Consider the following 191,077-nt stretch of genomic DNA (forward strand, 5'->3'; position numbering starts at 1 on the left):
ATAGAAGATATACTCAACAAACTCCTGGAAGGTACATCCTGCAAGTATCAGGTTGCCGACCGCCAGGTATTTATCTCCGGCAAAGGTACAAGTAGTGCCGACGCACAACAGCAAAACGGGCGCAAGATATCAGGGCGTATCACCGACATCAAAGGAGAACCTCTGATTGGGGTGAACGTAGCCGAAGAAGGCTCAACCAATGGCGTGATAACCAATGTAGACGGTTTGTACGAATTACGCGTTAACAAAAAGAACGCCATCGTAAAAGCCTCTTATGTAGGGTTTAAAGTAGCCGAAGTAAAAGTTACAGGTTCTACCAATATCTACGACATTATATTGGAAGAACAAGTAAACGAGCTGGAAGAAACCGTAATCGTAGGTTTCGGTACCCAACGTAAAATCAGTAACATCGGTGCGCAATCTACACTTAGCGTGGCAGACATCAAAGCGCCATCGGCCAGTTTAACCAGTGTGTTATCCGGACGTTTGGCAGGGGTAGTAGCCGTTCAGCGAACCGGAGAACCCGGAAAAGACGCAGCCGACATCTGGATTCGTGGTATCTCCACACCAAATAACTCCCGCCCTTTAATATTGGTAGATGGAGTAGAACGTGCTTTTAACGACATCGACCCGGAAGATGTGGAATCACTCACTACCCTGAAAGATGCTTCTGCAACAGCCGTTTACGGGGTTCGCGGTGCAAATGGTGTAATCATTATCAAAACAAAACCCGGTAAGGTAGGTAAGCCCACCATCAGTGCCGATTATTACGAATCGTTTACCCGTTTCACCAAGAAGGTGGATCTTGCCGATGGCGTTAGCTATATGCATGCCGCTAATGAGGCGTTAAAAAACGATGGCTTGGCACCTAAATATTCCGAAGAACATATCAAAAACACGCAAGCAGGGTTCGACCCCTATCTATACCCGAATGTAGACTGGATCAAAGAATGTTTCGAAGACTGGGGGCACAATCGTCGTGTAAACGTAAACATACGCGGGGGTAGCGAAAGAGCCACTTATTATGCTTCTGTTAGCTACTACAACGAAACCGGTATGACGGCCACCGACAATAGCATCAAAGGATACGATTCAAAGATGAAGTACGATCGTTATAACTTTACCACTAATATCGCTATTAACGCTACTTCCACCACCAAAGTAGAAATTGGTGCGCAAGGATATTTGGGTGAGGGTAATTACCCGGCCATTTCATCGGGTACTATATACGGATCGGCCATGTCTATCTCTCCGGTAGATTATCCGAAGATGTTCTACATTAACGGAGAGGCTTTTGTTCCTGGTATCAATCCCAATGGTGGTTTCCGCAATCCGTATGCCGATGCTACGCGTCGCGGTTATGAGAATCTTACCAAAAACCAAATTTACTCTAACCTGCGTATTACGCAAGACTTGGACATGATAACCAAAGGACTGAAGTTAACCGCTATGTATGCATTCGATGTATATAATGAAGTAAAACTTAAACAAGATCGTAGAGAATCTACTTATTACTTCCAGAACACGAATGTGCCTTATGATATGGATGGCTATCCGATACTGTCGAAAACATACACCGGATCAGACGTTCTCGGTTTCTCTCAAACATCAAGCGGTAACAAGAAAACTTACCTGGAGGCATCACTCAACTACGATCGTACATTCGGCGATCATCGGGTAAGCGGGCTTTTCTTATTCAACCAGGAACAAAAGTTGATACAACAAAAAGACATCACCCTCGAAAACTCGCTTCCCTATAGAATGAGGGGGATTGCCGGCCGTGTTACTTATTCGTGGAAAGACCGTTATTTCGGCGAATTCAATGTAGGTTACAATGGTTCGGAAAACTTCTCTCCTAAAAAACGCTACGGTACATTCCCGGCTTTCGGTTTAGGATGGGTAGTTTCTAATGAGAAGTTCTGGGAACCCATTTCGGGCACTGTTTCTTTCCTTAAAATACGCTATACCGATGGTAAAATTGGTAACAGTAATGTAAACGACAGACGTTTCATGTACCTCGACCAGTTAAAAGGAAGTGGAAGTTATGGCTACATTCTGGGTCCTAACGGAACCAAATTCGGAGGATACGAAATAGTGAACAATGCAGTAGACCTTGTTTGGGAAGAAGCCCGAAAACAAGATTTGGGTATTGATATAAAGCTGTTTAATGATGACCTGTCTATTATATTCGATGTATTTAAAGAAAGACGCGAGAACATTTTGTTAAAACGTTCCAACTCAATTCCGTCATTCCTGGGATACAACACGGCTGCTCCTTACGGCAACGTAGGTATTGTAGAGAATAAAGGTTTCGATGGAACCATCGAATACAACAAACGATTGAATAGAGACTGGACTCTTTCTCTTCGGGGAAATGTAACCTACAATGAAGATAAGTGGATAAAAGGCGAATTGCCCGATCAAAAATATTCGTGGATGAACCAGAATGGCAACAATATCAATGCAAAAACCGGATACATTGCCGAAGGCTTATTTACCCAAGCCGAGATTGATGATATATCTCGCTGGGAAGCACTCTCGCCCGAGAATAAGGCCATAACGCCCAGACCTTTTGCTACACAGTTCGGCACGATAAAAGCCGGAGATATTAAATACAAAGACCTGAATAACGACGGCAAAATCGATGCTTACGATAAAAGCTATATTTGCCGGGGAGATGTTCCTAAATTCGTATACGGTTTCGGTTTCACTGTAGGATGGAAGGAACTGTCTGTAGGAATGCTCTTTCAGGGAGTACACAATGCCGAACGTCTTTTAAGTGGCAACAGTATTCAGCCATTTAACAGTGGCGGTGGTGCAGGTAATCTATACCATAATATAGAAGATCGCTGGACGGAAGAAAACCCAAACCAAAATGTTTTCTACCCACGTTTATCTTACGGAGCCGAAACCGGCAGTAACCAGAATAACTTCCAGCCAAGCACTTGGTGGCTACGCGATGTAAGCTTTCTGCGTCTGAAAACGTTGCAGATCTCTTATAACTTACCCAAAGACTGGGTGCGCAAAGTTTCGTTAAAGAATGCCGCTGTATACGTAATGGGTAACAACCTGTTTACACTAAGCAAATTTAAATTGTGGGATCCCGAGTTGAATACCGATAATGGTTCTTCTTATCCCAATACGACCTCTTATTCCATTGGAGTTAATTTCACTTTCTAAAACATACGATTATGAACAAATATATATTAGCAGGTATTTTATCACTCGTACTGGTAACGACTTCTTGCTCAGACTATTTCGATCAGGTGCCGGATGACCGCTTATCTATGAATGAGGTTTTCAAAACCAGAGACGGAGCACTGGGATATCTGGCAGGTGTGTATACCTACCTCCCCGATGAATTTAATCAGAGACAAGTGCACGAAACATCGTTATATCGTACACCCGGCCCGTGGACGGCTGCTTCCGACGAGGCAGAGTATGTTTCATCCGGCAATAAAGCCAAGTTGATTAACAACAACACCATGAGTGCTACCGAAGAAACGATGGTAAAAACACGTTGGAAGAGCTGGTTCTCGGGCGTTCGCGAGTCGTTTGTATTCACCAGATACATTGACCAAACACCAACCGACCAGGTAAACCCATCCGAAAAGCAGCAATGGAAAGCAGAAGCAAAAGCTTTGCGCGCCATCTACTTTTTCTACCTGGTACGCACGTACGGCCCTGTACCTTTACTGCAAAAAGAATATGAACAAGGTACACCAACTGATGAGTTGCAGTTGCCTCGCAGCACTGTAGATGAGTGTTTCAACTACATTGTAGCCCAATTAAAGGAAGCGCAAAAAGAAGGATTGCTGGACAATGCCTCATCCGATGCCGTTAGTGGGTTGGGACGTATTGATAAAGCCATTGCCCAAGCCTTTATTATCGAGGCACTTACCTACCGTGCCAGTTGGTTATTCAACGGAGAGTGCAATTACTATGCAAACTTAGCCAATGAGGACGGAACGAAGTTGTTTCCCGCTGTTCCCGATCAGCAAACCATCAAAACAAACTGGCAGAAGGTAGTTACAGAATGCCAGGCATTCCTTACTACTTACGGAAGCCGCTACCAGCTGATGTATACCAACAAAGACGGTAAAGATGTAACAGACACCGATGCAAGCGGATATGATCCGTATGAATCCTATCGCCGCGCGGTTAGAACTCCCCGCAGTGAAATTAACAACAACCGGGAAATGATATTCTATCGTATCGACAACTCTGCCGGAACTATGCAGTACGACCGCATGCCTAACGACCGCCGCATCAGCGATACCAATTACAAAGGCGGTAGCCTGCTGGGTGCCACACAAGAGCAGGTAGATGCTTATTTCATGGCTAACGGTATGTCGCCCATCCTCGGATATAAAGCCGACGGCGTGACCCCAATTTATAACGAAGAAGCCGGTTATGTAGAAGATGGAATGAGCAAAGAAGCCTATAAATCTTCCACCGGGCAGGTGTATGCTCCGCTGGGTACACGAATGATGTATGTAAACCGCGAACCACGCTTCTATGCCGATATTACCTTCAACGGGCAAAAGTGGTTTGAAGGAACCAACGGCGGCAACGTTTCCGATTTCTATTACAGCGGAGACTGTGGTAAGAAAGGCGGTGTAAACGACTATACCAGCACCGGCTACTTAGTACGTAAATGTATGGGAGCCGGCAACCGGAGTCAAAGCTTAGTATGTATTTTACTACGTTTACCCAATATCTACTTCAACTATATGGAAGCGCTTTGCCATACAGATCCTACACACAGCGATATTTGGAAATACATGAATCAAATTCGTAAACGTGCAGGCATCCCTATGTATGGCGAAGGTACCAATGCCTTACCACGCCCAAGTAATAAAGACGATATAATGGAGTTGATACGCAAAGAGAAACGTGTAGAACTATCTTTCGAGAATTGTCGCTACTTTGATGTTCGTCGTTGGGGATTGGCCAATGAGTACTTCAACAGACCGATTCATGGTATGAATATTAACGGAGATGGTGAAGACTTCTTCATACGCTCGCAAGTGGTGGAACGCAAATTCGATCGTCAGTACTTCTTCCCCATTCCTCAGGGAGAGATAGACGTAGATAAGAACTTAGTTCAAAACCCCGGATATTAATCAATTTAACTTATTACGATTATGATCAAACAATATATTATATCGGCCATATCCTTGTTTTGCGGAGCCTGTTTTATATCTGCTTGCAGCGACGACGACGATTCGGTTTATGTGCTCGACTACGAAATAGTAACCCCTTATACCAATGCCGACACATGGGTGGCTTACGATGCATTCAACGAATACCTGTTGGACAAAGAGACACATATCTATAAGAAAGACAGCAGTGTGCCCAACGGTGCCAATACCAAAAAGACTGTAGGTGCCATCTGGACACAAGCCATTTATTGGGATATGTCGATGAACGCCTACAAGCGCGCCGTAAAAGAGAATGATGCAGCTAAGCAAACAAAATACAAAGCGCTGGTAGACGAAATATTCGAAGGTAACAAAGCACATTACGTAGACTTCAACTGGCACGACCCCAATGGCGAAACCGGTTGGTTTATCTACGACGACATCATGTGGTGGACTATCTCTCACGCACGTGCCTACGAGTTATTCAAAGATGAGAAGTACCTGAAGCTGGCCGACGAAAGCTTTTGCCGCGTATGGCATGGCTCGTACATTGTAAAAGACAGAGGCTCTTACGATAAAGTAGACGGTGGTATGTTCTGGCAATGGAACCAAAGCAATCCGCCCGATACCAGTGGCAAAGGTAAGATGGCATGTATCAACTTCCCGACGGTTATTGCTGCTATGACGTTGTACAACAGCATTTCCCCATCAGACGAACAACACAAGAAGGATGATGAAACCGGATTTGGCGGAAACTCAAACTACCCAAGATGGCACAGCCGCGATACATACCTTGCCAATGCAAAGGAAATCTATGATTGGGGAGTGAAAAACCTCTTCGACAAGAATACAGGTAATGTAGCCGATAGTCGTCACGGAAACGATGTGGCCTGGAAAGCAACCGTTTACAACCAAGGTACATTCATTGGCGCATCTTGTATGCTATACAAACTCACCGGCGAACAGGAATATCTGGACAATGCCATCATGGCTACCAAATATACCATGGATACCATGTCGGAACCGTTGTACATCCTCCCATTCAAAGATGGAGAAGAGCAAGGCATCTACACAGCCATCTTTGCGCAATACATGGAGATGCTGGTTTACGATTGCGGACAAACTCAATTCCGTCCCTGGTTGGAACGCACCATTAATTACGGATGGAAATACCGGAACGAGCGTAACCTGACTAACAAAGATTACAGTAAGGTGCCCGGAAAAGATGTTTCCTGCTACGATGCTTCGGGAGTACCCGCGTTAATGCTTGTATTGCCGACTGATAAATAAAGAAGCTAATGGAACACAGAGACACAGAGGCACAAAGTTTTTGCAAGTAATGCCTCTTGCCTTAATTTAAAATCTCTGTGACTTTGCGTCTCTGTGTTCTAAACAATAATAGAAATTAAATCTGAAAAAGAATGAATACTAAAAATAGATTATGGAGCGTATGGACCTATGCTTTCTGCATGGTACTGATCGTACAATTCTCCGCCTGTTCGGAAGAGAAGCATGATTTTGCTACGGCTCCGGAAATTAAAGATACCTATATTGATAAGCTGGATGCAGTAATCGTTGCCATGACGGACTTGCAGCAGAACTCCGATTATGGAAACAAAACCGGGCAGTATCCGGCAGAAAGCCGCGCCATCCTGAGCAATGCAATTGATGATGCCAACCGGGCTGTATTGCTGATTAAGTATCAAAACCCTGCTCCATCGGCAAGTGAGAAAGAAAGGTACCTGAAGAATGCCAATGATGCCATCGGCAGATTTAAAGAAACAATTCGCACAGAAGATGCCGAAACCATTCCGGCCGAGCTATTCGTAGATGGTAAGACAAACGAATCTTACATAAACTACGGACGCAGTAAAGACTACACAGTATTTGGCGAAACAGGAAATCAGGCATTTACCATCGAGTTCTGGGTGAAGATCATGGAGCACGGACCACATGACAATGACATATTCCTTTGCACTTATATGTCGAACAGTCAGTGGCGTAATGGTTGGATGCTTTACCGGCGTATTTCCAATGGTGGAATCTTCCGTGCTACCTGGGCAGGCATCACAGCAAGCGGTCGCAGAGGCTTGTGGGAACCCTCTTACACTGCACCTGCCGACAAAGTATGGCAGCACTATGTGTTTATTCAAAGCGATAAAGGATTGGACGGCGATCCGAACCTGCGTGCAAAACTTTACCTGAACGGCGAACTGAAAGCCACTCAAACCAACAGCAACGCAAGTGAGGTATATAACTCTACCGATTATGATAACTACGACAAACCAATGACGGGCTTCTGCCGTTGGGTAAACAACGAGAGAATGGAAGAAGGTTTCTCCGGCTACATGAAGAAAATCCGCATCTGGAAAGAAGCAAAATCCGAAGAGTATGTGATAGCCTCTTCCAAAGAAGAAACAAACATCACCGGTAAAGAAACCAACCTGGTAGCCGCCTGGGATTTCACTTCCAAGCCCACCGGAGCAGATAACGAGGTACTCGACCTAACCGGCAAACATACCGCCAAACTGATCGGTACTTACAAATGGGAACGTATTAAATAATCTTTTTACACCTAATAATTTGAAATATGAAACAACTTATAAATAAAACAGCCGCCCGGCATCTACTATCTTTAGCATTGATAGTATGCATGGCCTGTCTATGGAGCGGGTGTTCGGATGATAACGATGTGGAATTCATCACAGATACTTCATTAAGTATTCTTCAGGAAAACCGTGCTTCTTTAGAATATCTGTTAAGCAGCTCTGCTTATGGCACTGCTCCGGGCACTTTCCCCGAAAGCAGCAAACAGATTCTGAACACGGCGATTAATGAACTGGATACGCACATCGCCAAACTGAAAAACGGAGAGGGTATTACCGACAGTGCTTTGGAATCTCTCGTGGCCAAAACCAATCAAGCCATTGATTCCTTTAAAAATAGTCGTTTGTATAATCTTTCCGAAACAGCTCGTGAGCTTATCAGGAAACTCAACGCCAAAGCGGCCGAATATGAAACCCTGTTGGAAGATAATACGGTATGGGGCGACCACAAAGGACAGTATCCGATAGACAGCAAAACGATTCTTCAAAAAGCCATTGATGATTTGTATGCAGTGTCGGAACGTGCCCAGTCGGGTGCTATCACCAACTTTACACAAGAACTATTTGATGATGCTATGGCCTCTGCCGAAGAACAAAAACAAAAGCTCGAAGCAACCAAATGGGAAGAAGATCACATCACCTGGAACCTCTTTGTAGATGGCAACAAAGGTGGTTACATTGACTTTGGGTATAACGAAGACTATGTTAGATTCGGAGCCGACAACCATCAAAGCTTTACCATTGAACTTTGGGTAAACGTCAAAGAATTCTGTAGTAAATCCGGAGAAGATAACAGTACTTTCTTAGCATCGTATGTAAGTTCTCCGCGTAGCGGATGGCGTGTTCAGTACAGAAAATCGAGTGGAAAAGATTACATGAGAGGTACCATGGCGCACTGGCAAAACGAAGGTCCTAAAGACCCGGAATGGTGGGAACCACGTGCCTCCGTACCCAACCCACGGAATAACTGGACGCACTTTGCCTTTGCCGTATCCGATGATGGTGTACCGGGATTCTCTCCTCCACAATCGCACTCCAAAGCCTGTGTATTTGTGAATGGTACTCAAACCGGAGACGTAATCCGTGTAGGCGAAGCCTGGAGAACATACTTGGAAGATGGCTGTGTAGATAAAAAAATGCCTCTAACCGGATTCTGCCGCTTAGGTTCCGATCAGGTAACCCGCGAAGAGTATTTCTCCGGATACCTCAAATACATTCGCATCTGGAAGAGTGTTAGAAGCCGCGATGAAATCCGTCTGTCTTCCTTAGGCGAAACGGATGTAGACCCCAATGATCCGAATCTGGTTGCCGCCTGGGATTTTGAAGTACTTGGCTCACAGCCTACAGGAACAATAATTCCCGATCTTACAGGTCGCCATACTGCAACACTAAAAGGTCCGGATGGAACTTATAAATGGGTGGAAAGCACTACAATAGCTATACAATAAAGTTCTCTGTTAGGTATTAGTATTCTCTCGAATCCCTCTGCTTCCGGTAAGAAAGAAGTGGGGGGATTCTTTTGTTATATAAGTTGCTACTGGCAATTGAATAAAATGCTACTGGCAATCAAGCAAATTGCTACTGGCAGTTAGAGCAAATGCTACCAGCACTTTCAGTTCCAAAGAACACCTCTTTTTGAGAGAAAACAATTACCTTTGCAAATTCGCAGATTATCACCTGTTATAAAGCTCTAACAGATAAATAAAAACTCAATATATGGAAAAGAAATTCAAAAGAACCACTATTACTTCGGCTCTGCCATACGCCAATGGACCCGTGCATATCGGTCACCTGGCCGGAGTATACGTACCGGCAGATATCTACGCACGATATCTTCGCCTTAAAAAAGAAGAAGTAGTATTTATTGGAGGCTCAGATGAGCATGGCGTGCCCATCACCATCCGTGCAAAGAAAGAAGGTGTTACTCCGCAAGACATCGTAGATCGTTATCACTACCTGATAAAAGATTCTTTTGAGAAGTTTGGTATCTCTTTCGATATCTACTCGCGCACTACCTCGCAGACACATAAAGAGTTGGCATCGCAAATCTTCCGTACCATATATGATAAAAGCGGTTTTATTGAACAAACATCCGAGCAATATTATGACGAAGAGGCGCATCAGTTCCTTGCCGACCGCTATATTACAGGCGAATGCCCTCATTGCCATTCGGAAGGCGCTTACGGCGACCAATGCGAGAAGTGCGGTACATCTCTTTCTCCTACCGACTTGATTAATCCTAAAAGCACCATCAGCGGAACGGCTCCTGTGATGAAAGAAACCAAGCACTGGTATCTGCCACTCGACCAGCACGAAGCTTGGTTGCGTCAATGGATTCTGGAAGAGCATAAAGAATGGCGTCCCAACGTATACGGACAATGTAAGAGCTGGTTGGATATGGGGTTACAACCCCGCGCTGTAAGTCGCGACCTCGATTGGGGTATCCCCGTTCCTGTAGAAGGAGCCGATGGTAAAGTGCTTTACGTTTGGTTTGATGCTCCTATCGGATATATTTCTAACACCAAAGAACTATTTCCCGACAGTTGGGAAAAGTGGTGGAAAGATCCCAAAAGCCGTTTGGTTCATTTCATTGGTAAAGACAATATCGTATTCCATTGCATTGTGTTTCCTGCCATGCTCAAGGCAGAAGGAAGTTACATTCTTCCCGACAATGTGCCGGGCAATGAGTTTTTGAATCTGGAAGGAGATAAAATCTCCACTTCGCGCAACTGGGCGGTATGGTTGCACGAATACTTGGAAGATTTCCCCGGCAAGCAAGACGTGTTGCGCTATGTACTTACCGCCAATGCACCCGAAACGAAGGATAATGACTTTACCTGGAAAGACTTTCAGGCACGCAATAACAATGAGTTGGTAGCTGTGTATGGTAACTTCGTGAATCGTGCTTTGGTGCTGACTAATAAATACTTCGACGGAAAAGTGCCTAATGCCGGAGCGCTTACCGATTACGATAAAGAAACACTGAAAGAGTTTGCCGACGTAAAAACCGAAGTAGAAAAGCTTTTGAATATCTTCAAGTTCCGCGATGCACAAAAGGAAGCTATGAACTTAGCCCGTATTGGTAATAAGTATCTGGCAGATACCGAACCTTGGAAGTTGGCAAAAACAGATATGGAACGCGTAGGCACTATTCTCAACATCAGCTTGCAGTTGGTGGCCAACTTAGCTATTGCTTTTGAACCCTTCCTACCATTCAGCTCGCAAAAGCTTCGCGATATGCTGAACATGAGTAGCTTTGAATGGACACAACTGGGACAAACGGATCTTCTGTCTGCCGGACATCAACTGAATAAAGCCGAACTTTTGTTCGAGAAACTTGAAGATGATGTAATTGAAGCACAGGTACAGAAACTACTCGACACTAAAAAAGCAAACGAAGAGGCCAATTATAAGGCAAACCCAATTCGCGAAAACATTGACTTTGAAGACTTTACTAAGTTAGACATCCGCGTAGGAACCGTACTTGAATGCCAGAAAGTGCCTAAAGCAGACAAGCTATTGCAATTCAAAATAGATGATGGACTGGAAACACGTACCATCGTATCGGGCATTGCCAAACACTATCAACCTGAGGAACTTGTAGGAAAGCAGGTTTGCTTTATTGCCAATCTGGCACCCAGAAAACTGAAAGGAATTGTTTCGGAAGGAATGATTCTCAGTGCAGAGAATAGCGACGGAAGTCTGGCTGTTGTGATGCCACAGAAGGAGGTGAAGCCGGGAAGCGAAGTGAAGTGATTTACGATTGGACGATTTACTATTTACGATTGGAATTAGTTTGTGTAAATAGTAAATTGTCTAAATAGTAACGAAGAAAAAGTTACTTCAATCGTAAATAGTAAATCGTCTAATCGTAAATAACTAAAATTGGAATCATTAAAAGAGAAAACAGCCAAAGGATTATTCTGGGGCGGATTAAGTAATGGACTCCAACAGTTACTAAATCTTGGCTTCGGCATCTTTTTGGCCCGTGTTCTTGATGCCGATGATTACGGGATGGTAGGTATGCTTACCATCTTTTCGCTTATAGCCTCCACTCTACAGGAAAGTGGTTTTACGGCTGCTCTTATTAATAAGAAAGAAGTAACCCACAAAGATTACAATGCCGTATTTTGGTTTAGTGCCTTGTTTAGCGCATTTCTGTATTTTTTGTTATTTATGGCTGCCCCCCTCATTGCTCAATTCTACGAAACACCTGTATTGACGGACTTGGCACGCTATTCCTTTCTTGGATTCTTTTTATCCAGTTTGGGGATTGCACACAGTGCTTATCTGTCTCGCAATCTAAAGATTAAGCAGAAAGCAATTTCTTCGGTTATTGCACTCACCCTTTCGGGTATTGTAGGAGTTACGTTGGCTTACCTTGGCTATTCGTACTGGGGGATTGCTACTCAAAATCTGGTTTACATTGGTACAATGACTGTGTGCCTTTGGTGCTTCTCTTCGTGGAGGCCTACTTTCCAAATTAGTTTCGCACCTTTAAGAAGCATGGTTGGCTTCAGTTATAAACTACTCATTACCAATATTTTTAATCACATTAACCACAACCTGCTTTCTGTTATATTAGGGAAATTCTATTCAGAAACAGAAGTAGGATATTACAACCAAGCCAATAAATGGTGCGGTATGGGGCAGCAGATGATTCTTGGAATGATAAACGGAGTGGCGCAACCGATCTTTGCCAGTGCATCAGATGATGCTGAACGGCAAAAAAGAATCTTTCGGAAGATGCTTCGCTTCGCGGCTTTTACCTCTTTCCCTGCCATGCTGGGGCTTGGGTTGGTTTCGGAAGAGTTGATTGTTATAGCCGTTACGGATAAATGGTTACCAAGTGTACCCATGATACAATTACTTTGCATAGGAGGTGCCTTTGTGCCTATTATCAATCTCTATCAACAATTGATTATCAGTAAAGGAATGTCTCGGGTGTTTATGTGGAATATCATGGCTTTGGGAGTAATTTTACTTGCAAGCGCGCTCTGTACATATCCTTATGGAATTCAGACAATGCTCGTTGTCTATGTATCTATCAATATAAGTTGGTTCTTTGTCTGGCATTTCTTTGTGCAAAGAGCTATTGGATTAAGTCTGTTTCATGCCCTGAAAGACATTCTTCCTTATGCATTTATTGCTGCCGGGGTGATGGCGGTTACTTATTACATCACTTCCTTCATTACCAATATCTACTTTTGTTTTGCTGGCAAGATAGTTATTGCGGCTGCATTATATATATTCGTTATGTGGGCAAGTAAGTCGGCCACATTCAAAGAAAGTTTAGAATACCTGACTAAAAGGAGGAAATCATGAAAGTATTAGGTGTGGTTACACTTTATTATCCTCCCAAGAATGTGGTAGAGAATATCCAATCTTATATCGACGGGATGGATGGGTTGGTCGTTTGGGATAATACTCCCCAATCGGTGCCGGTACAATTTCCGGAAGAAATCAAAGAAAAAATAATCACATACAGGCAGGGGGATAATGTAGGAATTGGCAAAGCACTTAACTATGCTGCTTCCATAGCATTGGAGAAAGATTATACCCACCTGCTAACTATGGATCAGGATAGTAGGTTCCTTCCTGACATGTTTAATTCGTATATCCGGGTAATTAGTAAAGACCGGGATACTTCTCATTATGCTTATGTGCCACTCATCAATGGAACCCCTCTTGCCGAAGAAGGTATGAAGGAGGTACAGGGGATGATTATTTCAGGAAGTGTCTTCCCCATTAAAGCCATCAAGCAAGTTGGATGGTTTAATGAAGAATTTGTCATAGATGCAATTGATACTGAGTATCTACTTCGTATCCATCGGCAGAAAGGGAAAGTTATGCAGGTACCAATAGCAAGTTTAAAACACGAACTGGGGCATCCGCTTTGTAAACAGTTCTTTTGTTGGCGCCCTGTATCACTGAATTATCCACCTATTCGAACATATTACATTGCTCGCAATTTCCTCTATCTGCGGAAGAACTATCCGGAGTTTAAACGAAAAGATCTTATTTGGACGCTTATCTGGAAAAGACCTTTCTATATTCTGTTTATGGAGAAAAGAAAGTGGCAGAAACTAAGAGCATGGGTCACAGGGGTATTTCAGGGGATAAGAGGAGATGTGAATCATGATGCATACTACAAAAGAATGAATCAACAGAAATGAAAGATATCACAGAATCATACAAGGTACTTAATCAGTCTTTTCGCAAGGTATTAATTTATCATGTAGGAATAGACGCCGGCTTCTTTGCCGAGTACAGCTATATGGTTAGTGCGATACTTTATTGCCTGCAACATAAAATTCAATTCAAACTCTATTCTGCCGATGCTAATTTTGGATACGATAAAGGGTGGAACGACTATTTCATTCCTTTTTGTGAAGAAGTGAACGAGGCTTTTCATCATACATACAATACACATGCCATTCCATCGTGGAAGGAAATAATAAGGAGGAGCTTCAAACAGAAGAATTGTGCCTTGTTGAAGTGGAAATTTAAACATGTCTATCGCACTTTCATCGGAACAATTCTGGCCATTGTTACTTATAAAGAAAAGGTAAGGTTGAATCATCATATCAAATTCAATCCAAACCAACATTTTTATATCTCTGAGTTAGGCATTGATGGAGATTATATGCATGCTTTTAGTAAGATAACAGAGATTGTTTGGCGCTTTAACCAAAATACAGCGATTAAATGCCGGAAGCTGATTGAAGACCTTCAACTTCCTCTCCATTATGCGGGCTGTCAGATACGTGGAGGAGATAAAATAACAGAAACAGAACTTATACCATCGGATTATTACATCCGGATAATTAAAGAAAAATCGGAAGAAAGAACGGTTTTTGTTCTTACAGACGATTACCGGATCTTTCAGCACCTGCAAAAGTCGTGGCCGGAAATAAATTGGTTTACACTTTGTGCTGCTAATGAGCAAGGGTATGTTAATAGCGAATTTACCAAAACAAACAGTCAAAAGAAGGAAATGCAGATGATGCGTTTTCTCTCTTCCATGCAAATTCTTATAGATGCATCTTTTTTTGTAGGAAGTATTACCACAGGACCCAGCTTGTTTCTGTTGAGAATACATCCTCATGCATATCCTGTAGATTGTTCGGTGGAAGATATATCAAAGATCATTGCTGCTCCTATTGCGATAAGAAGCAAGTTATCGACACAATATATGAATCATTGCGGGCAATAGACCTCAAAGAACCCAAAAAGATATATCTTTGCGATATAATATATAACAACTGTAAGGATGCAAGCAATTATCTTGGCAGCAGGAATGGGAAAGCGATTAGGTGAACTGACAAAGGAAAACACCAAATGCATGATTAAAGTAAACGGTGTTTACCTGATAGACCGTTTGCTGCGCCAACTATCCGATTTAAACCTTCAGCGTATCATTATCGTAGTTGGGTTCAAGGCCGACAAGTTGAAAGCGCATGTAGGTTCTTCTTTTAGCAACATACCCATTCAGTATGTAGAGAATCCTATCTATGATAAAACCAACAATATCTATTCTCTTTATTTAGCCAAAGATCAATTGCAAGAGGATGATACTTTGCTGATTGAATCGGATCTTATTTTCGAAGATTCCATATTTCATAAGGTAATGGACAACCCTTATCCTAACCTCGTGTTAGTGGCAAAATATGAATCGTGGATGGATGGAACTATGGTTCAGATGAATGAAGATAACGATATTGTTAACTTTATTTCGAAGAAGGCTTTTAGCTATAAAGAGATAGATACTTACTATAAAACCGTCAACATTTATAAGTTTAGCAAAGAGTTTTCGTGCCAGAATTATGTGCCTTTTCTTGAAGCTTACAGTAAAGCATTAGGCAACAACGAATATTACGAACAGGTTCTACGAGTTATCACCTTGTTGGAGAATTGCGAACTTAAAGGTCTTACCCTAAAAGGAGAACGCTGGTATGAGATTGATGATATATTGGATCTTGACATAGCAGAAACCCTTTTTGCCGAAGAAAATGGGTTGGAATTATACCACAAAAGATTCGGTGGATATTGGCGATTTCCACTTCTGAAAGATTTCTGCTACTTGGTGAACCCTTACTTCCCACCGCAAAGGATGAAGGAGGAAATTAAATCGAACTTCGATACTCTTTTAAGTGAATACCCTTCGGGAATGTCTGTCAACAGCTTATTGATGGCCAGAAATTTTAATATTAAACCAGACTATGTAGCTGTAGGAAATGGTGCGGCAGAGCTCATTAAAAGTTTAATGGAGTCGATTGATGGTAACATCGGAGCTATTTATCCAACTTTCGAGGAGTATCCAAATCGTATTCATAAGGAAAGAATCATTTCGTACCAGCCTGCAAACCCCGATTTTTCTTATACCGCACAGGATCTTATCGATTACTTTAATGACAAGGAACTTGAAGTTTTGATACTGATTAACCCGGATAATCCTTCGGGGAATTTTATATCCAAAGCAGATCTTATCACACTCGCCAATTGGGCACAGAGAAAGAGTGTCTTGCTGATTCTTGACGAATCTTTTGTTGACTTCTCTACGGAAAGTTACCATAATACAATGATTACCAATCAGATATTAGAAACATATCCGGAATTAGTAATAATAAAAAGTATCTCCAAATCTTATGGAGTGCCCGGATTAAGATTAGGGTTGGTAGCAAACTCCTGTACCCGGCGAATAGCTAAAATAAGAAAAGATATATCTATTTGGAACATCAACTCCTTTGCCGAATTTTATATGCAAATATACAGCAAGTACGATGTTGATTATAAGAATGCTTGCAAACAGTTCATTGCTGAGCGCGAACGTTTCTTTACCAAATTGAAGGAGATTCGTTTTCTGCGTGTTATTCCTTCTCAGGCCAACTATTTCTTATGTGAAATACGATCCGGTTATTCTTCCGGAGAATTAACTACCACATTGCTGAAGAAGTATAATATCTTAGTTAAAGACTGTGGAAAGAAAGCGGGGTTCAGTACTGAGAATTATATTCGTATAGCCATTCGCAATCAAGCAGATAATGATTTACTAATCAGGGCATTAAAAGAATCAGAATAATACATGAGTGTGCAAGTCTGTATATGTGGTGGTGGGGCCTTAGGGCATGTTATAGCCGGTTATCTGGGTAGTAAACCAGGTTATAAGGTTCATGTTTTGACAAGCAGACCTGAGCAATGGTCAAATACCTTATTAGTTAATGATTGTGAGGGAAAACAATTCCGGGGAGATATACATCTCATATCCTCCGATCCGGAAACGGTAATACCCGGAAGTAATATCGTATTGCTTTGTTTGCCCGGATATGCTATTGAGAATGTTTTATCGAAAATTAAGCCTTGGTTAAACAGCTCAATAATGGTGGGTAGTGTGGTTTCCAGTACCGGATTTTTCTTTATTGCTCACAGAGTTCTGGAAGGAAGTATTCCCTTATTTGGCTTTCAACGAACTCCTTTTATATGTCGTGTAGATAGCTATGGAACCTCTGCCAACCTTTTAGGGTATAAAAAGCAACTGCAACTTGCCACTCTCAGAGTAGCGGATACTCAGCAATTGGCACTTCGGATAGAAAACATGTTTGATACTCCTGTAGTACTATTAGATAGTTTCCTGGAAGTTTCTTTCACAAACAGCAATCCGTTATTGCACCCAAGCAGGCTATATACTTTATTCGGGCAAGATGAAAAAGGAAGAGTTTACGATACCCAACCCGGATTCTATTCCGACTGGGATAATGAGGCTTCCGAAATGCTCATAGCATGTGATAAGGAATTCTATCGGGTGTTGGATAAGCTTCCTGTAGATAAAAACAAAATACCGACTATACTCGCCCATTACGAAAGCAGTGGTGTTGAGTCTCTTACTCAAAAACTCAGATCTATTCCTGCTTTTGCCAATATAAAAGTGCCCATGAAGAAGACGGAAGTTGGGTTTGTATTAGATTTTAATAACAGGTACTTTACAGAAGATTTTCTCTTTGGACTATTAATTCTGAAGTCTGTAGCCGAGGCGGTAGCTGTTAAAACACCACACATCGACAGTATTTTATATTGGGGGCAAATGATATTGAACAAGACTTACCTGAATGAGCAAGGAGAACTTATTCGGGAAAATCTTTCGGATACAGGATATGTTTCTCCTGAGGTATTAAAAGAAATAATCACATCCAATAGCCAATGATGAATACGGAGAAAGAGTTAAGAGCACGTTTTAACCCCGATGGTTCTGTGTTGAGAATGCAGCAATTACGAATGTTGGAATTATTAGATTTCGTAGATGGTGTATGTAAAAAGCACAATATTCCTTATTGGTTGAGCTCAGGTACTTTGATTGGAGCAGTACGGCATAAAGGTTTTATTCCCTGGGACGACGACCTTGACATAGAGATGATGCGTAAAGATTACCTTCGCTTACTAAAAGTGCTCCCTACCGAACTTCCGGATCAATATGCTCTTCAGACTCATGAGACAGATGAAAATTACATCTTTATCTTCGGGAAACTGAGAGATAAAAACTCTTTCTTGTCAGAAACAAATGATTATGACCGGATATTCAAATACCGGGGTATTTACATTGATATATTTCCTATGGAGCACCTCACCAAAAGTGTTGCTTGGCTTGGAGGGCATCTGCATGGACAAATATACAAACAGCTAAAGAAAAAGAATATAGATAAGAAAACGTTGCTCAAGCGTGTGAACCGTATTTATTCTTTTAATCATCACATCAGTATGCCGGTTCTTCGTTTTTTCTCCCGGCTCTTTCCTGTAAAGGAAATCAGACACTCTTTAGGTACTGCTTATTTCTCTCCTCGCTATAAGGAAGAGATATTCCCTTTGGCTGAGATTGAATTTGAAGGAAAGCTCTTTCCTGCTCCACATGATACATATAGTTATTTAAAACGGATTTATGGGGATTATATGAATCTGCCCGATTTAGATAAAATCACACCTCATTTTAATAAAATAGAATTCTTTAAATAGTATAAAGTGAATTCAACAGTAAGAACCCTGGCGCCTGTTGCTCTATTTGTTTATGATCGTTTACAGAATACCAAGAAAACAATTGAGCACTTACAAAGAAATAGACTTGCTTCGGAAAGCATTCTCTATGTATTCAGTGATGGAGGAAAAGATGAAAAATCATGGACAGCTGTAAATCATGTCAGACAGTACCTCCACTCCATCAGCGGATTTAAAGAGATACACCTCATAGAGCGGGCTGAAAACTTTTACCTGGAAAGGAACATTATAGAAGGTATTTCGTATGTACTCTCCAGGCACGAAACAATTATTGTGCTGGAAGATGATATCTGTACTTCGCCAATATACCTCGATTATATTAATGAGGCATTAAACAAATACAAAGATGAACCCAAGGTAATGCATATATCCGGATTTACTAATCTTGATATTCCTACATTTGGAGATACTTACTTCACGCCGCACATGTCGGGGTGGGGGTGGGCTACCTGGAAGGGGAGGTGGCAACTATTTACTCATTATAACAGTCGGGAAGAGGCTTTGGCCGGTATGACTACTGCCGATCTCTTAAAGATAGAATACGGTGGGGCATTCAGTTGTTTGAAATCATTGAATAAAAACCCTATTCCCTGGGATATCTGTTGGGAAATACTTATTCATAAAAGAAAAGGGTTATGTCTGACTCCTACCCATACACTTATTAAGAATATAGGTATAGGAAGCGGAACTCATTTTAAAAGTAACCGGATTTTCGGCTGGTATGATTATGATCGGCCTTTCAGAACTCAAAAGGTAGTATTGGAAGATATTCCTATTGAAGAAACTCCGGAGATAGAAGCCATGTATGCCAAAGCTTTGAAAGATCATGGAATGAAATATAATCTCTTTGGTAAAATTACACGCTTCTTTTACAAAATACTTATCAGGTAACAAAAACGATTATTTTATTTTGTACTTTTGTAGAAACTTCCAATTTATTATATGAGAGTACTCCTGATCAATACCTCCGAACGTACTGGTGGAGCAGCTGTTGCAGCTGGCCGTTTACTGGAAGCGCTGAAGAATAATGGCATAAAAGCCAAAATGTTAGTGCGTGACAAACAGACAGATCGGATTAGCGTAATAGCACTCGATAAAAGTAAGATGCAATTATGGTATTTCCTTTGGGAGCGGGTGGTTATCTGGGCTGCCAACCGTTTTAAACGACATAACTTGTTCGAGGTAGACATAGCCAATGCCGGAAAAGATATTACCTCACTACCCGAATTTAAGGAAGCCGATATAATACACTTACATTGGATTAATCAGGGAATGTTATCCCTTAAAGGTATCCGGAAAATACTTAAATCGGGAAAGCCCGTGGTATGGACCATGCATGACATGTGGCCTTGCACGGGGATTTGTCATTATGCGGGCGAATGCACCGAATACCAAAACAGTTGCGGGCATTGCTCCTATCTGATTAATGGAGGATATAAAAAAGACTTGTCGTACAGGAGGTTTCTAAAGAAGCAAAAGATGCTGCAAGGTTCATCCATCAGCTTTGTGGCGTGTAGTCGATGGCTGGAGGAACAAGCCAAAAAGAGTGCATTGCTTATAGATCAAAGTGTTTGTAATATTCCCAACCCTATTAATACCAATCTTTTTAAGCCTCGAAACAAACAGGAAGCGCGTAGCAAATGCAATTTGCCTACAGATAAGTCTTTGATTCTCTTTGGCTCCGTAAAAATCAAAGATAAAAGAAAGGGCGCTAAATACCTGGCAGAAGCCTGCGAGATATTGATAAAGAAATATCCCGAGTTAAAGGATAATTTGGGGGTGGTAGTTTTAGGGCATCAATCTAAATATCTGGAAAAGTACATTCCATTCAAAGTATATTCTATGGATTATGTTAGTAATGAACACAAGTTAGTGGACATTTATAATTCGGTGGATATGTACGTAACTCCTTCTCTGGAAGATAATCTTCCTAATACAATTATGGAAGCCATGGCATGTGGTGTGCCTTGTGTTGGTTTTAATGTGGGAGGTATTCCTGAAATGATCGATCACCTTCATAATGGTTATGTAGCAAAATATAAATCTGCAGAAGATTTTGCCAATGGCATATACTGGATTTTGAGCGAAGGGAATTACCCGGTGCTCTCCGAACAAGCCTCCCGGAAAGTAGTAAGCAGCTATTCGGAAAGGATTATAGCCAAAAAGTATATTGATATCTACAATAAGCTAACCGGATCTCATGCCTGATCTATTTACGCCAACATTCTCAATTATTACCGTTACTTACAATGCTGAAAAGGTATTGGAGGCTACTATTCAAAGTGTGACTTCACAAACATATCCTCATATAGAGTATATTATTGTGGATGGTGCTTCCAAAGACGGAACAAAAGAAATCATCCAAAGATTCGATTCGCGCATTGACAAATGGATCAGCGAACCCGACAAAGGTATTTATGATGCCATGAATAAAGGAATTGTCTTGGCAACAGGCGATTATCTCTGTTTTCTGAATGCCGGAGATAGCTTGCGAGAAACTGATACATTGCAGAATGTAGTAGATTCCATCCGGGAAAATGAATTGCCGGATGTTATTTATGGAGAAACGGCCCTTGTAGATGTAAACAGAAACTTTCTGCGTATGCGTCGCCTCTCCGCACCGGAAGCGCTGACATGGAAAAGTTTCAAGCAAGGGATGTTAGTATGCCATCAGGCTTTCTTTGCCAAACGTTCGTTGGCAGAACCATATAATTTGCAATATCGCTTCTCTGCCGACTTTGATTGGTGCATCCGAATCATGAAGAAGTCGGAAGTATTATATAACACTCACTTAACTCTCATCGACTATCTGGAAGAAGGCATGACTACCCAAAACAGGAAAGCCTCCCTGAAAGAAAGATTCCGAATCATGGCAAAGTACTACGGATTGCCCGGCACTATACTCCGCCACATCGGATTTGTTTTTCGCTTACTTACGAAGCCGGGTCAGTAGCTCACTCATTCCCGCACCGGATAATACTACTAACTTTTTCATATACATATATTTACTTAAATCAGAATGAATAACAACTTATTTATAATAAAAGCCCTTATTCTTAACAAAAATAAGAAATTTTAAAAGAGTATGTGGCGAGCATTCAAATAAAACATGTACTTTTGCTACCTAAAATATTAATATGGATAAATTTAGTTATGCTATTGGCCTTGGAATAGGGCAAAACTTGTTGAGCATGGGAGCGCAAAATCTCTCAATAGAGGATTTCGCACAAGCAATTAATGATATCATGAAAGGCAATCCGACAGCCATTTCACATCAGGAAGCCCGTGAAATAGTAAATGATTATTTTGCTAAGTTAGAGCAAGAAATAAACGCAGAAAATATTGAAAAAGGAAAGAAATTCCTCGAAGAAAATAAAAACAATCCGGCTATAACAACTCTTCCGAGCGGACTTCAGTACGAAGTGATCACCGAAGGTAACGGTAAAAAGCCCCAAGCTACCGACCAAGTAAGATGCCATTATGAGGGAACATTAATTGATGGTACTCTTTTTGATAGCTCTATTAAACGTGGAGAGCCAGCCGTATTTGGTGTAAATCAGGTAATTCAGGGATGGGTAGAAGCACTGCAACTAATGACCGAAGGTTCCAAATGGAAACTATATATTCCTTCGGAATTGGGATATGGTGCACAAGGGGCCGGAGAAATGATCCCTCCACACAGCACATTGATATTCGAAGTTGAATTAATCGAAGTCTTATAAATAAAATTAAAAGCAAAATGAAAAAGTTAAGTATTTTATTGGTTATTGCTGTTGCAATAGGAATGGCGGCATGTACTGCTCAGCCTAAAGCAAACTTAAAAAATGATGTTGACACACTATTCTATGCATTTGGTATGTCTCGTACCGAAGGAATAGAACAGCATCTTCTTCAACAAGGTGTTGACACTGCCTTTATGAGCGCATTCATTGCAGGATTCAGCGAAGGAGTTAATTGTAGCGAAGAAGAAATGGCTCGTTTGGAAGGTAAGAAAATAGGTTTCATGGTAAGTAAATATTGGGTAGACGGATTCTCGAATGAAGTATTTTCAGGAGACTCTTCTAAATTCAGTTCTACTAACAGAGATAATATGTTAGCAGGTTTCATCGATGGATTGAAAAATAAAGGTGTGATGAATACAGCAGATGCTCAAGCTTACACTCAAGCTGCTATGGAAAAAGTAAAAGAAAAAGCTCTTCTTGAAACACACGGTGAAAACAAAGAAGCCGGAGAAAAATTCCTTGCCGAAAACAAAGATAAAGAAGGTGTTGTAACTACTGAAAGCGGTTTGCAATACAAAGTTATCACCGAAGGTAAAGGCGAAGTTCCTGCTGCTACCGACAGAGTGAAAGTAAACTACAAAGGTACTTTGATTGACGGAACAGAGTTTGATAGCTCTTACAGCCGCAACGAACCTGCTACTTTCGCTGCCAACCAAGTAATTAAAGGATGGACAGAAGCATTAACTATGATGCCTGTAGGTTCTAAATGGGAACTTTATATTCCTCAAGATTTGGCTTACGGCTCAAGAGAGCAACGTCAAATCAAACCTTTCTCAACTTTGGTTTTCGAAGTAGAATTGCTTGAAATCGTTAAGTAAGAAACGGTTAGAAATATAAAAAATAAGAATGTTGGGGTGCTGAACAATGGATTCAGCATTCCAACATTTTTTTATATATTTCTCGTTTTTTCTTTCATTTAAGATAGTAAAATAAAAAAAAGCCCTATATTTGCTTACTATTTGATAAAAAAGAACATATTAATTCGTATATCATGGAAAAAATCGACAATCTCGACCGGCAAATTTTAGAGATCATTTCTCAGAATGCTCGCATACCTTTTAAGGATGTAGCAGCTGAATGTGGTGTATCTCGTGCAGCCATTCATCAACGCGTACAAAGACTTATAGACATGGGTGTGATTGTGGGATCAGGCTATCACGTAAACCCCAAATCATTAGGATACAGAACTTGCACATATATCGGAATCACACTGGAAAAAGGTTCTATGTACAAAGGCGTAGTTGCCGAATTGCAGAAAATTCCCGAAGTTGTAGAATGTCATTTTACTACTGGTCCTTACACAATGCTGACCAAAGTATACGCCTGTGACAATGAACACTTGATGGAATTGCTGAATAACAAAATGCAAGAAATACCGGGTGTAGTGTCAACAGAAACGTTGATTTCTCTGGAACAAAGCATCAAAAAAGAAATTCCCATCCGTTTGAATAACAATAAATGATCGATTTTTTAAGCGAATACCGATTATCAGGACTTGTTATTGGTATTTGTACATTCCTTATAATCGGCCTTTTCCATCCTGTGGTGGTAAAGGCCGAATACTATTGGGGCACTCGGTGTTGGTGGATCTTCCTGATTCTGGGCTTAATAGGGGTAGCTGCCTCTGTCTATTTCAGCGATGTATTAATTTCCTCCATCTGCGGTGTCTTTGCATTCTCTTCTTTTTGGACTATCAAAGAGGTATTTGAACAAGAAGAACGGGTAAAAAAAGGTTGGTTTCCCAAGAACCCCAAAAGAAAATACAAATTCTAAATTGCAAATCTTTCGTTCATCTCTTGCATAATTCGAAGAAAACGATTACTTTTGTACCGCATTCAAAAAACAGAATTGCACGGGCTTATAGCTCAGTTGGTTAGAGCAACAGACTCATAATCTGGAGGTCCCTGGTTCAAGCCCAGGTTGGCCCACTTCCAAAAAAGAAAAAAGGACTGTAAATCATTGATTTGCGGTCTTTTTTCTTTTAGATACTTATTTGCTGCTCTCTTAGTTTCTCGATTGACGAAGAAGTTAAGTATTGTTTCATAATGATTCTACATGGTGTTCATCACAGACCTAAAACATCCGTATCCCAGTTTTTCAATTTTGTTGTACCACAAGGCAAGTTTAGCCCGAGCCACATCTTTGATGGGGAAAGGCATGGTGAATGATTGCAAATAATTAAACTATTATACCAACAAAAACATTACTTTTGTATCATAACAAACTTTTTCGAGAGAAATGAAAGTAAAGAGTTTAAAAATTAGAAATTTCAAAGGTGTCGAGAACCTGGAAATAAAGGCTCACGATAAGATCAATGTTATTGTGGGGGTAAACGGTGCCGGAAAATCGACAGTATTGCAGGCCTTGAATCATCTTTTTTCTTGGTATACGGCCAGAATGAAAAGTGTAAATGGCAAAGGAATTGGAATTGGTGCTCAGGATATAAATATTCACGCAGGTGAAACTCTTCTGGAAATTGAATTGAATAATAATGTGCACTGGTCTATATATAAACAGAAACCTAGCAACCGGCAAAAACCTATTGCTAAAACTGATCTGAGCAGCATGACTCATTATGTAAATGAGTTGGTGGAGACGTTCGAGGCTAGCCCAAAAGATACTTCATTACCACTAATCGCGAGTTATAGCGTTAACCGATCGGTGATTGACATTCCTATCCGCATAAGGCTAAAACATGAATTGAATCCAATGTCTATATATGATATTCAGTTGATGAATGGCGCGAACTTTCGTTCTTTCTTTGCATGGTTTCGCGAAAGAGAGGATATCGAGAACGAAAAAATGCGGTACGAAAAAGACATTGAACTGGACAAGCAGTTGCAGGCAGTAAGAAATGCCATCAGCAATGTTTTGCCCGGATATGGCGAACTTCGTATTCAAAGAAGTCCAAGAGCAATCGTCCTAAATAAAAACGGCAATATATTTAAAATAGACCAGCTGTCTGACGGAGAGAAATGTTATCTTACTTTGATTGCTGACATAGCAAGAAGGTTGGCTATGGCAAATCCGGGATTAGAAAATCCGCTCAGTGGCGAAGGTATTATTATGATTGATGAGGTAGATCTTCACCTTCATCCTTCTTGGCAATTGGAGGTGGTTCCGAAATTACGGAATACATTTCCGAACTGCCAATTCTTCCTAACCACCCATTCGCCTCATATCGTTTCAGATATCCGTAACAATGTTCGATTGGAATAATTTTGTTGTTGATTCACGGGATACATATTATGGAGCTTGCCATAAAGATAAAGTAGTAAATAATCCTATGATTTATAATGAAATTTTTGATCCGGTGGCTGATGATGTGGAGAATTTCTTTTATTATAATGGGGATGGGAGCATTATTCCTTTGTATACATTATCAGACCAGGATAAGCAAAAAGTGATTAAAACTGTTGAGGTCTTCAATCTGAATCATCGGACACTGAAAAACAGAAGAGCGGAATTACTGAAGGAATTAGAGGAATGGGGTGGCTCTTTAAGTGATGACGAGGTAAAAGCTGCTTTTAGCAAATATGGTTTCAAGAGTGTGTTGGAACAGAAGTTGAGGGAAAGACGGATGCTGGAAGTGATGACATAAGGAGCATACATTAGCATATCTACCACGAAGGAACAATGCCGGATCTGGGAAACTCTGGTCGCCGGATTGTTTTTTCTTTTTTCGTGGAGGGAGTCGAATTGGCAAATACCCGCTCTTCCCCTAATTGCTTAGTACAAAAGCCATTTAGCGAAGAGAATTTAATCCATTCACTGCCTTGATCCCCTCCTATTTCGATTCGAAAATAAGGATCTCTAAAATCAACAGGTGGATCGTCTTGTGATCTAAATGAAGCCTTGTCTACTCGCTTCTCAAAAGGAAGATTCTTGCATTGTTTATAAGTTACAAAAGTATGGGTTTCATTCATCAGCGTTACAAAGCTTAGAATATATTGTCTTACTATATACTCTTCTCCTTGATGATGAATCTTATATTCTTTATCAGAATCTGAACCAATCGTCATCATGCAAACGGCAAAGAAAGTAAAGAAAAGTTGTATAAAGCCGACAACTGTAGCAATACTCCCAAGAATACCCGGAATCTTAAAAACAAGCTTTTTACTTCTTGCCAGCGCATAAGAATATAGACAGAAAAAGAAATAGCCCAATGAAATCCAGAAGTAGTTAAAGAAATTTCCTACCCAGGAATAGCTGTTGGCACTTGCCCAAAAAGAAATAAAAGGTAACAGAAGAACCCCCAACAACCAATACTTATCCCGACGAAAAACAATATGCTTAGATAAAAATATGGCTACTAATGGATAAACAATGAAAGTAGCCAAGTATAGTAGAATAAGGGATCTCATAAATGTCCCTCCGCCACCTTATAAACCGTCCCCCTCGTCACCTTTCTGGACTCAAACACATTCTTTAGCGAACGCCCCAGCGACATAGCCGCCGTTCGACTATACCTGAAACCTGAACGTTTGGCACGAATGTGTTCCAACATTTCCGTACAAGTAAGCTCCTTGAAAGGTTCTCCTTCCGCAGGTACATGAAAATACGCGTGCACCATTTCCTCTTCGGGCAAGATGCGCAGGAATCGCTGATTGCAGGTGGTAATGTAGGCCTCTTCTTCATGGCTGAACCAATACCTTTCACTGTTTCGGATGGCATGTACAGCCTGCGCATACAATTGTTGATAATCAATTGGTTGACTGTAATCGATAATGCCCTCCACTTCTACGCAAATAAAACGGCGATTGCCGGTAGGATCTGATAATAAATCGAAGTTATTACTTGTAGCAATAAAGGTGGCATACCGACGAATCGCATCCGTTGTACCGGCATACGGCAAACGAGTCTGTATCACTGCTTTCTGAAGAATGTGTTTCATAAAGCCCTGATACGAGGGACTGATAGAATCGAATTCATCCATATTGATCAGGGCGAAGCGACCTAATGCCAACTCCACATTGCGGCGATTACTGAAATCAATGCTATCTGTATAATAATCGCGCAGTTCGGGAGGGAGCAGGTTCAGGCAGAAGGTAGATTTACCGCATCCCTGATTACCTACCAATAAAGGCAAAGTGCTGTTGGCATGCCGACGGTCTATCTGTTGCCAATGCGCTACCATAGACAGGAACCAAGTATAAAATAAATCCGGCCAACGGGGATTATTACAGGTAATGCAACGAGCCAGGCTCCTGATACGATCTCTTCCGTCCCAATGCGGAAGAGAGAAAAGATAATTTTCAATGGGATCGTATATGGGTATCCTGTCGGAATACAAGTAACGTTTTACGTCTGCGTCCCAGGCATTAATGCCCTCCGAGGTGGCATTGAGCGAAATGCTATTCATCGCCTGCTTGGTTAGCGGACGAAAGTCGAAGTAGAACGATTTCAGTTCCCGGTATTCCACTGTTGCTTTAATGGTATTGTATCGAAATTGATACCGCCTTTGCATAAATTCCTCCAATTGCGCTACCAGCGTCATGGAAGAGGTTATACAAGGTTTCTTGCCAAACTTCCGGGCAGTAGAATAGGTACTTCGGAAATTGGCACGTATTTGAATCTCGTAATTCTTCAGGTCGCGATGCAGGAGTGTCCATTTCACGGCCTCTTCTTCCGGAATCCCGGAGCGGTAACAGTTATCGGCCAAATGGGTGAAGAAAGGTTTCAATTCATCTCCTTCCCAGTCGACTCCTCCTATGGCATTAAGCGCATTCACCAGGCAAGTATCAAAGAGGGTGGATATGATCCGGTTGCGCTCATACCCCGGAATCAGTCTCTGCAATGGATCATTAATGGCTTGCCGAGCCTCCTCAAAAGTAGTTTCCGCGGGCATACGTAGAGGCTGTTCAATTCGGATAGCTGCCGCGTTAGGATTGTAATATAAATCCGGATCAAGTGATAAGCGACATCCTCTCTCTACGATTGGCTTTTTCAGTTCTATCTCCCGTTTCAATTGGGGTTGATACCATTTCACGGCATCCCGGTAGGCCTGTACATGAAACCAATCAATGAGTGGCCGGCTTTGTGGCAGACTCCCGTCGGACAAAGTGAAAGGAACGATAATTTTTACACTTTTGCCACTTGAGCCGATAAAGGCAGCAAGGGTTTGCGGCAACCCGGATGCTAAATTACGAAGTGTAGCAGCTTCATGGAAGTTGGCCAGTTTATTGATTTCCAGCAGAATCAGCCCAGTGTAGGCACTGAGTTCCTGTTTGCTTTCCTTTTTATTGAATACGCCGCCGAATACCAATACCGGCAGTTTTTCCGCATAATCATTTCGTTTTCCGGAGGAAATGTACGCCAGGTTTTGGCGGAGCGTAGTTACCGGTTTGGATTTTATTTCGCCGCGCATGCCCTCCAAGGCAACTTCCAGTTCTATGATACGTTGCGTATGCCCATTCGAAGTCTGCCGATAAGTTGTTATTTTCATTTGGTCTTGTTTCGGTGTACTAATTTGTATTTGAGTCTTTCGAGCACGCCACGCAAAACATTGTCTGCTTTAAAGCAAATGCGTTGAGCCTTCATTTTAGCAGGGGTGCATTCTTCGGGGTTATCGACTCCTTCGCTGCTACCGGAAACGGAGAATAACCCGATGCCTTTAAGCTTTACATTATACCCATTCGAAAGATGGTTTTGCATGGAATCGCTCAATGCGCTGATGGCTGCCAACACGTCGCCTCGCGTCAGGGAGCAGCGTTCGCATATTTCGGTGGCAAGTTCTTCTTCGGTTACTTGCCCGGATACTACGGGAACTCCGTAATAACGTTTTTTCTCTTCAAGACCAGATTTATCTACTTTAGAGCGTACTACATATAATTGTTGCATGATATAGGCATTTGTTTAAATTAGCTGTTTTGTTCGTTTTTTATCCTGTTTTCTCTGGTGTTTATACACCCGGATGTTCTCGCTCTGTACACCCGGGTGTACGGAGTGAATACATCCAGATCTATCGGAGCTGTACATCCGGGTGTACAATCCTTTATTCTATTAGCAAAGATAAGCAAATAAATAGATAAAACAAAGGAATGAAATAGCTAACTAAAGGATATTCTATGTAATGATATAAAAAAATATGGGACTTCTATGATACTTTATGGAACTTTTTATGGGAAGGTACCATGTTTTAAGTAACTAATTATCAATTTATTATGATCTTTATGGGACTTATGGGACTTTTTTGAAGAAAAAACTTTTGGGGAGTAAACTATCATTTTTATTATTTAGCCGCGGATGACACAGATTGCGCGGATTAAAATCACGGATTATTTTTCATGTATTTCATCCGCGTTTTAGAATCCGCGTAATCTGTGTCATCCGTGGCTAAAACTCCTAAAAGTGATAAAAGATCAGATATATTTCATACGGATTTTTCATTTTTAACACTCTGGCAAATCCACCTGACACGGTCCATCTTTTCTGAATGAAATCATACTTATATGTTTCTTTCAAATAAGATAGAAATGATTCCAACAGTTTCGAATTGTCTGGAAGCAAATGGATCTCCTTACAGAGTTCGGCCTCATTTAAAATACAGGTAATGGTAAGTTGCTTTTTATCAAAGCCTACCTCAATTAGTTTTCTATCCATGGGTTTCTCCAGATATTATTGATAGGTCAACTTCCAGCCCTATTTTTCTTACCGTATACTTTGTTGTGTGTCCTGACGGTGGATAGTTTACTTTAATGACTTCAAAACAGCTTTCGAAAAGATGCTCCCACTAACATACCCACTTACTATATACGCCGAAAACTATTTTAGTTAAATACGTTTTATTTATGAGGTGTTTAGCTTGTTTTTTGGCAAAAAATACTAATCTTTGCAGCGCTGAAATAGTGTCTAATAATTTAGTAGGGATGTATGATAAAGGAGAACGGTACAAAGCCAGCAAAACCAGGTTTAGGATTTAGGCTCTTTAGTAAATACTTGCGTTTCTTTCACAATAAAATATATTATCGAAAGGTTTATTGGCTGAATACCGAGAATATTCCGGAAGATAATCCATTGATGATTGTGTCGGATCATCAGAACTGTCTGTCGGATGCTTTGGCACTTTTGATGGCTATTTATCCTACCCGAAGGAAAAGACAACACCGCATCCTTACCCGTGCAAGTGTGTTTAAACCTGCTTTTCAAAAAGCATTGCGATGGATAGGGGCGCTGCCTGCTTTCCGTATGGAGTATGATGGGGTAGAAACCCTTGCCAATAATGCCGGTACTTTTAATGAGGCCGAAGAGGAACTCTTGCAGAATGGTACACTTATCATTTACCCCGAGGCCGGGCATCAGGATAAGCGTTGGTTGGGCACTTTCTCTTACGGTTACACCCGTTTGCTGTTTAATGCTGCAGAGAAGAGTAACTTCGAGAAAGACTTTTTTATTCTTCCTTCATGCAATCACTACTCCGGATATTTGGATATGCAGGAGGATGTACTGATAAAATTTGGTACGCCTATCTCTATTGCTCCTTTCTACGAACTTTATAAAACAAAACCTCGCACAGCACAGCGGCAGGTAAATGCATTGGTACGCGAACAGATATCCGGAATGATGCTGAATATCACCGATCTGGACAACTATGAACCCATTGATTATCTGCGTGAAACGTATGGCATTAAGTATGCCGAAACAAAAGGATACAATTCGGATATATTGCCCGAAAAACTATTGGCAGACCAGCAACTGTTTATCGCACTCGAAACTCTGAAAGGCGAACAACCGGAGCAAATACAGACGCTCTATGAAGACATACGTCGGTTGAAGAAAGAAACCGAACAGTTCCGCATAAAAGATTATTGCTTTGAGAATCCACCCAAAGCTTTTAGCTTGTTTGTAAAGGGATTGTTGCTGTTACTGCTATTACCTGTTTTCTTAGTATCCTGCGTGCCCAATCTTTTTATATTCCTCTCACCACGTATTCTTACCCGGAAGTTGAATGATATTATGTTTTACAGTAGTATAAACTTCGGATTCTACATACTCATCTCTATTCCGGTATTCTATAGTTTAACATTTGCATTGATTTGGATATTTGCAAATTCAGTTCTTATTGCATTGGCATATTTGATTTGTATTCCGTTTTTAGGTATTTTTGCTTGGTATTATCGGAAACATCTGCTGAATTTGTTAGGCGAATGGCGGTTTAACTCCCTGTTTAACAAAGGAAAACTGAAAGACTTAATAATGCTAAGGAAGCAAATATTCCAATCGTTAGATCGATTATTAAAATAGGTTTGTATCAATGAAAAGAAGAGTTGTAATTACAGGAATGGGTATTTATTCCTGTTTAGGAAAAAACCTCGAAGAAGTAAAAGACTCCCTTTATCACGGGAGATCGGGTATTATATTAGCCCCCGCTCGTAAAGAACTCGGATTCCGTTCCGGACTTACCGCGCACCTTGAAGTACCTAACCTGAAAGGCATACTCAGCCGTAATCAACGCGTATATATTCCCGAGCAGGGTAATTACGCCTATCTTGCCACGGTTGAGGCGCTGAAGAATGCCGGTATCGACCAAGATTACCTGGACAGCAACGAAGTGGGCATACTTTACGGAAACGACAGCTCGGCCGATGCCGTAATGCGCAGTATCGACACCATGCGCGAGAAGAAAGATACAACCTTAATAGGCTCAGGCGGTATTTTTCAGTCTATGAACTCTACTGTAAGCATGAATCTGGCTTGTTTGTTTAAGCTGAAAGGTATTAACCTTACGGTGTCGGGTGCGTGTGCAAGTGGTTCTCATGCCATAGGTTTGGGTAGTTTGCTTATTCAATGGGGGCTACAAGATTGCATCGTTTGCGGTGGCGCACAGGAGGTAAATCCTTATTCCATAGGCAGTTTCGATGGTATCAGTGCTTTTTCCATTCGCGAAGATGAGCCTACCAAAGCTTCCCGTCCTTTCGATCGCGACCGCGACGGACTCGTTCCCGGAGGAGGCGCTGCTACGGTAATTATAGAGAGTTATGAGTCGGCAGTGAAACGTGGCGCACCCATTCTTGCAGAGGTATGTGGTTATGGCTTTTCTTCGAATGGCGATCATATCTCGGTTCCGAATGTAGATGGTCCGAGCCGTTCGTTGGAGATAGCTATCAGAGAGGCAGGAATTGATATTCGTCAAATAGGTTATGTAAATGCACATGCTACTTCAACACCGGTGGGCGACAGGAATGAGGCCAAAGCCATTGCACATGTATTTGGCGACTATAAGCCCGAGGTAACCTCTACCAAGTCGATGACCGGTCATGAAATGTGGATGGCAGGAGCCAGTGAGGTTATCTACTCCATGCTGATGATGAAGAATAATTTTATAGCTCCGAATATCAACTTCGAGAATCCGGACGAAGATTCGGCTAAGCTAAATATCCCGGCAGTGCGTGTAGATAAGCATTTTGACTTATTCCTTTCCAATTCATTTGGGTTTGGGGGAACGAATTCTACGCTTATTATAAAGGATTTATAAAGGGCTTATATAACATACTATTATTAATCACAATAACTAAAAAAATGGGAAAACAAGAACTAATTGAAAAAGTAAACGAAGTACTGGCCGAAGAGTTTGAAGTAGAAGTAACCGATATTATCCCCGAAGGAAATATCAAAGAAACACTGGAACTCGACAGCCTGAGTCTTGTAGACATGGTAGCACTGATAGAAAGCACTTTTGGTGTAAAAATCAAAAGCAACGAAGTAGGTACCATTCTGACATTCGACTCACTGTACGACTTCATTCACGAAAGATTGAATTAATCATTATCACCACTGCCGGAAGGCGCAATTATGGGAAAACTTACTATCAACATATATCGTTTCTTCAAAACCCACAAAGCACTATTCTATAGTGTTTTGATTCTTACTACCTTACTCTTCGGCTATTTTGCTTCGAAGATTTACTTTGAAGAAGATATATCGAAGCTGTTGCCATCTACCGAAGAAGGGGGAGCCGAAGAACTGGTCTTCTCCAATTTGAAAGTAAAAGATAAGATCTTTATTCTCTTCAATCCCCAAGCGGATACGGTGTCTACCGATAAGTTGGCAAGCGTTTGTGATGAGTTTGCGCAAACGCTGCTGGCAAAAGATACGGTTCACCGGGCTATAGGCAGTATGCTGCACCGGGTAGATGCCGATGTGTTGCAGCATGGTATTAAGTTTCTGTACGAACATGCGCCTGTTTTTCTCGAAGAATCTCATTACCGGCAATTAGATTCGCTACTGGCAGCAGAGTGTGTAGAAAAGCAGATGGCAGAAAACTACAAGCTGTTGCGATCTGCTGCCGGCATTGTTTACCGCGATATAATCAAGCACGACCCAATAGCTTTGCGTAAAATCTTCCTGAACGATGCCGGAAGCATGGGAGGAGGTTTTGGAGGGAACTACGCCTTCTACAATAGTCATATCTTTACTGCGGACACTACGGTGGTGGTGGCTTTTCTTTCTCCTAACTTCAAAGCTTTCGATTCTAAGCAAGGCATTCGTTTGGCAGAGATGATAGAACAAGAGATATCTTCCTTTCAGCAACAATATCCGGATATTGAAATCCTCTATCATGGGGCACCTGTGCAAAGTGTGTACAACTCGCGTCAGATAAAGAAAGATTTGCTGGTAACCATCTCTATTTCGCTGATACTTATTTGTGTTATTCTGCTGGTTTGCTTTAAAAACAAGTCGACGTTGGTTTACCTGCTGCTTCCCGTGGGCTACGGAGTGCTTTTTGCCTTAGCTGTAATTTACTTGATAAAGGGAAGCATGTCTTTAATGGCTATGGGCATCGGGGCTATTGTGATGGGAGTGGCTTTTAGCTATTGCATGCACGTAATAACACATTATAAATATGTGAGCGATCCGGAAGAGGTGCTGAAAGATCAAACCGTTCCTGTTATTCTGGGAGCACTAACCACGATAGGGGCTTTTATGGGGCTATTGCTCACAAAGTCGGAATTGCTGCAAGATTTTGGTTTGTTTGCCTCCTTGGGGTTGGTGGGCACTACTGTTTTTTGTCTCTTATTTCTGCCTCAGTTCTTTAAACCCGAGAATAACCGTCGTTCGGAAAAAGCCTTTGCTTTGCTCGAAAAGATAAACTCCTTTCCGTTCGAAAAGCAGAAGTGGCTGCTTGGGCTGATTGTTGTTGCAAGTATCATTTGCTTTATTGCCTCAGATAAAGTCCGGTTCGATTCCGATCTTCGTAATATCGGTTATAATGATGCCCGGGTGATGCGTTCGCGCGCTTTGCTTGAGTCGAAAACCACCGACAGTCATTCTACCATCTACTTTGCTTCTGCGGCCACTTCTTTAGATTCTGCCTTGATCTATAATAAAGAGTTGTGCATGGAACTGGATAAATTGGCCGATCGCAATCTTATTAACAGCTATTCTGCTTCGGCCTCTTTGTTTATTCCTGTTGGCGAACAGCAAAAGCGTATTGAACGCTGGAATGTATACTGGACCACCGAAAAGCAAACCGATGTGCACCAAGTGGTTACCGAAATGGGCGAAAAGCATAAGTTCAACTCTAAAACGTTTACTCCTTTCTTCGGAATGATAGAAAAGGAATACACACCGGTTTCTTTGTACGAGGCAGAGGTAATTCCTGCCGAGATTATGGAGAACATCATTGAATATACAGATAATCGCTACCTGGTTTTTACTCCCGTACAGATGAGTCGCGATAACCTGATGGAAGTAGGCAATGATCTGGTGGCGTGCAACCCGAACTTTATTGTAATTGATCCGATGTACTATACCAACGATATGGTGAAAGGAATGCACAATGATTTCAGCACTACCCTTGCCATCTCTTCTATATTTGTGCTGATTGTGTTGCTGGTGTCTTACCGCAATGTGGTTCTGGCGCTAATTGCCTTCTTACCGATGAGCCTTAGCTGGTATATTGTGTTGGGTTGTATGGCAATGTTCGGCATGCAATTCAATCTGATTAATATTGTGATATCTACCTTTGTTTTTGGTATAGGGGTTGATTACAGCATCTTTATTATGGATGGACTGCTGGCTCCTTACCGCAACTCGCGCGCCGACTTACTTGTTTATCATAAAACGGCTATCTTCTTCTCGGCTGTTATTCTGATAATTGTAACCACTTCGTTGCTGTTTGCCGTTCATCCTGCCATTGCCTCCATTGGGGTGGCCACGCTGATAGGTATGGGAGCCACTATTCTGATAGCATACTCCTTACTACCTTTCTTGTTCTCTTTGGTGAAGCGCTATAAACCCAATTGGATATGAAACACTACGATGTAATTATAATAGGAAGTGGTTTGGGAGGATTGGAGTGCGGCTATATACTGTCGAAGAAAGGATATAGTGTTTGTATTCTCGAACAAAACAGTCAGTTGGGGGGCTGTATGCAGATATTTAAGCGGGGAGGCATCACCTTTGATACCGGCTTTCATTATGTAGGAGGCTTAGATGATGGGCAATTCCTGAACCGCTTGTTTCGCTACTTCGACCTGCTGAACTTACCTTGGGTACGCATGAACGAAGATGCCTTTGCCGAGGTGGTGGTAGATGATCGAACCTATATGTTTGCCTCCGGCTATGAGCGTTTTGCCGATACGCTGGGTAAGGACTTCCCGCATCAGCAGCAACAGTTGGCGGCATACACTTCATTCCTGAAACAAGTAGGAACAAATATAGCCAACAGCTTTAGTGCCGAAGGAACCAATCTTTCATTGTTTCAACAATCGGCCTATAACTATCTACAAGAGAATATCAGCGACCCTTTACTCAGGAAGGTGCTTTCCGGAGGTTCCCTAACAATGGAACTTTGCAAAGAACAACTTCCTCTTTACACCTTTGCCCAGATAAACAGCTCGTTTATACAATCGGCCTGGCGCCTGAATGGTGGTGGGGTATTGATTACTGATAAACTGGTACAGGATATCCGGAAGATGGGTGGCACCCTTCTTACCAAAGCCAAAGTAACCCGCCTGATAGAAGAAGGAGAAAAGATAACATCTGTTGAATATAATAACGAAGAACAGGTGAGTGCCACGCATGTTATTTCTAATTTGCACCCGGCTTTAACCTTATCATTGATACCGGACAGCAAACTGATACGCAATATATACCGCAAAAGAATAACTGCCCTGCCCAATACTTATGGCATGTTTACCACCCATCTGAAACTAAAAGAAGGCATGATTCCTTATCTGAACCGAAATGTGTTTATTCATAAAGGAGAAGATTTGTGGGATTGTAGCTATCGTTCGGGGGCTCCGGTTTCTTCTGTTTTATTAAGTTATCAGGTGCCGGAGAACGGGAACGGAGGAACTTTTACCCGGAATATAGATATACTAACCCCAATGCACTGGCAGGAGGTGGCCCAATGGAGCGATACCGCCATTGGGCATAGAGGCGAAGATTATGTAGCCTTCAAAGAACAGAAAATAGCAGCATGCATCAATATCGCTTCCGAACGTATTCCCGGACTGAGGAATGCTATCGAGAGCGTTCATACTAGTACTCCGCTTACCTATCGCGACTACACAGGTACGTGGCAGGGATCGGCATTTGGTATACGTAAAGATTGTAATAGTGTGCTGCAAACCATATTAACCCCTCAAACTCCCATCCCCAATTTGTTGCTAACCGGACAGAATTTGAACTTGCACGGCATTCTGGGAGTATCCATGACTTCCTTCTTTACCTGTGCCAAGATTGTGGGGATGGACGAACTGATAAGCGATTTAACCTGAATAGTACAAACCAATAAAATGATGCAGAAATGAAAAGAATCAGTTTTCTTACAGCAATACTCCTTAGTAGCCTACTTGCCACTGCGCAAACCATAAACCATGCAGATGCTCAGGTGCTTGAGAAAATCAAACAAGAAAATATCAAGTATAACACAATGACCTGTCACTTTAAGCAAGTAAAACACCTTGAGATGCTTGGAGAAGATATCGACTCTGAGGGTAAACTCTATTACACAAAACCCGATAAGCTGGCCATGCGATATGACGATCCCGAAGGCGAAGTAATGTTGATAAACGGCGACAAGCTGGTAATGGTAGCTATGGGAACACGCAGAGAGGTTTCTGCACAATCCAATGCAAAGATGCAAGGCATGAAGACCATTCTGTCTGCTTGTTTAGAAGGCGATGTGAAGAAAGTAGGCGCAAGTAAAATTACCTGCAAAGAAACAACGAAGTACTATGTGGTAACGGCGGCTATCAACCCGGCATCCAACAAAAGCGACATCGTTGAAGTGGTATTAAGCTATGATAAGTCTACATTGACTCTCTCGATACTAAAAACCATAGAGGCAGACGACAGCTACACCATTTACGAACTTACAAACAAGAAATTCAATCAGCCCATAGCTGATTCTATATACCAAAACTAATTATTTGAAACAATATGAAATACGCACTTGTAACAGGAGGTAGCAGAGGCATTGGCCGTTCCGTTTGCCTGAAGCTGGCCGATATGGGCTACCCCATCATTATAAACTATGCTTCCAACAAAGATGCCGCGCTGGAAACCCAAAAGCTTGTAGAGGAAAAAGGAGTAACAGCCGAACTACTGCCTTTTGATGTAACCTCGGCAGAAGCGGTAGAGAAAGCACTGGATGGTTGGCAAGACGCTCACCCCGATGACTATATCGCTGTATTGGTAAATAATGCAGGCATTCGTCAAGACGCCATGATGGTGTTTATGGAAGACAGTCAGTGGGATAACGTATTGAATACCAGCTTAAACGGTTTCTTCTACGTTACCCGTAAGTTATTAAAATACATGCTAAGCAAACGCTTCGGGCGCATCATTAACATGGTTTCTCTTTCCGGTTTGAAGGGACTTCCGGGGCAAACCAATTACTCGGCTGCCAAAGCTGCCGTAATAGGTGCCACCAAGGCATTGGCGCAGGAAGTGGGACCTCGTAAAGTAACTGTAAATGCTGTAGCCCCCGGATACATAGCTACCGATATGACACAAGATCTGGACGAATCTACCTTAAAGAAGATGATTCCCGTTGGACGTTTCGGTCAGCCGGAGGAAGTAGCTGCCGCAGTGGGCTTCCTTGCATCGGATGATGCAGCTTATATCACAGGAGATGTAATTTCTATAAACGGAGGATTATATACCTGATTCAATAAAACTTAGCGGAATACTCATTCGGAGTGTGCGGTTGCTCATTCTCTGGATGAGGTTCCGATTTCTCTTCTATTTTTGCTGTATAAATCAATTAAACCTCTTAATTTTACAGCAATGAGACACATTATTCTATTCTTATTCGTTTTTGTTCCTTTATTGCTTTCTGCAACGCCGAAAGAATATAAGAATATTCATTCTCTTGAAAAAGGAGACTGGCTGATGATTGAATCGGCCGAGTATTATCCATATCAGGCTCCGGGTATGGAGAAGGAGGTGCCGTGGAGGGCAGAGAATATTCGGAGGGTGGTATTGAAGGCTACGGTGTTATACAAACAGAATGAGACTGTAACCCTTGGTTTCTCGATTGAATCTATTTATGATTGCAGGAACTATGCGGAGAAAGATAGCATGGTTTATTATGATTCGAGGTATATAAAGGATTTTCTTTCGGTTTTAGATAACGATAAACTATGGCTACTACCTATGGGGGAGGTATCTAACAAAGATATCATAGCATCACTTACCTATAACATAAAAGATGGAACTGTTATTGATTCTCATTTAAGATATAAAGATCTTTATTGCAGGTATCAGAGAGTTTGGCTTCCTTTAGGACTTCGCGAAGAAGTAAAGTCATACCGAAGGAAAACGGATACTGGGATGGTGAATATTCATCGAACTGTATTTGAAGATATACCTCAATTACTTCGGAGTCAAACTGGTGGAAAGAGTATTACTACTCCAGTACAAAAAGCAGCAGAGAAAAGTAGTAATAGGGTATACTCCAGTAAGTTTTTGTTAGATCTTCCTAAAGATATATCTCATAATCTCCTATCCCGTCAAATAAGAGTGGTTGCTGCATCTTTCTCTCTTCCGCCTAATGTGAAACTGACTTATACAAAACTTGCCCGTTGGGCTGATAATACGAAAGTAGAACAACAAGAGTTATTTATTCCTGCTCCTCAGTATTACATGATTGATAGTGATCTAAGGAGGCCGAAAACGAATGTATGGTTAATATCTCCCGGCGACTCTATTGTACGTATTAAGAACGAAGATGGAACAATTCAATATAGTGGACGAGGGAGTATACAGAATGAATTCTTCAATCTTTGTGTGGAGAAAATTTATTTTAAGAGTATAGAGGATGATTGGCGAAAAGAGTATCAGGATATTCTGAATCAATATAATAACGATCTGCCTTCTTATTGGAACCGTCTCTTTAATTTAGATAAAATGTATTTAGAAAGTAGCAATAAGTTATCTCAATATGCAAGCTCTAAAATATACACGCAACCGGAATTCGCAGAAATAGATTGGGAGGCTCCATACTTTACTTCTTTGATTCCATTAACAGACGCTTCATACTTTATGTCAGGGCATTTCTCCTTTCTTAATAGTTATATTAAGTATAAAAAAGTACAAATATCTTCCGAAACACTTAACTCTATAAATTTTCGGCCTAAATTATTAAAGGAAGAGTATTATCAAAATAAATTATTTCTTGCAGGGCAACCTTTACGTAATTACAATGTAGCGATTGTGGAAAGATTGATGATGGACAATATGCTTATGGATATACAGCAAGAATATAATGATTTTATAGCCACTTGCCCTGATACTGTTTTAACCAATCGTCTCGAAAGAACTTACCAAAAATTAAACAAGTTAGAGAAAGGAAAGAAAATACAACAGACAGATCTTCGGTTAGCCAAACTGGCACAAGATAAGAATACACGAGAGTATTTATTACTACAAGTAGGAGTTAAGTTTAGTGATTATGATATTGGTCTTGAAATGTGTGAGAAACTTAAAAATGGAAGTCTGAAAGATAAAGTTACATTACACTCTTATGTCTCAGAAGAGGTTGAACTTAAACATTATGATAATACGAATGAATATTGGACAAAGCTTCGTGAGAGTATTACTACTATTCTCTCACTTGGTGAAATTGAACGCGAATTATCCATGTTTGGTAATGTGAATAGATACACAATCCTTATGAGAAAGGATGGAACAATTCTCTATCGTTTAGGTGGTAACCTGCTTATGGATGAAGATCTGTTTATTGATATCATTGAGCGCGATTTAAATCGTACTCGATCTGACTTCTGGACGGGTTTCCGAAACGGTTTGTTAATAACAATTGCTTTCAGCTTAGTTGCCATCTTTATTATATCGGTTCGTTTAAGTTCTAAACGCAAACGCGAAAAACGAGAACGCCAAATCAAAGAACTCGAACTAAAAGCCATTCGCTCTCAAATGAATCCCCATTTCATCTTTAACGCCATGAGTTCTATTCAAAACTTGATTAACCGTGGAGGCAATAAGGAAGCCGATGAATACCTGGTTCGTTTTTCTCGTTTGCTGCGAATGGTGCTGAATAACTCCGAAAAGAAATTAGTTCCCCTTTCCGAAGAAATAGAGCAGTTATACTTATATTTGGATATTGAACAGCTTAGGGTTCCCTTTCAATACCGGATTGAAGTGGATGAACAGATAGAAACCGACTTGGTAGAAATACCCGGAATGTTAATACAACCCTTCATAGAGAATGCGGTAAAGCACGCCATTGCTCCTCGTGGCGAAGGTGAGATTGTGATTTCTATGAAACTGCTGGACGATAAACTGGTGGTAACAATAACCGATGATGGCTCCGGAATAATAGTAGATAAAGGTAACGGATTTGCTGTAAAAGCCATTACGGAAGAGATTGAAATCTTAAAAACACTACATCACCGGGAAATAGGAGTTGATATTGAAAACAGACAAGAGAAGGAATCTGTTACAGGCTGCAAAGTCACTTTATATATTCCCATAGGATAAAGAATAAGAATGGAAGAAAAGATCTATGCATTAATCATTGACGATGAAGCTGGTAATCGGGAAAACCTCCGGCGGATGCTCGAACACCACTGTCCGCAAGTAACATTGCTGGGTGAATGTGCCTCGGTGAAAGAAGCCTCTTTAAGCATCGTGAAGTACAAACCCGATCTAATCTTCCTGGATATTTGTCTGCCCGACGGAACCGGGTTTACACTACTTGAAAATCTTCGGGAGGTTTCTCCCGAAGTAATCTTTGTGACTGCCTTTGATCAATATGCAATTCAAGCCATTCGTTTTAGTGCACTCGATTATCTGCTTAAACCTATCGACTTCGGCGAGCTGATCAGGGCAGTCGATAAGGCTGTTCAAACCATTCGCCTGAAGCAACAAAACCTGCGAATACAAAACCTGCTGCTAAATTCTTTGCGACAAGATAAGAAGAAAAAAATTGCTCTTTCTGTTGCCGATAAAATAGAGTTTGTAGAAGTAAGCACTGTTATTCGTTGCGAAGCAGAAAGTAACTATACTACCTTCTACCTGGTTTCGGGCGAAAAGCTAATTGTGTCGAGAACACTGAAAGAATACGATGAGCTTCTTACTCCTTACGGATTCTTACGAGTGCATCAGTCGCACCTCATCAATCCGGATGAAATTCGTAGCTTTGTGAAAAGTGATGGCGGATATCTTTTAATGAATGATGGCTCCTCCGTTAGCATCTCAAGGCAACGGAGGAATGAGGTGATGGAAGCGCTTAAACTGATATAAAACGCCTCTTACTTATTGCAACGAATAAGTTCCGAAAATCTGTTTCTTCTCAAAAGCTTGTATCGTTTCTTCTTCCAAAGGAGTACGTTTGATGACTTCATTCTCTTCCCAGAATTTGGGCGAATACTTTGTTTGGGCAATCAAACTCAATAGGTTCATAAAGCGCGTGATCTTTTTCTTGCCGGTTTTCCGTACCTTCCCTACATTATACAATATGGAATTAACTTGTGACGACAGTTTGCCCTCTACATCCAGCTTTACATGAACAGATTCGACCTCGGGAAACTTATTGATGTACTTAAAATTCATGGAGAAGCTGCAATCATATTCCGAAACAAATTGGTGCTCCTCTTTATGCTCAATTCTTATATTGATAAGCCTGCCATCCATGCGTTTGATGGATAAGTTGCTTGGGTCTACATAAAGAAATCCGTCGATGATGCCTCTTTTCACTTCTTCGCGCGGTTTGAATCTGATTTTGTAGAGTCTATTCCCTCCTTTATCAAATAAGATATCGTATGATAGTTGGTAGTATCGTTCAAAGTCAACGTTTAGCGGAACAATGATGTTTTTATTCTCAATTTTATCTAAAGGCAGAATAGGAGAGGCCTGAGAGAAGTTGAAAAAGTTAATATAAGTGGTGTATGGATTGGTGTTATCTTCTTCTACCACAGCTCCATATCTGCCTGTTACGAGTCCCATGTCTCTAAGAAAAAGCGCTGAGTTGGCATTAAAGAATGCCTCCAGAATTTCATTGGCTTCTCCATTTGTTTGAGTAATCTGACGATAGAAGAAGGCGGCTCTTCTATTCTTTTTTAGGTTGTACGTTTTCTTTGTATTTGCAAATAGCTTTTTTACAAAGTCATAAATATCAGTAGGAGTAATCTCTACCTCTTGCAACTGATAGGACATGGGAGCCAAAGTAACAATCTTAGATACTTTTGAAGCAACTATGCTCTGAGGTTCGTATCCTACATAAGAGAAGAATAGTGTATCGTTGAGTGCTTCCTTTATGGAAAAGTGTCCTTCGAAATTAGAGATCGTTCCTCCTTTCTCCTTTATATATACATTGGTAAAGGGTAATATTTCTTCTGTTTCCCGGTCTACTATTTGTCCTGTGATGGTTATCTCTTGCTGAGCTGCTATAAAGATGCCATGCAATAGCAAGATGATGATAGTTGTTATTCGCTTCATTTTCTTCTTTTTAAAGAGATAAGGTTCATTGTGAAAAGACAAAAATAGGGGTTTGGAGTGGAATAAGCTAACAGAAAAGAGAGAAAAAGATTATTTATCGTAGCCTCTAATCTCATATATTTTTCTTTGTATTACTTGTAATTCCATTATTGTTTAGTTTTCTAAAATTATAATTCTACTGTGTTTGGTTTTGTAGCTTATTTGTAGAACATTTAAGCAAAAACACCTTATAATCAACCGATCATAAGGTGTCTGGAGTAGCCTCGAGGGGAATCGAACCCCTATCTAAAGTTTAGGAAACTTCTATTCTATCCGTTGAACTACAAGGCCCCAAAAGTGTTGCAAAGATAAACTATTCCGTTGAAATAAGACAGATATATGCTAAAAGATTTTGCTAAGTCGCATAAGTTTACGAACTTTGTGAGTTGTATGCGATATTGTACTGATTTTGAGGTAAATCGTGACAATAAGTTATAAATATACAGTAAATAGTAGAAATAGTAATCTAAATTCATATAAACAGTAAAATTATGGCAGATGAATTAGCAGTTAAAAACCTGGATAGAGTAGTGGTACGCTTTTCAGGTGATTCCGGTGATGGGATGCAGTTGGCCGGTAGTATCTTTTCTAATTTGTCGGCAGTATTGGGAAATGATATTTCTACTTTTCCCGATTATCCGGCAGAGATTCGTGCTCCGCAAGGAAGTCTTAGTGGTGTGTCTGGGTTTCAGGTGCATATTGGAGCAGATAAGGTATTTACTTCGGGTGATAAATGCGATGTTTTGGTAGCGATGAATCCGGCTGCATTAAAAACAAATGCTAAATTTTTGACTCCACAATCGGTGATTATTATCGATTCCGATTCTTTTGCCAAGAGAGATCTTGAGAAAGCATTATTCGAAACAGACGATCCTTTTGCCGAGTTGGGCATCCACAATCAAGTGGTTGATGCTCCAATTGCAACGATGTGTAAAGAGAGCCTGAAAGACAGTGGCTTAGATAACAAATCTATTTTGCGTTGTAAAAACATGTTTGCCTTAGGGCTGGTTTGTTGGCTGATTAATCGTCCATTGGAATATGCTATGCACATGTTGCAAGATAAGTTTGCAAAGAAACCAACTATTGCCGAAGCCAATATAAAGGTTCTGGCAGACGGATATAATTACGGACATAATACACATGCTTCTATCTCTACTTATCGTGTAGAGTCTAAAAGAAAGAAAGAGAAAGGTTTTTATACCGATGTAAACGGAAACCTTGCAACAGCTTACGGGTTAGTAGCTGCCGCAGAGAAAGCAGGCTTGCAGCTTTTCTTAGGCTCATATCCTATAACTCCTGCAACAGATATTCTACATTATCTGGCTAAATATAAAGAACTTGGCGTAGTGACTGTTCAGTGCGAAGATGAAATCTCCGGCTGCTGTAGTGCTGTAGGTGCTTCTTTTGCAGGTAATTTAGCTGTGACTACTACTTCCGGACCAGGGGTGTGCTTGAAGAGCGAAGCAATTAACCTGGCTGTTATTGCAGAACTTCCTTTGGTGATTGTAAATGTGCAACGCGGAGGCCCTTCTACCGGAATGCCAACCAAGAGCGAACAGACTGACTTGTTGCAAGCTATGTGGGGACGTAATGGAGAAAGTCCACTGCCTGTAATAGCAGCAACCTCTCCAACCAACTGTTTTGATGCTGCCTATATGGCTTCTAAAATAGCTTTGGAACACATGACTCCGGTTATTTTACTTACAGATGGCTATATCGCCAACGGATCAGCCGCCTGGCGTATTCCTTCATTGAAAGACTATCCGGAGATTAAGCCTCCTTTCGTTACTCCTGAAATGAAGGAAGGTTGGAAACCATACAAACGGAATTTAGATAATCTGGTGCGTTATTGGGCAGTTCCCGGAACAGAAGGATTCCAACACCGCATTGGTGGTCTTGAGAAAGATTATGATACCAGTGTTATTTCTACTCAGCCGGGCAATCACCAGAAGATGACGGAAACCCGTCAATCAAAAATTGATCGTATTGCAGACTCTATTCCTAATCAGGAAGTACAAGGAGATCAGGATGCTGATTTACTGATTGTAGGTTGGGGTGGTACGTATGGACATCTGTACTCTGCATTTGAAATGATGCAGGCAGAAGGAAAGAAAGTAGCATTGGCACATTTTGAATATATAAACCCTCTTCCTAAGAATACGGCTGATATACTGAGAAAGTACAAGAAGATTGTAGTAGCCGAACAGAATATGGGTCAGTTTGCCACTATTTTACGTGCTAAAGTGCCGGGAGTGAACTTGTATCCGTTCAACCGTGTGAAGGGGCAACCGTTTAATGTGTTAAGACTTGTAGAAGAATTCACTAAAATATTGGAGGAGAAATAAAATGGATGAAATGAAATATACAGCTAAGGATTATAAAAACGATCAGAGCGTACGTTGGTGTCCGGGTTGTGGTGACCATGCATTGCTCAATTCATTGCATAAGGCAATGGCCGAATTGAATGTGGAACCTCATAATATTGCAGTGATCTCGGGTATCGGATGCTCATCTCGTTTACCTTATTATATGAATACGTATGGCTTTCATACCATTCATGGGCGTGCCGCAGCCATTGCTACCGGTGTGAAAGTAGCTAATCCTCAGTTAAGCGTATGGCAAATTTCGGGCGATGGTGATGGACTGGCTATTGGTGGTAATCACTTCATTCATGCGCTTCGTCGTAACGTAGATATGAACATCGTATTATTGAATAATCGTATTTACGGATTAACGAAAGGACAGTATTCTCCAACTTCTCCCCGTGGTATGGTTACTAAATCTTCTCCTTATGGAACGATAGAAGATCCGTTCCGTCCGGCAGAGCTTGTATTTGGAGCGCGCGGTCGTTTCTTTGGTCGTTGTGTAGATGTAGATGGGGCTTCATCTGTGGAAGTGCTTACAGCTTCTGCCAAACATAAAGGAACTTCGGTGGTTGAGGTATTGCAGAACTGTGTAATATTCAATGAAGGTTCTCAAAGTATGGTGGCTACTAAAACAGATCGTGCTAAGAATGCCATTTACCTGAAGCATGGCGAACCAATGATCTTTGGCGAAAACAATGAACTTGGTTTGATGCAGGAAGGCTTCGGTATTAAAGTGGTGAAGTTGGGAGAGAACGGAATCACAGAAAAAGACCTACTTGTTCATGATGCTCATTGCCAAGATTGCACATTGCATTTGAAACTTGCGTTGATGGAAGGTCCCGATTATCCAATTGCACTCGGTGTAATTCGTGATGTGGAAGCCCCTACATACAATGACTGCATATATGCACAGATTGAAGAGGTGCGTGCAAGAAAGAAAGCTCGTACGTTGGAAGAAATGCTTTTGGCAGGCGAAACGTGGGAGGTGAAATAAACTCAGCATACTTTTTGAAATTAAAAAGAGCACTTCTTTCGCTATGAATGAAGTGCTCTTTTGTAAAGTATATAACTACCTTATAAATTTAATACTTAAAACTACTTCCCCCCAAGAACTCCCTCAACAACGAAGTCGGCGGAATTTCCTTATCCTGTATCGGTGTAAAGTACTTAATAAACTTCAGCAATCGGTAAGCCTCTGCATATTCAGGGCAATTACGTGGAACAGTCATTAAGATAGGTTCTGCATACCTTCTTAATACGGCAAACTCGAAGAGCAAAGCGGAGTTGAACATTACATCTGCATTTTCCTGATGAGGGAAGATCCACTTATCTTCACCGGCTCGAACACTTGGCCAACGCGAAATGGTATCTTGGGCAGAATACCCTCGGTAGTTGAAGTCGCGTATAATACGACGAAGCAAACGGTTGTCTGTTGTGGGAATCCAGTTATGATCGTCTATAGAGATGGAGGTTAAGGCAGAGACATATATTTTATACTTGTTCTTATCGCTTATATGTTGGGTGAGCTCCGGATTTAAAGCATGTATGCCTTCCAGAATAAGTATGGTGTGAGCTTCCAGTTTAAGCTTCTTTCCTACATACTCTTTTTTGCCGGTGCTGAAGTTAAAGCGTGGAATCTCTATCTCTTCACCTCTCAGTAGTGCCTCTAAATGCTCATTAAATAGTTTGAGATCTAATGCATAAAGAGATTCAAAATCATAGTTGCCATGTTCGTCGAGAGGGGTTTGCTCGCGGTCTACAAAGTAATCATCTAAAGAAATGGAGTATGGTTTTAAGCCATTTGTCATTAACTGAATAGATAATCGCTTGCTGAACGTTGTTTTCCCCGACGAAGACGGTCCCGATATAAGCACCAACTTCACCCGATCTCCATTTGTGCCGCGGTTATAAATAGAGTCTGCTATCTGAGCAATTTTCTTCTCTTGCAGTGCTTCCCCCACATTAATAAGACCGGTGGCGTGCCCTTTGTTGCAAGCTATGTTGCAGTCGCCCACATTACCTAACCCCAGAATATGGAGCCAGTTAAGGTTCTCTTTAAAAATATCGAGCATTTTTTGCTGCTTTACTACTTCTTCCAGCACATTGGGATTTTCTTTGTTCGGAACGCGTATCAGCAAGCCATCGTAGTACTTTACAATGTCGAACAGTTTGATGTATCCGGTGCTGGGCAATAGGTTTCCGTAGTAATAATCAATAGTATCTCCCAGCGTATAATAATAGGTATAAAGAGAGCCTACTGTTTGAAGCAGCTTTACTTTATCGTCCATTCCCTGTTCTTCGAACACTTTGATGGCTTCTTCCGTGCGACATTCAATGCGGTGATAGCGAATATCTTCATCGATAATTTCCTGCATCCTCTTTTTAATGCTCTTTACATCTTCGAGAGTGATGGGCCTTCCAATCAGTAAATCGCAGAAATATCCTTTAGATACGGAATGCTCCATGCGTATTTTCCCGTTGGGGAAGAGCTCTTTTACCGCTTTGTATAGAACAAAACAGATAGATCGGACATAAGTACGCATGCCCGAAGAACAAGTAATATCTAAAAATTCAATATCTTTATTGTGGTAGACTCTAAAAGTAAGACCTTCGGCGCGGTTATTGACTTTGGCGCTAACCACCTGATAGGGCAAATTCAGATTAAAACCCGAATAAATATCCAAAAGAGTACTGCCCGGAGGGAAGTTTTTATATTTATTGTTATTTTTGCAATATATTTGTAATCCTTGTTCCATATCTCTTAATTATTAGATTGTTATGGATAAATTTATTTATAATTGCAGATAAAACAAAAAATCAATAAACTAATTATAGATGCAATATTCTTTTTATGATTTTTTAAAGCTCATAGGCTCCTTAGGTCTTTTCCTGTACGGAATGAAAATAATGAGTGAGGGCTTGCAAAAAGCGGCAGGTGATAGGTTGCGAGGTATACTGACCGCTATGACTACCAATCGGGTAACCGGAGTATTGACCGGATGTCTCATCACCGCACTCATCCAATCCTCATCAGCAACCACAGTAATGGTCGTCAGTTTTGTAAACGCAGGGTTACTGACATTAACCCAGTCGATCAGCGTAATCATGGGGGCCAACATTGGTACAACAGTCACCGCCTGGATTATTTCAGTCTTTGGTTTTAAGGTAGATATGGCTGCCTTTGCTCTTCCTCTTCTGGCCTTTGCTCTTCCTCTTATATTCTCGGGTAAAAGTACACGCAAATCTATTGGTGAGTTCATCTTTGGGTTTGCTTTTCTTTTTATGGGGCTATCCATGCTTAAAGGTAATGCCCCGGATTTAGCGAAAAACCCGGAAATGCTTGCCTTTGTGCAGAACTATACCGATATGGGATTTCTGTCGATATTGTTATTCCTGCTTATTGGTACTGTGCTGACAATGATTGTGCAGGCATCCGCTGCTACCATGGCCATCACCTTAATAATGTGTGCCAACGGCTGGATAAGCTATGAGTTGGGAGCAGCGTTGGTGCTTGGAGAAAATATAGGTACTACCATTACCGCAAACCTGGCCGCCCTTACCGGGAATACCCAAGCTAAGCGTGCAGCATTAGCCCATCTGGTGTTTAATGTGTTTGGGGTAATCTGGGTACTTGTGATATTCTACCCCTTTGTAAATGGTATTTCTTGGTTTGTAGATACCTTTATGCATCCGGGCTCTACCGATGTAGCCGTTTCTTATAAACTTTCTGCTTTCCACACCATATTTAATATCTGCAATGTGTCTTTAATGATTTGGTTGGTTAAACTGATAGAGAGAACGGTTCGTTTCCTGATACCTCAGAAAGAAGAGGAAGAAGAGTACCGACTTCGGTTTATTACAGGAGGTATGTTATCGACGGCCGAACTCTCAATTCTTCAGGCAAGTAAAGAGATACATTTGTATGCCGAACGCACCTATCGCATGTTTACCATGGTTCAGGATCTTTTGCATACCACCAAGGATGATGAATTTAATAAAACGTACAGCCGGATAGAAAAGTATGAGAACATCAGCGATAACATGGAAGTTGAAATTGCAAACTACCTGAACCAGGTTTCGGAAGGAAGATTAAGCTCGGAAGGTAAATTGCAAATACGTTCTATGTTGCGTGAGGTGACCGAAATAGAGAGTATAGCAGATAGCTGTTGTAATTTAGCCCGTACCATTAACAGAAAGCGCGAGTCGAATGCCGACTTTACCGAAAAGCAGTATGAACATATTCATACCATGATGCAACTGGTAGATGATGCTTTGCAACAAATGATTTCCGTTGTAAATAAAGCCGAGAATCAAAGTGCGGCCATCAATAAGTCTTATAATATTGAGAATGAGATTAATAACTACCGGAATCAACTGAAGAACCAAAACGTGCTGGATGTTAATAACAAGGAATACAATTACCAAACAGGCGTTTACTATATGGACTTTATTGCCGAGTGCGAGAAACTGGGCGATTATGTGGTGAATGTTGTTGAAGCCAGTATGGATATTCGCGAGAAGAAGTAACCGAATCGCTAAATGAAAATCGTTCATAACAGACCTACTGTATTGCCCGGGCCTTGCGCAGCTACCATCGGTTTCTTTGATGGAGTACATACCGGGCATCGTTTCTTAATTGAGCAGGTGAAAGCATCTGCCCAAGCCAAAGGATTGTGCTCTGCTGTGATTACCTTTCCTGTTCATCCACGCAAAGTGATGAATACTTATTTCAAACCGGATTTACTAACCTCCTATAACGAAAAGGTAGCTTTGCTTGCCGAAACGGGTATCGACTATTGCTTTGTATTGGACTTTACCGGCGAAACGTCTCGCCTTACAGCTTTCGAGTTTATGCAAACCGTGCTTAAGGAGCAGTATAATATACAGACATTAGTTATTGGGCACGATCATCGTTTTGGGCATAACCGGAGCGAGACGTTTGATGATTACTGCGAGTTTGGTCGCCTTTTAGGGATAGATGTTGTGCGGGCACAAGCTTGTACGGTAAACGATTCTGTGGCAAGCTCTTCCGTTGTTCGGAGGTTTTTGCACGAAGGGAATGTGAAGGAAGCTGCCCATTGCCTGGGCTATCCGTATTTCTTAAACGGAACCGTAATTGGTGGGTATAAGGTAGGGCGTACCATCGGTTACCCCACTGCCAACCTGCGACTTGAGAACCAAGAGAAACTCATTCCGGCCGATGGCGTATATGCCGTTCGTGTAGAAGTAAACGGCACTACCTATAAAGGTATGCTGAACATCGGTTATCGACCTACTTTCCAAACCAACTCCGGTCGAAGCATAGAGGTGCATATCCTTGATTTTGATTCCGACATCTATAACTCTTTAATCCGCCTTTCTTTTATAGAACACATTCGCTCTGAAATGAAGTTTAATTCGAAAGAGGAACTGATTGCTCAACTGGATGAGGATGCGAAGAGGGTAAGAGAAATATAAACTAAAAACAGCCGGATGATTAAATCAATAGGATTAGTATTGCTTTACTTTGCTTTCCAAATGCTGGGCGCGCTCTGTGCATACTTAGGTTGCTATGGATATTTGTTTTTAACGAAACAAAGTGTGGAGGGGCTGGAAACCCTCGTCGTAATTCCTGCCATGTTTCTGGGGATTGTGTTTATGACTGTCTTTCTGTGGAAAATGAATTTTGTGAGTAAAGAGCGGGCAACCTGGTCGGCGGTATCTGCCAAATACCTGTTATTGGCTGTAGTGGGCTATCTTGCTTTTCTGTTGGTGGTCGATTTTCTTGTTTCGCAGTTGCAATTGCCCGATTTGATGAAAGCAACTTTCGACATCATGCAGTCCAACTGGTTGGGCATTCTTTGTGTTGCCTTGCTTGGTCCTATATTGGAGGAGTTGCTTTTCCGTGGTGCAGTAACCAAAATCCTCTTGGCACAATATACGCCTACAAAGGCAATTATTATTTCAGCTCTTATCTTTGGTCTTTTTCATATTAACCCGGCGCAGGTTTTCTCTGCCACCCTTATAGGGCTTTTGCTGGGATGGATGTATTATAAAACTGCCAGCCTGCTTCCCTGCATCTTGCTGCATGTGCTCAACAATAGCCTGTCTGTGTACCTCAGCCTGAAGCATCCGGAAATTACAGAACTAAACGACTTCTGGCAAGGAGATTATAAGTATATCGTTCCGGTGGTTGCAGCTATTGTTTTTGTGTTGGTTTTTAGGGGAATGCAACGTCTTTTTCGTTCATCATCCATGCAAATGTAACAATCAAATTTTAAATTTGCATGGATGATGAACTTTTTACCCCTTCGCCTTAAACGCCAGCGCATACATCCGCATCTGTTTCACCATCGACAGCAGTCCATTACTACGGGTGGGCGATAGATGCTCTTTCAATCCTATCTTATCAATAAAGTATAAGTCGGCATTCAGAATCTCATCGGGAGTGTGTCCTGAAAGCACTTTCATGAGCAGGGCGATGATGCCCTTTACGATCAGTGCATCGCTTTCTGCTTGGAATATTATCTTTCCGTCCACTAAGTTGGCTTGTAGCCATACGCGGCTTTGGCAGCCTTCAATTAGGTTTTGGTCTGTTTTATGCTGCTCGTCCAGAGGTTGCTGTTCGTTTCCTAAGTCGATGAGGAGTTGATAGCGATCCATCCAATCGTCGAAGTCGTTGAATTCGGCAATGATCTCGTCTTGTATTTCGTTGATAGTCATAATGCTAATTATATATAAGTAAGTATATTGGATTATTTTTCATTATAAATAACCTCCATCACCGTCTGCCCCACCGCTTTCAGCGTATATTTATCTATATTCTCCATCGTATCATTTACGGTGTGCCAATGTTCGAAGAATCTGATTTCAGGGTCGTTCGGGCAAGGAATAATGTCGATACTTGGAATTTTGGCAATCTCATTCACCGGCACATGATCATCGGTAACATACCCACCTCTTTCATTAAGGAAGAATTGATTGTATCCCAGTTCTTTAGCCTTGTTCCATACCTTTTGGTTGATGTGGCTGGCATATCTTTCGGAAACTGACTCTTTACGGAACATGGCTCCTTTTCCTCCTACCATATCCAGCAAGATGCCGAAGGAGGCTTTGTACCCCTCTACATGAGGATTTTTAGCCCAGTATTGCGAGCCCAGACACCAGAACTCGTCTTTCTTTACTCCCTTGTAGAAGGAGGGTGCGCCGTAGTCTTCGGCATCGAAGAAAATAATGTCGACCCCTACCGCAGGGGCTTGTTTGTTGATGTGACGGGCTATCTCTAATAATACACCCACGCCGCTTGCCCCATCGTTTACACCAAGTATGGGTTTGTGGTGGTTCTTTTCGTTTGGGTCGTAATCGGCCCAGGGGCGAGAATCCCAGTGTGCAAAGAGCAAAACACGTTTCTTGCTTTCCGGGTTGTAAGAGCCTATAATGTTTCTGGCTTTTAGTACAGTGCCATCGAAAGCCGTTAAATCGGCATACTGGTTGGCGACGGTGGCTCCGTGTTCTGCCAGTTTGTTGGCAAGATATTCTCCACAAGCTACATGCTCCGGGGTGTTGGGAACGCGTGGACCAAAATCGGCTTGCTTTTCGATATACAGGTAAGCACTGTCGGGGTTGAAGGTTGGCACTGTTGCTATTTTTTCTTCCGCATTTACTTGTTTGCTATTGTTCGTTTTGCATGAGAATGCCGAGAATAACAGTCCTACAGCAAGTAAAAGCGTATTTATTTTATAAGTAAATTGAACACAGAGGCACAGAGGCGCAGAGAATTTATGAAAACTCTGTGTCTTTGCGTCTCTGTGTTTAATCTTATGTAAGTCTGTTCTATTCATTAGAAATTACTGTTTGGGTTTTGTGTTTCAAAATTACGCATTTATTAATAGATAACTCCACTTCCGCACCACAAATTAGCGGTAAATTATGGGTGACGTGACCCACCGGGAAATCGAAGCAGATGGGGAAGCTGTACTCCTTTACCAATTCGTGTAAAGACTTGTAGAGGTCTTTGCTAAGTAGGCTTTTCTCTTCTTCGTATTCGGTAAACTGCCCGATGATGAGCCCGGACAGCTTTTCGAGTACACCGCTTAGCTTTAAATTATACATCATCCGTTCGATGGCGTGAGGACGCTCTCCGATGTCTTCCAGAAAAAGGATGGTTCCTTCCGGGGGAATGTCGTAAGGAGTGGCACGCAGACCGTGAAGCACTGCCAGGTTTCCTCCGCGGAGTATTCCGGTGGCTGTTCCTTTTTTATTTAGTTTATGAGAAGGGCAGGTGTATTCCGGAATATTGCCGAATAAAATATCCTTCAGATAGTTGGAACAGAGGTCGTCGGAGGGCTCCATCACCAAATGCCTGCCCATAGGAGCATGGAGCGAGGCGAAGCCGTTTGCCTGAAACAAACTGTGCAGGGCAGAGATGTCGCTGAACCCGATAAGCCATTTGGGGTGTTGGCGGAAAAGAGTAAAGTCGAGCTTATCCATAAAATGTACCACCCCGTATCCACCGCGACTACAGAAGATGGCTTTGGCCTCTGCATCGTTCATGGCAGCCTGAAAATCGTTCTGCCGTTGGCGTATAGTACCCGCGTAACTTCCCGAAGCTGCATCTGCGTTTTTGGCAATAACAGGCTGTAGCCCCCAAGAAGCAAGTCGCTCTTTGGTGGCTTTCAGTAGTTTCTTATCAATCTTTCCGGAGGGAGAGAGGATAACGATTCTGTCGCCCTCCCGAAGATAAGGCGGGAACGCAGGCGGGTGGTTTAGGTTGCTCATTGGTTAACTTCTTCTTACTCCTTGATCTCTCAGTTCGTTGATTTGTTCTTGCAGTTCTTCGTACTTTATTTCCAAATCTTCCACCTTCTTGTAATAAGTTTCGTGTATATTCGGCATTTTGGCGGTGAAGTACCACTCTACCTGCAAGATGCAATGCAGTTCATCTTCGTACACATTGAAGTTGGGGTAGGCTGCTTTGTCCGGATTGTCGGACATACATACTACGAAACCCTTTTGCCGCAATCGGTTTTTAATTCGTTTTACGTACGTACACCCCTCTTTGGTACTGATAACGTATACATAATTCTCCATCATATCGCCCCATTCGGCAGTTTCCAGTTGGCGTGCCACTACATAACCGGAGTCTAACATGGTGGGCGACATACTTTCGCCTTTTATACGAATGCAATAATACTGGTTGCGTTTGTTTATCATCTGCAAAGGCATGGCGATGCGATCTACCTCTTCCAGATACGTAGGGTTTTCGTATCCCACTACACCGGCTGCCGCGCTGATGTCTACAATAGGAACCGAAACCAGGTGCTCGGTGTTTGCTTCCGTGGCTCGTTCTTCTTCCATCATAGGCCCCTCTCCGGTGAGTAGCCAGGTGGCACTTACGCCGAGTGATCTTACGATTCTTTCCAATACATCTTGCTTGGGCATAACCCCTTTATTGATGTATCCTCTGATGTTTCCTTCACTACTATCAATTAGCGAAGCAAAAGTAGTGTTTCTTCCTCTTCCGAAACTTCTTACTAATAAGGCGATGCGTTCGTTAATGTTTTCGGTATTCTCCATGTTTATCGTTTTTAGCTGCGAAATTTTTTCGATAAAAGCTTGCGTATTTCGAAAATAGTATCGACATTTGTTCCGAGCAATTATCGAAGATTTTCGTCAAAGATACGAATAATTTTATGAATCATTGCGAATAATCAAATAAAAAATAAAATTAATCGGTTTTAAAGTCGATTTTAAAAGAAGAAACAAACATGAAAGAAAATTTTTATTTCCCATTGGAAACAAACATCGTGAAAGATGAACGAGTAGCAACTATCATCGAAAAGTATGGTGCCAAAGGTATGGGTAGTTACATTATGCTACTCATAGAGCTGTCGAACCATGCCAACAACCGTTGTAAACTGAGTAATATCCGCTCAATAATACGTGCCTATAAATTGAATCGCAATTTGATTGAAGATTTAATTCAAAATCACGCGCTCTTCGAATTAATAAATAATGAAGAAGATGGCGAGGTGTATCTCTCTTCTCCTTATCTGAACAGACTTCTGAAAAGGCTAAACGAGAAAAAGAATCAATGTGCTGCTGCCGGGAAAAAAGGTGCGAAAACACGGTGGAAGAAAAATGGCGAACGTTATAACGACCCTATAACAATATATAATACTGATGATGTAGTAATACTAAATGCCGAAGAAAGAAAAAGAATAAAATCCTGGAAAGAATACTTAGCCGAGGCACTTAATGACAGAACTTGGGTAGAATGTCAGGCCATGCATTCGGGATTGGGAGATCGTTTTCTGAAGTATGAAAAGGATATTGTAAACTTCTTCATCAACCATGTAATAACTCACGGCAAAGACAGTGTGCTGCTTTCATTGCAGGATGTAAAATACTACTTCGCCAACTTTATTCGTCAAGGCACCATCACCAACAATCGTGTTGCCACCCAACTCGATACCCTGGAGCAAAAGCAGAAGAAAGACAACCCTTATCGCTTCGAAACCGTCGACCCACTTACAGGCGAGCGCTCTTACTACGGAAACATCATTCCCCAAGATGCACCACCACGACCCAACGAAAGAGCCGTTTGGAACGTGTGCGAATGCTACTGGGAGTAGTAACCAATGCTACCGGCGGTTGAGGCAAATGCTGCTTGCTTGCTTTCTTTACCCCAAAAATCACAATTCACAATTCAAAATTCATCATTCAAAATTAGTTTCATGATTAACTTTGCTAAATTCAACATCGACACCTGCGGACGCACCAGCGGTCGCCTGAAAACCTTCTGTCCCCAATGTCGCGACAGCAGGAAAAATAAACGTGATAAATCTCTAAGTGTTAACATCGACACCGGGCTGGCCTATTGCCACTATTGCAATTGGAGGGTGGTGGCAGCCTCTCCCCAGCCCTCTCCCAAGGAGAGGGGGTTGAACCCTGCGGCATCGTTTTCCTCCCTCTCTTTGGGAGAGGGGCGGGGAGAGGCTGCCGTATTGCGCGACGACCATGTGCAGTGGTTCCTTCGCGAGCGTCGCATTCCTACCAGCGTGCTTATTGAGGCAGGCATCACCTCTTCCGAGCAGTTTATGCCCCAAACCGGAAAGAAAGAATCCTGCATCTGCTTTAACTATTACGAAGGCCACCGGTTGGTGAACACCAAATACCGCGATCTGGCCAAGAACTTTAAAATGACCGCCGGTGCCGAACTAATTCCCTATAACCTGAACGGCATTCTCGGCACCAAGCAATGCATCATTACCGAAGGAGAGATGGATGCACTCTCGTTTATGGCCATCGGCAGGCGAGATGTTATCTCCGTGCCCAGTGGCGCCAACTGCAACCTGTCGTGGCTCGATAGGTTTATGAAGACTCATTTCGACGACAAAGAAGTGATTTACATCTGTGTAGATACCGACAAGAAAGGACTTCAGCTTCGCGATGAACTGCTTCGGCGGCTGGGAGCCGAACGCTGTCGGGTGGTAGACCTCTCGCCTGCCAAAGATGCCAACGAGATATTGCAGCAGGAACATGGAGCCGAAGCCCTGAAAGCCGCCCTCGACAATGCACCACAAGCCCCGTTGGATGGCGTTTTCACGGTGTCCGACCTAAGCGACGAGATGCGTGTACTCTTCGAAAACGGACTGGGGCATGGTGCCGATACGGGATTGAAAAACCTCGATGCCTGTTGCACCTTCGAGCTGGGCAGGTTGTGCGTGGTGAGTGGTATTCCCGGTTGCGGAAAATCGGAGTTTGTAGACGAGTTGGTACTTCGTCTCAACCTGCGCCATCATTGGAAGGCAGCCTACTTTAGTCCCGAAAACATGCCCCTGGTATATCACTTCAATAAACTGGCCGAGAAGGTAAGTGGGCGAACCTTTCGTAAGGGTCACGTACCCGAGCCGCTTTATGAGGCTACCCTGAATTATCTGGCAGAAAACATCACCTCCATCATGCCCGAAGATAATTATACGGTAGATAACATCCTGACAAAAGCCCGCGAACTGGTGCACCGCCGCGGAATACGCATCCTGGTTATCGACCCCTACAACCGCCTCGAACACCAGATGGAACGTGGCGACAGCGAAACGCAGTATATCAGCGCTTTTCTGGATAAGCTCACCAACTTTGCCCAGCGAAACCATTGCTTAGTAATTCTCGTTGCCCACCCCCGCAAAATGAACCGCGAACCGGGCACCCGCAAAAAGGCGACACCCGATTTGTACGACGTTAACGGCTCTGCCAACTTCTTCAATAAATGCGACTTCGGCCTCATTATAGAACGCGATTACGAACGCATGCTCACCGAAGTACACGTAGAGAAAGTAAAGTTTAAGCACCTCGGTGCCAAAGCCGAAGTGTACTTCCGCTACAATGCCTTTAACGGCAGATACGTGGAGTGCACGATAGATGAAAAGGACAACCAGATTACGACGGAACCTTTTGATAATACATGTTGGCTGAAAGACTTAGTAGAAACAATGGAAACCGGATTATTATTTTAGACGCGGATTATACGGATTGCACGGATTTTAAAATATGGATATAGTATTGAACAGAGTTATTTTATCCGTGTATTCCAATCTGTGCAATCTGCGTCATCCGTGTCTAAACTTCCTGTAAAACACTTAAAACTTAAAACTAATGAAAGAAGAAATAATCCCTTCTGGATTCACCCTCCGGAGTTATACCAAAGCAGAATTGGCTTTATTATATTCACCACACAATGCGCCAAGAACGGCTATACGGAAGTTCAATAGTTGGCTTCGTCACTCGCCTCGGTTGTGGGAACCTTTGCGAGAATCGGGCGTAAGCATTGCCACGCGAGAGTACAACCCAATGCAAGTGCAAATGATTGTTAATTATCTGGGAGCTCCCTGATTTCTTACCGTTTCTTACCATTTCTTACCACAGCCGTTTTTCGGTGCCGTACCTTTGCATTGTACCGAGAGAGAAAGAGCTCGCTGTCTCGGTCGAGAGAGAGAAAAATGAACCGCAGATTTACGCGGATTTACACAGATTTAAAATTTACGATGCCGCAGGAAAATAGAATAATCAGCGTTAATCTGTGTGAATCTGTGGTTCAATAAACAATTTTTAATCACAATTAAAACACAAAAGTAATTATGTCAATTTTAGTAACGCGCTATCAGCGCAATCAAAAGTTAGGAGATGCAGGTTCTCCATTATTGTACTACCTGAAGCGAACTCCCGGTAACCAACGCGTATATAACGAGGAAGATGTAGCTCAGGAGATCGAAGTAACCGGTGCCATGAGTGCCGAAGATGTAACCCACACCTTTAAGGCCTTCAAGCGCGTTCTTCGCAGAATTCTTGGTCAGGGCGACAAAGTAAAAATCAACGGACTGGGTACATTCTACACCACCTTCTCGTGCACAGGCTCGGAAGAGGAAAAGGATTGTACAGTCAGAAACATCCAACGAGTACACGTCCGCTTTGCAGTAGACAACTCTCTACGTTTGGTAAACGAGAGTAATGCGACGACGCGTGGTGGGGATAATAATGTGGAGTTCAGCCTCTCCCCAGCCCTCTCCAAAGGAGAGGGGGAAGGACCGTCGGGTGGAAATAAGCCGGGTGGTAATGAGAATCCGGGCGGGGGAGATGAGTTTATCGATCCGTCGGCGTAAGGGGTAGAGAGTGATTGAGTAGGAGTTTTCACCACAGATTAACACAGATTTCCACAGATTAATGATGAAGATTTTGCTGCAGAAAAATAATAAATAATCTGTGCTAATCTGCAAAATCTGTGGTGAACTCTTTGAGTATTTAACTAAAACAAAACACAATACAGTTATGAAAATGAATAGTAAAACATGGGATGTGATTCTGAAGGCGATTATCGCAGTGGCAAGTGCAGTGCTTGGGGCGCTGGGGGTGCAGGCGATGAATATGTAAGGGGGGAGTAAACCCAAATTAAGAAAAAGGAGTTGCATGGGCTATGTCCCCTGCACTCCACTGTCGATGGTTTGATGGATAATTTGATACTCGAATACAACGGTAATCAGCTCCGTAAAGTAACAGATTCGGGAGCTGTTCCCACCCATGCAGGAACCTTCAACTTCGTAAACCGTACCAACGATGGACGCACAGATGAATACTTATATGATGAAAACGGTAACCTGATACAAGATTTTAACAAAAAGATTGCCGATATTCAATATACTCCCTTAAATTTGCCTCAACACATAATCTTCAAAATCCATAAACAGATTGATTATCTGTATCAGTCGGAACAAGGTTTTGCCACGGCCGTAACGAGAATTTGCCGCGGCCGCAACAGGATTTTGCCACGGCCGCCACAAAACTTTACCGCGGCCGTGGCAAAACCTAGCATAAGAAGCATCATATTATACGTATATAGAAAAATAGACCTTTAGGCAATTAATTGTAAATTGTTGGTATCTGGGGAATACTGTATTCCTACCAAAAAGCAACAATTTCCATGCATTTAAACCCGTATCCCTCTATGAATTACCAATTATTTTTCCGATATTTGCTGAAAATATATCATAATGAAACCGATTCGAAATTTTGATGAATTAACCGCTCACCTGAAAACCCTGAACCGGAGAAAGAAAATTGCCGTAGTTTGTGCGAACGATCCTAATACGGAATATGCGATAGCGCGCGCACTCGAAGAAGGCATTGCCGAGTTTATAATGATAGGGGATTCTAATATCCTTGAAAAGTATCCTACCCTAAAGCAGTATCCTGATTATGTGAAAACCATCCATATCGAAAACTCGGATGAGGCAGCCCGGGCAGCCGTTCAACTGGTACGCGAAGGCGGAGCAGATGTGCTGATGAAAGGTATCATTAACACCGACAACCTGCTACGTGCAATTTTAGACAAGGAAACCGGCTTGCTACCTCCCGGGAAAGTGCTTACCCATTTGTCTGTAGCCCGGATTCCGGCTTATAACAAGCTGCTTTTCTTCTCGGATGCGGCTGTTATTCCTCGTCCTACTTTACAGCAGCGTATTGAAATTATTTGGTATGCTATACACACTTGCCGACATTTCGGTATTGAGCAACCTCGTATTGCACTCATTCACTTCTCGGAGAAAGTAAGTGCCAAATTCCAGAATTCACTGGATTATGTGAATCTGGTGGAACTTGCCGAAGCCGGTGAGTTTGGAGATGTCATTATAGATGGTCCGCTCGATGTGCGTGCAGCCTGCGAACAAGCCGGTGCCGATATTAAGGGAATTGTTTCTCCTATTAACGGACAAGCCGATGTGCTTATTTTCCCCAATATAGAATCGGGAAATACTTTTTATAAATCTGTATCTTTGTTTGCACAAGCAGAGATGGCCGGATTGCTGCAAGGACCCGATTGTCCGGTAGTGCTTCCATCCAGAAGCGACTCGGGGCTTTCGAAGTATTATAGTATGGCTATGGCCTGTCTTACAAGTAAATAAAATGAAGATATTAGCTATTAATCCCGGTTCCACCTCCACGAAGATTGCTGTTTATGAAGATAATACACCTGTGTTGCTTCATACCATTCGACATGATGTAGAAGAACTTTCTCGCTATGCTACGGTGACGGAACAGTTTGAGTTTCGTAAAGATTTAGTGCTGCATGCGCTTGAGGCGAATAATGTTCCGTTTGCGTTCGATGCCATAATAGGCCGCGGAGGTTTGGTGAAGCCAATTCCCGGAGGTGTATATGAAGTAAATAATGAATTGAGAAATGACTTGATACACGCAAAGCGTGCTCATGCTTCTAACCTGGGAGGACTGATTGCTCATGAACTGGCCGGTATACTGCCGGACTGTAAAGCATATATTGCCGATCCTGTAGTGGTTGACGAGCTGGATGATGTGGCCCGTTTGTCCGGATCGCCTTTATTACCACGCGTATCTATTTTCCATGCGTTGAATCATAAAGCCACTGCGCGCCGTTATGCCAAAGAACAGGGTGTGAAGTACGAGGAGCAAAACCTTATTGTGTGTCACATGGGGGGAGGCATTACCGTAGCTGCCCATCGGAATGGGAGAGCAGTGGATGTAAATAATGGCTTAGATGGTGAAGGTCCTTATGCTCCGGAGCGTGCCGGAACTTTACCGGCAGGCGAGCTGATTAATCTTTGCTTCAGTGGCAAATTCACACAAGAGGAAGTGCAGAAGATGGTAGTGGGCAATGCAGGCTTGGCTGCTCATCTTGGAACGACCAACGTTATCGAAGTGATAGAAAAAGTTAAGCAAGGAGATGAACATGCCGATTATGTATTGAACGGCATGATTTACAATATAGCCAAAGCAATTGGAGCCGCTGCCGTTGTGCTTCGTGGAAAAGTGGATGCCATATTGCTAACAGGGGGACTTGCTTACAGCGATTACCTGATACCTAAATTAAAAGCATATATTTCCTTTCTGGGTACTGTGTATGTATATCCGGGAGAGGATGAAATGGAAGCGCTGGCTTTCAATGCACTTGGAGCATTGAGTGGAGAGCTTTCGGTTAAGGTTTATAAATAATTCAGGTAGTTACTTATTCTTTCAAGAGAGCAACTAATTGCAGGCAGAAGCGGCGATATGTGTAATAAAAGTCGGCAAAATTAAATATTCATTGTTATTTTGTTGATTTAAAGGTTTTTTCTTGTATCTTTGCCATGTGTTAAGTTAATAAATTGATTAAGGTCGATTTAAGACTGTTTTAGGATCGGAAAGTATGGGGGTACTTTCCGATTTTTCTTTTATAGAGTAAGAACTGACACTGTATAAACAGAAAAAGGTCACCTCAATACAATGTTGAGATGACCTTTTATATTAGGATTGTCAATAACTAATTATTGCTGTGGCTTTTCAGTGCGTTCCGGACGAGGAAGCATTGCTTTTCTTGAAAGTTTAAATTTACCTGTTTTCGGATCAATGTCAAGCAGCTTCACTTCAATTTCGTCTCCTTCTTTGATGCCGGCTTCTTCTACATTTTCAAGACGCTTCCAATCTATTTCAGAGATGTGAAGTAATCCGTCTTTTCCTGGTAAGAATTCCACAAATGCACCATAAGGCATAATAGAACGAACTTTTCCTTTGTATATTTCGCCAATTTCAGGGATGGCAACAATGCCTTTGATGATGCGTGTTGCATTGTCAATGCTTTGTTTGTTGTTTCCTGAAATCTCAATTCTTCCTGCACCGTTGATTTCTTCGATGGTGATAACTGTACCGGTGTCTTCTTGCATTCCTTGAATGATTTTTCCACCCGGGCCGATGATGGCTCCGATAAATTCTTTCGGGATAATCATTGTTTCGATGCGTGGAGCGTGTTCTTTCAAATCAGCACGTGGTTCAGACATTGTTTCCTGGATTTTGCCAAGGATATGCATACGTCCGTCTTTTGCTTGATTCAATGCACGTTCAAGGATTTCGAATGAAAGTCCGTCTACTTTGATATCCATCTGGGTAGCTGTAATACCATCGGCAGTACCGGTTACTTTAAAGTCCATGTCTCCCAAGTGGTCTTCGTCGCCAAGAATGTCGGAAAGAACAGCATATTTGTCTTCACCTGCGTTTTTAATCAATCCCATAGCAATACCTGATACGGGCTTTTTGATTTTTACACCGGCATCCATTAAAGCTAAAGTTCCTGCACATACAGTTGCCATAGAAGAAGAACCGTTCGATTCCAGGATATCGGATACTACACGTACTACGTATGAGTAATCTTCCGGAATCATTTTCTTCAATGCTCTGTGTGCCAGGTTACCATGACCAATTTCGCGACGACCTACCCCACGTTGTGGACGAGCTTCGCCGGTTGAGAATGGAGGGAAGTTATAATGTAAAAGGAAACGTTCTTTTCCGTGTACCAATACATCATCAATCATCTTTTCATCGAGTTTTGTTCCCAATGTCACCGAAGTTAATGATTGTGTTTCGCCACGAGTAAAGATAGCCGATCCGTGAGGTCCCGGTAAATAATCTACTTCCGACCATATTGGGCGAATTTCTGTAGTTTTACGACCATCGAGACGCTTTCCTTCATCAAGGATGCAACGACGCATCGCTTCTTTTTCTACATCGTGATAGTAACGGTTAATTAAAGATGCTTTTTCAGCAAGTTCTTCTTCGCTGAATTGAGCTTTGAATTCTTCGCGAACAGCTTCGAAAGCGTCATGACGTTCGTGCTTGTTGCTACCCGATGCTGCAATGGCATATACTTTTTCGTAGCAAGCTTCGCGCACTTGTTTGCGAAGTTCTTCATCGTTTACTTCGTGGTCGTACTCACGTTTTACCGTTTTCCCAACCATTTCGGTTAATTCGATTTGTGCCTGGCAATGAACTTTGATTGCTTCGTGAGCTACTTTCATAGCTTCCAGCAGTTCTGCTTCTGAAACCTCGTTCATTTCGCCTTCCACCATCATGATGTTTTCCATAGTGGCAGCTACCATGATGTCCATATCGGCTTTTTCTAATTGGTCGAATGTAGGATTGATAACGAACTGTCCATCAATACGTGCTACACGTACTTCGGAAATAGGTCCGTTAAACGGAATGTCGGAAACTGCAAGAGCAGCAGAGGCTGCCAGTCCGGCAAGTGCATCAGGCATGTCGATGCCGTCGGCTGAATAAAGTATGATGTTTACGAATACTTCTGCGTGATAGTTGTCGGGGAAGAGAGGACGGAGCGCGCGGTCTACAAGTCGGCAAGTAAGAATTTCATAATCAGAAGCTCTACCTTCTCTTTTAGTGAAACCGCCGGGGAATCGGCCGAATGCCGCAAATTTTTCTTTGTACTCCACCTGCAACGGCATGAAATCAGTTCCGGGGATTGCGTCTTTAGCGGCACAAACGGTAGCCAGCAACATGGTATTTCCCATGCGAAGCATCACTGCTCCATCTGCTTGTTTGGCCAATTTCCCCGTCTCGAGTGTGATGGTTCTTCCATCTCCTAACTCGATCGTCTTAACAATTGGGTTAATCATAAAAATTGTTTTATCTATATTTTTCTTTCAAAATTCGTGCAAAGATATGCATTTACATTTAAAAGGTTTATATTTGCACCTTAAAATATACGCGTATTATGAAAAAGATATCTTTTTTGGCTTTTGCACTACTGGCCTTGGTTTCATGCAATTCCGGATCTAAATTTGAAGTAACGGGAGAAATTTCCGGAGCAGAAGGAAAGAAGCTTTATTTGGAAGCATCCAAACTCGAAGGGGTAGTTGCATTAGACTCAGTGAAGCTGAAAAGTAACGGATCTTTTACTTTTAAACAAGACAGACCGGAATCTCCTGAGTTCTTTAGGTTGAGAGTTGATAATAAAGTTATAAACTTTTCGGTAGATTCGATAGAAACGATCAAGGTAATTGCTCCTTACAATGAGTTTTCTACAGCATATACCATAGAGGGGTCTGTTAATAGCAAAAAAATTAAGGAGCTGACCGTAAAGCAGATTGCGTTGCAGAATGAGATAAACGCTTTGGCTAAATCAGCACAAAGCAACAGAATGCGCAATGATATATTTGAAGACAGTGTACTCTCAATAATGAATCGCTATAAAGAAGATGTAAGAGTGAATTATATTTATGCAGCTCCGAATACTGCTGCTGCTTATTTTGCTCTTTTCCAGAAGGTTAACAACTTCCTGATTTTCGACCCTTTGAATAGTAGAGAAGATGTGAGAAGTTTTGCTGCTGTTGCTACCAGCTTGGATGCAAACTATCCTCATGCTATCCGTACACGTAATCTGTATAATCTGGTACTGAAAGGAATGAGAAACACTCGTCCCGCTAAAGAACAAGTATTGGAAATACCTCAAGAGAAGATTGTAGAAACAAATATTATTGATATTGACTTAAAAGACCTGAAAGGCAATTCGCGCAAGCTGACTGATCTAGCCGGAAAAGTGGTATTGCTCGATTTTACAGTATATCAAAGTACAGTTGCCGCTGCTCATAATTTCTGGTTGCGCGATTTGTATAATAAGTATGCTGCTCAAGGATTAGAAGTCTATCAAGTATCATTAGATGCAGATGAGCATTTTTGGAAAACCTCTGCCGACAATTTACCTTGGGTTTGTGTGCGTGATCCAAGAGGTGTTTATTCGCCTACGCTTAATATCTATAATGTAAAACAATTGCCCACTTACTTCTTGATTAATAAAAAGAATGAACTCAAGAAACGTGGAGAAGATATTAAAGATATAGAAGCTGAAATAAAAGCAATGCTTTAAAAAAGTTGACTAATCGATTGTTCGGAGAAAGTATTCTAAAGGTGTTATAAATAGGCACTATTTCTTTAAATATGTTACATAACAGCGCTTTTTGCTTGACACGAATGGTTTAATCGCTTATCTTTGCAAGAAATAATAAATGAGAGGGTTCCAACATGAATCATGTTGGAATTCTTTTTTGTTTTATATGACCATTTAAATTTAAAAGGAGGAAAATATTATGGCTTATATGTCGGAAGATGGTTACAAGAAATTGGTTGAAGAACTAAAAGTATTGGAAACAGTTAACCGTCCTGAGATTTCGAGACAAATAGCAGAAGCCCGTGATAAGGGTGATTTGTCGGAAAATGCAGAATATGATGCAGCTAAAGAAGCACAGGCATTGTTAGAACTAAAGATCAGTAAGTTGAAAGAAATAATTGCTGATGCTAAAATAATAGATGAATCGAAATTAAAAACCGACTCTGTTCAGATTCTGAACAAGGTTGAACTGAAAAACGTAACCAATGGCATGAAGATGACCTATACCATTGTATCTGAAAGCGAAGCCAACCTGAAAGAAGGCAAAATTTCGGTGAGCACTCCTATTGCTCAAGGGCTTTTAGGCAAGAAGGTAGGCGATGTAACTGAAATTCAGGTGCCCCAGGGAAAGATTAAACTTGAGGTGTTAAATATCTCTCTTTAATATATTTAGAGTTATGGCTACTATTTTTAGTCGGATTGTTGTAGGTGAAATACCAAGCTATAAAATAGCTGAAGATGATAAGTTCTTTGCTTTTCTGGATATTAATCCGTTGGTAAAAGGGCATACACTTGTTATTCCTAAACAGGAAGTCGATTATATTTTTGATCTATCAGACGAAGATTTAGCTGCTATGCATGTTTTTGCTAAAAAAGTGGCTCGTGCCATTGAAAAAGCAATACCATGTAAGCGCGTAGGAGCTTCAGTTATAGGACTTGAAGTGCCTCATGCTCACATTCATTTAATTCCAATTAACAGGGAGTCGGATATGCTTATCTCGAATCCAAAGTTAAAACTTTCACAAGAAGAGTTTACTGCTATTGCAGAAGCAATACGCGCCCAATATTAATTATCCTCGAACAAGGATAGGATAATAAGAAGAGGCAGCCTCAACAATATATGTGAGGCTGCCTCTTCTCTATTTGTACAGGGCGTTAGTGTGCGCTTGCATTAAATGTAATCTTCGCCCAACTTAATCTGCGTATCGTTTACATATTTGCGGATGGCATGTTCTTCATCTTTCTTGCAAATGAGTAATACATTATCCGACTCTGCAATCAGGTATCCTTCTAACCCTTCAATAACAGCCAATTTATTCTTGGGAAGAACTACAATATTGTCTTTACTGTTGTATATAATAGCATCCCCTTTAAGAACTACATTTTGGTGTTCGTCTTTGGGAGATAGGTCATATAAAGATCCCCATGTTCCCAGATCCGACCATCCAAAGTCGCCAAGAGAGACATAAACATTGTTTGCCTTTTCCATAATGCCAATATCAACCGAAACATTGGGGCAAGAAGGGAAATTCCGGTCAATGAACTCTTTTTCTTTAGGCGTGCCATATATTTCTTTGCCTGCTTTAATCTTTTCGCTTAACTCAGGTAATAAGGTTTCTACTGCATGAATAATGCTTTGTACATTCCACATAAAAAGTCCGGAATTCCAGTAGAACTCCCCACTTTCGAGGAATACCTTAGCCAGCTCTAACTCCGGTTTCTCTGTGAAAGTCTTTACTTTATAAAAGTTATCACTTTCTTGCTCTGCTATTTGTATGTATCCATATCCTGTTTCCGGGCGGTTGGGTTTAATACCTAAAGTCAGTAGCTTTTCGGATTTAGAAACAAACTCCAATCCTTTTTCGATAGCGTTAAGAAACTCGTCTTCTTTCAGAATCAAATGATCTGAAGGAGCTACTACAATATTCGCATTCGGGTTTTTGGCAAGTATATGGTATGATGCCCATGCAATACAGGGTGCTGTGTTTCTGCGGGTTGGCTCAAGTAAAATTTGGTCGGGATTGATCTCCGGAAGTTGAAACTTCACCAGGTCGGCATATATGTCGTTCGTTACAATCAGGATATTCTCGGCAGGAATAATCTTATTGAATCGGTCGAACGTTTGTTGCAAGAGCGAACGCCCCGTTCCGAAAAAGTCCAAGAACTGTTTAGGTAACGATTTGCGGCTAAAAGGCCAAAAGCGGCTTCCTATACCGCCTCCCATAATCACACAATAATTATCTTTATTTATCATGATATAAACAATTTAAATAATGAAGCTAATGTAGTACTTATTTTATGATTTCCCGACCTTTCAATAATAGTTTTAGCCTTTTTTATTCGTTTTTTGAGTAAAAGTATTGCATTATAAGAAAAAACACATATCTTTGCACCGCAATTAAGCCCAGATGGCGGAATCGGTAGACGCGCTGGTCTCAAACACCAGTGGATTCACTTCCATCCCGGTTCGACCCCGGGTCTGGGTACAGGAAAAGCCTATTAATCAGCTGATTGATAGGCTTTTTACTTTTCAAAAGGTGTACTAAAAGTGTACTAATTGAAAATAAAATAGGAAATTATTGTATTGGCACAACTATATCTTCATCCCATTCATCCGACACAGTAACAACAAACGGTTTTTGTGTTATTACATCAAATAAATTGCCCTCGACAATAGTTTTTTTGTTTTTATAGAAAGACACCGTTACAGAACAAGAACCTAATTCATTGTCACTTTCATCGTAAACTGATAGTATAAGTGTTCGTCCGGTTTGTGGTAATAAATAAAAGCCAAATTCATTAACACTTTCATTTTCGATTGTCAAATACGATTCCATAACAGATGCAACCCCAGAAGAACCCTCATAGGTAACGGTTTCGTTTTGAGTATTAAAAACCGGATAATATGACATCTTGGCTTTTATTTTCTTGATGTCAGATGGAACATCATCATTTAGTCTTATAATCAACTTGCCATTCAAGCGGGAAAGATTCACATCAATTTGGTTATTTTCTGCATCAATGGTCTTTCCTGTTTTCAAATAGAATGAATCTTTATTTTTTAGATTTACCATTGCCCTATCATAGTCATTTTGAATATACATGGATGCTGTTCCATTTGAATTATTAGTTCCATAACCAAAGAAAATCATTTGATAAGTCCCGGCGGGTATCCACAAAGAGATATTCCCAAATTCAGAACTTCCAATATCTGACTTTCTTTGTTCACCTGAATAGGTTTTTCCGGTAACGGTGTTTTTCAAGTAGTAGTGAATATTAGTCAATACCGAACTTGCATCCGTCCGTGTGCCGGAACTCCTTAGCATTGGCTGATTCATGGGTTGCACATCCACATCCAATGCGTTCACACTAAGACTTACTTGTACGTCTTCGGTATAGTCTTCAATACCGTTTTCATTACTACAAGCACAAAAGGCGACCATAGTCGCCATCAAGATAAATGTTTTTCTTAACATACTTATATTATTTAAAATTTGACGTGCAAAGGTACTGAATAAGGCTGATAAAGAACAAAGCCACCAACCTATTGGGCTGATGGCTTCAATCTGATTAGAGAAAGATTTTATTCATTTTTGCACTCTCTACTACATGCCCGAAACATGTTGATGATTGAACGAATCAAATAATGGTTTAATTGCAATTCTTGCGGTAGATGTCCGTTGTCAGAACCTAAATAACCATTGAAAATTTCATTCAATCTTTCTTCGATTTCTTGTGAATCATAGTTCGACAAGATATTACTAATCGCTTGTTGTACTTCCATAAGAGGATTTTTTTTAATCGATTTATTCTGAATAATTTCCAACGCAATTCATACAACCACCAATCAAGTCTCCAAATAATCGTTCTTAAAACATTTTTCTTTTTACGTTTGCAAAAAACAGACTCGCCCGAAACATACACGGGCGGTTGCGTTATACCGGAAACCACACCAAGCCAAATTTTGCCGGTGAATAATATCTTCAATCTTTCAATGAAAGACGGCTTCCAACATGACACACATTGTGTTCCATCGCTCCAAACGTGCAATGGTGAACATTCTTCATCCGTCATGGTTGACGGCTTTTGCAATACCTTTGTGGATTGCGGAAAATTAATTGGGTTCATTCTTGATATAAATTGATAGCATTCATAGGCACAAAAAAACGGTGCGCCTTTCCCGTTTGCTATCACCTTATCAAGTAGGCTGTATGTCCATTATAGACAATACACGGGGGTACACACCGTTTTATGTTGATGTAATATAATATCTTTAGTATGGATATAAAAAATCCACCAAAAACTCGGCGGAACAATCCACCTACTTGAATAATGTGATAGCATTGCAAAGATAGTAATTCATATCAAGAAAACAAACAAAAAATAAGAATAATATATCAAAGTAAGTTCTTGTGTATTATCATAATACACAAAAATAACGAGAAGTGTTTTTTAGTATGAATATTGACTTTAGTTTACTTTTTCATCAACTCCAACGCTAAATCGGTATCAATTACAATGATTCGACCATGTTGTGATATTGCTTCATCAATTTTTCCGCTTGCCTTAATTCTATTTGCGGTTGTCATGCTGCAATTGAACAATTGGGCGATGCCGGCAATCCCGTATGCAAGTTTTTTTTCCTTTGGTACGTTTTTTTCTATTGGTGTCGTTGCTTGGTTCATTAGTTTCAAGAACTCACCAACCGTAAGCATCCACAAAGGTTTGTTTAAAATATCCATTGACATTTTCTAAATTATTTGATTATTATACATGAAGATAAAGATAAAAAGCAAGGAAACCCTTAGTGTATTATGATGATACACTACACATGTATGACAAAGTGGCAAAAAAGGGTCTTAGAACCAGTTTCTCCGCATTTGGCATTGATTATCAGTGAATTATGAAATATGTACACGGTTTTGTACACGGTTTTGATATTTTATGGCTATTTCAAGTATAATGCACCATCAATAATCGAACCTATAAGTTCCATCTTTGACACATCAACACCTTTCATCAACTCGGAAACACCCGGATAGACAGGAATGAGTTTTTTGCCATTTTTTTCAATTTTGCTTTTAATCCTTTTGATTCGTTCAAAATCTCCATTTGTGGCATACTGCAATAGAAACCAAAGGTCTTTCGGAATATTACCTCTGCTTATTGATTCACCTAAATATTCACTATTAGAATTGTGCATAATTGAATATGATATTCGAACACAAAATTATGATTTTTAGTTGATTATTCAAAATCGGTAGGCATTCTCAAAAAATCCTTTTTTAGTTGATTTTTATGCAGTTTGTGCATTTATTCTGATATTACATTCTCTGAATCTTAGTTTTCACGCTCTTTTTATAGGTATCCCCAAAGTCCACTTTTCCCTTTTTAGTCGTTTTTTGTAAGATTTGTAAGGTTTTGCTTTTTTAATAGACTTTGAAAATTCTACTTTTTCTCTTTTTAATAGCGTCCGATTTGTCCGATTTTAACATTAAAAAACAAACAGCATTTGCATTGCAAATGAATATGGCTCATTATTTCAATCCGCACTCATTAAGTAATTTGACTTAGTTTTTCGTCAACCATTTGTGCCAATTTACGAAAGGATGGGTTGTATTTTACCTCATCATCGTATCTTTCTAAATAATGGTAAATCATTGTTCTATCTCGATGAATGTATTGTATCGGGTTGACGTTATTTTTATGACAATGATAAACAAACATCATCCGGGCAAAAAAAACATCGTTCTTTCGACTTTTTGTAGTGTATTCATCAAACCTTAACCCCATAACTTCATGTATTGCTTCTTGGATTTGCAACACAACTTTATGAGAATATGCAATATTAGATTCAAAATAGATATTCTTTCCCAAGCGTATGGCAATATCGTATTCAATTCGTGCAATGGTTGATTCACGCCAATTGTCAAGCATCAGAACACTATCGCATTCCATTAACATTTCAATACCACGAATCATATTTTCATTGTAAGGTGGCTCTTTTGTTTGTCTATTCTTTAGAGGGTTTGCCACTTTACCCCCAAATTTTTCCAACAATGATTCTGCTTGTTGAAATTTGGTTTCAACCTCGTTGATAGGTAATCCCGCAATCTTTCCTGAAATATAGATGTGCATAATTTATTTTATTCTTTTTTGTTCAATCTTTATTCTATTCTCGTTTTGTGAACTTTAATTCGGTCGGCTCAAATTAAACCGACCGAAATATCAACTTTCGCCAATTCCAAGGCTACAACAACGCTTCCAGACGGTTTATTTCATCCCGGATTTCCTGTCTTTCGGCATGTATTGCATCAATGTCATAAGGTAAAGTTTCACCCATCAAGGATGCTTCCATACACTTCGTTATCATGTAGTCGCTTGATGAAAGTTGCTTTTTCAATTCGTCAATTTGACTTTGTATTGAATCCGGGTTGGCTTTCACCATCCAAGATTGAACAACTTTCCCATCCTTGATTTCAAATGAATCAACCGCAACAAATCCCGGTTCAACTTGCGGTTGTTCACTTGGTATGAAGTCAAGAAATCCGGCATCTCTTAACTCCGCCATTCTTGCACCAAGTTCCTTTGGGCAAAAACGAATATCGATTTCATGTTCTGAAATAATCTTTGCAAGTTCCATATCGTTAATTTCTATGTGATATTTGATACCATCCACCATTGTAATAGCGCAAAACAAGAATATCTCCGGTAGCCATATCAATGTATGAAACGGCACCACCATTGTTGTTGTATATTTGACCACCTGTTTGGCTTGTTACGCGGATTTTATTGCTTACACCGGTCGGGATGGTAATGTGAACCAAGAACGATACGGCGATATTTCCGACTTTGTTGGTTACTTGTGCCTTTGTTGGAACTCGAACCGTTAATAATGAAGCCGAAATTGATGTGAATATAAATTGGTGAGTACTGCTAAAAGCCGCTTCTAATATATCGGTGTATGCTTGTCCAATGTATCTATCATCAAACAAAGCATGTCCGCCGATACTGAACATATTTCCATCGTTATAAAATGAACGTCTCTTTTCATCATACCAATACATATCAGGGTTGCCAAACCTTGCTTTGGTGTACAATGCTATTCCTGTTCCATAACTATCATTACTTTTGTCCATTACAAACCTTGCAAGTCCCTCATATCCAACCGATGATGGCAATACATTTGTCCCTATTGAAGCCCAATTGGTTGAATTGGCGAACTTTATAAAATCACCATAAAGGGAAAGTCCTTGTCCACTTGTTCCGGTGCTGCTTGCCGTTGCTCCTATACGACCACTTGCAACTTCAAATCCACCTATTGACCCGGATATTGCTTTTATAACACCCTCGACCGTTGCTTTTGACATTACAACTGAACCATCTTGCATCACCCTGAAAGGTGCAGTTGCTCGATTCTCGAATGAAGCACCAGCCCAAATCCTTATGGATGTTGCAGCCGTTCCTTGCCCTGTAATACCCGCTAAGATAGAACCGGAAGAACCCGCCAATTGAACCGTCCCGGACGTTACAATTCCGCCATCGATGGTTGTCTTTGTGTTATCATAATGCACGGCAATCACCCAATCATTTGCGTAGTAACTGCCGGATGTTCTTTTTGTGGCACATCGGCGTAAATCAACTCCATTCACCCAAAGGTCGCCAATATCATACGGTGGATATGGTGTTGCAACAAACACACGTCTTTTTCCATCGGCGGTGTCTTGTGCGTTACTTGCTGCCGCATAAGCATCAATTGCCTTTTGGTCTTCAATGGTTGTCCATGAAAAGGCTGTTCCGCTTTTTGAATATCGCTTCAACAACTTTGTACTACTTGAATACCACATATCACCAACATGCTTATCCCTTACGGCTATCGTTGTCCAAGATGCTGCCGGGTCGGAAGTCTGAAACCACGTTTCAATTTTTCCATCAATTTGAGTAACCAAATTGTTTATTTGGGTGTTATACGTTCCATTGATAAAAGTGTTCAACCCTGAATCATCCGTGTATTTTGAAGCAAGTTCCCAATCGCCGGAAGAATAAGACCCCGTCAATCTGGTTGTTTTGCATCGGTAAATTCCGCCGCTTGCCCCCTGAACCCAAAGGTCGCCAACTTCATAAGGGGTTGTTGGGGTGGTGGTGAATATACGGTTCTTGTCCTTTGCCAATGCAAGTGCTTCGTTTGCCAATGCAAGTGCTTGTGCCAATTCTGAATCCTGCAATTCTTGCCACTTGTACGTGTTGCCCTCTTTAACCCATCGCCAAACCTTTCCGGTTGCGGTGTTATAAAACAAGTCGCCAAGATGATTTTCCTTGTCGGCGGTTGTTGTCCATGTATTCGCCGGTGCATTACTTGTGGTCGGGTCGTATGTTTCAAAGAATTGTTCAATTTGACCATCCAATTGTGCTTGAATTTCCGAAAGAATACCGGGCAATGTGTTGTTGATAAAATCCTTTGATTCAAGCGATTCTTGCCCCAATTCTTCAAGTGTTTTTTCACTACCATTTGATGTGAAGACAATACGACCACCAATTTCGGAATTGTCCAAATCAAAGTAAGTTGTTCCATCAGCCGATTCAATGCGCCCGGTCTTGATAAACCGCCCGTTTATCATGGTGAACCCATACGACAAGGCAATTGAACGGACACCCAATTCAACATCAACCGAATTGACCACGCCAATCCAGAAATGATAAAAATTGGCATCTTGTTCAACCTTGATTTGTTCGGGCGAAAATATGATTGACCCGGCATCACCAGAACGTTGACACTTGGCATAAATGTAATATGGTGTTGTGTCGCCCGTCAATGTGGTTTGGTTGTCTGCCAATATCCATGAACGCGCCGAATCTTCATCAATGGTGTAATGTGTCAAGACACCGCCTTGAACACGGATAAGATTCTTGTTTCCGTTGTAATTGGGTTGCAACACCGTGTTTGTCAACCCGAACTGCATGGATTTTGCACCGACCGATAATGCAAGCGTATCAATTGAATTTGGCTTGATTTTTTCGGTGTAATAGTCGCCCTCTGGGTCAAATACCATATTCATCAATTCACGTGAAGAACGCCAATTTGCACGCGCTTGTGTCGGGTCTTTCAGGTTGTTGATGGTCATAATCTTATCAATGTCGATAAGTTCCGAAATAACCCTATTTGTTACACTCTTTTCAACCGTATCGGATATTGTAAGGGTGTAACTGTATTCATCCAATAAATCACGTGAAAACGCACGTACACGAACCGATTTGTCCACGTCAATATCATCATCTTTCACCGGTATGTAGTCGCCGACCATTATGATGTTTCCGGTTGTTCCACTTCCGACCATTTTTTCAAGGAATGATGGTGTGATTGATAGACCATATTGAACTTTTGGTTGGCAATTCTGGTCGTAATACGTTTCACCCTTGTTTGCCAAGTCGTTTTCCGCTTCAACTTCGTATTCTTCCGGCAAGGCAACGTCTAACAACTTGTATTCGTTTCCAACACCGAATTGAAATGCGGCTGAACTTTCACTTGGGAATACATCACCACGTTCATCGGTAAACTTTGCCAATGTGAATGTCTTGGTTGCATGGTCGTATTCATGCACGTCAAAATCATATCCGGCAAGGTTTCCCGTATTGAAGTGAACTTTTGCCGACACGCCGTTCAACAAGTATTTGGTTGTAACGCCGTCCGCTTCTTTGGCGTTCAAGTCAAACATGGAATTGTCAACGAACTTCAAGACTGAATCACCCAAAGCTGTAACCGTTCCGGTTCTTCTTGGGAAAACGTCTTCAAAATACTTAGTAGCTTCCCAAACTCCATATTTTGCCACGGCTTCCGGTTTCTCAATGTATGATTGTGCTTTAGGCACTCCAAGAAGACAAAGGCGTTGCGCCCGGTACTTGTTTGTTATGTTCTTAGTTGAACCAAAAACATTTAACCGAGTAATGATATTTGCCGATGATACGTTTTGACGGTCAAGTGCATAAAGTCCTTTGCCTTTCCCATACTCAAACGTGAATGGGAATGTTTGTCCCGCTTTCCTGAAATGGATGATATAAACAGCGTTTGATTGCTCAATTTCAAATTCATACCCGAATTGTTCACACAACATTTGAAGAACCGACAAGCAATTGTCCGATTCACCAAACACCAAGTTCACGTCTTCAATCGTATCAGGACAATCACCCAACCGCCACTTGTCTGGCATTACTCTGTTAGCATTGGAAACAAGGACGGTTGCAAATCGGCGCAAATCACCAATCAGTGTGTCCGCTTGAACGTCTTGCAACTGATTGTTGGTTGTGTCAATGTTCAGATTGTATGTTGCTCGCAACAAATCGTATTGGATGCCCTCAAATTCAAGGTCGTATGAAAAGCCAAAGTTTCCTGTTTTCTTCACCTTTGGCAATCGGTTCATCTTGTAGATACGCCCGAATATGGTAATGGAATCACCAATGCCATATTCTTGTTTGAAAGGTGATTCAATAGTTATATTGACTAAGTCAATGTCCAACAAAGATATATTTTGCTTTGCTGACTTGATTTTTGTGGCGGTTCGCTTGTTCTGCATGGGGACAAGTGAACCATCTGGTCTTGTGATTATGATATTTTGCATTGTTGTTTGATTTTCTGTTCTACTTTTTCTTGATTTCAAATCAACGTTAGATTGTTAGCTATAAATTACCATTGGCACGCAAAGAATCTCCACTACTTATTTTGTCGTAAATATCTTTGATATACCGATTGAATTTTGTATTTTCATCAATCGCCCCTGTGTTCCTGTCTATATTTGCCAGATGTAAAAGTTGATTACGCAACAATTGTGTCGATTCCATCTGATTGATGCGTATGGCATTCATTTGCCCAGCAACAAGACTTGCAGTTTCTTCCGTTACTCCTTTCACCGCACCGGTCAATGATGTGTCCGGGTCTTCCGGTTCTGCAACATCCTTGAATAGTTCAGAATAAGCGTTCATTGCTTGGTTAAATTGGCTTGTGATACCGGCAACTTGATTCTTGAAAGCTGCAATTTCGGCATCCGTTAATCCGTCAAACGCAAAATCATCACCATTCCAATAACCCATTGAATCTTTCAAACCGTCCAATGCGACTTGCAATTGTTCTTGAAGAAATGTTTTTTTCAATTGGTTCACAACGGCATGTTTTATTACATTGTCAACCGTTTCACCAAAAGCATCCGCCGCGCTTTCTCCCTTTGCAAAGGCTTCAACCAAGGCATCACCCAATTCATCGGCAAACGTTTTGGCATCCGTTTGCAAAATGTCGTTTGAAATTTCATCCAACATGTCTTGAATATCACGCGCCAATTGGTCGTATTGGTCTTTGTATTGATTGACCTTTCCTCTGTCTGTTTTCTTCTTGGATTCTTCCGCTTCCCACATCGCTTTCAGGTGTTCCCGTTGGGCTTCCATGTTCCTGATAGCGGCTTGTTGCTGTTTATAGACATTGCCGCCCAATGCTTTATCAATCGCCCAAGAAAGTGCCGTGTATGCAGCTTCAAGGCGGTTGACGGCATCGGCGTGTTTCTGAATCTGCTTTTCCGTCTTTGCATCTTTGTTTCCAAGAATGGATTTCACAACATTTGCGACCGCTTGAACAACCACCAATGCGGCTTGAATGATTGCCAGAACCACACTTGCTTTTTCTGCTGTTTTTATTGCGGTTGAAACAGCAACGGCGGTTGCTGCAACGGTTGCAAGGCTTGATATTGCAGTTGCTCCAACATCACCAATGGCATCAGCCAAGAAATCACATGAAGAAATTGCATCTTGTACGAAGTCAAAGGATGATTTTGTTGCATCAGCAAGGTTTTTCCAATTTTTCTTGATTTTTGATGCTGAATCTTTTGAATCTTCACCAGCATCATTGAAAATTGCACGAAGACTTGCACCCAATTGCTTGAATGGATTATCTTGCATTAAAACGCCTTTGGCTTCATTCAACTTGTTTCGTACCTTTTCCAAGTCAACCGGGTCAAACACGCCGGATAAAGTATCAAATTGACGTTCAATTTCATTGACCAACGTTTCAATATCGCTTGCGGCAAGTTCATCAAGATTTCCAAAAAGTTTTGACCACATGTCCGAACCCATCAATTCATCACTTGCAAGTGTTGAAATTGCTTTTGCCTGTGCTTCGTTCAATTGCTGAATCAATTGTTCGTTTCCGTGTTCCTGTGCAATACGCCTTTTTTCATCATAATCATCAATGATGGATTGTTTCTTTTGCTCAAACGTGGCATATTCTTGCAACATGGCATCATATTCAGCACTTCCAGACCCTTTTGAATCTTGTTCGTATTGGGCTTTGCGGTTGGCAATCACCCGGTCAAGTTCTTCACGTTCGGCATCTGTTGTGGCTTCTTGTCGGCGTTTTTCAAGCAATGTCAAGTCGTTGTTGAATTGTTCTTCCAACTTGATTTTATTTGCTAAATAAGAAGAATAATTTTCCAATAAAGCGTCCGTTTCTTCCTTGGCTTGCTTGGCAACATCCTTTTCAGCATTGTCAAGCGTTTCTTTTTTAGCTGTATCAAGTTCCGAACCATCATTCGCCAAAGATTTGCGCCGTTGCTCTATGATGTTCAACATTTCCATGATTGACCGGGCGTTGTTCAACTGATTGGATAATTCGTTGTTGAATGATTCCAAAACCGTCTTCTTGGTTTCTTCCGCAATCTGGTCGTTCAAGGTTCGCAACTGCTTGTTTTGCGACTTCGTGCGTTCCGCAATGTCGATGGTCAAAATCTGGTCGCGTTGTGATTTTAGGTAATCGATATACGTTGCACCCTCTTTCAAAAGACCCTCAAATTCTTTGTTGGCGGCTTTAGCAAGTATTTCATCGCCGGAATTTACCCACTTCATAAATCGTTGGTATTCCTTTTTTTGCTTGTCCAATTTTTCCATGAATGGGTCTTTGCTTGTTCCACCGGAAGCGGTCGTTTTCTTGCCCGTTGCATTATCAAGTGTTTTTTGGAAATCCGCAATTTGTTGTTGGGTCAATTTTATCTCCGCATCATTAAGAACCGACAAGGTTTTCAAATACGCTTGCTTGTCTGAAATTTGTTTTTCATACCATGCAACTGTTCCCGCAGTAATTTCATCTTGTCCATCAATACCGGCTTCTTTCATCTTGTTCAACCCCTCTGCCGTATATTTTGCAGCATCAGAATACAATCCTTGCAACTTGGCGTTTGCTTCCGTTTGTTTGTCAATAGCCTTTTGTATTGCTGGGTTATCTATTTTGGTTACTGTTCCACCCCCAAACATTCCACCCCCTGTGAACCGCAATACTTTGGGTTTTTTCATTGCTTGTTCTAATGCTAAGTCAGCTTCAACGGCTTGTTTTATCCATTTTTCAGAATTAGCAAGAACGGAAGCCGCCTTTGCTTTTGCAATTTGCGCATCAATAAATGCTTTTGCGCCATTAGCAAGTAAGTTTTCGGCATCGACAACATCCCGGATGGCAACGCCAAGTTCTTCAAATGCTTTTTTGTTTTCTTCAACAAACTTTTTCTTGGCATCCAAATCATCGCCAAGCTGATTCCATGTATAGGATAAATGTTCAATTGCTCCGATTGATTTATAAGAATTTTCAACAACGGAAGCATTAAATTCTTCCTGCGCTTTCTTGGCTTCACGCGCTTTGCTTGTGAATATGGATACCAATGCAATAACACCAGATATTCCAGCAAGAATCCAACCGAACACCGGTATTGATTTGATTGCAAGACCAACCATGCGGAATGCACCGGCAAGACCGATATTTGCTACCATTCCGGCTGTCGCCGCCGCCGCTTGTCCACCTGTCGCAACTGTATTTGCGGTTTCGGCAACCGTATTCCCTACAACCGCCGCCGTGTTTGCTTGCTGTGCGGCTGTATTGGCAACCGTTGCCGTTGTTTCAGCCGTTTCTACAACGGTGGCTTTCGCAACAAGACCATTCCACCATTCTTTCAATCCGTTAAGTGTTACAAGTTGAAATGCGGAATCCTTGTTTAATGTCTGGGCGACTTGTTGAAGACCAATGGTGATTGCCATAAGGGATTGTACTTTCACCATAATTTTCTGCAAGTTTTCGTTCTCGCCGGCAAATAATGATATTGCACCCGTTGCCGCCGAAAACCCACCAGATATTCCCGACAAACCTTGAATGATTCCTTGAAATTGCGCTTCATCGTTCGCAAGGATTCGTGCTTGTTGGTTTACATCACCCTGAATGTCCGTCAAACGTCCAAGTTCGGCTTCAAGGCGTTTGTATGCTTCCGATTGTTCATCAATACCTTGGTCAATCAAAAGCATCATTTCTTCACGCAATTCTTTGATGCGTGTGCGCATGGACACTTGGGCGGTTGCATTTTCTTCCGTCTTTCGGCGGTTTTCTTCCATCTTGGATGCGGAATCTTCCAATTTGTTGGATTGTTCTTGCAGCTCTTTGATAAGCTGTTGGCGAACCGTTATTTCACCCTTAACCGCATTTTGCTGTTGGGTGATTGCCCTGTATTCATCATCACGACCCGCCATGAATGCTTTGCTTGCTTTTTGTCCAAGGTCTTGATATTCGGATTCAAGACTTTGCAATTCTTGTTCGTGTGTTTGAATAGCCGTTCCAATGTCGCCAAGTGCTTTCCTTACGCTGTCGGCGGTTGCACTAAAAGCGGCATCCATAGCCTGACCACCGGCAACCGTGCCATCTGAAAGACCTTGAATCCGCCTTAATGATTCGTCAACTGCTTTATTTAATTGGTCGTTGTCCAATACTGACTTAAAGGACAAAGAACCACCGTCAATTTCTGCCATATTGATTTTCCTTATTATTGATTGTATTTTCAACGACAGATAATTTACTTAGCGCTTTAAGTAAATACATTTGTGTCGCAAGTTCGATTTCATCCACCTTTGATAGCTTTTCTTTCACTAACAAAACGGCTATTTTAGTTTGGGCTGATTTTACCAACCAATGGATTGAATCAAAGTATTTATATTTTGATTCGACCATTTTTAGAGCTTCTTTGAATTTTTGTTTATCTTCCATCACTATGTTTTTGTCAGTTAATAATTGATTTGAATGTAGTTTGAGAATCGGCGGAATAAGCATCATCTATCAATTCTGATAATGCTTGAATCAGGTTCTTGGCTTCATTCAATGAAATACTTACAATCGCTTCACAACCATCGTCTTTTGCAAGAAAAACGATTTCACTTTCAACAGGAATATTATTAACGGTTGGTGTCGTTTTTTGAACACTAAGTTCTTGACCATCTATTGTTTCAAATACAAATACTGTATTTTTATATTCTTTCTTTTTCATGTTTTTAATTATTTTCTTAAACTATTTCCTTTAAATTCAATGCGATATGTAGTTGATATAATACGGTCGTATATTCGTTCTCCATACCGTCCAATAATTTCATCCTTTTTTAAATTTGTGGACACAATTACAAGTTTGCCACGCTTTTCCACCGAATCCATAATTTCAGCGAATGCAAGGCGCTTATTTCCATAATTCACACTTAATTCTTCCGTTCCGATGTCGTCCAATGAAATGATATGCTTTCTTAGGACTTCATCTATCTTAGCATTCATGTCTTGGATGTCATAAACCGAAATCACCCGTTTCATGTATTTCAATAGAATTGCCGGAATTACATATCTTGACAAAAGGCTTTTTCCACGTCCGCAATCACCGAATAAGAACAAACCCCGTCCTTGGTTATCTTCAAGCCATTTCACAACTTCATTGTATTCTGGCTGCCATACAAATTCAGCATTTTGAAATGACAAGAAGTATTTGAAACAGTTCTCCAATATCGTTTTTGCGTTCGGTATTTGAACGAATACCTTTTCGGCGGGCAACGGCATGCCGTGAATCTTCATATCTTCGTAAATCGACTTAAAATCATTATTACCATCTATCATCTTGGTCTAATTTTGAGGTTTGATAATTTGCTATCGGATGCACATAATTGTTTTTGTCGCTATTTTCCCATGTTCGGACAGCTGCTTTCCAATCTTTCATTTTGCTTTTCCCAACCATCCAACCTTTGGATTCATAGAAATCATAAAATTTATTTGCATCTACTTTATTTTTTCGTTCCAAACAATAATTTTTAATTTCGTCAATCGTAGGCGGCTGAAACCGCCTATTCTTTTCTTTCTTTTCATTATTTATATTCTTATCATTATTGTTTGTGTCCCGCAGCGTTTCCAAAACGTTTCCATCATGTTCCTTTTGCGTTTCCTTATCGTATGAAGAATGTTGGTAAACATCATAATTGCAGACAGTTATCCGTGTAGTTTTTACAAGGTTTTCCGTTGTAATCATATTATCATTCTTCAATAAGGTGAAAAAGTTATGGACGGTATGTTTTGACACGTTCCACCGTTTGCCCCAATTAAGCAAACTCATTACGCATTGCCCCCTTTGGCAGTCAACTAATTGCATCCCGATATTTATTTTTTTTTCTTCATGGTTGGCAGACATCAGGATGTCAAGCCACCATCGTAATTTGACCGGGTCTTGCCAAATCCAATGCTTGGTGATTTCCCTATGTATCTTTATCCATCCTGTCATTGTGATTCTTGATTATACTTCATCAGATTCAAAAAGACACAGTTGCTTGTCGAATTTACGAAACAACTTTTCATCTGTGGTGTAGAAATTAACCTTGAATCCAGTTGTTGAACAATAGTCTTTATGGTGAACTTGTACTTGGTCGGCTTTTCTAAGATGTCCGATATACCAACATATCGAAGAACGTTCAATACCAAGTTCGTTTGAAACTTCACGCATAGACTTTGGACACTCCATAAGTGCTTTTTTGACAGCGAAAAATTCAACATCTTGGGATTTATTCCTATCTTTGCCTTGCATTTGTTGAGGGGCTGCATTCGTGTAGTCCTTTTTCATTTAGCACCCCCTTTCTTATTCTTCATACAGTAAGTTTGTGCCTTTTCTGCAATTTCATCGGACGTGCTTACACGATTTTGAAGCAACCATGCTTGTAATTCTTCGCGGTTGAAATAGCATAGTTTTCCCGAAGGTTTGTAGTGTGGGATTTTTTGCCCACTCGTAAGTTTATACAAGTAGCTTTTTGACAATCCTGTGAAAATAGCGGCTTCATCAAATGTCAATACTTCTTTTGTTGTAAGCGCTGCCATTTTCACCGCACCCTCAACATCCATGATTCTCTTTTCCAATGTTTCCATCTTTCAATATTTATCTTAATTAGAAAAATGGTTTATCGATAAACCGTTGGTTTGTTATAACATTGGCAAAAGTATGAGACATAGGAAAAGAAAAACCCCTACAATTGCCCATTGTAGGGTATTGCAGGGGGTCTAAAGGAAAGGTGTTTTATCTACTCAAAGAACTTATCAATATCAGCATATCCATTAGGATGGAATGTTGTATGCAGCTTCATCCAATCATTTTTTGCACCTCTGAGATTATCTAAGGCAAACATCTTTTCAAACAGTTTCCAATTTATTTTTTTATTGCCGTCTTTATCAGTTCCGGTATTGATGTTTAAATGTTCACATGCCTTTTGAGCAAAATATGCTGCAAGTTGCTTTGATTTTGATTTATTCCAAGTATAATCATTGTGAACAAATCCGTCTTCAATGGCAGCCTTTAATATTTTTTTGAACCCGTCCGTATCTAATTCATTGGGTAAGATTATTATTTTTTGATTTTTATGTGTTTCTTGTTGTGGATGTTGCGATGCTTTTATTTCATTCCACACTTCACCAATTTGTGTTGTAGCCAAATAATTATCTAAAGGCTCTGAATCTGAATTTTTATTAAAAAGCATAAAATAATACAAGCATACATCCATCAGTCTTTCATAAACCCAATTGCATAATATTTGTGCTTCATCATAGCCTTTCGATTTTTCATCAATATCACAATGCTCAAACCATTCGATAATGCCTTGCAGAAAAAGGATTTGTATAACTTGACCACACCCGGGATATTCATTCAAATTATCCAAGCAATCTTTTATCTTGTTTTGTATTCTGGTCGGTTTCTCTGTGTTTTCCTTTAAAAAGAAACACATTCCATTTAGCAAAGTGTATAATCCTTTGAGCCCAATGCCAATTTTATCCAATAAGACACTAACTTTATGCTTTTGTAAGTCATTATGATAAGCCAATAAATTACCGTCGATTTTGTAACCTTTAACCATCAATAAATCATCAAGGTCTTCATCTTCTTTAATAAGGTCTTCAAATGGCTTCCCAAAAGGAAAATAAGGGTTGTCTTTTTTTGCTTTAGATATAACATTATCCAATACCGATTGTAATTCATCGTTTCTTGTGAATCCAACCTTTTTCATCGCTTCATCAATATTAGAACCTTTCTGCACGTGTTTGGATACCGCTTCTAAAGATTTCAATTGTATCTCACGGGCTTGTTGCTCTATCTCACGATATTTCTTAAAATCAGAAACGAATTTGGTATCATCGGCAAACCCGGCTTGCTTTAAGGCTTCATCAATAATACTACCGGAAACCAAAGGCAATGTAAGGTTTCCATTATCTCCAACATCGGTTCTATCTTTTACCAAGTCGAATATGATAGTATAAACTTTGTCGAATTCTTTTCTATTATATTTGCCCGCTTCCTTATCAAGTTCGTTGTATCTACTGTGTAAGTCCATAATCTACAATTTTAGTTCCGGCAAACTGTCAATTGCCGCTTGTTTAAGGCTATCCACTGCACGAGTGTACTTTTCCGTATGCTTTAACCCTGAATGCCCCAAAAGGCTTGCAACAGTCTTTATATTTGCACCATTGTTCAGTATATTCACGGCAAAGGAATGTCTTGCACAATGCCATGTTATGTGCTTATCTATCCCCGCACGTTTTACCCATCTTCTTAATCCTTTCAGGCACATGGTATGACTTGGCAAATGGAAAATCAATTCATCTTTTTTGTTAGTAGAATTTTCACCGATTAGAGAAAGTAAACCATCATTCAATGGAGTTACAACGCCGCTTGTTGCACTATGCCCTTTTGTTTTGGCTTGTTCAAAGATTAGCAATTTGTTTGAATAGTCAACATCACTATATTTCAACTCAATCACATCGCAATATCTTATGCCGGTATAAAGACAAAAAATGAATGCACGTCTTATTTCTTGATTCTGATTATCGTAGGTTGTGGATATAAGTCGTTCTATTTCTTCTAAAGAAAGTACATCCTTTCTCAATGTTTGGTCATCAACTTTACAAACAACCCCGGAACATGGGTTCTTAATCATAATATCATGCTCAATGGCATACTTAATGAATTTCTTGAAACGTTGATAGATACTTTTTGCCCCCTCTCCCGTGCTTTTGCTTTGCAAAAACTCTACAAACGAAAGCATCATATCTTTGTCCAATTGTTCAGGCTTGATATTTTTACTATAAATTGAATGTTCTTGTTTTAGGAAGTCTTTAAATCGATTCAAGGCAATTTGCATCATCCTAACATCTTTCTTTGTATAACTATCAATGTAGATTTGAAATGCATCCAAGAAATTAGTATTCTTTGTTTTGAACAATCGCTTGCCGGTTCTATCCTTTTTCAATTCTTGTTCTCGTTCGGCTCGGATTTCCATTGCAAGTTCCAATGTTTCTTTATTGGTTTGCCTTTCGATGGGATTGCGGGGTTTAGCAATAAGGTACAAATTCAATGATTCTTTCTTCCTGTCATGCTTGACTTTCGTTTTTCCGGTTTCTTCATCGACCCATTGTGTTCGACCCAAATAATATTCTAAGTATAGGCTTATACGTCCATCAGAAAGTGTACTTTGTTGTAACTTAGGATTTTCTTTGGTTTTTACTTCCAATTTTGCCATACTTCATTCCTTTGATTATCTGTTTCTTTCCTTTGTTTGCAAAGATAAAATATTTAATTCATTCAACGTGTACTAAAAGTGTACTAATTCATCAAATAAAGGAAATTATTAGAAATCAAAGCATCAAGTAGATTTCGTAAGTGTCTATTATTCAATGCAATGATTTCTTTTGATTTCTCATGTTTTCTCGGTTTTATACTGGGTCTGGGTACTAAAATAGCCTCTTAATCAATTGATTTTGAGGCTTTTTTAATTCTCTGGGTGTAACATAGGTGTAACATTTCAACCATTGACCTACTTTTAGGGCTAAACCTTTCTATTTTGTATGAAACTTCTCTCAACTGTGGGAAGAATATTAATATTGATTGATTTTTGTACTGTATCGGTTGTCAGAAGTGTATCGGAAGCGATACAGCTAAAACCCTTTATCCATAGAGGTTTGCGTACTGTATCGTATCAATACACTTAGGGCGATACAGCCGATACTGAGAATAAAAAAGCCCCGAACCGATATAACCGGAACGGGGTTTTATTGTCTTAATTAAACGGTCTCGCTTCACAGCGGTACACTATCTTTAGAAAGTAGCTGCGGAAAGTTCTTTAGAAATGCGTTCCACTGCTACCCGTATCTTATCGTATTGTTTTTGACCGGCTGCTGTCACGCCGGAAGTGTATTGTCGCATCAATGAAGCGTTGATACCTGCTAACTCTGCAACCTTAGTAACGTTCAGGAATGAGAAATAGTTGAAGAAAGATTGCATATCATATTTGTAGGTAAACTCCAATACTGGCACTTCTTCACCTTCTTCTTTCTGTATCTCTTTTATTTCTTCATACGCTTTCATCATATCCTCTTTGGCGGCTTCTGCTGTATCTCCATATCCAGCCAGACCAAAGCCGGGCAAATTTTCCTCTACAAAGCATGAGTAATACCCATCGCTTGCTTTTTCCATGATTACAGTTGCTTTCATATCCATTTCTTTAAAATAGGAGTACGGCAATATACCGTACCCCATTGCCTCAACATTTACAGTCTTTTAGGTATGAAGCGCAAAAGGTAGGGGGATTACTCCCCCAAAAGAACCTTTCTTGCTTTACGTTCCATTCCTGTAGGTACTTCTTGTTTGCCATGCCTTGACAAAGCAAACTTGTTTCCCATTTTAGGGCTGTACCAAATATCGTGGTTAGCCCCATGCCTGAGAACGTAACAACCTGCTGCGGTAAGTTCCGCAAAAAACTGATTGTACTTCATAATTTAAAAGACCGTTTGTTTAAGACGATACAAATATAGCGTTTTTGCTATAAACCACCCAATAAAAACATAACTATTTTGCTATATTAGTGAAAAAGATCTCATATCTCTATTGATGTAAGGCCTTATGGTGTATCTATTTTTAATAACTTGAAATTGTGTTTTTCTTACCATGATCTTACCGTAGGGAGTTAAATCAGGGCAACCACATCAAAATTTCGTCATAATTTGTAGAAATGTTATCTTCGTCTCATAAATACATTAGTCTCTCCCTATTTTGCTGAAGTTACTGACCCTCGTGTTACAGGTCGTTGTTTGCATCTTCTTTCGGACATTTTATTGATAGGCTTGTGCACCTATTTGACAGGTGGTTCTGACTATCAAGACATGCATCTGTTTGGGCTTGAACGCGGTTCAGAGTTAGGTGATCTATTGTCGTTACCTAACGGCATTCCTTCGAAAGATACTTTTGAACGTGTGTTCAAAAGTGTTAATCCGGATGAATTGAAATCCTGCCTACATTCTTATGGTCATCCCATTTTGTCTGATTTGTCCGAAAAGCAGATTGTCATAGATGGTAAGAAACAGCGTAGTGTATCTCCTACCACACGCGGAAATAAAGGATTGTATTTATTGAACGTATGGGTAAGCTAACCCCGTTTCTGTATCGCACAAGAAAAAGTAGATGACAAATCCTGCGGGATAACTGCTATTCCCCAAGTGCTGGAGGATATTGATATAGAAGGCTCGGTGGTTTCCATTGATGCTATGGGCACTCAACGTGAAATAGCCGAACAGATTAAAGCAGCGTTGGATACTCAATATTTCAGGAAACTATTGAAAATTTGATGCGGTTGCCCTGACCAAACTTAGCAGATTTGCCTATCCCCCCGAATATTCTTATTTTTGCATAATACAATTTATCAACTTAAATCATACTACCTCATGAAGAAAATTTGGATACTCTTCCTGGCAGAACTTATCTGCAACACAGTGCTTTTTGCTCAATCTCCCCGAAGTACCAAGTGGTTTGAAGACGCGCGTTTCGGATTATTCGTCCATTTCGGCCCGTATAGTGTATTGGGCGATGGCGAATGGGTGATGAATACACGCCCCATTAAAGGCAGCGACTATATGCGTCTGCAAGAATTGTTTAATCCCCAGGCTTTCAATGCCGAAGAGTGGGTGAGCATGGCTAAAAAGGCAGGAATGAAATACATTACATTCACCTCGCGGCATCATGACAGTTTTAGCAATTGGGATACAAAACAATCTGACTGGAACATTATGAATACTCCTTACGGAAAGGATCTTATTCGCCAACTTGCCGATGAATGCCATAAGCAAGATATGAAACTCATATTCTATTACTCAACGCTCGACTGGATGCGCACCGATTACCAATATGAAACAGGACGCACCGGACAAAAAGCCGGAAGAACAGAGCCCAGCAACTGGAATTCATACATCAACTTTATGAAAGCCCAACTAACGGAATTACTAACTAATTATGGGGCAATAGCCGGCATCTGGTTCGATGGACATTGGGATCAGACAGATGATAAGAATCGTACCGATCCTACCACGCATGTTGATTGGCATTATTCCGAAATTTATGATTTGATTCATCGACTTCAACCCGAATGTCTGGTAGCCAATAATCATCATCTGCCTCCGCTACCCGGAGAAGATTACCAGATTTTTGAACGCGATGTTCCCGGTGAGAATACGGCAGGCCATAGCGGACAGGAGATTTCGAGGCTTCCTCTCGAAACGTGCCAAACTATAAATAGCTCATGGGGTTTCAAAATAACAGACGATAAGTTTAAATCGACTACGGAATTAATTCATTTGTTAGTTCGTACTGCGGGAACAGGAGCGAATTTATTACTGAATGTAGGTCCTATGCCTAACGGAAAAATACAACCGGAATGTACGGAACGTCTCTACCAAATAGGAGAATGGTTGGATATTTATGGAGAAACTATTTATGGTACTCAGCAGGGACCCACCAAGCCGCAAGACTGGGGAGCTGTCACAAAGAAAGGAAATACATACTATGTGCATGTATTAGATCCTCAAACATCTTCCGTAGAATTGGAACTGAAAAATGTGAAGTCTGTTAAATGGGTAAATGAGGGTATGACCTCTAATGCCGTGAAATGGAAAACGGATAAGAAAACAGGGAAAACGGTATTCACCTTTGCTGGAGAACTGGATAAAGTAGATTCAATATTGGAGGTGATTGTAAAGAGATGATGACATTATTTATGATTTGAACACAGAGACACAAAGGCACAGAGAATTTAACTCGCTAAAAATGAGAGACTCTGTGCCTCCGTGTCTTCTGTGTTCAAAGCCTTAACTAATCAAAAAATGCAGCCTGTTTTGCAGATTTACTTCCGCCATGCCTCCATCAATATCCAAATACAAAAGGTTCATTTCCGGGTAAAGCTTCTTCAAGCGCTTCTCAATACCTTTGGCTACTACATGATTGGCAATGCATCCGAAAGGCTGGATACAAACTACCCTGTCTACACCTTGACGGGCATAGCATGCTACTTCCGCGGCTATGGCCCAACCTTCTCCAAACTGATTGGATAAGTCGAGTACTTCCGAGGCATATTGCGCCTTTGTGTAGATGGATTCGGTAGGAGCATAGAAACGATACTTGCTCATAATCTTTTCTATTCGGTTGATCCTTTTATTCATATACTTCCAGAAGATGCTATTTACCATGTCTTTAAGCATGCCTCCTTTGGCTAAGCCGTTCTTAATGTTTACTTCCGAATTTACGAAATACTGCATGAAGAAGTCGATGAGAGGAGGGGTAGATACCTCCATGTTCTGAGATCGCAGCCATTCTGTGATATGTGCCTGACCGTAATTGTTGTACTTCACATAAATCTCTCCGATGAGCCCTACTTTGGTAAACTCGCGACTATGAATGGAGATGTTATTGAAGTCGGCCACTGCTTGTTCCAGTAGAGCCAGTAGCATCTTGGAGTTATTGGCCCGGACGGCTTCCACTCCTCTTTCAATATAAAAATCGAATACTTCTTGGGTGTCACCTTTCTTTTTCTCGCGGATAAGAGTTGAACTATACATTTGTTGTAATCCTTCGGCGTATAGTATAAAGTGAACAAGTATATTCGCTATCTTGCGGACGGGTATCTTAAATGCTTTCTGGTCATTCTGGTAAACCTCTCCGGAAGAGAATACCAATACCGGTATATCCGAGAACCCGGCATTCTCCATGCCCGATTTTATTTGTGAAAGATAGTTGGTGGCTCTGCATTGTCCCCCGGTTTGGGTGATGGCAACCACTACCTCCTCGGGGTTATATTTGCCCGATTGCAAGGTGGTGATAATATCTCCTAAAATCAATGTAGAAGGATAGCACACTTCATTATGCCCATACACTAATCCGGCCTCGGCAGATAGCTTGTTTGTTTTGGGCATGTTCACAATTTTATAACCCGCCAGTTCGCCAAGAGCGGGAATGAACGGAGAAATATAATCGGAGAACCAGGGTGCAAGGATGGTTTTTCTCCTGTCTTCTTTCTTATAAGTTCCTTTATAGCCCTCGAATGGTTTGATTTCCTGTGCTGCTTGCGAAGGAATCACTTTTAAAGATTCAATCAATGAACGCATACGTAACCGTACAGAGCCGGGGCTTGCTATTTCATCAATCCTTAATACCGTATGGTTTTTTCCGGCCTGATTTAATATCTCTTTTGTTTCGTCCATAAAGAAAGAATCAGGACCGCACCCAAATGAATTCAATTGTACCAACTGTACGTTCTGGGGTAGCTTGGCTACCTCCATGGCAGCTTGTACTACCCGATTGGGGTATGACCATTGCGAAACGATATTCAATCTGCTGAATCCGGCACTCTTTTCATATCGGAAGATATCATCCGTAAATACCTCTGCTCCCATATCGGAAAGTATTTGACCCACCTTCTGATGAATCAACGGATCTGCATGATAGGGCCGTCCGGCTACCACAAATACAGGCTTGTTTTCTCGGACAACTTGATCAAATAATTCCTTTTGTTTCTCTTGCAATACCGCTTTTGTGTGATTTCTTTCTTGCAGAGCCTTTGCAAAAGCATCGTTAAATAGACTCTCTGATACGCCCAGTGTTTTGAGATAAGCATAACAGGTTTTCTTCAGTGCTTTTTCATCATTGAAGGTGATAACCGGCTTGTTGAAAGGTATGTTAAGTTTCTCCTCCGGTTCCATTGAGCTTCGGATCACATCCGGGTAACCGCTGACTACCGGACAATTATATGAGTTAGTAGAGGCATTAAATTCCTTTTCTTCTTTGATAATCATCGGGTAGAATATGCGATCCACCTTTTGCTCTGCCAATGCAAGAATATGGCCATGCACCAGTTTGGCAGGAAAGCATATATTGTCGGACATAACACTTCCTACACCCTTTTGGTATAAAGCTGTGGTCGACTCCGGCGAGAGTACTACGGGGATGCCACACGCTGTAAATAAGGCATGCCAGAAAGGGTAATTCTCGAACATATTTAATACCCTGGGTATGCCTATCACGGGTAAACCCTCTTGCGCTTTAATTGCGGAGGTGCGATTGAAAAGAATATCATTCTTCTTGTCAAACGCATTGTATCCCTTTTCGGGGGCTGTATTTTTGTTGTAGAACACCTTTTCGCACTTGTTTCCTGCATAACAGATATTTCCGTTTACATACTTAAAGCGAAGAATGGAGCATTGGTTTGTACAACCTTTGCACTGCAATTCTTTGGTTTCTATCTGATCGGCATTGGGTAGCGCTTCGATTCCGCTGAAGGCGGTTGCCCGAGGATTTGCCTGCCACCTCTTTTGCGCATACAACGCCGCTCCTAAAGCACCCATCAGTTCCGGATAATCGGTGGAACTTACCGATTTGCCGGATAGCAGTTCGAGTGCCCTGTATACCGCTTCGTTGCGAAACGTTCCTCCTTGTACTACAATATGTTCTCCTAACTTATTCAGGTTAGATATCTTTAGTACTTTGAACAGGCAGTTCTTGACTACCGAATAAGACAACCCCGCTGCAATATCTCCCGGCGAGGCATTCTCTCTGAGTAGCTGCTTCACCCTTGAGTTCATAAATACGGTGCAGCGCGAACCAAGATCGCCGGGATATTTGGCCAGGCATGCTGCTTGTACAAACTCCGGCATACTAACATTCATGGTGGAGGCAAAGTTTTGCAGGAAAGAACCACAACCCGATGAACATGCCTCGTTGAGTTCGATATTCGAAATAACACCGTTCCGGGTAAATATCGACTTCATATCCTGGCCGCCGATGTCGAGCACAAAAGATACTTCCGGGTTCACATATTGAGCACCGGACAGATGAGCTATGGTCTCAACAATACCGTAGTCGAGATTGAGGGCCGATCTGACAAGATCCTCTCCATATCCGGTGACGGCAGAAGATAAGAACCTGAAAGATACCCCTTTCTTGCGAGCTTCCTGATAGAAATTCTCCAATCCTTCCAGCACTTTTTTAAGCGGATTTCCCTGGTTGGTATCATAGAATGTATACACCACATTCCCTTTCTCATTCATAATCAGGATTTTGGTGGTAGTGGAACCGGAATCTATCCCCAGAAAGCAATGGATCTGTTTCTCTTCGCCTAATTCAGCTCGTTTTAAAGGTTTAATCTTTCGATTGTTTTTCCATGCCTGGTATTCCTCTTCATTATTAAATAAGGGAGGCAAGGTGTCGGTACGGGTATATTCTTTGACTTCCAGTTTTTGGATGAGTTGTTCCAAATCCAGCTCCGGTTGTTCGCTTTGGTTGTGCAATGCGGTGCCCCATGCCGGAAAGTATTCGCTATTCGGCGGGAGAATCATATCTGCTTTTTCAATATGCAGCAATTCGGCAAATGATTGGCACAATGCAGGGATAAAAGTAAGCGGACCACCTATGCAAAGCACCTTAGGGGTAATATCGCACCCTCTTGCCAGCGTAGTGATACTTTGCAGCGCAACGGCATGGAGTATAGACATCGCAATATCGGGAACAGGTATATTCCGCGAGATAAGATTCTGTACATCGGTTTTGGCGAAAACGCCGCATCTGGATGCTACCGGATATATTTTCTTATATTGAAGAGCCTGCTGTCCGAGCTCCTGCACGGTAATATTTATCAGGTCGGCCATCTGATCGATAAAAGCGCCGGTACCTCCCGCGCAACTGCCATTCATGCGGATATCCGGTTGTTTGCCGGCTGCAAAGAATACCATTTTGGCGTCTTCTCCCCCTAAGTCAATCATAGTATGAGCGTCGGCGAACTCTCTTTTTATCACTTCAATGGAGGCAACAACTTCTTGTACGAAAGGAATGTCCGTGCGTTCGGATATACCCATGCCGGCAGACCCGGTAATGCCAACGGTATAGGTGGAGTGGGGGAAGAGGGACGCAATGTGCTTCAACTCTTCTACTAATATCGGGGTGAATCCCGCTTTATGGCGACGATATACTTTGTAGATGATCTCATTTGTGGAATTCAACACAATGACCTTCACCGTGGTAGATCCGACATCGATTCCTATTCTACAAATATGGGCTGATTTCATACTAGTATCTCTATTAAAAGCTATAACTCGTTGTAATATTTTAAACACAGAGACGCAAAGGCACAGAGTAGTATAGTAGATAATTACGATTTAATAAATTAAAAACTTTGTGTCTTTGTGCCTCTGTGTTCATTTAGTTTTTTAGTGCGTTTATAACAAATGCAATGACATACTCTTTATGTTTCTGCATCATTTCGTTGTATTCGTCTATTGACTTATCTGCTATTTTGGTAGCAAACTTGGCAAACATAAAAGGAAACAAACATAAAGACAAAACGTTCAATCCAAAGTCGATGGCAGGTGTTTCTTTGATGATGCCTTCCTTCACAGCTTCGTCTATCCTGTCGGATAAAATGGTGAATATCCTTTGCGGATTTCGTTCGATCAATCTTTTTACCAGTGCATCGGGTCCGCGATTAGCTTCATTAAGTATAAATACGGGAATCTGCGGGTATTGCGGTAGCAACTCATAGTAAATATTAATCCATGATTCTATTAGCTCGAAAAAGGGCATATCCGAACTTAAAGTATCTAAAACCTTATTGATTAAGGTGTCGAAAGCCTCATCGAAGATAATTTCGAACAGGTTATACTTCGAATTGAAATAGTATTTAATATGCGCTACATTGGTTCCCGAGGCAGCAGCTATATCGCGTATGCTTGTGCCATCGTATCCTTTTTGGATAAATAGTTCGCGAGCTGCATGCAATATTCGTTTATCGGCATCCGGTGTAGAATTTTTCTCTTTCATCTGGTTTTAAACGATTGTTTAAGACAAAGTTAAACGATCGTTTAAAGAGGGCAAAGAATTGTCGGTTAATTTTTGCTAATAGGTGCTGGCGGGTGAGTTGTGATGAGTTCCATACTCATTGATGGAAAAAGTAATAGATGTTGAAGTAACCGGGGTAACAATTACTCCGGTTACCTCATTGTTGACAGATGTAACCAGGGAAACTACTACCCCAGTTACCTCTCTAACCGAGGAAGCTATTACCCTGGTTCCCCCATTTTCACCTATTATATATAATAAAACAATATATATAAAACATAAAGATACTGCGCCTAAGCGCAAATCTACATTTTCAGAAAATAAAAAGAGTAAACAAATAGATGAAAGAGCTTTTGCGGCTTTAGATTACCCCATACCCTGAAAGACAGGAGCGGGCGATCCAATGATTTCGCACGGCCGTGTGAATATCTTGCCACGGCCGATTCAATAGTTTGCCACGGCCGATTGAATATCTTGTTGCGCCCGTATAAGATGCGCATACTTTCGGATGCGGCAATTTGCGGACGTTTGCGGACGGCAGCGGACTTTGGCGGAATGAACCGAAAATGACTTCTCTATCTTTGTTTCGGGATTGGGGAAAGGAAGGGTTCGGTTGGATGAAAATATTTATTTAAAACAATTTAGTTATGTCATTATTTTATAAAGGTTATCAAAGTGTATTGAAGTTGCAAAATGGAATCTGTAAATGTGATGCGTCGGCAGAAATAGATAAGGGCAGAGATGATTCCTGCCATCTCTGCCCTTTTGCAATTGGTGTTAAGCTTTATGTAAATGATACCTATTGTTTATCCCACCAAACTCTTACACTTGGGTTATTTTCGTTGGCTACAGCATTGAAATTTGCACCATTCAAAGTCGATTCTGTAGAGGGGTACATAAATTTGGTGGGTGCATTCTGTCTATTCAAAAGAACACTCTTTTCTTTATCCTCAACCATAACAGGAAGGTCTGTTCGGCGGAGTTCAGCCCAGTTTTCGAACGGTTGAACAATCCATAAATGTATCCATTTCTGGGTCATTATTTGTTCAAGGGCTTTGCTTGCATCATATTTGTAAATGGATGATCCTATCCAAGTATTTAGGGCTGTTTCGGATACATCTTTATTAGCAATTTCAGATACTTTCATCTTTGTCTCCGTGCTGTTCTTATAATAATTGTAATATTCTTGTACGGAAAGAACGATTGCTTTGTTGTAGAATTCTTCAACATCTCCCCATGTGATGAGGTTTCTTAAACGAGCTTCTGCAAGAAACAGGTACACCTCGGAGGCTGTTATACCAATACCATTCGGAAATTTGCTGTTATTGCGGATGGTTACAGAACTTACAACACCATAAGTATTTCTGATTTCGTCTGCGGTGAGCGATTTTACAAGAGCCTCAGAATCATCTGCCGATTCGGGATAACCTACAATTGGTTTATCGGGATGTGTAACATTTCCATCCAAATCAGTGGGAGGTTGGAAGAATACAGGAAGACGAGGGTCTTCCGCATCATTAAACAGATTGACCATTCTTTGAGGGGCATACGCAAGCTCTCCGTGTGTTTGGCTTTGACTTTCTTTGAGAGCCCTCCATATACCTACTCTATTACCAACTAATGCTGTTTTTTCGACTTTTGTGTATGGATTATCTGCATTCTGGGTGATTAAATCATCCAGTGTAAGTTTGCTTAATACTTCTTTAGCTTTGGCTTCGTCCACATTCGATATACGCATAGCTGCCCGTAACCGCATGGAATTTGCAAACTTATACCATTTGTTATAATTACCGCCATAAACTACATCTTGTGTAGGGAATATGCGATGCTTCTCTATATCGTTATTCAGAGAATTGTTCTTCAGATAGGTTGCAGCAGATTCCAAATCATCGAGTACGCTGTAATAGATGTCTTTTTGTGAATCGTATTTGGGAGTCAGGTTTACAGGTTGCCCATATAATCCGTTACGTGCTCCCCAAGCTTCACTGTATGGCATGGAACCCATCACATCCGTAGTCATTATGGTATTATATGCCTTCAGTATTTTGGCAGTTTCCATATATGGGGCATAATTAACTCTTTGTGCTTCGGGCAAAGAAAAATTGTATTTCTTGTCCATCTCTACAAGTTCCTGCATGCGAGTTACATAATACCTGTTCCATCTGTTATTATCGGTTCGGATTGTATATACTGAAACTCTCCCATCATTTGATTTGCGGGCAACGGTTTGCGTATATGTACCTAACAGGCGGAATACGTAGTTGTAAAAGTCGTTGTAATCGTTATCTATTGTTTTGGTTAACCCTTGGGTATAAAGGTATTCAATATTGGCATCTTTAAACTTATCAGGGCTAAAATGCCTGCTGTCCAACTCCTTTTCGCAAGAAGTAAACAATAGCAGAAATGCGAATGTATATAGTAATGGTTTCATATCTTAACTTTTTAAGTTTTGTTTAAATATATAATAACTTTGTCTATCAGAATTTGGCCTTAATTGAAAAACCATAACTTCTTGGGTATGGATAACAGGTGTATTCAACGTATGCATTTTGTGCTTTTGTTCCTAATACACTTTCAGGGCTTACATTAGGCACGCTCTTGTAAATATAGAATAAGTTGCTACCAATCAGAGATATGCTTAGCCCTTGCAGTTTAGCCTTGCTATATATTTTAGCCGGAACCTGATAAGAGAGAGAGATTTCTCTGAACTTAATAAAGGTATTGGTGTACATTTGATCCTCGGTAGCATTTCTTCCATAACGGTTGCTATAGTATGCTTGTGCTGTAACGATGGTTGTATTTTTTGTTCCATCTTCATTTACTCCGGGAACAATAATACCATCATGATATACACGTCCGTCAAGAGAATTGCTTGGAGCTGTAGCATTATGATTTTTTAATTCTATTTTCTGATTCGTATCTTTGTCTATATAATAGGCAAGTCCACCATGCTCTTCATCGCGTCCGTAAAATGATTCTTTACCAGCTCCGGATGATTTAAGGAAGTTGTTGGTGAAAGAAACGAGTTTTCCGCCAAACTGTCCATCAATATGAGCTGATAATGTGAAGTCTTTGTATCGGAAAGTAGAACTGAATCCTCCTGTGAATTTAGGCATAGCGTCTGCATAAAAGCTCTCTTTTTCTTCTTGCAAGCACTTACCATCTTTCACTACCATATTACCATTGGCATCGCGTTTCCATTTCTTGATGTATATACCATAAGTGGGTGCACCAGGTTTCGACATAAAATTAACGCTCCAAGGATTTCCTATAACATAGCTATCCAGACCATCAACAAATTCTTTTAGCTCACTCTTCGTGTAACTGAAATTCAATGTAGCATCCCATTCGAAATCTTTAGTAACAATAGGCGTTGCGTTAATTTGCGCTTCAATACCGTAGTTTTTAATAGTTCCGGCATTCATACCCATTTTCTCGGCACCACTTGATACGGGAACGGTTATGTTTAATATCTGGTTTCTTGTTTCGTTAGTAAAGTAAGCTAAATCAAGTCCTATACGGTTATTTAATGCTTTCAGTTCCACACCAAATTCCCATGAATGAGTTTTTTCCGGCTCTATAACTACAGGAGGTACAGTGCTGCTAAAACTGTTTGTGTAAATAGTGTTGTCATAACTTCCATTCGTGTAGGCGTAATTAGCAAAATAAATATCGGGCGTATAGTTACCTACAATTGCATAAGAGGCTCTTGCCTTTCCGTATGTAAGCCAGGCGGGTAATTCAAAAGCATCTGTAAATACAAATCCCAAACCGAAAGACGGATAGAAGAAACTGCGGGATTCTTTAGGCAGACGAGAAGACCAGTCGTTACGAGCAGTAATATCTAAGTATAGATAATGGTTGTATGCTAATTGTCCTGAAGCGTACACAGCCTGCATAAACTCACTTTTGTTATAGCCCCAGTTTCTGGTGTTTCCAACAGTGGGTGCAAATTTATTATTTACTGTAGAAAACATTCCATTGTATAACAAACCGTTAGATTGCCATTGACTCATATTCTCTTTGATATCTTCGGCAGATACAGCAGCCATAAGAGATAAGTCGAATTTATCATTTAATGATTTGTTGAATAGCAACATCGCTTCATAGAACTTCTTGGTATAGCTTTCGTTTCTCTTTCTGTATAAACCTTCTGCCTGAGTATCTGTAGGTGCAGAATATTTCTTAAACATTTCTTTGTCCTCTTTTAGCGTGCTGAGGCGGTCTGTACCTAAAGTCAATCGGAGGCTTAAGGGGTCTATAATCTTAATATTTGCACTTAAAGTACCCATCCAGCGGTCTTTGTTAGCTCTGTAGCTATTTTCATTTTGTTGCCAAAGGAGGTAGTTAATTATATTTCCTGTGAGGTTACTATGTACTCCGTCCGACATATCCTTAGACATGAAGTAACCATCCGAATCTTTATAATGATCCTTGTATAATTGAGAGATTTCACTTCTTGGCATAGGGAAGTTTGATGCTCTGTCTATACGAGTAGGACTATTCAGATTTTTTGTTCTGTTGAAGGTAACAGATGCATCAATGGTTAACCATTCGGTTAATTGGGTTCTTCCGGAGAAGTTGAAGTTGTGCTTTTCCTGTTTCATGTTTTTCAGGAACCCTTCATAATTACTATTCGCATAAGATAAACGCATGCTGGTTTTCTCGGCACCGCTTGTGATAGAAATGGTATTGGTGTTTGTAAAACCATTCTGGAACAGATCTTTGAAGTTATCCGGTTGCGGATTGAAAGGGCGTTCTACTCCATCCCACCAAAGTACATTTGTGCCATCCATACGAGGACCGAAGCTGAAATAAGTTTTTTCAAGAATATTTTGTCCGGCGGCATTCTGATCGAAGAAACCTTTGGTACCCACACCATATTGATTTTGGTATTCGGGTAGGTAAGCTACCCGGTCGGTAGTGTATGAGGTAGAAAAGTCAACTCCTAAGCCTTTGCTTTTAGTTCCTTTTTTAGTTGTGATGATGATTACACCATTCGTTGCGCGCGAACCATATAAAGCCGCAGCATTCGCACCTTTAAGAACAGATAAGCTTTCGATATCTTCGGGGTTGATATCATTCATTGCCGATCCGTTTTGTGTATCATTACGCTCGCGTCCCGCCCAGTTAGAGTCATCATCATAAATAGGCACTCCATCTAATACAATGAGCGGACGGTTTGATCCGGATATGGAGTTGATACCTCGTAACTGGATTTTTGTTCCACCCATAGGTCCTCCGGCTGTGGTTGAGATGCGCATACCGGCTACCTTACCATATAATGAACTACCAAGGTTTTGTGTAGGTACTGTTTGAATATCACCTGCCTTCAACTCGCTCATAGCATAACTAAGTGCCCTTTTTTCCTTCTTAATACCTAAAGCGGTAACCACTACTTCGCCCAGCACTTTGCTGTCTTCTTCTAAGGTTACGTTAAGAGTGGATTGTTTGGTGTACTTAATCTCTTGCGTAGTATATCCCATAAAAGAGAATGTTATAATGGCGCCATCCTGAACATTGGTCAGTGTATAATTACCATTTAAATCGGTAGTGGTTCCATTGGTACTTCCTTTAATAAGAACAGTTGCTCCTGCTATGGGACCAAATTGGTCGTTTACTACTCCTGTTACTTTTCTCTGTTGTTGTGCATGCTCGTTGCTTGGATAAGCATTGATGCCGGGAGTTGAGTAAATGTTTCCGGCAGAGCCTACTACTGCCAGAAGCAATAGTATGGCGATTTTCTTACTTAATTTTCTCATGTAGATCAATTTATATTTTCCGGCTACTATGAACCGGAAAAGGTTAACAAAATGCAAAGTCTTTCTTTATCATACCGGATGTATAGCCGGATGATTGTGTTTCAGCAAAAAGATTAATAAGACCAAATTAGTGTAAATGGATTGTAAATGATTGAAGGGTGGGGCGATAATATGATAAAATCGTATCCGATACGATTTTATCATGTTTCGTATGATTTTATCAGGTGAGAAGCTGTTATTGGCTGTTCCTGTACTGAATGGGAGTAACACCAAGCTGCTCTTTAAAGCATTTGCTGAAGTAACCCGGAGAAGAGAATCCTAACTGATAAGCGATCTCTGCCACCGTTAAATGGGTATTCTCTTTGAGCAGGAATGTGGCTTTCTTCATTTTAAGGATAAGTAGGTATTCGTTAGGTGTGTAGCCGGTTATTTCTTTTATTTTCTGAAATAACTTCGATCGGCCGATTTTTAGTTCCCTGGCCCAAACTGTGGTATCGAAGTCGCTATTACAAATATTAGATTCAACGATATTGATAGCCTCCTCTATAAACTTTCGGTCGATACTGTTGGTAGCTAATTTATCATCTTTAGCAGTATTCTCGTCGCTAATCTGGGTTTGGAACCTGGATTGCAACTCTTTCCGGTTTCTGATTAGGTTATGACATTTTAGCAACAAGAGTTCTATATCAAATGGTTTGATAATGTAATCGTCGGCCCCATATTGTAGTCCTTCTATGTTTTGTTTTAAAGAGGAATGGGCTGTAATCAATATAATAGGAATATGATAGGTATCAGTATGTGCTTTTAAACGTTTGCAAACTTCAAGTCCGGATAGGCGGGGAATCATGACGTCCGTTAGAATCAAGTTGGGTTTTGATTCTATAGCTTCGCGCAATCCGTCTTCCCCATTATTGGCGGTTATGATGTTATATAGAGGCGAGAAAGCTTCAACCAGGATTTCCAGTAAACCTTCATTATCCTCTATAATTAATATCGTTGTATCCGATTGTTTTTCGTTTTGTTCGGGCAATTGCTCTTCCTTTTTGGACGATATGATGGGTTTGGGCAGATAAACATTTTCATTGGTCACCCATTCTCCTTTCTGCTCTTCGCTAAAATGGGCATCACCCAGTAATAGTTTTATTGTGAAGCAAGTCATTACGCCTACTTCACTTTTTACAGAAATCTCTCCGGAATGCTGCCGGATGATCTCACGGCTTAATGAAAGTCCTACTCCCATTCCTTCCATCCATTGAGGGGTAGACTCGCGGTTTATTTGGTAGAACTGCTCGAAGACTTTGTTCAGATCTTCTTCCTTGATTCCAATGCCGTTGTCTTCTACAGATATAATGATATGATCTTGTTTACGCTTAAGGCTTAGCATCACACATCCACCTTCCGGCGTGAATTTGAATGCATTAGATAATAAATTGTATAAAACCTTTTGTAGCTGTACGTAGTCAAACCAAACCTCTATCGGCTCTTCGGAGCATTCGTTTTTAAAGGTAATGTTACGAATGAGAGCATATTCTTTAAAAGCAATAAATATATCTTTGATAAATAATGATATATCCTGCCTGGATACTTTAATGGGGAAGTTTCCCTGTTCCAGTTTGGTAAGATGAGTTAATTCATTAATGAGATGTTGCATCTCGCCGGTATGCTTCCTTATCTTAAGGAATTTGTTTTTAATGGATCGTTGCAGGTTATTTTCTTTCAGGATCACATCAATCTGACTAAAAATAAGAGTGAGGGGCGTTCTGAATTCATGCGATACATTCGTGAAGAAATTCTGTTTCATCAGATTTAACTCGGATAAATGCTGCTTTTCGCGTTGTTCCATTTGTAAGGTAGCTTTTAATAAAGCATTCTTTTTAATGAAGTGAAGTATTAAAAACAATAGCAAGATTGCCAGCGCGCCATAAACAAAATAAGCAAAGAGAGAGGCATAAAAAGGAGGCGTAATCAGCAGAGAGAGTTTTGCTGTTTTAGAGTGGTTGTTTACCTCTCTCACAATTAGACTATATCGGCCGGGAGGAAGCGATGTGTACCGGATTATTTTATCTTTAGTAATGGTCCATTGCTGATCGAAATTCTCCAGAATGTATTCATAAGCAATGTTATCGGCATGCATATAATCGGAAGAAGCAAAAGATATGCTGATGTTATTTTGCTTATAATTCAACTCAATGAGCTTACTGTAAGCGATGTCTTGCTTGAGTATTTCGGGTTTGGTTAGTGTGTTTACAGGTTTGTTGTTAATTGATAGAGATGAAAAGTGAAGTTCGTAAGAGTCGTTATCCGAAACACTCATTGTTTTCAGATCTTCTTCAGACAAGACAAGCATTCCCCCTATGCCGCCAATATAAATATCTTCGTTTAGTGAGGAAATATGCAGGCCACTACTTTCATTGATTGATTTTAAGGGAGATATTTTAGAGAAGGGGAATGTGAAGAACTTATCTTCGGAAGGATCGAATAATGAAATGCTATTGTTAGCAGTTATTATGAATCGTCCGGAATTCATTCTTGCGATGTTATAATAAGAATCCATAAAGAACGAGGTTTCATCGTTATTTATTAACTGAAAGGAGTGCTCGAATTCATTGTATCTGATGATCTCGGTGGCTCCTAAGAGATAGATTTCTCCTTCGTTTCCCGGAATAATCTTTTTAATGGTCAGTCTTCCGCCCTCAGGGTTTATGGTTTTGTGGCTGAAATATGTAATTTCACTCGTTAATAGATTTATATTGTATAGCCCTCTGGTTAATGACGAAACCCACAACTTATTTTGATTGTCGAGAAAGAGCGTATGAATAACTCCGTTCTCCGTATAGTTGAGAAGGGGAGTAGGAAGAAGAGGTGTGAGTTCGTGGGTTTCCCGATGAAGTTTGTAAACGTTTTCCTGGGTTAATATAATAATGTATTCTTTATAAGGTAAAATGTCGCAGATGTTTTTTTGGCAAGGAGATAGCAGGAGGTGTTTTCCTACTGTTTCGAATTTATCAGAACCATCTTTTTTAACCAATAGTCCTTGTGTGAAGGTACCAATAAATAGCTTTTGTTTTTCCTGATCGTACCATACAGACTTAATGGTGTTATCGGGCAAATTACCTTCTTCTTTATTATATCGGGCGACCTCTCCGGTTCTTTTATTGAATTTATTCATTCCTCCCTCTTCGGAAGCAATATAAAGATTGCCTTTGTGGTCTTCTGTCATATTACCTATAATCAATCCATTCAACATGGTAGGATCGGACTTGTCGGTAGGGTAGTAATGATAAAGTTCGATGTTAGGATTAAAATAGCTGATCCCTCCATAATAAGTACCTACCCACATTGTGCCTTGTTTATCTTTATAGATCGCATAGATAGAGTTGTGTTTTAAAGAGTAATCTGTTTTTTCATTTTGTACAAGGATAGAAGAAGTCTTATCTTTTAATGAAAAGAGTGTGATTCCTGTGTAGGTGCCTATCCAAATGTGCTGTTGATTATCCTCGTTGATGCATCGTATCCGGTTGTTGGATAACTGAAAGTTTTTAAACGAGGAGCAGTTTTCTTTTATGATGCTGATTCTATGAGGGTCGGATGTGTGTACAATGCGAATGCCATCGTCGACTGTACCTATCCATAAGTTCTTTTGCGAGTCTATAAAAAAGCAGGATATATCTATAGAGTCTATAATGCACTCTATGGTATTGCTTTTAGAAAGGTACAATCCTTTATTAGTGCCTAACCATATATGGTCCTCCTGCTCAAAGTATACCGATTTAATTGTTTCGGTGGCATAGGGCGTTTCGAGTATTTTCCGAGAATGCCGGGTGGAGTGATTGTATGAAAACAATTCATTGGAGTATGTGTAGTATAATTTTTGGTTTTGATAGAAAATACTTCCGGCTTGTATGGGTGTGAGGTGAAATTTCCAGGTATAAGTATCAAATATAATAAGATCGGAGTTTGACAATATATAAATAAGAGAATCTCCATCATACTGTAGCTTTCTGATGTTGGTACCTTGGGCTATGTCCGAGTAATCCGTGATTCTAAACTTTTTAATGGTATTTCCATCATACTTATTCAACAAATCGTTTCCAAACCAAATATTCCCCAGATTATCTTGGCAAATGGATATTGCTGATGATATAGAAGAGCCATCGGTCGTGGAAATCTGCTTGAAGTAGGCTTCCTTTTCCCCAAAAGCGGTTATAGTAATGGATATAAAAGATAATAATAAAATTACTTTTTTCATAGATACAGAATTAGCACAATTCCCTAAGCCTCTATTCAACTTTATATAGATTTATCGGTAAACTTTATACAATAATACTGAATTTGCTTGGTTTATACAAATATTATGCATTTTTATTGCTTCGCATCTTGAATGTATTCAACTGATTAATGTTGCAATTTCAGAATTTAATTGCCAGAGCCTTTTAACCTTTTACCTTTCTTTTTGTTACTAAATAAAGGGGGAATCCCTATGGTCAATAGGTCAATAACTGAAATTAAATAGGATAAAGTCTCCCAATCATTTATTTACTCTACGTATATTTGCAATATTACTAATTTAAAAACAATAATTATGAAAGCATTTAAAATTCTTAGTATAGCATTGTTGTCGTTAATGACATTGAATTCCTGCTCGGACGATGTTTATTATGAATCGGAACCTGTTTATCAAGAAACATGGTATGTGGAAGATTTCAGAATTACTCCTAATATGTGGAAATTGGTAGGGGAACCTGGAGAAATAGGGTCTTATTATCGGTGTGTAATAGGTGGCTTGCCATTGAAGGATTCTTACTATGATGGAGTTGTTACAGCCTATATCTATTTTGATTATGACACACCGGATGAAGTGCAAACTCCATTGCCATTTACAGAATATTTCATTGGGAGAAACTCTAAAAACGAAGAGGTGCCTTACTCAATTCAATATTCTTATGATGTGGCAGCCAATGGAACCATTGCTTTTAAAGCTTATGTAAGCGATTATTATACAGACCTTTTCAGACCCGGGACAGAAGATTTTAGAGTAGCCATCGTTTGGTAAACGTGAACTATAGCATCTTTTCAATTAACAATATTAACTTAAAACCGGCGTCATTTCTTAACCAAACCATTAAAATAAGAAAAACACTTGCTCAAATCCTTAAAGAATCATTCTAAAACATACAGCCTATATAAATAATACATATATTGCAGCATCATAAAGGTAGCACGGACATGCATTTTAACTATATAATAGTATAGTAAAATATTAGTTACACACACATTAAACTAATTGTTATGGAAGTTAAGAAGTCAAAACACGTGCAACTTGAGAACAAAAGAGGTACTTGGTTGCTAATGGGAATTATTGTAGTGCTTGCCTTTTTGTTTGTTGCTTTTGAATGGGCACAATATGACAAGGAAATAAACTATGAAGCGAGAGTTGTTGATCCGATTTTTACGGGAGACATGATTCCAATTACTTTTCCCACAATAACACCTCCGCCACCACCTCCTGCAAGTACAGTTATTGCGGATATTATTGAAGTAGTTACTAACGATGTAGAAGTATCCGAAACGGAAGTACCCGATTCGGAAGATAACAACAATCCGGTAATGATAGACTATACTCCGGGTGACTTTACAGGTGGCGAAGCTTCAGAGGTAGAAGAGGTTGAAATATTCACCGTTGTAGAGGCAATGCCCGAATTCCCCGGAGGAGATGCTGCGCTTTTGGCCTACATGAAGAATAACATGAAATACCCCTCTATTCCTCAGGAGCAAGGAATTCAAGGAAGAGTAATTATACAATTTATTGTAGATAAAGATGGAACGATTACTGATCCGACGGTAGTACGCGGGGTAGACCCCTATCTTGATAAGGAAGCAATGCGAGTTATCAAAGGAATGCCTAAGTGGACTCCCGGAATGCAGAGAAAAGTTCCTGTAAGAGTTAAATATACTTTACCTGTAACCTTCAGGTTGCAATAAAATAAATTAAGTTATATAGTTAAATGGGAGAGACCGGTCGTGAATTAGGCCGGTTTTTTTGTTAGAGTTGTATCAAGTGTTTCTTAGAAATTCAAAACGGTTTCTTATATTTGTCGTCGAATCTATAAGTAGAAAAACAATGCTCAAAAAAGCTTTCGTATGGTTGTCTCGTATTCGTTGTCGTTGCGGGTATGGGGTACATTCTCCTTTTGCCTTCGACCTGATTACAAACGTGTTTTATGAAAAGACACCTTATTATGCTTATGCACATCTAAAGAAGCAAGAAGAGAAAGTCGGCAAAAGAGGCGAACCTTCTCTGAAAGTAAAACGTTTGCTGTTCAGGTTGGTAAATCGAACGCAACCCTCTGTAATTGTGGATGCCGGGCAACCATCTAATGCCGCCCAGTATTTGAAGGCAGCTAAAAAGGAGGTTCGTTATATTTCAATTCTTCCCGGGCACGAGCTTTCTTTGGAGAAGGATTTGGCTGTAGACTTTTTATATCTTCACTGTTCTGAAAATCCATCTTTTGTGGAAAAGGCTTTTGAGTATTGTTTAAATCATACGCATCAAAATACTGTTTTTGTAATTGGAGATATTTATTGCTCCAAGCAAATGAAAACCCTTTGGGAACAATTCAAGGAAAGAGAAGAAGTAGGCATTACCTTTGACTTGTACAACGTAGGCATTCTCTTTTTTGATAAAACTAAAATAAAACAGCATTATACAGTAAACTTTTAGTATTGCTTTTACGTTTGCTATGTGATGTTAAACATCTTTTCAAATGAAAAAAAGTCGAGTATATACCAAAACCGGTGATAAGGGTACAACTGCATTAATAGGGGGTACCAGGGTATCTAAAACGCACATTCGATTGGAATCCTATGGAACAGTCGACGAGCTGAATGCACAACTTGGGCTGTTGATGACTTACCTGAATTCCGAAGATGATTATGCTTTTGTGCTTCGTGTACAAAATAAGTTATTTACAATAGGATCTCACTTGGCTACCGACCAAGAGAAAGTGACTTTGCGTGAAGAGAGCATAATCACAACAGATGATATAGAGCACATGGAGCAGGAGATAGACAAGATAGACGATTCTCTTCCTGCCTTACAAGCTTTCGTTATTCCCGGAGGCACTCGTGGAGCTGCTGTATGCCATGTTTGTCGTACGGTTTGCAGGAGAGCGGAGAGAAGAGCATTGGCCTTATCCGAGGCGTATCCTGTTTCATTGGAGGTGCTCACATATTTGAATCGTTTATCTGATTATCTGTTCGTTTTATCTCGCAAGTTGAACATAGATGATAAAAGAGAAGAAATATTTTGGAACAACTGTTGTAAATGATAATATTTATTATACTTTTGCCGAAAAATAGATAAACAGATAATATTCACAATTTAAATAATTAAAACTATGTATTGGACACTGGAATTAGCTTCAAAGTTGGAAGATGCTCCCTGGCCTGCTACAAAGGATGAGTTAATTGATTATGCAATGCGCTCAGGTGCGCCTCTTGAAGTGATTGAAAATCTTCAGGAAATGGAAGATGAAGGAGAAATTTACGAAAGTATTGAAGATATTTGGCCTGATTATCCCAGTAAGGAAGACTTTTTCTTTAATGAGGAGGAGTATTAGCACTTCCTGAATAGATGAAATAATTAAATGGCAGCGCGATAAATAATGAGAATTTGTTTATCGCGCTGGTGTTTCATGGGCTTAAATGGCGTGGTTTTTTTGTCTAAAATTCCATATCTTTGAATATATGAGTATGTGATTGAGTTAAGCGTTCGGCTAAATATATTCATTCTTCTATGGGTTGAGAGTGCAGAACTATGTGTGTGAAAGTATGGGTAAGTCATTTTCTATTAGCTCTTTTAATTCCTGCAATGTCGGAGAGTCTACTTTGAAAATTCGGCGAGCTTGATTTATAATCATAGACTCAAAAATATTACGAACAAAACGACCGTTCGCAAATTCTTTTTTAGATGGTTCTGCCGCTTTTGAAAATAATTGCAGCAAAGCGTCCTGTACCTTATCTGTTAGAACATAATCCTCTTTTTTACTCATATGGCGGATAATGTCCAAGAGTTCATTTGCATTATAATCATCAAATTCAATAAAAGTATTAAACCGAGATTTAAGTCCTGGATTAGATTCAAAAAAATGCTTCATAGGCCTGATATAGCCTGCGACTATGACAACTAAATCTTCTCTGTAATCTTCTAGAGCCTTTGTTAATTCTGTTAGGCATTCTCTACCATACGAATCGCTGTGATCATTTTCAGTTATGCTATATGCTTCATCTATAAATAAAACTCCGCCTTTCGCTTTTTCAATGACATCTTTTACTTTATGTGCAGTCTGCCCCTGATAGCCAGCGATAAGGTCTGTCCTCGAAACCTCCATAAATTGACTTTTTGACAAGAGCCCCAATTCTTTATATATTCTACCCACTATTCTGGCTACAGTAGTTTTGCCAGTACCTGGATTACCAATAAAAGCCAAATGCATCGTTCTTTTGGGTGAATGCAATCCTTTTTCTTTTCTCAACAATTGGACCTTTTGGTATGCTATTAAATCGAGTACTTGAGATTTGACATTACTCAAGCCAACCAATTGATTAAGTTGAAGCATCAGCTCCTCAAAAGTATAATGTTCTTCTTTCGGTTCAGTATTTGAAAGGATTTGTGTCAAATGTCGGTGGCCGTAAAAACAGATTAATGAATCTTTGGCGGCAATAGCAATTTTTGTTATTTGAGGGTTCTTTAAGTCTGCTGCTCGTTCAATGAATTTGCACAGCAATTTGGATGACTCTATATTGTTCTCTATTACATCTTTAGCACTATTGGTTATATCTCCGTTACTATTTGTTACAGCATCAAGACGGGAACAATTTTGAAGCAGATTTTGCTCGTATTTATTCAAATTCATAAGACTCCTAATATCTGAAGTATAAAATTTACGACTAATAACCCAAGAGCAGAACCGCCGATACAATAGGCGATTTTAATTCGTTTTTCGTACAGTAAGTAGGCAGAAGTGTTAGATTCTGACATCTTCTGAATAGTCTCTTTAATTTCGTTTTCAGATGAATGTACTTCTTTAATGAAACTCTCCATCTGTTGGTGCAAACTGGCAAGGTCTGTTTTATGCCCCTCAACATCATTCCAAATGGCATCTATATCGGCAAGGTGTTCGTAGGATTCAAGTGTGGAATGGTACTGTTGCATTACAGTAATGTCGTTATTGATACGCTCTGTTGCTTGATTGACCTTTTCGATGAATTCATCTACTTGCTGATGTAAACTAGTCAAATTGATTTTATATCCCTCAACATTATTCCAAATGGTATCTATGTCGCTAAGGTGTTCATGTGATTCAAGCATGGTGCGATACTGTTGTAGTACAGCAATATCATTGTTGATACGCTCTGTTGCTTGCTTGACTTTTACGATAAAGTCCTCTACCTGTTGATGTAATCCCGCAAGATTTGTTTGCAGGGCAGAGATATTGTTTACTAAGGATGGTATTTGTTTTATTTTGTATTCATTATCAAGCTCATTAGTGATTTCGTCAAAGGATGATATGTTTGAAGCATTAACAACTTTTTCGATGCGTTCAACAGTTATTTTTAGATCCATAAGTCCAACAACCGTCTTCTTTAAGTTTTCGACCGTGTTCTTAATGTCTTCTTGAGCTTTCAAGGCTTGCTTACTTGCCTCTTCTGCACTTTCTACAGAGCCGATAATTCCGCTGATATACTCACCATCAAGGAAATCAAAAGCGTTGTAAACCTCTTTAAATTCACCCATAATGGCTCTGAGTGATGAGTTTACAGAAATAAGTTTATCTTGAACTATACCAATAAATTTGTTCATTTCTGAACCTGTTACCTTATGGTCTCCCCACCCAAATAATCCACCATCCACTTCTACGCGATTGAATGAGGGATTGGATGGGAGATTTTTAGAGAATTTTTCAATATTCCCTTTTGCAATTTCAAAATTATGTTTTTGTATTAAAGCTTTGCTCATATTATAAGTTCTCAAGAAGTTTGTCTATATCGTCATTTGCTTTTGTAGTTGAGTCGTGAAGAGAGTCTGATGCTTCTTTATGCTGCAAAATAGCATCTTTTAGTTCATAAAAATATTCTCCAGCTTTAGAATGCCTTTGCACAATATTTGTTGCTACTTGTGCCTTTTGGGCTACCACTTGAACCCCTGTAACAACATTCAGATTCTCTTGGGTAGCTATTATTTCATTTTTCTTCTCCAATTGTTGTTTGTCATTCTCCTTTTTTAATCTATTGGATATCATTCTATCTATCATGTTGAGAGCCAAAGCACCTATTAAACCACTTACGAGTGCTCCCAAGAACATTCCGATAAGATTTGCCAGGCTACCTAACAATGGAATCTGAACAGCAAAGATAGGGATTGTCATAAGCCCTTTCTCAATGACTTCGCTGAGAACAATTGCGCCGCCTGCAGTTAGTCCTACAATAATAAGTTTTCCCACCTCCATCATTTTTATGCTGAAAGGCATATTCTTATTGACCGGATTTTTCAGGAATTCAATAGCAGACTTTATGGACTTGTATCCCTGTTTCAAAAATATCCATGCTTTTTTAATCATACCTATAACAGGTCCAAATATTGCTGTAGCAATAGTCGTGACAAACGTGTTTCCTGCAGTAAGAAGATGTTCCTTAATGTTGGACACAAATGATTTAATGGCTTCTTTAACACTGGCAATGAAAGTTTCCAATTTTCTTTTACCAGAACGAAACCACACAATAAGCTTACGAATAACATCCTTAATAAGAGACGCAAATAGGCCCATTATGACAGAACGGAGTGCTTTTCCTCCTATACGAAAAACTTCCTCCCGCTGTGATTGCTTGCCGGTTTTAATAGAACGTTGTTCTCCTTCTTTTTTAATATCATCATATTCTTCACGAGCTTTTGCATCTTTCTCTCTATATTGCTTGTCCAGTTCCTTACTGATGTCGAATATCTCGTCTGGTTTTTGTCCGTTTTTATTAGGGTTATCCAGCCAATCGGTCATAGACTTATCTCCTTTTGACCGATTTTGACTTGCATTCATTTCGTTCAGGTTAGCTTCACTATTTGCAAAGGCTATCTGCTCTTCTTTTGAAAGATGTGCGTTTGTTGTAGGGTCTCGAATGATCTCGCCAGTAGATACTGTATGATCCATATCTGTTCCTCGTTCAGCAGACCCTGTAGGTCTTCTCTGATCAAACGGTTGCCTGGTACCACTGACTAAAGTAGCCTCCTCTTTTCCTGTTCTATTTGGATGAGTTTTAATATTGCCTTTTTCATCGCGCTGAAAATTAGATTGCCAGTCATCATATCTTTTCTGATAATCGATTTTATCATTATGGTTAGCAATTTTTCCGTTTGCGAAATTTTCCGTAGTCTGGATGTGAACGGAATCCCTTATGTCTAGTTTTAGTCCACGATTCTCCTTGATAAAATCCTCACCAGCTACAACTCCGACTTGATTGATGAATTGTTCCCATACGACATTCATTACAGTCTCGCCAATAGAGTCGGGATTACCAATCTTTTTTCTATCAAGTTCAAGACCTTGTAAATCTATCATTTGTTCTTCAAGCTCGGATTCCAACTTGCTTTCAAGTTCGTCAAAATCAATCGTATTACAGTCTAATTCTGCTAACTCTTCTAATTGTTTATTATTGTTGTCCATCTGATATTTGCGCTTATACTATAATTATTTAAATGTTCTCTGAGAACGATATACTCAAATATGAGTCCAGATAACTTTAATCCTGTTCCTCTATCCACTCCCTTAATTTTGTCTGCAATAATTGTTTTTCCGGCAAATAAAGAGCATATAGTTGTGCATAGATGTTTGAGTCTTTCGGTAAAGTAAGTTCTACCAATGCATCTTTCTTCTCTTTACAAAGTAGAATCCCAATTGTCGGCTTTTCAAAACCCTGCTTGACATATCTGTCATAGTAATTGACATACATCTGCATTTGTCCTAAATCCTGATGGGCGAGTTTGTCTACTTTCAAATCAATGAGTACATAGCATTGCAAAAGCCTGTTGTAAAAGACCAAGTCAACATAGAAGTTTTCTTCATCGAAGGTAAATCGCTTCTGACGTGCTTCAAACAGAAATCCTTTTCCCAACTCCAGTAGAAACTGCTGCAGTTTGTCAATTATGGCATTTTCCAATTTGGTTTCGGAATAAGACGCATCAGGTTTTAGTCCCAAGAACTCTAATGTCAAAGGATTCTTTATAATGTCATCCGGGTTATTGACTGTTTGCCCCTCTTGGGCTAAACGCATTATTGAATCTTTGTCTTTGCTAAGAGCCAAACGCTCATACAGGCTTGAATTATATTGGCGTTGCAATTGACGTACACTCCAATTTTGTTTTTGACACTCAATCTCATAGAAGCGACGCTCTTCGTCTGATTCAATGCGCATTAATATCAAATAGTGAGACCATGAAAGCGTAAATGGATATTCCTTGGTTGATTTTATGGGGTTTTCGGTGACTTTTTGAATTTGGTCAACGCTGTTGACCAAATTTTCAAATGGAAATTCGGTCAACACTGTTGTTTCAATCTCTTTTGCTGAGTATGTCGAAAAAAATTTGCGGCATCTTTTCAATGTTTCTACTGACCATCCAGTGCCAAAGCTCTCAGTCAATGAGTCTGCCACACCTTGCAGAAGTTGCTTGCCGTAAGTTGCTCGATCTTCACCCTCTTGTACAACATCTATGATGATGCGTCCGATTTCATATTTGGTAACAACTTCGGTAATATTAATGGACCGCGTGACATTTACCCGCGCATTATTTATCAGGCGTTCGATGCGTTCTGCAACATCTGCTATAACACGCTTATCTATGTTTTGTATATTGCTCATGTTCTTTAGGGTTATCTTTACTAATCAAATCCTGTACTTTAACACCTAAACATTCTGCTATTTGGAATAATGTCTCAAGACTCGGCTGGCTGGTGTTCGTACACCATTTGGAAACAGTCGCCTGATCTTTTCCCAATTGTTCTGCCAGCCAACGGTTAGTGCGTTTTGTCTCGGCAAGTACTACTTTCAACCTATTCATCTCTTTATTCATGCGTCATAATTTTATCTGCATCTTGCAAAGATAGCAATAGTTCAAATATTCTGAGGTATAATGCTAAACATTTCTTCTATTATTCTAATGTTTTGCGTTTTAGTCAAAATAGAATACTATATTGTAGAGAGTAAAATAATTAAGTATATGGCAACATTACATATTGTAGGAAATAGCTTTGATCTTGCACATGGTATTGAATCAAAATACTCAGATTTTAAAACTGATGCTTGGAGATGTGCAAGTTATAATGGTTATTATCTTGGTGTGCTTGAAAATTGTTATCCACAAAAGAATATAAAAATTGGAGAATTAATGTTATGGAGTGATCTTGAACGTGCACTAGGTAATCTGGATTTTCAACAAGCATTTTCATTAGATACAGAAGATATAGAGCCAGAAGAAGATCATGAGTTTCGTTATCTGGCACAAATGGAAGATGCATCAGAGTATATGTTACAGAATATGTTTGCTGTATTCCATAAACTATTCGAAGATTGGGTTAACCACATCAATATAAGTTTTGAGAAATTTGAATGTATTCCATATTTCGATTCCAAAGGATTATTCTTGTCATTTAATTACACAGAGACTTTGGAAACACTATGTAATATTCCTATGACTAATATTAGATACATTCATGGGCGAAGAGGTACTACAGATAAATTAATTGTAGACCATTGTAATAATATTGATAGGAATGATTACTTACCTGAAAATCCTAAAATTTACGAGTGTCAAGCATATCAAAGTATTGCAGACATTGTTAATAAGGAACGGAAAAATGTTTCGGATATCATTTTTGAGGGCCACGATTTTTGGCAACAATTATCTAATATAGACAAAGTTGTCGTGTATGGGCATTCTTTGTCGGATGTTGATCAGCCGTATTTCAAACAAATTATTAATAGTATATATTCTTCATCAGAATGGTACTTCTCGATTTATTATCACGATCTTCAAGAACGGACAGAAGCAACCAATAAAGTTTTAAATATGATTAATTATATGGGAGTGTCTCTGCACAAATGTCGTACATTTTGGATCAATACTGTCCTAAATAAAAATAGCAGTTCCAAATGCCGCCCTGCAAATATGTTCAGGCGATAGTTCAGTTATATTCTGGAAAAAGTACCCCCCTGCCGATATTCGGGAGCTGGTTCAGGAGGTTCTAGGAATGGATTGTTGAGTCAGTACAGCAAATCTATCTTGACGTACAGATTGAGCCTGATGAAAGCAACTATATTTGATAGATGCCAGCCGTATTGAGCCATTGCCTTGAGGGCTTTCAATATCAAAATGGTAATTAGAGCAGTCCAAATTTGTATCATGACAGCATTTTCAGAGGTTCCGATAAATGATTTGACATGAAGTAGCTGTTTTATTTCTCTGAAAAATATTTCTATCTGCCATCGAGATTTATAAAGTTCACTGATTGTATTGGCACTCCATTGCATATTGTTGGTGATAATCTCTACCACAAATTTATTTTCATCATTTCAAACAGCTATACGACGCAATCGTTTGGGGTATTTTTCGTTGTGGAGCTCTATTATCTCGTCCTTGAGTATATGTTGACCTCTGTTGCCAGGCAAATCCAGTTCTTTAATTGTTCGATATTTGAGGTTCTCCTTGTGCCTTACAACAAAAAATACATGGTTGCTTTCCCAGATATTCAGAAGATGAAAATCGTTGTAAGATCGGTCGGCAACAATAACACTTCTTTTAATCAAAGGCAGATCATATGCCCCTTTATTGTCCGCGGTCTTGCCATTGGTAATGTTCACGTAGGCAGGTAAATTCCCATCGTAATCAAGTAGTGTATACATTTTGACAGCACCTTTGGCTGTCTTGTACTTAGCCCAATCAAACAAAGATAAACACAAGCTTATTGTAGAAGAATCCAAAAGAAAGATTTTGCTCTTGACACGAAACTTGACTTGTTCAAATTTAGCTTGCTGTCCTAGATAAGAATAAAGTTCGTAGTAATAGTCTCGAAACAAAGCCCAGTCTCTACGCTTGTTTTGATAGCTGATGCTAGATTTAGAAGGTGCAGTCTCTATTCCCAAGTGATTTAAGTTGTCTGTAGCAGAGCGTAAACCATTGCTGGTATCTCGCACGGACTGACTTTTGGCAAATTGACAAAAAAGCATCGAAATTGAGTGAGTCCAATTATTAAAACCCTTTTGATACTTATCGGTCTGCTTTTGGTGCACTATTTTTTTGAAAACATCTTTATTGAGTTTGCTAAGAATTTGAGCGAATAATGTTATTTTTGCCATGAGAGGTTCGTTTTTTGTGTTGCACCTCAAAGGTAACTTTAAGGAACAAAAAACTAAAACCTCTCACTTTTTATTTAGGACGCTATTGGTAGGTGTTCATAATTTTTTACATATAATAAAACTGTCGTATCTTCGTAGCAGACCAAATGTATATACAGGTGAAGATCAAGATATTGACATTAAGCAAATCCGAACGAGACTCACTAACACAAGGTTTCCGTTTGGGCGAGAGCCATTGTTTTCGTATGCGCTGTCGCGCAGTATTGCTCAAATCAGAAGGCTTAAGTTCCGTACAAGTATCGCATGTTTGTACCGAAGGTTATGTGTCATATGGATGGCAGTTTCCTGGAGAAAATTTGTATATATCCTCGGAAAGAGCGAAAAGGCTCAATATCTTTGGAGTGATCAGCCGTTATAATCATTTTGAAGGCTTCTGCTCTTGTGAATCTATTGATTTTCAAAAGGTTGTCAGTTTCCTGGGTCAATATTCTTTTAAAGTAACCAAAAAGATATTTGTGGTGCTTGACAATGCTAGTGTGCATAGGAATGCAAAAATCAGACAGATGCGACCGATCTGGGAAAAGCGAGGTTTTTTTCTTTTTTATATACCACCATATTCTCCGCATTTGAATATTGCAGAGACACTTTGGCGTATTATGAAAGGAAAATGGCTCAGATCACAGGACTATGTTTCTGCGGATACCCTGTTCTATGCTACTAATAGAACTTTGGCAGATATAGGGAAGAAGTTGAGAATTAACTACAATCATAATGCGGCTTAATTTTGAATATCTACTTATTGATTAATTCTTTAATGAGGAGGAGTATTAGCACTTCTTGAATAGATGAAATAATTAAATGTCAGCGCGATAAACAATGAGAATTTGTTTATCGCGCTGGTGTTTCATGCCCTTTCATAAAGAGCTGGTGGTATATAAATAATTAGTAAAAACACTTTTGGAAAGGTGAATATTTGGGTAAAATTCGCTTTTCCAAAAGTGTTTTTGTTATATTTATATCTTAAAATACTCCGCCATAATCTCCTGCATCCTCGGATTCGTATCTACATCCCCTGCTTCTTCCTTCAACTTCAACAAATCCTTTTTCATTTGTTCAATGATCGAAGCATATTCCGTATTGGAGTATTGATTTTTATCCTCGTATGGATCTGTTTGTAAATCATAAAATTCCCAGGAGGGCACAGAGGCGTGTTTCTCGGATCCTTTGGTGTCAAGTTTATCGCCATACAGGAATATGAGCTTATAACGTTCGTTTCGTATACCTATATGAGCCGGGCGGATTCTTTGCTGTGTCCAGTAGCGATAGTACATGCTTTCTCTCCAGTCGGTTGGAGTACTTCCTTTTAGGTTGTCGCGGAAGCTTCTGCCTTGCGCCTTTTCGGGAGTATCTACTTTGGCATAATCTGCCAGCCAGGAAGCAAAATCTGTATTCTGAATGATATCCTTATTTCGCGTGCCTGCCGGTATCTCTTTGGGATAACGAACCACGAAAGGCATGCGGAGAGATTCTTCGTACATCATGCGTTTATCAAAGAATCCATGTTCTCCCAGGAAGTAACCCTGATCTGAAACGTACACGATAATCGTATTCTTACTGATGCCTTCTTCATCCAGGTACTTCAATAGGCGACCGATATTGTCGTCGATAGCAGCACCGCACCGCAGGTAATCTTTAATCAACTTCTGATAAATCTTCTTACGCCCCGAAATACTATCCATGCCCTGTGTAGAGAAAGGCAACTCAGGGTATTGACACCACCAGGCATCCGGACCTTTAGAAGCCGTTTCCCAGCGCCATCCCATGTTCTCAAGCTGTTGCCCGCGGAATGTTCTTCCCGATTTCTCGGTACTGAACTCTATCATATTGTGGGGTTCGGGGAATTCTACTTCATCATATAAATGCTTAAATCGTTCCGGGAAGTCCCAGGGCTCGTGTGTGGCCTTGAAGTGGCAGAACGTCATAAATGGTTTCTTCTTATCTCGGTTTTGCAACCATTTAATAGTCATGTCGGTAACAATATCGGTAGAGAATCCCGGAATTGTATCTCCTTGTTTGGCTACATCGTCGTCGATCCAGTTGGATGGGGTTTTCATAATCGGGTTGTAATATTCGCCCTGATCATGGAATACACAATAATCGTCGAAGCCTGAAGGTTCTTTCTTTAAATGCCATTTACCAAATAAAGCAGTTTGATAACCACCTGCCTGCATACGCTTTGCAATGTTATCGGCTTCGGGGTATAGCGCATCTTCCAGTGTGTACACGCCATTCTGATGGCTGTATGCTCCCGTCATAATGCTTGCCCGGCTGGGCACTGAAATGGAATTGGTACAAAAACAATTGTCCAGTACACAACCTTCTTCCGCCAATCTTCGTATGTTGTCGTTTTTTACGTAGTTGGCCAATACGCCGCCATAAATACCCCATGCCTGCGATGTATGATCGTCTGACAAAATAAACAATACATTGGGGCGTTCCTCTTCAACTTTCTCGGAACAGGCGGTTAATAAGCCTGTTGGCAACGTGATGGCTGCCAACAGAACAGATGATGTTGGGACGTTTCTTCTCATTGAACTACTTGCTTTTTAGCTTTTTGCCCTGCTTCTCTAAAGCCGTTGCTCTTTTTGCGTGTTAGGTTATCTCCTAAATCCTCTCTCATCTCATCGGCAATTTTCATTAGCTCGATTGCTTTTTCGGGATATTGCGACAGCACATCATAACGCTCTCCCGGATCACGACGCAGGTCGTACAACTCAGCTTTCTTTAGGTCGATGTTGGTGAGTTGCCCCGGTTGTCCGTCGTTGCCCGGTACGTATGCTCCATAAGTAGTATATTTATGGGGGAATACCAGTTTGAACATACCGTCTGTTACCGCTTCCAAGTCGTTTTGACGGAAGTAGTAAACGAACGATTTGCGAGGATTGGCTCCTTTTTCGCCTTTCATTAAAGGTAGCAGGCTTACACCGTCAATTTTACGTTCGGGTAGGGGAGCACCACTGATTTCGGCCATCGTTGGGAATAAGTCAATATTAGAAGCCAGATTGTTGCAAGTAGTACCCGGTTCGATTTTCCCTTTCCAGTACATGATACAAGGGATACGGTTTCCGCCGTCGAAGGTCGTTGCTTTGGCTTCGCGTAGTCCGCCTGCCGAACCGGCATGGTTGCCGTAGTTTGTCCACGGACCATTGTCGGAGGTAAGCACTACCAATGTGTTTTCTTCCAGCTTAAGATCGCGTAAGGTTTTCAATACTTGTCCTACACTCCAGTCTATTTCCATCATTACATCGCCATACAATCCTTGTTCACTTTTTCCTTTGAACTTATCGGAAACCGCCAATGGCACATGAGGCATAGAATGAGCCAGGTATACAAAGAAAGGATTTTTCTTGTTCTTACGGATGAATTCTACGGCACGTTCGGTATAATCGGTCGTAAATTTGGTTTGATCTGTATTGTATCCAATGATCTTATTACCGTCGATGGTAGGTAAATCCGGGAAGTTAAACACCTCTCCCTGTTGTGGGTGGAAAGGCCACATATCGTTCGAATAAGGTAAACCGTAATATTCGTCGAAACCATTTTGAAGCGGCAAGAATTCCGGAGCATCACCTAAGTGCCATTTCCCGTAAATGGCGGTGTTGTATCCTTTTTGCTTCATGAGTTCGCCCATCGTCATTTCGTCCGGATGGATTCCGTAAGGAGAGTTAGGCCCCGGTGCTCCCGAAAAACCAATTCGGTTCGGATAGCAACCCGTAAGTAAACCCGCACGCGAAGCACCACTGATAGGCTGTGCGGCCAGGAAGTGAGTAAATCTCATTCCTTCTGCTGCCATTTTATCAATATGAGGCGTTTTATACCCGTAGGCACCATTGAAGGAGAAATCTCCATAGCCTACATCATCCAAATTAATAATGATAACGTTTGTATAGTCGGCAGCCATTCCCTGCATGGAAATACCGCCCAACGTAGTTAATAAGAGCAGTTTGTTTTTCATGATGTTTTTTTTCATAAAGTCATGCAAAGATATAGAAAATAAATAGCAGTGAGGTGGCATGAACTACTTTCTTTGTATCTTTGTTTTCTATACGTTAATAATCAGTCAAAGATATGAGCAGTACAGATTCTAATATCCCGTTTCGCCGCTATCCCATTGGTATACAAAGCTTTGAGAAGCTTCGCAGCGAAGGTTATATATATGTGGATAAAACCCATCATGTTCGTAAACTGATTGAAATGGGGAATCCTTACTTCCTATCTCGTCCTCGGCGATTTGGGAAAAGCTTGCTGCTCTCCACCATCGAGGCCTATTTTCGGGGGAAGAAAGAACTGTTTCACGGATTGGCCATTGAACAATGGGATCAGGAATGGAAAACATACCCGGTGATGCACCTTAGCCTGAATGCCGAAAAGTATGAGACGGTAGAGGATTTGCAAAAGATTCTCGAAAACCAATTAAGAGCCTGGGAAAAAGAGTACGATTCGCACAATACGATAGACTCTCACTCCATTCGCTTTATGAATGTTATCCAAAAGGCCTACGAGAAGACCGGGCTGCGCGTGGTTGTTCTTATTGATGAGTACGACAAACCTCTGTTGCGCTCTATGCACGATGAAGAACTTCAAGCTCGTTTCCGCAACTTGCTTACTGCTTTCTATACGGTGCTTAAGGATGCCGACTCGTTTCTGCACTTTGTACTTATTACCGGGGTAACCAAGTTTGCCCAGATGGGAATATTCAGTAACCTGAATCAACTCAAAGATATCAGCTTTCTTCCTGAATTTGCCGACCTTTGTGGACTTACCTTGCAAGAAATAGAAGATACATTTCCGGATGAACTGGAAGCTTTGGCCGCAAGTAATAGAATAACGAGCCGGGAGGAAGCGATCAACGAACTGACCCGTATGTACGATGGATACAACTTCAGTCCACGCAATACTGTGGGCATTTTCAACCCCTTTAGTGTGCTCAATTCTTTGAGAGATCGTTCTTTCGAACGTTACTGGTTCGCCAGTGGTACTCCCACCTTTTTGGTGGAGATGCTGAAGAAAACAGACTTCGATATTCGCAATCTCGAAGGTGTTGAGGTAGACAGTGCTTCGCTAATGAATGATCGGGTAGATGTAAACAACCCTATTCCCATGATTTACCAAAGTGGCTACCTTACTATAAAGGAGTATGATGAAGAGTTTCAAAGCTACATTCTGGGCTTCCCCAACGATGAGGTAAAGTATGGCTTCCTCTCCTTTGCTTCGCCTTATTATGACTCTGTACCCCGAGATAGTACAGCCTTTCACATTGGACGCTTTACTAAAGAGTTGCGTGCAGGCGAAATCGAAGCCTTCCTTACCCGTCTGCGTGCTTTCTTTGCCGACTTTCCATACGAACTCAACGATAAAACCGAACGCCATTATCAAGTTGTGTTCTACTTAGTATTCAAACTTATGGGACAGTTTACCGATGCCGAGGTGAGCAGTGCTCGTGGTAGAGCCGATGCAGTAGTGAAAACCGATGATTACATCTATGTATTTGAGTTCAAACTTAATGGTACGGCCGAAGAAGCCCTCCGGCAAATTGATGAGAAAGGATACCTTATTCCTTACACTGCCGACGGACGACAATTGGTAAAGGTAGGTGTAAGCTTCGATAAACAGGAGAGAAACCTGGGAAAGTGGCTGATTGAGTAACATAACCCTTTAACTTCAATTGCCAGTAGTAATTCCTTCAACTACCAGTAGCATTTGCCCAAACTGCTGGTAGCATTTGTCGCAATTACCAATAGCTCTCAATGAACAAAAGCTTTTCATTCTGTGTTATTTGTCGATAAAAGTTATATATTTGCGTCGAATAATTAAAATCTATTAAATATGAAGAAGTTTGTAAGCGTTTTAATAATTGCTTTATCGCTTGGTATGGTGATGCCTGCGCAAGCACAAATTAAGTTTGGGGTAAAGGGTGGTTTGAATATGTCTGAATTGGATATAAAGAATGGACCCACAAGTGATAATACCACCGGATTCTATATCGGGCCGATGGCAGAAGTAACAATTCCTATTGTCGGATTAGGCTTAGATGGTGCTTTGATGTACTCACAACGTGGTAAAGACGAATGGAAACAACAAGGTATTGAAATCCCTGTGAACTTGAAATATACTTTCGGCTTAGGAAGCATGTTGGGAGTTTATGTAGCTGCCGGACCTGATTTCTTTTTTAACTTTAAGGATATTAAGTTTGCTACAGATGATAATAAACTTGTAGATACAGAAAAAACACAAGTAGGCTTGAATCTCGGTGCCGGTGTAAAATTGATTAAGCACTTGCAGGTTGGTGTAAACTATCAGATTCCATTGGGCGATAGTTTCTCTTGGGATACTGTAATTGATGCAGCCGGAAATGAAATCAAAGGAGGTAATGGGAAAACCAAGACCTGGCAAGTATCTGTAGCTTACATTTTCTAAGGCTCATTCTTAACATATAGATATAGAGGTTTCTCATTACGGGAAGCCTCTTTTTTTGTACCTTTGTTCTCGCAATGAACAAATATGTAGATGTCATATTACCGCTGCCGCTTCCCCGCAGCTTTACTTACCTGTTGCCCGATGAGGAAATAGGCAAAGTACAACCCGGATTTCGGGTAGTGGTACCTTTTGGCAGAAAGAAATTCTATACAGCTATTGTCTGTAAGGTGCATAATAACGCCCCTACCGAATATGAAGTAAAAGAAATAACAACAGTTTTAGATAAGGCCCCTATACTCTTCCCCATTCAGTTTAAACTTTGGCAGTGGTTGTCCGAGTATTATCTCTGCACACAGGGCGATGTGTATAAAGCGGCTCTTCCTTCCGGGTTGAAACTGGAAAGTGAAACGATTGTATTGCTTAATCCCGATTTTGAGGCAGACACCCAATTGCCCCCCAAAGAACAGCAGATATTGGATTTACTCCCTGCCGGGCAAGAACAATCTATAACCAAACTGGAGAAAGACAGCGGAATAAAAAACATACTGAATGTTGTTAAGTCCTTATTAGATAAGGAAGCTCTTTTTGTGAAAGAAGAACTCCGCCGCTTGTATAAACCCAAAACGGAGCCTCGGGTGCGACTGACTGAAAACCATTCTTCCGAAACAGCTTTGAAAATACTCTTCGATACATTAAGTCGCGCCCCCAAGCAATTGGCGTTGCTGATGAAATACTTAGAACTATCCTGCTATATGGGTGGCAGTACTTCATTGAAGGAAGTATCGAAGAAAACCCTTATAGACAGTGCAGGGAGTTCGACCTCTGTTTTTAATGGGTTGGTAGAAAAAGGAGTCTTTTTGGTGTATCACCACGAAATCGGTCGCCTGAATAAACAAGAAGGAGATACCGTTGTACTAAATCCTTTGAATTCATTTCAGCAGAAGGCCTATAATGAGATTGCGACTTCTTTTAAAGAAAAGAATGTATGTTTATTGCACGGAGTAACTTCCAGCGGAAAGACAGAGATTTATATACACCTTATAGAAGAAGCCATTCGTCGAGGCAAACAAGTACTTTACCTGCTTCCGGAGATTGCGCTTACCACCCAGATTACAGAAAGGTTAAAGCGTGTATTTGGTGCTAAATTAGGTATTTATCATTCTAAGTTTCCGGATGCGGAACGGGTAGAGATCTGGCAGAAACAATTAAGTAACCAACCCTATCAAATTATATTAGGGGTACGTTCTTCTGTGTTTCTTCCTTTTGAGAATCTGGGGCTTATTATCATCGACGAAGAACACGAGAATACTTATAAACAGCAAGACCCGGCTCCCCGCTACCATGCCCGTAGTGTGGCCATTATGTTGGCGGCTATGTGCGGAGCGAAAACCTTATTGGGTACTGCTACCCCTGCGGTAGAAACTTATTATAATGCCACCACCGGCAAGTATGGGTTGGTGGAGCTAAAAGAACGATATCAGGATATTCAACTCCCCGAGATTGTTCCTGTGGATATTAAGGAGCTGGCCCGTAAGAAGCGGATGAACGGTCCTTTTTCTCCCTCCCTTCTGGCAGATATACGAGAAGCCTTAGACAAAAAAGAACAGGTGATTCTCTTTCAGAACCGAAGAGGCTTTGCCCCGATGATTGAATGTAAAACCTGTGGATGGGTGCCCAAATGCAAGAACTGCGATGTGAGTTTAACCTTTCATAAAGGAATCAATCAGTTAACTTGCCATTACTGCGGATATACATACCGGCCCCCGCGTTCTTGTCCGGCTTGCGAAGGAGTCGATTTAAGGAGCCGTGGCTTTGGTACTGAGAAGATAGAAGATGAAGTTAAAAACGTTTTTCCCGATGCTTCCATCTCCCGAATGGACTTGGATACTACACGCTCGCGGAGTGCATACGAGAGAATCATCTCCGATTTTGAACAGGGTAAAACGCAAATACTGATTGGTACCCAGATGGTATCTAAAGGGTTAGACTTTGATCATGTGAGCATAGTCGGTATCCTCAATGCAGATACAATGCTTAATTATCCCGACTTTCGTTCATACGAACGCGCCTATCAGCTAATGGCACAAGTGGCTGGTCGTGCAGGGCGGAAGAATAAACGCGGAAAGGTACTGCTACAAACAAAAAGCATCGATCATCCCATTATCCGGCAGGTAATTGAGAATGATTATCTGTCGATGTTTCAAAGGGAGATGGCCGAAAGGCAGGCATTTCATTATCCCCCTTATTATCGCCTGGTATATGTATACCTGAAAAACAGGAATGAGCAACTGCTCGACCTGATGGCTCGTACAATGGGCGATAAATTGAGAGCCGTGTTCGGAGCCCGCGTACTGGGGCCGGATAACCCTCCGGTGGCTCGTGTGCAGACGTTATTTATCAAAAAGATTATCGTAAAGATAGAAGATGGCGCTTCGATGGCTCGTGCCCGCGAACTGCTAATGCTTATACAGCGGGAAATGATTGAAGATGAAAGATTCAAATCATTGATTATATATTATGATGTAGACCCACAATAAAGGTTATGAAAAAGATTTTGTTTGTTTGTCTTGGAAACATCTGCCGCTCGCCAATGGCAGAGGGAGTTATGCTTCGGCTAGTAAAAGAAGCAGGTTTGGAGAAAGAGTTTGAAATAGATTCCGCCGGTATAATGGGGTATCATGAAGGTGAGTTGGCCGATTCGCGTATGAGATCTCATGCCGCACGCCGAGGCTATGAGCTTGTTCACCGATCGCGACCTGTACGCACCGAAGATTTCTATGCGTATGATTTGATTATTGGTATGGACGATCGGAATATCTCGGATCTGCACGACCGCGCCCCTTCTCCGGAAGAGGAAAAGAAGATATCCCGAATGACGGATTACTGCGTTAATATGCTCGCCGATCATGTGCCCGACCCTTATTACGGAGGGGCTTCCGGCTTTGAATATGTAATTGATTTGCTGGAGGATGCCTGTGCCGGTTTATTGGCTCAACTACAGAAGTAAGAGGGCATCCCCTCTTACTTCTTCAGCTCCGGATAACTAATCCGTGTATGATAACTCGTTGTTAACTTCTCTATAAATACCTTCTTAACGGTAGCAATATCCAGAAAGGTGATAGGGCATTCTTTGAAGAACCCATCGGCTACCTGCGAATCAATAATCTTGTTTACCAGGTTCGAAATGCTTTCTTCGGTATACTCGGGTAAGCTTCTGGATGCTGCTTCCACTGCATCTGCCATCATCAGGATGGCTGTTTCTTTAGAGAATGGATTAGGCCCCGGATAAGTAAACCATTCTTCGTCGGGTTCTTCGTCGGGGTGTTCATTCTTCCAGGAGATATAGAAATACTTGGTTTTCCCTAATCCGTGATGGCTACTGATAAAGTCTTTAATTGCTTGCGGCAGATTATGTTTATCGGCCAATCGTAAGCCATCTTTTACATGGTTAATGATTATTTGTGCGCTTTGCTCATAAGGCAAAGTTTTGTGAGGGTTCACCCCTCCCTGCTGATTCTCTGTGAAGAATGCAGGATTTTCCATTTTACCTATATCATGATACAATGCTCCCGTACGTACAAGCTGACTTTTAGCTCCAATCCGGATAGCCGCTTCTGCCGATAGATTAGCTACTTGCATAGAGTGCTGAAATGTACCTGCGGCAGTTTCGGATAATCTGCGCAGTAACGGATTATTGATATTGGATAGTTCTACCAATGTTACATTGGAAGTAAATCCAAACAGCTTTTCCAATAAGAAAAGGAAAGGGTAAGCGAATAATAAGAGTATTCCATTGATTATAAAATAGGCATACATGCTTCTATTCAGCTTCGTTAAATCGTTTTCGATGATTAATTCGTACGCAAAATAGGTGGCAGCGTAGGTCAGTGTGATAATAAGAGCCGTGCGGAATAGTTGAGATCGCTGTGAAAGTTCTCTTAAACTAAGTATCGCTGCTAACCCTGCCGGAATCTGAAGCAAAATGAAATCATAAGGATACCTGAGCATGGTTGAACAGATCAGTAGCGTAATCACATGCGCCAGGAAGGCGGTGCGCGAGTCTAAGAAGATGCGGATAATCATCGGCAGCATCGCATAAGGTATTACATATATGCTGAGTACATTATTGGATACCATTAAGCCTGTAATAACGCAATAGAAGATAATTAATAGGAATAAGAGCAATAAATTCCTGAACCGATCGAAGTAGAAAGCACGGAACATTTGCAGATACAAAATAAACAGAAGTATCAAGACGGATACAAACAGTATTTGACCACCCCATATCAAGTTTACCTGCAAGCGTGTTTCGCTGCGTTTAATGGATTCCTTGCGTAATGACTCAAGGATGCTATACGTTTGTTCGTCGATAATTTCTCCCCGGTCTACAATCTTCTGGCCGCTTTGCACCAAGCCATTTGCCCAGGAATAGTTGCCCATAACCTCATTGAGTGCCGTTTCTGTGCGCTGTTCATCATGAATGAGGTTGGCATTGATGTATTCATTGAGCGAGCATTGGCGCAGAATATCTTTCTTGAAGTGAATAATATCCGCAGAGAGAACATACTCATAAGCCTCTTTGGTAGTAAATATGCCGGCGGTATATCTTTGGCTGGCTTCTTTTTCTTCGATTACTTTAATGGTAGAAATACTGTCTTGCTGGAGCCTTTTGAGGTCTTCTGCCATGATGATTCCCGACTTATATACCTCTTTCAGTACCTTTTCTATATGGCGGGCATAGTCGGCAGACGGGAGTATGCTCTTAAGATTGGCATTATAATCTTCCCTGAATTTGGCAATTGCCTCTTTCTCGACTGTACTCTCCAGCGTGTAATAAGGTTGGAATGCTGCCATGAGACTGTCATGCTCTTTCTTAACAATGGCTTCGTCTTTATAGATAGGAAAGTCGAAGGTTGCCATTAACTGACCATATTTCCAAGGTCTGTTAAGGTCGAACTGATAATTGAATTTCCCATCTCGCGGGAGAAAATAAACAATAATCCCTACGGTAGCTATGAATATGCAGGTTTTCAGTAAGATTGCTTTGTATGGAAGGTTTTTTCTTATCTTTATTCGGAACATGCTTTCTGTTTTTTTGCGAAAAGTACAAAAAAAAACAATAGTATCAGAAAAAAGGATTACTTTTGCGCGATTATCTTATCTTATATTAACGTAATTATGTCAGATAGAAACGTCAGGGTTCGCTTTGCTCCAAGCCCTACAGGAGCTTTACATATTGGTGGGGTTCGTACAGCTTTATACAATTATTTGTTTGCCAAACAACATGGAGGGGAGTTTATACTCCGTATTGAAGATACTGATTCCCAGAGATTTGTGCCGGGAGCAGAAGAGTATATTATCAACTCATTTAAGTGGTTGAATATCAAGTTCGACGAAGGAGTGAGTATCGGAGGAAAGTATGGACCTTATCATCAGTCCGAACGACGGGAAATATACAAGAAGTATGTGCAGGTTTTGTTGGAAAATCAGAAGGCATACATCGCTTTTGATACCCCTCAGGAGTTAGAGGCTAAACGAACAGAAATAGCCAATTTCCAATACGATGCATCTACCCGCATGCAGATGCGCAATTCGCTGACGCTTCCTAAAGAAGAAGTAGACAGTCTGATTGCCGAAGGACATCAATATGTAGTTCGTTTTAAGATAGAACCTAATGAAGATGTACATGTAAAAGACCTGATTCGTGGTGATGTGGTTATCAACTCTTCGGTGTTAGATGATAAAGTACTTTATAAATCGGCCGATGAACTGCCTACTTACCATTTAGCTAATATTGTAGACGATCATTTGATGGAAATCTCTCACGTAATTCGTGGAGAAGAATGGTTGCCTTCTGCCCCTTTACATGTTTTACTATATCGTGCTTTTGGCTGGGATGATACCATGCCGGCTTTTGCCCATTTGCCTTTATTGCTTAAACCCGAAGGAAATGGAAAATTAAGCAAACGCGATGGAGATCGTTTAGGTTTCCCGGTATTTCCGCTCGAATGGAAAGACCCTAAAACCGGAGAAACATCTTCCGGATATCGCGAAGCCGGTTATCTGCCGGAGGCTGTAGTAAACTTCCTTGCTCTGCTGGGATGGAACCCGGGTAATGACCAGGAACTTATGTCGATGGATGAAATGATTCGTCTTTTCGACCTGGATCGTTGTAGCAAATCCGGTGCGAAGTTCGACTATAAGAAAGGTATATGGTTTAATCACCAGTACATTCAGCAGAAATCGAACGAAGACATTGCCGAAATGTTTGTACCTGTGCTTAAAGAGCATGGCGTAGAGGCTTCTGCCGATAAGGTAGTTGCCGTAGTAGGATTAACCAAAGAACGTGTAAACTTTGTACAAGAACTATGGGATGCTTCATCTTTCTTCTTTGTTGCACCTGCTTCTTATGACGAGAAAACAGTGAAGAAGCGTTGGAAGGAAGATTCCGGTAAATGCATGACAGAACTTGCCGAGGTGTTGGCAAGCATGGATGACTTTAGTGCAAAAGCACAAGAAGATGTAGTGATGGCATGGATTGCAGCAAAAGAATATCATACGGGTAATATTATGAATGCTTTCCGCCTGGCGTTGGTTGGCGAAGGAAAAGGACCTCATATATTTGATATATCTCTTATAATAGGTGAAGAAGAAACGTTGGCTCGTTTGAAGCGTGCTGTTGAAGTGTTAAAGTGATTTTTTAGATGAAAGACTTCTTTTACAATCTGGGGATTGTTCTGTATGACTTCGGGGTGCACTTTCTGGCACCTTTCAGTAGTAAACCCCGAAAGATGATGAAGGGGCATTGGGTGGTTTATCGACTCATTCGCCAACAGCGTGAAAAGAATGCCGAATATATATGGTTTCATGCTGCTTCTTTAGGAGAGTTTGAACAGGGGCGTCCTTTAATGGAAAAGATCAGGGAGCAACATCCGCATTATAAGATATTGCTTACTTTTTTCTCACCTTCCGGCTATACTGTACGCAAAGATTATAAGGGTGCTGACATTGTTTGTTACCTCCCTTTCGATAAGCCTCGTAATGTGAAGAAATTCCTGGACGTTGCTCGTCCGTGCATGGCTTTCTTTATTAAATATGAGTTCTGGAAGAATTATCTGGATGAACTGAATAAGCGTCGCATACCTGTATACAGTGTTTCCTCTATCTTTCGCAAAGATCAGATATTCTTTAAGTGGTACGGGGGCACCTACCGGAATGTGTTGAAAGACTTCGATCATTTGTTTGTTCAGAATGAAGCTTCTAAACGTTTCTTATCTAAAATTGGTGTCACTAAGGTAACTGTGGTAGGAGATACCCGTTTCGACCGGGTGATGCAAATCAGAGAAGCTGCCAAGATACTGCCTTTGGTTGAGAAGTTTAAAGGAGAATCGTTAACACTTGTAGCGGGCAGTTCGTGGGGACCGGATGAAGATTTGTTTATCGAATACTTCAATAATCATCCTGATATGAAGCTGATTATTGCCCCTCATGTTATTAATGAAAACCACCTGGTAGAGATTATCGACAAAATAAAGCGCCCTTACATACGTTATAGCAAAGCTGATGAAACGAATGTAGGAGATGTTGATTGTTTAATTATCGACTGCTTCGGACTCTTGTCTTCCATCTATCGATATGGCGAGATTGCCTATATTGGTGGAGGCTTTGGCGTGGGAATTCATAATACACTCGAAGCGGCTGTGTATGGTGTTCCTGTAATCTTCGGCCCAAATTACCACAAGTTTATGGAAGCCATTCAGCTGATTGAAGCCAAAGGTGCTTTTTCTATAAAGAATCAAGAAGAACTATATACATTGCTGGATAAACTGATTTCAGACAAAGAATTTCTGGAAACAACCGGACAGAATGCCGGACATTATGTAACAAGCAATGCAGGAGCAACGGATAAGGTGCTTGGAATGATAAATTTTTAGTGAATAGTGAATAGTGAAAAGTGAATAGTAAAGTTTTATCTTTTCACTCTTCACTATTCACTTTTCACTATTCCCCCTCCTTAAACCATCCCGAATACATCAAATAATTATGTGCAATCTTTTGATTGAGTTCTCTCGATTGTTCCGGATCTACCTTCTTAATAAACTTGGCGGGTACGCCTCCCCATATACTTCCGGGCTCGATTACTGTATTGCTTAATACCAGAGAACCGGCAGCAACAATAGCACCTTCGCCTACGATGGCATGGTCGAGTAGGGTAGAGCCCATTCCAATAAGAGCATAATCTTTGATGTGTGCTCCATGAATGGTAACATTGTGGCCTACCGATACATGGTCGCCAATTTCTACCGTCGATTTTTGATAAAGCGTATGCAGCACGCTGCCATCTTGTATGTTAACACCGTTTCCTATTCGGATAGAGTTTACATCACCGCGTAATACGGTATTGAACCAAATGCTGCAATCGTTTCCTATGACAACATCTCCAATAATTGTGGCATTCTCTGCCAAATAACAATTCTCTCCTATTTGAGGGGTGAATCCTCTTACTGATTTTATTAAAGCCATTTTCGTTATATATTCTTAGTTGCTTCTTGTAGCCATTTTTGCTCTTCCGGGTTCAGAAGGGGTGATAGCTCTCTGTAAACCTTTTCGTGATAGTTATTTAACCAATCAATTTCTTCCTTGCTAAGCATCTCTTTTATAATCCCTTTTTGGCAGATTGGGCAAAGGGTGACGGTTTCGAACGCATAATACTTGCCAAACATTCCCTCTTGGTGTTCTACTACAAGTACCAGATTCTCCGTGCGAATGCCGTGGCTTCCTGCTTTGTATAGCCCGGGCTCGTTCGATGTAAGCATTCCGGGCTGTAAAACAACCGGGTTTTCGTTCATGCGTATGCTTTGAGGACCTTCGTGCACATTCAGAAAATGCCCGATGCCATGCCCGGTGCCATGCAGGTAGTTCATGCCACGGTTCCACAGCGGCATACGAGCAAGTACATCTAATTGTGCGCCGCGGGTGCCTGCGGGGAATTTAGCCATCGCCAGTGCAATGTGCCCTTTCAACACCAATGTATAGTCTGTTTTTTCTTCTTTCGAAAGTTCTCCCAATGCAATGGTGCGGGTAATGTCGGTAGTGCCATCCAAATATTGTGCGCCGGAATCGAGCAAAAGAAAGCCTTTGGGCTGTAAATAGCTATTGCTTTCCGGGGTAGCAGCGTAGTGAACAATGGCTCCATGCTCTTTGTACCCTGCAATGGTGTTGAAGCTTTCGCCTTTATACAACGTCTGTTCGGCTCGGAATTTATGAAGTTGCTTGTCTATGCTGAGTTCAGATTCTGTGCCGGAAGCTACGTTCTCTTCCAGCCATTTAAGAAATCTGACTAAGGCTGCACCATCTTTTTTCATGGCATTGTGCACGCCCTCAATCTCCGTTTTATTCCGAATTGCTTTTAGTTCTGCAGCGGGAGATGTGCCGCTAATGATTTTGCATGCGGAATTTATAGCTTGTAATATCGCAAAATTCGTTTTTTCAGAATTGATTAAAACTGAGTTCAAAGTTAATTCAGATAAGTAAGTTCTTACCTCTTCATAATTACGTACTTCTACTTGCTGATTTTGAAGATAATTTTTTACTTCGGGAGATACCTTTTCGGAGTCGATAAATAAAATTGCTTTGCCGGGGGTAATTAACAGATAGCTAACTACTACCGGGTTGTATTCCACATCCGTGCCGCGTAGGTTGAGTGTCCACGCTATTTCGTCCAGAGCAGAGAGTAGAGTGCTTTGGCAGTTCTTTAGGGCGAGTTTTCCTCGTATATCGGCTATTTTTTCTATTGCTGTGCTTCCGGCGTAGGCAATGTCATAGATGTAGGCAGGAGATTTGGGTCTTTCCGGACGATCTGTCCATATTTTATCTATGAAATCGACTTGTGTATCTATCTTAATATTCTTTTTAGATAATTGTTTAGTTAAATTTTCTACTTCGGAAGCAGTAAAAACTTCTCCTTCAATGCCTATAGTGCTGTTTGGAGAGATCTCTTTACTAATAAATTCGGCAATGGAGGGCGTTTCGGGCAACATCTCTTTGTATAAATCGATGCCTGTACCACTTAATTGCTCGCTGGCCTGTAGGAAATAACGAGAGTCTGTCCAAAGACCTGCTTTGGTTGGGGTGATTACAATAGTACCTGCCGACCCTGTAAATCCGGAAATCCATTCCCTAAGCTTCCAATGAGGCGCTACGTACTCGCTTATGTGTGGGTCGGTGCTTGGGATAATGAAAGCACTTAACCCCTTTTCTATAAGATGTTTTCTGAGCGAATTAATTCGGTTTTTGATGATAGAGTTCATATTCGTTTCTTTTTCTTTTCTATAGATATATATGCCCTGGTTGGTAGACTTGCGCATTGCAAATGTAGTAAACTAAATAAGATGAACAACTATGTTATGGTATAAAAATACGAAAAATGTATACGGTGCGATATACAATAAAGATGGCATTTGTGGTGAATAAGCTTATAGCGTTCGTTATAACGACCCTATAACAATATAATATGAAGAAGAAGAAATACTGATGATGATAAAGATAGAATAAATCCGGAAGAAAAAAAGACTAAAGCAGAAAAAAGAAAGTGATAGTGAAAGTGCAACCGGCAATGAAAGAAAGTGCAACCGGCATTTGAGGTAAATGCAACCGGCATTCGAGTTGGATGCGACCGGCAGCAGCATTATGCAGTAAACAAAACACGTTCCGACTCTAAATATTCAAATAAAAGTTTGGTGGATAACTAAACTATATGTAATTTTGCCGCGCAAATAAAGTGTAATTTAGAAAACAAAATATAATTTAAAAACAAAAAAATGATTGTAGTACCAGTAAAAGAGGGCGAAAACATTGAAAAGGCTCTTAAAAAATTCAAAAGAAAATTCGAAAAAACAGGTATCGTTAAAGAACTAAGACGCAGACAACAGTTTGATAAACCTTCTGTGGTTAAAAGACTTAAGAAAGAACGTGCTGTTTACGTGCAACAATTGCAGCAAATAGAAGATTAAAACTTCTGAAATTACTTTGATTTTCTGAATTCTTTTCATACATTCGTTGCATAGAAGTTAGATGCAACGACTTATGTTAATAGAATCTTTTCTTGATTATCTCCGGTTCGAGCGAAATTATTCCGATAACACGATAGAGTGTTATGGGAAGGATATTGCTCAGTTCCGGATTTTTTTTCAAGGGGAGGGAGGTGATGAAGATTTAGACTTTTGCCTTGTTACTTCCGAAGATGTTCGGGAATGGGTAGTCTCTCTGATGGATAACGGGTTTGCGGCTACCTCCGTAAACCGGAAGTTGAGTTCTTTGCGGTCGTTCTCGAAATATCTTTTAAGGAAGGGCGTGCTGGAAAAAGATCCGTTACGTAAAATAGTGGGTCCTAAAAAAGCAAAACCGTTGCCGGTGTTCTTGAAAGAGAGTGAGATGGACAAACTGCTGGATGAGACTGAGTTTGGCGAAGGCTTTATAGGCTGTCGTGATAAACTGATTATTCAAATGTTTTATGCCACGGGTATAAGACTTGCAGAGTTGATTGGGCTGAATGATAATGATGTGGATTTATCTTCCTCTTTGATAAAAGTAACAGGAAAAAGAAATAAACAGCGATTGATTCCTTTTGGTGATGAACTAAAAGAGCTGCTGTTTGGTTATATTAGTATGAGAAATGAAGAGGTAGCTGTTCTTGAGCCGGCGCTCTTTTTGCAGAAAAATGGTCGTAGAATCGGTCGAGCTGCAGTTTACCAATTAGTGAAGCAAAATCTATCAAAGGTTGTGACGCATAAAAAACGAAGTCCGCATGTGTTGAGGCATACATTTGCAACCACCATGTTGAATAATGAAGCCGAACTTGGAGCTGTTAAAGAATTGCTGGGGCACAGCAGTCTGGCAGCAACGGAGGTTTACGCGCACACAACTTTCGAGGAATTAAAAAAAGTATATAAACAAGCCCATCCAAGGTCTTAAAAAAGGAGGTAAGTATGGAAATTAGAATTCAATCAATTCACTTTGATGCAGCAGAGCAATTGCAAGCTTTTATTCAGAAGAAAGCATCTAAGCTGGAAAAATTTTATGATGATATAACCGCAGTAGAAGTAGTATTAAAAGTCGTGAAGCCCGAAGTCGCTAAAAATAAAGAAGCAGGGATTAAAGTGATTATTCCTAATGGCGATTTTTATGCGGAGAAAGTATGTGATACCTTTGAGCAATCGGTAGATGAATGCTTGGAAGCTTTAGGTAAACAGCTAACAAAACACAAAGAAAAACAACGAAACAAATAAAAAAGAAGCAAATATTTTGTGGAAAAGAAATAAATACCTAAATTTGCAGCCGTTTCGCTTTCGAACAAGTGAACGGTTGCATTTTTTATAACTTATTGCCTCTTTAGCTCAGTTGGCCAGAGCACGTGATTTGTAATCTCGGGGTCGTTGGTTCGAATCCGACAAGAGGCTCAACACAGGCAAAGCCTGTGAAATTGAAAATTGAAAATTGAAAATTGAAAGTTAATCATTAGCAATCAGTTTGAATCATTTTCGCAGATACTAAAAGAGTAATTTTCAACTCTCCATTTTCAATTCTCAATTTAAAAAAGGGTAGTTACCAGAGTGGCCAAATGGGGCAGACTGTAAATCTGCTGTCTTTCGACTTCGGTGGTTCGAATCCATCACTACCCACGAGTGAACAGCTCACAAAGTTGCGGAAGTAGCTCAGTTGATAGAGCATTAGCCTTCCAAGCTGAGGGTCGCGGGTTTGAGCCCCGTCTTCCGCTCTTTCTTCTTGCTGTTATAGCTCAGTGGTAGAGCACTTCCTTGGTAAGGAAGAGGTCCCGGGTTCAAATCCCGGTAACAGCTCATTTGGGTTTGTAGTTGAAAGTTTATAGTTTCTGAGTTCTCAGTGATTATAAGCTTTAAAAGACTTAGAAATGTTTTAGCTTTATGAATTAGTATTTAAACTAAAGTCTGTAAAGTTGGTCTATAAACTATAAACTTAAAAACTATAAACTAAAAGAAGCTGATTATTAATCGAATAAATAAAAAGTAAAGCTATGGCTAAAGAGAAATTTGAACGTACCAAACCGCACGTAAACATTGGTACTATTGGTCACGTTGACCACGGTAAAACCACTTTGACTGCTGCTATCACTACTGTGTTGGCAAAAAAAGGTCTTTCTGAATTGCGTTCTTTCGATTCTATCGACAACGCTCCTGAAGAAAAAGAAAGAGGTATCACTATTAACACTTCTCACGTAGAATACCAAACAGCTAACCGTCACTACGCTCACGTAGACTGTCCGGGTCACGCTGACTACGTTAAGAACATGGTTACCGGTGCTGCTCAGATGGACGGTGCAATCATCGTAGTTGCTGCTACTGATGGTCCGATGCCTCAAACTCGTGAGCACATCCTTTTGGCTCGTCAGGTAAACGTACCTAAGTTGGTTGTTTTCATGAACAAGTGCGATATGGTAGAAGATGCTGAAATGTTAGAGCTTGTTGAAATGGAAATGAGAGAACTTCTTTCATTCTACGATTTCGATGGCGACAACACTCCGGTTATTCAAGGTTCTGCTCTTGGTGGATTGAATGGCGTAGAAAAATGGGAAGACAAAATCATGGAATTGATGGAAGCTGTTGATACTTGGATTCCATTGCCTCCACGTGATGTTGACAAACCATTCTTGATGCCTGTTGAAGACGTATTCTCAATCACTGGTCGTGGTACTGTTGCTACAGGACGTATCGAAGCCGGTATCGTTAAAACTGGTGACGAAGTTCAAATCATTGGTTTAGGTGCTGAAGCTAAGAAATCAGTTGTAACCGGTGTTGAAATGTTCCGTAAGATTCTTGATACAGGTGAAGCTGGCGATAACGTAGGTTTGTTGCTTCGTGGTATCGACAAGAACGAAATCAAACGTGGTATGGTAATCTGCCACCCAGGAAAAATCACTCCTCACACTGCATTTAAAGCTGAGGTTTATATCCTGAAAAAAGAAGAAGGTGGACGTCACACTCCATTCCACAACAAATATCGTCCTCAGTTCTATCTTCGTACTTTGGATGCTACTGGTGAGATCACTCTTCCAGAAGGAACTGAAATGGTAATGCCAGGTGATAACGTAACTATCTCTGTAGAATTAATCTACCCGGTTGCGTTGAACGTAGGTCTTCGTTTCGCTATCCGTGAAGGTGGACGTACAGTAGGTGCTGGTCAGATCACAGAAATATTGTAATACATAAGCTTTTCGGTTCCCGGTATTTTAGTATCGGGAACTGAATTGTTATACGGGAGTAGCTCAGTTGGTAGAGCACCGGTCTCCAAAACCGGGTGTCGGGAGTTCGAGCCTCTCCTCCCGTGCTAATTTTTGAAAAATGGAAAAACTAATCTACAACATTAAAGAATCATACAACGAACTTGTACATAAAGTATCGTGGCCTACGTATTCTGAACTAGCTAACAGTGCAGTGGTTGTTTTATATGCTTCCCTACTCATTGCAGTGTTGGTGTTTGCGATGGACTCCGCTTTCCAGGCTTTAATGGAAAAATTTATCTATCCACATTAAAAACGAATTTAGAATGTCTGAGATTGAAAAGAAATGGTACGTTTTGCGTGCTATTAGCGGAAAAGAATCTAAGGTAAGAGAATATCTTGAAGCTGATATTAAAAACAGCGACTTAGGTGAATATGTATCTCAGGTATTGATTCCAACCGAAAAAGTATATCAGGTTCGCAATGGTAAAAAAATTGTGAAGGAAAGAAGTTATCTTCCCGGTTACGTTTTGGTTGAGGCAGCTTTGGTAGGTGAGGTAGCTCACCATCTGAGGAATACGCCTAATGTGATTGGATTTTTAGGAGGTTCCGAAAAGCCGGTTCCTTTAAGACAATCGGAAGTGAATCGAATACTTGGTACGGTGGACGAACTGCAGGATGCGGGTGAAGAAATCAACATCCCTTATGTAGTTGGCGAAACTGTAAAAGTTACTTTTGGTCCTTTTAGCGGATTCAGTGGAATCATTGAAGAAGTGAACAGTGAAAAGAAGAAACTGAAGGTTATGGTAAAGATATTCGGGCGTAAAACACCGCTTGAATTAGGCTTTATGCAAGTTGAGAAAGAATAATGCAGGTGTTACGCTGTAGTATTCTTCATTTATTTTTATATATAAATCAATAGAAAATGGCTAAAGAAGTTGCTGGACAAATCAAGTTACAGATTAAAGGAGGCGCAGCAAATCCATCACCCCCAGTAGGACCCGCATTAGGTTCTAAAGGGATCAATATCATGGAATTTTGCAAGCAATTCAATGCCAGAACCCAAGACAAGGCAGGTAAAGTTTTACCTGTAATCATTACTTATTACGCAGATAAGTCTTTTGATTTTGTAATCAAGACTCCTCCCGTAGCAATTCAATTACTTGAGTTGACTAAGTTAAAGAGTGGTTCTGCTGAGCCTAACCGTAAGAAAGTTGCCGAGATTACTTGGGAACAAGTTCGTACGATAGCTCAAGACAAGATGGTAGACTTAAACTGTTTTACAGAAGAAGCTGCTATGTCAATGGTTGCCGGTACTGCAAGAAGTATGGGTATTTCAGTAAAAGGGGAGTTCCCTGGCAATAATTAATTAAACTTCAATTATGGGTAAACTGACAAAAAATCAAAAGTTAGCTGCAGCAAAAATTGAAGCAGGGAAGGCATATTCATTGAAAGAAGCCGCATCATTGGTAAAGGAAATCACTTTTACTAAATTTGATGCGTCCTTAGATATAGATGTACGTTTAGGCGTTGACCCACGTAAAGCTAACCAAATGGTGAGAGGTGTAGTATCACTGCCTCACGGAACCGGTAAAGATGTACGTGTATTGGTGCTTTGTACTCCTGATGCTGAAGCTGCTGCGAAAGAAGCTGGCGCTGACTATGTAGGTCTTGACGAATATATCGATAAGATCAAAGGTGGATGGACTGATATTGATGTAATCATCACTATGCCATCTATCATGGGTAAAATTGGTGCTTTAGGTCGTGTACTCGGTCCTCGTGGATTGATGCCGAACCCTAAGAGTGGTACCGTTACTATGGATGTTGCAAAAGCTGTAAAAGAAGTAAAACAAGGTAAGATCGACTTTAAAGTAGACAAAACCGGTATCGTTCATACTTCAATTGGTAAAGTATCATTCAGTGAAGATAAAATCCGCGACAACGCGAAAGAATTTATCCAAACACTGTTGAAATTGAAACCAACGGCTGCTAAAGGTACATATATCAAGAGCATTTATCTTTCCAGTACAATGAGTCCGGGTATTAAAATCGACCCGAAAACAGTTGAAGAAATCTAATAAAAAAGAGAAATTATGAGAAAGGAAGATAAAAGTTCAATCATAGAGCAAATCGCTGCTACAGTCAAAGAATATAGTCACTTCTATCTTGTAGACATGACTGCAATGGATGCAGAAGCTACAACAGCTTTAAGAAGAGAATGTTTCAAATCAGACATCAAATTGATGGTTGTTAAGAATACATTGCTTCAAAAAGCATTGGAATCATTAGAAGAAGACTTTTCTCCGCTTTATGATACATTGAAAGGTTCAACATCAGTTATGTTCTGTAATACAGCTAACGTACCTGCTAAGTTGATCAAGAAAGTATCAAAAGATGGTATTCCGGGATTGAAAGCTGCTTATGCTGAAGAAAGCTTCTATGTTGGAGCTAATCAGCTTGACGCTCTCGTTAGTATCAAGAGTAAGAATGAAGTTATTGCTGATATTGTTGCATTGCTGCAATCTCCGGCGAAGAATGTTATTTCTGCTCTTCAATCAGGTGGTAACACCCTTCACGGAGTTCTTAAGACTCTTGGTGAAAGATAATTTTCAAACAAACTATTTCGTAAATTAAACATTAAATTTTATAATAAAATGGCAGATTTAAAAGCTTTTGCAGAACAATTAGTTAACTTGACAGTAAAAGAAGTTAATGAACTTGCAACTATCCTTAAAGAAGAATACGGTATTGAACCTGCTGCTGCAGCTGTAGCTGTTGCTGCTGGTCCTGCAGCTGGTGGTGCTGCTGCTGCGGAAGAAAAAAGTTCTTTCGACGTAGTGTTGAAAAGCGCAGGTGCTGCAAAATTACAAGTTGTAAAAGCAGTTAAGGAAGCATGTGGTCTTGGCTTGAAAGAAGCTAAAGACATGGTAGATGGTGCTCCTAGCGTAGTAAAAGAAGGTTTAGCTAAAGACGAAGCAGAATCATTGAAGAAAACATTGGAAGAAGCTGGAGCTGAAGTTGAACTTAAATAACATTGGCCTGGTAATCAGGTAATTCGGTTAGGAATCCTCTACCAAGAGGGTTCTTAGCCTTTTTGTGTATATATTTAAAAACAAGTTCTACAAATTCATTCACAGATGTCTTCAAATACTGTAAATCAAAGAGTTAATTTTGCTTCGACTAAAAATCCGCTTGAATACCCGGACTTTCTGGAAGTACAATTGAAGTCATTCCAAGACTTTTTACAATTAGATACCCCACCCGAGAAAAGAAAGAATGAGGGATTGTATAAAGTGTTTGCCGAAAACTTCCCCATTGCTGATACAAGAAACAATTTTGTTCTTGAGTTCTTGGATTACTATATTGATCCGCCGCGTTATACAATAGATGATTGTATAGAGCGAGGGCTTACTTATAGTGTTCCGCTTAAAGCAAAGTTGAAACTGTACTGTACAGATCCCGATCACGAAGATTTTGATACAGTAATTCAGGATGTATTTCTTGGGCCGATTCCATACATGACAGATAAAGCAACATTTGTTATTAATGGTGCAGAGCGTGTAGTTGTATCTCAATTACATCGTTCGCCAGGTGTGTTCTTCGGGCAAAGTGTGCATGCTAACGGAACAAAACTTTATTCAGCTCGTATCATTCCATTTAAAGGTTCTTGGATTGAGTTTGCTACCGACATTAATAATGTCATGTACGCATATATCGATCGTAAGAAAAAGTTGCCTGTGACAACTTTGCTGCGTGCTATTGGTTTTGAGAATGATAAAGATATTCTTGAAATCTTTGATTTAGCAGAAGATATCAAAGTTAACAAAACCAACTTGAAGAAAGTGGTTGGCCGTAAATTGGCAGCTCGTGTTTTGAAAACTTGGATTGAAGACTTTGTAGACGAAGATACCGGTGAAGTTGTTTCTATCGAGCGTAATGAAGTAATTATTGATCGTGAAACAATCATTGAACCGGAACACGTAGATGAAATCTTGGATTCGGGTGTGCAAAACATTCTTGTTCACAAAGAAGAAGCAAACCAATCGGATTTCTCGATCATTTATAACACACTTCAGAAAGACCCGAGTAACTCGGAAAAAGAAGCCGTACTGTATATCTACAGACAGTTGCGTAATGCTGACCCTGCCGATGATGCCAGTGCTCGCGAAGTTATTAATAACTTATTCTTCTCTGAAAAAAGATACGATTTAGGTGATGTTGGTCGTTATAGAATTAACAAGAAGTTAGGCTTAACAACAATGGATGTGAAAGTCTTAACCAAAGAAGACATCATTGAAATCATCAAATATTTAATTGAGCTTATCAACTCAAAAGCTGATGTGGACGATATCGACCACTTGAGCAACAGACGCGTGCGTACCGTAGGCGAACAGTTGTCTAATCAGTTTGCGGTAGGTTTGGCTCGTATGTCTCGTACCATTCGTGAGCGTATGAATGTACGTGATAATGAAGTATTTACTCCGATTGATTTGATCAATGCGAAGACTATCTCTTCGGTGATCAATACATTCTTCGGAACAAATGCTCTTTCTCAGTTCATGGATCAAACCAATCCTTTGGCGGAAATTACTCATAAGAGACGTATGTCTGCCCTTGGACCCGGTGGTCTTTCTCGTGAACGTGCCGGATTTGAGGTTCGTGACGTACACTATACTCACTATGGTCGTCTTTGTCCGATTGAAACTCCGGAAGGTCCGAATATCGGTTTGATTTCTTCCTTATGTGTATATGCGAAGATCAACGAACTGGGCTTTATCGAAACTCCTTATCGTAAAGTAGAAAGCGGTAAAGTAGATATTTCTGAAGATGGAATCATATACTTAACTGCCGAAGAAGAAACAGATAAAATTATTGCGCAAGGTAATGCTCCGCTTGATGATACTGGTAAGTTTATACGTAACCGTGTTAAAGCTCGTCAGGATGCTGATTACCCGGTTGTAGAACCTGATCGCATTGAATTGATGGACGTTGCTCCACAACAGATTGCTTCTATTGCAGCATCATTGATTCCTTTCCTTGAACATGACGATGCTAACCGTGCATTGATGGGATCGAACATGATGAGACAGGCAGTTCCTTTGTTGAAGAGCGAAGCTCCGATTGTTGGTACAGGTATCGAACGCCAATTGGTAAAAGACTCTCGTACACAGATTACTGCCGAAGGCGATGGTGTTGTAGACTATGTAGATGCAACTACGATCCATATTCTTTATGATAGAACTAAAGATGAAGAATTTGTAAGCTTTGAACCGGCTCTGAAAGAATATTCCATTCCTAAGTTCCGGAAAACAAATCAAAATATGACCATCGACTTACGTCCGATCTGTGAAAAAGGCGATCGCGTAGTGGCAGGTCAGATTCTGACAGAAGGTTATTCTACTCAAGACGGAGAACTTGCTTTAGGTAAGAACTTGTTGGTAGCATACATGCCTTGGAAGGGATATAATTATGAGGATGCGATCGTGTTGAATGAACGCGTTGTTCGCGAAGATATCCTGACTTCTGTACACGTAGAAGAATACTCACTCGAAGTGCGTGAAACTAAACGCGGTATGGAAGAGCTAACCTCAGACATTCCGAACGTAAGTGAAGAAGCTACCAAGGATCTGGATGAAAATGGTATCGTAAGAATTGGTGCGAACATTGAGCCGGGAGATATCTTAATTGGTAAAATCACTCCTAAGGGAGAGTCTGATCCTTCGCCGGAAGAAAAACTGTTGCGTGCAATCTTTGGTGATAAAGCAGGAGATGTGAAAGATGCTTCATTGAAAGCTTCACCTTCATTGAAAGGGGTAGTAATTGATAAGAAATTGTTCTCTCGCGTTATTAAGAGCCGTAGCTCTAAATTGGCAGATAAAGCTCTGTTACCTAAAATTGATGATGAATTCGAAACCAAGGTTGCTAAACTTAGAGGTATTCTGATTCAGAAATTGGTGAAGATAACAGAAGGCAAGCTGTCTCAAGGCGTGAAAGATTATTTAGGAGCAGATGTTATTGCACCTAATATCAAATTTACATATACCGATCTTGATCATTTGGACTTTGCTTCTGTACAGTTAAGCAACTGGACGAAAGATGAGCATACCAATAAGATGATTCGTGATCTGATTCTGAACTATTTGAAGAAATACAAAGAATTAGATGCTGATTTGAAACGTAAGAAGTTTAGTATTACTATTGGAGACGAGCTTCCTGCAGGTATCATTCAGATGGCTAAAGTTTACATTGCCAAGAAACGTAAGATTGGTGTGGGAGATAAGATGGCCGGGCGTCACGGTAACAAAGGTATCGTTTCAAGAATAGTACGTCAGGAAGATATGCCATTCTTGGCTGATGGAACACCTGTTGATATTGTACTTAATCCTCTTGGGGTGCCTTCGCGTATGAACATCGGACAGATCTTTGAAGCTGTTCTTGGTTCTGCCGGAAAGAAATTGGGAGTTAAGTTTGCTACTCCAATCTTTGATGGTGCCGACCTTGATGATTTGTCGCAATGGACAGACAAAGCCGGACTACCTCGTTATGGTAAGACCTATCTTTTCGATGGAGGTTCTGGTGAGCAGTTTGACCAACCTGCAACAGTAGGTGTGACTTACATGCTGAAATTGGGACACATGGTTGAAGATAAGATGCATGCACGTTCAATCGGACCATATTCGTTGATTACTCAGCAACCTCTTGGAGGTAAGGCACAATTCGGTGGACAGCGTTTCGGAGAAATGGAGGTTTGGGCACTTGAAGCATTCGGTGCATCTCATATCCTTCAGGAAATCCTGACGATCAAATCGGATGATGTTATTGGACGTTCTAAAGCTTATGAAGCGATTGTAAAAGGTGAACCTATGCCACAAGCGGGTATACCAGAATCTTTGAATGTATTGCTGCATGAACTTAGAGGTCTTGGTTTGAGTGTCAACTTAGAATAATATAATAAGTTGAGAGTTGAGAGTTGAGAGTTGAGAGTTTTGTTACTCTTTTCGTCTTAACTTTCAACTCTCAACTCTCAACTTTTAACTCTCAACTTATATAAAGTATGGCTTTTAGAAAAGAAAGTAAAGCAAAAAGTAATTTCTCGAAAATCTCAATAGGTTTAGCTTCTCCTGAAGAAATCCTGGAGACTTCGAGTGGTGAAGTATTGAAGCCTGAAACCATAAATTATCGTACGTACAAGCCTGAAAGAGATGGATTGTTCTGTGAGCGTATTTTTGGTCCTATCAAAGATTATGAGTGTCATTGCGGTAAGTACAAACGTATTCGTTATAAAGGAATTGTGTGCGACCGTTGTGGTGTTGAAGTTACAGAAAAGAAAGTACGTCGCGAACGTACCGGGCATATCCAGTTGGTTGTGCCTGTTGCACATATCTGGTATTTCCGTTCGCTTCCTAATAAAATAGGTTATTTATTAGGGCTTCCTACAAAGAAACTGGATTCTATCATATACTATGAACGTTATGTTGTAATTCAGCCGGGAGTTAAAGCCGATGACGGAATTGCGTTGAATGATCTTATCTCAGAAGAGGAATATCTGGATATTCTGGAAACACTACCTAAGGAAAACCAATATCTGGAAGATACCGATCCGAACAAGTTCATCGCTAAGATGGGTGCCGAAGCAATTTACGATTTGCTTTCTCGCCTTGATTTAGATGCACTTTCTTACGATCTGCGTCACCGTGCAAGCAATGATGCTTCTCAACAACGTAAGAACGAAGCTTTGAAACGTCTTCAGGTGGTTGAATCATTCCGTTCTTCTCGCGGTCGTAATAAACCCGAATGGATGATTGTACGTGTGGTTCCGGTTATTCCGCCCGAGCTTCGTCCATTGGTTCCATTGGATGGTGGTCGTTTCGCTACTTCCGACTTGAATGACTTATACAGACGTGTGATTATACGTAACAATCGTCTGAAACGATTGATCGAAATTAAAGCTCCTGAAGTAATCTTACGTAATGAAAAACGTATGTTGCAGGAATCTGTCGATTCATTGTTTGACAACTCACGTAAATCAAGTGCGGTAAAAACAGATGCTAACCGTCCGTTGAAATCTCTTTCAGATAGCTTGAAAGGTAAACAAGGACGTTTCCGTCAGAACTTGCTGGGTAAACGTGTTGACTACTCTGCACGTTCGGTAATTGTGGTAGGTCCTGAATTGAAAATGCACGAATGTGGTATCCCTAAATTGATGGCTGCCGAATTATATAAGCCGTTTATTATTCGTAAACTGATTGAACGTGGTATTGTAAAAACCGTGAAATCGGCTAAGAAGATTGTAGACCGCAAAGAAGCTGTAATCTGGGATATTCTTGAACATGTAATGAAAGGTCACCCAGTGTTGCTTAACCGTGCGCCGACACTTCACCGTTTGGGTATTCAAGCGTTCCAGCCTAAGATGATTGAAGGTAAAGCTATTCAATTACATCCGTTGGCATGTACCGCTTTTAATGCCGACTTTGACGGTGACCAGATGGCTGTGCACTTACCATTGAGCAATGAAGCTATACTTGAAGCTCAAATGTTAATGTTGGCTTCTCACAATATATTGAATCCGGCTAACGGCGCTCCTATTACTGTACCTTCTCAGGATATGGTGCTTGGTTTGTATTACATTACTAAGATTAGAAAAGGTGCTAAAGGCGAAGGATTAACATTCTATGGACCGGAAGAAGCAATGATTGCTTACAATGAAGGTAAAGTAGATATCCATGCTCCGGTTAAGGTAATTGTAAAAGACCTTGACGAGAACGGAAACATTGTTGACGTTATGCGTGAAACCTCTGTAGGGCGTGTAATCGTAAATGAAATCGTTCCGCCCGAAGTTGGTTACATTAATACAATTATCTCGAAGAAATCTCTTCGTGATATCATTAGCGATGTTATCAAAGCTTGCGGGGTAGCTCGTACTGCCGATTTCCTTGATGGTATTAAAGACTTAGGTTACAACATGGCCTTCCAGGGAGGTTTGTCGTTCAACTTAGGCGATATCATTATTCCGAAAGAAAAAGAAGAACTGGTACAACGTGGTTATGACGAAGTAGAACAGGTGGTTAATAACTATAACATGGGATTCATCACCAATAACGAACGCTACAATCAGGTAATTGACATCTGGACACATGTTAACTCAGAGCTTTCAAATATATTGATGAAGACTATTTCTTCGGATGATCAGGGATTCAACTCTGTATATATGATGCTTGATTCGGGTGCCCGTGGTTCTAAAGAACAGATTCGTCAGCTTTCAGGTATGCGTGGTTTGATGGCGAAACCTCAAAAGGCTGGTGCCGAAGGTGGTCAGATCATTGAGAACCCGATCCTTTCGAACTTTAAAGAAGGACTTTCGGTATTAGAGTACTTTATCTCTACCCACGGTGCTCGTAAAGGTTTGGCGGATACAGCTTTGAAAACAGCGGATGCGGGATATTTGACTCGTCGTTTGGTGGATGTATCTCACGATGTGATTATCAACGAAGAAGACTGTGGTACACTTCGTGGTCTTGTTTGTACAGACCTTAAAAATAATGATGAGGTAGTTGCAACATTATATGAACGTATCTTAGGACGTGTTTCTGTGCATGATATCATTCATCCTACAACTGGTGATATTATTATCTCCGGTGGTGAAGAAATCACAGAAGATATTGCTAAGATTATTGCACAATCTCCTATCGAAAGTGTGGAAATCCGTTCGGTGCTTACTTGCGAATCTAAGAAAGGTGTTTGTGCGAAATGTTACGGACGTAACTTGGCAACAAACAGAATGGTTCAAAGAGGAGAGGCAGTTGGTGTAATCGCTGCTCAATCTATCGGTGAGCCGGGTACTCAGCTTACGCTGCGTACATTCCACGCCGGGGGTACTGCATCTAACATCGCGGCAAATGCAGCCATCTATGCTAAGAACGATTCTCGCATCGAATTTGAAGAGTTGCGTACTGTTGATACGGTAGATGAAGCTGGATTGCCGGTGAAAGTGGTTGTAGGTCGTTTGGCAGAGGTTCGTTTTATCGATGTAAACACTAAGATTGTACTTTCTACACATAATATACCTTACGGTTCTAAGCTTTATGCTGCTGATAATGAACTAGTAGAAAAAGGTAAGATGATTGCTAAATGGGACCCATTTAATGCTGTAATTATTACCGAGGCTACTGGTAAGATTGAATTCGAAGGAGTCATTGAAAATGTTACTTATAAAGTTGAATCGGATGAAACAACTGGTTTAAGAGAAATCATTATCATTGAATCTAAGGATAAAACAAAACTGCCATCAGCTCATATATTCGATGAAAGTGGAGAATTGATCCGTACTTATAACTTACCTGTAGGTGGACACGTTGTGGTTGAAAACGGACAGAAAGTTAAAGCCGGTGAAGTAATCGTGAAGATACCACGTGCCGTAGGTAAAGCTGGTGATATCACGGGAGGTCTTCCACGTGTAACAGAACTCTTTGAAGCACGTAATCCATCTAACCCTGCTGTTGTTTCCGAAATTGACGGTGAAATTGCAATGGGTAAGATCAAGCGTGGTAACAGAGAAATTGTAGTTACTTCGAAAACAGGTGAAGTGAAGAAATACCTTGTGGCTCTTTCTAAACAAATCCTTGTTCAGGAGAATGACTATGTACGTGCAGGTACTCCGCTTTCGGATGGTGCCACCACTCCTTCTGATATCTTGGCTATTAAAGGCCCTACTGCTGTACAAGAATATATTGTAAATGAGGTACAAGATGTATACCGTTTGCAAGGTGTGAAAATCAATGATAAGCACTTTGAAATCATCGTTCGTCAGATGATGCGTAAAGTAGAAATTGATGAACCGGGCGATACTCGTTTCCTTGAACAACAAGTAGTTGATAAGCTTGAGTTTATGGAAGAAAACGACCGTATCTGGGGTAAGAAGGTGGTTCTTGATGCTGGTGATTCTCAAACAATGCAAGCCGGACAAATTGTGACAGCTCGTAAGTTAAGAGACGAAAACAGTATGCTGAAACGTCGTGACATGAAAGTTGTTGAAGTGCGTGACGCAATTCCTGCAACATCAACTCAGATTCTTCAAGGTATTACTCGTGCAGCATTGCAGACTCAAAGCTTCATGTCGGCTGCTTCCTTCCAGGAAACAACTAAGGTGTTGAACGAAGCTGCAATCAACGGTAAGGTTGATAGACTCGAAGGTATGAAAGAAAACGTTATCTGTGGGCACTTAATACCTGCCGGTACCGGACAGCGTGAGTTTGATAAAATTATAGTAGGCTCTAAAGAAGAGTATGACCGTATTTTAGCAAACAAGAAAACTGTACTTGACTACAATGAGGTATAAAACTCAATAAAGTTTAAATAGAAAGGTCCGAAAGTTCTGCTTCCGGGCCTTTTTTAATTTGTAAAATGAGAAATTTTCCTCCCCTCCAGATTTGTTTTTTTATATATAACATCAACTAACCGATTTTACCCAATCTTCGTTGAACAAATTTCCCCTGCGGCATATTTCTGATTGCCTTAACCATATTTTGCCACAGCCGTAATGAGATTTTGCCACGGCCGCAACAAGATTTTAATGTGGCCGCAACAAGAATTTGTCACGGCCGTAACAAAACTTTGTTGCGGCCGTGGCAAAAACCTTGCATAAGAAGCATCATAATATGTGCTACAACCACGCAGCGAATGAATTTTGTTTATTGAAAGGCATTATTCTATATCTCAACCTTATAGTGGCAAGATTGAGATATCCTTTTTTATTCTTTTCTTATGTGCTGTAAATTGTTACTTTTGTGCGGATTAAAATATATAGATTGAATTATGGAACAAAACAATAACAATGGTCAATTACAGATAGAATTGAAAGAAGACATAGCACAAGGTACTTATGCGAATTTGGCAATTATTACGCATTCCAGTTCCGAGTTTATTTTAGATTTTATTCGTGTAATGCCTGGTGTGCCTAAAGCAGGTGTGCAGTCTCGTGTAATTCTTGCTCCCGAACATGCTAAACGACTTCTTAAAGCTTTGGAGGATAATGTTTGGAAATACGAACGCACATTTGGGCCTATTAGGTTGGGAGAAGGAGAGGAACTGCCACCTATTGTAAATATGCAAGGTGAAGCATAATTAGGTAATGTCAAGTCTTTCATGGAAAAATCTCTCGTCAGTAAAGTGTTATATAGTAATAGACTACTCTCCTAATATAGCAAACTGTTGCTCTTCCGTAAACTAAATAAAAACTGGCTTTTAATTGAATATTAAAATATTATTCGTAACTTTGCAGCCCAAAATGTATAGTTGCGAAATCAATATAACATAAATATATAATTAAAAAAACAATTAAAATGCCTACAATTCAGCAATTAGTAAGAAAAGGGCGTGAAGTCTTGACGGAGAAAAGTAAATCTCCGGCGTTGGATTCATGTCCTCAAAGACGCGGCGTTTGCGTAAGAGTGTACACTACAACTCCAAAGAAACCTAACTCTGCTATGCGTAAAGTAGCTCGTGTACGTTTGACTAACCAAAAAGAGGTGAACTCATACATTCCGGGCGAAGGTCATAACTTGCAAGAGCACTCAATCGTACTTGTACGTGGTGGTCGTGTAAAAGACTTGCCAGGGGTACGTTATCATATCGTACGTGGTACATTAGATACAGCAGGTGTGGCAGGTCGTACACAAAGACGTTCTAAATACGGCGCTAAACGTCCTAAACCAGGTCAAGCTCCAGCAGCGGCCGGAAAAGGTAAGAAAAAATAATTTGAGATAAATTAATAATAAATTTCGTTTTAGTTTGTTGGAATAGAGATAAACGGTTGAGTAAATTCTCCGGAGGGAGAATTGAAGACAAGAAATCGCAGCCAGAAACAAAACATTATTGTTCAAACAAATGAGAAAAGCAAAACCAAAAAAACGTGTAATCCTTCCGGATCCCGTTTTTAATGACCAAAAGGTTACTAAGTTCGTAAATCATCTGATGTATGATGGTAAAAAGAACACTTCTTATGAAATCTTCTACGGCGCTCTTGAAGTAGTAAAGAACAAATTGCCTAACGAAGAAAAGTCATCGCTCGAAATTTGGAAAAAAGCTCTTGATAATGTAACTCCTCAAGTAGAAGTAAAGTCTCGCCGTGTAGGTGGTGCTACATTCCAAGTTCCTACTGAAATTCGTCCTGATCGTAAGGAGTCAGTTTCAATGAAGAATCTGATTTTATATGCTCGTAAGAGAGGCGGAAAAACAATGGCTGATAAGCTTGCTGCCGAAATTATTGATGCATTCAATGAACAAGGCGGAGCATACAAACGTAAAGAAGATATGCACAGAATGGCGGAAGCCAATAGAGCATTTGCACATTTTAGATTCTAATACTGAAGAACATTAATTATTAAAAGTAAGCGAAGGAATTAAAGAATGGCAAAGCAAGATTTACATTTGACCCGTAACATCGGTATCATGGCTCACATTGATGCTGGGAAAACAACAACTTCTGAACGTATCCTATTCTATACCGGATTGACTCATAAAATTGGTGAGACACACGACGGTACTGCAACAATGGACTGGATGGCTCAGGAACAAGAACGTGGTATCACTATTACTTCGGCGGCTACAACTACCCGTTGGAAATATGCTGGTGATATCTATAAGATAAATTTGATTGATACTCCAGGACACGTTGACTTTACTGTAGAAGTAGAGCGTTCTCTTCGTGTTCTTGATGGTGCTGTTGCTACATACTGTGCTGTTGGTGGTGTTGAGCCACAATCGGAAACAGTATGGCGTCAGGCTGATAAATATAATGTTCCACGTATTGGATACGTGAACAAAATGGACCGTTCGGGTGCAGACTTTTTTGAAGTAGTTCGTCAGATGAGAGAAGTATTGGGCGCAAACCCATGTCCTATCGTAGTGCCTATTGGCGCAGAAGAAACCTTCAAAGGAGTTATTGACTTGATTAAGATGAAAGCAATTCTTTGGCATGATGAAACAATGGGTGCTGATTATTCTGTAGAAGAAATACCGGCCAACCTTCTTGATGAATGCCAGGAATGGAGAGATAAAATGCTTGAATCTGTAGCTGATTATGATGATTCATTGATGGAGAAATATTTTGATGATCCATCAACAATCACTGAAGAAGAAATTTTGCGTGCCCTTCGTAATGCTACTATCCAGATGGCTATCGTGCCAATGTTGTGTGGCTCTTCATTTAAGAATAAAGGTGTGCAAACATTGCTTGACTATGCTTGTGCATTCTTACCTTCTCCATTAGATACAGGTAGCGTAACGGGTACTGATCCTAATACGGGAGAAGAAGTAGTGAGACAACCGGATGAGGAAGACAAAACAGCAGCTTTAGCATTTAAAATTGCTACTGACCCATACGTAGGACGCTTAACTTTCTTCCGTGTATATTCTGGTAAAGTAGAAGCAGGTTCTTATGTATATAACTCTCGTTCAGGTAAGAAAGAACGTGTATCACGTATTTTCCAGATGCACTCAAATAAACAAAATCCAGTTGAAGTAATTGGTGCAGGTGATATTGGTGCAGGTGTTGGATTTAAAGATATTCGTACTGGAGATACTCTTTGTGATGAAGCTGCTCCAATCGTATTAGAATCTATGGACTTCCCAGAACCAGTAATTGGTATCGCTGTTGAGCCAAAAACTCAAAAAGATATGGATAAACTGGCTAACGGATTGGCTAAACTTTCTGAAGAAGACCCAACATTTACTGTAAAAACCGACGAACAATCTGGTCAAACAGTAATTTCTGGTATGGGTGAACTTCACCTTGATATCATTATTGACCGTTTGAGACGTGAGTTCAAGGTAGAATGTAACCAAGGACGTCCTCAGGTAAACTACAAAGAAGCTATCACTAAGATGGTTAACTTGCGTGAAGTTTACAAAAAGCAATCAGGGGGTCGTGGTAAGTTTGCTGATATTATTGTAAATGTAGGTCCGGTTGATGAAGATTTTACATTGGGAGGCTTGCAATTCGTTGACGAAGTAAAAGGAGGTAACATTCCTAAAGAATTTATCCCTTCTGTTCAGAAAGGATTCTTAACCGCAATGAAGAATGGTGTATTAGCAGGTTATCCGCTTGATTCTTTGAAAGTAACGTTAATTGATGGATCTTTCCACCCAGTTGACTCTGATCAGCTTTCATTTGAAATTTGTGCTATCCAAGCCTATAAGAGTGCTTGTGCAAAAGCAGGTCCGGTGCTAATGGAACCAATCATGAGATTGGAAGTAGTAACTCCGGAAGAAAACATGGGAGATGTGATTGGCGACTTAAACAAACGTCGTGGTCAGGTAGAAGGAATGGAATCAAGTCGTTCAGGCGCAAGAATTGTAAAAGCGTTGGTACCATTGGCTGAGATGTTCGGCTATGTAACAGCACTTCGTACAATTACTTCGGGTCGTGCAACTTCATCCATGACATATTCACATCATGCACAAGTTTCTCAATCAATTGCGAAAGCAGTGCTTGAAGAAGTAAAAGGTCGCGTAGATCTAATATAATTCAGATAAAAGGTAGCAGGTTAGCGAATGACTCTTAACCTGCCACTTTTATTTTATATCATCAATGTATAACTAAAAAATAATATGAGTCAGAAAATTAGAATTAAATTGAAATCTTACGATCATAACTTGGTCGACAAGTCGGCAGAAAAGATTGTAAGAACTGTGAAAGCTACAGGTGCAATTGTTAGTGGTCCTATTCCATTGCCAACTCACAAACGTATTTTTACAGTAAACCGTTCAACTTTCGTGAACAAAAAGTCAAGAGAGCAATTTGAATTGAGCTCTTACAAAAGATTAATCGACATCTATAGCTCAACTGCTAAAACAGTAGATGCATTAATGAAGCTTGAATTGCCAAGCGGTGTAGAAGTTGAAATTAAAGTTTGATAATTAAATTATAGTGAAATGCCAGGATTATTAGGAAAGAAAATCGGAATGACATCCGTATTCAGTGCCGATGGTAAAAATGTTCCATGCACTGTTATCGAAGTAGGTCCTTGTGTTGTTACTCAAGTTAAAACCATTGAAAAAGATGGTTATGAAGCAGTTCAATTAGGTTTCCAAGACAAAAAGGAGAAGCACACCACTAAACCTTTGATGGGACACTTTAAAAGAGCAGGAGTAACACCAAAGAGACACTTGGCCGAGTTCAAGGAATTTGAGAGTGAGTTAAATCTGGGTGACACCATTACAGTGGAACTATTCAATGACGTAGACTTTGTTGACGTTGTTGGTATTTCTAAAGGTAAAGGCTTCCAGGGAGTTGTTAAAAGACATGGTTTTGGTGGTGTAGGTCAATCTACACATGGTCAGCACAACCGTGCCCGTAAACCGGGTTCTATCGGTGCCTGTTCTTACCCTGCAAAAGTATTCAAAGGAATGCGCATGGGTGGACAAATGGGTGGTGACAGAGTAACTGTTCAAAACCTTAGAGTATTAAAAGTAATCGCGGATCACAATCTTCTTTTGATAAAAGGTTCTATCCCAGGTTGCAAAGGTTCAATCGTTTTAATTGAGAAATAATGGAAGTTAACGTATATAATATTAAAGGTGAAGACACCGGGAGAAAGGTTGCGTTAAACGAGTCTATCTTCGGAATTGAGCCTAACGACCATGCTATCTATCTGGACGTAAAACAGTTTATGGCTAATCAACGCCAAGGTACGCATAAGTCAAAGGAAAGAAGTGAAATAGCAGGTTCTACCCGTAAGCTTGGTCGTCAGAAAGGTGGCGGTGGTGCTCGTCGAGGTGATATCAAATCGCCTGTACTTGTTGGTGGAGGTCGTGTATTTGGTCCTACTCCCAGAGATTATTCTTTCAAATTGAATAAAAAGGTAAAAGTATTAGCCAGAAAGTCTGCTTTAGCATATAAAGCTAAAGACAATGCAATTGTTGTAGTGGAAGATTTCAGTTTCGAAACTCCTAAGACAAAGGACTTTATTGCAATGACAAAAAACCTTAAAGTTTCCGACAAAAAGTTGCTTGTAATTTTATCGGAATCAAATAAAAACGTATATTTGTCGGCTCGTAATGTAGAGAGAGCGAATGTACAAACAGTTTCAGGATTAAATACTTACAGAGTATTGAATGCTGGAGTGCTTGTATTTACCGAAAGTGCTCTTTCGGCTATTGACAATATCTTAAGTAATAAGGAGGCTTAAATAATGGGAATTATTATTAAACCGTTGGTGACAGAAAAAATGACTGCAATTACAGATAAACTGAATCGTTTCGGCTTTATTGTGCGTCCTGATGCCAACAAACTTGAAATTAAGAAAGAAGTTGAAGCCTTATACAATGTTACGGTAGTTGATGTGAATACAGCTAAGTATTCGGGAAAGAATAAAACTCGTTATACAAGAGCTGGTATTATCAGTGGTAGAACTAATGCTTATAAAAAAGCAATAGTAACATTGAAAGAAGGAGATACTATTGATTTTTATAGCAATATATAATAAAAATGGCAGTACGTAAATTTAAGCCCACAACACCGGGGCAAAGACATAAGATTATTGGTACTTCGGATGATATTACTGCACGAGTACCAGAGAAATCTCTTGTATATGGTAAGAAATCATCGGGCGGTCGTAACAACGAAGGTAAGATGACTATGCGCTATCTTGGCGGTGGTCATAGAAAGATGATTAGAATTGTTGACTTCAAGAGAAATAAGGACGGTGTTCCTGCAGTGGTTAAAACAATTGAATACGATCCGAATCGCTCGTCTCGTATTGCTTTGTTGTTTTATGCAGACGGAGAAAAAAGATATATTATTGCTCCCAATGGATTGCAAGTAGGTACTACTTTGATGTCGGGTGCAGATGCAGCGCCAGAGATTGGTAATGCTCTTCCTTTGCAAAATATTCCGGTCGGTACTGTGATTCATAATATTGAATTACGTCCAGGGCAGGGTGCTGCTTTGGTTAGATCGGCAGGTAATTTTGCTCAGTTGACATCAAGAGAAGGCAAATACTGCGTTATTAAATTGCCTTCAGGCGAAGTAAGACAAATACTCAGTACATGTAAAGCTACTATCGGTAGTGTCGGTAATTCAGATCACGCTCTCGAAAGTTCAGGTAAAGCTGGACGTACAAGATGGTTCGGACGTCGTCCAAGAAACCGTGGTGTTGTAATGAACCCAGTTGATCACCCAATGGGTGGTGGTGAAGGACGTGCTTCAGGAGGACATCCAAGATCTCGTAAAGGATTGTATGCTAAGGGTCTTAAGACTAGAGCTCCTAAGAAACAGTCGTCTAAGTACATTATTGAGAGAAGAAAAAAGTAATCTGATTAATTGACTAAATTATGAGTAGATCATTAAAAAAAGGTCCATATATTAATGTAAAGCTTGAACAAAAAGTGCTTGCTATGAATGAATCAGGCAAGAAAACTGTTGTTAAGACCTGGGCTAGAGCTTCAATGATTTCGCCTGATTTCGTAGGCCATACTATTGCAGTTCACAATGGAAATAAATTTATTCCTGTTTATGTTACCGAAAATATGGTAGGACACAAGTTGGGAGAGTTTTCTCCAACTCGTACTTTCAGAGGACATGCCGGTAACAAGAAAAGATAAGGGAATTCGTCTGAAATAATAAAGTAAAAATAATAATGGGAGCAAGAAAAAAAATATCGGCTGATAAAAGAAAAGAAGCCCTTAAGACCATGTATTTTGCGAAATTGCAAAATGTTCCTACTTCCCCTCGTAAGATGCGTCTCGTGGCTGACATGATCCGTGGGATGGAAGTGAACAGAGCACTTGGTGTTTTGAAGTTTTCTTCAAAAGAAGCTGCTGCAAGAGTGGAGAAATTATTGCGCTCTGCAATTGCTAACTGGGAGCAGAAAAACGAACGTAAAGCAGAAAGTGGTGAATTGTTTGTGACTAAAATTTTTGTTGATGGTGGTGCTACGCTCAAAAGAATGAGACCAGCTCCACAAGGAAGAGGATATAGAATTCGCAAACGTTCGAATCACGTGACATTGTTCGTTGATTCTAAAAGTAATAATGAAGAATAAGATTAAGCATGGGACAAAAAGTAAATCCAATAAGTAACCGTTTAGGAATTATCAGAGGATGGGATTCCAATTGGTATGGTGGAAATGATTACGGCGATTCTTTGCTCGAAGATAGCAAGATTCGTAAATACTTGAATGCACGTTTGGCGAAAGCAAGTGTATCAAGAATTGTAATCGAACGTACGTTGAAGCTTGTCACTATTACTGTATGTACTGCTCGCCCGGGAATCATTATCGGTAAAGGTGGTCAAGAAGTTGATAAGTTGAAAGAAGAGTTGAAGAAGATTACCGATAAAGATATTCAAATCAACATTTTCGAGGTAAAAAGACCAGAACTTGATGCTGTAATTGTTGCTAATAACATTGCACGCCAGGTAGAAGGTAAAATTGCATACCGTCGTGCCATTAAAATGGCTATCGCCAATACAATGCGTATGGGTGCCGAAGGTATCAAAATTCAAATTTCAGGACGTTTGAATGGCGCCGAGATGGCTCGTTCTGAAATGTATAAAGAAGGTAGAACTCCGCTGCATACTTTTAGAGCAGATATCGACTACTGTCATGCTGAAGCATTGACTAAAGTAGGTCTTTTGGGTATAAAAGTATGGATTTGCAGAGGTGAAGTATTTGGTAAAAGAGAACTTGCACCTAACTTCACTCAAAGTAAGGAAAGTGGCAATCGTGGAAACAATAACAGTGGAAACGGTGGCGGAAAGAACTTCAAAAGAAAGAAAAATAATCGCTAAACGAATTTGAATTTTAGGAATCATGTTACAACCGAAAAAGACAAAATTCAGAAGACAACAGAAGGGACGCATGAAAGGCAATGCCCAAAGGGGTAACCAGCTTGCTTTTGGATCTTTTGGAATTAAATCCTTGCAAAGCAAGTGGATTACCGGTAGACAGATTGAAGCAGCTCGTATTGCTGTAACAAGATATATGCAACGTCAGGGACAAATATGGATTCGTATATTCCCCGATAAGCCAATTACCAAGAAGCCTGCTGAAGTACGTATGGGTAAGGGTAAAGGTTCTCCGGAAGGATTTGTTGCACCAATCACACCGGGTAGAATTATTATTGAAGTAGAAGGAGTATCTTATGATATCGCAAAAGAAGCTTTACGCTTGGCTGCACAAAAGCTTCCTGTAACAACGAAGTTTATCGTTAGACGCGACTATGATATTCAAAATCAAAATGCGTAACTGTTATGAAAAGTGCAGAAATAAAAGAAATGACTACCACTGACTTGGTAGAAAGAGTGGAAGCAGAAATGGTTAACTATAACCAAATGATTTTAAATCATTCTATTTCTCCTTTGGATAATCCTGCAAAGATTAAACAATTACGCAGGACTATTGCGCGTATGAAAACTGAATTGCGCGAAAGAGAACTTAACAATAAATGATTGGCTTGATGGAAGCAAGAAATTTAAGAAAAGAAAGAACAGGGGTTGTTCTCAGCAATAAGATGGATAAAACCGTTACTGTTGCAGCTAAGTTCAAAGAAAAGCACCCCATGTATGGTAAATTCGTTAGTAAGACGAAGAAGTACCACGCTCACGATGAAAAGAATGAATGTAATATAGGTGATACTGTACGCATTATGGAAACTCGTCCTTTGAGCAAGACTAAGAGATGGAGATTGGTAGAAATAATTGAAAGAGCTAAGTAATTATGATACAAGTAGAATCCAGACTTACGGTATGTGATAACAGTGGAGCGAAGGAAGCTTTATGTATCCGTGTATTAGGTGGTACAGGTCGTCGTTACGCTTCAGTAGGGGATGTAATCGTTGTTTCTGTGAAGAGCGTAATCCCTGCAAGTGATGTTAAAAAAGGTGCTGTTTCTAAGGCGCTGATTGTACGTACTAAGAAAGAAATCCGTCGTGCTGATGGATCTTATATACGTTTTGATGATAACGCTTGTGTTTTATTGAATAATGCAGGTGAAATTAGAGGTAGTCGTATTTTCGGCCCTGTAGCCAGAGAGCTTCGTGCTACAAATATGAAGGTTGTTTCACTGGCGCCTGAAGTACTTTAATTTTGTAAAAGATTTAAGTAATGAGTAAATTACATATTAAAAAAGGCGATACAGTTTACGTAAATACCGGCGAAGACAAAGGTAAAACTGGTCGTGTGTTGAAAGTTCTTGTAAAAGAAGGACGCGCAATTGTAGAAGGTATTAATATGGTATCTAAGAGTGCCAAACCTAATGCAAAGAACCCACAAGGTGGTATTGTTAAGCAAGAAGCTTCTATCCACTTGTCAAACTTGAATCCGCTTGATCCTAAAACTGGAAAAGCAACTCGTATTGGGAGAAAGAAAAGTTCGGAAGGAACTTTAGTGCGTTATTCTAAAAAATCAGGAGAGGAGATTAAGTAATGAGTAATACTGCTAGCCTTAAGAAAGAATATGCAGAACGTATTGTTCCTGCATTAAAATCACAATTTGAATATTCTTCATCTATGCAGGTGCCTGTACTTAAGAAGATTGTTATCAATCAAGGTTTAGGTATGGCTACAGCTGATAAGAAGATTATTGAAGTGGCTATTAATGAAATCACAGCTATTACTGGTCAAAAGGCAGTAGCTACAGTTTCAAAAAAGGATATTTCTAACTTTAAGTTACGTAAGAAAATGCCAATCGGTGTAATGGTAACATTGCGTCGTGAGAGAATGTACGAATTCTTAGAGAAATTAGTTCGTGTGGCTTTACCTCGTATTCGTGACTTTAAAGGTATTGAAAGTAAATTTGATGGAAAAGGTAACTATACTTTAGGAATACAGGAACAAATTATTTTTCCTGAAATAAATATCGATAGTATAACCAGAATTTTGGGAATGAATATTACCTTTGTAACTTCTGCGCAAACAGATGAAGAAGGATATGCATTATTGAAAGAATTTGGTTTACCTTTTAAAAATGCTAAAAAAGACTGATATATTATGGCAAAAGAATCAATGAAGGCACGTGAAGTGAAACGTGCAAAATTAGTAGCCAAATATGCTGAAAAAAGAGCGCAACTGAAAAAAGAAGGAAATTATGAAGCTTTACAGGCATTGCCAAAGAATGCATCGCCTGTACGTTTGCATAATCGCTGCAAATTGACTGGTCGTCCGAAAGGATATATCCGTCAATTCGGTATTTCCAGAATTCAGTTTCGCGAAATGGCATCTAATGGTCTGATTCCGGGTGTTAAGAAAGCAAGCTGGTAGTTTTTTGTTTAAATATTGTCAGGGAAGTCCTGATTAATTTAATTTTTATTATATGACTGATCCAATAGCAGATTATTTAACGAGGTTGAGGAACGCTATTAATGCGAAACACAGAGTTGTGGAAGTTCCTGCCTCTAACTTGAAAAAGGAAATCACTAAGATTCTTTTTGAAAAAGGTTACATTCTTAATTATAAGTTTGTAGACGATGGTCCTCAAGGTACTATCAAAGTAGCTTTGAAGTATGATTCTATTAACAAAGTTAATGCTATCAAGAAACTTCAAAGAGTATCTTCTCCAGGTTTACGTAAGTATACCGGATATAAAGATATGCCGCGTGTTATTAATGGTTTGGGTATTGCTATAATATCTACTTCCAAAGGTGTAATGACAGACAAAGAAGCTGCTAATTTGAAAATTGGTGGTGAAGTTTTATGTTATGTTTATTAAGAAGGAGGATTAAGTAATGTCAAGAATTGGAAAATTACCTATTAATGTACCCGCAGGTGTTACTGTTAACCTCAAAGATGATGTTGTTACAGTAAAAGGTCCCAAAGGAGAGTTGAGCCAGTATGTTAATCCGTTAATTAGTATAGCGGTTGAGAACGGGCAAATTACTTTGAGCCGTAATAGTGATGAAAAACAAGAACGTGCATTTCACGGCTTATATCGTTCATTGATCAACAACATGGTTGTTGGTGTATCAGAAGGATATAAAAAAGAATTGGAACTTGTTGGTGTTGGATATCGTGCAGCAAACAATGGTAATATCATTGAACTGTCATTAGGATATACACATCCCATCTATATGCAATTGCCACCTGAAATTAAGATTGAAACAAAATCTGAAAGAAATAAGAATCCTCTTATTATCTTAGAATCTTGTGACAAACAATTGTTAGGTCAGGTTTGCTCTAAAATACGTTCTTTCCGTAAGCCTGAACCATACAAAGGGAAAGGTATTAAGTTTGTTGGCGAAATTATTCGCAGAAAGTCCGGAAAATCAGCCGGTGCTAAGTAAATTCATATAAATTGATATTGTTATGACAACAAAAGTAGAAAGACGTATAAAAATTAAATATAGAGTACGCAATAAGATTTCTGGAACATCAGAATGTCCACGTATGAGCGTGTTCAGAAGCAACAAACAGATTTACGTACAAGTTATTGATGATCTTACTGGTAAGACATTAGCTTCAGCATCTTCTCTTGCTTTAGAAGGTAAAATGCCTAAAAAAGAACAAGCTGCTAAAGTTGGTGAATTGATTGCTCAAAAAGCAAAAGAAGCTGGTGTGTCAACTGTTGTTTTTGATCGTAATGGTTATCTATACCATGGGAGAGTAAAAGAAGTAGCTGATGCAGCTCGTAACGGAGGACTTAAATTTTAATCATTATGGCAATTAATAATAGAGTAAAGATTACCAACGATTTAGAACTTAAAGACAGATTAGTTGCTATTAATCGTGTTACTAAAGTAACCAAAGGTGGTAGAACTTTCAGTTTTTCGGCTATTGTTGTAGTTGGAAATGAAGACGGAATCATTGGTTGGGGACTTGGTAAAGCTGGTGAAGTAACAGCAGCTATTGCAAAAGGTGTTGAATCTGCAAAGAAGAACTTAACAAGAGTTCCGGTATTGAAAGGTACTGTTCCACATGAGCAAGCAGCAAGATTTGGTGGCGCTGAAGTGTTTATCAAACCTGCATCTCATGGTACTGGTGTAGTAGCAGGTGGTGCTATGCGCGCTGTACTTGAAAGTGTTGGAATCACAGACGTTTTGGCTAAATCAAAAGGTTCTTCAAATCCGCATAACTTAGTAAAAGCTACAATATTGGCTTTAGGTGAGATGCGTGACGCAAGAATGGTTGCTCAAAACAGAGGAATTAGTATTGAAAAAGTTTTTAGAGGATAAGGAGGAATTATGGCTACTATAAAGATTAAACAAGTTAAAAGTAGAATTGGTGCTCCTGCTGATCAAAAAAGAACACTGGATGCATTAGGACTTCGTAAATTGAATCGTGTGGTTGAACATGAAGATACTCCTGCAATTCTTGGAATGGTCAATAAAGTGAAGCACTTAGTTACCATTGTTAAGTAATATTTGTTGAATATAAAAAGAATTACAATATGAATTTAAGTAATTTGAAACCTGCAGAAGGCTCTACTAAAACAAGAAAAAGAATTGGACGTGGTTCCGGATCTGGATTAGGTGGCACTTCTACAAGAGGACATAAAGGTGCGAAGTCTAGATCTGGCTATTCTAAGAAGATTGGTTTTGAAGGAGGTCAGATGCCTTTGCAACGTCGTGTTCCTAAATTCGGATTTAAAAATATCAATCGAGTAGAGTATAAAGCAATCAATTTGGATACTATTCAAAAATTGATAGAAGCAAAGAAACTCGATAAAGTTGGTATTAACGAATTAATTGAAGCAGGATTTGTTTCCTCAAAGCATCAGGTTAAAATCCTGGGTAATGGAGCTTTGAATGCAAAAGTAGAAGTACAAGCACATGCATTCTCAAAATCTGCAGTTGCTGCTATTGAAGCTGCTGGTGGGAGTGTAGTAAAACTCTAATTCAATGAGAAAAACTATTGAAACATTAAAGAATATATGGAAGATTGAGGATCTAAGAAAAAGGATCCTCATCACCATACTATTTGTCGCAATTTATCGTTTTGGCTCGTATGTTGTGTTGCCTGGTATTAACCCGGGAATGCTAACAAGACTGCATGACCAAACGAGTGAGGGGCTTTTAGCCTTATTGAACATGTTCTCCGGAGGAGCATTCTCTAATGCATCTATTTTTGCATTAGGGATAATGCCTTATATCTCTGCGTCAATTGTTATTCAATTATTGGCTATTGCTGTTCCTTACTTTCAGAAATTGCAACGAGAAGGAGAAAGTGGCAGAAGAAAAATCAATCAGTATACTCGTTGGTTGACTATTGCTATTTTGTTCGTGCAAGCTCCTTCATATCTGATAAATCTTAAGTTTCAAGTAGGTCCCGCTTTAAGTAGTACATATATTGGTGAAAACTGGACATTATTCCTGATTACCTCAACTATTATTCTTGCTGCCGGTAGTATGTTTATACTTTGGCTTGGTGAAAGAATAACAGATAAAGGTATAGGTAATGGTATCTCATTTATAATTTTGGTGGGTATTATTGCTCGTTTACCTCAATCACTTGTACAAGAGTTCTCTTCTCGTGTTATTGAAAAAGGTGGTGGAGGTTTGATTATGTTCCTCATTGAAATTGTTTTCTTGTTGTTAGTTATAGCAGCAGCAGTTCTTTTAGTACAAGGTACAAGAAAAATTCCTGTGCAATATGCTAAGAAAATTGTAGGAAACAAACAATATGGTGGTGCAAGACAATACATACCTTTGAAAGTAAATGCTGCTGGTGTGATGCCGATCATCTTTGCACAAGCTATCATGTTTATTCCGATCACATTCATCGGCTTCTCTGGTGCTGAAAGTGCGAGCGGTTTTGTTCGTGCATTTACTGACCATACAAGCTTCTGGTATAACTTTGTGTTTGCTGTTATGATTATAGCATTTACTTATTTCTATACAGCGATTACAATTAATCCTACTCAGATGGCAGAAGACATGAAGAGAAACAATGGATTTATTCCGGGTATTAAGCCGGGTAAGCATACTGCTGAATACATTGATGATATCATGTCTCGTATTACTTTGCCAGGATCATTCTTCCTTGCTTTAGTAGCTATAATGCCTGCGTTTGCTGGTCTATTTGGTGTACAAGCAGAGTTTGCTCAGTTCTTTGGAGGAACATCTTTGCTAATCCTTGTAGGTGTTGTTCTTGACACATTACAGCAAGTTGAAAGTCATTTATTAATGAGACATTATGATGGCTTATTAAAGTCTGGACGTATTAAAGGACGTTCAGGTAATGTAGCCGCATATTAATACTCAAGGAGATGATATTTCTTAAAACAGAAGATGAAATTGAATTGATGCGCCAGAGTAATCTCTTGGTTGGAAAAGCATTGGCAGAAGTTGCCAAGTTGATCAAGCCAGGGGTTTCTACCGGCGAATTAGATAGAGTTGCTGAAGAATTTATTCGGGACAATGGAGCTATACCTACTTTCAAGGGGTATCCTAACCAATATGGAGATCCATTTCCCGGTTCTTTGTGTACTTCTGTGAATGATCAGGTGGTTCATGGTATTCCGAGCAATAAAGTGATTTTGAAAGATGGTGATGTTGTCTCTGTTGATTGTGGTACTTATATGAATGGTTTCTGTGGAGACTCAGCTTATACATTTTGTGTAGGAGAAGTTGATGAAAGCATAAAGAAACTGTTGAGAGTAACCAAAGAAGCGCTATATCTGGGAATTGAGAATGCTGTACAAGGAAAGAGATTAGGTGATATCGGATATGCTATTCAACAACACTGTGAGTCTAACTCTTATGGTGTAGTTCGTGAATTTGTAGGTCACGGCATTGGAAAAGAAATGCATGAAGATCCTCAGGTTCCTAATTATGGGAAAAGAGGATATGGAACACTTTTAAAGAAAGGTCTTTGTATTGCAATAGAACCAATGATTACATTCGGAAATCGTCAGATCTTTATGGAGAATGACGGTTGGACTGTAAGAACAAAGGATCGTAAGTACGCTGCTCATTTTGAGCATACAATAGCAATAAATGCTGGTAAAGCAGATATTCTATCATCATTTGAATTCGTAGAAGAAGTTTTAGGAGATAAAGCAATTTAGTATGGCAAAGCAATCTGCAATAGAACAAGATGGAGTTATAGTAGAAGCATTGTCTAATGCAATGTTTCGCGTTGAATTAGAGAATGGACATGAAATCACTGCTCATATATCAGGTAAGATGAGAATGCATTACATCAAAATCTTACCAGGTGATAAAGTGAGAGTGGAAATGTCTCCTTATGACTTGTCAAAAGGAAGAATTGTGTTTAGATATAAATAAAAATTAGATATGAAAGTAAGAGCATCATTAAAGAAACGTACACCTGATTGTAAGATCGTAAGACGCAATGGCCGTCTGTATGTTATTAACAAGAAAAATCCCAAGTTTAAACAACGTCAGGGATAATTCCTTATTTTTGCAAAAAAAATAAAATTAGTATATGGCTATAAGAATAGTTGGTGTAGACCTACCTCAGAATAAGAGGGGTGAAATTGCGTTGACATATGTTTATGGTATTGGACGCAGTAGTTCAGCTAAAATTTTAGATAAAGCTGGCATTGATAGAGATATCAAAGTAAAGGATTGGACTGATGACCAAGCTGCCAAAATTCGTGAGATTATTGGAGAAGGTTATAAAGTAGAAGGTGATCTTCGTTCTGAAGTTCAGTTGAATATTAAACGTTTGATGGATATCGGTTGTTACCGTGGTGTACGTCATCGTATTGGATTACCCGTAAGAGGACAAAGTACAAAGAACAATGCTCGTACTCGTAAAGGTAGAAAGAAAACAGTTGCTAACAAGAAAAAAGCTACTAAATAATAATTGTTGATATGGCAAAAAAAACAGTCGCAGCTAAAAAGAGAAATGTTAAGGTAGATGCTAACGGACAATTACATGTTCATTCATCTTTCAACAATATTATTGTTTCTCTGGCTAACAGTGAAGGGCAGGTTATCTCATGGTCATCTGCAGGAAAAATGGGATTTAGAGGTTCAAAGAAGAATACTCCTTATGCAGCTCAAATGGCTGCCCAGGATTGCGCTAAAATTGCGTATGATCTTGGCCTGAGAAAGGTAAAAGCGTATGTTAAGGGACCTGGTAACGGACGTGAGTCTGCAATCAGAACTATCCATGGAGCAGGTATTGAAGTTACTGAAATCGTTGATGTAACTCCATTGCCACACAATGGTTGTCGTCCTCCTAAAAGACGTAGAGTTTAATATTTACCTTTAATAGATGAAACTTAATCTTGTTTTGGATTACATTAAATTCTTCTCTGTGATCGCGGCTGCAACAAATTAAGTTCATTGCAATAAACAATTTAATATTTAAAGAAATGGCTAGATATACTGGACCAAAATCAAGAATCGCCCGTAAGTTCGGTGAAGGTATCTTTGGAGCTGATAAAGTGCTCTCTAAAAAGAACTATCCTCCTGGACAACACGGTAATTCAAGAAAAAGAAAAACTTCAGAATATGGTATTCAGCTTCGCGAGAAGCAAAAAGCAAAATACACCTACGGCGTTTTAGAAAAACAATTCCGCAATCTGTTTGATAAGGCTGCTGCGAAACAAGGTATCACAGGCGAGATTTTACTTCAAATGCTTGAAGGTCGTTTGGATAATGTAGTATTCCGTTTGGGTATTGCTCCTACTCGTGCTGCTGCTCGTCAATTAGTAGGTCACAGACATATTACTGTGGATGGAAAAGTGGTAAATATCCCTTCATTTGCAGTAAAACCAGGACAACTGATTGCTGTTCGCGAAAAATCAAAATCATTGGAAGTTATTTCTAATGCGCTTGCAGGATTCAATCACAGCAAGTATGCTTGGTTAGAATGGGATGAAAACTCTAAAGTTGGAAAAATGTTGCATATTCCTGAAAGAGCAGACATTCCGGAAAACATTAAAGAGCATTTGATCGTAGAGTTGTATTCTAAATAATAATTAATTTCATGGCGATATTAGCATTTCAAAAACCTGATAAAGTATTAATGTTGGAAGCGGATGCGAAATTCGGTAAATTCGAGTTTCGTCCGTTAGAACCCGGTTTTGGTATTACCGTAGGTAATGCGCTACGCCGTATTCTTCTCTCTTCATTAGAAGGTTTTGCTATCACCACTATTAAAATAGAAGGTGTTGAGCACGAATTTTCTAGCATACCCGGAGTAAGAGAAGATGTTACTAACATTATCTTGAATCTGAAACAGGTAAGATTCAAGCAAATAGTTGAAGAATTTGAGAGTGAAAAAGTTAGTATTACAATCGATAATTCTAATGAATTTAAAGCAGGTGACATAGGTAAGTATCTGACTGGATTTGAAGTGTTAAATCCTGAATTAGTTATTTGTCATTTAGATTCTAAAGCAACTATGCAGATTGATCTTACAATTAACAAAGGTCGCGGTTATGTTCCTGCTGATGAAAATCGCGAATATTGTACTGATGTTAATGTAATTCCAATCGACTCTATTTACACCCCCATACGTAATGTTAAGTACTTAGTAGAAAACTTCCGTGTTGAGCAGAAGACTGACTACGAAAAGCTGGTACTTGAAATTAGTACGGATGGTTCCATACACCCAAAGGAAGCTCTGAAAGAAGCAGCTAAAATTCTGATCTATCACTTTATGTTGTTCTCTGATGAAAAGATTACATTAGAAACAGCTGATGTTGACGGGAATGAAGAATTTGATGAAGAAGTGCTTCACATGCGTCAGTTATTGAAAACTAAACTTGTTGATATGGACTTATCTGTTCGTGCTCTCAACTGTTTGAAAGCAGCAGATGTAGAAACATTAGGCGATTTAGTACAATTCAATAAAACAGACCTGTTGAAATTCAGAAACTTTGGTAAGAAATCGCTTACTGAGCTTGATGATTTGCTGGAAAGTCTGAATCTGTCGTTTGGAACCGATATTTCAAAATATAAATTAGATAAAGAATAAAAATGAGACATAATAAAAAGTTTAATCACTTAGGTCGTACTGCTTCTCATAGAAATGCTATGTTGTCGAATATGGCATGTTCTTTGATTAAGCACAAAAGAATCACTACGACTGTGGCAAAGGCTAAAGCGTTGAAGAAATTTGTTGAGCCTTTGATCACTAAATCTAAAGACGACACTACTAATTCACGTCGTGTTGTTTTCAGTAACTTGCAAGATAAATATGCAGTAACTGAATTATTCAAAGAAATCTCAGTGAAAATCGGAGATCGTCCAGGTGGATACACTCGTATTATCAAAACTGGCAATCGTTTAGGTGACAATGCTGAAATGTGCTTTATCGAGCTTGTTGATTACAATGAAAACATGGCTAAGGAAAAAGTAACTAAGAAAGCTACACGTACTCGTCGTTCAAAGAAAGCTGTTACTACACAAGCAGAAGAAGCTGCAGTGGTAGAAGAAACTCCAGCAGTTGAAGCGAAAGAAGCTCCTAAAGCTGAATAATTGGATTGTAAATATTCCTTTTTAAAGTATAAAGAAACCGCTCGTTATTGGGCGGTTTTTTTATTATAGGTTAAATAAAGATTAAATGTTCAGTTGAAAAAACAATCTATAAATCTAATCTGTTTAATTTCGTAGCAGATATGATGAAATACTTAAAGCTCATAGGAATCTTTGCGTTATTCACCCTTCTTTGGGGTGTAGAAGTTGCAAACTCTTCTCTTGATTATGCTAAGGCAAATTCAGGAGAGCTATTGGATGTTATAGCCTATCGACATAGCTTTAATACACCGGATAGAACCGGTAGACCGAAAGCAGAACTTGGTGGTATTAATCTTCACCATGTAAGTCTGCTTTCATATACGTCGGTTGTTAATGATGATCAATCTCACTTTTTATTGAAATGGATAAAGAAGCAGTATCTTGATTATAATAACACCCTGGCTAAGCATCATCTGAAGCATTATAATTCTTATACCCATCTTGTTACAGGTCCACCTTGTGAATATTATGTGTTCACATTAAGGAAGTTGCTGATTTAGCATTTAATTTATTTACATGTTTTTTTAACCCGGCTGTTTAAGTCAGTCAGGGGCAGGATTATTATATAAATAAATTAAAATTTTAAGATTATGACAAGTCAAGCATTGGATGCAACAACTGTATTTGAATCATTGCATCCTGATATGGTAAAACGTACAAGTTCTACTAACCTTATTTTTTCCGGTATTTTATTCTTGGGCGGAATAGCCTCTCTGTTTTCTGGAATTCAGACCTCAGACCATACGTTAAGTCTTGGGCTGAGTGTTGTGGGTATAGCACTTGTTACATGGGCTATTATACGCCTTTTTATTCGTTCCAAAGAGATTGTTTATTTACCAACAGGTAGCGTGGCCAATAAGCAAAGCATCTTCTTTGATCTTAAGTACATGGATGAACTTAAAAAGGTAGTTACCACAGGAAATTCCGGTGTAGATTTACCTCTTAAAAGCGATTCTAATGGAAACGTTCGCATGGATGTTCTTGAAACACGTGATCGCCGGTTTGTAGCTGTGCAGTTACTCCAGTTTGTACCTTATATGTATAGCCCGGTGACTTCGGTTTATTATTTTACGGGTAATGAGGCAGCCGCTATTTCTTCGTTCATCTCTAATTGTGTGAATTAAGACTATTTAGTCGACTACGGCTATCCCCATTTTCTTCATAAGGAAACAAGCATTCATATTTTGAGCTACTCCTTCTCTTAATTGATAAGAGAAGGTTAGCTCATTATTCTTTATATCCGCTTCGAAGCGATAGTTCTTGATGTTATCAGGATAAAGATCGGCCAATGACCCAAGAAGTAGATCATGGGTGGCTATGATTCCATTTGTTTGGAGCATCATAAATTGCTTGATTAAGGCGATAGAACCTTTTTGCTTATCCATTGAATTGGTGCCTTTAAGTATCTCATCCAGAATAATGAAGAGTTCTTCTTTGTTTTCGAGCATATTAATAATCAACTTTAGTCGTTTAAGCTCGGCAAAGAAATAAGATTCGTTATCGCTTAATGAATCTGTAGTACGCAGACTCGTTACGAGTTTGGTGGGGTAAACTGTCATTTCGGTTGCGTAGACAGGAGCACCCATGCAAGCTAATAGATAATTAACACCTACTGTGCGCAGATATGTACTTTTACCCGCCATATTAGCTCCTGTGATGATAATAAAATAAGGACGCTTTCCCATCTCAATATCATTCCTTACGCATTTTTCACGATTCATTAAAGGGTGACCAAGTGCGTTGGCAGTTACATGGAAAGGCGAATCAGTAATTGTGGGGATAATAAAATGCGGATGGTTATAAGCAAAAGTAGCCAGCGAGCAATAAGCATCCATTTTTCCGATAGCTTCCAACCATTGCGGAAGATCTCCTGCACACTCTTCTCTCCAAGCTTCTATTTGCATAATTTGCTTTAACTCCCAAAGCATTAAGCCATTCAGTATGCCGGCCATTAGCATGTTATTTCGTTGATCGAGTGCATGCATTAAAGAAGAAAGACGTTTAATGGACTGAGAGGCAGCCTTCTTATCTGTTCCAACTAATTCTTTAACTTCCTGAAGTACTTTACTGTTTACATGCTGATTCTCAATAAGCTGTATGAGCTGGGCATAAGTAGCCAGAATTTGCATCTTCTTCCCATACATTGTTTGAATACGCGTTATTTTCTGTGTAAAAGTGAAGCTAAGTACAATGAAGGCAACAAAAACAACCCCTGCTAAACTGAATGTGCTAATACCTGCAATAGCTAATAAGATCGAAATAATATTGATACTTAATACAATGGCAGGGAGTACTCTTAATATCTTTCTGCTTCTGAAATAGCTGGGGCTCTTTGCCCAATCGATGATCTCTTTTTTATCGGCCATTTTGCCCTGATAGAGTAAACCCTGGATACGAAACCTTTGACGGAATTTGAGTTCGGGTGTTAGCTCTTCGACTCCCTTTTGCCGCTCCTCTATCTCTTCTTTTTTCTTTAAATGACAATTGAACCAGGCAGCCAACTCATTCTTTCCCATCTCTGTGGAGGTACGGTTTACGAGTTGAAACAGAGAACGATCTCCGAAGATATCTAAATCGTATGTATATAGATGCTCGGAGTTGATGAACTCTTTACCGCCATCGAAAGAGGATATATCGTATTCGATTGCTTTCAGTTCCTGTTCATTGATTTCGATCTTCTTTTCCAAATATTCTTTCTTATAGAAAAGGCGGTTGTGATACTTAATAAGAATGAGGAATGGAACAAAAGCAATAACAGCGATGGCAGCAATGACCGGCCACTCCATTTCGCGGAAATAGATAATGCCAACGATACCCCCTACAAATAATAGAAGGCGGATGCTTCCTATATGATAGATTCTACGCTGTACTTTGTTTAGGTTTAACTCGCTGGTAGATATGATATTCTGATAAATCTCTTTTATTTTTTCTAATGCTTCCATGTAAGTAATTAATTTATAAGACAAAAGTAATATAACTCCTTTATTTTTTGTGTAAATTGACCGAAAGATGTAATTTTAAGGAATCATTAACCATTTAACCCTGCCGGTTTATGAAAAAGTATATAATGTTGCTTTTATGCTGTTTTGCACTGTATGATGCAGTTGCACAAGACATCATTTATCATAGTCTGAAAGATTTTATGAACAATAAAGGTGACACACTTGAAAGTCCTCAGAGGCTCTTTGTTGAAAAGCGTACAAAGAATCAGATAATGCTCACAGGCGGAGCAGACTATAAAATTACTTCCAACCGGGTATCTATAAACAGACAACTTAAATCTGCTTATATGGTTAGGCAACATGACGATTGTTTTGTGAACTGTAAAAAGCTTCGTTTTAATAAACTGCGATTCGGTGGATGTTATGCCTCTGCTATGTTAATTACCGATAAGATTTATTTTAGTGCTATCCCTTTGGGAGTTGCTGCCATGAGAGTAGTGGAAGAAACACCTCATGGGCTGGGTGCTTTGGGAGATGCTATCACGACTTCTGCCGTTACTACAAGTAGGGTGTATTATGAAATTGATCCTACCACCGGGAGAGTAGAATTTGTAGGTAAGGAAAAAATGGAGCAATTACTTAAAAAACATCCCGAACTTTTAAAGAACTATCTTAGCGAAGATAACGAAGAAGCAACTACAACCGGTAAATATCTGCTGAAACTGAAAGAACAAATATAATATAGCATTCTATTAAACGAATTAAGCCTCGATCTTTTCATCCTATTTATACTGCCTGTAAGCAAGTGTTTTGACTATTTGATAATAAATAGCCAGTATACGCTTGTTTCTTTTTCTTTTATTTCTTATATTGCGATTCTTAATCCTTTGTTTATTGACAAAAAGAAATCTTTGCATCTATGGAAATCACATTAGAAAAAGCATTGCCTCCTTATCCTTCTTTTCAGGAAGGCATTCGCCGGGCACCGGATAGAGGTTATTCTCTTACTCCCGAACAAACAATCACAGCCTTAAAGAATGCATTGCGGTATATCCCTACCGAATTGCATGAGTCGGTAGCCCCCGAATTTCTGGAAGAACTTTACACGCGCGGTAGAATTTATGGCTATCGTTTTCGTCCATCGGGTGATTTGAAAGCGAAGCCGATTGATGAGTATAAAGGAAAATGCATAGAAGGAAAAGCCTTTCAGGTAATGATTGACAATAACTTATGCTTCGACATTGCATTATATCCTTACGAACTGGTTACTTACGGCGAAACCGGACAGGTGTGCCAAAACTGGATGCAATACCTTCTTATTAAGAAATACCTGGAAGAGCTTACACAAGAACAAACGCTCGTGATTGAATCGGGCCATCCTTTGGGGCTTTTTCAATCGAAACCTGATGCTCCCCGTGTAATTATTACCAATTCTCTGATGATTGGTCAGTTTGATAATCAGTCTGATTGGCATGTAGCTGCTCAAATGGGTGTGGCCAATTACGGACAGATGACTGCCGGAGGGTGGATGTACATCGGTCCGCAAGGAATTGTACACGGCACATTCAATACGCTGTTAAATGCCGGACGCTTGAAGCTGGGTATTCCCCAAGATAAAGACTTGCGTGGGCATCTCTTTGTATCTTCGGGATTAGGTGGAATGAGTGGTGCTCAACCCAAAGCAGCCGAGATTGCCGGAGCTGTGGCAATTATTGCCGAAGTAGACTACTCCCGTATCCGGACGCGTTATGATCAGGGTTGGGTGGGGCATATAGCAACAGACGTTAGCGAAGCATTTAGCATTGCTTTTGATGCCATTCAGAAACAAGTGCCTTGCTCTATTGCTTATCATGGAAACATCATTGATTTATTGGAATATGCAGTGAAAGAGCATATTGTTATTGAACTTCTTTCCGATCAAACCTCCTGTCATGCTGTTTACGAAGGTGGTTATTGTCCGGCCGGATTAACTTTTGAGGAGCGCACCAACATGTTGCACGAATCTCCCGAAGAGTTCAGGCGGCTTGTTGATTTGTCTCTTCAACGTCATTTTGAATTGATTAAGATATTGGTTTCTTGGGGAACATACTTCTTTGATTATGGAAATTCCTTTATGAAAGCAATTTATGATGCAGGAGTGCAGGAGATATCTCGCAATGGCATTGATGAGAAAGACGGATTCATCTGGCCAAGTTATGTGGAAGACATCATGGGCCCTGAACTCTTTGATTATGGATATGGTCCCTTCCGTTGGGTATGCCTTAGCGGGAAGCACGAAGATCTTATTAAAACCGACCAGGCTGCTATGGCATGTATCGATATAAATAGGAGAGGACAGGATTTAGATAACTATAACTGGATACGCGATGCCGAAAAGAACCAATTAGTAGTAGGTACCCAAGCGCGTATTCTATATCAGGATGCTGTGGGGCGCATGAAGATAGCTCTTCGGTTTAATGAGATGGTAAGAAATGGAGAGGTAGGCCCTATCATGTTAGGAAGAGATCATCATGATGTTAGCGGCACAGATTCTCCTTTCCGCGAAACAGCCAACATAAAAGATGGAAGTAATGTAATGGCAGATATGGCCGTACAATGCTTTGCGGGAAACTGTGCCCGAGGAATGAGCTTAGTTGCCTTGCATAATGGTGGTGGAGTAGGTATCGGTAAATCTATAAACGGAGGTTTTGGTATGGTTTGCGATGGCAGCGAGCGAGTAGATGAAATATTGCGCTCTGCCATGCTGTGGGATGTGATGGGTGGAGTTGCCCGTCGTTCCTGGGCACGTAATGCCCATGCAATGGAAACGAGCGAAGCCTTTAATCAATCTCATAAGGATGAAGGCTATCATATAACCATTCCTTATTTAGTAGATGAAAATATTCTTGAAACATATATGAATCGTAAATCGTAAATAAAACCATGAGTTGGAATCAAATCATTGAATGCGTACCTAACTTTAGCGAAGGGCGCGATTTGGAGAAGATAGATAAAATAGTAGCTCCCTTTCGTGGAAAACAAGGAGTAAAACTATTGGATTATAGTAACGACGAAGACCATAATCGTTTAGTTGTTACTCTGGTAGGAGAGCCTGAGGCACTGTCGGAAGCTATTATAGAAGCTGTTGGAATAGCTGTCGACCTAATCGACTTAAATACTCATAGCGGCCAACACCCACGTATGGGGGCTGTAGATGTTATCCCCTTTATCCCCATAAAAAATGTGACGATGGAGGAAGCCATTGCGCTGTCGAAACAAGTAGCCGGGAAGGTGGCCGAGCTTTATAAATTGCCGGTCTTCTTGTATGAAAAGTCGGCTACAGCCTCTCACCGCGAGAATTTGGCTGCCGTTCGTAAAGGAGAGTTCGAAGGTATGGCCGAAAAGATAAAACTACCCGAATGGAAACCCGATTTTGGCTCTGCCGAAAGACACCCCACAGCAGGTTCGGTAGCCATTGGAGCCCGTATGCCTTTAGTGGCTTACAACATCAACCTAAGTACCAATAACCTGGATATTGCCACTCAAATAGCTAAGAACATCCGACATATAAACGGAGGTTTACGTTTTGTAAAAGCCATGGGAGTGGAGCTAAAAGAACGAAACATCACCCAGGTATCTATTAATATGACCGATTATTCTAAGACTGCCCTTTACCGCGCTTTTGAGTTAACCCGTATTGAAGCGCGTCGCTATGGAGTCACCATTGTGGGGAGCGAAATCATTGGGCTTGTTCCTATGGAAGCACTGATTGATACCGCCTCTTATTATTTAGGATTGGAAAACTTCTCCATGCAGCAAGTATTGGAAGCGCGAATAATGGAATAGTGATGAAAGAGAATCTGATTATTTTCAATGCACACATTGTAACCCCATTGGGCTCTTCGGCTCGTAAAGGAGAAGAAATGTCTCAACTGCATCATATCGAAAAAGGTACGATAGAGATAACAAACGGACTCATAACATACGTGGGGCCTTCTCGCAATAATGAGAAGAGCGGATTCAGATGGGGGTACTATTGGTACGATGCACAAGGAAGATGTGTGTTGCCCGGATTTGTAGATTCTCATACCCATTTTGTATTTGGTGGCGAGCGTTCGGAAGAGTTCTCCCGGCGACTGAAAGGCGAGAGCTATATGTCTATCATGGAAAACGGAGGGGGTATTGCAGCAACAGTTAAAGCTACCCGCGATTGTTCCTTTGAGCAGTTGCGTACCCGCGCAGCAACATTTTTGAAGAAAATGACTGTGATGGGTATTACCACCGTAGAGGGGAAGAGCGGTTACGGGCTCGACCGGGAAACGGAGCTTCTTCAACTTAAAGTAATGAAAAGCCTGAATAACGATGAGCGTAAACAGGTAGATGTCGTATCTACTTTTTTGGGAGCTCATGCTTTGCCACAGGAGTACGTTGGTCGTTCCGATGAATATATTGATTTCTTAATCAATGAAATGCTTCCAATTATCCGTAAAGAAAACCTGGCCGAATGTTGTGATGTGTTTTGCGAAAAAGGAGTCTTTTCCATAGAGCAATCTCGCAAACTACTGCAAGCCGCCAAAGAACAAGGACTTCTATTGAAACTTCATGCCGATGAAATAGTATCATTAGGAGGTGCCGAACTTGCAGCAGAGCTGGGTGCTCTTTCTGCCGATCATCTTTTGCAAGCTTCCGACGAAGGCATACGTCGCATGGCAGAAACCGGTGTGGTGGCTACCTTGCTTCCGTTAACCGCTTTTGCCTTGAAAGAGCCTTATGCCCGAGGCAAGGAAATGATACAGGCAGGTTGTGCCGTAGCCCTGGCCACCGATCTGAATCCGGGAAGCTGTTTCTCCGGCTCCATTCCGTTAACAATTGCGTTGGCTTGCATTTATATGCAACTTTCTGTAGAGGAAGCCATTACAGCATTAACCCTGAATGGTGCAGCAGCTTTGAACCGGGCAGATTCTATTGGAAGTATAGAAGTGGGCAAAAAAGGAGATCTTGTTATTCTGCCTTCGGATAAATATACGATTCTTCCTTATTATGTAGGGATGAATTGTGTAGATGTTACCGTGAAAGAAGGCATGTTGTATATAAATAACTAAGTATAAATTAAAAGTAGAGAGACATGTTGACAGATTTAAGTGTAAATGATTTCTTGAATGAAGTAGCCGCTAAGGAACCTATACCGGGCGGAGGAAGTGTATCTGCTTTGTGCGGAGCCATTGCTTCGGCATTGGCAGAAATGGTAGCTAATCTTACAATTGGTAAAAAAGGATATGAAGCGCAAGAGGAATTGATGAAACAAATGGCAGAAGTTGTAAACAGACGGCGAATGCTTTTTACTGAAGATATAGACCGGGATTCGGATGCTTATCAGAAAGTTTTCGAATGTTTCAAAATGCCTAAGACAACGGATAGCGAGAAGAAGGAGCGTAGTGCCGCCATTCAGGATGCAACCAAATGTGCAGCGATTATCCCAATGGAGGTTGCCCGTAATGCTTATGCCTTGATGGGAACAATTGCAGAGGTGGCAAGTGCCGGAAATAAAAATGCCATAACAGATGCTTGTGTAGCCATGATGACTGCACGGACAGCAGTGATGGGGGCCTTGCTGAATGTACGGATTAATCTGGGTTCGTTGAAAGATCGGGAGTTTGTCAGAGAAATGGCCGATGAAGCAGAACGCCTGGAGCGGAAAGCCGACGAAAAGGAAAGGGAGTTATTAGAAGCTGTTAAGAAAGAATTGGAAGTATGAAAAACATCTATTATGTAGGCTCGGGCGAGTTGACTTTCGAAGTCATTGAACAAATTATTGATAACAACCTGAAGCTCGATTTAGCTCCGGAAGCCAAAGAACGAATCCTTAAGTGCCGGGATTATCTGGATCAGAAAATTCAATCTTCCGACCAACCTCTATATGGCATTACTACCGGTTTTGGCTCTTTATGCAATATAAATGTATCTTCCGATGAACTTAGCACCCTGCAAGAAAACCTGGTAAAAAGTCATGCTTGCAGTGTAGGCGAAGAAATTCGTCCTGTCATTGTTAAGTTGATGATGTTGCTTAAAGCCCATGCTCTTTCGTTGGGGCATAGCGGCGTACAGCTTATCACGGTGCAACGCATTCTCGATTTCTTTAATAATGACGTGATGCCCATCGTTTATGATCGTGGCTCGTTGGGAGCTTCGGGCGATTTAGCACCTTTAGCCAACCTTTTCCTCCCTTTAATTGGGGTAGGAGATGTGTACTACAAAGGTAAGAAATGCGAAGCCATTAGCGTACTCGACGAATTTGGTTGGGCTCCTGTAAAACTGAAAAGCAAAGAAGGACTTGCACTATTGAATGGGACTCAATTTATGAGTGCCAATGGCGTATATGCATTGCTCAAAGCTTTTAAACTATCGAAGAAAGCCGATCTTATAGCTGCCCTCTCATTGGAAGCATTCGACGGACGGATAGACCCGTTTATGGATTGCATCCAACAAATTCGCCCGCATAAAGGACAGATAGAAACGGGAGAATATTTTCGCAAGCTGCTGGAAGGAAGTGAAATCATTTCGCAGCCTAAGAAACATTTGCAAGATCCGTACTCTTTCCGGTGCATCCCTCAGGTACATGGTGCTACTAAGGATGCTATCAGGCATGCGGCTTCGGTGCTGTTAACGGAAATCAACTCCGTAACCGATAATCCGACTATATTTCCGGATGAAGATTTGATTATTTCGGGAGGAAACTTCCACGGTCAGCCTTTAGCACTTGTATATGACTATTTGGCTATTGCTTTGGCAGAGTTAGGGAATATCTCGGAACGACGTGTAGCTCAACTCATTATGGGGCTGCGTGGATTGCCCGAGTTCTTGGTTGCCAATCCCGGGCTTAATTCGGGTTTTATGATTCCGCAGTATACGGCAGCTTCTATCGTAAGCCAAAATAAAATGTACTGTTACGCAGCTTCCAGCGATTCGATTGTATCTTCCAACGGACAAGAAGACCATGTAAGTATGGGTGCCAATGCGGCAGTCAAGCTATATCGCATCATTGATAACCTGGAACACATCTTGGCTATTGAGCTAATGAATGCGGCGCAGGGTATTGACTTCCGTCGTCCGCTTAAATCGTCTCCTTTGTTGGAAGAATTCTTATATGCCTATCGTAAGGAAGTTCCTTTTGTGAAAGATGATATTGTAATGTATAAAGAGATACATAAAACAGTTGCATTTTTAAGCAGAACTAAACTGAAATAACGGAAAAACAGGTTGTCTTTCCTCTTTTTTGCTTACCCCTTCTGTACTGCCTCTGGCGTGGGTAAATGCTACTTGCATTTCCATTAAATGCTTACTTCATTCGGATTAAATGAAGTAAGCATTTGCTTTAAATGATAGTAGCATTTAGTCGGAATGCTTATGGCTTCGCATCAATCTTCCCTAATCGACTGAATATTTATGCACTACTGTTAATCTATGTCAAAACCGGAATAAAACACTGGAAACTGAATTTGAGTTTTTAGTTTTCTCTATATCTTTGTCGGCTTGAATAATGATTCGGATTACTAATGATGTAGTTAGAGCAGAAAAAATGTAATAATGAAAGAACAAAGGAAAGATTCTTCCTCAAAAGAGGTGTTAAGAGAAAGAATTATAAAACAAGCGCTTGACGATTTTGCTGTACATGGTATTAAGAGCATCCGGATGGATGATATAGCAAATGCACTTAAAATCTCTAAGCGTACTTTGTATGAGACATTTGCGGATAAAGAAACTTTGTTGCGCGAGTGTATCTTATATCATCAAGCTACTTCGAGAGAAACATTGAAAGAGTTGGTGGCAAACTCTACGAATGTGCTTGAGGTAATATTGAAGTGTTACCAGGCAAGTGTAGAAGCCTATCATAGAGTGAACAAAGCCTTTTTTGAAGACATGAAGAAGTATCCTAAGGTTTACGAATTACTTAGGAACAATAAAGAAAAGGATAATGACGTTGCTGTAAACTTCTTGCAGCAAGGGGTTGAACAGGGACTTTTTAGAAATGATATAAACTTTGCCATTCTGCATGCAATGTTAAGCGAACAGATGGAGTCGCTAATGAACTCTAAGTTAGGGCAGAAATACGACTTCCTGGAAGTATACGAATCAATTATGTTTATCTATTTGCGTGGAATATCAACCGAAAAGGGCGCAAAGGAACTGGAAGAATTTATAAAAGAATATAGAACAGAAAAGAGTAAACAAAGAAATCAAGAAAATCAAGACAATAAAAGTTAATGAACTTAGGTATGAGAAAAGTGAAGTGTTTAATCGGTAGAAAGATGGTGTTTGCTTTAGCCTTAACTATGGCCTTTGGAAGTGTAAAGGCACAAGAAACTAAAGAAACGCTGACTCTTACGTTGGAACAGGCAATAGAGATTGCTTTGAGTGAGAATCCAACAATAAAGGTTGCCAATGAAGAAATTACTCTGAAAAAGGTAGCAAAGAAGGAGGCTTATGCAGGACTTCTTCCGGAAGTATCATTGGGCGGAACTTACGAGAGGGCAATAAAAAAGATGTCTATGTCCATGAATGGGCAGTCATTTGAGGTTGGAACGGATAATACAGCTTCAGGAGGGCTACAAGTAGGACTTCCTATTTTTGCACCAGCTCTTTATAAAGCCATTAATATGACGAAGACCGATGTTGAATTGGCAGTAGAAAAAGCCCGTTCATCCGAATTGGATATGGTAAATCAAGTAGCAAAGGCATATTATATATTGCTTTTATCACAAGATAGTCATGACGTGCTTCAGAAGAGTTATGAACAGTCAGAAGCGAATTTTAATGTTGTGAATGCAAAGTTTGGTCAAGGTGTTGTTAGTGAATACGATAAAATTAGAGCAGAAGTACAGATGCGGAATTTGCTACCTTCGGTTGTTTCGGCTCGTAATGCAGTAGACTTGGCTAAATTGCAATTGAAAGTATTAATGGGTGTAGAACCCGAACAAGATATTGCAATTGTAGGAAGCCTGAAAGATTATGAGTTGTTTGTGTTTGGACAACAGTTATTGAAAGACCAATTGATATTAGATAATAACAGTGAATTAAGGCAGTTGGATTTAAATACAGAGCTGTTGGATAGGGCTTTGAAAGTGCAAAACACAAATTTCATGCCTACATTAACAGCAGGCTTTAATTATCTTTATAGAGCAATGGAAAATAATCTTTCACTTGCACATTATGATTGGAAGCCATATTCTACCTTGAGTCTGACATTATCCATTCCTCTCTTTAAGGCTACTAACTTTACGAAGGTTAAGCAAACCAAAATTCAAAAGCATCAATTAATGCTTGGCAGAATAAATACAGAACGCCAATTGCAAATGTTAGTAACTTCTTATCAGAACAACATGAATGCAAGTGCAGAGCAGGTTGCAAGTAATAAAGAGAGTGTTCTATTGGCAGAAAAGGGATGTGAAATCTCGAGGAAACTTTATGAAGTAGGTAAAGGTACTATATTGGAGCTCAATGACTCGGAAGTAGCACTGACACAGACAAAGTTAACTTATCATCAAGCAATCTATGATTATTTAACTGCTCAGGCTGATCTTGATAAAGTTTTGGGGAAAGAAAGAAATATAAAATAAAAAGAAAAAGAATACAATGAAAAAGAGTTTTTATTTGATTGCTTTAGTTGCTGTTGCAATTATAAGCTCATGTTCCGGAGGTGGAAAAGATGATTCTACTGTAGAAAAGAAAGAAGATAAACCGATTGTTAAATTGGCAAAGGTGGCTTCTCGTCCTGTAGATCATCTTGTTGAATATACTGCTACGGTAGAAGCTGAGGTTATAAATAACATAGCTCCAAGTGTACCTGTGCGTATCAATCGTATTATGGTAGAGGTGGGAGATCGTGTAGTAAAAGGGCAGAAACTGGTAGATATGGATGCTTCTAACCTTCAACAACTGAAATTTCAATTGGAGAATCAGGAAATAGAATTCAAACGTATGGATGAACTTTATAAAGTAGGTGGAATCTCCAAATCAGATTGGGATGCTTTCAAAACGTCATTGGATGTAATGAAAACATCTTATAAGAATTTGTTGGAAAACACTTCTTTAGTGAGCCCAATCAACGGAGTAGTCACTGCTCGTAACTATGATAATGGTGATATGTTTAAAAGTGAAAAACCGGTATTAGTAGTTGAACAAATCAACCCCGTTAAGCTTATGGTAAACGTTTCCGAAACTTATTTCACACAGATTCAAAAAGGAGCTTCGGTATCTATTAAGTTTGATGTATATGGAGATGAAGAGTTTACAGGAAGAGTAAGTTTGGTTTATCCTACCATTGATCCGGCTACTCGTACATTCCCAATGGAAATCAAATTGGATAACAAAGATCAAAGAGTGCGTCCGGGAATGTTTGCCCGTGTAACCATAAACTTCGGAACACGCAACAGCGTGGTAGTACCCGATGTAGCCATCGTGAAACAAGCAGGATCGGGAGACAGATACGTATATGTATACAAGAACGGAAAAGTATCTTATAATAAAGTAGAACTTGGACGTCGTATGGATTCAGAATACGAGCTGCTTTCGGGTGTAGATAACGGATCAGAGGTAGTTATCGCAGGTCAGGCACGCTTGCTCAACGATATGGAAGTAGAAGTTAGTAAGTAACAGAATTAAAACGAATACAGTATGAGTATATACGAAGGATCGGTTAAGAAACCGATTATGACCGCACTTTGCTTTGTAGCAGTAGTGATTTTCGGTCTTTTCTCCTTGACAAAACTACCGGTCGACTTGCTTCCGGATATTGAGACAAATACCATCATGGTAATGACCTCTTATCCCGGTGCCAGTGCGTCGGATATTGAAAATAACGTTTCGCGTCCTTTGGAAAATGTGCTGAATACAGTAAGTAACCTGAAGCACGTAAGTTCAAGATCGTCAGAAAACATCTCAGTAATCACATTAGAGTTTGAATATGGTTATGACATTGATGTGCTGACAAATGATGTACGCGATAAACTGGACATGATTTCGTCTTCTCTTCCCGATGATGCGGAAACCCCTATCATCTTTAAGTTTAGTACAGACATGATTCCTATTATCATGCTATCCGTACAAGCAGAAGAAAGTCAGGCAGCACTTTATAAGATTCTGGATGATAATGTGGCAAATCCCTTGGCACGTATTCCCGGGGTAGGAACGGTATCTGTGTCTGGTGCACCCAAACGCGAAATACAAGTGTATTGCGACCCCAACAAGTTGGAAGCCTATAACTTGAGTATAGAAACAATTAGTGCTATTATCGGAGCAGAGAATAGAAACATTCCCGGAGGTAACTTTGACATCGGAAACGAAACCTACGCACTACGTGTAGAAGGAGAGTTTAAAGATGCAGACGAGATGAAAAACATCATAGTAGCTGTGCACAACGGAGCCAGTGTACATTTAACCGATGTGGCTACTATCACCGATACCGTAGAAGAACGTGCACAAGAAGCCTATACCAATGGCAAGCGCGGAGCAATGATTATTGTTCAGAAGCAGTCCGGAGCCAACTCCGTAGCCATTGTAGAGAAGGTAATGAAAGAGCTTCCTAATTTGCAGAAGAACTTGCCTTCGGACATCAAATTGGGTATAATCTTTGATACGTCGGAGAACATTCTGAACACCATCAATAGTTTAAGTGATACCGTAAGAGATGCGTTGCTTTTCGTGGTGCTTGTGGTATTTGTGTTCTTAGGTAGATGGAGAGCTACACTTATTATCTCTATCACCATTCCTCTTTCGTTGATATCATCATTTATCTATCTGGCGATATCCGGCAATACCATTAATATTATCTCTCTGTCTTCCCTCTCCATTGCGATAGGTATGGTGGTGGATGATGCCATTGTGGTATTGGAGAATGTCACGACGCACATTGAGCGAGGGTCCGATCCTAAACAAGCAGCTATTCATGGTACTAACGAGGTAGCTATATCGGTAATTGCGTCTACATTAACCATGCTTGCCGTGTTCTTCCCTCTGACCATGATTACAGGTATGACAGGGGTGCTTTTCAAACAATTGGGTTGGATGATGTGTACAATCATGATAGTATCTACCGTGGCTGCTCTTTCTCTTACCCCGATGTTGTGTTCGCAACTGCTACGTTTACAGAAAAAGCAATCTAAGACTTTCACTGTTATTTATACTCCTATTCAGAAAGCGCTCGATGCATTAGATAAGTGGTATGCCAATATGCTGAACTGGGCTGTACGTCATCGTCTGGTTGTGATCTTATTGTGTGTAGCATTCTTCGTGTTGAGTTTGTTCTCTGCCAAAGGTATTAGTACAGAGTTCTTCCCTGTGCAAGATAACGGACAGATTACAGCCACCCTCGAAACACCTATAGGTACACGTATGGAGGTGGCCAGAGATTTATCAACCAAATTGGTAAATGAATGGTTAAGCAAATATCCCGAAATACAAGTGTGTAACTTCCGTGTAGGACAGGCCGATTCGGATAACGTATTTGCCTCTCTTTCGGAAAACGGACCGCACATTGTTTCGTTCAATATTAAGCTTTCGAATCCCGGCGAACGTAAACGCAAAAAAGAACGTAGTATGACGGAGGTAGGCGATGAAATGCGTAACGACTTACTGGCATACCCGGAATTCAGCAAAGTGAAAGTGGTTGTTGGAGGTAATAGCGGTATGGGTGGACAATCTACCGCCGACTTTGAAATCTATGGATATGATATGGCGTTAACTGATATGGTGGCCGATACATTGAAACATAAACTCTTTAATATTAAAGGGGTATCGGAAGTAAATATCAGTCGTGGCGACTATCAACCTGAGTTCCAAGTAGATTTCGACCGCGAGAAGTTAGCACTGCATGGCTTGAACCTTTCTACTGCCGGTAACTATCTTCGTAACCGTGTGAACGGATCTACAGCATCGAAGTATCGTGAAGATGGCGACGAGTATGATATTGTGGTGCGTTATGCTCCCGAATACCGTACAAGCATTGCAAGCTTAGAAGACATCATTATATATAATAATGCAGGAAAACCTGTTCGTGTAAGAGATGTTGGTAAAGTGGTAGAACGCTTTACTCCTCCTACCATCGAGCGTAAAGACCGTGAACGTATTGTTACAGTTTCGGCTGTAATATCAGGAGCGGCTTTAGGAGATGTAGTGGCCGAAGGTAAAAAGGTGATTGACTCTATGGAACTTCCGGCTGGTATAAATGTGCAAATTGCGGGTACGTACGAAGATCAGGTAGAATCTTTTGCCGATTTGGCTACCTTAGGGGTACTTATCATCGTGCTTGTATTTATTGTGATGGCGGCACAGTTTGAATCTTTATCCTATCCGTTTATCATTATGTTCTCTGTACCTTTTGCGGTGAGTGGGGTGTTGATGGCTCTATTCATTTCCGGAAGTACGTTAAGTGTAATGAGTTTGCTGGGAGGTATCATGCTTATTGGTATTGTGGTGAAGAATGGTATTGTGCTTATCGACTACATTATATTGTGTCGCGAGCGTGGACAAGCCGTAATATACTCGGTAGTAACCGCAGGTAAGAGCCGTCTTCGCCCGGTATTAATGACTACGCTGACTACCATTCTTGGTATGATTCCGATGGCTGTTAGTTCAGGACAAGGAGCAGAAATGTGGCGCCCGATGGGTATTTCGGTTATTGGTGGTTTAACAGTATCTACTGTTCTGACACTTGTATTGGTGCCGGTTCTTTATTGTGTATTTGCAGGGGTAGGTATTAAGCGTCAGCGCAGATCTTTAAAAAAGAAAGCAGAGCTTGACGAATACTATGAAGCAAATAAAGATAAGATGTTGAAGAATAAAAAGAAATCAAACATAGAAGAATGAAATCAGTATTAATAACATTTGACCAGGCGCACTATGAGAATGTAATTGCTACCCTCGAACGTATGAACTGCCGCGGCTTTACATACTGGGATAGGGTGCAAGGACGTGGTTCTAAAACCGGTCAACCTCATTTCGGAAGCCATGCATGGCCTTCAATGAACTCAGCTATTATTGCAGTAGTAGAAGATTCGAGAGTAGAAAACTTACTTGCTGCATTAAAAGAACTGGATAAGAAAAAAGATCAGTTAGGGCTCCGTGCTTTTGTGTGGGGTATAGAGCAATCTATTTAAATTGATTGAAAATAGATAACTAAAGGGAGAGTCTACATTATTTGTAAGATTCTCCCTTTCTTTTTATCCTTTTATTTATCTTTGCCCACTCTTTGTTTTAACAGGGATAAGAAGAATGAAGAACTATTTATCACATACACTTTGGTTAACACTACTTTTGCTGATTATTCTTCTTGGGATGAATTGGCTACCGGCCATTACTATTAATGGATATACCTTAAGAAAGGTTGATTTATTAAGCGACATACGACCACCGGAAACAGAAGAATTTGTTGATACATTATCATTACCTCCAATTCCGGTTGTGAAGCCGGCATTTGTAGATACATGCATGACGGGACTTACCTGCATTCAGGATTATAGCGATTCTACTCTCAGAGGGATGATTCCTTTTTACCGGGCACTCAGTAATATGGATTCTCTTGAAAGGCCTGTGCGCATTGCCATGTTTGGCGATTCGTTTATCGAAGCCGATATCTTTACCGCCGACCTTAGAGAGATGCTTCAACAAAAATATGGAGGCTGCGGGGTTGGCTATGTGGATGTTACATCTACAACGTATGGCTTTCGTCCTACTGTTCGTCATTCTTTTCGTGGTTGGAGAAGTCATGCTGCCACTGATAGCACTTATTTCGATCGGAAGAAACAAGGCATTTCCTGCCGCTATTTTATTCCCACCCCCGGAGCCCATGTGGAGCTAAACGGGCAAACAAAATATGCAACCCTACTGGACACTTGCCAGGAAGCATCAATCTATTTCTATACACACGGATCATTGGAACTGACGGCTTCGGTTAATCGTTCTGCCAAGCAGCAACAGCAATTTACGAAGTCGAACCATCTACAACAAATGAAGGTGAAAGGAGATATCGGCTCAATACGTTGGACTGTGAACCGGGCGGATACAACAATTTTCTATGGTGTTGCTATGGATGCAGAAACAGGTATCTCGGTAGATAACTATTCGTTGCGCTCAAGTTCGGGACTTTCTTTGCGGTACATACCTGCCAAAACATTGAAAGATTTTAATGATCTGCGACCATACGACTTGATCATCTTACAATATGGTTTGAACGTAGCTACTTCTCGTGGCTCTAATTACGACAGCTATCAGAAAGGATTGCTGGCCACCATTGAACACCTGAAAGAATGTTTCCCCCAAGCCGGATTCCTATTACTCAGTGTGGGAGATCGTAACTACCGTTCGGATAGCGGAGAGATGCGAACCATGCTTGGTGTAAAGAACCTGATACGCTATCAGCAAAATATTGCGGCAGAGAGTTCCATTGCCTTCTGGAATATGTTCGAGGCTATGGGAGGAGAAGGAAGTATGGCTCAGTTAGTAAATGCAAAGCCACCTATGGCAAACTACGATTATACACATATTAATTTTAAAGGCGGTAAGCATTTGGCTACATTATTATATGATGTACTAATCTATGGTAAAGAACAATATGACAGGAGATGTGCTTATGAAAAGGAATAGTTTACGATTAATAGGGACTTTACTCTTTTTCTTTTTGGGGCTTTCTGTTGCGTTTGCTCAGGATCAGATTCCGGTGCAACCTAAACCCGATTCAATTTTAATAATTAAACCATTAAGGGAGATTATGAAAGTAGATTCGGTTTTTGTTTCTATAACCATGCCGGAGTCATTTGTGGGACTGAATGATAATTGTATTATAGACCCCAATGAAACGCTAACCCCTTTTTTGGAACATTTGCGGCTATTGAGAGCCGGAGCATCTCGTGATAGCATCCGGGTTGTGCATATTGGAGACAGTCATGTACGAGGCCATATCTATCCGCAAGCTACGGGTGCTCGGCTGAAAGAGGATTTCGGAGCTGTGATTTATACAGATATGGGGGTGAATGGGGCAACCTCACTAACATTTACCCATGCTCAGCGTATTGCCGATATTGTGAACTTAAAACCGGATTTATTAATCCTCTCATTCGGCACAAATGAAAGCCATAATAAAAAGTACAATCAGAATATCCATTATAACCAAATAGATGAACTGGTTAAATTGCTGCGAGCAGATTTACCGAATATTCCCATCTTGTTAACTACTCCTCCGGGAGCTTACGAGAGTTTTCGACAACGAAAAAGAAGACGGACTTATTCGGTTAACCCACGTACCATCACGGCAGTTGAAACCATTTTCCGTTATGCCAGAAATCATAAACTGGCCGTATGGGATTTATTTGCGGCTGTTGGTGGTGCCGAGCGTGCTGCAAAAAACTGGTGGGATTCTAATTTAATGAGACTGGATCATATACATTACTTGCCCGAAGGTTATGTGCTGCAAGGCGAGTTACTGTACGAAGCAATTATTAAAGAATACAATACTTATGTCTCTTTTTGATATAGATATAGATCGGCTGAAAGATATATTCCTGTATAACCCACAGGCTCCTATGATATTTAGTAGTGGTTTTTTTCTGTGGTTGTTCTCCTGGTTTATCATTATATATATGCTGCTGAAAAAGCAGGATACTCCCCGTATTCTTTTTGTGACTCTTTTCTCTTATTATTTCTATTATAAAAGCAGCGGAACTTATTTCTTTTTATTGGGAATTGTTACAGTTTCCGACTTCTTTATTGCTCGGTGGATGCATCGTAGCCATAAAGTGAGTATAAGGAAGTTGCTGGTTGTTCTTAGTCTATGTCTCAATCTTGGGTTGTTGTGCTACTTTAAATATACAAACTTCTTTGGCGAGATAATAGCTTCGTTAACGGGAGGAACTTTCTCTGCTTTGGATATATTCCTGCCGGTTGGAATCTCTTTCTTTACCTTTCAATCTTTGAGCTACACAATTGATGTTTACCGGAAAGAGATAACCCCTTTGAGCAGCCTGTTGGATTATGCGTTTTATGTGTCTTTCTTTCCGCAGTTGGTAGCCGGACCGATTGTTCGTGCCCGTGATTTTCTTCCTCAGATAAGAAAACCACTCGTGGTAACTCAGGAAATGTTTGGAAGAGGCGTTTACTTTATTGTATGCGGGCTATTTAAGAAAGCAATCATCTCCGACTATATCAGTGTGAACTTTGTGGAACGCATCTTTGCCAACCCTACCTTGTATTCCGGAGTAGAGAATTTAATGGGAGTGTATGGATATGCTTTACAGATTTATTGCGATTTTTCCGGATATAGCGATATGGCTATAGGTATTGCTCTGCTTCTTGGATTCCATTTCAATATCAACTTTGATTCTCCTTATAAGTCGGCTTCCATCACCGAATTTTGGCGTAGGTGGCATATCTCCTTATCAAGCTGGCTTAAAGATTATTTGTATATATCATTGGGTGGAAACCGAAAAGGTAAATTCCGCCAATACCTCAACCTGATCATTACCATGTTTCTGGGTGGATTGTGGCATGGTGCTTCGTGGAACTTTGTTGTTTGGGGAATGTTTCATGGGGTAGCCTTGGCTTTACATAAAGGTTGGATGACTATTACTAAGCAGAAGAAAAGTACTCATGGCATCAGACAGCCATTTTTGGGTAAGATATGGCATTGGTTCGGAGTTGCTATAACCTTTCATTTCGTGTGCTTCTGTTGGATATTCTTTCGCAACGTGAGCTTTGAGAATTCGGTTAATATGCTTGGGCAGATTGCAACCAACTTTCACCCCGAATTGTTCGGGCAGCTAATAACCGGCTATTGGCGCGTTTTTGCCTTGATGCTTTTAGGCTTCTTACTGCACTTTGCACCCGTAAAATGGGAGCAGGCTTTTGAGCGCAACATTATTGGGCTCCCATTTTTAGGTAAAGTGGTGCTGGTGGTAGCACTGATTTATTTGGTTATTCAGATTAAAAGTAGCGAGATTCAGCCGTTTATCTATTTCCAGTTTTGATAGGATGTGTAAACCAGAAACAGGAACCTACTCCAACTTTGGAAGTAACTCCGATTTCTCCACCCATTTGTTCTACAATACTATTGCAAATAGATAATCCGAGTCCGGTTCCCTGAACGAAATGATTAAGCTTCACAAAACGCTGGAATATGGCTTCTTGTTCTTCTTCCGGTATACCGCATCCTGTATCTTGTACGAAGATCTTAATCTTATCTTTTCCTTCTTGCTGAAAACCTACGATGATACTACCTTCGGTGGTAAACTTGATGGCGTTATTCATGAAATTGCCAATAACCTGCATCAAACGATTCTTATCGCTGAATATGCGGCAAGATGATATGTGCTTACCATACAGTATTTTAACTTGGCTATTTTGTGTTTTTATACTGTATGTTTGTACCATTTCGGCACAAAGTGCATTTACATCTACCTCATCATAACTAAAATCGAGGATGCCGGCTTCTATCTTAGACAAATCGAGAATATCCGAAATGAGTTGCAACAATAAATCGTTGTTTTCCTGGATAATGTTTGCATAGAAAGTTCTTTCTTCTTTATCCTCTGCATCGGCCAAGAGCCCGGAAAAGCCAACAATGGCATTTAAAGGGGTGCGTATTTCGTGACTCATGTTAGCAACAAAAGCCGATTTTAGTTTGTCGCTGACTTCGGCCTTTTCTTTGGCTTCGATAAGTTTGGTTTCTGTATCTTTTAGGTTAGTAATATCGAAGTTAACACAAAGCATTTCAAGTTTTGAAGAGTCGGCATTTGCCGGGTTTTTAAGTACATTAACCTGTGTCCAACGCCATACATTATCTTCGTGTAATACGCGTAGATCTTCGGAGAAACCATTGATTTCTCCGGCTTTTACCCGGTCTATATGCACGAATAGTTTTTGCCTATCTTCTTCATTTACATGGTTATATACACTTATAATCTGATTGAGTGGTGTGCCCGGCTTTTCGCCTAAGTTGTGATACCATTGTGTTACTCCATTGCCTTCTCTGGTATTAAGGTCGAATTTGCAATAACCAATTTTTCCGTATTTACTGATTAATGAGAACGAACTCTCGAATTCGGCAATTCGGCTATAGGCTTGGTTTATTTCTGTATTGTCTATGTTTATAAATAGATAGTTGATAATATTTCCTTTACTATCATACAGAATGTTTCCTTTTGAATAAATCTCAATCGCATCTTTCCGGGTAGAGGTGTAGTAATCTTTAATGGTGTTGAAGGTATAGTTTACACGGAAAGACACAGACTGTTCGTTTTGTAATGCATTGATTATATCCTTCGGCATATTCGGGTTGTTGAATAAATTGATGCCTAATACATCTTCTTTACGTGTAAGCCCAAACATTTTTATATCACAGCTATTCATGTCGATAAGCTTCCCGTCTTTATCATAAAGTTCTATGCCTACAGGCAGGTTATCGTATATATTTCGAAGAATCTTTTCGCTGCGATCCAATTCTTCGTGCATTTTATGAGATTGGGTGATGTCGGAAAGTAAGCAAACAATCTGATCCTTTGTAATAGCATACATCACAGTGTTGCAGTATTTGTTTATATCCTTAATCCATTGCTGGAATTCTAAATGCCCTTCGGTATTTAATATTTGTTTGAATAGTTTTAATTCTTCACTAAAATTATTCCTACATATACTTCCCTTTATATTGATAAAGGAATGGAATGGAAGTTGGAAAATCTCTTCGGCAGCTTTATTTGCTTCCAGTGGAATGTAGTCAATCGGGTTGCCCGAGTCGTCAAAAATAATTTTTAGGCGGAGATATGCTAAAGGCATATTGGCGTATAAGTTCTGTAGCTGGGCCTTGTCGAGTAATGCAGTTTTTTCCGAACGATGTAGCTCTATAAAAAGACTGATAATATTGGCCATAGAACTGAACCATAGCCGATCATCTTCGCTCCAGTGATGAAAAGAATCAACTACGTCAATCCCCACATATCCCCACACACCGTTTTTAGAAGCTAATGGAACAACTATAAGCGATTTAATATCTTGTACCAGGAGCAGTTCTTTGGCTTCGGCCGCTTCTTTCGGTAGCTCTTCGAGACTTGACAGTATAATCGAGTTGCCACTCATTAGTTGGTTGCTCCACCAGTCGTTGTGCATAATAGGAAGATCTGTTAAGATATCCTTTTCGGGCTTTATGTTTTCGTCAACAATCTCGTATGTGCAAGATTGGGTTTCGTTTTCCCAATTATACTCAAATATATAGGCTCTTCCGGCTTTGAACTGCTTTAAAATATCAGTGAGCACCTGATTAATAATTTTTTCAGGAGAGTCTGCTTTTAAGAATGATAATAGTATCTCTGAAACGCTGTTTAGTTGGTATAATAAATTGTTGAGGCGTAAAGATGCTCCCTTTTCCGGAGATGCGATTTCCGGGTTCGTTATTAATTGAAAATAGCCTGTTTCGCAATTCTCCTCTAAACTCTTATGAAGAGACTTTGAACGTATCCAAATCTCTTCATCATTATAAATCAATGGGAATATAACTTCTTTGCTGAAAATATTTTCTTTGCTCTGAAGAAGCTTTTCTCTATAATCTTTTCGAGTATTTCTTATGATATCATTTACCGGAAGAGTATTAACCTCTAATTTCAATAAGTCTTTAATAAAATCGGAGAATGTAAATTGTAGTTTATGATGATCGAGTTCCCACCATCCTGCATTGAGATCAGTTAATACCAGATTCAATACCTTGTTCTCGTTAGTTGTATTTCTGCTCACAATAAAAATAAGTTTTATGGTCTATTACAAAGATACATAATTTTATGTGATATACGTCTTTGGTTTCCGCCATAATCTTCTATTTTTTCACTCCCTTTCTTCTCCTTTTCCTTTCTTCTTTTCTGTATTTCTTAAAATTTCTAAATAGGTTTCGTTATTTCTCTTCTTTTTCTTTTGTTTCCTGGATAAAATATTCTGTTAATTCCCGCCTCATTAAACCTCTTTCTCTCCTTTTGATAAGCCGTTTTATTCAAATTCGTTCGCATTCCTTCTTCTTACACTTCTCTTAAAACCGAAAGATTAAAAGTATAGCAAACCGTATAGCAAAAAAATGGCTATATATATAATGATGATGATAATGATGTAAAAATGAATAGACCAAAACAGAAAACATCCCCTGTTGCTACCATCACTTTCTCAACCTTCCAGTAGCATTTACTTCAATTGCCGGTATCACTTTTTGTAATTCCCGGCACCT

At 40.3% G+C, this 191,077-nt stretch carries 170 protein-coding genes, 8 tRNA genes and 2 pseudogenes (1 of these 180 running past the window's edge); 131 read left to right on the forward strand and 49 right to left on the reverse strand.

Going from position 1 to position 191,077, the window contains the following annotated elements; all coding sequences use genetic code 11:
- From D0T60_RS00365 to D0T60_RS00470, 22 genes are all read left to right on the forward strand, one after another.
- Positions 1–3,180, forward strand: the 3' portion of a protein-coding gene (locus D0T60_RS00365; protein WP_163216107.1) for a TonB-dependent receptor. The gene continues 258 nt to the left of window position 1, outside the view; 3,180 of the gene's 3,438 nt are visible here — the last part of the coding sequence; its start codon lies beyond the left edge, outside the window; the stop codon is at positions 3,178–3,180.
- A gap of 11 nt (positions 3,181–3,191) precedes the next feature.
- Entirely contained in the window at positions 3,192–5,126 is a 1,935-nt protein-coding gene (locus tag D0T60_RS00370) for a RagB/SusD family nutrient uptake outer membrane protein (protein ID WP_163216110.1), read from the forward strand.
- A 21-nt stretch (positions 5,127–5,147) separates the two neighbouring features.
- Positions 5,148–6,434, forward strand: a complete 1,287-nt coding sequence (locus D0T60_RS00375) for a glycoside hydrolase family 76 protein (protein WP_163216113.1) — start codon at positions 5,148–5,150, stop codon at positions 6,432–6,434.
- 131 nt (positions 6,435–6,565) lie between these two features.
- Positions 6,566–7,708 (forward strand): DUF4972 domain-containing protein, encoded by a 1,143-nt coding sequence (locus D0T60_RS00380; protein WP_163216116.1) that lies wholly within the window; start codon positions 6,566–6,568, stop codon positions 7,706–7,708.
- A gap of 26 nt (positions 7,709–7,734) precedes the next feature.
- Positions 7,735–9,198 (forward strand): DUF4972 domain-containing protein, encoded by a 1,464-nt coding sequence (locus D0T60_RS00385; protein ID WP_203558258.1) that lies wholly within the window; start codon positions 7,735–7,737, stop codon positions 9,196–9,198.
- Between the two features lie 268 nt (positions 9,199–9,466).
- Positions 9,467–11,506 (forward strand): methionine--tRNA ligase, encoded by a 2,040-nt coding sequence (metG, locus tag D0T60_RS00390; protein WP_163216119.1) that lies wholly within the window; start codon positions 9,467–9,469, stop codon positions 11,504–11,506.
- 129 nt (positions 11,507–11,635) lie between these two features.
- Positions 11,636–13,075, forward strand: coding sequence for a lipopolysaccharide biosynthesis protein (locus D0T60_RS00395; protein WP_163216122.1), 1,440 nt, complete (start codon positions 11,636–11,638; stop codon positions 13,073–13,075).
- A complete protein-coding gene (locus D0T60_RS00400; RefSeq protein WP_163216125.1) occupies positions 13,072–13,926 on the forward strand; it encodes a glycosyltransferase family 2 protein in 855 nt (284 codons plus the stop codon). Before D0T60_RS00395 ends, D0T60_RS00400 begins: the two co-directional genes overlap by 4 nt.
- Positions 13,923–14,966, forward strand: coding sequence for a hypothetical protein (locus D0T60_RS00405; protein WP_163216127.1), 1,044 nt, complete (start codon positions 13,923–13,925; stop codon positions 14,964–14,966). Before D0T60_RS00400 ends, D0T60_RS00405 begins: the two co-directional genes overlap by 4 nt.
- Before the next feature lie 57 nt (positions 14,967–15,023).
- Positions 15,024–16,832, forward strand: coding sequence for an aminotransferase class I/II-fold pyridoxal phosphate-dependent enzyme (locus tag D0T60_RS00410; protein ID WP_163216130.1), 1,809 nt, complete (start codon positions 15,024–15,026; stop codon positions 16,830–16,832).
- A gap of 3 nt (positions 16,833–16,835) precedes the next feature.
- Positions 16,836–17,951 carry an NAD/NADP octopine/nopaline dehydrogenase family protein gene (locus D0T60_RS00415; RefSeq protein WP_163216133.1) on the forward strand — a complete coding sequence of 372 codons (1,116 nt, stop codon included), beginning with the start codon at positions 16,836–16,838 and terminating at the stop codon, positions 17,949–17,951.
- Positions 17,948–18,754 carry a phosphorylcholine transferase LicD gene (locus D0T60_RS00420; RefSeq protein ID WP_239059465.1) on the forward strand — a complete coding sequence of 269 codons (807 nt, stop codon included), beginning with the start codon at positions 17,948–17,950 and terminating at the stop codon, positions 18,752–18,754. The genes D0T60_RS00415 and D0T60_RS00420 overlap by 4 nt, the downstream gene beginning before the upstream one ends.
- 6 nt (positions 18,755–18,760) lie before the next feature.
- Complete coding sequence (locus D0T60_RS00425; RefSeq protein WP_163216136.1) at positions 18,761–19,684, forward strand: hypothetical protein; 924 nt, start codon at positions 18,761–18,763, stop codon at positions 19,682–19,684.
- A gap of 51 nt (positions 19,685–19,735) precedes the next feature.
- Positions 19,736–21,001: a glycosyltransferase family 4 protein gene (locus D0T60_RS00430; protein ID WP_163216138.1), complete on the forward strand. Its 1,266-nt coding sequence runs from the start codon at positions 19,736–19,738 to the stop codon at positions 20,999–21,001.
- Entirely contained in the window at positions 20,994–21,746 is a 753-nt protein-coding gene (locus D0T60_RS00435; RefSeq protein WP_163216141.1) for a glycosyltransferase family 2 protein, read from the forward strand. The genes D0T60_RS00430 and D0T60_RS00435 overlap by 8 nt, the downstream gene beginning before the upstream one ends.
- 184 nt (positions 21,747–21,930) lie before the next feature.
- Entirely contained in the window at positions 21,931–22,515 is a 585-nt protein-coding gene (locus D0T60_RS00440; protein WP_163216143.1) for an FKBP-type peptidyl-prolyl cis-trans isomerase, read from the forward strand.
- Positions 22,516–22,532: 17 nt separating this feature from the next.
- Positions 22,533–23,393, forward strand: a complete 861-nt coding sequence (locus D0T60_RS18710; RefSeq protein WP_163216145.1) for an FKBP-type peptidyl-prolyl cis-trans isomerase — start codon at positions 22,533–22,535, stop codon at positions 23,391–23,393.
- Positions 23,394–23,566: 173 nt separating this feature from the next.
- The gene (locus tag D0T60_RS00450; protein ID WP_163216148.1) at positions 23,567–24,037 is read left to right on the forward strand and encodes an Lrp/AsnC family transcriptional regulator; all 471 of its coding nucleotides are present in this window, start codon (positions 23,567–23,569) and stop codon (positions 24,035–24,037) included.
- On the forward strand, positions 24,037–24,348 hold the full coding sequence (locus D0T60_RS00455) for a DUF4491 family protein (protein WP_163216338.1): 312 nt from the start codon (positions 24,037–24,039) through the stop codon (positions 24,346–24,348). Before D0T60_RS00450 ends, D0T60_RS00455 begins: the two co-directional genes overlap by 1 nt.
- A gap of 81 nt (positions 24,349–24,429) precedes the next feature.
- Positions 24,430–24,503, forward strand: a tRNA-Ile gene (locus D0T60_RS00460).
- A 310-nt stretch (positions 24,504–24,813) separates the two neighbouring features.
- The gene (locus tag D0T60_RS00465; protein WP_163216151.1) at positions 24,814–25,794 is read left to right on the forward strand and encodes an AAA family ATPase; all 981 of its coding nucleotides are present in this window, start codon (positions 24,814–24,816) and stop codon (positions 25,792–25,794) included.
- Positions 25,778–26,176, forward strand: a complete 399-nt coding sequence (locus D0T60_RS00470) for a hypothetical protein (RefSeq protein WP_163216154.1) — start codon at positions 25,778–25,780, stop codon at positions 26,174–26,176. The genes D0T60_RS00465 and D0T60_RS00470 overlap by 17 nt, the downstream gene beginning before the upstream one ends.
- 19 nt (positions 26,177–26,195) lie before the next feature.
- Here D0T60_RS00470 and D0T60_RS00475 read toward each other — a convergent pair whose 3' ends face one another.
- The 4 genes from D0T60_RS00475 to D0T60_RS00490 all read right to left on the reverse strand — a co-directional run bounded on the left by D0T60_RS00475 (position 26,196) and on the right by D0T60_RS00490 (position 30,177).
- Positions 26,196–26,939: a hypothetical protein gene (locus D0T60_RS00475; protein WP_163216157.1), complete on the reverse strand. Its 744-nt coding sequence runs from the start codon at positions 26,937–26,939 to the stop codon at positions 26,196–26,198.
- A complete protein-coding gene (locus tag D0T60_RS00480) occupies positions 26,936–29,020 on the reverse strand; it encodes a BT4734/BF3469 family protein (RefSeq protein ID WP_163216160.1) in 2,085 nt (694 codons plus the stop codon). Before D0T60_RS00480 ends, D0T60_RS00475 begins: the two co-directional genes overlap by 4 nt.
- Positions 29,017–29,415, reverse strand: coding sequence for an HU family DNA-binding protein (locus D0T60_RS00485; RefSeq protein ID WP_163216163.1), 399 nt, complete (start codon positions 29,413–29,415; stop codon positions 29,017–29,019). Before D0T60_RS00485 ends, D0T60_RS00480 begins: the two co-directional genes overlap by 4 nt.
- A gap of 504 nt (positions 29,416–29,919) precedes the next feature.
- Positions 29,920–30,177 carry a hypothetical protein gene (locus tag D0T60_RS00490; protein WP_163216165.1) on the reverse strand — a complete coding sequence of 86 codons (258 nt, stop codon included), beginning with the start codon at positions 30,175–30,177 and terminating at the stop codon, positions 29,920–29,922.
- A 270-nt stretch (positions 30,178–30,447) separates the two neighbouring features.
- On the opposite strand from D0T60_RS00490, the gene D0T60_RS00495 reads away from it, so the two are divergent.
- The 9 genes from D0T60_RS00495 to D0T60_RS00535 all read left to right on the forward strand — a co-directional run bounded on the left by D0T60_RS00495 (position 30,448) and on the right by D0T60_RS00535 (position 42,288).
- Positions 30,448–31,818, forward strand: coding sequence for a 1-acyl-sn-glycerol-3-phosphate acyltransferase (locus D0T60_RS00495; protein ID WP_163216167.1), 1,371 nt, complete (start codon positions 30,448–30,450; stop codon positions 31,816–31,818).
- Positions 31,819–31,828: 10 nt separating this feature from the next.
- A complete protein-coding gene (locus D0T60_RS00500) occupies positions 31,829–33,049 on the forward strand; it encodes a beta-ketoacyl synthase (protein WP_163216169.1) in 1,221 nt (406 codons plus the stop codon).
- A 44-nt stretch (positions 33,050–33,093) separates the two neighbouring features.
- Positions 33,094–33,336 (forward strand): acyl carrier protein, encoded by a 243-nt coding sequence (locus D0T60_RS00505; RefSeq protein ID WP_163216171.1) that lies wholly within the window; start codon positions 33,094–33,096, stop codon positions 33,334–33,336.
- A 30-nt stretch (positions 33,337–33,366) separates the two neighbouring features.
- Entirely contained in the window at positions 33,367–35,826 is a 2,460-nt protein-coding gene (locus tag D0T60_RS00510; protein ID WP_163216173.1) for an MMPL family transporter, read from the forward strand.
- On the forward strand, positions 35,823–37,298 hold the full coding sequence (locus D0T60_RS00515) for an NAD(P)/FAD-dependent oxidoreductase (protein ID WP_163216175.1): 1,476 nt from the start codon (positions 35,823–35,825) through the stop codon (positions 37,296–37,298). The genes D0T60_RS00510 and D0T60_RS00515 overlap by 4 nt, the downstream gene beginning before the upstream one ends.
- A 29-nt stretch (positions 37,299–37,327) precedes the next feature.
- Positions 37,328–37,948 (forward strand): outer membrane lipoprotein carrier protein LolA, encoded by a 621-nt coding sequence (locus D0T60_RS00520; RefSeq protein ID WP_163216177.1) that lies wholly within the window; start codon positions 37,328–37,330, stop codon positions 37,946–37,948.
- Positions 37,949–37,962: 14 nt separating this feature from the next.
- Positions 37,963–38,691 (forward strand): 3-oxoacyl-ACP reductase FabG, encoded by a 729-nt coding sequence (gene fabG / locus D0T60_RS00525; protein WP_163216180.1) that lies wholly within the window; start codon positions 37,963–37,965, stop codon positions 38,689–38,691.
- A gap of 120 nt (positions 38,692–38,811) precedes the next feature.
- On the forward strand, positions 38,812–41,523 hold the full coding sequence (locus D0T60_RS00530; RefSeq protein WP_163216182.1) for a sensor histidine kinase: 2,712 nt from the start codon (positions 38,812–38,814) through the stop codon (positions 41,521–41,523).
- 9 nt (positions 41,524–41,532) lie between these two features.
- Complete coding sequence (locus D0T60_RS00535; RefSeq protein ID WP_163216185.1) at positions 41,533–42,288, forward strand: LytTR family DNA-binding domain-containing protein; 756 nt, start codon at positions 41,533–41,535, stop codon at positions 42,286–42,288.
- A gap of 12 nt (positions 42,289–42,300) precedes the next feature.
- On the opposite strand, the gene D0T60_RS00540 is transcribed toward D0T60_RS00535, so the two are convergent.
- Positions 42,301–43,482 carry a carboxypeptidase-like regulatory domain-containing protein gene (locus D0T60_RS00540; RefSeq protein WP_163216187.1) on the reverse strand — a complete coding sequence of 394 codons (1,182 nt, stop codon included), beginning with the start codon at positions 43,480–43,482 and terminating at the stop codon, positions 42,301–42,303.
- A gap of 258 nt (positions 43,483–43,740) precedes the next feature.
- A tRNA-Arg gene (locus D0T60_RS00545) sits at positions 43,741–43,812 on the reverse strand.
- Between the two features lie 200 nt (positions 43,813–44,012).
- On the opposite strand from D0T60_RS00545, the gene D0T60_RS00550 reads away from it, so the two are divergent.
- Both D0T60_RS00550 and D0T60_RS00555 read left to right on the forward strand, forming a co-directional pair.
- On the forward strand, positions 44,013–45,866 hold the full coding sequence (locus D0T60_RS00550; protein WP_163216189.1) for a 2-oxoacid:acceptor oxidoreductase subunit alpha: 1,854 nt from the start codon (positions 44,013–44,015) through the stop codon (positions 45,864–45,866).
- Position 45,867: 1 nt separating this feature from the next.
- Positions 45,868–46,881, forward strand: coding sequence for a 2-oxoacid:ferredoxin oxidoreductase subunit beta (locus D0T60_RS00555; RefSeq protein WP_163216191.1), 1,014 nt, complete (start codon positions 45,868–45,870; stop codon positions 46,879–46,881).
- A gap of 88 nt (positions 46,882–46,969) precedes the next feature.
- On the opposite strand, the gene D0T60_RS00560 is transcribed toward D0T60_RS00555, so the two are convergent.
- Complete coding sequence (locus D0T60_RS00560; protein WP_163216193.1) at positions 46,970–48,643, reverse strand: nucleoside kinase; 1,674 nt, start codon at positions 48,641–48,643, stop codon at positions 46,970–46,972.
- 79 nt (positions 48,644–48,722) lie between these two features.
- Between D0T60_RS00560 and D0T60_RS00565 the strand changes: the two genes are divergently transcribed.
- Genes D0T60_RS00565 through D0T60_RS00575 form a run of 3 tightly spaced genes read left to right on the forward strand, consistent with a single transcriptional unit; the run spans position 48,723 to position 52,133 of the window.
- Complete coding sequence (locus tag D0T60_RS00565; RefSeq protein ID WP_163216195.1) at positions 48,723–50,414, forward strand: Na/Pi cotransporter family protein; 1,692 nt, start codon at positions 48,723–48,725, stop codon at positions 50,412–50,414.
- Positions 50,415–50,426: 12 nt separating this feature from the next.
- Positions 50,427–51,344 (forward strand): bifunctional riboflavin kinase/FAD synthetase, encoded by a 918-nt coding sequence (locus D0T60_RS00570; RefSeq protein ID WP_163216197.1) that lies wholly within the window; start codon positions 50,427–50,429, stop codon positions 51,342–51,344.
- A 15-nt stretch (positions 51,345–51,359) separates the two neighbouring features.
- Entirely contained in the window at positions 51,360–52,133 is a 774-nt protein-coding gene (locus tag D0T60_RS00575) for a CPBP family intramembrane glutamic endopeptidase (protein WP_163216200.1), read from the forward strand.
- A 36-nt stretch (positions 52,134–52,169) separates the two neighbouring features.
- Here the strand turns inward: D0T60_RS00575 and D0T60_RS00580 are convergent, their stop codons facing one another.
- Genes D0T60_RS00580 through D0T60_RS00595 form a run of 4 tightly spaced genes read right to left on the reverse strand, consistent with a single transcriptional unit; the run spans position 52,170 to position 55,442 of the window.
- Positions 52,170–52,589 carry a SufE family protein gene (locus tag D0T60_RS00580; RefSeq protein ID WP_163216203.1) on the reverse strand — a complete coding sequence of 140 codons (420 nt, stop codon included), beginning with the start codon at positions 52,587–52,589 and terminating at the stop codon, positions 52,170–52,172.
- Between the two features lie 32 nt (positions 52,590–52,621).
- Positions 52,622–53,707 carry a M28 family peptidase gene (locus D0T60_RS00585; RefSeq protein WP_163216206.1) on the reverse strand — a complete coding sequence of 362 codons (1,086 nt, stop codon included), beginning with the start codon at positions 53,705–53,707 and terminating at the stop codon, positions 52,622–52,624.
- Positions 53,700–54,644, reverse strand: a complete 945-nt coding sequence (locus tag D0T60_RS00590; protein ID WP_163216209.1) for an LD-carboxypeptidase — start codon at positions 54,642–54,644, stop codon at positions 53,700–53,702. Before D0T60_RS00590 ends, D0T60_RS00585 begins: the two co-directional genes overlap by 8 nt.
- Positions 54,645–54,647: 3 nt before the next feature.
- Positions 54,648–55,442: a helix-turn-helix transcriptional regulator gene (locus D0T60_RS00595; RefSeq protein ID WP_163216212.1), complete on the reverse strand. Its 795-nt coding sequence runs from the start codon at positions 55,440–55,442 to the stop codon at positions 54,648–54,650.
- 191 nt (positions 55,443–55,633) lie between these two features.
- On the opposite strand from D0T60_RS00595, the gene D0T60_RS00600 reads away from it, so the two are divergent.
- The 8 genes from D0T60_RS00600 (at position 55,634) to buk (ending at position 62,381) form a co-directional block, all read left to right on the forward strand.
- Positions 55,634–56,500 carry a Lin1244/Lin1753 domain-containing protein gene (locus tag D0T60_RS00600; RefSeq protein WP_163216215.1) on the forward strand — a complete coding sequence of 289 codons (867 nt, stop codon included), beginning with the start codon at positions 55,634–55,636 and terminating at the stop codon, positions 56,498–56,500.
- A 102-nt stretch (positions 56,501–56,602) separates the two neighbouring features.
- Positions 56,603–58,381 (forward strand): bifunctional DNA primase/helicase, encoded by a 1,779-nt coding sequence (locus D0T60_RS00605; protein WP_163216219.1) that lies wholly within the window; start codon positions 56,603–56,605, stop codon positions 58,379–58,381.
- A 139-nt stretch (positions 58,382–58,520) separates the two neighbouring features.
- Complete coding sequence (locus tag D0T60_RS00610) at positions 58,521–58,757, forward strand: DUF4248 domain-containing protein (protein WP_163216221.1); 237 nt, start codon at positions 58,521–58,523, stop codon at positions 58,755–58,757.
- 245 nt (positions 58,758–59,002) lie between these two features.
- Positions 59,003–59,524 (forward strand): HU family DNA-binding protein, encoded by a 522-nt coding sequence (locus D0T60_RS00615; protein ID WP_203558260.1) that lies wholly within the window; start codon positions 59,003–59,005, stop codon positions 59,522–59,524.
- A 172-nt stretch (positions 59,525–59,696) separates the two neighbouring features.
- Complete coding sequence (locus D0T60_RS00620; protein WP_370524359.1) at positions 59,697–59,792, forward strand: smalltalk protein; 96 nt, start codon at positions 59,697–59,699, stop codon at positions 59,790–59,792.
- Between the two features lie 74 nt (positions 59,793–59,866).
- The gene (locus D0T60_RS00625; RefSeq protein WP_163216225.1) at positions 59,867–60,274 is read left to right on the forward strand and encodes a hypothetical protein; all 408 of its coding nucleotides are present in this window, start codon (positions 59,867–59,869) and stop codon (positions 60,272–60,274) included.
- A 135-nt stretch (positions 60,275–60,409) separates the two neighbouring features.
- Complete coding sequence (locus tag D0T60_RS00630; RefSeq protein WP_163216226.1) at positions 60,410–61,318, forward strand: phosphate acyltransferase; 909 nt, start codon at positions 60,410–60,412, stop codon at positions 61,316–61,318.
- A 1-nt stretch (position 61,319) separates the two neighbouring features.
- The gene (buk, locus tag D0T60_RS00635) at positions 61,320–62,381 is read left to right on the forward strand and encodes a butyrate kinase (protein WP_163216227.1); all 1,062 of its coding nucleotides are present in this window, start codon (positions 61,320–61,322) and stop codon (positions 62,379–62,381) included.
- A 311-nt stretch (positions 62,382–62,692) separates the two neighbouring features.
- Here buk and pnp read toward each other — a convergent pair whose 3' ends face one another.
- On the reverse strand, positions 62,693–64,831 hold the full coding sequence (pnp, locus tag D0T60_RS00640) for a polyribonucleotide nucleotidyltransferase (protein ID WP_163216228.1): 2,139 nt from the start codon (positions 64,829–64,831) through the stop codon (positions 62,693–62,695).
- Between the two features lie 98 nt (positions 64,832–64,929).
- Between pnp and D0T60_RS00645 the strand changes: the two genes are divergently transcribed.
- From D0T60_RS00645 to D0T60_RS00655, 3 genes are all read left to right on the forward strand, one after another.
- The gene (locus D0T60_RS00645; RefSeq protein WP_163216229.1) at positions 64,930–66,081 is read left to right on the forward strand and encodes a TlpA disulfide reductase family protein; all 1,152 of its coding nucleotides are present in this window, start codon (positions 64,930–64,932) and stop codon (positions 66,079–66,081) included.
- Between the two features lie 220 nt (positions 66,082–66,301).
- Positions 66,302–66,766 (forward strand): transcription elongation factor GreA, encoded by a 465-nt coding sequence (greA, locus tag D0T60_RS00650; protein ID WP_163216230.1) that lies wholly within the window; start codon positions 66,302–66,304, stop codon positions 66,764–66,766.
- A 13-nt stretch (positions 66,767–66,779) separates the two neighbouring features.
- Positions 66,780–67,172 carry an HIT family protein gene (locus D0T60_RS00655; RefSeq protein WP_163216231.1) on the forward strand — a complete coding sequence of 131 codons (393 nt, stop codon included), beginning with the start codon at positions 66,780–66,782 and terminating at the stop codon, positions 67,170–67,172.
- A gap of 101 nt (positions 67,173–67,273) precedes the next feature.
- On the opposite strand, the gene D0T60_RS00660 is transcribed toward D0T60_RS00655, so the two are convergent.
- The gene (locus tag D0T60_RS00660) at positions 67,274–68,356 is read right to left on the reverse strand and encodes a mannose-1-phosphate guanylyltransferase (RefSeq protein WP_163216232.1); all 1,083 of its coding nucleotides are present in this window, start codon (positions 68,354–68,356) and stop codon (positions 67,274–67,276) included.
- 148 nt (positions 68,357–68,504) lie between these two features.
- On the opposite strand from D0T60_RS00660, the gene D0T60_RS00665 reads away from it, so the two are divergent.
- Positions 68,505–68,588 (forward strand) — tRNA-Leu (locus D0T60_RS00665).
- Positions 68,589–68,678: 90 nt separating this feature from the next.
- Here D0T60_RS00665 and D0T60_RS00670 read toward each other — a convergent pair.
- The 18 genes from D0T60_RS00670 to D0T60_RS00755 form a co-directional block, all read right to left on the reverse strand.
- Positions 68,679–69,554 (reverse strand): fimbrillin family protein, encoded by an 876-nt coding sequence (locus D0T60_RS00670; protein WP_163216233.1) that lies wholly within the window; start codon positions 69,552–69,554, stop codon positions 68,679–68,681.
- 131 nt (positions 69,555–69,685) lie between these two features.
- Entirely contained in the window at positions 69,686–69,886 is a 201-nt protein-coding gene (locus tag D0T60_RS00675; protein WP_163216234.1) for a hypothetical protein, read from the reverse strand.
- A 691-nt stretch (positions 69,887–70,577) separates the two neighbouring features.
- Complete coding sequence (locus D0T60_RS00680; RefSeq protein ID WP_163216235.1) at positions 70,578–70,850, reverse strand: DUF3853 family protein; 273 nt, start codon at positions 70,848–70,850, stop codon at positions 70,578–70,580.
- 200 nt (positions 70,851–71,050) lie between these two features.
- Positions 71,051–71,305 (reverse strand): hypothetical protein, encoded by a 255-nt coding sequence (locus D0T60_RS00685; protein ID WP_163216236.1) that lies wholly within the window; start codon positions 71,303–71,305, stop codon positions 71,051–71,053.
- A 353-nt stretch (positions 71,306–71,658) separates the two neighbouring features.
- On the reverse strand, positions 71,659–72,240 hold the full coding sequence (locus tag D0T60_RS00690) for a DUF4406 domain-containing protein (protein ID WP_163216237.1): 582 nt from the start codon (positions 72,238–72,240) through the stop codon (positions 71,659–71,661).
- A 112-nt stretch (positions 72,241–72,352) separates the two neighbouring features.
- Positions 72,353–72,745, reverse strand: a complete 393-nt coding sequence (locus tag D0T60_RS00695; protein WP_163216238.1) for a hypothetical protein — start codon at positions 72,743–72,745, stop codon at positions 72,353–72,355.
- Between the two features lie 4 nt (positions 72,746–72,749).
- Positions 72,750–76,715: a phage tail protein gene (locus D0T60_RS00700; RefSeq protein ID WP_163216239.1), complete on the reverse strand. Its 3,966-nt coding sequence runs from the start codon at positions 76,713–76,715 to the stop codon at positions 72,750–72,752.
- 58 nt (positions 76,716–76,773) lie between these two features.
- Positions 76,774–80,916, reverse strand: coding sequence for a hypothetical protein (locus D0T60_RS00705; RefSeq protein WP_163216240.1), 4,143 nt, complete (start codon positions 80,914–80,916; stop codon positions 76,774–76,776).
- Positions 80,903–81,151, reverse strand: a complete 249-nt coding sequence (locus D0T60_RS00710; RefSeq protein WP_163216241.1) for a hypothetical protein — start codon at positions 81,149–81,151, stop codon at positions 80,903–80,905. Before D0T60_RS00710 ends, D0T60_RS00705 begins: the two co-directional genes overlap by 14 nt.
- A gap of 13 nt (positions 81,152–81,164) precedes the next feature.
- Positions 81,165–81,428, reverse strand: coding sequence for a hypothetical protein (locus D0T60_RS00715; protein ID WP_163216242.1), 264 nt, complete (start codon positions 81,426–81,428; stop codon positions 81,165–81,167).
- An 8-nt stretch (positions 81,429–81,436) separates the two neighbouring features.
- Positions 81,437–82,036: a hypothetical protein gene (locus D0T60_RS00720; RefSeq protein WP_239059466.1), complete on the reverse strand. Its 600-nt coding sequence runs from the start codon at positions 82,034–82,036 to the stop codon at positions 81,437–81,439.
- Complete coding sequence (locus tag D0T60_RS00725; protein ID WP_163216243.1) at positions 82,023–82,691, reverse strand: hypothetical protein; 669 nt, start codon at positions 82,689–82,691, stop codon at positions 82,023–82,025. The genes D0T60_RS00720 and D0T60_RS00725 overlap by 14 nt, the downstream gene beginning before the upstream one ends.
- Positions 82,692–82,703: 12 nt before the next feature.
- Positions 82,704–83,027, reverse strand: a complete 324-nt coding sequence (locus tag D0T60_RS00730) for a hypothetical protein (protein WP_163216244.1) — start codon at positions 83,025–83,027, stop codon at positions 82,704–82,706.
- Positions 83,024–83,326, reverse strand: a complete 303-nt coding sequence (locus D0T60_RS00735; protein ID WP_163216245.1) for an AlpA family transcriptional regulator — start codon at positions 83,324–83,326, stop codon at positions 83,024–83,026. The genes D0T60_RS00730 and D0T60_RS00735 overlap by 4 nt, the downstream gene beginning before the upstream one ends.
- Before the next feature lie 152 nt (positions 83,327–83,478).
- A complete protein-coding gene (locus D0T60_RS00740; protein WP_163216246.1) occupies positions 83,479–84,687 on the reverse strand; it encodes a hypothetical protein in 1,209 nt (402 codons plus the stop codon).
- Positions 84,688–84,783: 96 nt separating this feature from the next.
- Positions 84,784–85,965: a site-specific integrase gene (locus tag D0T60_RS00745; protein WP_163216247.1), complete on the reverse strand. Its 1,182-nt coding sequence runs from the start codon at positions 85,963–85,965 to the stop codon at positions 84,784–84,786.
- A 575-nt stretch (positions 85,966–86,540) separates the two neighbouring features.
- A complete protein-coding gene (locus tag D0T60_RS00750) occupies positions 86,541–86,936 on the reverse strand; it encodes a pilus assembly protein HicB (protein ID WP_239059467.1) in 396 nt (131 codons plus the stop codon).
- A gap of 95 nt (positions 86,937–87,031) precedes the next feature.
- Positions 87,032–87,217, reverse strand: coding sequence for a type II toxin-antitoxin system HicA family toxin (locus tag D0T60_RS00755; RefSeq protein WP_163216248.1), 186 nt, complete (start codon positions 87,215–87,217; stop codon positions 87,032–87,034).
- Positions 87,218–87,469: 252 nt separating this feature from the next.
- Here D0T60_RS00755 and D0T60_RS19005 point away from each other — a divergent pair.
- Together D0T60_RS19005 and D0T60_RS00765 are read left to right on the forward strand one after the other, a co-directional pair.
- Positions 87,470–88,027, forward strand: a pseudogene (locus tag D0T60_RS19005) (ISAs1 family transposase); the annotation flags it as partial.
- Positions 88,028–88,162: 135 nt separating this feature from the next.
- The gene (locus tag D0T60_RS00765; protein WP_163216249.1) at positions 88,163–89,476 is read left to right on the forward strand and encodes an alpha-L-fucosidase; all 1,314 of its coding nucleotides are present in this window, start codon (positions 88,163–88,165) and stop codon (positions 89,474–89,476) included.
- A 102-nt stretch (positions 89,477–89,578) separates the two neighbouring features.
- Here D0T60_RS00765 and D0T60_RS00770 read toward each other — a convergent pair whose 3' ends face one another.
- Complete coding sequence (locus D0T60_RS00770; protein ID WP_163216250.1) at positions 89,579–93,823, reverse strand: acyl-CoA dehydratase activase-related protein; 4,245 nt, start codon at positions 93,821–93,823, stop codon at positions 89,579–89,581.
- A 133-nt stretch (positions 93,824–93,956) separates the two neighbouring features.
- Positions 93,957–94,574, reverse strand: coding sequence for a TetR/AcrR family transcriptional regulator (locus tag D0T60_RS00775; protein WP_163216251.1), 618 nt, complete (start codon positions 94,572–94,574; stop codon positions 93,957–93,959).
- 121 nt (positions 94,575–94,695) lie between these two features.
- Between D0T60_RS00775 and D0T60_RS00780 the strand changes: the two genes are divergently transcribed.
- A complete protein-coding gene (locus D0T60_RS00780) occupies positions 94,696–94,974 on the forward strand; it encodes a hypothetical protein (RefSeq protein ID WP_163216252.1) in 279 nt (92 codons plus the stop codon).
- Between the two features lie 417 nt (positions 94,975–95,391).
- On the opposite strand, the gene D0T60_RS00785 is transcribed toward D0T60_RS00780, so the two are convergent.
- The 3 genes from D0T60_RS00785 to D0T60_RS00795 form a co-directional block, all read right to left on the reverse strand.
- Positions 95,392–97,023, reverse strand: coding sequence for a SusD/RagB family nutrient-binding outer membrane lipoprotein (locus D0T60_RS00785; RefSeq protein ID WP_163216253.1), 1,632 nt, complete (start codon positions 97,021–97,023; stop codon positions 95,392–95,394).
- Positions 97,024–97,069: 46 nt separating this feature from the next.
- Positions 97,070–100,354, reverse strand: a complete 3,285-nt coding sequence (locus tag D0T60_RS00790) for a SusC/RagA family TonB-linked outer membrane protein (protein WP_163216254.1) — start codon at positions 100,352–100,354, stop codon at positions 97,070–97,072.
- A gap of 235 nt (positions 100,355–100,589) precedes the next feature.
- Entirely contained in the window at positions 100,590–104,603 is a 4,014-nt protein-coding gene (locus D0T60_RS00795; RefSeq protein ID WP_163216255.1) for an ATP-binding protein, read from the reverse strand.
- Between the two features lie 333 nt (positions 104,604–104,936).
- On the opposite strand from D0T60_RS00795, the gene D0T60_RS00800 reads away from it, so the two are divergent.
- From D0T60_RS00800 to D0T60_RS00820, 5 genes are all read left to right on the forward strand, one after another.
- On the forward strand, positions 104,937–105,407 hold the full coding sequence (locus D0T60_RS00800) for a hypothetical protein (RefSeq protein WP_163216256.1): 471 nt from the start codon (positions 104,937–104,939) through the stop codon (positions 105,405–105,407).
- Positions 105,408–105,643: 236 nt separating this feature from the next.
- Positions 105,644–106,336, forward strand: coding sequence for an energy transducer TonB (locus D0T60_RS00805; RefSeq protein ID WP_163216257.1), 693 nt, complete (start codon positions 105,644–105,646; stop codon positions 106,334–106,336).
- Between the two features lie 139 nt (positions 106,337–106,475).
- Entirely contained in the window at positions 106,476–107,075 is a 600-nt protein-coding gene (locus D0T60_RS00810) for a hypothetical protein (protein WP_163216258.1), read from the forward strand.
- A 43-nt stretch (positions 107,076–107,118) separates the two neighbouring features.
- Complete coding sequence (locus tag D0T60_RS00815; protein ID WP_163216259.1) at positions 107,119–107,682, forward strand: cob(I)yrinic acid a,c-diamide adenosyltransferase; 564 nt, start codon at positions 107,119–107,121, stop codon at positions 107,680–107,682.
- Between the two features lie 69 nt (positions 107,683–107,751).
- Positions 107,752–107,973 (forward strand): DUF2795 domain-containing protein, encoded by a 222-nt coding sequence (locus D0T60_RS00820; RefSeq protein ID WP_002558131.1) that lies wholly within the window; start codon positions 107,752–107,754, stop codon positions 107,971–107,973.
- A gap of 195 nt (positions 107,974–108,168) precedes the next feature.
- On the opposite strand, the gene D0T60_RS00825 is transcribed toward D0T60_RS00820, so the two are convergent.
- The 5 genes from D0T60_RS00825 to D0T60_RS00845 all read right to left on the reverse strand — a co-directional run bounded on the left by D0T60_RS00825 (position 108,169) and on the right by D0T60_RS00845 (position 113,471).
- Positions 108,169–109,269 (reverse strand): AAA family ATPase, encoded by a 1,101-nt coding sequence (locus D0T60_RS00825; RefSeq protein ID WP_203558261.1) that lies wholly within the window; start codon positions 109,267–109,269, stop codon positions 108,169–108,171.
- Positions 109,266–110,372 carry a hypothetical protein gene (locus tag D0T60_RS00830; protein WP_163216260.1) on the reverse strand — a complete coding sequence of 369 codons (1,107 nt, stop codon included), beginning with the start codon at positions 110,370–110,372 and terminating at the stop codon, positions 109,266–109,268. The genes D0T60_RS00825 and D0T60_RS00830 overlap by 4 nt, the downstream gene beginning before the upstream one ends.
- A 1-nt stretch (position 110,373) precedes the next feature.
- Positions 110,374–112,068 carry a cation diffusion facilitator family transporter gene (locus tag D0T60_RS00835; protein WP_163216261.1) on the reverse strand — a complete coding sequence of 565 codons (1,695 nt, stop codon included), beginning with the start codon at positions 112,066–112,068 and terminating at the stop codon, positions 110,374–110,376.
- Positions 112,069–112,144: 76 nt separating this feature from the next.
- Positions 112,145–113,260, reverse strand: a complete 1,116-nt coding sequence (locus D0T60_RS00840; RefSeq protein WP_163216262.1) for a YhcG family protein — start codon at positions 113,258–113,260, stop codon at positions 112,145–112,147.
- The gene (locus D0T60_RS00845; protein WP_163216263.1) at positions 113,235–113,471 is read right to left on the reverse strand and encodes a helix-turn-helix transcriptional regulator; all 237 of its coding nucleotides are present in this window, start codon (positions 113,469–113,471) and stop codon (positions 113,235–113,237) included. The genes D0T60_RS00840 and D0T60_RS00845 overlap by 26 nt, the downstream gene beginning before the upstream one ends.
- Before the next feature lie 147 nt (positions 113,472–113,618).
- On the opposite strand from D0T60_RS00845, the gene D0T60_RS00850 reads away from it, so the two are divergent.
- Positions 113,619–114,581: a bacteriophage abortive infection AbiH family protein gene (locus D0T60_RS00850; RefSeq protein ID WP_163216264.1), complete on the forward strand. Its 963-nt coding sequence runs from the start codon at positions 113,619–113,621 to the stop codon at positions 114,579–114,581.
- Between the two features lie 80 nt (positions 114,582–114,661).
- Here the strand turns inward: D0T60_RS00850 and D0T60_RS00855 are convergent.
- Positions 114,662–115,753: pseudogene (locus D0T60_RS00855) on the reverse strand (IS4 family transposase).
- Between the two features lie 158 nt (positions 115,754–115,911).
- On the opposite strand from D0T60_RS00855, the gene D0T60_RS00860 reads away from it, so the two are divergent.
- Positions 115,912–116,535 (forward strand): transposase, encoded by a 624-nt coding sequence (locus tag D0T60_RS00860; protein ID WP_370524358.1) that lies wholly within the window; start codon positions 115,912–115,914, stop codon positions 116,533–116,535.
- A gap of 231 nt (positions 116,536–116,766) precedes the next feature.
- Here the strand turns inward: D0T60_RS00860 and D0T60_RS00865 are convergent, their stop codons facing one another.
- Positions 116,767–118,344 (reverse strand): sulfatase, encoded by a 1,578-nt coding sequence (locus D0T60_RS00865; protein ID WP_163216265.1) that lies wholly within the window; start codon positions 118,342–118,344, stop codon positions 116,767–116,769.
- Positions 118,341–119,768 (reverse strand): sulfatase, encoded by a 1,428-nt coding sequence (locus D0T60_RS00870; RefSeq protein ID WP_163216266.1) that lies wholly within the window; start codon positions 119,766–119,768, stop codon positions 118,341–118,343. The genes D0T60_RS00865 and D0T60_RS00870 overlap by 4 nt, the downstream gene beginning before the upstream one ends.
- Before the next feature lie 113 nt (positions 119,769–119,881).
- Between D0T60_RS00870 and D0T60_RS00875 the strand changes: the two genes are divergently transcribed.
- The 4 genes from D0T60_RS00875 to D0T60_RS00890 all read left to right on the forward strand — a co-directional run bounded on the left by D0T60_RS00875 (position 119,882) and on the right by D0T60_RS00890 (position 125,237).
- Positions 119,882–121,459 carry an ATP-binding protein gene (locus D0T60_RS00875; RefSeq protein ID WP_163216267.1) on the forward strand — a complete coding sequence of 526 codons (1,578 nt, stop codon included), beginning with the start codon at positions 119,882–119,884 and terminating at the stop codon, positions 121,457–121,459.
- A gap of 180 nt (positions 121,460–121,639) precedes the next feature.
- Positions 121,640–122,230, forward strand: a complete 591-nt coding sequence (locus D0T60_RS00880) for a porin family protein (RefSeq protein ID WP_163216268.1) — start codon at positions 121,640–121,642, stop codon at positions 122,228–122,230.
- A 74-nt stretch (positions 122,231–122,304) separates the two neighbouring features.
- Positions 122,305–124,767: a primosomal protein N' gene (gene priA, locus D0T60_RS00885; RefSeq protein ID WP_163216269.1), complete on the forward strand. Its 2,463-nt coding sequence runs from the start codon at positions 122,305–122,307 to the stop codon at positions 124,765–124,767.
- Positions 124,768–124,772: 5 nt separating this feature from the next.
- Positions 124,773–125,237: a low molecular weight protein-tyrosine-phosphatase gene (locus D0T60_RS00890; RefSeq protein ID WP_163216270.1), complete on the forward strand. Its 465-nt coding sequence runs from the start codon at positions 124,773–124,775 to the stop codon at positions 125,235–125,237.
- A 14-nt stretch (positions 125,238–125,251) separates the two neighbouring features.
- Here D0T60_RS00890 and D0T60_RS00895 read toward each other — a convergent pair whose 3' ends face one another.
- Entirely contained in the window at positions 125,252–127,312 is a 2,061-nt protein-coding gene (locus D0T60_RS00895) for an HD family phosphohydrolase (protein WP_163216271.1), read from the reverse strand.
- Between the two features lie 96 nt (positions 127,313–127,408).
- Between D0T60_RS00895 and gltX the strand changes: the two genes are divergently transcribed.
- Together gltX and D0T60_RS00905 are read left to right on the forward strand one after the other, a co-directional pair.
- Positions 127,409–128,926: a glutamate--tRNA ligase gene (gene gltX, locus D0T60_RS00900; protein WP_163216272.1), complete on the forward strand. Its 1,518-nt coding sequence runs from the start codon at positions 127,409–127,411 to the stop codon at positions 128,924–128,926.
- An 8-nt stretch (positions 128,927–128,934) separates the two neighbouring features.
- Complete coding sequence (locus tag D0T60_RS00905; protein WP_163216273.1) at positions 128,935–130,164, forward strand: 3-deoxy-D-manno-octulosonic acid transferase; 1,230 nt, start codon at positions 128,935–128,937, stop codon at positions 130,162–130,164.
- Between the two features lie 67 nt (positions 130,165–130,231).
- Here D0T60_RS00905 and D0T60_RS00910 read toward each other — a convergent pair whose 3' ends face one another.
- Together D0T60_RS00910 and D0T60_RS00915 are read right to left on the reverse strand one after the other, a co-directional pair.
- The gene (locus D0T60_RS00910) at positions 130,232–130,753 is read right to left on the reverse strand and encodes a gamma carbonic anhydrase family protein (RefSeq protein WP_163216274.1); all 522 of its coding nucleotides are present in this window, start codon (positions 130,751–130,753) and stop codon (positions 130,232–130,234) included.
- 5 nt (positions 130,754–130,758) lie between these two features.
- The gene (locus tag D0T60_RS00915; protein WP_163216275.1) at positions 130,759–132,540 is read right to left on the reverse strand and encodes an aminopeptidase P family protein; all 1,782 of its coding nucleotides are present in this window, start codon (positions 132,538–132,540) and stop codon (positions 130,759–130,761) included.
- Positions 132,541–133,050: 510 nt separating this feature from the next.
- Here D0T60_RS00915 and rpsU point away from each other — a divergent pair.
- From rpsU to D0T60_RS01180, 53 genes are all read left to right on the forward strand, one after another.
- The gene (gene rpsU / locus D0T60_RS00920; RefSeq protein WP_163216276.1) at positions 133,051–133,242 is read left to right on the forward strand and encodes a 30S ribosomal protein S21; all 192 of its coding nucleotides are present in this window, start codon (positions 133,051–133,053) and stop codon (positions 133,240–133,242) included.
- 73 nt (positions 133,243–133,315) lie between these two features.
- On the forward strand, positions 133,316–134,203 hold the full coding sequence (xerC, locus tag D0T60_RS00925) for a tyrosine recombinase XerC (protein WP_163216343.1): 888 nt from the start codon (positions 133,316–133,318) through the stop codon (positions 134,201–134,203).
- A 14-nt stretch (positions 134,204–134,217) separates the two neighbouring features.
- Positions 134,218–134,517 carry a ribosome hibernation-promoting factor, HPF/YfiA family gene (gene hpf / locus D0T60_RS00930; RefSeq protein ID WP_163216277.1) on the forward strand — a complete coding sequence of 100 codons (300 nt, stop codon included), beginning with the start codon at positions 134,218–134,220 and terminating at the stop codon, positions 134,515–134,517.
- A 97-nt stretch (positions 134,518–134,614) separates the two neighbouring features.
- Positions 134,615–134,688 (forward strand) — tRNA-Thr (locus D0T60_RS00935).
- A gap of 139 nt (positions 134,689–134,827) precedes the next feature.
- Positions 134,828–134,910 (forward strand) — tRNA-Tyr (locus tag D0T60_RS00940).
- 22 nt (positions 134,911–134,932) lie between these two features.
- Positions 134,933–135,005, forward strand: a tRNA-Gly gene (locus D0T60_RS00945).
- Between the two features lie 10 nt (positions 135,006–135,015).
- Positions 135,016–135,087, forward strand: a tRNA-Thr gene (locus tag D0T60_RS00950).
- A 194-nt stretch (positions 135,088–135,281) separates the two neighbouring features.
- On the forward strand, positions 135,282–136,466 hold the full coding sequence (gene tuf / locus D0T60_RS00955) for an elongation factor Tu (protein ID WP_163216278.1): 1,185 nt from the start codon (positions 135,282–135,284) through the stop codon (positions 136,464–136,466).
- A gap of 52 nt (positions 136,467–136,518) precedes the next feature.
- Positions 136,519–136,591 (forward strand) — tRNA-Trp (locus tag D0T60_RS00960).
- Positions 136,592–136,605: 14 nt separating this feature from the next.
- On the forward strand, positions 136,606–136,797 hold the full coding sequence (gene secE / locus D0T60_RS00965; RefSeq protein WP_163216279.1) for a preprotein translocase subunit SecE: 192 nt from the start codon (positions 136,606–136,608) through the stop codon (positions 136,795–136,797).
- 13 nt (positions 136,798–136,810) lie between these two features.
- The gene (nusG, locus tag D0T60_RS00970; protein ID WP_163216280.1) at positions 136,811–137,353 is read left to right on the forward strand and encodes a transcription termination/antitermination protein NusG; all 543 of its coding nucleotides are present in this window, start codon (positions 136,811–136,813) and stop codon (positions 137,351–137,353) included.
- Between the two features lie 56 nt (positions 137,354–137,409).
- Positions 137,410–137,853 (forward strand): 50S ribosomal protein L11, encoded by a 444-nt coding sequence (gene rplK / locus D0T60_RS00975; protein ID WP_163216281.1) that lies wholly within the window; start codon positions 137,410–137,412, stop codon positions 137,851–137,853.
- Positions 137,854–137,866: 13 nt separating this feature from the next.
- Positions 137,867–138,565: a 50S ribosomal protein L1 gene (gene rplA, locus D0T60_RS00980; RefSeq protein ID WP_163216282.1), complete on the forward strand. Its 699-nt coding sequence runs from the start codon at positions 137,867–137,869 to the stop codon at positions 138,563–138,565.
- A gap of 15 nt (positions 138,566–138,580) precedes the next feature.
- Positions 138,581–139,093 carry a 50S ribosomal protein L10 gene (gene rplJ, locus D0T60_RS00985; protein WP_163216283.1) on the forward strand — a complete coding sequence of 171 codons (513 nt, stop codon included), beginning with the start codon at positions 138,581–138,583 and terminating at the stop codon, positions 139,091–139,093.
- Positions 139,094–139,141: 48 nt separating this feature from the next.
- Positions 139,142–139,519 (forward strand): 50S ribosomal protein L7/L12, encoded by a 378-nt coding sequence (gene rplL / locus D0T60_RS00990; RefSeq protein ID WP_101541775.1) that lies wholly within the window; start codon positions 139,142–139,144, stop codon positions 139,517–139,519.
- Positions 139,520–139,624: 105 nt separating this feature from the next.
- On the forward strand, positions 139,625–143,434 hold the full coding sequence (rpoB, locus tag D0T60_RS00995; protein WP_163216284.1) for a DNA-directed RNA polymerase subunit beta: 3,810 nt from the start codon (positions 139,625–139,627) through the stop codon (positions 143,432–143,434).
- 107 nt (positions 143,435–143,541) lie between these two features.
- A complete protein-coding gene (rpoC, locus tag D0T60_RS01000; RefSeq protein ID WP_163216285.1) occupies positions 143,542–147,822 on the forward strand; it encodes a DNA-directed RNA polymerase subunit beta' in 4,281 nt (1,426 codons plus the stop codon).
- A 476-nt stretch (positions 147,823–148,298) separates the two neighbouring features.
- Positions 148,299–148,607 (forward strand): DUF3467 domain-containing protein, encoded by a 309-nt coding sequence (locus tag D0T60_RS01005; RefSeq protein WP_163216286.1) that lies wholly within the window; start codon positions 148,299–148,301, stop codon positions 148,605–148,607.
- Positions 148,608–148,825: 218 nt separating this feature from the next.
- Positions 148,826–149,239, forward strand: a complete 414-nt coding sequence (rpsL, locus tag D0T60_RS01010) for a 30S ribosomal protein S12 (RefSeq protein ID WP_163216287.1) — start codon at positions 148,826–148,828, stop codon at positions 149,237–149,239.
- A 130-nt stretch (positions 149,240–149,369) separates the two neighbouring features.
- The gene (gene rpsG / locus D0T60_RS01015; RefSeq protein ID WP_163216288.1) at positions 149,370–149,846 is read left to right on the forward strand and encodes a 30S ribosomal protein S7; all 477 of its coding nucleotides are present in this window, start codon (positions 149,370–149,372) and stop codon (positions 149,844–149,846) included.
- A gap of 45 nt (positions 149,847–149,891) precedes the next feature.
- Positions 149,892–152,009, forward strand: a complete 2,118-nt coding sequence (gene fusA / locus D0T60_RS01020; RefSeq protein ID WP_163216289.1) for an elongation factor G — start codon at positions 149,892–149,894, stop codon at positions 152,007–152,009.
- Positions 152,010–152,093: 84 nt separating this feature from the next.
- Positions 152,094–152,399, forward strand: a complete 306-nt coding sequence (gene rpsJ / locus D0T60_RS01025) for a 30S ribosomal protein S10 (RefSeq protein ID WP_002558075.1) — start codon at positions 152,094–152,096, stop codon at positions 152,397–152,399.
- An 18-nt stretch (positions 152,400–152,417) separates the two neighbouring features.
- Positions 152,418–153,035 (forward strand): 50S ribosomal protein L3, encoded by a 618-nt coding sequence (rplC, locus tag D0T60_RS01030; RefSeq protein ID WP_163216290.1) that lies wholly within the window; start codon positions 152,418–152,420, stop codon positions 153,033–153,035.
- A complete protein-coding gene (gene rplD, locus D0T60_RS01035; protein WP_163216291.1) occupies positions 153,035–153,673 on the forward strand; it encodes a 50S ribosomal protein L4 in 639 nt (212 codons plus the stop codon). Before rplC ends, rplD begins: the two co-directional genes overlap by 1 nt.
- A 3-nt stretch (positions 153,674–153,676) precedes the next feature.
- On the forward strand, positions 153,677–153,967 hold the full coding sequence (gene rplW / locus D0T60_RS01040; protein WP_163216292.1) for a 50S ribosomal protein L23: 291 nt from the start codon (positions 153,677–153,679) through the stop codon (positions 153,965–153,967).
- A gap of 5 nt (positions 153,968–153,972) precedes the next feature.
- Positions 153,973–154,797: a 50S ribosomal protein L2 gene (rplB, locus tag D0T60_RS01045; protein ID WP_163216293.1), complete on the forward strand. Its 825-nt coding sequence runs from the start codon at positions 153,973–153,975 to the stop codon at positions 154,795–154,797.
- 20 nt (positions 154,798–154,817) lie between these two features.
- A complete protein-coding gene (rpsS, locus tag D0T60_RS01050; RefSeq protein WP_163216294.1) occupies positions 154,818–155,087 on the forward strand; it encodes a 30S ribosomal protein S19 in 270 nt (89 codons plus the stop codon).
- Positions 155,088–155,122: 35 nt separating this feature from the next.
- Positions 155,123–155,527: a 50S ribosomal protein L22 gene (gene rplV, locus D0T60_RS01055; RefSeq protein WP_163216295.1), complete on the forward strand. Its 405-nt coding sequence runs from the start codon at positions 155,123–155,125 to the stop codon at positions 155,525–155,527.
- A gap of 8 nt (positions 155,528–155,535) precedes the next feature.
- Entirely contained in the window at positions 155,536–156,273 is a 738-nt protein-coding gene (gene rpsC / locus D0T60_RS01060; RefSeq protein WP_163216296.1) for a 30S ribosomal protein S3, read from the forward strand.
- A gap of 22 nt (positions 156,274–156,295) precedes the next feature.
- Entirely contained in the window at positions 156,296–156,730 is a 435-nt protein-coding gene (gene rplP, locus D0T60_RS01065) for a 50S ribosomal protein L16 (protein WP_163216297.1), read from the forward strand.
- Positions 156,731–156,735: 5 nt separating this feature from the next.
- A complete protein-coding gene (rpmC, locus tag D0T60_RS01070; RefSeq protein ID WP_163216298.1) occupies positions 156,736–156,933 on the forward strand; it encodes a 50S ribosomal protein L29 in 198 nt (65 codons plus the stop codon).
- Positions 156,930–157,199 (forward strand): 30S ribosomal protein S17, encoded by a 270-nt coding sequence (rpsQ, locus tag D0T60_RS01075; RefSeq protein ID WP_203558262.1) that lies wholly within the window; start codon positions 156,930–156,932, stop codon positions 157,197–157,199. Before rpmC ends, rpsQ begins: the two co-directional genes overlap by 4 nt.
- A 2-nt stretch (positions 157,200–157,201) precedes the next feature.
- Positions 157,202–157,567 carry a 50S ribosomal protein L14 gene (gene rplN, locus D0T60_RS01080; protein WP_163216300.1) on the forward strand — a complete coding sequence of 122 codons (366 nt, stop codon included), beginning with the start codon at positions 157,202–157,204 and terminating at the stop codon, positions 157,565–157,567.
- Between the two features lie 20 nt (positions 157,568–157,587).
- Positions 157,588–157,908: a 50S ribosomal protein L24 gene (gene rplX, locus D0T60_RS01085; protein WP_163216301.1), complete on the forward strand. Its 321-nt coding sequence runs from the start codon at positions 157,588–157,590 to the stop codon at positions 157,906–157,908.
- On the forward strand, positions 157,908–158,465 hold the full coding sequence (gene rplE / locus D0T60_RS01090) for a 50S ribosomal protein L5 (protein ID WP_163216302.1): 558 nt from the start codon (positions 157,908–157,910) through the stop codon (positions 158,463–158,465). Before rplX ends, rplE begins: the two co-directional genes overlap by 1 nt.
- 6 nt (positions 158,466–158,471) lie before the next feature.
- The gene (gene rpsN / locus D0T60_RS01095) at positions 158,472–158,741 is read left to right on the forward strand and encodes a 30S ribosomal protein S14 (RefSeq protein WP_163216303.1); all 270 of its coding nucleotides are present in this window, start codon (positions 158,472–158,474) and stop codon (positions 158,739–158,741) included.
- Positions 158,742–158,793: 52 nt separating this feature from the next.
- Positions 158,794–159,189: a 30S ribosomal protein S8 gene (gene rpsH / locus D0T60_RS01100; protein ID WP_163216304.1), complete on the forward strand. Its 396-nt coding sequence runs from the start codon at positions 158,794–158,796 to the stop codon at positions 159,187–159,189.
- Positions 159,190–159,205: 16 nt separating this feature from the next.
- On the forward strand, positions 159,206–159,760 hold the full coding sequence (gene rplF / locus D0T60_RS01105) for a 50S ribosomal protein L6 (protein ID WP_163216305.1): 555 nt from the start codon (positions 159,206–159,208) through the stop codon (positions 159,758–159,760).
- Between the two features lie 22 nt (positions 159,761–159,782).
- Positions 159,783–160,127 (forward strand): 50S ribosomal protein L18, encoded by a 345-nt coding sequence (rplR, locus tag D0T60_RS01110; RefSeq protein ID WP_163216306.1) that lies wholly within the window; start codon positions 159,783–159,785, stop codon positions 160,125–160,127.
- Between the two features lie 5 nt (positions 160,128–160,132).
- Entirely contained in the window at positions 160,133–160,648 is a 516-nt protein-coding gene (rpsE, locus tag D0T60_RS01115) for a 30S ribosomal protein S5 (RefSeq protein WP_163216307.1), read from the forward strand.
- Between the two features lie 9 nt (positions 160,649–160,657).
- Positions 160,658–160,834, forward strand: a complete 177-nt coding sequence (gene rpmD, locus D0T60_RS01120; protein ID WP_163216308.1) for a 50S ribosomal protein L30 — start codon at positions 160,658–160,660, stop codon at positions 160,832–160,834.
- Between the two features lie 29 nt (positions 160,835–160,863).
- Positions 160,864–161,310: a 50S ribosomal protein L15 gene (rplO, locus tag D0T60_RS01125; protein ID WP_163216309.1), complete on the forward strand. Its 447-nt coding sequence runs from the start codon at positions 160,864–160,866 to the stop codon at positions 161,308–161,310.
- A gap of 4 nt (positions 161,311–161,314) precedes the next feature.
- Positions 161,315–162,670 (forward strand): preprotein translocase subunit SecY, encoded by a 1,356-nt coding sequence (gene secY / locus D0T60_RS01130; RefSeq protein WP_163216310.1) that lies wholly within the window; start codon positions 161,315–161,317, stop codon positions 162,668–162,670.
- Between the two features lie 11 nt (positions 162,671–162,681).
- A complete protein-coding gene (gene map, locus D0T60_RS01135) occupies positions 162,682–163,482 on the forward strand; it encodes a type I methionyl aminopeptidase (RefSeq protein ID WP_163216311.1) in 801 nt (266 codons plus the stop codon).
- A gap of 1 nt (position 163,483) precedes the next feature.
- Complete coding sequence (gene infA / locus D0T60_RS01140; protein WP_002558052.1) at positions 163,484–163,702, forward strand: translation initiation factor IF-1; 219 nt, start codon at positions 163,484–163,486, stop codon at positions 163,700–163,702.
- A gap of 9 nt (positions 163,703–163,711) precedes the next feature.
- Positions 163,712–163,828, forward strand: coding sequence for a type B 50S ribosomal protein L36 (gene ykgO / locus D0T60_RS01145; protein WP_163216312.1), 117 nt, complete (start codon positions 163,712–163,714; stop codon positions 163,826–163,828).
- A 34-nt stretch (positions 163,829–163,862) separates the two neighbouring features.
- On the forward strand, positions 163,863–164,243 hold the full coding sequence (rpsM, locus tag D0T60_RS01150; protein ID WP_163216313.1) for a 30S ribosomal protein S13: 381 nt from the start codon (positions 163,863–163,865) through the stop codon (positions 164,241–164,243).
- Positions 164,244–164,254: 11 nt separating this feature from the next.
- On the forward strand, positions 164,255–164,644 hold the full coding sequence (gene rpsK / locus D0T60_RS01155) for a 30S ribosomal protein S11 (RefSeq protein ID WP_163210810.1): 390 nt from the start codon (positions 164,255–164,257) through the stop codon (positions 164,642–164,644).
- 116 nt (positions 164,645–164,760) lie between these two features.
- Positions 164,761–165,366 carry a 30S ribosomal protein S4 gene (gene rpsD / locus D0T60_RS01160; RefSeq protein ID WP_163216314.1) on the forward strand — a complete coding sequence of 202 codons (606 nt, stop codon included), beginning with the start codon at positions 164,761–164,763 and terminating at the stop codon, positions 165,364–165,366.
- Positions 165,367–165,377: 11 nt separating this feature from the next.
- Entirely contained in the window at positions 165,378–166,370 is a 993-nt protein-coding gene (locus D0T60_RS01165) for a DNA-directed RNA polymerase subunit alpha (protein WP_163216315.1), read from the forward strand.
- A 2-nt stretch (positions 166,371–166,372) separates the two neighbouring features.
- Positions 166,373–166,873, forward strand: coding sequence for a 50S ribosomal protein L17 (gene rplQ, locus D0T60_RS01170; RefSeq protein WP_163216316.1), 501 nt, complete (start codon positions 166,373–166,375; stop codon positions 166,871–166,873).
- A 140-nt stretch (positions 166,874–167,013) separates the two neighbouring features.
- Positions 167,014–167,412, forward strand: coding sequence for a hypothetical protein (locus tag D0T60_RS01175; RefSeq protein WP_163216317.1), 399 nt, complete (start codon positions 167,014–167,016; stop codon positions 167,410–167,412).
- 90 nt (positions 167,413–167,502) lie between these two features.
- Positions 167,503–168,036: a hypothetical protein gene (locus D0T60_RS01180; protein WP_163216318.1), complete on the forward strand. Its 534-nt coding sequence runs from the start codon at positions 167,503–167,505 to the stop codon at positions 168,034–168,036.
- Between the two features lie 6 nt (positions 168,037–168,042).
- Here D0T60_RS01180 and D0T60_RS01185 read toward each other — a convergent pair whose 3' ends face one another.
- Positions 168,043–169,854 carry a MutS family DNA mismatch repair protein gene (locus D0T60_RS01185; protein ID WP_163216319.1) on the reverse strand — a complete coding sequence of 604 codons (1,812 nt, stop codon included), beginning with the start codon at positions 169,852–169,854 and terminating at the stop codon, positions 168,043–168,045.
- 110 nt (positions 169,855–169,964) lie between these two features.
- Between D0T60_RS01185 and D0T60_RS01190 the strand changes: the two genes are divergently transcribed.
- From D0T60_RS01190 to D0T60_RS01255, 14 genes are all read left to right on the forward strand, one after another.
- Positions 169,965–170,594 (forward strand): DUF6563 family protein, encoded by a 630-nt coding sequence (locus tag D0T60_RS01190; RefSeq protein ID WP_163216320.1) that lies wholly within the window; start codon positions 169,965–169,967, stop codon positions 170,592–170,594.
- A 179-nt stretch (positions 170,595–170,773) separates the two neighbouring features.
- Positions 170,774–172,768, forward strand: a complete 1,995-nt coding sequence (locus tag D0T60_RS01195; RefSeq protein ID WP_163216321.1) for a urocanate hydratase — start codon at positions 170,774–170,776, stop codon at positions 172,766–172,768.
- An 8-nt stretch (positions 172,769–172,776) separates the two neighbouring features.
- Positions 172,777–173,679, forward strand: a complete 903-nt coding sequence (ftcD, locus tag D0T60_RS01200) for a glutamate formimidoyltransferase (protein ID WP_163216322.1) — start codon at positions 172,777–172,779, stop codon at positions 173,677–173,679.
- Positions 173,680–173,681: 2 nt separating this feature from the next.
- Entirely contained in the window at positions 173,682–174,935 is a 1,254-nt protein-coding gene (hutI, locus tag D0T60_RS01205) for an imidazolonepropionase (RefSeq protein WP_163216323.1), read from the forward strand.
- A 23-nt stretch (positions 174,936–174,958) separates the two neighbouring features.
- On the forward strand, positions 174,959–175,588 hold the full coding sequence (locus D0T60_RS01210) for a cyclodeaminase/cyclohydrolase family protein (protein WP_163216324.1): 630 nt from the start codon (positions 174,959–174,961) through the stop codon (positions 175,586–175,588).
- On the forward strand, positions 175,585–177,078 hold the full coding sequence (gene hutH, locus D0T60_RS01215) for a histidine ammonia-lyase (protein ID WP_163216325.1): 1,494 nt from the start codon (positions 175,585–175,587) through the stop codon (positions 177,076–177,078). The genes D0T60_RS01210 and hutH overlap by 4 nt, the downstream gene beginning before the upstream one ends.
- A 339-nt stretch (positions 177,079–177,417) precedes the next feature.
- Complete coding sequence (locus tag D0T60_RS01220) at positions 177,418–178,095, forward strand: TetR/AcrR family transcriptional regulator (protein ID WP_163216326.1); 678 nt, start codon at positions 177,418–177,420, stop codon at positions 178,093–178,095.
- 11 nt (positions 178,096–178,106) lie between these two features.
- Entirely contained in the window at positions 178,107–179,447 is a 1,341-nt protein-coding gene (locus tag D0T60_RS01225) for a TolC family protein (protein ID WP_163216327.1), read from the forward strand.
- 16 nt (positions 179,448–179,463) lie between these two features.
- Positions 179,464–180,483 carry an efflux RND transporter periplasmic adaptor subunit gene (locus D0T60_RS01230; protein WP_163216328.1) on the forward strand — a complete coding sequence of 340 codons (1,020 nt, stop codon included), beginning with the start codon at positions 179,464–179,466 and terminating at the stop codon, positions 180,481–180,483.
- 21 nt (positions 180,484–180,504) lie between these two features.
- The gene (locus tag D0T60_RS01235; RefSeq protein WP_163216329.1) at positions 180,505–183,693 is read left to right on the forward strand and encodes an efflux RND transporter permease subunit; all 3,189 of its coding nucleotides are present in this window, start codon (positions 180,505–180,507) and stop codon (positions 183,691–183,693) included.
- Positions 183,690–183,983 (forward strand): PG0541 family transporter-associated protein, encoded by a 294-nt coding sequence (locus D0T60_RS01240; protein ID WP_163216330.1) that lies wholly within the window; start codon positions 183,690–183,692, stop codon positions 183,981–183,983. Before D0T60_RS01235 ends, D0T60_RS01240 begins: the two co-directional genes overlap by 4 nt.
- 115 nt (positions 183,984–184,098) lie before the next feature.
- On the forward strand, positions 184,099–185,469 hold the full coding sequence (locus tag D0T60_RS01245) for a hypothetical protein (protein ID WP_163216331.1): 1,371 nt from the start codon (positions 184,099–184,101) through the stop codon (positions 185,467–185,469).
- On the forward strand, positions 185,423–186,352 hold the full coding sequence (locus D0T60_RS01250) for an SGNH/GDSL hydrolase family protein (RefSeq protein WP_239059469.1): 930 nt from the start codon (positions 185,423–185,425) through the stop codon (positions 186,350–186,352). The genes D0T60_RS01245 and D0T60_RS01250 overlap by 47 nt, the downstream gene beginning before the upstream one ends.
- Positions 186,339–187,844, forward strand: a complete 1,506-nt coding sequence (locus D0T60_RS01255) for an MBOAT family protein (protein ID WP_163216332.1) — start codon at positions 186,339–186,341, stop codon at positions 187,842–187,844. The genes D0T60_RS01250 and D0T60_RS01255 overlap by 14 nt, the downstream gene beginning before the upstream one ends.
- Here the strand turns inward: D0T60_RS01255 and D0T60_RS01260 are convergent.
- Positions 187,825–190,599 carry an ATP-binding protein gene (locus D0T60_RS01260; protein WP_163216333.1) on the reverse strand — a complete coding sequence of 925 codons (2,775 nt, stop codon included), beginning with the start codon at positions 190,597–190,599 and terminating at the stop codon, positions 187,825–187,827. The genes D0T60_RS01255 and D0T60_RS01260 overlap by 20 nt on opposite strands.
- Between the last annotated feature and the right edge of the window lie 478 nt (positions 190,600–191,077).

Source organism: Bacteroides sp. 224 (assembly GCF_010500995.1).
Classification (GTDB): domain Bacteria; phylum Bacteroidota; class Bacteroidia; order Bacteroidales; family Bacteroidaceae; genus Bacteroides.

Coding starts and splice junctions, on each gene's coding strand:
- D0T60_RS00865 (WP_163216265.1), bottom strand. CDS start 118,344: ATGAGAAGAAACGTCCCAACATCATCTGTTCTGTTGGCAGCCATCACG.
- D0T60_RS00890 (WP_163216270.1), top strand. CDS start 124,773: ATGAAAAAGATTTTGTTTGTTTGTCTTGGAAACATCTGCCGCTCGCCA.
- D0T60_RS00570 (WP_163216197.1), top strand. CDS start 50,427: ATGAAAATCGTTCATAACAGACCTACTGTATTGCCCGGGCCTTGCGCA.
- D0T60_RS00610 (WP_163216221.1), top strand. CDS start 58,521: ATGAAAGAAGAAATAATCCCTTCTGGATTCACCCTCCGGAGTTATACC.
- D0T60_RS00505 (WP_163216171.1), top strand. CDS start 33,094: ATGGGAAAACAAGAACTAATTGAAAAAGTAAACGAAGTACTGGCCGAA.
- rpsD (WP_163216314.1), top strand. CDS start 164,761: ATGGCTAGATATACTGGACCAAAATCAAGAATCGCCCGTAAGTTCGGT.
- D0T60_RS00605 (WP_163216219.1), top strand. CDS start 56,603: ATGATTAACTTTGCTAAATTCAACATCGACACCTGCGGACGCACCAGC.
- rpsN (WP_163216303.1), top strand. CDS start 158,472: ATGGCAAAAGAATCAATGAAGGCACGTGAAGTGAAACGTGCAAAATTA.
- rplX (WP_163216301.1), top strand. CDS start 157,588: ATGAGTAAATTACATATTAAAAAAGGCGATACAGTTTACGTAAATACC.
- D0T60_RS00830 (WP_163216260.1), bottom strand. CDS start 110,372: ATGAGCAAAGCTTTAATACAAAAACATAATTTTGAAATTGCAAAAGGG.
- rpsC (WP_163216296.1), top strand. CDS start 155,536: ATGGGACAAAAAGTAAATCCAATAAGTAACCGTTTAGGAATTATCAGA.
- D0T60_RS00515 (WP_163216175.1), top strand. CDS start 35,823: ATGAAACACTACGATGTAATTATAATAGGAAGTGGTTTGGGAGGATTG.
- D0T60_RS00705 (WP_163216240.1), bottom strand. CDS start 80,916: ATGGCAGAAATTGACGGTGGTTCTTTGTCCTTTAAGTCAGTATTGGAC.
- rpsU (WP_163216276.1), top strand. CDS start 133,051: ATGATTGTAGTACCAGTAAAAGAGGGCGAAAACATTGAAAAGGCTCTT.
- rplN (WP_163216300.1), top strand. CDS start 157,202: ATGATACAAGTAGAATCCAGACTTACGGTATGTGATAACAGTGGAGCG.
- D0T60_RS00485 (WP_163216163.1), bottom strand. CDS start 29,415: ATGCAACAATTATATGTAGTACGCTCTAAAGTAGATAAATCTGGTCTT.
- D0T60_RS00420 (WP_239059465.1), top strand. CDS start 17,948: ATGATGAATACGGAGAAAGAGTTAAGAGCACGTTTTAACCCCGATGGT.
- D0T60_RS00675 (WP_163216234.1), bottom strand. CDS start 69,886: ATGGAAGTACAACAAGCGATTAGTAATATCTTGTCGAACTATGATTCA.
- D0T60_RS00565 (WP_163216195.1), top strand. CDS start 48,723: ATGCAATATTCTTTTTATGATTTTTTAAAGCTCATAGGCTCCTTAGGT.
- D0T60_RS00540 (WP_163216187.1), bottom strand. CDS start 43,482: ATGAAGCGAATAACAACTATCATCATCTTGCTATTGCATGGCATCTTT.
- D0T60_RS00785 (WP_163216253.1), bottom strand. CDS start 97,023: ATGAAACCATTACTATATACATTCGCATTTCTGCTATTGTTTACTTCT.
- D0T60_RS00895 (WP_163216271.1), bottom strand. CDS start 127,312: ATGTTCCGAATAAAGATAAGAAAAAACCTTCCATACAAAGCAATCTTA.
- hpf (WP_163216277.1), top strand. CDS start 134,218: ATGGAAATTAGAATTCAATCAATTCACTTTGATGCAGCAGAGCAATTG.
- D0T60_RS00555 (WP_163216191.1), top strand. CDS start 45,868: ATGGATGAAATGAAATATACAGCTAAGGATTATAAAAACGATCAGAGC.
- D0T60_RS00530 (WP_163216182.1), top strand. CDS start 38,812: ATGAGACACATTATTCTATTCTTATTCGTTTTTGTTCCTTTATTGCTT.
- D0T60_RS01180 (WP_163216318.1), top strand. CDS start 167,503: ATGACAAGTCAAGCATTGGATGCAACAACTGTATTTGAATCATTGCAT.
- D0T60_RS00780 (WP_163216252.1), top strand. CDS start 94,696: ATGGAAAAAGTAATAGATGTTGAAGTAACCGGGGTAACAATTACTCCG.
- D0T60_RS00660 (WP_163216232.1), bottom strand. CDS start 68,356: ATGATAAATAAAGATAATTATTGTGTGATTATGGGAGGCGGTATAGGA.
- rpsH (WP_163216304.1), top strand. CDS start 158,794: ATGACTGATCCAATAGCAGATTATTTAACGAGGTTGAGGAACGCTATT.
- D0T60_RS00745 (WP_163216247.1), bottom strand. CDS start 85,965: ATGGCAAAATTGGAAGTAAAAACCAAAGAAAATCCTAAGTTACAACAA.
- D0T60_RS01175 (WP_163216317.1), top strand. CDS start 167,014: ATGATGAAATACTTAAAGCTCATAGGAATCTTTGCGTTATTCACCCTT.
- D0T60_RS00670 (WP_163216233.1), bottom strand. CDS start 69,554: ATGGCGACTATGGTCGCCTTTTGTGCTTGTAGTAATGAAAACGGTATT.
- D0T60_RS18710 (WP_163216145.1), top strand. CDS start 22,533: ATGAAAAAGTTAAGTATTTTATTGGTTATTGCTGTTGCAATAGGAATG.
- D0T60_RS01245 (WP_163216331.1), top strand. CDS start 184,099: ATGAAGAACTATTTATCACATACACTTTGGTTAACACTACTTTTGCTG.
- D0T60_RS00585 (WP_163216206.1), bottom strand. CDS start 53,707: ATGAATAGAACAGACTTACATAAGATTAAACACAGAGACGCAAAGACA.
- D0T60_RS00450 (WP_163216148.1), top strand. CDS start 23,567: ATGGAAAAAATCGACAATCTCGACCGGCAAATTTTAGAGATCATTTCT.
- gltX (WP_163216272.1), top strand. CDS start 127,409: ATGTCAGATAGAAACGTCAGGGTTCGCTTTGCTCCAAGCCCTACAGGA.
- rpsM (WP_163216313.1), top strand. CDS start 163,863: ATGGCTATAAGAATAGTTGGTGTAGACCTACCTCAGAATAAGAGGGGT.
- D0T60_RS00490 (WP_163216165.1), bottom strand. CDS start 30,177: ATGGATAGAAAACTAATTGAGGTAGGCTTTGATAAAAAGCAACTTACC.
- D0T60_RS00655 (WP_163216231.1), top strand. CDS start 66,780: ATGGCTACTATTTTTAGTCGGATTGTTGTAGGTGAAATACCAAGCTAT.
- D0T60_RS00645 (WP_163216229.1), top strand. CDS start 64,930: ATGAAAAAGATATCTTTTTTGGCTTTTGCACTACTGGCCTTGGTTTCA.
- D0T60_RS00710 (WP_163216241.1), bottom strand. CDS start 81,151: ATGGAAGATAAACAAAAATTCAAAGAAGCTCTAAAAATGGTCGAATCA.
- D0T60_RS00685 (WP_163216236.1), bottom strand. CDS start 71,305: ATGCACAATTCTAATAGTGAATATTTAGGTGAATCAATAAGCAGAGGT.
- rpmD (WP_163216308.1), top strand. CDS start 160,658: ATGGCTACTATAAAGATTAAACAAGTTAAAAGTAGAATTGGTGCTCCT.
- D0T60_RS00835 (WP_163216261.1), bottom strand. CDS start 112,068: ATGGACAACAATAATAAACAATTAGAAGAGTTAGCAGAATTAGACTGT.
- buk (WP_163216227.1), top strand. CDS start 61,320: ATGAAGATATTAGCTATTAATCCCGGTTCCACCTCCACGAAGATTGCT.
- D0T60_RS00735 (WP_163216245.1), bottom strand. CDS start 83,326: ATGGAAACATTGGAAAAGAGAATCATGGATGTTGAGGGTGCGGTGAAA.
- rplR (WP_163216306.1), top strand. CDS start 159,783: ATGACAACAAAAGTAGAAAGACGTATAAAAATTAAATATAGAGTACGC.
- ykgO (WP_163216312.1), top strand. CDS start 163,712: ATGAAAGTAAGAGCATCATTAAAGAAACGTACACCTGATTGTAAGATC.
- D0T60_RS00375 (WP_163216113.1), top strand. CDS start 5,148: ATGATCAAACAATATATTATATCGGCCATATCCTTGTTTTGCGGAGCC.
- rplC (WP_163216290.1), top strand. CDS start 152,418: ATGCCAGGATTATTAGGAAAGAAAATCGGAATGACATCCGTATTCAGT.
- D0T60_RS01210 (WP_163216324.1), top strand. CDS start 174,959: ATGTTGACAGATTTAAGTGTAAATGATTTCTTGAATGAAGTAGCCGCT.
- D0T60_RS00430 (WP_163216138.1), top strand. CDS start 19,736: ATGAGAGTACTCCTGATCAATACCTCCGAACGTACTGGTGGAGCAGCT.
- D0T60_RS00820 (WP_002558131.1), top strand. CDS start 107,752: ATGTATTGGACACTGGAATTAGCTTCAAAGTTGGAAGATGCTCCCTGG.
- D0T60_RS00815 (WP_163216259.1), top strand. CDS start 107,119: ATGAAAAAAAGTCGAGTATATACCAAAACCGGTGATAAGGGTACAACT.
- D0T60_RS00825 (WP_203558261.1), bottom strand. CDS start 109,269: ATGAATTTGAATAAATACGAGCAAAATCTGCTTCAAAATTGTTCCCGT.
- D0T60_RS01190 (WP_163216320.1), top strand. CDS start 169,965: ATGAAAAAGTATATAATGTTGCTTTTATGCTGTTTTGCACTGTATGAT.
- rplE (WP_163216302.1), top strand. CDS start 157,908: ATGAGTAATACTGCTAGCCTTAAGAAAGAATATGCAGAACGTATTGTT.
- greA (WP_163216230.1), top strand. CDS start 66,302: ATGGCTTATATGTCGGAAGATGGTTACAAGAAATTGGTTGAAGAACTA.
- D0T60_RS01250 (WP_239059469.1), top strand. CDS start 185,423: ATGGTAAAGAACAATATGACAGGAGATGTGCTTATGAAAAGGAATAGT.
- rpoC (WP_163216285.1), top strand. CDS start 143,542: ATGGCTTTTAGAAAAGAAAGTAAAGCAAAAAGTAATTTCTCGAAAATC.
- D0T60_RS01255 (WP_163216332.1), top strand. CDS start 186,339: ATGTCTCTTTTTGATATAGATATAGATCGGCTGAAAGATATATTCCTG.
- fusA (WP_163216289.1), top strand. CDS start 149,892: ATGGCAAAGCAAGATTTACATTTGACCCGTAACATCGGTATCATGGCT.
- priA (WP_163216269.1), top strand. CDS start 122,305: ATGAACAAATATGTAGATGTCATATTACCGCTGCCGCTTCCCCGCAGC.
- rplA (WP_163216282.1), top strand. CDS start 137,867: ATGGGTAAACTGACAAAAAATCAAAAGTTAGCTGCAGCAAAAATTGAA.
- secY (WP_163216310.1), top strand. CDS start 161,315: ATGAGAAAAACTATTGAAACATTAAAGAATATATGGAAGATTGAGGAT.
- D0T60_RS00620 (WP_370524359.1), top strand. CDS start 59,697: ATGAATAGTAAAACATGGGATGTGATTCTGAAGGCGATTATCGCAGTG.
- rpsL (WP_163216287.1), top strand. CDS start 148,826: ATGCCTACAATTCAGCAATTAGTAAGAAAAGGGCGTGAAGTCTTGACG.
- D0T60_RS00495 (WP_163216167.1), top strand. CDS start 30,448: ATGATAAAGGAGAACGGTACAAAGCCAGCAAAACCAGGTTTAGGATTT.
- D0T60_RS00415 (WP_163216133.1), top strand. CDS start 16,836: ATGAGTGTGCAAGTCTGTATATGTGGTGGTGGGGCCTTAGGGCATGTT.
- D0T60_RS00770 (WP_163216250.1), bottom strand. CDS start 93,823: ATGAAATCAGCCCATATTTGTAGAATAGGAATCGATGTCGGATCTACC.
- D0T60_RS00695 (WP_163216238.1), bottom strand. CDS start 72,745: ATGGAACTTGCAAAGATTATTTCAGAACATGAAATCGATATTCGTTTT.
- rplL (WP_101541775.1), top strand. CDS start 139,142: ATGGCAGATTTAAAAGCTTTTGCAGAACAATTAGTTAACTTGACAGTA.
- rplJ (WP_163216283.1), top strand. CDS start 138,581: ATGAGAAAGGAAGATAAAAGTTCAATCATAGAGCAAATCGCTGCTACA.
- rplW (WP_163216292.1), top strand. CDS start 153,677: ATGGGAATTATTATTAAACCGTTGGTGACAGAAAAAATGACTGCAATT.
- D0T60_RS00380 (WP_163216116.1), top strand. CDS start 6,566: ATGAATACTAAAAATAGATTATGGAGCGTATGGACCTATGCTTTCTGC.
- xerC (WP_163216343.1), top strand. CDS start 133,316: ATGTTAATAGAATCTTTTCTTGATTATCTCCGGTTCGAGCGAAATTAT.
- D0T60_RS00580 (WP_163216203.1), bottom strand. CDS start 52,589: ATGACTATCAACGAAATACAAGACGAGATCATTGCCGAATTCAACGAC.
- D0T60_RS00915 (WP_163216275.1), bottom strand. CDS start 132,540: ATGAACTCTATCATCAAAAACCGAATTAATTCGCTCAGAAAACATCTT.
- D0T60_RS00810 (WP_163216258.1), top strand. CDS start 106,476: ATGCTCAAAAAAGCTTTCGTATGGTTGTCTCGTATTCGTTGTCGTTGC.
- D0T60_RS00435 (WP_163216141.1), top strand. CDS start 20,994: ATGCCTGATCTATTTACGCCAACATTCTCAATTATTACCGTTACTTAC.
- D0T60_RS01005 (WP_163216286.1), top strand. CDS start 148,299: ATGGAACAAAACAATAACAATGGTCAATTACAGATAGAATTGAAAGAA.
- nusG (WP_163216280.1), top strand. CDS start 136,811: ATGTCTGAGATTGAAAAGAAATGGTACGTTTTGCGTGCTATTAGCGGA.
- D0T60_RS00775 (WP_163216251.1), bottom strand. CDS start 94,574: ATGAAAGAGAAAAATTCTACACCGGATGCCGATAAACGAATATTGCAT.
- D0T60_RS00480 (WP_163216160.1), bottom strand. CDS start 29,020: ATGAAAATAACAACTTATCGGCAGACTTCGAATGGGCATACGCAACGT.
- D0T60_RS00845 (WP_163216263.1), bottom strand. CDS start 113,471: ATGAATAAAGAGATGAATAGGTTGAAAGTAGTACTTGCCGAGACAAAA.
- D0T60_RS00500 (WP_163216169.1), top strand. CDS start 31,829: ATGAAAAGAAGAGTTGTAATTACAGGAATGGGTATTTATTCCTGTTTA.
- D0T60_RS00465 (WP_163216151.1), top strand. CDS start 24,814: ATGAAAGTAAAGAGTTTAAAAATTAGAAATTTCAAAGGTGTCGAGAAC.
- D0T60_RS00600 (WP_163216215.1), top strand. CDS start 55,634: ATGAAAGAAAATTTTTATTTCCCATTGGAAACAAACATCGTGAAAGAT.
- D0T60_RS00680 (WP_163216235.1), bottom strand. CDS start 70,850: ATGTCAATGGATATTTTAAACAAACCTTTGTGGATGCTTACGGTTGGT.
- D0T60_RS00805 (WP_163216257.1), top strand. CDS start 105,644: ATGGAAGTTAAGAAGTCAAAACACGTGCAACTTGAGAACAAAAGAGGT.
- D0T60_RS00440 (WP_163216143.1), top strand. CDS start 21,931: ATGGATAAATTTAGTTATGCTATTGGCCTTGGAATAGGGCAAAACTTG.
- map (WP_163216311.1), top strand. CDS start 162,682: ATGATATTTCTTAAAACAGAAGATGAAATTGAATTGATGCGCCAGAGT.
- D0T60_RS00730 (WP_163216244.1), bottom strand. CDS start 83,027: ATGAAAAAGGACTACACGAATGCAGCCCCTCAACAAATGCAAGGCAAA.
- rpsJ (WP_002558075.1), top strand. CDS start 152,094: ATGAGTCAGAAAATTAGAATTAAATTGAAATCTTACGATCATAACTTG.
- D0T60_RS00400 (WP_163216125.1), top strand. CDS start 13,072: ATGAAAGTATTAGGTGTGGTTACACTTTATTATCCTCCCAAGAATGTG.
- D0T60_RS00765 (WP_163216249.1), top strand. CDS start 88,163: ATGAAGAAAATTTGGATACTCTTCCTGGCAGAACTTATCTGCAACACA.
- tuf (WP_163216278.1), top strand. CDS start 135,282: ATGGCTAAAGAGAAATTTGAACGTACCAAACCGCACGTAAACATTGGT.
- hutH (WP_163216325.1), top strand. CDS start 175,585: ATGAAAAACATCTATTATGTAGGCTCGGGCGAGTTGACTTTCGAAGTC.
- rpoB (WP_163216284.1), top strand. CDS start 139,625: ATGTCTTCAAATACTGTAAATCAAAGAGTTAATTTTGCTTCGACTAAA.
- ftcD (WP_163216322.1), top strand. CDS start 172,777: ATGAGTTGGAATCAAATCATTGAATGCGTACCTAACTTTAGCGAAGGG.
- rplK (WP_163216281.1), top strand. CDS start 137,410: ATGGCTAAAGAAGTTGCTGGACAAATCAAGTTACAGATTAAAGGAGGC.
- D0T60_RS00475 (WP_163216157.1), bottom strand. CDS start 26,939: ATGAGATCCCTTATTCTACTATACTTGGCTACTTTCATTGTTTATCCA.
- rpmC (WP_163216298.1), top strand. CDS start 156,736: ATGAAAAGTGCAGAAATAAAAGAAATGACTACCACTGACTTGGTAGAA.
- rplP (WP_163216297.1), top strand. CDS start 156,296: ATGTTACAACCGAAAAAGACAAAATTCAGAAGACAACAGAAGGGACGC.
- D0T60_RS01230 (WP_163216328.1), top strand. CDS start 179,464: ATGAAAAAGAGTTTTTATTTGATTGCTTTAGTTGCTGTTGCAATTATA.
- D0T60_RS00370 (WP_163216110.1), top strand. CDS start 3,192: ATGAACAAATATATATTAGCAGGTATTTTATCACTCGTACTGGTAACG.
- D0T60_RS00880 (WP_163216268.1), top strand. CDS start 121,640: ATGAAGAAGTTTGTAAGCGTTTTAATAATTGCTTTATCGCTTGGTATG.
- rplV (WP_163216295.1), top strand. CDS start 155,123: ATGGGAGCAAGAAAAAAAATATCGGCTGATAAAAGAAAAGAAGCCCTT.
- rpsG (WP_163216288.1), top strand. CDS start 149,370: ATGAGAAAAGCAAAACCAAAAAAACGTGTAATCCTTCCGGATCCCGTT.
- secE (WP_163216279.1), top strand. CDS start 136,606: ATGGAAAAACTAATCTACAACATTAAAGAATCATACAACGAACTTGTA.
- rplB (WP_163216293.1), top strand. CDS start 153,973: ATGGCAGTACGTAAATTTAAGCCCACAACACCGGGGCAAAGACATAAG.
- D0T60_RS00550 (WP_163216189.1), top strand. CDS start 44,013: ATGGCAGATGAATTAGCAGTTAAAAACCTGGATAGAGTAGTGGTACGC.
- D0T60_RS00630 (WP_163216226.1), top strand. CDS start 60,410: ATGAAACCGATTCGAAATTTTGATGAATTAACCGCTCACCTGAAAACC.
- D0T60_RS00905 (WP_163216273.1), top strand. CDS start 128,935: ATGAAAGACTTCTTTTACAATCTGGGGATTGTTCTGTATGACTTCGGG.
- fabG (WP_163216180.1), top strand. CDS start 37,963: ATGAAATACGCACTTGTAACAGGAGGTAGCAGAGGCATTGGCCGTTCC.
- D0T60_RS00470 (WP_163216154.1), top strand. CDS start 25,778: ATGTTCGATTGGAATAATTTTGTTGTTGATTCACGGGATACATATTAT.
- D0T60_RS00560 (WP_163216193.1), bottom strand. CDS start 48,643: ATGGAACAAGGATTACAAATATATTGCAAAAATAACAATAAATATAAA.
- D0T60_RS01185 (WP_163216319.1), bottom strand. CDS start 169,854: ATGGAAGCATTAGAAAAAATAAAAGAGATTTATCAGAATATCATATCT.
- D0T60_RS00755 (WP_163216248.1), bottom strand. CDS start 87,217: ATGAAGTACAATCAGTTTTTTGCGGAACTTACCGCAGCAGGTTGTTAC.
- D0T60_RS01220 (WP_163216326.1), top strand. CDS start 177,418: ATGAAAGAACAAAGGAAAGATTCTTCCTCAAAAGAGGTGTTAAGAGAA.
- D0T60_RS00510 (WP_163216173.1), top strand. CDS start 33,367: ATGGGAAAACTTACTATCAACATATATCGTTTCTTCAAAACCCACAAA.
- rplF (WP_163216305.1), top strand. CDS start 159,206: ATGTCAAGAATTGGAAAATTACCTATTAATGTACCCGCAGGTGTTACT.
- rpsK (WP_163210810.1), top strand. CDS start 164,255: ATGGCAAAAAAAACAGTCGCAGCTAAAAAGAGAAATGTTAAGGTAGAT.
- D0T60_RS00850 (WP_163216264.1), top strand. CDS start 113,619: ATGGCAACATTACATATTGTAGGAAATAGCTTTGATCTTGCACATGGT.
- D0T60_RS00910 (WP_163216274.1), bottom strand. CDS start 130,753: ATGGCTTTAATAAAATCAGTAAGAGGATTCACCCCTCAAATAGGAGAG.
- D0T60_RS00625 (WP_163216225.1), top strand. CDS start 59,867: ATGGATAATTTGATACTCGAATACAACGGTAATCAGCTCCGTAAAGTA.
- D0T60_RS00875 (WP_163216267.1), top strand. CDS start 119,882: ATGAGCAGTACAGATTCTAATATCCCGTTTCGCCGCTATCCCATTGGT.
- rplO (WP_163216309.1), top strand. CDS start 160,864: ATGAATTTAAGTAATTTGAAACCTGCAGAAGGCTCTACTAAAACAAGA.
- D0T60_RS00750 (WP_239059467.1), bottom strand. CDS start 86,936: ATGAAAGCAACTGTAATCATGGAAAAAGCAAGCGATGGGTATTACTCA.
- hutI (WP_163216323.1), top strand. CDS start 173,682: ATGAAAGAGAATCTGATTATTTTCAATGCACACATTGTAACCCCATTG.
- D0T60_RS00700 (WP_163216239.1), bottom strand. CDS start 76,715: ATGCAAAATATCATAATCACAAGACCAGATGGTTCACTTGTCCCCATG.
- D0T60_RS00690 (WP_163216237.1), bottom strand. CDS start 72,240: ATGCACATCTATATTTCAGGAAAGATTGCGGGATTACCTATCAACGAG.
- D0T60_RS01235 (WP_163216329.1), top strand. CDS start 180,505: ATGAGTATATACGAAGGATCGGTTAAGAAACCGATTATGACCGCACTT.
- metG (WP_163216119.1), top strand. CDS start 9,467: ATGGAAAAGAAATTCAAAAGAACCACTATTACTTCGGCTCTGCCATAC.
- D0T60_RS01195 (WP_163216321.1), top strand. CDS start 170,774: ATGGAAATCACATTAGAAAAAGCATTGCCTCCTTATCCTTCTTTTCAG.
- D0T60_RS00715 (WP_163216242.1), bottom strand. CDS start 81,428: ATGAAAAAGAAAGAATATAAAAATACAGTATTTGTATTTGAAACAATA.
- infA (WP_002558052.1), top strand. CDS start 163,484: ATGGCAAAGCAATCTGCAATAGAACAAGATGGAGTTATAGTAGAAGCA.
- D0T60_RS00795 (WP_163216255.1), bottom strand. CDS start 104,603: ATGAAAAAAGTAATTTTATTATTATCTTTTATATCCATTACTATAACC.
- rplD (WP_163216291.1), top strand. CDS start 153,035: ATGGAAGTTAACGTATATAATATTAAAGGTGAAGACACCGGGAGAAAG.
- D0T60_RS00870 (WP_163216266.1), bottom strand. CDS start 119,768: ATGAAAAACAAACTGCTCTTATTAACTACGTTGGGCGGTATTTCCATG.
- D0T60_RS00725 (WP_163216243.1), bottom strand. CDS start 82,691: ATGACAGGATGGATAAAGATACATAGGGAAATCACCAAGCATTGGATT.
- D0T60_RS00840 (WP_163216262.1), bottom strand. CDS start 113,260: ATGAGCAATATACAAAACATAGATAAGCGTGTTATAGCAGATGTTGCA.
- rpsQ (WP_203558262.1), top strand. CDS start 156,930: ATGATTGGCTTGATGGAAGCAAGAAATTTAAGAAAAGAAAGAACAGGG.
- D0T60_RS01240 (WP_163216330.1), top strand. CDS start 183,690: ATGAAATCAGTATTAATAACATTTGACCAGGCGCACTATGAGAATGTA.
- D0T60_RS00800 (WP_163216256.1), top strand. CDS start 104,937: ATGAAAGCATTTAAAATTCTTAGTATAGCATTGTTGTCGTTAATGACA.
- D0T60_RS00520 (WP_163216177.1), top strand. CDS start 37,328: ATGAAAAGAATCAGTTTTCTTACAGCAATACTCCTTAGTAGCCTACTT.
- D0T60_RS01165 (WP_163216315.1), top strand. CDS start 165,378: ATGGCGATATTAGCATTTCAAAAACCTGATAAAGTATTAATGTTGGAA.
- D0T60_RS00615 (WP_203558260.1), top strand. CDS start 59,003: ATGTCAATTTTAGTAACGCGCTATCAGCGCAATCAAAAGTTAGGAGAT.
- D0T60_RS00410 (WP_163216130.1), top strand. CDS start 15,024: ATGCAAGCAATTATCTTGGCAGCAGGAATGGGAAAGCGATTAGGTGAA.
- D0T60_RS01225 (WP_163216327.1), top strand. CDS start 178,107: ATGAGAAAAGTGAAGTGTTTAATCGGTAGAAAGATGGTGTTTGCTTTA.
- D0T60_RS00720 (WP_239059466.1), bottom strand. CDS start 82,036: ATGATAGATGGTAATAATGATTTTAAGTCGATTTACGAAGATATGAAG.
- D0T60_RS00595 (WP_163216212.1), bottom strand. CDS start 55,442: ATGGAGAATACCGAAAACATTAACGAACGCATCGCCTTATTAGTAAGA.
- rpsS (WP_163216294.1), top strand. CDS start 154,818: ATGAGTAGATCATTAAAAAAAGGTCCATATATTAATGTAAAGCTTGAA.
- D0T60_RS00790 (WP_163216254.1), bottom strand. CDS start 100,354: ATGAGAAAATTAAGTAAGAAAATCGCCATACTATTGCTTCTGGCAGTA.
- D0T60_RS00575 (WP_163216200.1), top strand. CDS start 51,360: ATGATTAAATCAATAGGATTAGTATTGCTTTACTTTGCTTTCCAAATG.
- D0T60_RS00590 (WP_163216209.1), bottom strand. CDS start 54,644: ATGAGCAACCTAAACCACCCGCCTGCGTTCCCGCCTTATCTTCGGGAG.
- pnp (WP_163216228.1), bottom strand. CDS start 64,831: ATGATTAACCCAATTGTTAAGACGATCGAGTTAGGAGATGGAAGAACC.
- D0T60_RS00385 (WP_203558258.1), top strand. CDS start 7,735: ATGAAACAACTTATAAATAAAACAGCCGCCCGGCATCTACTATCTTTA.
- rpsE (WP_163216307.1), top strand. CDS start 160,133: ATGGCAATTAATAATAGAGTAAAGATTACCAACGATTTAGAACTTAAA.
- D0T60_RS00535 (WP_163216185.1), top strand. CDS start 41,533: ATGGAAGAAAAGATCTATGCATTAATCATTGACGATGAAGCTGGTAAT.
- rplQ (WP_163216316.1), top strand. CDS start 166,373: ATGAGACATAATAAAAAGTTTAATCACTTAGGTCGTACTGCTTCTCAT.
- D0T60_RS00405 (WP_163216127.1), top strand. CDS start 13,923: ATGAAAGATATCACAGAATCATACAAGGTACTTAATCAGTCTTTTCGC.